We start from the raw sequence: 195,169 nt of genomic DNA, 5'->3' as shown, positions 1-195,169 counted from the left end.
AGGTCGACAACAGCTTATGACACGAATTTCGGATTCAGATGACTAGGTGCTGACCCTCGGTTCTGATTGTCGTAAACTCCTACGGCAAACCGAGTAGGATCGGCGTCTTCTGATGGTTCGTCTTCGCGGACATCATCTCCTGTGTCTGCTCACCTTCGTCGGCGAGGGCTACACGCCCGCCTTCACGGGCAATTTTCGCCTGATTGCCGCGCGCCTTTCGGCCGGCGAGGAAATCGAGATCGTCGAAGGGCCGGACGACATCTGCGCCCCGATGCTGGATCGGCCCGAAGCCCATTGCCGCAACAACGACATTCGCGACCGCGACGCGTGGGCTCTGGCCGCAATTGACGAGCGACTTGGTATTGCGCTCAAGACCGGTTCGGTTCTCAACCTCGATGGTCAGCGCCTGGATGCTCTGCGTGCCGCATTCGCGGCCGGTCTGATCCGTGCCGCGTGTCATGAATGCGAATGGTCCGGGCTTTGCACGCGCATCGGGCGTGACGGCTTCGAAGGGACGCTGGTTCAGAGCTAGCGCGCCGCGCGATGCCAAAACGCCTATAGCGGAAAGAGCTCCAGGAAGGCCTTCTCGCCCCTATCGCTGAAGCGGACGACGCGGCTGTCCCTCTCGCGTTTTGCCCAGCCCTTGTCGATGAAAAGTGTAAGCAGCGCCTCACCGAGCGAGCCGGCAAGGTGCGAACGGCGCTCGCTCCAGTCGAGGCAGGTTCGGCAGATCGGCCGGCGGGATTTCCTGAGCGCGCCGTAGTCGATGCCGAGCGCCTCAATCCTGTCCCTGCCTGCGTCGGTCAGAGCGAGGTCCTCTCCGGCCACTTCGATCTGACGGGCGGCGACCAGACTGTCCAGCAGGCGCACGCCATAGTCGCCGGCGAGGTGGTTGTAGCAGACGCGCGCCTTGCGCAGCGCCGGGTCCTTCGGCCCCGGTCGATGCCGCGTCAGACCACGGCTGGCGGCAAAGCCCATCAGGCTTTCGAGCATCAGCCCGACCTCGTCCTCGCTGAGCGCATAGTAGCGATGCCGACCCTGCTTGCGCTGCGTCAGCAGTCCGCCGGCTTCCAGCTTGGCGAGATGCGAGCTTGCGGTCTGCAACGTGATGCCGGCATGCGCGGCAAGCTCCGTCGGCGTCAGCGCCTGACCGGCCATCAGCGCGGTCAGCATGTTGGCGCGCGCCGGATCGCCGATCAGCGATCCGATGAGGGCAATGTCGGGACCTTCCTTCATACTTCGATCGTAGTCGAAGCATCCGGGCGCGACAAGCGGGCATGATGCAAGTCATCAACAAGGAGAAAACCATGCTCACCTGCTTCATCCGCTACGAGATCGACCCGTTCCGCAAGGAGGATTTCGCCACCTATGCCCGCAACTGGGGAGAGGCGATCCCGCGCTGCGGCGCCGACCTCATCGGCTATTTCGGCCCGCACGAAGGCTCGGCGACGACCGCCTATGGCGTCTACAACATAGAAAGCCTCGCCGCCTACGAGGCCTACCGGGCGCGTCTTGCCGCCGATCCGCTTGGTCGCGAGAATTACGCGTTCGCCCGGCGCGAGCGCTTCATCCTCAAGGAGGACCGCATCTTCCTGAAAAACGTCTCGCTGCCGCATGGAAAGGAATGACGCGATGATCGCGGTGATTTTCGAAGTCCTGCCGGCCGAGGGCGAACGCGATACCTATCTCGGCCTTGCCGCCGACCTGCGTCCGCTGCTGGACGGGATCGACGGCTTCATCTCGATCGAGCGCTTCCAGAGCCTTGCCGATCCGAACAAGCTGCTGTCGCTCTCCTTCTGGCGGGATGAAGAGGCGGTGAAGGCGTGGCGAAACGGCGCCGAGCATCGCGCGGCGCAAGCGGCTGGGAGGAACGGCGTCTTCGCCGACTATCGTTTGAGGATCGCGGCGGTTGTCCGCGACTACGGCCTCAACGAGCGCCATGAGGCGCCGTCGGACAGCCGTCAATGCCACGGGGACAACGCGGCCTGAACGAGAGGCAATGGGCGACGACGCAAATTTTCCCGGAAGGCCTTCAGGCTTTGGTAACCATCTTCGGTAACCATAAGCGTATAGTCCGAGTAAGCGTATTTGCGAGTTGCCCATGTCTTCAGTTGTTTCGCTTGCAGAAATCTCCCGCGCCGCCCGTCCGCTGAACTGGCTGGACAGCATCATCAAGGGGGATTGCGTGGCCGCGCTGAACGCGCTTCCCGACAATTCGGTCGATGTCGTCTTCGCCGACCCGCCCTATAATCTGCAGCTCGGCGGCATGCTGCACCGGCCCGACCAGTCGCTGGTCGATGCCGTCGACAATGAATGGGACCAGTTCGCTTCCTTCGAGGCCTATGACGCCTTCACACGCGCCTGGCTGCTGGCCTGCCGCCGCGTCCTGAAGCCGACCGGCACGCTGTGGGTGATCGGCTCCTATCACAATATCTTCCGGGTCGGCGCGATCCTGCAGGACCTGCATTTCTGGATCCTGAACGACATCATCTGGCGCAAGACCAACCCAATGCCGAACTTCAAGGGTCGCCGCTTCCAGAACGCCCATGAAACGCTGATCTGGGCGACGCCGAATGCCAAGGCGAAGGGCTACACCTTCAATTACGAAGCCATGAAGGCGGCAAACGACGACGTGCAGATGCGCTCCGACTGGCTGTTTCCGATCTGCTCCGGCGGCGAGCGCCTGAAGGGTGACGACGGCAAGAAGGTGCATCCGACGCAGAAGCCGGAAGCGCTGCTTGCCCGCATCCTGATGGCCTCGACCAAGCCCGGCGACGTCGTGCTCGATCCCTTCTTCGGCTCCGGCACCACCGGTGCGGTTGCCAAGCGTCTCGGCCGCCATTTCGTCGGTATCGAGCGCGAGCAGGACTATATCGATGCCGCCTCTGAGCGCATCGCCGCGATCGAGCCGCTCGGCAAGGCCACGCTTTCGGTGATGACCGGCAAAAAGGCGGAACCGCGCGTGGCTTTCAATACGCTCGTGGAAAGCGGGCTGATCAGGCCCGGCACGGTGCTAACCGATGCCAAGCGCCGCTACAGCGCGATCGTGCGCGCCGATGGCACGCTGGCTTCCGGCGGCGAGGCCGGCTCGATCCACCGCCTCGGCGCCAAGGTTCAGGGGCTCGACGCCTGCAACGGATGGACGTTCTGGCATTTCGAAGAGGGGAGTTCCCTGAAGCCCATCGACGAACTCAGATCCGTCATTCGAAATGACCTGGCAAAACTGAACTGATCAACCAGTTCCGCCTGGGTCTTCGAGAGGCGCTCCCTCCGGTCTTGTACCTTCAGTCCCGGATGGAGAGCTTTAAACGCCCGGAATCCGCAAGGATTCCGGGCGTTTGTATGGAAGATGGAAGGTGAGCACCGCCAAACGCAAAGTCCCGCCGCGGAGTGCGACGGGGCTTCACAGGAAGGGTGGGTGTCTCAAAGGAAGAAGTCGTCGACCCTGAGGCTGGTGACACCATTCACCTTGATCTGGAAGTCGGCAAGGCCATCGCCGTTGACATCGCCCGAGAGGATTCCGGAGCGGAAGTTCAACTGGCCGGCGTCTCCCGAAAAGGCGCTGCCGCCGATATAGGTGAACTTCTGGTTGCCGCTCCAGGTCGTGTCCGCGTCGATCGTCGAAAGGTCGATGACGTCGTATTCGGAGCGGCGGAAATCGGTGATCACGTCGCGCCTGCTGCCGACGACCGATTCGCCGATAGCGTTGAAATCGAAGCTGTCGGTGCCGGTGCCGCCGACCAGATAGTCGAAGCCAGTGCCGCCGCGCAGGATGTCAGCGCCGGAGCCGCCATAGAGATCGTCGGCGCCGCTGCCGCCGTCGAGGAAGTCGTCTCCGCCGAGCCCTTCGAGGAGGTCGTTGCCGCCAAGCCCGCGCAGCGTGTTGGCGGCCGAACTGCCGGCAATGTCGTCATGGCCGTAATTCGTGCCGGTGGCATTCTCGATGCTGATCAGGTCCTCGCGCCGGCCGCTCCCGGTCGTCGCATATTTGTAGCCGAGGTCGATCGTGACGCCTTTGCCGCGTTCCGAGCTCCAGTCGTCCTGGAACTGGTAGCTGATCGTGTCGATGCCGGTGCCGCCGTTGAAGTAGTTGTTGAAGCCGGCCGAGAGGAAGGTGTCGTTGCCGCTCTCACCATAGTAGTTGCTGCCATAGCCGTCGATTTCGAAGCGGTCGTTGCCGCTGCCGCCATAGACGACGTCATAGGAACTCGTGTCACGCGCCCGGATGTCGGCGACATAGATGTCGTTGCCGGCGCCCATATAGATATCGTTGCCGCCTTCGTAGGAGTTCACCACCAGGTCGTTGCCGTAGCCCGCATCGACATAGTTGTATCCGCCGTAGCTGTCGGTCCTGTTGAGGTAGATGTCGTCGTCGCCGTCATAGCCATAGATCTCGACGGCGATATAGCTGTTCTGCTTGAGGATATCGGCGTAGTTCGTACCGTAAATGCGCGTGGCCATTGCTCTACCCTGTTACCGAAGGCGTTGAAATCTAACGCGGATCATGGAGCAATGAAGCTGAATGGCGGGTGAACCGATTGCGGCGTTTTCGTGAATTCGCGCAGCGGCTCGGCGGCCAGGGCCACACAATCAGGCCCGGGTTGCCACTGCCAGACCCGGGTCGTCTAGATCGCCTAGCGGTTGCACGCCATAGGCTACCAGATCGGCCCTTAGCACGCGCGCATCGGTAAAATGGATGGCATGCCAGCCGGCCGCCCGGGCGGCTTCAACATTCGCCAGGCTGTCGTCGATGAAGATCGTCGCCGCCGGTTCCAGGCCGAAGGTTCGGGCGTGCGTCCTATAGATTTCGATGTCCGGCTTGATCAGCCCGACGTCGCCGGAAACTGTGACGCCGCGCGGCAGGGTAAGGAAGGGAAAGCGCTTCTGCGCCTCGCGGAACGTGTCGGAAGCGAAATTGGTGAGCATCGTCACGTCACGGCCTTCGGCAATCAGGCGCTCGAGCAGCGAGACCGTCTCCGGATAGGCATGCGGCACCATTTCGTGCCAGTGGAGGCGGAAGGCCCGGATCTGCTCCTCGTGCTCTGGATAGTCGCGGATCAGCAGCGTCTCTGCCTCCTCCCAGGGACGGCCGCGGTCCTGCTCGATGTTCCAATCATGCGTGCAGACATTGGCGAAGAACCAGTTGCGTTCCGCCTCGTCCGGGATGATCCGGGAGTAGGGGATCTGCGGATCGTAATGAATTAGCACCTTGCCGATGTCGAAAACGATATGGCGGATGTCGACGCTGCTCATTGGCGATTCCTGAACGATTATAGACTTGAGCGACCGGCCGGTGAGGCGACCCTGCTTTACACGGCTTTGAACGCGTGCGGTATAGCCTGGGTGATTGCTTTTTTCATGACGCTCGGTAGCGCCTGCGCCCTCAGCGAGGCGATCGGCTCCCACCAGCCGTCGGAGGTTGCGACTGCGTGCGTGACCTCGGCGCGATAGACCGACAGGCGCAGCTCGAAATGGGTGAAGACATGGGTGACCGTGCCGCAGGCCTCCCAAACGGCAGCGAAGGGCCGAGCTTCGATCGAGGTCTCGCCATCGCGGCGCGCCGTCCAATCGGTGCCCGGAACTTCCGTCATGCCGCCAAGCAGCCCGGAATCCGCGCGCTTGCGCAGATAGACGGCGTCGGACCGGTCAATTGCGACGAAGGCGGCACCGAGGCGTAGCGGCCTTTCCTTCCTGGCCGTCTTTCGCGGGAAGGTCTCCGGGTCGGCGACGGTGAGAGCCCGACAGTTCGCTCGGAAGGGACAGAGCGAGCAAGCGGGACGCTTCGGCGTACAGATCGTGGCGCCGAGGTCCATCATTGCCTGGGCAAAATCACCCGGCCGGTCGGAGGGCGTCAGTTCCGAGACCAGCCGTCGCATCTCCGGCTTGGCGGCAGGCAGCGGCGTTTCGATCGCATGAAGGCGGGACATGACGCGCTCGACATTGCCGTCGAGAACCGCACTCTGCCGATTGAAAGCGATTGCCGCAATTGCTGCGGCCGTATAGTCGCCGACGCCGGGAAGCGATTTCAGTCCCTCTTCGGTATCTGGAAAGCGGCCGCCGTGCTCGCGCGCCACAGCCTCGGCGCATTTCTTCAGGTTGCGCGCCCGGGCGTAGTAGCCGAGCCCGGCCCAGGCCTTCATCACGTCCTCGGTGTCGGCTGCGGCTAAGTCTTCCACTGTCGGCCAGAGCCCCAGAAACTTGTCGAAATAGGCCTTCACCGCCTGCACCGTGGTCTGTTGCAGCATGACTTCGGAGAGCCAGACATGGTAGGGGTCGGCAACGGCGCCGCGAGCCGCCATCGGCGGCGAGACGCGCCAAGGCAGGTCGCGATGGTGGCGATCGTACCAGTCGAGCAGAAGGGGGGCGGCTTCGGTCGCCTTCAGGGTGTTGAGCGTCATTTGCCGGGGAGTCCTTTTCCGGCCTATACTTGGCCGACGCCTGCCCGAGCTTCAAGGCTCGATCGGAATTGCGAACAGAAAGTCTCTATCGGTGAGTGAAGCGAAATCCCGCAAGGGCGTTGTCCAGATCAGCGAGGTTGCGAACGGACTGATCGATCCGGTGCTCGCCAAGCGCGCCGGCATCAACACGATGCTGCTCGGCTCCTGGGACGAGATTGCCGGGGCGGAATTTGCCGATTGCACGCGACCCGAAAAGATCGCCTGGCCGCGCCGCGGCTCCGAGATCGGCAGCGATGGCGGCTACCAGCCGGGCGTGCTGACGGTCGCCTGTGAAGGCGCCAGGGCGCTGTTCCTGACGCACGCCCAGGGCGAACTGATCCAGCGCATCAATGGCTTCTTCGGCTTTTATGCGATCGGCCAGTTGCGCATCGTCCAGAAGCCGGTCGCCGCGCCGCCGAAGCCCTATCGCCGGCCGGGACCGCTGACGGGCGAACCGGCCCGCCGGCTCGACACCATGGTCGAAGGCATCGAAAGCGAGGCGCTGAAGACCGCACTGAAGCGGCTCGGCACTGCCGTCCTGTCCGAGCGCCGAAAGTAATTCACCATCAAGGGGTCACAATTCTTTGAATTCAGTTGAAGCGCCACCCCTTGTCGCCTTGCATCGAGCAAGTTATCGAAATCGCACTTTTATTTTCCCCTCCTAGAACACGGGTCCCCTCCATGTCCGCTTCCGAAACGAGCCTTCCGAAACGCCTGCTGAGTGGCGTCGCCATCGCCGCGATCGCCCTGGTGCTTGCCGCCTGCAGCGAAGAGAAGAAGGAGGCGGCTTCCAAGGCGCCGGCCGAAACGTCGGCGAGCGCAGACGCAACCACCACCGCTTCCACGACAGCAACGCCGGCCGCCAGCCAGGCAAAGCCCGCCGGCACCGAGGTCGCTCAGGCTTCCGCCCCGGCTGCCAAGGCTGAGCTGCCGCAGTCGGAAGGCAGCGTCGACGTGCAGAAGCTGATGGAGCCCGGCGCGCTGCCGGAAATGGCACTGGGCGAAGCCAATGCGCCGGTGACGATTGTCGAATACATGTCGATGACCTGCCCGCACTGCGCCAACTTCCACAACAAGACCTTCGATGCCATCAAGGCGAAATATGTCGACAGCGGCAAAGTGCGCTTCATCGTGCGCGAATTCCCCTTCGACCCGCGCGCCGCGGCCGCCTTCATGCTGGCGCGTTGCGCCCCGGAGGGACAATATTTCCCGATGATCTCCATGCTGTTCAAGCAGCAGGAACAGTGGGCCGCCGCGGAAAACGGCCGCGACGCACTGCTGCAGATGTCGAAACTCGCCGGTTTTACACAGGAGAGCTTCGAGGCCTGCTTGACGAACCAAAAACTTCTGGATGATGTGAACGCAGTCATGCAGCGCGGCGCCAAGGAGTTCGGGGTGAAATCGACGCCGACCTTTTTCGTGAACGGCGAGCACTATTCGGGGGACATGTCGGTTGACGTTCTGTCGGCCCTCATCGACAGCAAGCTCTGATCCTTCGCTTTTCCTGAAGACGGGCGACGGCCGCAGCCGTGCGCCCGTTTTTCTTGTTCGGTGCTTGCAGCAGGCGAGGTCGACTTATGCCTCACGCTGACATCCCGCCGAAAGCTCGTGCCAATGCTCGCCGCATGCGAAGTGCGATGACGGATGCAGAGCTCAAGCTCTGGAACGAATTGCGCGCGCATCGACTGACGGGCCTTGGTTTTCGTCGGCAGGTGCCAATTGCTGGTTACGTCGTCGATTTTGCCTGCGCGACGCATCGTCTGATCGTCGAGGTCGACGGCTCGCATCATGCAAGAGCGGGAGATGCCGATTACGATAGGCGGCGTACCCAACGTCTTGAGGCGGATGGTCGGACGGTTTTGCGGTTCTGGAATGATGATGTGCTGCGCGACATCGACAATGTTTGCGAGCATATCGTGCGGGTGATCGGGAAGGAGGCTTTCGAGTGAGGCGCTCGTGGCTTACCCCCCTCTGCCCTGCCGGGCATCTCCCCCACATGGGGGGAGATCGGCAAGCGGCAATGTTCCGTTCAACCAATCACCTCCCGCTTAGATCGATCACTCCGGCAGTTCCGGCATCTGCGACCTTGATGTCGCGGAAAGCCGTGCTTCTGGCCAATCTCCCCCCTTGTGGGGGAGATGCCCGGCAGGACAGAGGGGGGTACAGCGCTGCCGGCGCACAGCGCAAGGGGGGGTACGTATACACGCCGTCCACCCCAGCGTGCCGCCCGTGAAGTTCAACAAGCTTCGCCTGCTCGGCTTCAAGTCCTTCGTCGAACCGACGGAATTCATCATCGAACGGGGCTTGACCGGCGTCGTCGGACCGAACGGCTGCGGCAAGTCGAACCTCGTCGAGGCGCTGCGCTGGGTGATGGGCGAGAACTCGTACAAGAACATGCGCGCCTCCGGCATGGACGACGTGATCTTTTCCGGGTCGGGCAACCGGCCGGCGCGCAACACCGCCGAAGTCGGCCTTTACCTCGACAATGGCGACCGCACCGCGCCGGCCGCCTTCAACGACAGCGACGAGATCCAGGTGACGCGCCGCATCGAACGCGAGCAGGGATCGGTCTACCGGATCAACGGCAAGGAGGCGCGGGCAAAGGACGTCCAGTTGCTCTTCGCCGACGCCTCGACCGGCGCCCGTTCGCCGTCGATGGTCGGGCAGGGGCGGATCGGCGAGTTGATCGCCGCCAAGCCCCAGGCACGCCGGCAATTGCTCGAAGAGGCGGCCGGCATTTCCGGCCTGCACTCGCGGCGTCATGAGGCCGAACTGCGCCTCAAGGCGGCGGAGACCAATCTGGAGCGGCTCGATGACGTCACCTCGCAGCTCGAAAGCCAGATCGAAAGCCTGAAGCGCCAGTCGCGCCAGGCTAACCGCTTCAAGATGCTGTCGGCGGAAATTCGCCGGCACGAGGCGATCCTGCTCCACATCCGTTGGGTGCAGGCCAAAGAGGCGGAAGCCGAGGCCACCAGCCAGCTGAACCAGATCACCGCACTCGTCGCCGAAAAGGCACAGGCGCAGATGGAGGCGGCCAAGCATCAGGCAATCGCGAGCCTCAAGCTGCCGGAGCTGCGCGAGAACGAGGCGAAGCTTGCTGCAGCGCTGCAGCGCCTGCAGATCGCCCGTGCGCAACTCGAGGAGGATGCCGGGCGCATCCTGCGCCGTCGCGACGAATTGCAGCGTCGACTGTCGCAACTCGCCGAGGATATTGCCCGCGAGGAACGGCTGGTCGCCGACAATGCCGGCATTCTCGCCCGCCTCGATGAGGAGGAGGAAGAACTGCGGGAGGTGCTGGCCGAGGCGGACGATCGCGCCGCGGCGGCGCGCGAAAGGCTGGAGGAAGCCAGCGAAAAACTTTCCGACAGTGAGGCGGATCTGGCGCGACTGACCGCCGAACGCGCCGAGGCGCAGGCCGCCCGCAACCAGCTTGACAGGACGTTGCGCGATCTTTCCGAGCGGCAGGCGCGCCTTGTCCGCCAGCTTTCCGATCAGGCGCGTGACCTCGAAGGTCTCGACCGCCAGATGGCGGCGCTCCCGGACCCGCACGAGAAGCAGGGACAGGTCGAGGCGGCGGAAGCGGCGCTGGAGGAGGCGGAGGCGGTTGTCGTCGCCGTTGAGGAGAGCCTTGCCGAAGCACGCGCCGAAGAAGCGGCCACCCGCCCGCCCGTCGATCAGGCGCGGGCGCGGCTGAACGGCATCGAGACCGAGGCCCGTACGATCCGCCGAATGCTCGAAGCTTCCGGCGCCAGCGACTATCCGGCTGTCGTCGAGGATATGCAGGTCGAGCGCGGCTTCGAGACGGCGCTCGGCGCCGCATTGGGCGACGACCTCGAATCGCCGCTGGAACAGGCGGCAGCCTCGCACTGGCGTATGCCCGGCGACCATGCGGACGACCCGGCCTTGCCCAGCGGTGCCTTGCCGCTGAGCGATTACGTCAGCGCCCCGGAGGCACTCCGCCGCACGCTTCGCCAGATCGGCATCGTTCAAAGCGAAACGGAGGCCGAACGCCTGCTACCGCTCTTGAGGTCCGGCCAGCGGCTGGTGACGAAGGAAGGCGCGGTCTGGCGTTGGGATGGCCACGTCACCGGATCTGAGGCGCCGAGCGCCGCCGCCCTCCGGCTTGCCCAGAAGAACCGCCTTTCCGAGCTTGAAGCGGAGGCCGAGGATGCGGCCGAAGCCCTGCGCCAGGCGGAGGCGGATCTCGCCGCTGCCGGCGCCCGCATCCGCGCCGAGGACGAGCGGCTTCGCCTGTCGCGCGATGCCCAGCGGATGATTTCCCGGCAGCTCGCCGAGGCACGTGACGCGCTTGTCGCGGCCGAACGCGCTTCCGGCGATTTGGCCCGCCGCCGCGCCGTGCTCGCCGAAACGAAGCTTCAGCTCGAAGGCCAGGTCGAAGAGGCAGCCGAGCAGATCGAAGCGGCGAACGACGCGCTGGCCGACGCGCCCGACCTTGCGGAACTGGAGTTGCGGCTGCGCACGCGGACGGCGGATGTTGCGGCGGACCGCGCCGCGGTTGCCGAAGCGCGGGCGACGCATGACGGTCTTGCCCGCGAAAACGAGGCGCGTCTGCGTCGCCTGAGCGCGATCGCCGGCGAGCGCGAGACCTGGAGGGCGCGCGCGTCGAGCGCCGAAGAGCACATCGCGACGCTGCGCGACCGCGAGGCGGAGGCGCGCGAGGAGGTCGAGGAGCTTATTGACGCGCCCGATGAGTTCGAGGACAAGCGCCGTGCCCTGATGAACGAGTTGCAGAAGGCGGAGATGGCGCGCCGGCAGGCGGCCGACATCCTCGCCGAGGCGGAGACCCGCCAACGTGAAGCCGATCGCCTCGCCGCGACGGCGCTTTCGGAACTCGCGGAAGTGCGCGAAAAGCGCGGCCGGGCCGAAGAGCGGCTCGTCTCGGCCCGCGAGCGGCGCGTCGAGATCGAGGCGCGCATCCTGGAGGCGCTTTCCTGCCCGCCGCACGAGGCGATGCGCCTGACCGGACTGGCTGTCGACGCGGCATTGCCCGACATGCGCGCCATCGAGCGGGAACTCGAGCGGCTGAAGATCGAGCGGGAGCGTCTCGGCGCCGTCAACCTGCGCGCCGACGAGGAGCAGAAGGAGCTCTCCGAACGGCTCGCGGCGCTTCTCAAGGAGCGCGACGACGTCATCGAGGCGATCCGCAAGCTCCGGGGCGCCATCCAGAACCTCAATCGCGAGGGGCGCGAGCGGCTGATTGCTGCCTTCGATGTGGTCAATGTGCAGTTCCAGCGGCTCTTCACCCATCTCTTCGGCGGCGGCACGGCGGAGCTGCAACTGATCGAGAGCGACGATCCGCTGGAGGCGGGTCTGGAAATTCTCGCCCGTCCGCCGGGCAAGAAACCTCAGACGATGACGCTGCTTTCCGGCGGCGAGCAGGCGCTGACGGCAATGGCGCTGATCTTCGCCGTCTTCCTCACCAATCCGGCGCCGATCTGCGTGCTCGACGAAGTCGATGCACCGCTCGACGACCACAATGTCGAGCGCTACTGCAACCTGATGGATGAAATGGCGGCCTCGACCCAGACGCGCTTCATCATCATCACCCATAACCCGATCACCATGGCCCGCATGAACCGCCTGTTCGGGGTCACCATGGCCGAACAGGGCGTTTCGCAGCTCGTCTCCGTCGACCTGCAGACGGCCGAGCGCCTGCGCGAAGCGGTCTGAACAGCCACGTTCCCTCGGCAATTGGCATGCAACCGAGGCGCTGCTGCATTTTTGATGCACTGCAGCAAGAATCTTCGCCGAGTGCATTTTCAGGCTGAAGCATATACTGTAGATCGTCATCGAAACTGTTTCTGGGTGGAGAACAGGCATGACGAAATGGGTATACACCTTCGGCGGAGGCAAGGCCGAAGGAAGTGCGGGGGATCGCAACAGGCTGGGAGGCAAGGGCGCGAACCTTGCCGAAATGTGCAATCTCGGCCTGCCGGTGCCCCCCGGCCTGACGATCGTCACCGATGCCTGCAACAGCTATTTCGACAATGAACGGGCGATGCCCGAAGGCCTGCGCGAGCAGGTGCGCGAGGGCATTGCCCGGATGGAAGAGATCACCGGCCGCGTCTTCGGCGATACCAACCGTCCGCTGCTTCTCTCGGTTCGTTCGGGCGCCCGCGCCTCGATGCCCGGCATGATGGACACGGTGCTCAATCTCGGCCTCAACGATCAGTCGGTACACGCCCTGGGACATGATGCCGGCGACGCGCGCTTCGCCTATGACAGCTACCGCCGCTTTATCCAGATGTATGGCGACGTCGTCCTGGGTGTCGATCACGAAATCTTCGAGGAGATCCTCGAGGAAGAGAAGGGGCGGCTGGGCCACGAGCAGGACCCGGAGCTTTCGGCCGTCGAGTGGCAGCACGTCATCTCGCGCTACAAGGAAGCGATCGAGGAGGTGCTCGGCGAACCCTTTCCACAGGATCCGGAGGTCCAGCTCTGGGGTGCGATCGGCGCGGTCTTCTCGAGCTGGATGAACCCGCGCGCCATAACGTACCGCCATCTCCACGGCATTCCGGCCGCCTGGGGCACGGCCGTCAACGTCCAGGCGATGGTGTTCGGCAATCTCGGCAATTCGTCTGCAACCGGCGTCGCCTTCACGCGCAACCCGTCGACCGGCGCCAAGGAGCTCTACGGCGAATTCCTGGTCAATGCCCAGGGGGAGGACGTCGTCGCCGGCATCCGCACACCGCAGAACATCACCGAGGCCGCCCGTATCGCCTCCGGCTCGGACAAGCCGTCGCTGGAAAAGCTGATGCCGGAGGGCTTCGGCGAGTTCGAGACGATCTGCCAGACGCTCGAGCGCCACTACCGCGACATGCAGGACCTCGAATTCACCATCGAGCGCGGCACACTCTGGATGCTGCAGACCCGCTCCGGCAAGCGCACCGCCAAGGCGGCGCTGAAGATCGCCGTCGACATGGCCGAAGAAGGGCTGATCTCGAACGAAGAGGCGGTGGTGCGCATCGATCCGGCATCGCTCGACCAGCTGCTCCATCCGACCATCGACCCGCATGCCCGCCGCGATATCATCGGCTCGGGGTTGCCGGCCTCACCGGGCGCGGCGACGGGCGAGATCGTCTTCACCTCCGAGGAAGCGGTGCATGCCGTCAAGGAAGGGCGCAAGGTGATCCTGGTTCGCGTCGAGACGAGCCCGGAGGATATCCACGGCATGCATGCGGCTCAGGGCATCCTGACGACGCGGGGCGGCATGACGAGCCACGCCGCCGTCGTCGCCCGCGGCATGGGCACGCCCTGCGTCTCCGGCGCCGGCAGCATCCGCGTCGATCAGCGCGCCGAACTCTTGATCACCGCGAGCGTGACTCTGAAGAAGGGCGACGTGATCACCATCGACGGATCGTCCGGGCAGGTGCTGAAGGGCGAGATTGCCATGCTGCAGCCGGAGCTTTCCGGCGATTTCGGCAAGATCATGCAATGGGCCGATCGGAGCCGCCGGATGACGGTGCGCACCAATGCCGAGACGCCCGCCGACGCGCGCGCCGCCCGCTCTTTCGGAGCCGAGGGCATCGGGCTCTGCCGCACCGAGCACATGTTCTTCGAGGACGACCGAATCAATGTGATGCGCGAGATGATCCTTGCCGAGGACGAGGAGGGCCGCCGCGCCGCCCTTGCAAAGCTCTTGCCGATGCAGCGCTCCGACTTCGTCGAACTCTTCTCGATCATGCACGGCCTGCCGGTGACGATCCGCCTTCTCGATCCGCCGCTGCACGAATTCCTGCCGAAGACCGACGAGGAAATCGCCGAGGTCGCCGGCGTGCTGGGGCTGGATCCGGCGCATCTGCGCCAGCGCGTCGACGCGCTGCACGAGTTCAATCCGATGCTCGGTCATCGCGGCTGCCGTCTGGCCATCTCGCATCCGGAAATCGCCGAAATGCAGGCGCGCGCCATTTTCGAGGCGGCCGTGGAGGCGGCGCGTGTGACCGGCGCGCCGGTGGTTCCGGAGATCATGGTCCCTCTCGTCGGGCTCCGCGCCGAACTCGACTATGTCAAGGAACGGATCGACGCGGTCGCCAAGGAGGTGATTGGCGAGTCCGGCATCGGCATCGACTATCTGGTCGGAACGATGATCGAACTGCCGCGGGCGGCGCTGCGCGCCGACGTCATCGCCGAAGCAGCCGACTTCTTCTCCTTCGGCACCAACGACCTGACCCAGACCACCTTCGGCATTTCGCGCGATGATGCGGCCCAGTTCCTCGCCACCTACCAGCAGAAGGGCATCATCGAGCAGGATCCGTTCGTTTCGCTAGACTTCGACGGGGTGGGTGAACTGATCCAGTTGGCCGCCGAACGCGGTCGCCGCACCAAGAATGGCCTGAAGCTCGGGATTTGCGGCGAGCATGGCGGCGATCCCGCCTCGATCCGCTTCTGCGAGGAGACCGGCCTCGACTACGTTTCCTGCTCGCCCTTCCGCGTGCCGATTGCCCGGCTGGCGGCCGCACAGGCGGCGATCAACGGCAATGGCAAGGCGGAGACGCTGGCGCTCGCGGCAAGTTGACGGCTTTCCACGCGCGCCTCTGCCTCTAGAGCGGGATGAGGAAAAGTGTGAGCGGTTTTCCGCCCGCATCCCGCTCTAATCTTTTAGAATCGATCACGTTTTATGATTTTGGGTCGATCAGACCCAAAATCATCGTGATCTAATAGCGTTCGCGTCAATACCAATAATAGGGCCGGCGCATCAGGAAGTCGTTGTCGTAGCGGAAGGCCCGCGACTCGGCGCGACGGTCGAGCTCTATGCGCTGCAGGCAGGTGGCAAATGAATCCGTGCCGCGGCGAAAGCCGTAGGAGGCGCAGGTCGTTTCGTCCCTTGCGCGCCGCTCCTGCGGAGTGGTCGTCTGGCACCCGGCAAGCACCAGTCCCGCCGCGGCGAGTGTCAGCAGTCTCGTTGTCCTCATGGTCATTCCTGCTCCTGATCGGCGCACGCATGCGGAACAGCGATCAGCGGCATGCGGTTCGTCCTCTGCGCAATGAATTGCAAGCAGCAAGGGACGCATGATTGCGGATCCGCAGGCGCGATTCAACGGAAACAAGAATACCACGCACCCGCTGCACGTTGGCGATCAACTCGAGGTGACTTCAGATCCGCTCGAGCACCCCGACGAAGGCTTCGGCGAAGCTTACGAGGCCGGCGGTGCGTTCGCTTGGCTGTTCGACGCGGACCGTGCTTCCATCCGCGTCGAGGCAGACGAACAGGATCGTCGGCGTCTGGCCGTCGGTCTGGCCATGGCGAAGGGCGGCGATGGTTTGGCAATTATCGACGAGGCCCGAAGCCGGCAGGTCGAAAAGGAGCTCGCCGCCGATGTCGTCCGCCACCGTCCGCACGAATGCCGAAAAATCGTCCCCGTTGCCGGAGAAGCGGTCGAGGGAGAGCTCGAGTTCGAGCAGCGCCATTGGAAGGGCGACATCTCCTCCGGAGGGCGGCGGGGCAGGGACGGCGATCTCCGAGCGTGTCTCCGATGCGGTCATGATCTCTCTCCGTTGTCACGGCGCCTCTACAGCGCAGTGCGTCCTTTCAGACGCACTGAGGACGCTGTAGCGCTTTGAATCGCTGCATGTTCTTATCCGGGCACTGTCCGCGCGGACAATTCTGCGCGCCGGTGGAAGATTGTGCTGAAATAACTGGTTAACGAGAATGGCGAATTTGCGGCAGAAGTACAACCGCTGCGCTCATACCCTTTTCGGGCGAATTCAGTGCGTGCGCAGGCCGGTGGTTCCCACCGAAACGGCCATGGTCTAAGAAGGCGAAGTCTTTTGCCGCGGGGATTGATTCCGTTTTATGATGGTCCGGTACGAGCGTCCCTATTCCCATGCCGCCCACTGGGCACGCAGGTTCGCCCGCATAGGCTTCGTGATCTTCGCGCTGTCGCTTGCCGCGCACCGCTTCGGTCCGCTGACGACCCCGCATTTCCTGGCGCTTGCCGGCTGCGCCGTTGCGTTCGCCCTCTTGGCTGTCCTGCTTGCGACCGTCGGTCTTACGCGCCTCTGGAAGGTGGCAGCCGTCGGCGGGACCGCTTCCGTCTCGGCCCTCTTCTATGCGGCGCTTCCCCTCGGTTTCTTCTTCTATGGGGCGGCGCAATATCTGGCGCGACCGGCGATCTACGATGTCAGCACCGATCCGGTGAGGCCGCCGCCGTGGATCAAGGCGCCGGTCGCCGAGGAGAGCTGGATCAAGCGCAGGCCGATCGTGACGCCCGAGGACCGCGAAGCGCAGATCGCTGCCTATCCGGGGCTCACCGGACGGCGCTACGACGGCGCCCTGGACCGCGTGTTCCAGGGCGTCCGCAAGGTGGTCGAGGAAAGGCGAATCGCCACGACCGCGGAACTCGGCGTCGAGAACGCGCGCGCCGATCTCGAGGACCTTGCCGTGGGTCCAGGCGCGGGGCCGGATACGAACAGGGAACCGGAAGCCATTCCCGTTCCGGCCACGCGGCCAGCGCCCGATGTCGAGGCTGGAATACCCGGGCGGGATGCCAGCGATATCGTGCTGCAGGGCGAATGGCGCACGCTAATCGTCGGCTTTCGCTTCGACGTGCTGATCCGGCTGCGCGAAGAGGCGGAGACCACGCTTGTCGACTTGCGCGTCGCCTCGCGATACGGCCAGCATGATCTCGGCATGGGCGCCAAGTTCGCGGAAGAGTTCCTGCGGGCGCTCGATGCAGAGCTACTGGGGATTGCGGGAGATTAGAGCCTTTCCTGGTTCAATTTAACCAGGAAAGGCTCTAAGAGCTCGCTCAGGTCACCAACCGATATTCGCCAAGGAGCGACGGCGGGCCGTCGGTCTCGATGCGGCCTTTTTCGATCAGGTCCTCGATATGGGCGAGCACCGAAAGCGCCGCTGCGCCGTGCAGCCGCGGATCGGTCGAGGCGTAGATCACCTTCACCATGTCCGGGATTTTCCGGTCCCCGGCGCGCAGCCGTTCCAGGACGGCGCGTTCGCGCATCTTGCGATGCGCCTTGAGCGCCCGCAGGAAGGCGGGAGGCTCGCTGACCGGACCGCCGTGGCCGGGCAGGTACAGCCGGTCGTCGCGTGAGAGCAGCTTGTCGAGGGAGGCCATGTAATCGGCCATGGCACCGTCCGGCGGTGCGACGATGCTCGTCGCCCAGGCCATTACGTGATCGGCGGAGAAAAGAATGCCGGTGCCGTCGAGCCCGAAGGCCATGTGGTTGGCGGTGTGTCCCGGCGTGGCGATCGCTGTCAAGCTCCACCCGTCGCCCTCGATCCGGCCGCCGTCGCGAAGGGCGATGTCGGGCACGAATTCCATGTCCGAGCTTTCGGCGAAGGGATTGGTCTCACCGGCGTGCAACGGGCGAGCCGCCCGGTGCGGACCTTCGCCGATGACGATCGCTCCTGTCGCTTCCCTTAGCCGGCCGGCGAGGGGCGAGTGGTCGCGATGGGTGTGGCTGACGGCGATATGCGTCACCTCGCGCCCTGCAAGCGCCGCCATCAGCGCCTGAAAATGCGCCTCGTCCTCCGGCCCCGGGTCGATCACCGCGACCGAGCGGCGGCCGACGATGTAGGTATTGGTGCCATGAAAGGTGAAGGGGCCGGGATTGTTGACGGTGATGCGCTCAACGCCCTCGGCCACCGTAACCCTTTCTCCATGGGCGGGCTTGAAGTCGAGGTCGAATTCCGGTCCCTGCATGCGTCGCGCCTTCACTTGTATTCGATCTCGACGAAGGACATCGGTTCGCTGCCCGCATTGACGACATTGTGGGCGACGCCCGCATCACGCCGGTAGGCGGCGCCCTTTGCCACATCGATCCGGCGGCTGCCGCCTTCCTCTTCCAACAGGAAATGGCAATTGGTCATCGGCACGACGACATAACCCAGCCCGTGGACGTGGTGCCCGGTGTCGGCGCCCGGTTCGAAATCCCAGCGGATGATGCGCACGACGGCATCATCGACGAGAACGGTCGGGACGGCAGGCGGGCGGGCGCGGAACTTGGTCATCGAGGTCTCCATTTGCGGGCGACAATAGGCGAAAGCGGGGCGCGAGGAAACGGGCACAGCCACCGGTTTCATCGCCTACTGCATGTCTCCTTAAATCGACCTCGATTTCAGGACAAAGACATGCGGCAATTCAAACTGCTATAGCGACCTTTGCGCGCCTGATAAGGCGCGCGGCGCTGTAGGGCCGCATTCGCGCCGACAGCTGGTTGCGTGTGAAACTCCGGCGACAAAATATGCGCGCAAAGCGAAGTTAACCATTGTGAGCGTGCGCCAGCTTTGGTAATCAGGCGCTCGATTTGGCGAGCGGATGCCTCGCCAGTCCGTTGGGGCGTAGCCAAGCGGTAAGGCAGCGGTTTTTGGTACCGCCATCCCCTGGTTCGAATCCAGGCGCCCCAGCCATCTACTTCTTCCTCAAAAGTACCAACGGCTTGCCATTCTGCCGCGAACTCGAATTCCGCCGCGAGTTCGGGAATTTCGCGTCGTGCGATCTTGGCGGCGAACACAGCTTGCGGTTTCCCCGAGACGGCGATCGTTCCTGCCTGGATGCTCCCCCTCCATCGAGCGCCCGGCCGTATCCTAAAGCCAGCCGCCGGTGAAGCCGGCCCGGCGCAGTCCGGTGACGATCGGCTGGCAGCGGCGCATGATGTTCCAGAGCAGGCCCGTCCTGAAGTTTTCGATCATCAGCACGACCGGGCCCTGGTCTATGGCGAAATGATAGGGACTGACCCACCATCCCGCATCATTGCCTTCGACCGCATATGTCTGGTTGAACGATGGCTTGAAGCCGTAAAGATGCGTCATGCCCAAATTCATCTGCGCGAAGTTTCTGACGGTCGGAATGACGATCTCCGGAGCGAAAGGCAACGAAGCGACGACCGCCCATGGCGAGACGGTTCCGTCGTCCGGTCCGAACGGCGCGCCGCGGGCAATATAGTCGAAGAATTCCCTCTCCACGCCGTCGAGCTTCTTCTTGGTCCAGCCCGGTCCGTCGCTGGCGGTAAATCCCCAGCAGTGCTCCCCATAGCCGCGAAAGTTCATCGGATTGCGAATGGCATAGGCCTGCTGGACGTAGGTCGCATGGCGGCTATTCTGGAAGTAGTCGGTGCCGCGGTCTCGCATGAAGGCGTCGCGGATGCCGCGGAAGTCGATCCACATATGCGAGAGCTGGTGGGTGAAGAGCGGTCCCGAGTAAAGCAGTTCGCGCCCGTAGATATTTCTCCACTCGTAGCTTTCGGTGTAGGCGGCGTAAGCCTCGGGCGGCAACGGATGGGTCGGCGACCCCAGCCCGAGGATGTAAAGCAGCAGGCCCTCGTCGTAGCCGCGCCAGCGATAGGGGATGAACCCGCTTTCCGGCCGCCATCCGTGAGTCAGGGTCAGTCCGTGATCGCAGGCCCAGTTCCAATCCGCCCGTTCGTAGAGCGCGTCGGCAAGCATTCGGATCTTGGCCTCGTCGGCATCGTCGCCATCGAAGTAGGCGGCTGCCGTCAATGCGCCTGCGAACAGGAAGGCTGAATCGATGGTGGACAGTTCGCACTCCCAGACCCGGCCGCCGGTTTCTATGTCGAGGAAATGGTAGAAGAAACCCTTGTACCCCGAAGCGTCGGCTTCAGGCCCCTGGGGACATCCCAGCAGGAATTCCAGCCGCTTTCGCGCGATCTTGGCGGCAAACTTCCGGATTATGACGCCGCGCTCGACGACGACTGGGATCGTTGCCAGCGCCATTCCGATGGCGGCAATGCTTGCCGGAGCATTGGGCTCGGTCTTGTCGCGAACGAGGCCGTTGTCAGGATTGGTGCATTGTAGATAGTACAGCAGGGTCGTGAACTGCAGCCGGCCGAGATCCTGTTCGGTCGGCATCCGATGGAGCTCTGGGGCGGTCGAGAGCGTCTGGGACATGGTCTAACCAAGGATTGCTCGAACGTCGTGAAGGCGACCGTCATCGACAAGCGGCAGCTTCGCGTCGGTCAGCGGCCCGTCGTCCAGCACAAGCGATCGTAGCCCGCGGCAAACCCGGGCCTTGTTATCCACATGGATACGGTACGTCGCCGAGCCGTACCTGTAGTTCATGTCATACGCCGGCCAGTATGTCGGAATGCAGGGTTCCAGGGAGAGGATATTGTCCTGTCGGCGAAAACCGAGGATAGCTTCCAACCCGACGCGATACAGCCAGGCGGCCGATCCGGTATACCATGTCCAGCCACCACGTCCGGTGTGCGGCGGTGCGCCGTAGACGTCGGCGCTGACGACAAAGGGCTCGACCATGTAATGCTCGGCGTCACGCTTCGTCGAAGCGTGATTGATCGGATTGAGCAGGTTCCAAAGCTCCAGTGCCCCGTCGCCGTCTCCCTGGAGCGCGGAAGCGAGCACGACCCAGGTGGCCGCATGGGTATACTGCCCGCCATTTTCCCTTATGCCGGGAACATAGCCCTTGATATAGCCCGGCTGCAGGGAACCCTTGTCGAACGGCGGGTCGAACAGCTGGATCAGCTTGTCCTTGCGGCGCACAAGCCGTTCATGGACCGCGTCCATCGCCCTTGACGCGCGCTCCCTGTCGGCACTGCCGGAGATGACGGCCCAGGCCTGCGGAATGGCGTCGATCTGGCACTCGTCGTTGGCGGATGAACCGAGGGGCGTTCCGTCGTCGAAAAAGGCGCGGCGATACCAGCCACCGTCCCAGGCGCGCGCCTCCAAGGCGGCGCGCAGTTCCTCAGACCGTTCGAGGCACCATTTGGCACGGCTTTCGTCGCGGTGCGACGACGCGATGGTCGCAAATGACTGCAGTACCGTCAGGAAGAACCAGCCGTTCCAAACGCTTTCGCCTCTCCCCCCGGCTCCGACCTTGTTCATGCCATCGTTCCAGTCGCCCGTTCCCATCAGCGGCAAGCCGTGGCGGCCAAGCCGGAAGCCGTGTTCCAACGCCCGGACGCAGTGCTCGTAGACTGTAGCCGTCTGTTCGCTGCGTTCGGGAATACCGAAGTGCTCCTCCTGGTCCTCCCTCAGCACCGGCGCTGTGATGAACGGCACCCGCTCGTCGAGCAGGCGGACATCGCCGGTGGTCGAAACATAGTGGTGAACGACGAAAGGCAGAAAATACAGGTCGTCCGTTATGCGTGTGCGTACCCCGACGCCGGATGGGGGGTGCCACCAGTGCTGGACGTCGCCCTCCTCGAACTGGCGCCCGGCCGCTCGCAGAATGTGCGAGCGCGACACGTTCGGCGCACTGTGGACCAATGCCATCACATCCTGGAGCTGATCCCTGAAGCCGAACGCGCCTCCCGACTGATAGAAGGCAGAGCGACCCCAGACGCGACAAGCGAGCACCTGGTACAGCAACCAGCGATTCATCATCAGATCGAAGGCGGGGTCCGGGGTCTTGACCTCGATCGCGCTCAGGATGTCGTCCCACTGGCGAGAGACGATGGCCAGGCTGTGTCGTGCGCGTTTTGGCTCGGCATATTCCCTCACGAGGGCGCGGACCTCGTCGAGGCTGCCGGCCTGTCCAAGAAGAAAAACGACCTCCGCGGATTCGCCGCGAGCGATGGAAATATCCACCATCAGCGCCGCACAGGGATCGGCCAGGTCGCCAAGCTGCCCTTCGAGGTCGGGTTTTTCCAGTCCCGCCGGCTGTGACACGGAACCGCGCGCGCCCAGAAACGCGGAGCGGTTGCAAGTGGCCGATCGCACCTTCCGGCTTGCTGCGGCAAATGCCAGCCTTCCGGAAAAATCACCCTCCCAGGCGTTCCTTGCAACGATCGCTCCCGATCGAAGGTCGCGTTCGCAGACGACCTGCAGCGGCGCGTCCTCGCGCTGTGTCCCCAAAACCCATTCGGCGAAATACGTCGCAGTAAATGGCGGACCTGCGCTCCGTCGTTGCGAACAGCAAGGCGCATGACCTTGACCGAATCCCTGACGGGAACATGCACGGCCAATTCCTGGTGGAGGTGTTCTCTGTCGCTCTCGTATAGACTCTGGCCCTGCCGGTGACGAACGGTTACGGCCGCCCCGTGTCCCAGCGGCAAGGGGGTAGGGGTCCAAAGCTCTCCTGTTTCCTCGTCGCGGAGGTAGACGACGTCGCCGGGCGGATCCGAAACCGGATCATTCGACCATGGCGTCAGCCTGTTCAGCTGGCTATTGCCTGCCCAGGTGCAGCCCATGCCGCTTTCGCTCGTCAGGCAGCCGAAGTCCGCGTTGGCAATGACGTTGCACCAGGGCGTCGGCGTCGGCGAGGCGATGCCATCCACCACGATGACATATTCGCGTCCGTCAGCGCTGAACCCCCCGAAACCGTTCCAGAACAGCAGATCCTTCCCAACTCCCGCGGAATGTTCCGCGGATGTTTCGGACGAAGGAAACTCCGAAATTCGCGCGGCGGGCGATGCAACTTCCTTGCGCCCCCCAAGTTGGTCGGCGAGTGCGCCTCGACTGCTCGACAGAACGATGCGCGCTGCAGCGGTGACTGTGTCCTTGAGATCGTGCGACCCCTCGCCTGCCGGCAGGAGATAGATTCCGCCCGGCTTGCCAACCAGCTCAGCTTGCGGGCCGGAGTTCAGCTCGCCTGCCAGTGGCTCGGCCGCGCTCGCGTCGCGCTCGTCGAGCAGAACGAGGTCGAAACGCAAGCCGCGCCCGGCGATGAATCCGTGCGCGCGGATCACGTCGCCGATGAGCGGCTCGGCCCCGTCTTCCTCGATGCGCGCCAGCACGATCGGAAGGTCTCCGGAAATCCCGTGAGACCAAAGAGCCGCTCGACTCAGTGGTTTTTTCCGCGGCACGGATTTGTCCCGATGCGCCCGGTCGACAAACAGGATGCTTCCGGCCAGCCGGTTGAACAGCGCAACTTCTTCCGGGGTCAGGTTGGCACCCTGAAGCTCGCTGCGATAGCTTTCCGTAGCGTCGGAAAATGCCTTGTCGGCCGCGTCGAGGCCCGAATATCGGCTGGCGATGGTCCGCGCCATCGCTTCATCGTCGGCCGCCCCCGTTACGAAAGCGACCCGTTCGCTCGCACCCGGCTGGAGTTGGACGGTGGTGCGCAGGCAGAAGACCGGGTCGAGAACGGGGCCGACCGTCCCGGACAGGCCTGCTTCCCTGTCGAACGCCAAGGGGTTCGCGGTCGTACGGCAGCGGCCGAGGAATTTGAGCCGATCGGTCTCATATTCGATTGGTTGCCTATCCTGCGTGCTCGAAGAGGAAACATGCACTGCCCAGACAGGCTTTTCTTCGGCACTGCGCGGCCGGCGCCGTGCAAGCAAGGCACCGGTCCTCTGATCAAACTGCGTTTCCACAAAGAGCTTGGTAAAGGCCGGGTGGGCTCTGTCGGCGCGACGGTTGTTCAGTGAGACTTCGGCATAGCTGGTCAGTTCGAGGCTTCTCGCGATGGCGCCATGATTGGAGATCGTGAGCAGGCGCACTTCCACATCCATATCGGGTGCGACGCAGGCCGCCCAGGACACGTCGATGTCGTCGGCAAGGCAGCGGAATTCGGCGCGATCTCCGTGAAAAGCGTTGTCGTAGACGACCCCGGGCCGGAACAGTGGTTGTCGACCGATGGACCAGAGTTTGTCCTGCGTCCGGTCGCGGACGTAGCAGAACTGCCCCCAGCAATCGCGCGTGCAATCCTCCCGCCAGCGCGTAACGTCCAACCCACGCCAGGACCCGCAACCGGCACCGGCGGTGGTGAGGAGAACACTGTAGCTGCCGTTCGAAAGCAGCGCCACGGCGGGGCCCTCAGCTGCTCCGCCCGGAGGGCCAGGAAATTGCGCGGTGTCGCGCGCGCCACGATCGTCGACCGAACCCACCATCACGCGTCTCCCTTTCGGCGATGCGCTGGTTTCTGACCACCGGCGATTGCTTGCAGTCTGGTTTGGCAGCAGTCGCCGCTATGAACTGGACAGCGCAATGCCCTTTGAAGTGCCGGCTCTGCTCCCGTTCAGACGTTGTCCCCTTCCGTCGAGGTTTTCCGCGACGCGTCGGCCGTGCCCTTCAGGCCCCACTTCCACCCGCTGATCTCCGGCATGTCGTCGCCGTATTTCTCGATGTGCCGACGATGGTCGATGAGTTTCGCATGGATTGCCTGCTTGAAGTAAGCGGCGCGCGAACCCAGCTGCGGCAGCCTGTCGATGACGTCCTCGACAAGATGGAACCTGTCGAGCTCGTTCAGGACGACCATATCGAAGGGCGTGGTTGTCGTGCCTTCCTCCTTGTAGCCGCGAACGTGAAGGTTGCCGTGGTTCGTGCGGCGGTAGGTGAGCCGATGGATGAGCCATGGATAGCCGTGGAAGGCAAAGATGATCGGCCGGTCCTTGGTGAACAGCGCATCGAAATCGTGGTTCGACAGTCCGTGCGGATGCTCTTCCGCAGGCTGGAGCTTCATCAGGTTCACCACATTGATGACCCGCACCTTCAGTTCGGGCAGGTGTTCGCGGATCAGCTGAACCGCAGCAAGCGTCTCCAGTGTCGGAACATCACCGCAGCAAGCCATCACGACATCGGGCTCGCTGTCCCTGTCGGTGCTCGCCCATTCCCATATGCCGAGGCCCTCGCTGCAATGCTTGATGGCCTCGTCCATTGTGAGCCATTGCGGCGCTGGCTGCTTGCCGGCGACGACCACGTTCACGTAGTTGCGGCTGCGCAGGCAGTGGTCCGTCACCGACAGGAGTGTATTGGCATCCGGGGGCAGGTAAACACGGACCACATCCGCCTTCTTGTTGACGACATGATCGATGAAGCCGGGATCCTGGTGGCTGAAGCCGTTGTGATCCTGCCGCCAGACATGTGAGCTGAGGAAGTAGTTCAGCGAGGCGACAGGTCTGCGCCACGGGATTTCGTTGCATATTTTCAGCCACTTTGCGTGCTGGTTGAACATCGAGTCGATGATGTGGATGAAGGCCTCGTAGCAGGAGAAGAAGCCATGGCGCCCGGTCAGGAGGTAGCCTTCGAGCCATCCCTGGCATTGGTGCTCGCTGAGAACCTCCATGATGCGACCGTCCGGCGAGAGATGGTCGTCCTCCTTATAGATCTCCGCCATGTAGCACCGATCGGTTACCTCGAGCACGTCCTGCCAGCGATTGGAGTTGTTCTCGTCCGGACTGAACAGTCGGAAGTTCCGGCTATCTAGGTTCGACTTCATGACGTCGCGCAGGAACTTGCCCATCGCACGGGCAGACTCGGCTGTTGTAGCACCGGGGCTCGTCACTGAGACGGCATACTCCTGGAAATCCGGCAGCTTCAGTTCGCGCAACAGCAGGCCGCCGTTGGCGTGGGGATTGTCGCTCATCCGGCGGTGACCTTCCGGAGCCAAAGCCGCCAGTTCGCGCTTGAACCGGCCGTCCTCGTCGAAGAACTCCTCCGGCCGGTAGCTCTTCATCCATTCTTCGAGAATGCGGATATGCTCCGGCCGGTCCATCTCGCCCATGGGCACCTGATGGGATCGCCAGTAGTCCTCGCATTTCTTGCCATCGATCTCCTTCGGGCAGGTCCAGCCCTTTGGCGTTCGAAAGACGATCATTGGCCATGCGGGGCGCTTGACGTTGCCATTCGAGCGGGCTCCGGCCCAGATTTTCTGGATTTCCTCTATGGCCGCGTCGAGCGTACCGGCGAGTTTCTGATGCACATCGTCCGGATCGTTTCCTTCGACGAAATAGGGCCTGTATCCCATGCCTTCGAAGAATTTACGCAGTTCGTCCTCGGGAATGCGGGCGAGGAAACATGGATTGGCGATCTTGTAGCCGTTGAGGTGCAAAATCGGCAGCACGCAGCCATCACGGGCGGGGTTCAGGAATTTGTTTCCATGCCAGCCGGTCGCGAGCGGCCCGGTCTCTGCCTCGCCGTCGCCGACGACGCAGGCAACGATCATGTCCGGATTGTCGAAAGCCGCTCCATAGGCGTGACTGAGGGCGTATCCGAGCTCGCCGCCTTCATGGATGCTGCCCGGCGTTTCGGGCGCGACATGGCTCGGGATGCCGCCAGGGAAGCTGAACTGCTTGAAGAGCCGCTTCATGCCCTCCGTATCCTGGCTGATATTCGGGTAGAATTCGCTGTAGGTTCCTTCGAGATAAGCGTGTGCGACCAGTGACGGGCCGCCGTGGCCCGGACCGATCACGTAGATCATGTTGAGATCGTTCCGCTTGATAACCCGATTGAGATGCACATAGAGCATGTTCAGCCCCGGCGATGTTCCCCAGTGCCCGAGCAGCCGCGGCTTTATATGTTCGCGTTTCAGGGGTTCTTTGAGCAGCGGATTGTCGAGCAGGTAAATCTGGCCAACGGAGAGATAATTGGAGGCCCGCCAGTAAGCATCCAACAGACGAAGATCGCCTGGTGACAGGGGGGCGGCCAGAATTTCGTTTGCTGCGGATTTCTTTCCCTTTGTCGTCTCAAGCGAAGCCATCGAAGCCTCCTTACGAAGTCGGGACTCGGTTACGGAAACGCTGCTGATCTTGCTGGTGTCGGGCGAACCCAGGGCTGAAAATGCTGGGGGATAGGGCCGGGCCCCAATTTCGCATAAAAACGGCCCTGGGCACAGAAAAAACCGCCGAGTTGCGCAACAGCTTGGTCGCTATCGCACCGGACATGGCTCGACGTTCCAGATATCGTTTGCGTATTCTGCAATGGTGCGATCGCTGGAAAATTTGCCCGAGCCGGCGATGTTCAGGATCGCCCTTCGGGTCCAGGCGTCCGGCTCGGAATAGAGCGATTGCAGGCGCATATCCGCCTCCATGTACGAAGCGAGATCGGCCAGGTGCATGTACGGGTCGCCGCCAGCCAGAAGTATGTTGCGCAGCGTCTCGCCGATCATGGGTTCGTGACGGCAGAAGTGACCGGACATGATGAGGTCGAGAACGGCGCGCGTCTCGGGTTCGTTCTCGTAGTGCCACCAGGGACTGTACCATCCGCGGCTCGTGGCGACCTGCTCGGCAGTCAGCCCGAACAGGAAGAAGTTTTCCTCGCCTGCTGCCGCGGCCATTTCGATGGTAGCGCCATCACGGGTGCCAATGGTCAAGGCGCCATTCATCATGAATTTCATGTTGCTGGTGCCGCTGGCCTCGTATCCGGCCGTCGAGATCTGGTTAGAGACGTCGCTCGCAGGAATGAGGCGTTCCGCCACGGAGACGCAGTAATCGGGAAGGAACACGAGCCGGAGACGATCGCGCGTTGCCGGGTCGCCATTGATCGTGTCACCGAGGTTGTTGAGAAATTTGATGATGACCTTTGCCACGTGATAGGCGGGCGCGGCCTTGCCGGCGAAGAAGAACGTCCGCGGCGCTATGTCAAGATGCGGGTTCTCGCGGAGCCGGCGATAGAGCGCCACGATCCGTAGGCCATTCAGAAGTTGCCGCTTGTATTCGTGGATGCGCTTGACCTGGCTGTCGAAAATCGTGTCGGGATCAACCGAGATGCCGGCCTGCGACTTCAGCCAATCGGCAAAGCGCAGCTTGGCAGCGCGCTTGGCCTGGCGCACCGAGGAGACAAAGCCACCGTCTTCGGCAAGCGGCCTCAGCGTCTCGAGGCGTTCCATGTCGGTGACCCAGCGGTCACCGATGGCCTCATTGATGCAACCGGCAAGATCAGGGTTCGACAACAGCAGCCAGCGGCGTGGCGTGACGCCATTTGTCTTGTTGTTGAATCGGTCGGGGTATAGTTCGGCAAGGTCCCGAACCGTGACGTCGCGCAACAGTCGTGAATGGATCTCCGCAACGCCGTTCACGCTGTGAGAGCCTGCGATCGCGAGGTGCGCCATCCGGACCAGGCGAGCGCCGCCGCGCTCGACGATGGATGCACGCTCTGCACGGTCATTGTCGTCCGGCCAGCGCGCCAGCAACTCTTCCCTCAGGCGGCGGTCGATCTCCAATATGATCTCAAGGTGGCGCGGGAGCAGCAGTTCGAACCACCGGAGCGGCCATTTCTCCAATGCTTCGGGGAGGAGAGTGTGGTTGGTGTAGGCGAGCGTTCGCCTCGTGATCTCCCAGGATTCCTCCCAAGCGAGGTTTCCCTGGTCGAGCAGGATGCGCATCAATTCCGCGACGGCAAGACTGGGATGCGTATCGTTGAGCTGGATTGCCACCTTGTCGGGCAGATCGTTCCAGTCGCTATTGTTCGCCCGAAAGCGCCGAACAAGGTCCGCCAGTGAGGATGCGACAAGGAAGTACTCCTGGACGAAGCGCAGGCCCTGACCCATGCTCGTCGAATCGTCGGGATAAAGCACGCGCGTGACCGTGTCCGCCGCCAGGCGCTCGGCCAGTGCGCCGACGAATTCACCGGCGCTGAACTCCTGGAAATCGAAGCTGTCCGGGGTTGCCGATGCCCAGAGGCGCAAGGTGTTGATGGTCTTTCCGCCGTAGCCCACCACCGGCCTGTCGTAGGGTATGCCGAGCAGGGTCGAGGGAACGCCGACGATCGCCTTCAAGTTCCCGCCGCGCACCTCGAAGGAGCACCCGAGCTCGACGGCCACCGCCAGGTGCGGGCGCGTTACCTCCCAGGGATCGGGCCGGCGCAGCCAGTTATCCGGTTGCTCGCGTTGCCAGCCGTCCACGATCGTCTGCTTGAAGATGCCGTACTCGTAGCGCAAGCCATAGCCCATCGCCGGCAACTGCATCGTCGCCATCGAGTCTAGAAAGCAAGCGGCGAGCCGCCCCAGTCCGCCATTGCCCAGCCCGGCGTCGGGTTCCTCTGCCAGTATCGCAAGCTCGTCCAGTTGCGTCTCATTGAAGAACCTCCGAGCGAGCGGATCGAGTCCAAGGTTGAGGACGTTGTTGCTCAACGACCGGCCGATCAGGAATTCCATTGAGAGGTAATAGATCCGCTTCGGATTTTCCCGGTTGTAGGTTTCCTCCGTCTGTTGCCAGCGTTGAGAGAGGATGTCCCGAACGGAACGGGCGATCGCCTCGTAGCGCTCCCGATTTCCGATTTCGGAGGGCGCCAGCACGTTGTCGAAAAGCAGATGGCGTTCAAAGAGGGCGTTGCTGCCGCCGTCGAACTTGATCGGGCCGCAGCCGTATTGCGGGAGAAGATCATCCGGCGCGTCATGCCGCGGGAGGCGGGTGTGAGACGCTGCGTGCTCGGTGGCCATGCCCCTCATCTCCGATATTCGCGCCCGCCCCAATCTCTGCGAGCTGGTCCAGTTCCCGACCCGACGCAAGGCTGCAATTTCCCAGAACCTGCGATCGCTCTGAGACCACCCGGATCACCGCGACCTACGAGGCGGCAACTACAGCCTCAGAACGATCCGGCCCTCGATCTGTCCTTCTTCCATGCGGTGGAAGATCGCATTGATGTTTTCCAGCTCGTCCCAGGAGAAGTGCGGCACGACCTTGCCCTCTGCGGCAAACTGCAGCGATTCCTCAAGGTCCTGGCGTGTTCCGACGATCGACCCGCGCACCGTGATACGCTTCAACACAGTTTCGAAAACAGGCAGCGCAATCTTTCCGGGCGGAAGGCCGACGAGCGCCATGGTGCCCTTCGACCGCAGGAACCCGAAGGCCTGCTCCATTGCCGCGGGTGAAACTGCCGTGACAAGTGCGCCATGGACCCCGCCAACCGCCTTTTGAACCTGGTCGATCGCGTCCTTGTCCTTGCCGTTGACGGTGATGTCCGCCCCAAGCTGCCTGGCCAAGGCCAGCTTGTCCTCGAATACGTCTGCGGCGACGACATGCATGCCCATCGCCTTGGCGTATTGGACCGCCATGTGACCCAGACCGCCGACGCCGGATACCGCCACCCACTCCCCAGGGCGAACCTCGGTTTCCTTCAGACCCTTGTAGACAGTCACGCCGGCGCAAAGCACCGGAGCTGCCGGCCCAAAATCAAGGCCGTCCGGCAGGCGGCCGACGAAGTCGGGATCGGCAAGGCCGAATTGGGCGAAGGTGCCGTTTACGGAGTATCCGGTGTTCGACTGCGATGCACACAGCGTTTCCCACCCGGTTCGACAGTAGGGGCAGTAGCCGCAGGCGGAATGCAGCCAGGGTACGCCAACGCGATCGCCCTCCTTTACCCTCCTGACACCGGCTCCCACCGCGGAGACGAAGCCGACCCCCTCGTGTCCGGGGATGAAGGGCGGCGTGGGCTTCACCGGCCAGTCGCCGCTCGCCGCATGAAGGTCCGTGTGACAGACGCCGGTGGCTTCGTATTTTACGACGATCTGTCCAGGGCTGGGACTTGGCGCCTCCAGCTCCTCTATGACGAGCGGAGCCCGAAAGGCTCGGACGACCGCCGCCTTCATAGTCTGTGCCATGATCTGTCTCCTACTCTTTCAAACACTTCGCAATGCAATGCATTACCGCCGCGTAAGCAGGAAAAAATGGGCGTGCGTAACCTGTCCCGTCCTCACGAATCAGGTCGCGAAAAGTGCTCTACGACTCCTCTGACGCCGCGGACGCTTTCCGCAACGATCCGTGCCGCTCTCTTGCACTCTGCCGTCTCGACATCACCCCAAAGATGCACGATCCCGTCGGCAACGGTCACTGTCACGTCAAGCCCTTCGAGACCGGTGTTTTCCGCCAGGCGAACCGCGATGCTGCGCTGAATGGCCTCATCGCCTGCCGCCGTCTCATCCAGCTTGGCGATCAGGATTGCCCGAAGCAGGTCGGCCCGGCTAACGATGCCGACCAGTTCACCTGCTCTGGTGACGGGAATGCGCTTGATGCCGCGCTCCAGCATCAGCTTTGCCACTTGCGTCAGCGAGGCGTCCTCATCGATGGTGACGGGGGCGCTGGTCATCGCGTCGCCGACCTTCCACGAGCTGCGCTTCACATAGGCACCGGCTCTCTCCTCGGCAGGCATGGCCATTTCGGCAAGCGACGCGATCGCTCCAATTCCGAGTTCCGTTCGACGGATCAGGTCGCCTTCGCTGATGATGCCGACGAGATGCCCCTCATCGTCAACGACCGGGATGCCGCTGACGTGATTTTCCAGCATGACATTGGCTGCCTGCCTCACACTGTTGTCGGGTGATACTTTGACGATCGCAATCGTCATCACATCTTTGACGAGCATCTCGGTTCCAACTCCGCCATGGATCTCAGCACCGGTCTCAGGTGGGCGACATTAAACCTGTTGGCACTAATCGACAACCAGATCGTAATGGCCGGCCATCACGCGTTGCCTGCCGTTCAATCTTGCCAACCACTTGCCTAGGGAGCATCCGCACACGCGCTTTCGCATGACCCTGGGGAGAGGCCTCGATACAGCCGGGGAACCACGCTCCAGCCAAAGCCTGCCTTATCCGTCGTCGGCGCGCTTTGTGCCTCTCCTGCAGATCTGGATCGGAAGTGACATGCAACCCTTGTCAACGCCGACTGCAACTGTCACGTTAAGTAGCTTGCTTCACACTTGCATGAGGGGGAGAGCACATGGCCCACAAATTCGAGATCTTCAAGGACAAGGCTGGCGAATACCGTGTCCGCTTCAAATACAACAACGAAGTGATGTTTGCGTCGGAAGGCTATGCGAGCAAAGCCAGCGCTCAGAACGCCATAGAGTCGATCAAGAAAAATGGTCCGGATGCACCGGTCGAGGACAATACCTAAAGCGCGTCGCGTTCGAATGTATTCACGCGGCGCGCTTCAGGTCCTTGTTTTTCTGCATGTCTTCATCCCAAAACCGCTGCACACTTTTGGGCGACATGCATCAGGGCCGGCTAGGATCAAGAGGAAGCCCGCTGATTTGCGCCAGCGGGCCTCTCACCGTGAAAGCAGTGCGCCGCTTCACTCCGCCTTGGCGCCGCCGAGGAATTCTTCGCACCAGCTCGGGCCGGTGGGCCGCTTGCGGTCGCCGGCGATGCGGATCGAGCGGATGACGTAGTCGGACGACACGGTCAACTGCACGGCGCAGCTCAAATACTCGGTGCGGGCGGCCGAGATGCGCTTGCCGCGCTTGCCGTCGGCGGTCTTTTCGTATTCGGCCGGGATCCTGCGGGTCTTGTAGCCGCCCTTCCAGCTATAGACCGTGTCGCCGCCCGTTTCGACGTCGGAAAGCGGCGGGCCGAACTGGGCGAAGAAGGTGCCGGCCGGCTGGCCGAGCCAGCGTTTCTCGACCGCGTTTCTCGCCACACCGGTCGTCGTCGTGCAGCCGGCAAGCACCAGCACAAGGCCGGCCGCCGTCATCATGCGGAAATTCATGTCTCTGTCCCTTTGGTCTGTGCTCAAATCCTGCGGCGCGGGAGACCGGCGTCCCCGGATTTCCTTGCGTTCCGCGTGGCTCTAGCGCCAAAAGCGACGAAAGAAAATCGCTGTGCGACCTTGCAAATCAGGAAATTCCGAAGCGTTGCAGAAACGCCCTATTGCCACGCATGGGCGAGAGCCCGCGGCGCCTTCCGCGGGCAGAATTTTTGGGCGAGGCGGAGTTCTTTTTTGAGTTAGGCGCTTGTGAAAACGAAAATGCTGTTCTATAGAGGCGCCGCTGGTCACGGAGTGTAGCGCAGTCTGGTAGCGCACCACGTTCGGGACGTGGGGGTCGCAAGTTCGAATCTTGCCACTCCGACCAGCCAAATCAATCCCTTAGTTGACTGTATTTTCGACATCTGGTGCCGCGAAAGACGACGGCGCTCGACACGAAGTTCGTCGAGAGCGTGCTCACTCTTCCGGACGCCCGTTGCGCCTTGCCGCCCTCAGCAGATCCAGCTCAGGCACCAGATGGCGCATGAAAAAAGGGGCCGCGTGGGCCCCTTCCTTTTCACGTCTTGGGATTTTTCCGCTCACTCGTCGATCGTGTCGATAATCTCGATCGCCCTGGCGGCGGTGACGCGGCGGACTTCGGCGTCTTCGCGGCGGCTCGAGAAGATTTCCGTCGCCATCAGCTGGTCGGCGAGATCCGCCGGCAGCGACAGGATCACGCGGCTGTCCTCGGCATGGATGCCGCCGAGCGTCGCGCGCTTGGCGGTGATCATGCCGCCGGCCACCGTGTTGTTGGTGTCCGGATCGATCAGGATGAAGGCGCCGGTCGTGCGGTTCTGCTCGTAGGCGTCGAAGATCGCCTGCTCGTCAAAGGCGAGGTGCACCTTGCCGATGGCGTTCATCGGCAGCTCGTCGGCGTGGTTCCACTTGCCGGACTGGAGGTCGAGCTGGTTGATCGGCTGCACCTGGACGCGCTGGCGGCGGCTGCCGGATTTCAGCCAGTAGCGCTTGCCCGGCTGGATGCCTTCGGCCTGCAGCGCCACGAGCTGCGCGTCGAAGGCAAGTCCGGTCATCGGCTGGCTGTCGATCGCCACAATCATGTCGCCGCGCGAAACATCCACCTGGCGATCAAATACGAGGGTGACCGCGTCACCGGCCACCGCTGCGTTGCGCACCAGGTCGAAGGTGACGATCTTCGTGACGTTGGCGACCATGCCGGACGGCAGGATGACGACCGAATCGCCGGGCTTCACCGAACCGCCGGCCACGGTGCCCTGGTAGCCGCGGAAGCTTTCACCCGGGCGCGAGACGCGCTGCACCGGAAGGCGGAAACCGACGGTCTGCGCCGAGCGGGTGGTCGCGAGTTCCAGTACCTCGATCAGCGTCGGGCCCTCGTACCAGGGCATCGCGGCGCGACCGTCATAGACGACATTCTCGCCCTTCAGCGCCGAGACTGGGATCGCGGTCACCTGGCGCACGCCGAGCGACAGCGCCAGCTCCTTGAATTCGTGCGAGATCTGCTCGAAGCGGCTGCGGTCGTAGTTCGTCAGGTCGATCTTGTTGACCGCGAGCACGAACTGGCGGATGCCCATCAGCGTCGCGATCGTCGCGTGCCGGCGGGTCTGTTCCAGGAGGCCGACGCGCGCGTCGACAAGCAGCACGGCGAGATCGGCAGTCGAGGCGCCGGTCGCCATGTTGCGCGTATACTGCTCGTGGCCGGGGGTGTCGGCGACGATGAAGGAGCGCTTGTCGGTCGAGAAGTAGCGATAGGCGACATCGATGGTGATGCCCTGTTCGCGCTCGGCCTGCAGCCCGTCGAGCAGCAGCGCGAAGTCGGGCAGGCCGAGATCGTTCTGCTTGCCCTTGGAATCGCGCTGAAGGCTTGCGGCCTGGTCTTCCTTGACCGCCTTGGTGTCCCAGAGCAGCCGGCCGATCAGCGTCGACTTGCCGTCATCGACGCTGCCGCAGGTGATGAGGCGAAGCGGGCGGGAATCGCGCGCCACCCGCGCCGGCTCCTGCACGGGGAGGGCGACGGCGGTTTCGTCCAAGGCTGCGGTCGCTAGTGCCGGTGCGGTCATCAAAAATATCCTTCGCGTTTTTTCTTTTCCATCGAGCCGGCCTGGTCGCGGTCGATGGCGCGGCCCTGGCGTTCGGAGACGGTCGCGGTTTCAAGTTCGGAAATGATGTCGTCGAGCGTCGTCGCGTGGGAGCGGATCGCGCCCGTCAGCGGGAAGCAGCCGAGCGTGCGGAAGCGGATGACCTCCTCGCGCTTCGTCTCGCCGGGAAGCAGTTCGAGGCGCGGGTCCTCGGCAAGGATCATCATGCCGTCGCGCTCGACGATCGGGCGCTTCTTGGCAAAGTAAAGCGGCACGATCGGGATCTCTTCGGCCTGGATGTAGCGCCAGATGTCGACTTCGGTCCAGTTGGAGAGCGGGAAAGCGCGCACGCTTTCGCCCTTGCGGATCATGCCGTTATAGACGTTCCAGAGTTCCGGGCGCTGGTTGCGCGGGTCCCAGCGGTGGTCCGGCGTGCGGAAGGAATAGATGCGCTCCTTGGCGCGGCTCGCTTCCTCGTCGCGACGTGCGCCGCCGAAAGCGGCGTCATACTGGCCGGCGTCGAGCGCCTGGCGCAGCGCTTCCGTCTTCATGATATCGGTGTAGAGCGCCGAGCCGTGCGTGAACGGCGTGACGTTCTCGGATGCACCGCGCGGATTGGTATGGGCGACGAGGTCGAGATCGTATTTTTCGACCATCTCGTCGCGGAAGGCGATCATCTCGCGGAATTTCCAGCCGGTATCGACATGCAGCAGCGGGAAGGGGACGCGACCGGGATAGAAGGCCTTGCGCGCCAGGTGCAGGAGCACGGAGGAATCCTTGCCGATCGAATAGAGCATCACCGGGCGCTCGAATTCCGCGGCGACCTCGCGGAAGATGTGGATCGCTTCGTTTTCGAGGGCCTTCAGATGCGGATCGAGCGGTGGTTTCGTGCTCTGCGGGTTATGCAATTCCGTTTCCGGATGGGTGTGGGGCATTTCGAACTCCGGGAGGATACTTGTCTCTTGGCTGCGGCGCTGCCCTCAGGCGGCGCTGCTGGCATTGGGAATGATGGAGGAAGTCGCTTCGGCAACATGCAGGCCGCATTCGCGCTTCTCGTCGTTCTCCCACCACCAGCGTCCGGCACGCTCCGGCTCGCCGGGCTTGATGGCGCGCGTGCAGGGCTCGCAGCCGATCGACGGATAGCCGCGGCCATGCAGCGGGTTGACGGGAATGGCCTCTGCGGCGACATGGGCATGGATCGTCTCGATGTCCCAGTCCGCCAGCGGGTTGATCTTGATGAGGCCACGGTCGAGGTCGGCTTCGGCATAGGGCGTCGTGGCGCGGTTGCCGGACTGGCCGCGGCGCAGGCCAGTGATCCAGTAGCTTACGCCTTCGAGCGCGCGCGCAAGCGGCTTCAGCTTGCGCACGCCGCAACAGGCATGCCTGGCTTCGACGCTCTCGTAGAAGCCGTTCATGCCGTATTGGGCTACGTAGTCTTCGATATCGGCTTTCTCGGGAAAGTAGCGCTTGATCAGAATGTCGTAGGCTTCCTCGGTCTCTTCGATGAGGGCGACCGTTTCGTTGAAGAGGCGACCGGTTTTCAGCGTCGCGACCTCGATGTCGAGCCGATTGGTGCCGATCGCGGCGGTGATGACCTGATCTTCGATGCCGAGCGACGTCGTGAAGACCGCCCGGCCTTCAAGACCGGCGACGAGCGCCAGCCGACCAGCAAGATCGAGGCTTTCGAGCCTGTCATTCAGGGCCTTGGCTTCGGCTTCGAGGGATTGCGTCGTCATGGCTGCATCCTGTTGCAATTTGCACGGAATATCGCAGCCGTTTGTGACAAAGGACAGAAAAACGGATTTCTATTGCTCAAGGATCAGAGCAAATATCTCTCTGATCGATAAAGTTCTAAGAAAACCTAGTAATTTAGTAGATTATATCTAACCGCGAGGAAGGAGCAAGGATGCCTTCCTCCTGCGGAGCCGAGGGTGCCCGGCCGTTCAAGAATTGTTGAAGGCCCTGTCCTTTCGCACCGTCTGCTCCAGCTTGTGCTTCATCAATGCGGGAGAATGAAGGGAGACGCAAATGATGCAGTCCTTGTCCAGTCGCGCCGTCCTTGGAAGCGTCCTCGGATTGCTTCTGGTGACGGGCGCCTATGCTCACCACGGCTGGTCCTGGGCGGAGGCCGACCAGATCGAGCTCTCCGGCACGATAAGCGAGATTTCGATGGCGCCGCCGCATCCGACGCTGCGGGTCGAAACGAAGAGCGACGGCCTCTGGCTGGTTGAACTCGGCAATCCGCGGCTGACCGAACGCTCCGGCTTCGTCGAGGGCGTCGCGAAGGTTGGCGACCAGATCGTCGCACTCGGCAACCGCTCGCTGGACCGAGCCGAGAAAAGGATGAAGGCCGTCCGGATCACCGTGGCCGGAAAGGTCTATGACATTTATCCGGAGCGCATACAGACGAACTGATGGAGGAGATACTCGCCTGGATCGGGACGCTGCCCTTCGCCCTGGCGATACGGCGCTCGGCGACCCTCTACATCTTCGTAAACGCGGCCCATATCCTGTCGATCGGGATCGTCATCGGGGCGATCCTGCCGCTGGATCTGCGACTGATCGGTCTCATCCGGGCGGTTCCGGTTGCGGTGGTCGGGCCGTTTCTCTCGCACGCCGCAGCGGTCGGCGTTGCGCTGGCGGCCGCCACCGGCTTCTGCCTCTTCAGTGTCAACCCGATTGAATATGTCGGCAATGCCGCGTTTCTCGCCAAGATGACGCTACTCGTTCTCGGCGTCGCCAACGCGGCGATTTTGCACCTGTCGCCGCAGTGGCGCGCCGCCGTCAAGGGCGGACCGATCTCCTTGAGGGTCCGCCTTTCGGCATGGCTTTCGCTATTGACGTGGACCGGTGCCGTCGTCGCCGGCCGATGGATCGGCTTCCTGCTGGAGTAGCCTTACCGATCGCTGATCGCCCAGCGCGGGTTGATCCAAGGCTCCTGGTTAGAGCGGGCGAGCGGCTGCTTGCCGAGGATATGGTCGGCGGCCTTCTCGCCGGTCATGATCGAGGGGGCATTGAGATTGCCATAGGTGACATGCGGGAAAATCGACGAGTCGGCAACGCGCAGGCCGTCGACGCCGATCACCCGCGTTTCGGGGTCGACGACGGCCATCGGATCGTCCTTCGAACCCATCTTGCAGGTGCCGCACGGGTGGTAGGCGCTCTCCAGATGCTCGCGCAGGAAGGCGTCGATCTCTTCGTCCGTCTGGACCTTTTCGCCCGGCTGGATTTCCGGCCCGCGATAGTGATCGAAGGCCTTCTGGCCGAAGATCTCGCGCGTCAGCCGCACGCAATGGCGGAATTTCTCCCAATCTTCCGGATGGCTCATATAGTTGAAGCGGATCACCGGATCGGCCTTCGGGTCGGAGGCGCGCAGCGTCACGCTGCCGCGCGACTTCGACAGGTTGTAGCCGACATGCACCTGGAAACCGTGCGTATTCGCCGCCGCCTTGCCGTCATAGCGGATCGCCACCGGCAGGAAGTGGTACTGGATGTCGGGTTGCTTGACGCCGGGTGCCGAGCGCAGGAAGGCGCAGGCCTCGAACTGATTGGAAATGCCGAGGCCGGACTTGAAGAACAGCCATTGGGCGCCCGCCACGCCCTGCCAGAACCACGGCAGCCAGGAATAGAGCGACACCGGCTTGGTGCTGATCTGCTGGAAATAGAACTCCATATGGTCCTGCAGGTTCTGGCCGACGCCCGGGCGGTCGACTTTTACGTCGATCCCGAGCTCCTTCAGGTGCGCCGCCGGGCCGATGCCGGAGAGCATCAGCAGTTTCGGCGAATTGAAGGAGGACGCCGAGACGATCACCTCGCGGTTCGCCTTGACCACCTCGATGCGGCCGCCGCGCTCGATCTCGACGCCGGTGGCGCGGCCGTTTTCGATGACGATCTTGCGGGCGAAGCAGCGGATGAGTTGAACATTCGAGCGCTTCAGGGCCGGCTTCAGATAGGCGGAAGCCGCCGACCAGCGACGGCCCCGCCAAGTCGTCTGCTCCATCAGCCCGAAGCCTTCCTGCTTGGAGCCGTTGTAGTCGTCGGTCATCTCGAAACCGGCCTGCTTGCCCGCTTCGACGAAGGCGTGGAAGAGCGGGTTCTTGACCGGGCCGCGCTGGACATGCAGGGGGCCATCGGTGCCGCGCCAGCCGTCCTCGCCGCCGTGCGAATGTTCCATCCGCTTGAAATAGGGAAGCACGTCGGCATAGGCCCAGCCCTTTGCGCCGAGCTCTTCCCAGCGGTCGAAATCCTCCGCATGGCCGCGCACATAGACCATGCCGTTGATCGAGGACGAGCCGCCGATCACCTTGCCGCGCGGCGCGGTGATGCGCCGGTTGTTGAGGTGCGGCTCCGGCTCGGAGAGAAAGCCCCAATTGTAGCGGTTCATGCTCATCGGCCAGGCAAGCGCCGCCGGCATCTGGATGAACGGCCCGATGTCCGAGCCGCCGAACTCCAGCACGATGACCGAGTTCCTGCCGTCCTCCGACAGGCGATAGGCGAGCGCCGAACCCGCCGAACCGGAACCGATGATGACGAAATCTGCCTGCATAACGTGGTCTTTCTCTTGCGTCCTTGCCCTACCGGCGCTGCGGTGCTGTCTCTGCTTCCTCATTCCTGTGCTCGTCACAGGAAGCCAGCCAAGCGACGTCTGTCGCTTGGAAAGAGGCTTTCGCGCCACCGACTTGGCGCTGCTGGATCCCCGGAACTCGCTTCGCTCGCCCGAGGATGAGGGAGAAAGCGGCGGGCTCTCGCCCGAACGGGATTCTCAGTACGGCGCCTCTACCTTGCCCATGCCGACATAGACGGTCTTGAGCTCGGTATAGTGGTTGAGTGCCGCAACCGAATTTTCCCGCCCGAAGCCCGATTGCTTCGAACCTCCGAAGGGAATCTCGACCGGCGCCAAATTATAGGCGTTGATCCACAGCGTGCCGGCCTCGAGCTGGTCGACGACCCGGTGGGCGCGGGTGAGGTCGGCGGTGAAGACGCCGGCCGAAAGGCCGAATTCGGTGGCGTTGGCGCGGGCGACGACCTCCGCCTCGTCGTCGAAGTCGAGCACGCACATGACCGGCCCGAAGATCTCCTCCCGCGCGATCGTCATCTCGTCGGTGACGTCGGCGAAGACGGTCGGCTGGATGTAGGTTCCCTCGGCGTTGACGGCGTTCGGAATGCCGCCGCCGGTGATCAGCCGCGCGCCTTCCGCTTTGCCGGCCTCGATATAGGAGAGCACCTTGTCGCGCTGCGCTTTCGAGACCATCGGCCCGAGCTGCGTCGTCTCCTCCATAGGGTCGCCGATGATGATCGCCTCGGTGCGCTCCTTCAGACGCGCCAGGAAGGCGTCCTTGACCTTTCGCTGCACGAAGACGCGGGTGCCGTTCGAGCAGACCTGGCCGGTCGAATAGAAATTGCCGAGCATGGCGCCGCCGATAGCGCTTTCGAGATCGGCGTCGTCGAAGACGATCAACGGCGACTTGCCGCCAAGCTCCATGGTGACGTGCTTGAGTTCGGCCGCGGCGGCGCCTGCCACTTTCTTGCCGGTCGGTACCGAGCCGGTCAACGAGACCTTGGCGACATCCGGGTGGTTGACGAGCAGGGGACCAGTCGAGCGGTCGCCCTGGATGACGTTGTAGAGTCCCTTGGGAAGCCCCGCCTCGATCAGGATCTCGGCGATCTTCAGCGCGCCGAGCGGCGTGTTCTCCGACGGCTTGAAGACCATGGCGTTGCCGGCGGCGAGCGCCGGCGCGCCTTTCCAGCAGGCGATCTGCTGCGGATAGTTCCAGGCGCCGATACCGACGCAGACGCCGAGCGGCACCCGCTTCGTATAGGCGAAGTCGCCGCCAAGCGGGATATAGTCGCCATTCAGCGCCGAGGCGACGACGCCGCCGAAGAACTCGAAGCTGTCGGCGCCCGAAGTTGGGTCGGCGACGATGGTTTCCTGGATCGGCTTGCCGGTATCGAGCGTCTCGAGTTCGGAGAGCTCGCGATTGCGCTCGCGCATGATCTCGGCCGCACGCTTCAGGATACGACCGCGCGCCGTCGGGCTCATCGCCGCCCATTCCGGCTGCGCCCGCTTGGCGGCGGCAATCGCCTTCTCGACGATCGCCGGCGTTGCCGCGTGCAGCCGGGCGATCACCTCGCCGGTCGCCGGATAGATGCTCTCGATCACCGTACCGGCTACGTCCTCGACATATTCGCCATCGATGAAGTGCGAGGCTTTCGGTTGGGCTTTCATGTCATTCTCCTCGCGGATAGCGTTTGGAATCCTCGAGATTGTCGAGGTTCATGTGGTTGCGCATGTAGCGCTCGGATGCCTTCTGCAGCGGCTGATGGTCCCACGGATAGTAGGCGCCGTTGCGGAGCGCCTCGTAGACCACCCAGCGCCGCGCCTGGCTTTCGCGCACCGCGGCGTCGAAGGCCTCCATGTCCCAGTGCGCGGCCCGCATGTCGCGGAAGGCAGTGAGTGTCGCCTGATCGACGGGCCCGCGCGGCTTTTCGGCAAGATTGCTGAGTTCCAGCGGATCGGCATCGAGGTCGTAGAGCTGGTCAGGATCGAGCGCGCAATGGACGTATTTCCACTTGCCTTCGCGGATGGCGACGAGCGGCGCGTAGGACGCTTCGGCCGCATATTCCATCAGCACCGGTTCGGTTCGCTCCGCACCATCGATCATCGGCAGCAAGCTGACGCCATCCGTCCAGGGCTGCACCTCATGCATCGAAATGCCGGCGAGGTCGGCAAGCGTCGGCGTCACGTCGAGGTTCGACGTCGGCGTCAGATGCAGTCCCGGTGCGACCCCGGGTCCGGCGATCATCAGTGGCACGCGCGCCGAGCCCTCGAAGAAATTCATCTTGAACCAGAGACCACGCTCGCCGAGCATGTCGCCATGGTCGGAGCAGAAAAGGATGAGCGTATTGTCGAGCATCCGAGTCCGCGTCAGCGTATCGACGAGTTCTCCGACCTTCTCGTCGAGATAGGAGATATTGGCGAAATAGGCGCGGCGTGACCGGCGGATGTTTTCCTCGGTCAACTCGAAGTTCTTGTAGTCGCAGGAGTGCATGATGCGCCGCGAATGCGGATCCTGGCGGTCGAAGGGGAGGGCGTCCACCTCCGGCAGCAGGTGTTCGCAATTCTCGTAGAGATCCCAGAACTTGCGCCGGGCCACGTACGGGTCGTGCGGGTGGGTGAAGGAGACCGTGAGGCACCAGGGCCGGCGGCCTTCGTCGTCGTTCTCGCGGGCGAGCTGGTATAGTTTCTGGTTCGCCAGAAACGCCACCTCGTCGTCATATTCCATCTGGTTGGTGATCTCGGCGACGCCGGCGCCTGCGACCGAGCCGAGATTGTGATACCACCAGTCGATGCGCTCGCCGGGCTTGCGGTAATCCGGAGTCCAGCCGAAGTCGGCCGGGTAGATGTCGGTCGTCAGCCGCTCCTCGAATCCGTGCAACTGGTCCGGCCCAACGAAGTGCATCTTGCCGGAAAGCGCGGTGTAGTAGCCGGCCCGGCGCAGGTGGTGCGCATAGGTCGGGATCGACGACTGATACTCCGCCGCATTGTCGTAGACGCGCGTGCGGCTCGGCAACTGCCCGGCCATGAACGACGCGCGCGCCGGCGCGCACAGCGGCGAGGACGTATAGTTGTTGCGGAAGCGCGCCGACCGCCCCGCCAGCGCCTTGAGATTGGGCGCGTGCAGGAAATCGGCCGGGCCATCGGGAAAGAACTTCCCGTTCAGCTGATCCACCATGAGGATCAGGATATTCGGTCTGGCGGTCATGGTGCCCGTCCTTGGTGGCGAAGCTGTTCGAGATGGGTGGTTACATAATCTTCCGTCAGCGCGATCGACGCTTCGATACTGATCGGTGCCGATTTCAGACTTTGCCGTATGTAAAGTCCATCGATCATCGCAGCCGCGCCCTCGGCGATGCGCTCCGCGTCATCGGCGCGGCAGAGCGCCTTGAGGCTGGCGAGCAGATTGGAGCGCAGCCGCCGCGCATAGACGACGAGCAGCCTCCGGACGTCTTCGGAGCGCTGCGCTTCCGAATAGAAGGCGAGCCAAGCGGCGACCGTCTCCGGCGCGAACTGGTCGGCCCGGAAGCTGACGCGGATCAGCGCGCTCACCTTTTCCCGCGGCGTCGACGCGGCCTTCAGTGCAGCGACGGCATCGTCGCGCAATTGCCCGAGCAGGCTGCGGATCGTCGCGAACAGCAATTGCTCCTTGCTGCCGAAATAATGGTGCGCGAGCGCGGGCGAGACGCCGGCAGTGCGGGCGATGTCCGACATGGTGACGGCAAGCGTCCCCTGGTCGCCGATCACCCGCAACGCCGCATCCACGAGCGCCTTGCGGCGCACCGGTTCCATCCCGATTTTCGGCATCTCCCGTGCTCCTTCAAGGTGCAGTCTATTTTTGATTGATGCATCAATCAACAAAAATACGCATGCTTTTTCCCTTTCTTTTTGCTCGAAAATCCGGCTCAATCACGAGGAAGCGCTTGTGCTCGTCGCGAGGACTGGAGGTTGAAATGACCAACACGTTCGATCCGGCCGGAAGACAGAACGTGGCTGCAAAGTGGGGATGGTTCGTGGCGCTCGGCGTGCTGCTGATCATGGCTGGCGGCATCGCCTTCGGCAATCTGCTGATGGCGACGGTCGCCTCCGTCTATTACGTCGGTCTCATCATGCTGATCGGCGGCCTGCTCAACCTCGCTCACGCCTATCAGGTCAAGGACTGGGGAGGCTTTCTCTTCTGGGTGCTGAGCGGCGGTCTCTATGCGGCGGCGGGGCTGTTCGCCTTCATCAATCCGCTGCTCGCTTCGTCGATCCTGACCATCCTCATGGCCATCGCCCTGATCGTCGCCGGGGCCTTCCGCATGTGGGTCGGCTTCCGGCTCAGCCCGCTCGGCGGCTGGGGCTGGATCGTCATCGGCGGCCTGGTAACGCTCATCGCCGGTCTCGTCATCGCCGCCGGCTGGCCCGTCGACAGCCTCTGGATCCTTGGCCTGTCCCTGGCGGTCGACCTCGTCATGCAGGGATTGGCGCTGATCGCCTTCGGCGTACTCGTCAAGAGTTAGTCGACTGCCTGGGCAGCAGATTTCGCCCCGAACGACCTTCACAAAACTTTCACATCCGCGAAAGCTTTCGTTGACGCTTGGCCCCGATGCTGGCGTGCGTCGTATGTCCTATCCTGGAGCTCGGCATGCCCGCCGCCCCCGTAGAACTTCTGTCGCTTCGCCGCTTCGGTGATGACCAGATCGTAACGCTCGCCAAGCTTGTCATAGAAAACGCCTTCCAGCCGATCGTCGAAGCGACCACCGGCGCCGTGTTTGGCTATGAGTCCCTGGTGCGAGGCTTCGAGCGCCTGGGCTTTGCCTCGCCGCTCGAACTGCTCGACAAGGCGGAGGGCGCCGGACAACTGCTGGCGCTCGAGCATTTGATCAACAGCCGCGCCGTCGCCGCCTTCGCGACACTGCCGGATTTTGCCGCACGCACGCTCTTCCTGAATTTCGATTCACGGCTGGTCGGCGGCGAGGGGGATATTGTCGAGCGGCTCGTCAATCACCTGAAGCGTGCCAATATCGCCCCCTCGGCGCTCTGCTTCGAACTCTCGGAACGGTTCGACGGCGGCAAGATGCCGGACTTTTCGGCGCTGGTCCGGCAATTGCGGCTCGCCGGCTTCAAGCTGGCGATCGACGATTTCGGCGCCGGTTTCAATGGGCTGAAGCTGCTGTGCGATCAGCCGGTCGACTATGTGAAGATCGACAGGCATTTCATTTCCGGCATCGAGCGGGATTCCCGCAAGCGCCATCTGGTGCGCCACGCCGTCAACATGGCGCATGTCCTCGGTACGCGGGTCATTGCCGAAGGTGTCGAGACGGAAGCGGAATTTCTTGTCTGCCGCGATCTCGGCTGCGACCTGATGCAGGGCTATTTCATCGCTCGCCCGACGACGCACTTGAACGAGCTACAGCCCGCCTATCCGCATCTCGAGCCGGGCGGCGTCCGGCGGCTTTCGTCGACGCTGGACAGCATCCTGATCCGCAAGGAGATCGAACAGCTGCCGGCGGCCAGGGAAAGCGACGACCTCGATTCCGTCTTCGATCTCTTCCGGCGCAATCCGCGCCAGGCCTTCTTTCCGGTGCTGAATGCCAATGGCGAGCCGCGCGGCATCCTGCACGAGTACCATGTGAAGGAGATGATCTATCATCCCTTCGGCCGCGATCTCCTGAAGAACCGCATCTATCAGCGTCGCATCTCGCACTTCGTCACGCCTGCACCGATCGCCGATCTCGACACGCCGGCCGACGAGATGCTGAAGATCTTTGCCGGCATGGACGGCAGCGATTGCGTCATCCTGACGGAGAACATGCGCTATGCCGGTATTCTCTCGGCCTCGTCGCTCCTGAAGATCATCAACGAGAAACAGTTGAAACTGGCGCAGGAGCAGAACCCGTTGACCGGCCTGCCAGGCAATCGCGCCATCCGCGACTATGTCCAGCACGCCATTCTCGACGGCGATGAGACGCGCTACTTCTGCTATTGCGATTTCGACGACTTCAAGCCCTTCAACGATACCTACGGCTTTCAGAAGGGCGACCTGGCGATTACCCTGTTCGCCGCGCTCCTGCGGCGCCACTTCATCGGTGAGGAGAAGTTTCTTGGCCATGTCGGCGGCGACGACTTCTTCGTCGGGGTCGGCGGCCTCACGGAAGCGGATCTTTGCGCCGTCCTGATGCGGCTCATCGATGATTTTCGCTCGGACGTTCGCCAGCTCTATTCGCCGGAGCACCAGGCGGCGGGACGGATCAGTGGCTATGGTCGCGACGGCGGAGCGAAGGATTTTCCACTGATGCGTTGCTCGATCGCGGTCCTGGTGCTTCCGGAGGGGTTCATCCTTTCCGACAGCCAGACGGTGAGCAAGCGGATCGCGGAGATAAAGGCGCGCGCCAAGGCAAGTGAGGCCGGGTTGGTGCTGGAATTGATCGCTCGGGAATGAAACAGCCGAATGACGGCTTTCCGGAGCTGCGGGCGGACTATAGGTATAGGCGGCGTGCTTCCCTTGCGAGGATTACCGCCATGACCATTCCGACTGAAATGACCTATGTCGACCTGCCGAGCCCGGGTGGCGCGGAAAACATGGTTTTGGCGCGGGGGCCGCTGCCGCAACTCGGGCCCGGCGAGATTTTGATCCGCGTCGAGGCGTTCGGCGTCAACCGGCCGGACGTCCTGCAGCGCAAGGGAGACTATCCGCCGCCGCCAGGCGCGAGCCCCGTTCTCGGCCTTGAAGTCGCCGGCGAGGTGGCCGACCTCGGCGAGGGGGCGACGGGTTTCGCGGTCGGCGACAAGGTCTGCGCGCTTGCCAATGGCGGCGGCTATGCCGAATTCTGTGCGGTCCCCGCGACGCAGGCGCTTGCCTGGCCGAAGGGCTATGACGCGGTCAGGGCCGCGGCGCTGCCGGAAACCTTCTTCACCGTGTGGGCCAATGTCTTCGACATGGCCGGCCTGAAGGCCGGCGAGACCATCCTCGTTCACGGCGGCTCGAGCGGCATCGGCACGACTGCGATCCAGCTTGCCAAAGCCTTGGGTGCCGAGGTCTTCGCGACGGCCGGCAGTGCCGCCAAGTGTACCGCCTGCGAGACGCTCGGAGCGAAGCGGGCGATCAATTACCGCGAAGAGGACTTCAAGGCCGCCGTCCTCGAAGCGACCGGCGGCCGCGGCGTCGATGTCATCCTCGATATGGTCGGTGGCCGCTATTTTGGCCGCAACCTCGCTTCGCTTGCCAAGGACGGGCGCCTGTCGATCATCGGTTTTCTCGGCGGCGCGCGTGTCGAGGACGCCAGCATCGCAGCGATCCTGACGAAGCGGCTGCATGTCATGGGATCCGCCTTGCGACCGCGGACGGCGGGGGAGAAGCAGGCGATCCGCGACGGACTCGCCGCACGCGTCTGGCCGCTTCTGGAGGCGGGCGACGTGGCACCGGTCATTCATGCCGTCTTGCCCCTTGAAGAGATTGCGGATGCCCACCGCCTGATGGAAGAGGGCGACCACATCGGCAAAATCGTGATCACGATCGCCAGGGATTAGACGATGGTCGCCCTTGTATTGCCGCGGACATGAACTAACTTGGCAGTATCGGCAACAACAGAAAGGAAGGTGATCCAATGTCTAATGAGATTTCGGACCTCGTGACAGGCATCGGAGAGGTGAAGGAGTCGAGGCAGCCCTCGGCTTGATCCCCACCTTCCTAGGGCCCGCCCGGCCCAGCCATTTCACAGGCCAAAACTCATGGAAGGGTCGCTAACGCGGCCCTTTTCCTTTTCATGGCTCAAATGCCGAGACGACCGATCGCCGGTATCTTGATGCCCGGCCTGGCTATATCGAAGCCGGCCACCAGTCCCATGAAATGCAGTTCCAGGCCGCTGCGCCAGCCGGCTGAAAGCCCGGCGACTCCATAGAGCGTTGCATGCAAGTCGCGGCCGTCCACATCGATCTGGAACAGTTTGCCTTCCGGCAGATAGTCGCGCCCCACCGCATCCGGCGGCAGCACGGCGTCGAGTTCGGGCACCGAGCGCAGCACATGGGCGACGAAGGTGTTGGAGTTCGGTCCGGGCCAGAGGCGGTAGGCGCCGGGCGAGGAATAGGGATAGGCGGCAATCGCCTGTTCGACTTTGGGGATCAGCCGCTTCGCTTCCTCGCCTTTAACGGCGGTGACGATGCGTGGCGCGTTCGAGTACCAGCGTCCGTCCGCCGCGTAAGCGTTCCTGCGGATCGGCCGGCCCCAGCCGACCTTTTCATACCGGTTGTAGCCGGATGCTCTTTCCTCCTTCGTGACGATCCATGCGTGGCTCGCCACGGCACCCTTCATGCCGCCGGTCGTTGCCGAGAAGATATAGATCGCCGCCTCGGGACTGGCGGATGCCTCGGGCAGGACGCCTGCCGATGACCAGTCCGCGTCGCGCCAGCTCTGCGGCCGTTCCTTGAAGTACCAGAGCCCCGCCGAGGCAAGCGCCGGGAGCAGGTAGATAAAGGCGAAGACGAGGAACAGTCTGCGGAGGATTTTCATCGACAATGTCTTTTCTGCCGGTGGATTCCTGCTAGATGCATAGCCCAAACTTGGAAAATTGAGGGCAAGATATGTCGAATCCCGTTCTGGTCGAGGTGACGCGCGGAAATCTGGTCGAAAGCCGCCACCGCGGCACCGTCATCGCGGTCGACGGCGACGGCAAGACGCTGTTCGCGCTCGGCGACACGGACGGCGCTGTGTTCCCTCGTTCGGCCTGCAAGGCGATGCAGGCCCTGCCGCTGGTGGAAAGCGGCGCTGCGGATGCCTACGGCTTCGACGACAATGCGTTGGCACTTGCCTGTTCTTCGCATTCCGGCGAGCCGGAACACGTGGCGCTCGCCGGCAAGATGCTTTCCGCCGCCGGCCGCGACGTCGGTGCCCTTGAGTGTGGCGCCCATTGGTCCTTCTACCAGAAGAACCTCATTGCCCAGGCCCGCGCCCTGGAAAGGCCGAGCGCCTTGCACAACAATTGCTCCGGAAAACACGCCGGTTTCGTCTGCACCTGCTGCCATTCCGGCACCGAGGTCGAGGGCTATGCCGGCTACGACCACCCGATCCAGCAGGAAATCCGCGGTATCATGGAAAGCCTGACGGGCGGGCTTCTCACCCGTGACAATTGCGGCGTCGATGGCTGCTCGATCCCGACCTATGCCGTACCGATGAAGGGCCTCGCCCGTGGCTTCGCCCGCATGGCGACCGGCGTGGGTCTGGGGTCGGAGCGGGCCCGCGCCTCGAAGCGGCTGATCGAAGCCTGCATGGCAGAGCCCTTCTATGTGGCCGGCACCGATCGCACCTGCACGCGGCTGATGAAGGCGGCACCCGGTCGCATCTTCGCCAAGACCGGCGCCGAAGGGGTGTTCTGCGCAGTAATCCCGGAAAAGGGCATCGGCATTGCGGTCAAATGCGAGGACGGCACGACCCGCGCCGCCGAATCGATGGTCGCGGCCACACTGGCGCGCTTCTTCGGGGAAGACCCAGAGGTTCAGGCGGCCTTGCTGGCGCAGGCCAACCATTCGATGAGCAACTGGAACGGCATCCATGTCGGCGACGTCCGCGTCACGGAAGCCCTTGCCTCGTAGTTCCGAAACTGTCCAAGGCGTTCCCCGCTGCGCCGACATTGCGGCGTGAGGAGGGGCGCCGGCGGATATCCCGCCGGCAGGAGGCGACTATTCATCCACATGCGGTTCGGCGACGAAGGTCAGCGTCGCCGTGTAGCCGGTCTCGTCGGCGGCGCTGCTGCCCTCGAGCGGCACGTCGTGGCTGACCGCCAGGACGTTCAGGCCGGCATTGCGCAGCGTCACCTCCGCTTCGCCCTTTGCGTCGGTCTTCGCCGAGACGAGTTCCGGAAGTCCGGCATAGTCGAGCATGATTTCCTTGCCCTCGAGCGGCTTGCCTTCGAAGAGCACCCGAATACGGTACGTCGCGCCCGGCTTCAGGCCGATCGGATTGTCGAGCGGAACGATCTGCAGCGTCTGCGGCGGGAAGGCTGGCAGCGTGTCGTGGGCTTGGATCAGGGCAATGCTGTTCTTGATCGTGCGGGTCGCCCGGCGGGCGCCGGGCACCGCGTTCTTCGGCTTGTTCAGCCATTTCCTGTCGGCCCCTTCGCTCCAATAGCCGTTGTCGAATTCCAGGGCGATCAGCGCCGGTTCGCGTTCCGGCTTGAGCAGAACGTGGTTTTCGGCGGGCTCTGTCCTCACCGCAATCTCGGTACCGTCTTCAGCCATCGCTGTCGCCTTGGTGACCTTGGCGGGATCATAGCCATCGTCTCCCGCGCCGTGACCGTAAACGACCGCAAACTCGCCCCAGCGCTCGGCGACCCAGGCGCCGTGCGAAAAGGCAGGACTTGCTGTCGCCAGCATGAGACCCGCTGCGGCGAACATGGACACAAGATTGTTCATCAGTAGCTCCTTATAATGTTATAACGTAACGGCACTTGATAGCGGCCAATGCCGGACCTTGTCAATCGACGCGATTTCATCTCTTCTGCCGCGTGCCTTGTGGCTCTGTGCCGTTACGCCGTTGAAGCGGCGTGAGTTGGTTTGTGGTCACGCAAGCATTCCGATGTAGGAGCATGATGATGCTAAAACTGTTTTATACGCCGGGGTCCTGTTCGCTCGCCTCGCATATCGCGCTGGAGGAGGCGGGCGCCGCCCATGAGGCGTATCGCATCGACTTCTCAAAGGCCGAGCAGACGAAGCCGGAATATCTCGCCATCAACCCGAAAGGCCGCGTTCCGGCCCTGGTGACCGACCGGGGTACGCTGACGGAAACGCCCGCTATCCTCACCTATATCGCCCAGACCTTTCCGGATGCCGGGCTCGCGCCCCTCGGCGATCCGTTCGAGTTCGCCCGGCTGCAGTCGTTCCTGAGCTATCTCTGCTCGACGGTGCACGTCGCCCACGCGCATGGCCGGCGCGGTGCGCGCTGGGCGGACGATCCGGCCGCCCATGAGGCGATGAAGGCGAAGGTAGCCAGGAACATGGCGGATTGCTTCGCCCTGATCGAGGACAGGATGTTCGCCGGTCCCTTCGTGATGGGCGAGAATTATACGATCGCCGATCCCTACCTCTTCACCATTGCAATCTGGCTCGAAGGCGACGGCGTCGATCCGGGGCAGTTCCCGAAAGTCCTCGACCACCGCAATCGCATGGCCGAACGGCCCGCCGTCGCCAAGGTGCTGGAGGTCGTGCGGGCGCGGGGCTGAATCAGCGCGAACTGGCGGCGTCGAACTGCGCCGCCAGCCGCTTCGGCGCCTTTTCCCGCCAGGCGGCAATCAGTCTCTGCGTCAGCGCCGCATCGTCGATGATGGCGAGTCGCACGAGCATCGCCGGCCAGCCCTTGTAGTGGTCGGTCTCGAAAAAGAGCGACGGATCGAGTTCCATCAGCATCTCCTTCTCCTCGAGCGCGCACATCACGACGAGCGTTTCGGCGTCCTTCGTGCGCACGAAGCTCTTGCCTTTGACGAGCAGTGCCGGCGTGCCGTAGGACGTGCCGACGGTCGTTTCCGGCAGCCCTGCCGCTTCGGCGAGGCGCCGGACGCGTTCGAAGCCTGTTTCGATCTCCTGCACCATCGGTAAGCCGTCATTCGCCAAGAACGGATTGCATCCAAGTGTGACGACGATCAGGCGCAGTCGCAAGCTTTGCTTGAGATGGCGCGAGGCCATGGCCAGCCCGGGAAGGGAAGATCCGCAAGCTCGCGCTCCCCCATACGGGCAAGATCTGGATGCTGAAGCGGATCACGCGACCAAGCTACCGACGCTTCGGCTTGATCACCGTGCTGAGTTGCGGCCCGTTTCAGAATAGAGAAAAGCTTCAACATGGCGGGACCTCCATTCGGCATCGCCGCTCCGCCGCGAATGCATCGAGACACGACGGTTCGCGACAATGCATTGAAATCAAGGATAAATTCCTCCGTTGACCAGAGGAGCTATTGGTAGAGTCCTCCTATTCGGGGGCATTTGCAATTGAGATTGCCGCGTGCTTCGTTTAGAAAAGCTATATGAAAGACCTCAACGCGATCCATCTGAACGGGTTGCGCGCCGTCGAGGCGGCCGGGCGCCTCGGCTCGCTCGCGGCCGCGGCGGAAGAGCTCGGCGTGACGCCCGGTGCCGTCAGTCAGCAGATTGCCAAGACCGAGGCGCAGCTGGGGCGGGCGCTTTTCGAGCGTTTGCCACGGGGTTTGGTGCCGACGGATGCGGGCCGATTGCTTCTGGTGCGGCTCTTAAGCGCCTTTGCGGAGCTTGCCGAAGCGGTCGCCGAGGCCCGACGCCGCGACGAATCGGTGCTGACGGTTTCGGTGGCGCCGGTCTTTGCGGCGCGCTGGCTGGTCTATCGGCTCAATCGTTTTGCCGACCGCCATCCGGAAGTCCGGCTGAGAATCGATGCGACCACGAAGCTCGTCAACCTCGACACCTCCGATGTCGATCTCGCCATACGCGTCGGCGCGGGGCATTGGCCGGGCGTGCGCGCCGAGTTGCTGTTGGAGCAGGAGGTCTTTCCCGTCTGCTCGCCGGCCCTGGCCGCGGGACTGCGCGAGCCGGCGGACATCTTGACGCTGCCGGCCGTCATCGACGAGCACGCGATGTTTTCCTGGGAGGTGTGGCTGAAGGCGGTCGGCCTTTCCGGCGCCGAGATGACCGTGCGCCACACCTTCAACGAAGCGTCGCTGGCGCTCGATGCGGCCATTGCCGGGCAGGGGGTGATGCTCGCCTGGCAGACGCTCGCCGGCTATGCCGTGGTGAAGGGCAGCCTCGTGGCCCCTTTCGGCGTCCGCGCGAAAACCGGCTTCGGGCACTATTTCGTCACCTCCGCCTCCAGGCGCGAGGGCAAGGCGGCGCTCGCCTTCAAGCGATGGGTGCGCGAGGAGGTCGAGGAGGGGATGCGGCAGCTCTTTGCTATTCCGGTTCCTTCAGCCGCTCTTCCATCATCGCCTTGAAGGCCGGACGCGACTGGCAGCGCGCCAGCCATGCCTTGACGCGCGGGTGTCTTTCGAAGAGCGCAGTCTGGCTCATCGCATAGCGGAACACCTCGGCGAGGTTCAGGTCGGCAACGGTGAAGCGGCCGCCGACGAGGTAATCGCGGCCGTCGAGATGCCTCTCGAGCCGGCCAAAGGCTTTTTCGAGCGACCGCACACAGGCGGCGATCAAGTCCCGGCCGCCAGGCGTATTCTCGATACCGTCGTCATGGGCGAGGATGATCTTGACCGCATGCGGCTCGACTTCGGTTGCCGCCCACATGGTCCAGTTGCCGATCTGCCCTTCCTCGGCAATGTCGGCCGGTGCCAGCGGTCCGCCATGCTTGCGGGCGAGATAGAGATTGTTGGCAAGCGACTCGGTCAAGACGAGCCCGTCGTCCTCGATCGCCGGAATGAGGCCCATCGGGTTGACGGCAAGGAAACCCGGCGAGCGGGTGTTGATCGGCGCATCCGCGGAAAGCGGATCGGCGAGGCGCCGCGCCTGGATGACCGGGATCGATCTGAAGGGAATGTCGAGTTCGCGCGCCAGCCAGTAGTTGCGCGATGCGCGCGAGCGATACACACCATAAATCGTCAGCATCTCCGGCCTCCTACTGCATGATTCCTTAAATCGGAATCGATTTAAGGACAAAATCATGCAGAATTTCAAAGTGCTACAGCGACCTTAGCGCGTCCGATCGGACGCGCGGCGCTGTAGTTTGACGAGGCCTTTACATACGCAATGGTCGACGCCTGCTGAAGCCGTCCGCCTTGATGCGTCGCATGAAATCTTTTGATGGGGTTGGTCGCGAGACAAGCTCGGTTGCAAAACGCGATACCACAATCGTGATTGCGTATTTACTGGCGCAAGTCCGGCTCCAGCCGTAAATGCAAGCTTGGAGGGAGATCGCAAGAGCGGTTTTAGCTTGCGTCCCGCTCCGACTTGTCGATATCGATCACGGAGATGGCTTTTGCTTCGCCGCAACATCATCGTGATCTCGTTGCAAGGAGCGGGACGATGCAAATCGCGCGTCGCGCCGTTCTCCTTCCTCGCTGCACTCAAACCCAGTAGAGTTCGATGTCATCGCTGCCTGTCTTTTCCCGCCGCCAGTTTCTCTGCGCATCCGGACTCGCGGTCGCTTCCGCCGGCCTTGCGGGCTGTACGTCGTCGATGAACACCGACCGGTTTCGCCAGCAAACGATGCCGGTCTACCGCGATCCGGCCCTCGAGAGCCGCTGGGTCGATCCGGGTATGCTCGAAGAGCCGCTGACCGGCCTGCCGCCGCAGGACGCCTATTACGCCGATGTCTACGCGCAGCGGGAGGATGGCGGGTTTCTCATTCCGGCGGTGCCCTACCAGCAGATAGACCCGCGCTTCTACCGTCAGGAGGTCCGTGATCCGTTCGGCGAGGCGCCTGGCACGATCGTCGTCGATACCGCCGATCGCTATCTCTATCTGATCGGATCCGGCGGCTCTGCCACGCGCTATGGCGTTGGCCTCGGGCGCGAAGGTTTCGCCTGGTCCGGGCGCGGCGTCATCCAGTGGAAACAGAAGTGGCCGAAATGGACGCCGCCGGATTCGATGATCGCCCGCCAGCCGGTGCTCGCCAAATATTCGGCCGACAACGGTGGCATGCCGCCGGGCCTCGACAATCCGCTTGGCTCGCGGGCGCTCTACATCTTTCAGAACGGCCAGGACACGCTCTATCGCGTCCACGGTACGCCGGAATGGCAGTCGATCGGCAAGGCCGTCTCGTCCGGGTGCGTCCGCATGATCAACCAGGACGTCATCGATCTCTATGCCCGCGTGCGCGGCAAGGCGCCGATACTCGTCATCTGAAGACGGCGAGCCGGGCGTTTGCGCGGATCAATCGGTTTGCGTTCCCTCGGCCTGACTGTCGGCGAGGCGCTCAGTCAGCCGATGCAGCGCGTCGCGCAACTCGCCGACTTCTGCGAGACTGCAGCCCGTTGCGCGGCCGATCTCCGCAAGGATCTTGAAAGCCTCGATCTTCAGGCGCCGGCCGTTCTCCGTGAGGCTGACGATGACCTGCCTTTCATCGGCCGGGTCGCGCATGCGCCCGACATAGCCTGCCGCCTCCAGCCGCTTGAGCAGGGGCGAGAGAGTGCCCGAATCGAGACCCAGTTCCTCACCGATCCGCTTCACCGTCATGCCGTCCTGTTGCCAGAGCGCAAGCAGCACGAGATACTGCGGATAGGTGAGCCCGAAGCGGTCGAGGAGCGGCTTGTAAGCTCGGTTGAAGGCGTGCGTGGCGGAATAGACGGCAAAGCAAAGTTGCTGGCCGAGGGCTAGCGCCTCGTCGGGAAGTGCGTCTTCAGATTTCGCCGCTTTGGTTGTCATGCCCGTATTGTCGCAAATTCACGCCCGGAATGCAATTTGCAAAATTAATTTGCGTACAATTTAATTTTACGCTATTAGAAAACCATCGACAACGACGAAAAGCAAGGAGAACTGCCATGCCCATTCTTTATCGTACCACCGCATCCGCCACCGGAGGCCGCGCCGGCCAGGCCAAGAGCGCCGACGGCGTTCTCGACGTGGCCCTTACCCTGCCGAAGGAACTTGGCGGCGATGGGGCACGCGGCACCAATCCGGAGCAGCTTTTTGCCGCCGGCTATTCCGCCTGCTTCCTCGGCGCGCTGAAGTTCGTCGCCGGCAAGGAGAAGGTAAAGCTTCCGGAAGACACGAAAGTGACAGGGACGGTCGGCATCGGCCCGCGTGACGATGGCACGGGTTTCTACATCGATGCGGCGCTTGAGATCACATCGCCCGGCGTCGACAAGGCCGTGCTCGAAGACCTGGTGCAGAAGGCGCATATCGTTTGCCCCTACAGCCATGCGACCCGGGGCAACGTCGACGTGAAATTGTCGGTGGCTTGATAGAATACCGGACTACCATGAAGCCCGCCGCCGCGGGCTTCAGCTACTGGATGTAGGGCGCCATCAGGCCTTCTTCAGAAATTCGGTGCGCAGCACCAGCCCCTTGACCTTCTCGACGCGGCACTCGACCTCGTCCGGATTGTCCGTCAGGCGGATGCCCTTCACCAGCGTGCCGCGCTTCAGCGTGGTCGAGGTACCCTTCACCTTCAGGTCCTTGATCAACGTGACATTGTCTCCATCCTTCAGAATGGCGCCGTTCGAATCCTTGACGTCCACTATCGGTCCTTTCCGGGGTGGCAGCATTGCCGATGACGGGTCGCTGTGCCTCCGTAAGCAGGAGAGAGGCGCGAGCGCAAGCCCATCCGCTTGCTTTGTCCAGCCTATCGCTTCAGGCTGCCGAGAATGCCCCGAACCAGCGCTCGCCCCACCTGGGTCGCGACCGTGCGGGCGACAGATTTCATCGCGGCCTCCACGATCGTTTCGCGCTGGTAGCCCGAGGAGCGCGGCCGGGCCTGCCGGCCCGGAGTTGCCTCTTCCGCTTCGTCTCCGAAGCCCGGCAGGGTCCAACGGCCGCGGCCGGGCTGTTCCTCGGTCGCCTGCGCTTCGGCCTGCTCGGCGGCTTCTGCCGCCTTTTCAGCCCGCTTGACAAGGATCTCGTAGGCCGATTCCCGGTCGAAGTCCTCGTCGTAGAGCCCACGCACCGGGCTGACAGTCATCACGTTCTGCCGCTCGGCCTCGGTCAGCGGACCGAGCCGCGAGGCCGGCGGCCGGATCAAGGTGCGCTCGACCATTGACGGCGCACCCTTGCCCTCGAGCGTCGAGACCAGCGCCTCGCCGGTACCGAGATTGGTGATCACCGCGGCGCAGTCGAAATCCGGATTGGCGCGGAACGTGTCGGCCGCCGTCTTCACCGCCTTCTGCTCGCGCGGTGAATAGGCCCGCAACGCATGCTGGACGCGGTTGCCGAGCTGGGCGAGCACGGTTTCCGGCACATCGAGCGGGTTCTGGGTGACGAAATAGACGCCGACGCCCTTGGAGCGGATGAGCCGGACCACCTGTTCGACGCGTTCGAGGAGCACCTTCGGCGCGTCGTTGAAGAGCAGATGCGCCTCGTCGAAGAAGAACACCAGTTTCGGCTTGTCCGGATCGCCGACCTCCGGCAGTTCCTCGAAAAGCTCCGACAGCAGCCAGAGCAGGAAGGTCGCATAGAGCCTCGGGTTCATCATCAGCTTGTCGGCCGCGAGCACCGAGATCGCGCCGCGCCCGTCATTCGTCGTGCGCATGATGTCGGTGATCTTCAACGCCGGCTCGCCGAAGAAGTGTTCGGCACCCTGCTGCTCGAGGATCAGGAGCTCGCGTTGGATCGAGCCGACGGACGACTTGGAGATGAAGCCGAACTGGTTGGAGAGCTCGCTGGCATTCTCGCCCATGTAGTTGAGCAGCGACTGCAGGTCCTTGAGGTCGAGAAGCGGCAGGCCGCCTTCGTCGGCGATCTTGAAGGCGATGTTCAGGACGCCCTCCTGGGCGTCGCTGGCGTTCATCAGCCGCGATAGGAGAAGCGGTCCCATCTCCGAGAGCGTCGTGCGGACCCGGTGGCCCTTTTCGCCGTAGAGATCCCAGAAGATCACCGGGAACTCCTGGAATTCATAGGGCGAGAGGCCGATCTGCTCGGCGCGCTTGACAAGGAAGTCCTTCGCCTCGCCGATCGCCCCGATGCCGGACAGATCGCCCTTCACGTCGGCGCAGAAGACCGGAACGCCGGCGTTCGAGAAGCCCTCGGCAAGGATCTGCAGCGTCACGGTCTTGCCGGTGCCGGTGGCGCCGGTGACCAGGCCATGGCGGTTGCCGAACTTCAGTTCCAGATATTCCGGCTTGTTGATCGAATCGTCCGGCTTGCGGCTGGTCCCGATATAGAGCTTGCCTTCCTGCAGCATGGCATTCCTCTCCGTCGAATCGATTTTGTCAATGGAACCGGGCATTTGCCGAATATCGTACAAAGTCCGTCATCGATATATTGCTCGGTTCTGTTATAGGCTGTGCATCTCGACCCGGCAACACGGGTCGTAGGGGAGGCGAGGCGCTCGCCAGCCATCGATTGCCGGCTATGTTGACACAGGACGGTTAGGTGTGGCGGTGCTATTGTCATTCCGGGAACGATAATTTACCTTGACGTCAACGTCAAAAACTACACGAGGAGATTTCCATGAGTGAACTGGTCACGCGGGTGGCGGAAAATGTCGGACTCGAGCCCGCGACGGCGGAGAAGGCGGTGGGCATGATCCTCGGCTTCCTGCAGCGCGAAGCGGCCGAAGGCCCGGTCGCCCGGATGATCGAGGCGATTCCCGGCGCGCCCGAGCTGGTTGCTCAGTACAACGGCGAAGGCGGCAATGGCGGCGGCCTGCTCGGCGGGCTGCTGTCGGCGATCGGCGGCGGCGGCGTCATGGCGCTCGGCCAGCAACTGATGAGCCAGGGGCTCGGCATGGGCGAGATCACGGGGCTCGCCCGGGAAACGATCGCCTATGCCAAGGAAAAGGCCGGCGAGGAGGTCGTCGACGAGGTGGTCGCCTCCGTTCCGGGTCTCAGCCAGTTCGTCTGATCGCCTGTAAGCGATACCCCCTCTGGCCGGCAGGCCAGAGGGGGTAGCAATCCCTGCTCTTACTTCAATCGTCCCACACCGGCGCAAGACCTGCCGGGTTGACGATCCGGCCGTCCGGGCGGGCAAGATCGCGGATCGCCGCCATTTCCTCCCGGGTCAGCGCGAAATCGAAAATCGCGAAATTTTCCTTGAGCCGCGCCTCGGTGGCGGTTTTCGACAGCGTGATCACATCCTGCTGCTGCACGAGCCATCTCAGCGCCACTTGCGCGGCCGTTTTGCCGTGGCGGGCGCCGATGTCGTTCAGCAGTTGCTCGGAAGGCACCTTGCCGTTTGCCATGGCATAATAGGCCGTCAGCGACATGCCGTGCCGCCGTGCCGCCTGCAGCAGCTTCGCCTGGTCGAGATAGGGGTGGTATTCGACCTGGTTGGTCGCAATTGGCACCGCGCTGAGGCCGACCGCCTCTTCCATTTGCGCCGTATTGAAGTTGCTGATGCCGATATGGCGCACCTTGCCCGCCTTCCGAACCTCGTTCAGCGTTCCGATGCGCTCGGCCATCGGCACGTCGCTGCCGCCCGGCCAGTGAAGGAGCAGCAGGTCGACGTGGTCGGTCTTGAGCTTTCTGAGGCTCTCGTCGACCGAGGCGAGGAAATGGTCATGGCGATATTTGTCGACCCAGACCTTCGTCGTCAGGAAGATGTCGGCACGCGGAATGCCCGACTTGTGAATGGCGTCTCCGACCTCGGCCTCATTGCCATAGGCCTGCGCGGTGTCGACGTGGCGGAAGCCGATCTTCAGGGCTTGCGGCAAGACCCGAAGCACCTCGGCTCCCGACATGCGGAACGTGCCGAAACCTAGGGCGGGGATATTGGCGCCGTTGGAATTGACTGCATGCATGGATGGCTCCTTGGTCGCGGCATAGGTAACAGGCGTCTTCCTATACTTGTCGCGCTCGGTCGAAGCTTCAAGCCTGACGGCCGGACCGTTCGCCGGCGGTTCAGAGCGCCTTGACGGCGACGATGAACAGGCGGGGGAAGCGCAGCAGCACCCGCCCGTCGGCCATCACCGGATAGGCTCTGCGAATCTTCTCGGCATAGGCGGCGAGGTAATCTTTGCGCCGGTTGGCGGGTAGCGCGTCGAGATAGGGACGCAACCCCGTGCCCTTCACCCATTCGACGATGGCATTCGCGCTGGCAAGCGGGTGGTAGTAGGTCGTGTGCCAGACTTCGACCCGCGCCGCCTTCGGAGCCAGCCTTTCGACATAGGTTCTCGGGGAGGGCAGGGGCACGCGCCGGATCGTACGGCCGCTGAAGGCCGCGGCAAAGGCCCGTTCCTCGGCCGTTTCCTGCATCAGGAGATGCGACGGCTCGTCGAGATTGTCGGGCATCTGCACGGCAAGCGTGCCGCCGGGCACCAGCGCTTCGACGAGCCGCTCGAGGATGTCGAGATGCTTCGGCAGCCATTGAAAGACGGCGTTGGCGAAGAAGAGTGCAGCCCCTTGCGGCGGCGTCCAACCGGCAAGGTCGGCCCTTTCGAAGCGCAGGCCGAGCAGGCGTTTGCGAGCAGCCTCCAGCATGTCCTCGTCGCCGTCGATGCCCACGAGCGGGTTGTTCGGAAAGCGTTCGAGGATGAGTTGCGTCGAATTGCCCGGCCCGCAGCCGAGGTCGAAGGCGGGACCGGCGGGGAGATTAGGGACTTGCGCAAGAAGATCGCGCGCCGGCCGCGTCCGCTCGTCCTCGAACTTCACATATTGCGCTGCCGACCAGGCCATCGGATTGCTCCTTCAAATGCCGATTTGCAGGCTTTCAAGCGAAGGCAGGATGAGCGAGGGGCCATAGTCCTTGTACTCGTCGGGCATGTCGGCGCGGTTGATCCACACCGTGCGGAAGCCGAATTTGGTAGCGCCGGCGATGTCGAAGCGATTCGACGACTGGAACGAAACCGCATGCGGATAGAGCCGATACTGCGTCGTCACCAGGTCGTAGACGGCGGGTGCCGTCTTGAAGGCCTTGACCGCATCGACCGAGAAGACGTCGTCGATAATGATGTCGAGGGCGGCATTCTTGACGGCCGATGCAAGCATGGCCGGCGAGCCGTTCGAGAGGATGGCGATGCGGGCGCCACGCTCCTTCAATCCTTTGAGCACGGCCGGGACCTCCGGATAGCAATCAAGCGCCCAGTAGGCGTCGAGCAACGGCTTCCTGAGCTTCGGGTCGGCGGACGGGAAGCGGGCGAAGGCGTAATCCAGCGATTGCTCGGTCAATTGCCAGAAATCGACATAGGCGCCCATCAGCGAGCGCACCCAGGAATATTCGAGCTGCTTGGCGCGCCAGAGTTCGGAGAAAGCCTGGCCGTCCGGGCCGATCGCCTCGGCGTGTCGGCGCACGGCCGCATGGACGTCGAAAAGCGTGCCATAGGCATCGAAGACATAGGCCGCATGGGACATCGAACTCTCCCGTCTTTATCATCGTCCTGGGCGCTTTTGGACCGGCAGCCTCAAACGATGCTCTTGCGACGAAGAACGCGCCGCTTCGCCATTTGTTTTAGGGGATCATGTCAGATTTTTGTGCGCCGCACAATGAAACGGTTGCCGTCGTGATCGCTCAGCCTTTCCAGACCTTCGTCGGAAACCGCAGCGCCTGTTTGGCGAGCTTGCCCTTGAGCCCGAGGGTTGCGTCGCAGAGGCCGACCACATGCCGGTTCGGCTTGGCCTCGGGGCGGAGCGCGTGCAGGGCTGCCGCCGCGTTCTCCGGTTCCATGTAGCGCGCCAGAATGCCGAGCGTCAGCGCCGTCGAGCGGCCGATGCCCCTCAGACAGTGGATCAGCAGGTGGGCGTCCTTCTGCAGTCCGTCGATGAAGGCGAAGGTCGACTCGATCGCCTCGGTACGCGCCGCATCCGGCGCATCCGGGTCGGTCGCGTCGCCGAAATAAAGTTCCAGATGCCGCTCCGCCGGCAGTTCGATCATCGAAAGCAGGCGGGTTGCAGGCGCCCGGATCGAGACGAGATGCGTCGGCGCCCAATCCGCCCGGTTGTGCCGGGCCTCCGTCTGCGAACTCACGATCAGCCGCACCGGCCAGCCGCTCGGATGGGCCGGATTGGCGCCGAGAACGGGCCGATAGAGTTCGCCTTCCGTGGCCTGAGCCGCAAGCGCCATGACGGGACCTCCCTGATTCGTCTTGGTCACGGTTAGGATACCAGCGCTGATGTCCAAGGGAAGGCGAATGAACTGACCCCCGAAAGTGGATGTCCAACCTTTGGGGGTCAGTTCACCTGTGTGGGGAGGGGTTGCGGAGGGGTCTTTCGAGAGCCCGGTCGTCACCTCAGAACCGCGTAATCACGCTGATCCCAAGGTCCGTTGCCTGGTCCATCGTCATGAGCGCCGGCACGGCCTCTTCCAGCGAGATCTCCCGGCCGATCAGCCGCTTCGGGTCGAGCTTGCCGGCGCTGATCATCGCCAGCATCGCGTCGTAGCGCCAGGCCTGCATGCCGTGGCTGCCGTAGATTTCGAGCTCGTGGCCGATCACCTGGGCCATCGGGATCTGAGGCGTCGCATGCTCCGCGAGCATAAGGCCGACCTGGACGTGACGGCCACGGCGACGCAGATTCTTGATCGAGTTGAAGCAGGTGACCGGCGAGCCGAGCGCGTCGATCGAGACGTGAGCGCCGCCCCGGGTGATCTCCCGAACGGCGCCGGCGACATCATCTGTCTCGCGCGCGTTGATTGCAGCGACCGCGCCGAGCGTCCGGGCAAAGGCGAGCTTATCCTCGGAAATGTCGATGGCGATCGGATTGGCGCCGAGCGCCGCGGCGATCATGATCGCCGAAAGACCCACGCCGCCGCAGCCGTGCACCGCCACCCATTCGCCGCCTTCAACGCGGGCCTGGTCGGTAATCGCCCGGAAGGAGGTGGCGAAGCGGCAACCGAGGCTGGCAGCCGTCGCAAAATCGATGCTCTCCGGCAGATGCACGAGATTCTGGTCGGCGAAATCGAGTGCCACATATTCGGCGAAGGAGCCCCAATGGGTGAAGCCCGGCTGGAACTGCGCCTCGCAGACCTGCTGGTTGCCGGAGCGGCATTCTCCGCAGCGGCCGCAGCCGGAGACGAAGGGCACCGTCACCCGGTCGCCGACCTTGTAGCGCACGACGCCGCGGCCGGCGGCGGCGATCGTTCCCGCCAGTTCGTGGCCCGGCACATGCGGCAGGCGGATGTCCGGGTCATGACCCATCCAGCCATGCCAGTCGCTGCGGCAGAGCCCGGTCGCCTCGACCTTGATGACGACGCCGTTTTCGCTTGGGCTCGGATCCGGGACCGCCCGGATTTCCGGCGTTTTCTCGAAGGCCTCGTAATACATCGCTTTCATCGGCGCTTTTCTCCATTGACCAAGCCGGATCATGCCGCATGACCGTGTTTGGCGGCCGTCGCGCTTTCTTTTGGCCATGCGGCAGTTCGGCATAATCGACCAGACTATGCAAAATGTGTGGAATTATCGAATCGCCTCGATTGGTAACATATCGCTTCGGGTCGCCACTTCCGCCAGAACGAGCGCGCTGGCGCCGGCGGCAAAGAAACCCACGGACAGGTTCACGGCCGTGCCGTCATAGAAGCTACCCATGCCGATCGCGAACAGGGTTGCGACGAGGCTCGATCCTGACGCGATCAAAGATGCGCCCAAGCCGGCCACCTGTCCGAGAGAGCGCATTGCCATGGCATTCAGGTTGCCGAAGAGCACGCCAATGGCGAAGAACGCCACGAAGACGAATATCATCAGAGCTGGAAGGGGTAGGCGACCGCCCCACAGCATGGATGTGACCGTCATCAGAAAACCTGTCGATGCCAATCCCATGAAGGCGGCGCGTGCCATTGTTTCCATGCCGAACCGCTGGACGAGCTTGGCATTGACGAATGAAGCAAGCCCTATCCCTGTGGCCAGTACTGCAAAGTAGAAGGGGAAGGTTTCCTTGATGTCATAGGCGTCAAAGAACAGATCGGCAGCGGTGCTGAGATAGAGGAGCTGCGCCCCGAACACGATCCCTGTCGCAACGATCAGCAAAGCCACACGGCGGTTTGACAGGATGCGCCGGCCGTTGAGGAACAGCAGGCTTGGCCGAAATGGGATGCGCCTGGTTGCAGGTAAGGTTTCCGGTTGCCGAACCACCAGCCACAGGCCGAGAATGCCCGCAATTGCCAGATAGGCCCCAAAAACGCTGCGCCAGCCGCCGATGCCGATCAGGCCCTGTGCCAGGGCCGGAGCCAGCATTGGCACGAGAATGAAGAGGGTGAACATGAAGGACATGACGCGGGCCATCGCATCCCCCTCGAACTGGTCGCGGATCATCGCTCGCGTTGCGATTTTCGGGCCGGACACGCCCACGCCCTGAAGGAACCGACCGAGGGTCACCATTTCCAGCGACCCCGCCAGCATGGCGATGAAGGTCCCGGCCACATAGACACAGAGGCCCAGGAGAAGCGCCTTCTTCCGCCCGATCGCGTCGGACAGTGGGCCCAGCAGTAGTTCACCGAATGCCATGCCGAAGATGAAGAGGGATATGACGTGCTGGGTGGAAAGCGGTGGCGCAACCCCGACGTCCGCACCGATCTCCCGCAACCCCGGTAACAGCGCATCGATACTGAGGGAGGTCAGCGAGGTTAGAAGAGCGTAGAGGGAAATGCGTTCGCGAAAACTGATCAAGGATGTGATGGGCCGGGTGAGAAACGAGAAGGATAGCTCAATCTATATCGTATCCCCTTAACGGCGTCGTGAAGCGAATTAGTGCCGCAAGAATCCATTGCAAAGGCGGAGATTTGCGACCATGCGGCAAAATCCAGCTTACGACATGGTGGCCGGTATGCCGATATCGGCAAAAGTCGCATTCCTTTCCGCCCTCATTCTGTCACGGCGCTCAAGGCCGCTCCAGAATGGACGGCATGACATTTTTTGATGTACCCATTCACCCCAATGCTGCTTTTTCCGGCTAGATCGGAAGGGAACGCAGCGCGACGAGAGGAGGCACCGATGGCTGTCGATACATCCCCCCGATCCACCACCTGGACCTATGTCGACGGTGAATGGCTTTCCGGCAACCCGCCGCTGATCGGGCCGACCTCCCATGCGATGTGGCTCGGCTCGACGGTGTTCGATGGCGCCCGCTGGTTCGACGGCATCGCCCCGGATCTCGACCTCCATTGCCAGCGCGTCAATCGCTCGGCGCAAGCGCTTGGCCTGAAGCCCACCATGGCCGCCGAGGAAATCGAGGCGCTGACCTTCGAGGGCGTCAAGAAATTCGACGGCAAGACGGCGCTCTATGTGAAGCCGATGTATTGGGGCGAGCACGGCTCCTGGAGCGTCGTAGCGGTCGACCCGGATTCGACTCGCTTCGCCCTCTGCCTGTTCGAGGCGCCGATGGGCAACGCCCACGCCGGCTCGGCGCTGACGCTGTCGCCCTTCCGCCGCCCGACGCTCGAATGCATGCCGACGGATGCCAAGGCCGGCTGCCTCTATCCCAACAATGCCCGCATCCTCCAGGAAGCGCGCTCGCGCGGCTTCGACAACGCGCTGGTGCGCGACATGCTCGGCAACATCGCCGAGACCGGCTCCTCCAATATCTTCATGGTCAAGGACGGCGTGGTTTTCACCCCGGCCGCCAACCGCACCTTCCTCGCCGGCATCACCCGCTCGCGCGTCATGGGCCTGCTGCGCGAGGCGGGTTTCGAGGTGATTGAAACGACCCTGACGATGGCCGATTTCGAAATCGCCGACGAGATGTTCACCACCGGCAACTATTCGAAGGTCGTGCCGGTGACCCGCCTCGACGACCGCGACCTGCAAGCGGGCCCGATCACGACCAAGGCGCGCGACCTCTACATGGACTGGGCGCATTCGAGCGGTGACGTTTAGGGCCGCAATTCAAGCGCGATATTCCGGCTGACAAAGGCTGTTCGACTGGCTAGGTTGCATCCTGGCCGGAGGCGGCCGGCAGCTCGCGCCCGATAAGGGCATGGCGAACGCCTCCACTGATCCTTGCTCACCGTTTCAACAGTCGGGCGAAGGCGTTGGTAATGCGGGCGCTGACGAAGTTCGCCGTGACGAGGAACGGACATGCGCGACCATCGCGATGCGAAGGCCATGGCGAAAGCCCTGCGGGAGGCTTTCGCCGAAAATCAAGTGACAATCACCCACAGCGAGGCGCTTGAGATCGTCGCCCGCCAGTTCGGGCTCGGCACCTGGAACATCCTGTCAGCGAAGATTGATGCCGCGGGTGCCGCTGAAGACGGTGCGGGGATCGCGTTCGAGCAGGCAGTGCCGATCGTTCGTATCTTCGACGTGGCAAAGGCACAGGAATTCTATCTCGGTTTCCTCGGCTTCACCGTCGACTGGGAGCACCGCTATGGCGACGATTTTCCGCTTTATACGCAGGTCTCGCGAAGCGGACTGAAGCTGCACCTTTCCGAGCATGCGGGAGATGCGACGCCCGGCGGCAACATGTGCGTCTACATGAGGGGCATCCGTGCCTTCCACAAGGAGCTCCTCGCCAAGAACTACCGCTACATGCGGCCAGGTCTCGAGGACGAGGGAACGCGGCTCGAGCTGACGGTGATTGACCCGTTCAACAATCGCATCCGGTTCATGGAACTGAAGGAACGATAGGCAGCGGTAAGCCTCATCGGGCGGCGGGCGCCTTCGCTTCAGCACCCGCCCTCGACACTTCAAGGCTCGACCGGACGCACGACGACATCGGCGGAAGAGCGCATCGTCGGCCCATGATGGACCGCCTCGACATTGTTGCCGTCGGGATCGAGGAGAAAGGCGGCGAAGTAGCCCGGATGATAGGGGCGCTCGCCGGGTGCACCGTTGTCTGTGCCGCCATTGGCCAGGCCCGCGTCGTAGAAGCGCTGGACCGTATCCCGGTCGGCGGCCTGGAAGGCGAGATGGACGCGGGTGCGATAGTCATCCGCCTTGTCGACGAAAAACTCGTCGAACGCGAAAAATTGGTCGGTCTCGTAGGTCGGCCGATGGCCGAGCGCGCCAAGCACCGCTTGATAGAAGCGCTTGCTGACACCGAGATCCTGGACGCGCAGATGCACGTGGTCGATGAGACGTCCTTGGTGGAATTCCATTGCTTTTCTCCACAGCAGCCGGCGCCGGCAAATGCAACTTGCGCCAAATCCTAAACGAAGAGGCGGCAAGAAAGTTGCGCTCGCAGATCGGGGCAGGCGTGATGATCGCCACGGGCGCAATGAAAGTATTTTGCGTGGCTTAGGGAAATTTTGGCACCGCATCGGTTGCCTCCCGCCAAGGCGGTGCCTATGTTCCCGCTCACAGATTTCCGTCACGAAATCCAATGCCAAGAGGAGATGCCACAATGGCTTTCGAATTGCCGAACCTTCCCTATGACTACGATGCGCTGGCGCCTTACATGTCGCGCGAGACGCTAGAATACCATCACGACAAGCATCACCTCGCCTATGTGACGAACGGCAACAAGCTCGCCGAGGAAGCCGGTCTTTCCAACCTGTCGGTCGAAGAAATCGTCAAGAAGTCCTACGGCACCAACCAGCCGCTATTCAACAATGCCGGCCAGCACTACAACCACATCCATTTCTGGAAGTGGATGAAAAAGGGCGGCGGCGGCACCAGCCTGCCGGGCAAGCTCGATGCGGCGATCAAGTCGGATCTCGGCGGCTACGACAAGTTCCGCACGGATTTCATCGCCGCAGGCGCCGGCCAGTTCGGCTCGGGGTGGGCCTGGCTGTCGGTCAAGAACGGCAAGCTCGAAATCTCCAAGACCCCGAACGGCGAAAACCCGCTGGTGCACGGCGCCTCGCCGATCCTCGGCGTCGACGTCTGGGAGCATTCCTACTACATCGACTACCGCAATGCTCGGCCGAAATACCTCGAAGCTTTCGTCGACAATCTCATCAACTGGGACTACGTCCTCGAAATGTATGAGGCGGCGGCGAAGTAACCGTTTGGTTGCTTGGTCACAGCGAATCCGGCCCGGCGCTTGCGCCGGGCCTTTTCGTTTCGGCCGGCACTACGCGTTCTCCGCCTCGAGCGGCCGGACGGCATTCGTTTTCCAACCGGCGATCCACAACTGCCTGAGCTTCTCGCCTTCGCCACGGAAGAAGGCTCCGGCCGGCTCGCAGTGCTCCACCCGGTCGGCGCGAAAATTGCGGATGTCCCCGCGCAACTCACACCACGCCACCATCATCGCATGCTCCGAATAGTAGATCAGCGCCAGCGGCCGCACGGTGCGTTCCGTCGCCCGGCCGAGTTCGTCGCGATAATCGAGCGCGAGCTTTTGTTCGTCGCGGATCGCCCGGCGGATCATGGCGAGGTCGACCGTGGATGGCGGGGCGGCGATCGTGCCCCAGGCGTGCAGCGCCTGCGACTGGAATGCCTGGCGCAGCGGCTCCGGGACGGCGCCGGTGATCTTCCGGTTGACCCGCTGTGCCGCGGCCTTCAACTCCTCGTCGCCGGTGCGCGCGAGCAGCGCCAGCGCCAACACGATCGCTTCCGTCTCTTCGATCGAAAACATTAGCGGAGGCAGGTCGAAGCCGGGCCTCAAAATATAGCCAAGGCCGCGCTCGCCCTCGATCGGCACGCGCATCGCCTGGAGGGCGACGATGTCGCGATAGATCGAGCGCGGTGTCACCTCGAGCTTCTCCGCAATCTCGGCGGCGGTGATGGGCTGCCGGGCAAGCCGCAATATCTGGATGATCTCGAAAAGCCGTGCTGCCTTGCGCATCGCAAAAACCCCACCAACCCGAAAGGCTCCTGACAGAACCCTGTCAGTTGGAGAGAGCTATAGCATGTGCCAACGGATTGAAAAATCGGCGATCCGGACCTGCACTCCGTATTTAATCTCGATGAGCAACTGACATGACCTATGCAGAAAATCTCTGGCTTTTCTTCACCCTTCTCTTCGGCATCATCATCGTCCCGGGCATGGACATGGTCTTCGTGCTGGCCAATGCGATAACCGGCGGGCGCAGTTCCGGGCTCGCCGCGACGGCGGGCATCATGGCGGGCGGCGTGCTGCACACGCTCTATGCGGCGCTCGGCGTCAGCGTCGTGCTGCATCTGGTGCCGGAACTCTTCAACGTGCTCCTCCTCCTCGGCGCCGCCTACATCGCCTGGATCGGCTTCTCGCTGCTGCGCAGTTCGATCACCATCGGCGGCGTCGAGGCGGGGACGAGGCTCTCGCGCTGGGCGAGCTTTCGACAGGGGGCGCTGACGAGCCTGATGAATCCGAAGGCCTATCTCTTCATGCTCGCCGTCTATCCGCAGTTCCTGAAGCCGCAGTTCGGTCCCGTCTGGTCGCAGGCGGCGGTGATGGCACTGATGATCGCCGTGACCCAGCTTGCCGTCTATGGCGGGCTGGCGCTTGCCGCCGGCCGCGGCCGCGACGTGCTGGTCGGCAGCCCGGGCGCGACGGTTGCCATCGGCCGCGGCGCCGGCCTGCTGCTTGTCGCAATCGCCGTGCTCACGGTCTGGCAAGGTTGGAGCGGTGCCGGGTGAGTTGCCGACGATTTCAGGTAAACATGATTACTGTAATCATGTTATTGGCTCATGCAATTCCGCCGCGCCGTCAGGTATAGCGCGGCGAATTATGCTGGAATGACAAGCACATCAAAAAAATGTTACTTCCGTCGAAAAGCCAAAATGCCATCATGCCGGGCGCCTTCAACAGGAAGCCGCGGAAGCGGGTTCGAACGACCGGAGACCATGATGAAGATACGAGCATTTGCGCTTGCGGCCGCCCTTGCAGGCTTGGGCATCACCGCTGTCACCGCCGCGGATGAACCTCAGGCGGTCCGCCAGCAACTGATGAAGAAGGTGGGCCAAGCCGCGGGTGCGCTGGGCGGTATCGCCAAGGGCGAAAAGCCCTATGACGCCGAAATCGTCAAGGCATCGCTGACGACGATCCGCGAGACGGTGAAGGTCTTTCCGAGTCATTTCCCGGCCGGCTCCGAAACCGGTTCGGAGACCGAGGCGAGCCCGAAGATCTGGCAGAACATGGATGACTTCAAGGCGAAGGCTGCCAAGCTCGGCGGCGATGCCGAGAAGATTCTCGCCGAACTGCCGGCCGACCAGGCCGGCGTCGGCGCCGCGCTCGGCGTCCTCGGCAAGGATTGCGCCAGCTGTCATGAGAGCTATCGTCTGAAGAAAGAGTAGCGGAAGGCAGTTGATTCTTCCTTCAATGCGCCGGTTCGCCCGGCGCATTCTTTTCTGTGTTGGAAGTCTGAGGAGAGCTGATGGGGCGGCGCGCAACAAGGCTTTTGTCCGGCCTGGTTCTGCTGGCTGTGGCCGGCGCCGGTGCCTTTTGGTGGCTGACGAAGCCTGCCCCTTGGGATGCCGCGCATTGGGAGGGGCTGGGCGAGCCGGATATCGCCAGTGGCGAGCGTGTCTTCTGGGCTGGCGGCTGCACCAGTTGCCATGCCGCATCCGGCGCCAAGGACGACGCCCGGCTGGTGCTGGCGGGGGGCCGGCCGCTGAAGAGCCCCTTCGGGACCTTCTACCCGCCGAATATCTCGCCGGACGAGACGGCCGGTGTCGGCGGCTGGACGCTCGCCGAGTTCGGCAACGCCATGACGCGCGGCGTTGGCAAGGACGGTGAGCATCTCTACCCGTCTTTTCCCTACGGTTCCTATGCGCGGATGAGCCCCAAGGACATCACCGATCTCTGGGGCTTTATGCGAACGCTACCGAAGAGCGCCAATGTGGCGCCGCCGCATGATCTGCCGTTCCCCTTCAATATCCGCCTGGCCCTCGGCGGCTGGAAGCTCTTGTACCTCACGGATGCGCCGCGGGTTGACGTCAATGCCGCCGACGCCAAGCTCGCCCGCGGGCAGTATCTCGTCGAAGGCCCCGGCCATTGCGGCGAGTGCCACACGCCGCGCAACGCCCTCGGCGGTTTCGAAGCGGACCGGTGGCTGGCCGGCGCCCCGAACCCGGAAGGCGAGGGGCGGATTCCGGACATCACCCCCGGCTCGAAGAGCATCGGCGGCTGGAGCGCATCGGACATCGCCTCCTATCTCGAGACGGGTTTCACGCCAGAATTCGATTCGGTCGGCGGTTCGATGGTCGAGGTCCAGAAGAACATGGCAAAGCTTCCGGCCTCCGAGAGGGAGGCGATTGCCGCCTACTTGAAGGCGCTGCCTCCGTCCTGATGCATGTCGCCCAAAACTGTGTTCTGGGACAACAGCGCACGCATTCGCCGGCAAGGAGCGCGGGAGAGGCGTTGGTCCCTCCCGTTCAACCGAGCTTCTGCAGATAGCGCATGCCGGTCACCGGCCGCGGCACGAAGCGCTCCGACTCGTAGAAGCGGTGCGCCTGGAAATTGCCGGTGGCGGCGCTGACCGCCAGGTATTCGCAACCGGCCATCTTTGCCTGTTCGCGCGCCTTGGCGACGAGATGCCGGCCGATGCCGGTGCCGCGATGGGCAGGGCGTACGAAGAGGTGGTGCAATTCCATGCCGCGCACGCCTTCGGCCGCCCGGTACTGCGGCACCAGGATCGCATAGCCGATCAGCTCTCCACCGGCCTCGGCGACAAGGGCGGTGATCCACGGAGTGCGGCCGAAGAGGTCGCGTTCGAGCTGCTCCGAGGTGAGCGGAGCGGCATCGCCGTGATGGGCGGCAAGCTCGGCGATCATTTCGCGCAGTTCGGGAAGATCGCGCGGCTTGGCACAGCGGATCGTAACCATCGGTGCTCTGACCGAGGGAATATGATGAAGGGTGGGGGTGGCGGTCTGCAGCATTCTCGGCTCCTCATGGTTTTCCCGCCATCAGGTGCCGTGAAAAACAAAAGCCGCCTGATGGCGGCCTTGTTGAATATGATCAGCAGGCCGCTCCTATCGGAACAGCCAAAAATATACGCGGCAAATGGGTGCGCTCTTGATCATGCGCGTAGATTGTTCATTTCATCGAAATTGTCAACGGGGATTCCGCATCAGTGCTCGCCCTCGCAGAGGGAATGATCGGCAAGCGCCCGGATGACATAGCAGTCGCCGATCGTATGATCGCCGTGACAGGCGACAATCCGCTCCAGTTCCTGCTCGAGCTTCGTGAGGCGCGCGATCTTCTCTCGAACGGAAATGAGATGTTCGGCCGCTATGCGATCCGCCTCGCCGCAGGGTCGTTCCGGATGTTCGCTGAGTGCCAGCAGTTCACGGATCGCCTCGATCGAAAGGCCCAGGTCGCGCGCGTGACGGATGAAGGCAAGCCGCTCGAGTTGGCGTTTCTCGTAACGCCGCTGGTTGCCCTCCGAACGTTCGGGCGCGGCGATCAGTCCCATCTGCTCGTAGTAGCGGATCGTCGGAATTTTGACGCCGGTCCTCCGGGAGAGGTCGCCGATCGAATACATTGTGCGCTCCATAGCTATAGCTTCTGGAGGTATATAGGGACTGTTGCAATGGGCACAAGGTCGCCACAATCCCAGCCTAGCCAGTCGAAGCTTCGGATCGACGCAGAATAATATTCAATATCAGTAATTTATGCTCAGCGGCTGCTTCGCCCGCCAACCGGAGGAATGAGATGTCCAAGTTCATCACTCGCCGCAATGTGCTGATTGGCACGGCGCTGCTTTGCCCGGCACTGGCACTTGCCGGACCCGCGCATGCCGCTGCGACCGATGACGATGTGACGGAACTGCTCGCTGAACTCGAAAAGCGCACCGGCGGGCGTCTTGGCGTGGCGGTGCTCGATACGGAAACCAACACTTCCTTCGGTTACCGGGAGACCGAGCGCTTCGCCATGTGCTCGACCTTCAAGGCGCTCGCCGCCGCATGCGCGCTTGCGCGCGTCGATCGCGGCGAAGAAAAACTCGATCGGCGGATCACCTTCGGCAAGGACGTCCTGCTGCCCCATTCGCCGGTCGCCGAGAAGCATGTGGGCGGCGAAGGCATGACGATAGCTGAACTCTGCGACGCGGCGATCACCATCAGCGACAATGCCGCCGGAAACCTGCTGCTCGAGAGCTTCGGCGGTCCGGCCGGTCTGACCTCCTGGCTGCGGTCGATCGGCGATGAGGCGACGCGCCTCGACCGGACGGAACCGGACCTCAACGAAGCCAGGTTCGGCGATCCGCGCGATACAACGACGCCCGCCGCCATGATCGGGACGCTCGGCAAACTCGCCTTCGGTTCCGTCCTGTCGGAAAGCTCGCGCCAGCAGCTTATCGAATGGATGGTCGCCAACACGACCGGCGACGCGCGGCTTCGTGCCGGCTTGCCGAAGTCCTGGCGGATCGGCGACAAGACCGGCACGAGTTCGACCGGCGCGGTCTCCGATATAGCCTTCGCCGGACCGGAGAGCCGTGGTCCGATCCTGATCGCCGTCTATACGGGCGAAGCGAAGCTGCGGCCGGCAGAGCTCAACCCGATCTTCGCCGAAATCGGCAGGATTGTCGCCGGTATGGCCTGAGCTTATAGCGGCTGCTTCAGCGGCGCCGTCTCGTCGACGCCATCAGGGTAGCGTATAGGCGATCACATAGTCGCCCGGCTTGGTACCGACCGAGCCGTGTCCGCCGGCGACCATCAGCAGATACTGCTTGTCGCCGGACATGTAGGTCATCGGTGTCGCCTGGCCGCCGGCCGGAAGCCGCGCCTCCCAGAGCTGGTCGCCGGTCGTGACGTCATAGGCTCTCAGGAAATTGTCGACCGTTGCACCGAGAAAGGCGACGCCGCCCTTGGTGACGATCGGCCCGCCGATGCCCGGCACGCCGAGCCGGAAGGGAAGCGGTAGCGGCGTCATGTCGTAGACAGTACCGTTCTTGTGCTTGTAGGCGATCTTGCCGGTCCTGAGATCGGCGCCCGCGACATAGCCCCAGGGCGGCGCCTGGCAGGGAATCTGCAGGGGACCGAGGAACGGACCCATATAGACGCCGTAGGGCGCCCCCTCGTTGCGGTTGAGACCTTGCTCGCTGCCCTTTTCGCCTTCACCCTTGGGCGGGATCTGGTCGCGCGGGACGAGCCGCGAGGTGAAGGCGAGATAAGTGGGCATGCCGAACATGACCTGGCGCTCCGGGTCGACGGCGACGGAGCCCCAGTTGAAGGTGCCGAAATTGCCGGGATAGACGAGCGTTCCTTCGAGAGAAGGAGGCGTATAGCGGCCTTCGTATTTCAACGAGAGGAACTCGATCCGGCAGGCGAGCTGGTCAAACATGGTGATCCCCCACATGTCACGTTCCTCAAGCGGCGGCGGCATGAAGGTGAGGCCGGAGACCGGCTGGGTCGGAGCGGTGAAATCTTCGGCGATCGCACCGCCGGGGGCGGGTAGTTCCTCGACCGGAATGATCGGTTCTCCGCTGCGGCGGTCGAGCACATAGATATCGCCCTGTTTGGTCGGGCCGACTAGGGCCGGCACGACGCTTCCGTCTTCCTTCGTGATGTCGAGCAGAACCGGCTGCGCCGGCACGTCCATGTCCCAGAGGTCGTGATGTACCGTCTGCCTGACCCAACGCACAGCGCCTGTATTGATGTCGAGGGCGACGATCGAGGAGGAGTACTTCTCCACATGCTCGCTGCGCCCCATGCCGAGCTGGTCGGGCACCTGGTTGCCGAGCGGGATATAGATGAGCCCGAGGGCCTCGTCGACGGAGGAGACCGACCAGCTGTTCGGCGAGTTGGTCGTATAGAATTGCCCCGGCGGCAGCGGCGTCGTCTGCTCGGGATTGCCGCTGTCCCAGTTCCAGACGAGCGCGCCGGTATTGATGTCGAAGGCGCGGATGACGCCGGACTGTTCCTGCGTCGAATAATTGTCGTTGACGGCGCCGCCGACGATGATCTTGCCGGCGACCGCGACTGGTGGAGACGTCGAATAGTAGTAGCCGGCGGGATTGTACCGCATGCCCTGTTCGAGGTGCAGGACACCCTGATCGGCAAAGCCGGTGCAGACCGTACCGTTTGCGGCATCGAGCGCGATCAGCCGGGCGTCCGAGGTCGGCAGGTAGATGCGCTCGGCGCACGGGCTGCCGACGGCTGCAGCCGGATCGGCCCAATAGGTGACGCCGCGGCACGTCTGGTGCTGGCGGTCCGGGTTCAGCCCGGAGTTCGAATCATATTTCCATTTCTCCCTGCCGGTGGCGGCATCAAGTGCGATTGCCCAATTGTGCGGCGTGCAGAGATAGAGCGTGTCCTTCACCTTCAGGGGCGTCACCTGATAGGTGGTCTCGCCGATATCCTCCGGCAGTTTCACGTCCCCGGTCTGATACTGCCACGCCACCGCGAGCGTCGCGACGTTTTCCCTGTGGATCTGATCGAGCGGCGAATAGCGCTGGCCGAACAGGGTGCGGCCGTAGTGATGCCATTCGGCGGGCGGCACGTTGCCGCCGAGATTGGGGTCGGCCGCGACGATGTCTGTCGGCAGGTCGCCGCGAATGTCATGAACATCCTGCGTCATCGAATAGAGCGCGACGCCGATCGCAATGAGACCAGCGAGCCCAAGCGGCCAGGCGCTGGCGCTGTAGCGTTCGCCCGACGGGCTGATGAATCCGAGCGGTCGCCGGACCCACGGTGTAAGCAGCCAGAGACCCAAGAGGATGATCACGCCGCCACGCGGGCCGAGCCGCCACCAGTCGAACCCGACCTCCCAAATGGCCCAGGCGAGCGAGCCGAGGATGATCAACGTATAGACCCAGACCGCCGCAGCATTCTTGCGGAAGAGCAGCAATGCCGTGAGCAGGAAGGCCAGGCCGGTGATGAGATAATATGGACTGCCGCCAAGCAGGACGAGCCTCGTCCCTCCCGCGCCGAGCGTCAGACCGATCAGCGCGAAGAGAAGGGCGGTCAGGACAATGGGCATGAAGTCGAACTCCCGAATTTGAAGAACGGCGCTGCGGCACCTTTCGTTCTCGCTGGCCCGGGCGGACCGCACTGAACGACGGACGAAGAATGCGTGCGGATTTCCGCTGCCAACCTTCGTCTCGACTCATGCGCAGCATCGACGCGATTCAGCACATCGATTGCAAAGGTAACGCGATGCACGCGCCTTTCAATGGCGCCCACTACGGCCTGCGCCTGTTTTCGGACGCGCGACGGGTTGCGGTAGCGCTTTGATTTTCTGGGAGTTTTTCAGCCGTGGATATACTTCGGTCTGAGGGAGCCGAAGCGCGGCTGCGGCCTGTCAGGTGCCGCAGAAGGTCTGCAGCACTTCTTCGTCCGGTTGCGGCGGCTCGGCATAGGCCGCATGCCCCGGTTGGCCCTCGTAGGGCTTCGAGGTGACGTCGACAAGCGCCTCGAACAGCGAGAAATCTGCATCTTCGATCGCCGCCTCGATCGCCTGCTCGACACGATGGTTGCGCGGGATGAAGGCCGGATTGACGGCGCGCATGGCCGACGCGCGCTCGACCGGCTGGCGGGATTCGCGTGCCAGGCGGCGACGCCAGTCCGCGAGCCAGGGCGACAGCGTCTCCGGTGCCTGGAAGAGCTTGGCAAGCTCGACATCGGCGCCTGCGTCCTCCGCCGAGGAAGCAAGCCTTCGGAAGGTGAGGGTGAAATCGGCGCCGCCCTTGTGCATCAGCGCCAACAACGCCTGCACCAGCTCCAGGTCGCCGTCTTCCGCCGTCGAAAGCCCGATCTTGCGGCGCATGCCGTCGAGCCAGTGGTTCTGGAAGATCGTTCCGTACTCCCCGAGCACATCATTGGCGAGGTTCACGGCCACGTCGGCGGTCGGGTCGAAGAGCGTCACCAGCGTTTCGGCAAGCCGGGCGAGGTTCCACTGTCCGATGGCCGGTTGGTTGGCATAGGCGTAGCGGCCGAACTGGTCGATCGAACTGAAGACCTTCTTCGGATCGTAGGCGTCCATGAAGGCGCACGGTCCGAAGTCGATCGTCTCGCCCGAAATCGTCATGTTGTCGGTGTTCATCACGCCGTGAATGAAGCCGATGTGCAGCCAGCGCGCGATCAACGCCGCCTGGCGGGCCGACACCGCCTTGAGGAGGCCCAGATAGGGGTTTTCGTCGGCGGCCTTCAATTCCGGGTAGTGGCGGTCGATGACGTGGTCGGCCAGTGCCTTGACCGAGTCCATGTCGCCGCGCGCGGCGAAGAACTGGAATGTTCCGACGCGAATGTGGCTGGCAGCAACGCGAGTGAAGACCGCTCCGGGGAGGATCTGTTCGCGATAGACGGGCTGGCCCGTCACCGTGACGGCAAGCGCCCGGGTGGTCGGCACGCCAAGCGCATGCATCGCCTCGCTGACGATATATTCGCGCAGCACCGGCCCGAGCGCTGCCCGCCCGTCGCCGCGGCGGGAATAGGGCGTCTGCCCGGATCCCTTGAGCTGGATGTCGCGGCGCTTTCCATCGCGGCCGATGACTTCCCCAAGCAGGATGGCACGGCCGTCGCCGAGCTGCGGGACGAAGGTTCCGAACTGGTGCCCGGCATAGGCCATGGCGAGCGGTTCCGCGCCCGCCGGTACCGTGTTGCCCGAGAAGATCGCCGCACCGTCGCGCTCCAGCGCTGCAATATCGAGGCGCAGCTCTTCGGCGAGCGGCCGGTTGAGCTTGATCAGCCAAGGCTCGGCCACGGGCGTCGGCTCGACCCGGGCGTAGAAATTCGCAGGCAATCGGGCATAGCTGTTGTCGAAGGGAAACGGGGCCGTCGCCGAGCCCGATTGCGGCGGTATGGAATTCATCACACTCCAGCGGCCCCGCGCAGTACCGGCCGCCCTTTCCCGACAAGTCTACACGAGCGGTCCACTTTTCGCGAGGGTCGGGATCGTCAGCCATCCTCCCGCCCGCAACGACGGGAGGAGCCGCGATCAGGCGCTCATCGCCGCCTGCGGCAGGCAGGCCTCGCAAATCGCCGCGATATGGCGGTGGTCGGTGCCGCAGCAGCCGCCGAGGACGCGCAAATGCGGCAAGCGGCCGGTGAGCGAGCGATAGCGCCGCGCCAGATCGCTGATGTCGCCTATGTCGAGCGTCTCGCTTTCGTCGAGTTCGGCATGGCTCTTCGTCGATGCGTTAGCGCGGATGCCACCGATCCGCCGCACCCAGGCCTGGTCCTGATCGAGGCTGCTCTCGAAATGGCTCGGGTGAGCGCAATTGACCATGTAGTAATGCGGATAGCCCTCGGTTTCCGCGTCCACCGTTTCCACGGCTTCCTGGAGGGAACGACCCGTCACCAGCCGCCCGTCGGTCTCGACGGTGAACGAGATGGCGCAGGGCATGCCGTGCTTCCTCGCTGCTCGTGCCACCCCGATCGCCTCGTCGACATTCGTCATGGTGACTGCCGTCACCATGTCGGCTTCGCTGCCGGCAAAGGCGGCAACCTGGGCGGCGTGGTAGTCCTCCGCTTCTGCCGCGTTCATCATGCCGGCCTTGTAGCCGTCGCCGCGCGGACCGATGACGCCGTTGAAGACGATCGGCACCTGAGGCCGCTCGTACTGCGCGCGCAGTTCTGTCAGCAGATAGACCGCATCGCGGTTGACCTGATCCAGGTCTTCAGCGTCGTAACCGAGCTTTTCGCCCCAATCGGCATTGGCGCGCCATGTGGCTGTGTCGAGAACGAAACCGGTGTCGCGGCATCGGGCGATTTCCAGATAGCTCGTGTAATAGTGCAGGAGCTGCCTGCGGCCCTCCATCGAGGACAGGAGGACGAAGGACGCGAAATGCGGCAGCTCGGCCCCTTCGTGAAAGATCAGCGCCGTCTCCATGCCGCCATCGCTGAGGAATGTGCCTCCCTGTAGAAGCGGCAGGTCGTGTCGGTACTTGGCGAATTCGTGTTCCATCGTTCCCTCCTGTTCCTACTGCATGTTTGCTTGAATGCTAGCCGATCTGAGGAACAGAAACATGCAGCGATTCATGGTGCTACAACGACCTGCGTCTGAAGACGCACGGCGCTGTAGAGGACGCGCCGGCGCAGGGGCGGAAGAAACTCCGCCGCGTTAGCATATGCTAAATTAGCCGGTTCGCGGTGCACTATGGCCCAATAATTCGCATGCCGATGTTACATCAGGAACTTGCCGCAAGATTTCGACGACAGGCGAATGGCTCGCTTCGGCGCCAAGTTCCGAGAGATCATGTCAATCGCCCGGGAGACGCTGGACGCAGACCAACTATTCCAGCAGCCATCCCTTCGTGATGTCAGTCAGGCGCTTTCATCCTCCAGAGCCGCAGCCAGTTCCGCAAGCTTGCGCACGGTGTTGAGGTTGCGTGCCGTACCGGGTTTCAGCGCCGGCATTTTGAGCTTCGAACGCCCCGATCCATTCGGATAGTAGATATAAATCTCCCGCCCGTCGATCTTCACCTCTTCGCCATCCGGTGCGACGAGCTTGTCCAGCGAGTCCGCAGGCGGGGGCTCCGGCAGGAAGGTGACGAGCAGGAAATTCGGCCTTGCGTCCGGAAACGGCGCCTTTGCCGCGACGGCCTCGAGGTCACGCCGGCTGCGGAGCAGCACGCCTGGCGCCTTGCCCATCCGTTCTGCCAACACCGTTTCGAGTTTTCGCTGAATCTCAGGCTCGGCCAGATCGGAACGGAACAGCACGTTGCCGCTCTGGATGTAGGTCTTGACGTCGGAAAAGCCGAGATCTTCGCAGATGGCCTTCAACGCCGCCATGGGAAGCATACCGGTGCCGCCGACATTGACGGCCCTCAACAGCGCGACATAGACCGGCACGGGCACCCTCCTACATCCTGCCGGCGACCTTGATGGCGAAGGCGTATTCGAATGCAATTTCTTCCAACCGCTGGAAACGCCCCGAGGCACCGCCATGCCCGGCATCCATGTTGGTCTTCAGCAGGATCGGCTCGCTGCCGGTCGTCTTCTCCCGCAGCCTGGCGACCCATTTCGCCGGCTCCCAATAGGTAACGCGCGGATCGGTCAGGCCGCCGAGCGCAAGGATCGCTGGATAAGGCTTGGCATCCACGTTGTCATAGGGCGAATAGCCGGCAATGATGTTGTAGAATTCGGCGCTCTCGATCGGATTGCCCCATTCCGGCCATTCCGGCGGCGTCAGGGGCAGCGTGTCGTCCAGCATGGTGTTCAGCACGTCGACGAAGGGGACGGCGGCGATGATGCCGCGGAATTTCTCCGGCGCCAGGTTGGCGATTGCGCCCATCAGCATGCCGCCGGCCGAGCCGCCCTCGGCGACGATGTTCGCGTAGGATGTGAACTTCTCTTGATTCAGATAGTCGGCAGCGGCGATGAAGTCCCTGAACGTATTGGTCTTCTTTGCCATCTTGCCGTCTTCGTACCACTCAAAGCCCTTGTCTTTGCCGCCGCGGATATGGGCGATGGCATAGACGAAGCCGCGGTCGACGAGCGACAGGCAATTGGTGTTGAAGCCGGCCGGAATGGTGATGCCGTAGGCACCGTAACCATAGAGCAGGCACGGCGCCGAACCATCGAGGACCGTATCCTTGCGATAGAGGAGCGTCACCGGAACTTCAGCGCCGTCTGGCGCCGGTGCGAAGACGCGGCGCGTTACATAGAGGTCCGGATCGTGGCCGGACGGTACTTCCTGGGTCTTCAAGAGCGTGCGCTCGCGCGTCGCCATGTTGTAGTCGAAGAGCTGCGATGGCGTCGTCATCGACGAATAGGAGAAGCGGATGACGTCGGTGTCGTATTCGGCGGCCCCCGAAAGCCCAAGCGAATAGGCCTCTTCGGCAAAGGCGATCGCATGTTCCTCACCGGTCCTCCGGTCGCGGATGACGATTTCCGGCAGGCCCTCCCGGCGCTGCAGCCAGACGAGGTGGCGGGCATAAGCCATGTGGCTGAGGATCAGCGTGCCCGGCCGGTGCGGCACCACCTCGTGCCAGTTTTCCTTCTGCGGCGCTTCCACCGGCGCTTCCATGATCTTGAAATCCTTGGCGCCGTCGGCATTGGTGAGGATGTAGAAGACCGCGCCGCCCTCGGTCATCGAATATTCGAGACCGGTGACGCGTGCCGCCACGAGCTGCGGCTTGGCCGCCAGGTCCTTGGTCGAGAGCAGCCGGTATTCGCTGGTCTCGTGATCATGGATGTCGATATAGATGAAGTCGTCGAGCAGCGACCCGCCGACCGACATGAAGAAGCCGGGATCCGGTTCCTCATAGACGAGCCGATCGTCCGACTGCGGCTTGCCGACGATGTGGTGGTAGATCCGCGACGGCCGGTGGTTCTCGTCAAGGACGGTGTAGAAGAAGCTCTTGCCGTCCGGCGCCCAGGCGCCGCCGCCGCCGGTATTCTCGACCACGTCGGAAAGATCCTCGCCCGTCGAAAGATCGCGCACCTTCAGCGTGAAATATTCCGATCCCTTGTCGTCATAGCCCCAGATGCCGCGCGCATGGTCGCTTGAATGGTCAAGGCCGGCGATCCGGAAGTAAGCCTTGCCCGCGGCTTCCTTGTCGCCGTCGAGCAACACCTGGCGGATCGTCTCGTCGCCGGCGGCGCCATCGCGCGGGATGCGGAAATAGCGCGGATGCTCGCCGCCCTTCACGTAGGATGTTCCGTAGGCAAAGGCGCCGTCCTTCATCGGCACGGAGGAATCGTCCTCCTTGATGCGGCCGCGCATCTCGGCAAACAGCGCTTTCTGCAGATCCTTGGTGTCCGCCATGGCGGCGTTCATGTACTCGTTTTCCGCCTCGAGATGGCGGCGGATTTCCGGCTCGAGGATTGACGGATCCTTGAACATCGCCTGCCAGTTGTCGGCTCTCAGCCACGCGTAGTCATCGGTCCGGGCGACGCCGTGGCGCGTATCCGTAAGCGGCTTCTTCTGAGCGACGGGCGCGGCGGGCAGGTTCTTGAAAACGGACAAGGGTCTCTCCGGGATCTCTTCGGTGGGAGAGCATGAGATAGAGAGCGCTGCAGCGGCGATCAAGCGGAAAGCGCCGGCGGGTGGTGATGGTCGTGGCGGCAGGTATCACGCCGCCGACGCGGCAAGGTTGAGACCGATGCCCCATGGATCGGTGAGGCGATGGACGCCGCCTTCCTCACGCACGGGGATCTGGAGTGCGTCAAGCTTCCCGATCACTGTTGCGAACCTGTCGGCTTCCCGGAAACGGATCGTGTAGTCGGATAGGCCGGTCATCGTCGCCTGGCGTTTCGCCGCACCGCGCGAGTTCCAGATATTGGCGGCGACGTGATGATGATACTTCCCGGAGGCGAAGAAGCTCGCCCCCGGATAGCGCGCCATCAGGTCGAGGCCCAGCACGTCACGGAAGAAGGCGTCCGCTTGCGGAATATCGGAGACCTGCAGATGGATGTGGCCGATCACGGTGCCGTCCGCAAGGCCGCGCCAACCCTCTTCCGGCGCTTCATCATAAAGCGACTGCAGATCGAGCGGCAGGGTGTTCATGGCGACTGCGCCGTCCGACTCATAACGCCATTCGCTGCGTGGTCGATCGCGGTAGACCTCGATACCGTTGCCCTCCGGGTCGGCGAGATAGATCGCTTCGCTGACGAGGTGGTCGGATGCGCCCTGGAGGCGAATACCGTTATTCGCGGCGTGGGCCAGCCAGCGTCCCAGTTCGCGGCGGTCCGGCACGAGGAACGCCGTGTGGAAGAGGCCGGGTGCGTTGCGTGGCGCCCGTGCCGCATTCGTGTCCGCTGTGAGCGTCAACAGAGGCCTGCCGGCGACACCCAGCGTCTCTCCGCTTGCGCTCGTTTCGAGCGGAGTGAGGCCGAGCATCTTTTGATACCAGGCAGAGACCATCGGAAGATCCTGAACGACGAGATGCGCCCGCTCGACAAAGGCGGGCATCGCCACCGCGTGATCGGCAGGAAGGTTGGTCACAGGCTGCGATTGCATCGTCTTTTCCTCGCGCTACGCCTTTCGGAAGTGCACCCGGAGCTCATCCTGCCGGGACGCCATGATCGGTAGCCCAATATGAGGACATGAAGGAGGCCGGGAAAGCTATTATATTACTTGATGTTGTGTTCGATGAACGTTGACGGTCGCGGACGTCGCTCTACCTCATCATGGATGGTGCGAGCGCGGGAATGGTGACCGATTTGATTTCGATCATGGTCGGGATCGTCGTCTCCGCTCAACTTCGGGCCAGAGGGCGAGAAACGGCGGAAGGGCGCGCCGTCCGCGTCCCGCCCTCGGGTGCGAAGGATCGCTTCGCTTCTCAGCCGGCGACCGGGAATAAAGTCAAAGGAGCGTATCTGCATGTACAGGAAGATAATCGTCCCGATCGCGATGGATCAGCTGGAACACGGCGAATCCGTTCTCGGCATCGCCGAAAAGCTGATCGACGAGGGAGGGGAGATCATCCTCCTCAACGTCGTCGAGGATCTCAACGCCTACGCTCAGGGCTATATGATCGTCGATTTCCCGCTCGAGATGATCGAGGAATCGCGCAGGCATGCGGTCAGGACGCTGGAGGGGCTGAAGACCAAGCATGGCATCAATGGTCGGGTTGAAATCCGCACCGGCGGGGCGGCCGGCACCATCAACGCGCTCGCCAAGGAAGAGAACGCGGACCTCGTGATCATCGCGTCACACCGTCCGGGCCTGATCGATTATTTCATCGGTTCGACCGCCAGCCGCGTGGTCAGCCATTGCCCCTGCGCCGTTCTCGTCGATCGCTAGCCAACAAGAAGAATGCGGTGCGGCTTTGCTGTGCCGCGACCCCAAGGGAGCCCCCGCAATGGACAAATACGCGCTTGATGATTTTCGCGAAAAGCTTCTGCGCCGCAAGGACGAACTCTATGGCCGCCTGGTGAAGATCGAGGAAGATCTGGACCAGCCGATGAATGCCGACGTGCCGGACCGCGTCACGGAACGGGAAAACGATGAGGTGCTGGAGGGACTGGGCCTCGCAGGCCAGGGCGAGATTCGCGCCATCGATGCGGCTCTCGACCGGATTGCGGCCGGAACATTCGGCATCTGCGCGCGCTGCGGGGACCCCATCTCTCAGGAAAGATTGCGGGCGGTGCCGCATGCGCCTCTCTGCCAGACCTGCGCCGCGGAAGTTGCCTCCCGAACCAGATGAAGACGCGATTTCGCCTTGGGGTGCAAGGCTCTCGGCTTCAGCCGTGATTGCTGATTCCTCACAGATGGGAGGGCGCCGCGGCGTAGCGAGAATTGTTGTAATACGTTGCAGAATTTGATCCTTTCGCTCCGAACAGGTGCTTTGCCGGCAAAGAAGTCTGTGGCACGATGAAGTGATCCGTCGGAAGGGGCCACGGGGGGGCGAATTGGTTCGACCAGGTCAGTCCGGGGACACGTGCCGACATCGGAAAACGATGCGGGATCTGGAGGGGCCGCGTGGATATCAGCGAGGTCAAATGGAGCTATGACCGGTCGGAACTGATCGCCGACGGAATTGTCCACGGCATCGGCCTTTGCGCCGCGCTCGTCGGCGTCACAGCCCTGATATTCTATGCGACGGTGTGGAGCACCTCCGGACAGCTTGTCGCGGCCGGGGTCTACGGGGCGGGGCTGATCCTCACCTTGTCGGTATCGTTCCTCTACAATCTCTATCCCATCTGCCGGACGAAGTGGCTCCTGCGCCGCCTGGACCATTCAGCCATCTTCGTGCTGATCGCCGCAACCTATACGCCCTTTCTCCAGCGCGGTTGGGATGAGCCGTTCCTCTTTTCGATGCTGATCGGCATCTGGGCGGTCGCCCTTCTCGGCATATCGATCAAATGTCTTCTGCCGGGGCGATTCGACCGGTTGGCGATCCTTCTCTACGTGGCGATGGGCTGGGGTGGCGTTCTTGCCGCCAAGTCCCTGTTCGCGGCTCTCAACACAACGACCTTGATTCTCGTCGTCATTGGCGGCGTGATCTACTCGATCGGTATCATCTTCCATGTCTGGGAGCGGCTCCGCTTCCAGAACGCCATCTGGCACAGCTTCGTCGTAGCCGGTTCGGCGGTGCACTATTCCGCCGTGCTAAGCTGCATCAGCGGTGCAGCCGCCGCCTGATCGGCGGGATCGGCAAGCCCTTCCCCTCACTCAGGCGGTTGGCATTCATCCGAGGGGCGCAGCGCCGCCGCCATGCGCGAGATGACGCCGTCGAAACTCGTCAGCTTCGACTTGCGATATTGCAGCCGGAAATAGGCCGCGCTGCCGTCGCAGAGCGCGATCGCCCGTGTATAGAAAACTTCCCGGCCGCGAGCGCCCGAGAAGCTCGCCCAGGCGGGTGTCACCCGCGAGTAGAGGATCCTCCAGTCGTCGTCTTTCTCGTAGCCGATCCGGTCGGCGACGTCGGTCTCGAAATCGCCGGCCGGAGGGTGAGTGCCGAACACCGTCAGCGTTGCGCCATTGTCATCGGCGTGGAAACTCACGCCGTCGTTATTGTCGGCCTGCTGGTGCATCTCGAAACCCGGCGGAATCTCGACCGTGTAGCCAAAGCGGGGATTGGAATAGGGGTGCCAATCGTCCTGCGCCGTAGCGGGCAGGGCGGGCCCAATGAGAAAAGCGAATGCCAAAAAGACGCGGCGCATGCCCAGAGCATCCTTCGGTTTCTTACCTGCCGCTTTCCCTTACAGCGCCGTGCGTCTTTTCAGACGCACAAAGGACGCTGTAGCACTTTGGATTGCTGCATGTTTTTATCCTTAAATCGGCTACGGATCTAAGGAAACATGCAGTAGAGAGTCGCGCGTTTTGCGGGGCGCGTAAAGGCCCCTTGCAGTGCCTGTCGGCCCCCTCGGGAACTCCAAGTTCAACACGAATTCGATAGTCCTGCCGCGACACCTTATCTGTTCCCCGCGGAACAGAGGCGCGTCTTCTCAATCTTCCTCGAAGGTCATTGCCGTGCCGTTCAGACAGTAACGCAAACCCGTCGGCGGCGGGCCGTCGGGGAAGACATGGCCGAGATGGGCGTCGCAGTTGGCGCAGCGGATTTCTGTCCGCACCATGAAATGCGATCGATCGACATATTCGGCAATGGCGTGTTCATCGATCGGAGCGAAATAACTCGGCCAGCCGCAGCCGGAATCGAATTTCGTGTCGGAGCGGAAGAGCGCCCGGCCGCAGCAGACGCAGCTATAGGTGCCGAGTCGCTTCTCGTTGAGGAACGGACCGGTGAAGGGGCGTTCCGTGCCCTGTTCGCGCGTCACCCGGTATTGCTCCGGTGTCAGCTGTGTCCGCCACTCCTCGTCGGTCTTCTGCACTTTCCGCGCTTCGGCCTCGGCCATCGTCAAAGCTCCTTCTCGATTGCGGCGATTATATAGGAACGAGACCGCACGCCGGCAAACAGGGAAACGGCAGCCGGACGCTCTATCAACGGCCGGTCGCTACTGCATGTCTCCTTAAATCGACCTCGATCTAAGGAGAAAGACATGCAGCAATTCGAAGTGCTGCAGCGACCTTTGCGCGCCTGATAAGGCGCGCGGCGCTGTAGCGGCGCTTTTGTTGGACTTTGCACAGTATTGCCGCGCGCATGACTGAAGGTCGCGCCGATTTCTCTTGAGGCGAACCGGCCCTTCTTCTATGTCCGATATCAAATTGACCGGATGATCAAATCGGGAAGGAGCTTACCAAGGCGATGGATGTCTCGGCCCTGACATTTCTGGCGCTGGCTCTTCCCTTCGCTGCGGCCCTTGTTGCTCCGGCCCTGACGCGCTTGTTCGGGCAGAATGCCGCGTGGGTTCTGGCCCTTGCTCCTGCGACGATCTTCTTGCATTTCCTGCGCTTCCTTCCGGACGTCGCGAGCGGCGAAATCGTGACCGGCGGCTATGCGTGGATACCATCCTTCAATGTGAGCTTTTCCTGGCTGATCGATGGTTTGTCGCTCACCTTCGTGCTGCTGATTTCCGGTATCGGGGCGCTCATAATTCTCTATTCGGGCGGCTATCTGAAGGGTCACCCGCAACAGGGCCGGTTCTTCTCGTTCATCCTGATGTTCATGGGGTCGATGCAGGGGCTCGTCGTATCCGACAGTTTCCTGATGCTCTTCGTCTTCTGGGAACTGACGTCTATCACCTCCTTCCTGCTGATCGGCTTCGACCACGGCCGCGAGGCTGCGCGCCGCGCCGCGCTGCAGGCGCTGGTCGTGACCGGGGGAGGCGGTCTCCTGCTGCTCGCCGGGCTGCTGATCCTTTGGAACGTCAGCGGTGTTACGCAGCTTTCGCTGCTTCTCTCTTTCGGTTCCGAGTTGAAGGAAAGCCCCTTCTATCTGGCGGCGTTGCTGCTGGTTCTCGGCGGCGCCTTCACCAAGTCGGCGCAGTTTCCGTTTCACTTCTGGCTGCCGAATGCCATGGAGGCGCCGACCCCGGTTTCGGCCTATCTGCATTCGGCGACGATGGTGAAGGCGGGTGTCTATCTGTTGATGCGCCTCAACCCGGTGCTTGGCGGAACGCCGGAATGGCAGCTCCTGCTGCCGCTCTTCGGCGTCGCGACTCTGGTGATCGGTGCGGCTCTGGCGGTGCGCGAGACCGATCTGAAACTGATGCTGGCCTATACGACCGTCGCGTCGCTCGGCTTGCTGGTGATGTTGATTGGGCTCGGCTCGCCACACGCGGTCGAAGCGGCGGCGCTCTATCTCGTGGCACATGCCCTGTTCAAGGGCGCGCTGTTCATGGTGGCCGGTATCCTCGACCACGAGACCGGCTCGCGCGACCTTTCGAGGCTCGGCGGCCTGCGCTCGGCGATGCCGCTGACCTTTGCCGTCGCGCTTGCCGCGGCTCTGTCGATGGGCGGCCTGCCACCCTTCTTCGGGTTCCTCGCGAAGGAGGAGCTTTACGCCGCCTTCGCCACATTCGATCTGCGCTCCGTGCTCTTCGCGATGCTGACCCTCCTGGGCAACGCCCTGATGTTTGCCGCCGCCTTCGCCGTCGCGCTGAAACCCTTCCTGGGGCCGCGGGTGAGCACGCCGAAGCACGCCCATGAGGCGCCGCTGCTTCTTTGGATCGGCCCCGCCGTGCTCGCGCTGGACGGCCTTTGCGCCGCGCTCATGTCCGGTTTCGCCCATCGGTTGATCTCGTCGCCCACAGCCTCGGCAATCGCCGGCGAGGCAAGGACGGTCGCGATAACGCTCGCGCCGCATGTGGGTCTGCCGCTCGTTCTTTCCGCCTTGACGGTGGCGCTCGGCGTCGTCTTCTACGTCCATCTTGCCCGCTTGCGTGCCGCGATGACGGCAATCCTCTTCGATATCGGCTGGGGGCCGGATCGGGGCTTCGACCAATTCATGCGCGGCCTGGTGCGCTTTTCGGTCGCCTTGACGCGGCGGCTGCAAGGCGGCCGCCTCGATGTCTACATGACCGTCACGTTCGCCCTCGTCGCCCTTGTGCTTCTCGTGATGCCGTTCCGCTACGGCGAGTTCCCGCGCGCCCCCTTCTTCTCGGCGGACGTCCCGGCGCACGAGCTTGCGATCATGGCGATCGCCGTCGCAGGGCTCTTCGCCGTTGTGGCTGCCTCCGACCGGCTGACTGCGATCGTCTCGCTCGGTATTCAAGGTTTCGCCGTCGCCATGATCTACCTTCTCTACGGCGCGCCGGACCTGTCCTTCACGCAATTCATGATCGAAACCCTGTCGGTCGTCGTGCTGGCTCTGGTGATGACCCGTCTGCAGCTCTCGCCCGCCGACCACCGGCCGCCCCCGGAGAAACTCCGCGACGCTGCGATAGCGCTTGGCTGCGGCCTCGGCTTCGGCCTGTTCCTGCTGAGGGTCACGGCGGTGCCCTTCGACAATACGCTGACGGCGTTCTTCAACCTCTATTCGAAATCGATTGCGCACGGGGCGAACGTCGTCAACGTCATCATCGTCGATTTCCGCGCCACGGACACGCTCGGCGAAATTGCCGTGGTGATGACGACCGGCCTTGCGATCCTGGCGCTGGTGCGGCTCAGGGCCGGTTCGCTCCAGCGCGCCGCGGTTGCGGAGCTTGTCGCGGATGAAAGTGGGGCGGAGGAACGGGCATGAAGTCGGTGATCTTCCGCACGGTCGCCCCGGTCCTCACGAGCCTGATGGTGCTGTTCTCCATCTTCGTGCTGCTGCGCGGCCACAACGAGCCAGGCGGCGGCTTCATCGGCGGCCTGATCGCCGTTTCGGCCTTGGCGATTTATGGCATGGCACACGGTGTCGAGACTGTCAGGCGGGCCATCTTCTTTCATCCAATGGCAATCGCCGGAGCCGGGCTCTTCACGGCGACGCTTGCTGGCCTGATCTCGATCTTCGCAGGGGTCCCGTTCATGACCGGGCTTTGGATCTATCCGGCCATTCTCGGCGTCGAGATTCCGCTCTCCACCCCCTTCCTGTTCGATGCTGGCGTTTACCTGGTCGTGGTGGGCGCCATCAGTTCGTCGCGCTGTCGCTCGAAGAGCGGGGAGGGGAGTGATGGAGGCCTGGTTTGCCTTGCTCGTCGGTATCTTCTTCAGCGTTGCCGTCTACCTCATGCTTTCGAAATTCATCATCCGCATGCTCTTGGGCGTCGCAGTCCTCGGCAATGCGGTGAACCTGCTGATCTTCACGGGGGGCCGGCTGACGCGCGACGTGCCGCCGGTCATACCCGAAGGTGCCGACGCGCTCGCTGCTCCGGCCGCCAACGCGCTTCCCCAGGCGCTGATCCTGACGGCGATCGTCATTTCCTTTTCCTTCTTCGCCTTCCTGCTCGTTCTTTCCTGGCGCGCCTATAGCGATCTCGCGACCGACAACACGGACGAAATGCGCGTTGCCGAACCGGTGGACGAGCCTGTCCCGCCACTTGGATATTGACCGCATCATGGCTGCCTCGATCTCCCCATCCGCCGACCTTTCCGCTGCGCTCGTCCATGCGCCGCCGACGGCGGCCGCCTGGCTGGTGATCCTGCCGGTCGCCTGGTGCCTTGCGATCGGTGCGCTCCTCGTAATGCTGCGCCGCCCGAACGGCCTTCATCCGACGATTGCCATTCTCGGCCTTGCCGGGCTCGCGCTGATCGATGGGCTGCTGCTCAAGGCGGTCGTCGAGAACGGTCCGCTGACCATGGTGATGGGCCGCTGGCTGCCCCCCTTCGGCATCGCATTCACCGCCGATCTGACAGGGGCGCTGTTCGCCTTCACCGCAGCGCTTGTCGCACTCGTCGCCGGCGTCTTCTCGCTGACCGATATCAACGACAGTGGTCGCCGCTACGGCTTCTATCCGCTGCTGATGTTGCTGATGGCCGGCGTGTCGGGAGCCTTCCTGACCGGGGACATCTTCAACCTGTATGTCTGGTTCGAGGTCCTGCTGATTTCGTCGTTTGGCCTTCTCGTCCTTGGCTCGGAGCCTGAGCAGATCGACGGCACGGTGAAATACGGGTTTCTCAATCTCGTCGGCACGACGCTGTTCCTCATCGCGACCGGCTATCTCTATGCCGTGTTCGGGACGCTCAACATGGCCGATATCGCCAGGAAGGCCGACGTCCTGCGCAACAGCGCTCCGCTGGTGACGCTGGCGGGCCTGTTCATGCTCGCCTTTGCCATGAAGGCGGCGGCCTTCCCCGTGAATTTCTGGCTGTCGGCCTCCTACCATACCCCCCGCGTCGTCGTGTCAGCGCTTTTCGGCGGCTTGCTGACGAAGGTCGGCGTCTACGCCTTGGTGCGGGTGATGGTCATGCTTTTCCCGGTAGAAAGGGAGGAACTGAGTTTCTTCCTCGCCGTTGCTGGGGCGCTGACGATGATCGTCGGCGTGCTTGGCGCTCTGGCGCAGACAGATTTGCGCCGCATTCTCGGCTACCTCATTGTCTCCGGCATCGGCGTGATGCTTGCCGGTATTGCCGTCGGTGGACCTGGCGGCGTCGGGGGTGCCATCTTCTATGCGCTGCATTCCATGCTCGTGATGACCGGCCTTTACGTCGCTTCCGGCATCGCCATGCGGCTCGGGGCGAGCGCCTCGATCGCCACGCTCGCCGGCCTGTACCGCCGCCATGCCGGATTTGCCGCGCTCACCCTGATGTTATGCTTCGCCGTCTCGGGACTGCCACCCTTTTCCGGCTTTTGGCCGAAGGTCATGCTGGTCAAGGCAGCGCTTGATATCGGCGCCTGGTGGCTTGTCGCGGTGTTCCTTCTCGCCGGCTTCCTGACAACGATTGTCACCGGCCGGCTTTTCCTGCTGGCTTTCTGGCGAGATGGGACGCAGGCGGCCGGTGGGGCGGTGTCGCTGTCGCCGACGTTGTTGGGTCCCCTGGCGGTGCTCACCGGGCTGACCTTGCTGATCGGCCTGTATCCCGAGCCGCTCCTGGCGATAATCCAGCGCGCCGCAGCAGGCCTGGCCGAGCCGTCGGCCTACGTGAATTCGGTCTTCCCGGAAGGAGGGCCGCGATGAAATTCCTGCAGATCAATCTGATTTTCACCCTCGTTTGGGGTGCCATCAGCGCCAGTTTCACGCCGGCGAACCTCGTGCTCGGCTTTGCTGTTGGCGCTTTGTCGCTGTGGCTGATCCGGCGCGAGCTGCAACCGGTGACCTATCCGCTCAGGCCGTTGCGGCTGGCCGCGCTCACCGCCCTGTTTTTCAAGCAGCTTGCCGTCTCGGCAGTCAAAGTCGCCATACTTGTCTTGCGCTCGCGGATGGGGCTGAAGCCCGGTATCTTCGCCTATCCATTGACCCTCAGGAGTGATTTCGAGATTACATTGCTCGCCAACCTCATCACGCTCACGCCCGGCACACTTTCGGTCGACGTTTCCGAGGACCGCAAGACCCTCTATGTGCACGCGCTCGACTGCGCCGATCCGGGCGCCTTGCGGCAGGACATTGCGCGCGGCTTCGAGCGGCGCATCCGGGAGGCTTTCGAGCGATGACGCCTGAACCGGTTCTGGCCGCAGCGACCAGCCTTGCGCTCCTGCTGCTGTCTCTCGCCCTGCTGATGACGGTGCTGCGCGTTATCCGCGGCCCGACATTGCCGGATCGGGTGCTGGGCCTCGACATGCTGGTCGCGATTGCGATCGGTTTCATTGCGGTCATCGCCATCAAGACCGGCTTCAACCTCTATATCGACATCGGCATCGCCCTTGGTCTTGTCGGCTTCCTCGCGACGGTCGCCTTCGCGCGCTTCATCCTGACACGCGGCCTTGCACCGGAGCTGCCGACAGAACGCGCAGCCAAACCAAAACCGGCTTTGAAGCGGGACCGGGTGCCCGAGACAGCCCGCCGCAAACGCCGGGGAGGGCGCTGATGGGCACGCTCGTCATTGGAGGCGTCACATTTCTGGTCGCGATCATCATGGTGGTTGGCGCGAGCTTTTCGCTGTTGGCGGCGCTAGGTCTGCTGCGCTTCCCGGATCTTTACACGCGCATGCACGCGGCCTCCAAAGCGGGCACCGTCGGTTCCGGCCTGCTGCTGGTCGCAGCCGGGCTGCATTCGCTCGAACCCGCCATCTTCGTCCGCGCACTTGCCGGCTTCGTTTTCCTGGTGCTGACGGCGCCGATTTCGGCCCATCTGCTGGCGAAGGCTGCACATCAGGCGGGTTACAGGATGACGAAGCTGTCGGTTATAGATCAGCTGCCAAAAAAGGAAGAGCCGCGACGGCATTGATTGCGGCATTTCTGATTCTGTATTTCGGGGCAATTCCGCCACAGCGGACAATTTTAGTGAACTGAAATAGATATGCTGCTCGCTGACAAAAATTATGTTTTGACATTTTGCAGATCAGTGTTAAGCCAGTAACCGCAAAGTGTCGTCGTAATCAATACTTTGAACTGGAATTCCAGCTTGAGTTGTGATTCTTCTCCGTTGCTTTGAGGTGCCGAAGGGTGCGGCACCTTGGTGACGGGTTTCGCTGTCGCGAATCGAGCCTTGATGTTGCGGCGGAGCAATGCTCCCGTTGCACGGCTATCGCTCAGGTTCAAGGCGGAAAGCGCTGTTCGGCGGCAATTTGCATATCCTCCCTCCTGAAACCCCGTTTCAGGCTTTGTTGCTGGATTCCGATAGGAGAAAAAAATGAGTGAGAATACGCTCGGTACGAGCAACGAACTCCTGGTTGAGCTGACGGCGGAAATAGTTGCCGCCTATGTGAGCAACCACGTGGTTCCGGTTGCCGAGCTGCCGACGCTGATTGCCGATGTCCATTCGGCGCTCAACAACACGACGGCTCCTGCGCCGGTGATCGTGCCGGTCGAAAAGCCGAAGCCGGCGGTCTCCGTCCGCAAGTCCGTGCAGGATGACCAGATCACCTGCCTCGAGTGCGGTGGCACGTTCAAATCGCTGAAGCGCCATTTGATGACCCACCACAACCTCTCGCCGGAAGAGTATCGCGAGAAGTGGGATCTGCCTGCGGACTATCCGATGGTGGCGCCGGCTTACGCGGAAGCCCGCTCGCGTCTCGCCAAGGAAATGGGGCTTGGGCAGCGTCGCAAGCGTCGCGGCAAGTAAACGGACCTGCCCGGCAACCGGACGGGCGAATCTCGGGCACGGTGAACCCATGCCCGAATGGCGGCAGAGTACTGTTGTCTAAGTGGAAGCCGGGCTGTCTCAGTCCGGCTTTTTGGCGCTGCGATCTGTCCGATCGACAGCCGGCGTGTCGCTACTACAGCGCCGCGCGCCTTATCAGGCGCGCAAAGGTCGCTGTAGCGCTTTGAATTACTGCATGTCTCCTTAAATCGAGATCGATTTAAGGAGACATGCAGTAGTGCGACGAGGTCACGCCGGCAGGCGTGTCTCGGCCTCGCCCTTGATTCTCCGGATCATCGAGCGCAGGCCATTGGCGCGTTGTGACGAGAGGTGCTCGATAAGGCCGATCCTGCCGAAAGTGTCGAGCGCGTCGATCCTGGCGATCTCGGAGGCGCTCTTGCCCGAAAAGATCGCGAGCGCGATCGCCACCAGACCGCGGACGATATGCGCGTCCGATTCACCCTCGAAGGTCAGGACCGGGTCATCCCGATCACCCGACGTATGGGTCACCAGCCAGACCTGGCTGGCGCAGCCCTGAACCTTGTTCTCGCTGGTCCTCGAGGCTTCCGGCATCTCCGGCAGGCTCTTGCCCAGTTCAATCACGTAGCGGTAGCGGTCCTCCCACTCGTCGAGAAAGGCGAAGTCGTCGATGATCTGGTCTAGTGAAACCATGGCTGATCCGAATGTGGCGCTCTTGCGGTCGACTGTCGCTCGCCGGCGCCTGCTTCCGTCCCGGGCCGCAAAGGCCGAGGATTGCGTTTATCCATTCATATAGGGGATGCGGGCCGCAAAGAGAACAGCCCGTGGCGTCCGAAAAGATTTCAATCCGCTGAGGGCTCGATACGAGAAAACCGCCGCCAGGGACAGCGTCTTCGCGGCGCGTAGTCGGCAGTTGAGGCTTTCCCGGCAAAACTGTCCTACTTGGCCGCGGCCGCCTTGGGGTCGAGGCGCTTTTCCGGCACGGGCGTACGCTTGAATACCGGCATGGCCTCGGTGGCAGGCTCTACGGTCGAGAGGTCCTCGGCAGGCACGGTGCCGGTCATGACCTTGGCGTCGGGCGTCCCGGTCCCGGTTTCGGCGAATTGGCTGTCCAGGAACTCATAGGCGATGCGGGCACCCTCACGGGCACGGTGGCCGAGAGCGACGAAGGTCTCGGCACCTTTCTCGCAGACGTCCGGCTTCTGGATGCAGATCGCGCTGACATACTGGAAGGCCTCGTTGGCAGCCGAGAAGGTGTCGCCGATCTCCATCTTCGGTCCGTTTTCAAGCTTGGCGCTGCTCGAGGGGTCGAGGAAGGGCAGCAACACAAGCACCAGCGAAAACCAGAAGGTCGCCTTTACGAGAAACCACATGTTCTGCCCATCCTCTGTCAGGCCGCCGCCTCCGGTCTTTGAGCCGGATTTGATGTCCTCGGCATGCCTACGCCTTAGTTGTCTCGTTCCCAGTGGCAATGTTGCCGTGCTCTGGGCCCGTCCTGTGAGCGACAGTAGAACGGGAATCACAAGACGGGTTTTCCAGAAATGCAGGGATTCGTTTCAAATTTTAACGAACTGGACGAATCTGGCATGCCCGGCGGGCACTTGTCGGGCATTTTAGCGACCGCCGTTAAGGTTCGTGGCAAGCGGGGTGCCGCCAGGCCCGCGCCGCTCGACACCGCGGCCGACGCGTTCCGCCCAAATTGTTAACAGGAAGCAGAAAATCCACCAAAATCCGCCGCTTACGCCGCGTTAACCACAAGAGACGAAGCTCACCCGAACTGCGTCGAAATGGGAATTTTCGGCCATTTCGCCTGCCCGCGCGGGGGCCGCGCTTATTCTTTCATTAAGTCGGGAGTGCGAGATTCGGACCATCACGAGGCGGTCCGATCTACCGCTTGCGAAACATGCAAGGACCGTGGGTCAGCCTCGCAAAAACAATAAAGGTGGCAGGGCAAGGCGTGAGTGTATTGCGTAACATGGCTGGCATATGGGCATCCCGCGTGGATGAAGCCGCCGCAGCGTGGTTGCCGCGCCGTCCGGATGACTCTGCGCAACGCCATGATTTCAGACGGCTGCGCACCGTAGCTGCCGTCTCTTTGACTGCGCTGCCGATCGTGCCGCTCGCCCTGTCTGCGGTCCTGCCGGTGTCCGTGGCACTGCCGGCGGGGACGGCGCTCTGGGCGTCGGCCTCTTTGCTGGCCGCGGCCGCTAGCCTTGCAGCGTGCCGCATCGTGCCGGCGTTCGCGACGACGGAGCCGTCGAGCGGGAGCGATCTGCCTGATCTTTCTGCGGCCTATGATATTTTCGCCGGCCTTGTCACGGTTCATGATCCGCGTGGGCAGGTGCTGTCCGTTCACGGTCGCGATGCCGCCGATCACCTGAAGTCGATGCGCGACCCCCGCGGACGCGGATTTATCGAACAGATTTATGTGTCCGACCGCATCAGCTTCCTGAAGGCGATCGATGCGTTGCGCCAGGGCGGCGCGTGCTCGGCGGTCGACATTCGCCTCGAGCGCCTGTCGGTTTCCGCCGATGGCGCGCAATTCGTGCACATGCGATGCGAGATGACTCCCGTTCGCGATGCCGAGGGACGCCTGATGGCAATCGTCGCCCAATCGTGCGACGTCTCGACCGAGGCCCGCTTGCGGGCGGAAGCCGCCGCCAAGGCGGCGCATGCGGAATCGGCCAACGATGCCAAGACGCGGTTCCTGGCCGCGGTCAGCCATGAGTTGCGCACGCCGCTCAATGCCATTCTCGGCTTTTCGGATGTTCTTGCCGGAGAGTATTTCGGCAAGCTGGAGAATGACCGGCAGCGCGAATATGTTTCGTTGATTCACCGCTCCGGCACGCATCTGCTCTCCGTCGTCAATACGATGCTCGACGTGAGCAAGATCGAAGCCGGCCGCTACGAACTGGTGCCCGAGCCCTTCCGAGTCGCCGATGCAATCGCCGCCTGCGAAGCGATGCTGTCGCATCAGGCGCGCGAAAAGGGTGTGAGGCTCACCAGCCGCGTGACGCGCTCGGTGGGTGAAATCAACGCCGATCAGCGCGCCGTCCAACAGATCCTCATCAATCTCGTCGGCAATGCCGTGAAGTTCACGGACAAGGGCGGCCTTGTCACCGTCGATGCGGAAGTCGACGGTACGATGCTGAAGTTGACCGTCAGCGATACCGGTATCGGTATTGCCGAGGATAAGCTGGAAATGCTCGGCCAACCTTTCGTCCAGATTCAAAATGACTATACGCGCCGCTATGAGGGCACCGGTCTCGGCTTGTCGCTGGTCAAGGGGCTCGTCGAATTGCATAGCGGCGGGATTTCGATCCGCAGTTCGGAAGGCGAGGGGACGGTGGTGGTGGTTACCCTCCCGCGGGACGGTGCCGGGATTGACGAGCAGAGCCCGATGAGCACGCGCGGGACAGTGGAGTTTCCGCCGCGATTGAAGGAGCGCGACGAAAAGGCGGTCGATTTGCCAGTGCAGACAGAGGCCGGAACAGTCAAGGCCGGAACAGTCAGGGAAAGGCGACATGACGCCGCGCAAGCGAAAACAGCCTGAGCGCAAACGGGGCGGGCGGCCGCGGCAGGGCATCGCATTGCGCGGATTGGCGCTCGCGGGCCAGGGCCTCGGACGTTGCGCCGTGCTTGCCGGCCGGTTGATTGCGCACCATCCGGTCGGAGCCGGCGGGTTGACGGCCTTCGCCGTTGTCTTCAGCTTCGTCGCAGCGAACGCTATGTGGTATCAGCATGGCAATCATCCCTCGCCGCTTTTGCGCACCCGAGTTCCGCTGGTAGGCCCCGAGGTCGCCGAGCGCTTGGCCGCCGCCAATGGCGAGGCCGTCGAGCCGCGCAAGGTGACGACCTTCGTCATCGAGCGCGAAGGCGCGACCAAGACGGACCAGGTCAAGGACGCAGCCGCCGCGCAAGGGGAATTGTCCGAGCAACAGCCGCCGCGGCTGACGGAGACCGTATCGGACGGCGGCGCTGCCCTGCCGTCGGCCCTTGTCGCCGACGTCCAGAAAGAACTTGCCCGGCTCGGCCTTTACGACGCCACGCCGGACGGCCGCAGCGGCCCAAAGACCGCATCCGCCATTCTTCGCTTCGAACAGCAAGCCGGTCGCAGGGAGACCGGCATGGCCAGCCCCAATCTCCTTCAGGTGCTCCGGGCGGCGAAAGGTTTCGAAACGGCCGTTGCAGCGCCGGCCAATCGCCCCTATTCCGATCCGAAATCGACGCCGGCCGAAGTCGATCCCGTCGCCGCCGCAATCCGCACCGCGGAAGGGGATGCAACGCTCATTCCGCGTGCCGAGGTCCCCGTATCGAACGAACTGGTCATGAATATTCAGAAGGGGCTGAGCAATCTCGCTTACGCCGATATCGTCGTCGACGGCGTCGCCGGCGATCAGACACGGGCGGCGATCCGCCATTTCGAGAAACACTACCGGCTGCCGCAGACCGGCGAACCGAATGGCAAGGTTCTCGAGAAGTTGAAGGAAATCGGCGCGCTCTAAGGCAAAGACCGAGAGGCTGTGCGATTTGCAGCCACCCGTGCGGTCATTTGCATATCGACCAGTGCGCGTGTATCTGCCTCGAATGCGTGTGAAAACCCACATCTTCGTCGCCTCGCTCCTGCGCCGCGTTTTCGCGAGCGGGGGCTACGTGGCAGTGCTGCGCAAGGGAGCGGAAGAGGCAGGAGCGATCTTCATTCGCCACCGCACCCGCCTCGGGACTGAGACACTCTATGCGCCGGCGCCGCAGAGCTTCTTCGAGGAGGACGGCGATAGTATCCGCAAGTTCGAAGTCCGGCTGCGCGACGCGGAGGCAGAAACTATCGATGGCGCTCTCTCGTCGGAAATCCGCTTCGACCCCGATTGCTGGATCGTCGAGATCGAACTCGACGATTGCAGCGATCTACTGGAGGTCGTTACGGACACTGGCGCCGGTCGTTGAGTGCAAGTACCGGAGGTGCCCGGGCGGACGGACTGTCAGTTTCGCCCGAAGTTTCGCTTGGATTGCGCCGCGTTTGCAGTGGGCGACGCCGTGGTACGAATCTCCTGCCGACGTGCATCGGATGGTCGATTCTCTGCGAGGTGGGCTTCGTGCCGGACCGGCCTCGCTGCTCCTTGTCCATCAGCGCGCAGCCAGGATTCGACACGTTCCACGCTCGCCCTGCGTTCGATGCTCCTGATCAGCGCCTCGGCACGATTGCCTGAGCCGAGCCTGTCGGAAAGATCCGGGTAAAGAGCCAGAAGCAAGGGGACAAGATCCCGGTCGGGAAAGTCGAGCGCCAAAAGTGTAACGGCGAGCTGTTGGCCGGAAACATCCAGGAGGATTCTTTCGGCAAGTGCGGGGCTGGCTCCCAGGGCGTCGGCAAGAGCCGTCGCGAAGAGCACGGCTTCGCCACTGCGGGCGAACCGCATGAGCAGGGCCTGATGCAACTCGTCGATCGGCTGGAGGCGTGGCCCGTCGTAGAGAAGCTTGGAGCCGGCACGCGCCAGCGCCCTGATGTCCTCGCGCAGCTTGTTTTCGCGGGCCGCACGTTCGGATGAGGGGTGGTCGTCGGTAGCGGCCGCTGGAGGCGACGCGGCCGTGTCGGGCTGAGGCACATCGCTGCGAGGTCCCGCGGCGGTGAACTGATGGTGCTCGACAAGGGCCTCGACGACCGACGGCGAAAGGTTCTCCCGGTGCGCGATCGCGTTGGCGTGGGCGGGGCCTTGCTGGCGGAGGATCGACAGCAGCGTCCGGTCTGGGATCGCTTTCGACCGGGTCAGAAAGATGGCGGCGATCGAGATCGGCATGCTGCCGATCAGCAAAGCAACCGATTCGGGCACATGGCCGCATTGCGACAGGGCGGCGGCCGCCTGCCGGCGCGCTTCGTTGCTGGAACTGAGGAAAAGCGGTTCGAAAAGCTCGGCGAACTGTTTCAGGTCGGACTTGCGCGGGACGCGAAGGCTCTCGAAGCCGGTGACGGTCGCCATCAGCACGACGTCCTTCAGCCGGCCCGTCTGCGGCCTTTCCAACTCACGAAACCGGTTTGTCACGACAAATCCCAGATGCAAAAGCATGACGCCATAGCCGACGGCTCGGAACGGCACACGTCTCAAAAAATAGATCGAAATCGTTAGCGTAGCATTAACTATGGACCTTGAGGCTTTATTCAGGCTTGCGGCATCCGCGTGACGGATGATTGCCAGGGGTCGCCATCACGCCGACCTTAAGAGCTAGCCTTAAAAACTCCACATGCCGCCCTATTCCTACTTTCGACGGTGAAGGGCGATTTGCCCGCCGAAGGCAAGGAACAGGGCTAACGCCCTGCCGATGGGAGAAGTATCTGTGAGGAAAGCATTCTTGCGCGCGGCGGCCGTTTGTGCGCTCGCGCTCATGCCGTTCGTTGCCGAAGCTGCGGAGGGTTTTGCCACCGCCAATGTCAACATGCGTTCGGGCCCGAGCACCCGCTACCCCGCCGTCACCATTATCCCGGTAGGTGAATCGGTGGAAATCCACGGATGCCTGGCCGACCGGCCCTGGTGCGACGTTTCCTTCTATGACGGCCGCGGATGGGTGGCCGGGCAATATGTGCAGGCCCTCTATCGCAGCAATCGGGTCTATGTGGAACCGGAATACTACCGGCCGCTCGGAATCCCGACGGTCGTCTTCGAGTTCGATCGTTATTGGGACCGCAACTATCGGGGACGCGATTTCTATCGTGAGCGCGATCGCTGGCGGCGCGGGCCCGATTGGGCCGAAGAACGCGACCGGAATTGGCGCCGCGAAGAGGAGCGCCGGGATTGGCGGCGCCGCCAGGCGACGGACGACGGCGAATGGGAGCGCGAGCAGGATCGCCGACAATGGGAACGCCAACAGGCCAGAGACCGTGAGCGGGCGAGAGAACGGCAAGAGGCGAGAGAACGCCAGCAGTGGCAGCGGGAGCGGGAACGCGAGCGTCCGGAGTGGCGGGACCGCCGCGACGACGGACGACGGGAAGGCGGTTCCGCCGAGAACTACCAAGGAGCTCGCAAGGAAGAGCGGGCGCGCCAACTCCGTGAACTGCGGCGGGACGGGGAAGTCAGAACGGTTCCGAAGTGCGTTTTCAACGATTTCGCCTGTGAAAACGACTGACATGCGACGCCTTCTGCGGGAGCGGCGCGTCGCACCCGTGATGGCGGCTAATCCGACTACGGTTGCCGGACGGCGGGCGGCGGTTTTGCCGCCCGCCCTTTTTCTTGTCCGCCTACAGCGCCGCGCGCCTTGGCGCGCAAAGGTCGCTGTAGCACTTTGAATTGCTGCATCTCTTTGTCCTTAAATCGAGGTCGATTTAAGGAGACATGCAGTAGGCGAAACTTCGCGGGAACCAATCCCTTTTCGACGCGTTGATTTCGCGCGACAGGCAAGGAGCGGAGACAATGGCGGAAAAGAAGCTGGCAGCGGTGGGTGCCGATATGGAGATCGAAAAGACTGCGGCAGACACCCAGATGGAATTGCAGGCCCAGGTCGCGGAGTTGAGGACTGAGATCGTCCGGCTGACGGAGACGGTTTCGGCTATCGGCAGCGGCGCCAAGGCGGTCGTACAGGGGGAGGCGGAACTGATGACGGAACGGCTCAGGGAGCGTGTCCGCGATGACCCGATTTCGACGCTGCTGACCGTCGCGGGGGTCGCGTTCCTAGTCGGCCTGTTTGCGAGACGCTGAAGGCTCCATCGGCGCGCATTCTAAATACCACCAGAAATGGCAATTGCGCTTGGTTAAGACGTCGTGGTCTGGATTAAGATATGGTCAACCGGGCTATGGCTCAATCGAAGCGGGCGGGCTATTATTGGTTCGCATCTGATGTGCATCGAAACTGGAGATCCGGGTAACCGGAAGAAGGAGTAAGTTGAGAACGGCGCGTCTGTCCGGGTTTTCCGGAAATGCGCCAGCCCGCAATCGGGCAGGGTGAAATCTGTGTTCATCCGTCTCATTGAAGTTTGGAGACGAGCATGGCAGACGTAATCAGATTGCAGGACCGCAAGGTGAAGATGCCGCGACGGCGTCCCGTCGCCGCGGGAAGCGCCAAGGTGTTGTTCTTTACGGGCATCCGTTACGAGCGTCTCGACGGGCGTGGCCCGCAGCCGAACGCCCCGACGGGACGGCAGGTCAAGAAGCAGTAGCCGAACCGGCGTAACCGGCTCACATGCCGCGGGTTCTCTGAGGCTCGGCGCTGCACGGTTCGTTCGTCCCTTCAACTCCCGACATTCTCATCATTGGCGCCGGAACGGCGCGCAGCTCGATTCCGTCAGGAAGTCGCGGACCTGCTCCTCGAAACTGTCGAGCGGCGCCAGGGCGCGCAGGACGGCATAACCCTCTTCATCCTTCATCTCGATCATGATCGATTGGGCGAGCGCCTCCGGTGGCGACTTGCGGAGCTCCACCAATTGGATCGGTGTGGCGACGACGAGATCGAGATCGCCGTTGACGGCAGTCTGGTCGTTCATGCTGAAAACTTCGTTCGACCCGCTGTCGAAGATCGACAGCGACCAGAAAGGCACGTCACCACGGGCGATGAAACGTGCCGGCCCATCCGCGACCGAGAAGCTGCAGACGGCGGTGCGCAGGAAGGGGTCGCTATTGTCCAGCCCTGTCGGACCCGGCTCGGCCGCGAGCGGAAAGAAACTGTCCATTTCGAGCAGGCCGAGGACACGCGTATAGGCGTCGCGGCCGGTGAACTGCGGCAGGGCGAGGACGATGACGATGTGAAGGAGAGCGGCGCCGACGAGCCCGACGAGGAAGGTGAACAGGACCCTACGCATTCCCGCACCCCGTCTTGACGATCTTCGGCATGGCGAGGTCGATCAGTCCGGAGGAGCCGGCCGTCGGCGTATCGAGCAGGGTCAGGACGAGCTGGAAGTTTCCCGTGTGGCGGATGGCGAGCCAGTTGTCCCGCTGTGCCATCGGTGAGGCGTGAATGACGAAGCTGCTGTCCTTGGCGCGCAGTACCGTCCACGAGTTGATCGCCGCAGGTATTTCGGCTCCCGGTCGCAGCGTCGCGCCGTCTGTGGTTGCGGTATAGAGCGTCCAGAAACGGGCCGGGGGCGTCATCCCGGAAATGTCATAGGAGCAGGCGGCTGAAAGGCGCGCACCGGTATCGTCGGTGGCGGCCGTGAACTTCAATCCTTCTGCGCCGCCATAGAGCAGGTCCCCGACGCGAGCGCGGTGCGCCTTTGCATAAGGGTCAGCCGCGACGGTTTGCGCCTCGGGGAAGGCAATCCAAGGGCCGATCGCGATCGATCCGAAGCCGACGGTCGCCTTCAGGGCCCATATGGCCGACGTAATGCCGCCGCCGAAGGCGACGATGAGTGCGAGGGCGACAAGGAAGGGAACGCGGAACAAAGGCGGGCTCTATCGAATGATGTCTCGTTTATCCTGCCGGCAGTGAATCGATTGTGCGGCGATGGTCACTGCATGTTTCCTTTAATCGTAGCCGATTCAAGGGCAAAAACATGCAGCAATTCAAAGTGCTGCAGCCACCTCTGTGCGTCTGGTAAGACGCACGGCGCTGCAGGCCGCCAGAGAACGGATTTGTCGTGGCGAAGTCAATTCTTCGCGGCATTTGTCACCCGAGGCATCGCTGGCGTTTCCTCAGGTTCGAGCACCGCCACCCGGCCGCCGCCCTTTTCCCTGGGTTTCAGCGGGGACGCCTGTTCGAACGTTTTGCCGATCGACTTCAGGAGTCGGGTTACGTCGGCGGACAGCGATCGGGGTCGGACGAGCGGTGGCAAGGCGTTCTCATCCGGCTCCGCAACGGCCTCCGGCTCCTTTGGCGTTTCGGCCGGCGGAGCCTCGATGCCCGGGATTGCCCGGTGCTCGATGCCCTGTTCGGCATAGTCCATCAGCCGTTTGAAGGTCATCGCCGGCAGGGAGCCACCGGTCATCTCTTCGGTGGACGTGTAGTCGTCGTTGCCGAACCAGACGGCCGTCGTGTAGTCGCCGGTGAAGCCGACGAACCAGGCGTCGCGATAGGCTTGCGTCGTTCCCGTCTTGCCGCCCGTGACGATCCCGTTGCTCAGCGCGGCCCTGCGACCGGTTCCGATGACCGGGATTTGGGTGAGGATTCGGTTCATCGACGAGATGGCCTGCTCGCTCAGAACCCGTCGCGCCGGCGGCGCGTCGCGGCCGAAATCGTAGAGGATGTCGCCGTCATAGTTCAGGATCTGGCTGATGCCGTGGCGGCGGGACTCCAATCCTCCGGCGGGAAAGACGGCATAGGCGGTTGCCTGATCGAGCACGGTCACTTCGGACGTGCCGAGCGGCATGGTCTTGTCGGTGCGGATCGGCGTTTCTACGCCCATCCTTTTTGCCGTTTGGGCGATAACGTCCGTGCCGAGCTTGTCCTTGGCGAGACGGACCGGAACAGTGTTGATCGACCTCGCCAGCGCGTTCATCAAAGTGACGCGGCCGGCATACTTGCGGGCGTAGTTCTGCGGCGACCAGCCGCGCCAGGTGATCGGCGCGTCGACGACGACTGTCTCCGGCGTCATGCCTTTCTCCATGGCCGCTGCATAGGTATAGACCTTGAAGGATGAGCCGGGCTGGCGGAGCGCGCGGGTGGCGCGGTTGAACTGGCTTTCGCCGTAGTCGCGACCGCCGACCATGGAGCGCACGGCACCGCCGTTCTCGATCATGACCAGAGCGCCCTGCTTCACCTTGTAGCTTTCACCATATTGCCGGAGGCTCGATTCGATCGATTCTTCCGCCGCCTGCTGCAGCCCCATGTCGATCGTCGTTCTGACGATGAGCGAATGCTGCGCGAAGGGGGCGGCAATGCGCTGCACCTCATCGAAGGCCCAGTCGAGGAAAAAGTCCGGTGCCTTGACCTGGGCGCGATCGATGATGGTCGCCGGATTGAGGCGGGCGGCGAGCACCTGGCCCTCGGTCATCAGGCCACCCTGGACGAGATTGGACAGCACCTCGTTGGCGCGGGCGCGCGCCGCCGGCAGGTTGACGTGCGGCGCGTATCGCGCCGGGGCCTTGAACAGCCCGGCCAGCATGGCGGACTCGGCGAGGTCGACGTCGGTGATCGCCTTGCCGAAGTAGAACTGGGCCGCCGCGGCCGCACCGAACGTGCCTCCGCCCATATAGGCGCGATCGAGATAGAGGCGGAGGATTTCCTTCTTCGAGAGATTGGATTCGAGCCAGACGGCGAGAAAAGCTTCCTTGATCTTGCGCTCGATCGTCCGCTCGTTGGAGAGGAACAGGTTCTTGGCAAGCTGCTGCGTGAGCGTGGAGCCGCCCTGAACGACGCCGCCGGCGCGGGCGTTTTCCGTCATCGCGCGAGACAGGCCGAGGAAGTCGATGCCCCAATGGTCAAAGAAACGGCGGTCCTCCGTCGCCAGGACCGCCTTGATCAGGTGATCCGGGAGTTCGTCGATCGGAACCGAATCCTCGTGGATGATGCCGCGATGGCCGATCTCGTTGCCATAGCGATCGAGAAAGGTGACGGCGAAGTCGCTTTGCGCCCGCCAATTGCCCTTGGTTTCCTCGAAGGCCGGGAGCGCCAGCGCAAGCATCAGCACGGAGCCGGCGGTGCCCCAGGTCATCCCTTCGCCGAGCACCTCGAAGAGCGCCTTCTTCCAGCCGCGCATGCGAAAGCGACGGAAGAAGATGGTGGTGTCTTCCCACCATTCCGCCAGGCGGAATCCGGCATTCCACACCGTCGAATCGATCCAGGAATCGATCCGCAGAAAGAAGTGTCGCTTCTTCGGCCGGTTTTCCTCTTTCCTCGGTTCCTGCACGGCGTTCATATCCCGAAGCTTCCTTGCCTAGACGAGGATATTTGCACGGCGCGAAAATCCAATCTACTTGCATATCGCGCCGCCGGCCTTAAAAAACCGGCAATTTTCTGCAAACTGTCCATGTCGACGTGGAAGTGACGAAAGTGTGACGTGATGGGCGAAATGCCTTTCTGGAAAATGAAGAGCCTCGACGAAATGAGCAACGCCGAGTGGGAAAGCCTCTGCGACGGCTGCGGGCTCTGTTGCCTCAACAAGCTGGAGGATTGGGACACGGGCGAAATCGCCTGGACCTCGATCCGCTGCACGCTGCTCGACGGCGAGAACTGTCGCTGCAAGGATTACGAAAATCGACAGGCGACCGTGCCCGACTGCGTCCAGCTGACCCCAAAGGCGGTGCGGGAGATAAGCTGGCTGCCGCCGACCTGCGGCTATCGCCTGGTCGCCGAGGGACGCGACCTTTACTGGTGGCACCCGCTCGTCTCCGGCGATCCGGAGACGGTGCATGCTGCTGGAATCTCGGTGCGCGGACGCACTATCGCCGAGGACGGCATCGAAATCGAAGACTATGAGGATTATCTGGTTACCTGGCCCCTGGAAGTGGGCCTCGAACCGGCCGAGTAGCGCGGTCGTCAGTGGCCGCCGTTTTTCCGTACTAGGCTCTTCGGGGCGGCATTTCTCCAGGCCGTCTCCAGCGACTGGCGGATGAACTCCTCGTCGGCGTCGACGAAATAGAGCGATGTCCAGCCGCGCGCACCCCAGCCGCCGGGAACGGCGGCACAGACGCCGGGCTCCATTTCGAGCAGCATGCGCTGCTGATCGGGTGTCAGCTTGAAGACGGCGCGGCCCGCCTCGGGCAGGGTCATGAAGATGCGCTTGCCCACGCGGAAGTCGCGCGTTCCGAAATGGGCGTTTTCCTGCGTTCCGGGAAGGCTAAGCGCCAGCTTTTCGATCTCTTCGGTTAGCATCCGAAAAGAGTAGCACGAAATCGGCAATTGACAAAAACCCCGCCAGCCATCCGGCGGCGGCGCGAAATGAGTGCTGTCGATGGGTGGAGACCGCCAACTCTCGGCGGATGATTGCCGAGAAGCAGAAGTTACTCAGCGGGCAAAACGGGCTTTTGAGCAGTTTCGCTGGCCACGCGCATTTCACGCCACTCGCTCTCGAAACGGTCGAGCAGCGACTGTGGAATCCTGGACTGCGGCGATACGGGCGGCTTGTTCGCGAGTGTCTGCATCCGGTCCTCCTATGCGAGACGGTTGGGATGGGCGGACCATTTCATAACGTAAATGCTTTGTAAATCAGCTGGTTAAACTATTTAAACGATTGAAAAATCTTTAAATCGATTAATTTTCGCTCATCCACACATAGAGGAATGCTGACGACTGGAGGACGTTCGAAGGGCGGCGGAGAACGTGCAATCACGCAGGAAATTCCGCGACGGTCGGTTCGCGAGAACGAAAGAAGAGCCGAAAAGAGATCGTCTTCAATGGCTTGCGAACAGGACTGGATTCGCCTTCCGAGCTTCCTCATCCGCCTTGCGACGATCCGGAATCGACTTCTGAGAAAAGCGCCCCAAGCGATTCGGCCGAATCGCCGATCAGCGAGCGGTGAGGCCGCGGCTCAGTCGCAAGCCGCCGAACGGCTACCCGATCAGTGTGCCCCAAAGATCTTAACGGATCGCTGACCTTCGTCGGGCGTGGAAGCATTGCAATCCCCGGTGGATTCTCGGCGCGGCGTGTCGGGATGTCGCGCATTGTCGCGGCCGACATTCATTTGCCATTCAGCCTCTATCGGCTAATGATTTTGCCATGATCTTCCCTAGTCGAAAGTGCGTTCATGTCTTCATCAGTGACCATCGTCGCGCTCGCCGCAGGCCTCGCAGGCTTTTCGCTGCCTGCCGTTGACGTGCCTACGGTTGTTGTCCGCGCGGCCGGTGACTGCAGCGCTGCGGCGGCGCAGGTCGTCGCCGAGACGGGCGGCGAATTGCTGTCCGCCCAGCCGACAGCCGATGGCAAGTGCGTCGTGACCGTGCTAATCCCGGGCAATGGAGGGCGGCCGAAGAAAGTGACGGTCAAGGTGCCGATGTAGGCATCTGCGGCGCCCGTCAGCAAAGGGAAGTAAAATGCGCATCCTGATAGTCGAGGACGACGTCAATCTGAACAGGCAACTGGCCGAAGCGTTGAAGGAAGCCGGTTACGTCGTCGACCAGGCCTATGACGGCGAGGAGGGCCACTATCTCGGCGACGCAGAACCCTACGATGCGATTATCCTCGATATCGGCCTGCCGGAAATGGACGGGATCACCGCGCTGGAAAAGTGGCGCGCCGACGGCAAGACCATGCCGGTGCTGATCTTGACGGCCCGCGACCGCTGGAGCGACAAGGTGGCGGGCATCGATGCCGGTGCCGATGATTATGTGGCGAAGCCCTTCCATGTCCAGGAGGTGCTCGCCCGCATCCGGGCGCTGATCCGTCGCGCCGCAGGGCATGCCAGTTCCGAGATCGTCTGTGGCCCCGTCCGCCTCGACACGAAAGGCTCGAAGGCGACCGTCGGCGGCGTTGCACTGAAACTGACCTCCCACGAGTTCCGACTGCTCTCCTATCTCATGCACCACATGGGCCAGGTTGTTTCCCGCACGGAACTCGTCGAGCACATGTATGATCAGGACTTCGACCGCGACTCCAACACGATCGAGGTCTTCATCGGCCGGCTCCGCAAGAAGATCGGCAATGACCTGATCGAAACGGTGCGCGGTCTCGGATATCGGATGCAAGCACCCGGCAATGGCCATTAGATCCCTCACGGCGCGCGTTCTGGCGGTTTCGACCGTCTGGGCTGTCGTTGCCCTCGTCGTGATCGGAGTGGTCATCTCGGCTCTCTACCGGCAGGGCTCCGAGCGTGGCTTCCAGGACCTGTTGCGCGCCCAGCTCTACAACGTCATCAATTCGATCTCCGTTGACGAGAAGGCCGCCCTGACCGGCAGTCCCCAGCTCGGGGACCTGCGCTTTTCCCAGCCTCAGACCGGCTGGTACTGGATCGTCGAGCCGATTGGCGAATTCGATACGCCGCCCTTGCTGTCGACGTCGCTCGGTTCCGCAAAGCTGCCGATCGTCAGCGTCGACGAGGTTCCATTCGACATTCGCTACGAGCGCTTCTACACGACCGAGGACCCGTTCGGAAACGAGGTCGAAGTGGCCGAAACAGAAGTCGTGCTCGACATCCAGGGCCACACGGCGCGCTTCCGGATTGCGGGCAACCGCGACGTCCTGGAGGCGGACATCGACCGGTTCACCCGCAACCTGACGATCGCGCTCTCCATCTTCGGCCTCGGCGGGCTTGGGGTGAACGCCTTGACCATTCTCTTCGGCCTCAGGCCGCTGGACCAGGTCCGCCGCTCGCTCGAAAAGATCCGCACCGGCCAGAGCGAGCGCCTGGACGGTGCATTTCCCCGCGAGATCCAGCCGCTTGCCAACGAGGTGAATGCGCTGATCGACAGCAACCGCCGCATCGTCGAACGTGCCCGCATGCAGGTTGGCAATCTCGCCCACTCCCTGAAGACGCCGATTGCCGTGCTGCTCAACGAGGCGCGTGTTCTGGAAGTGCCTCACGGCGAACTGATCAGGACGCAGGCGGACGCGATGCAGACCCAGGTCCAGTCCTATCTCAGCCGTGCCCGGATCGCGGCGCAGCGCGGATCCGTTCTGGCGAGGACCGAGGCCCAGCCGGCTCTCGAAAGGATCGTTCGGGTGATGCGGCGGCTCAATCCGGAGATGCAGTTCAGCCTGTCGATCAATCCTCCGGGGCTGGTGCTGGCCATGGAACAGCAGGATGTCGAGGAAACCGTCGGCAACCTGCTCGAAAATGCCGCGCGATACGCGCGTGACCACGTCGTACTCAGCGTCGAGCCCGCCATCGATCAGGCGCGCAGCAAGGAGTCCGGCCGCGAATGGATCGTGCTGCGGATCGACGACGACGGCCCGGGGCTCGATCCGGATCAGATCGCATTGGCGATGAAGCGCGGCAAGCGGCTCGACGAAAGCAAGCCCGGTACCGGGCTGGGACTGTCGATTGTCAGCGAGATCGTCGGTGAATATCAGGGCACCGTCGAGCTCAGTCGACGCGAGGAGGGGGGCTTGAGAGCCAAGCTCGTTCTGCCGGCTGCGGTCTAACGCGGAGCGAGAAGCTTTCGGTTCAGATCCGGTCGGTCCCGGTGGTCATCGTGATCCGGCGGTCACACCGGCAGTCGAAAATACCCCGTCCTGCACGGCGCGCGGTTGCCTAGCACGGCCGGGGGTGCAAAAAGAAATTCTGAAAGCGCCGCCGTTTCGAGGCCATCGCCGAGATGCAAGCGGCGCCCGGTCAATGAGGGTTGAGTTGTCGCGTATCATGAGGATTAACGCAGAAATGGGCCGGGCCGTTGCTCTGGGAGGCAGGATCGTGGTTGTCGCATCGACTGTTGCCCTTGCCGGCTGCGGCACGACCGGCGGCGGCAAAGGTGGGGCGGCCGTCGCGGGACTTGGCGCGGCCGCTGCGGGCGGAGCGTCGTCTGCGGCCTATATCGAGGCGCTGCAGGGCGGCGTCATAGCGCGCCTCGACAATATCGAACTCGGCAAGTCCGACCGGCAGCGCGCCCTCGAGGCGGAGTATCGCGCGCTCGAGGCCGCCCCCGGCGGCCAGCCGGTGGCATGGGAAGGGCGCGGCGTGAGCGGCTCGGTTGTCGCCGCCGCCCCCTATCAGGTCGGCTCTCAGAATTGCCGTCAATACAGTCATACGGTCGTCGTGAAGGGTCAGTCATCGACGGCGCGCGGCGCGGCATGCCGCAACAGCGATGGCACCTGGTCGCCGTTGACCTGAGGCGAATGCGGCGCCTCCGACCGGCCGTGCCGCCCTTTCCAGCTGGCATCGCTTGCGGCGAAACGCCTCAAATTTCCGTCATTTTCGGATTTCGAGTTGGAAAGCCGGGAACCTCATAGTATTTCGCATCCATGTTGTTCTGGATTCTTGTCGCCATCTTGACGGCGGCTGTTACAGTCGCGCTTGTCCTCCCGCTGATGCGGGCGGCATCGCCCCTTCCGTCTCCTCACAGCCATGACATCGAGGTCTACCGCGACCAGCTCGACGAACTGGCGAGGGACCGCGAGGCCGGGCTGATCAGCGGCGCAGACGCGGAACTCGCCAGGGCGGAAATCGGGCGCCGCTTGATTGCCGCCAGCGCCGCCGACGCATCCAACGCGGAAAGCGTCTCCAAGCGGCGCGGTTCGAAACGCCTGGCGCAGGCGTTCATTCTCCTCTGTCTTCCGGCCGTCGGGCTCTGTCTTTACTTGACGACGGGCAGTCCTGGCGTGCCGGCGCAACCGCTCGCGGCGCGGCTCGCCAATCCCGGAGAAGACATCAATATCCTGATCGCCAAGGCCGAAAATCATCTGGCCCTCAACCCCGACGACGGGGCAGGATGGGACTTGCTCGCCCCGATCTACATGCGCAATGGCCGCGTCGACGATGCGGTCGCCGCCTATGACCGCGCCATCCGACTGCTCGGACCGACCGCAGCCAGGCTGGGCGGCCATGCCGAGGCCTTGATCGTACAGTCCGGCGGCCTTGTGACGGCGGCGGCACAGGACGCCCTGAAGCAGGCGCTGGCTCTCGATGCCAATGATCCGCGCTCGGAGTTCTATCTCGCCCTCGGTCTCAAGCAGGAGGGAAAGCATGGCGATGCGCTCGCCGCCTTCCGCAAGCTCGCCGGCACGTCGCCTCCCGGGGCGCCGTGGTTGCCGCTCGTCAACCAGCATATCGCCGAGCTTACCGCCGGCGAGCCAGGTGCCGGCGGCCAACCGCTCGGAAATCCGACATCCGAGGATATCGCCGCCGCCGAGGGGATGAGCGCTGGCGATCGTCAGGCGATGATCCGCAGCATGGTCGACGGTCTCGCCGGCCGGCTGAAGGAAAATCCGGACAACTTCGAAGGCTGGATGCGGCTGATCCGTGCCTATGTTGTCCTCGATCAAAGAGACAAAGCCCAGGATGCGCTACGCGACGGACTGCAGGCCTTTCCAGCCGGCGCCGACGAGGGCAAGCAATTGCTTGCTCTCGGCCGCGAACTCGGTATCGATGGCGGCGGAGCGAAACAATGACGCGCAAGCAGAAACGGCTGGCGATCATCGGCGGCGGGGTCGGCTTTCTGACGGCCGCCGTCCTTCTGGTGATGTTCGCCTTCAGCCAGGCTGTCGCCTATTTCTATGTGCCGGGCGACCTTGCAAAGGCGAGTCTTGCGCCGGGCACACGCATCCGCCTGGGCGGGTTGGTCGAAGCGGGTTCGGTGAAGCGAGGCGATGGCAAGACCGTCACCTTCAGCGTGACCGATACGCTCGCGGCGGTGCCGGTGACCTATACCGGCATTCTTCCTGACCTCTTTCGCGAGGGCCAGGGCGTCGTGGCGGAAGGGTCTTTCGTCGCCGGCAGCCCGGTTTTCGTTGCCGATACGGTGCTCGCCAAGCATGATGAGACCTACATGCCGAAGGACGTGGCCGATCGCCTGAAAGCGCAGGGCGTCACGCTCGGCGGGAAGGAAAACATTCAATGATCATCGAGCTCGGACACTATGCGCTGGTGCTGGCGCTCGCGACCGCGCTCATCCAGTCGGTGCTGCCGCTCGTCGGCGTGCGGCGCGGTGATCGGGCCTTGGTCGAGCTGGCGGGCACTGCCGCAACCGTCTCCTTCCTGCTCGTCGCCTTCTCCTTTGCGGTGCTGACCTTCGCCTATGTGACCTCTGACTTCTCGGTCAGGAACGTCTGGGAGAACTCGCATTCGCTGAAACCGCTGATCTACAAGATCTCCGGCGTCTGGGGCAATCACGAGGGCTCGATGCTCCTGTGGCTGTTGATCCTCGTCTTCTTTTCCGCCCTGGTGGCAAGCTTCGGTCGCAACCTGCCCGAAACCTTGAAGGCCAATGTTCTGGCGGCCCAGGCCTGGATCGCCGCCGCCTTCACGCTGTTCATCCTGCTAACGTCCAATCCTTTCGCGCGCCTCGTTCCCGCCCCAGGCGAAGGCCGCGATCTGAACCCCGTCCTGCAGGATATCGGTCTCGCCATCCATCCGCCCTTGCTCTATCTCGGCTATGTCGGCTTTTCCGTCTGCTTCTCCTTCGCGATCGCCGCGCTGGTCGAGGGCCGGATCGATGCGGCCTGGGCCCGCTGGGTCAGGCCCTGGGCCCTGGCAGCCTGGACATGCCTGACCGCGGGCATCGCCATGGGCTCCTACTGGGCCTATTACGAGCTCGGCTGGGGCGGCTGGTGGTTCTGGGATCCGGTCGAGAACGCTTCCTTCATGCCCTGGCTGGCCGGGACGGCGCTCTTGCACTCGGCGCTGGTCATGGAAAAGCGCGAGGCGCTGAAGATCTGGACCGTGCTGCTGGCGATCCTGACCTTCTCGCTGTCGCTGCTCGGCACGTTCCTGGTGCGCTCGGGCGTGCTGACATCGGTTCACGCCTTCGCCACCGATCCGACGCGCGGCGTCTTCATCCTGGCGATCCTCGTCGTCTTCATCGGCGGCGCGTTGTCGCTCTTTGCATTCCGCGCCTCGCATCTGAAGTCAGGGGGACTCTTCGCGCCGATCTCGCGCGAAGGCGCGCTGGTGTTGAACAACCTGATCCTGACGACGGCAACGGCGACCGTGCTGACCGGCACGCTTTACCCGCTGGTGCTCGAGGCGCTCACCGGGGACAAGATCTCGGTCGGCGCGCCGTTCTTCAACATGACCTTCGGCCTGCTGATGCTGCCCTTGCTCTTTGCGGTTCCCTTCGGGCCGCTGCTGGCCTGGAAGCGCGGCGACATCGCTGCGGCCTCGCAACGCCTCTTCGTCGCCGTAGGCGCCGGTCTGCTGTTCGCTGCCGCCGTCTACTATGCCAGGAATGGCGGACCGGTTCTCGCCGTCCTCGGCATCGGGCTCGGCGTCTATCTGATCCTCGGCGCCATCACCGATGTCGCGCTTCGCTCCGGCCTCGGCAGGGTGGCAGGCAGCGTTGCCTGGCGGCGGTTTCTGGGCCTGCCGCGCTCGGCCTTCGGCACGGCGCTCGCTCATATCGGTCTCGGCGTGACGCTGATCGGCATCGTCGCCGTGACGGCCTACGAGACGGAGACGGTCGTCGAGATGAAGCCGGGCATGCTCGTCGATGCCGGCGGCTACAGCTTGCGTTTCGATGGCATGCGCCAGGGCCACGGACCGAACTATACCGAGGACACCGGTCACTTCACCGTCAGCCGCGGCGGTGTAAAGGTCACCGAGATCTGGTCGTCCAAGCGCCTCTATTCGGCGCGCCTGATGCCGACGACGGAGGCCGGCATCAGGACCTTCGGCCTCAGCCAGCTCTATGTTTCGCTGGGCGACGGGATGACCGACGGCGGGATCGTGGTGCGTATCTGGTGGAAGCCGCTGATCCTGTGCATCTGGGGCGGCGCTCTCGTCATGATGGCGGGCGGCATCGTATCCCTGAGCGATCGGCGTCTGAGGGTGGGCGCTCCATCGCGCGCCACGAAAGCGGCGCGGCTTGCCGCGGGGGCCGCGGAATGATCCGGCTCCTGGTCGCGCTGTTCCTTTGCGTCGTTTCCGTCGCGCCGGCCTTTGCGGTCAACCCGGACGAAGTGCTTGCCGATCCGGCGCTCGAAGCGCGGGCGCGGGCGATCTCGGCCCAGCTTCGCTGCATGGTTTGCCAGAACCAGTCGATCGACGATTCCAACGCCGAACTCGCCAAGGATCTCCGTTTGCTTGTGCGCGAACGCCTGAAGAGCGGCGATTCCGACGAGGCGGTGATCGCCTATGTCGTCTCGCGCTACGGTGAATTCGTGCTGCTGAATCCCCGTTTCGAGGCTAAGACGCTGGTTCTCTGGGGCATGCCGGTCCTCCTGCTCGTCCTTGGCGCGCTCACCCTGGTCGTCGCCGCGCGCCGGCGCGGCGCGCGGCGGGCGGGCGCACCGCTTTCCGACGACGAAAAGGACGAGCTGGACAAGCTGCTCCGGCCGTAAGGTTCGTCGGTCCCGTCGGAAATTCTTGAAAGTTCAAATAGTTGAAGGAGCGGTTCGCTGTCCGGTCGAGCGGATCCGTGGATCGAATACGAACGTCTTCGCCCGCTCCGTCGAAACATTACCAAAAATTCATCTTCCGGACAGAACCCAGTAAGGTCCCATCCGTTACACCTTGCGTCATCGGCTGTTCCTCCAGTCACAGCCAAACGAGCGGGTTCCGGGCGGTTCGCCCGGATACCTCACTCGTGGTCAAAGTTTCGAAGCTGTCCGCCTCCCGGCGGCGGCTTCACGCAAGAGAGAAGGCAAAACGAATGTCCATGATCAATACTCCGCGTCCCTCGCTGAAGACCGTCCTGAAGACCTCCACGGTTGCCGGTCTTGCAGCAGTCATGCTGACGACAGGCCTGCCGGCGCAGATCACCCAGTCCTTCGCCGAGGCGGTCAAGGTGCAGGCCCCTTCTGTTCCGAGTTTCGCCAACGTTGTCGACGCTGTTTCCCCGGCGGTCGTTTCCGTTCGCGTCCAGGCGCGGGAACAGGCGTCCAACGACGAAAGCAACTTTACCTTCGATTTCGGTGGCCGCGGTTTTGAAGACCTGCCTGACGACCACCCGTTGAAGCGCTTCTTCCGTGAATTCGGCGGTCCCGATTCCCGTGACGGCGATCGCGCCGATCGCTGGCGGGATCGTCACGGTCCGCGTGGGGAAGGTCGTCTGCGCCCGAGAGCCCAGGGCTCCGGCTTCTTCATCACCGAGGATGGCTACCTCGTCACCAACAATCACGTCGTTTCCGATGGCTCCGCCTTCACGGTCATCATGAACGACGGAACGGAGCTCGATGCCAAGCTTGTCGGCAAGGACAGCCGCACCGATCTTGCCGTTCTCAAGGTCGATTCAGCCAACCGCAAGTTCACCTATGTCAGCTTCGCCGATGACAAGAATGTCAGGGTCGGCGACTGGGTGGTCGCGGTCGGCAATCCCTTCGGTCTCGGCGGCACCGTGACGGCGGGTATCGTCTCGGCACGAGGCCGCGACATTGGCTCCGGTCCCTATGACGACTATCTGCAGGTCGATGCGGCGGTGAACCGCGGCAATTCCGGCGGCCCGACGTTCAATCTCTCCGGCGAGGTCGTCGGCATCAACACGGCGATCTTCTCGCCGTCGGGCGGCAATGTCGGCATCGCCTTCGCAATTCCTGCTTCGGTGGCGAAGGATGTCGTCGACTCCCTGATCAAGGACGGTTCCGTTTCGCGCGGCTGGCTCGGCGTTCAGATCCAGCCGGTGACGAAGGACATCGCCGAGTCGCTCGGTCTTTCGGAAGCGAGCGGTGCCCTGGTCGTCGAGCCGCAGGCAGGTTCGCCCGGCGAGAAAGCCGGCATCAAGAAGGGCGACATCGTGACCGCGCTCAACGGTGAGCCGGTCAAGGATCCGCGCGATCTCGCGCGCCGGGTAGCGACGATGCGTCCGGGAGCCACCGCCGATGTCACCCTCTGGCGTGACGGCAAGTCGCAGAGCGTCAAGCTCGAGATCGGCACGCTGCCGGAGGAAGCCAAGGCGACCACACCGGACACGAGCGACGAGCAGACGGACCCTGGTCAGGCCGGCGAAGAGGCCTTGGCCGATCTTGGCCTGGCGGTCACCCCTGCGGAAGACGGCAAGGGTGTCACGATCGCCTCCGTTGACCCGGATTCGGATGCTGCTGATCGCGGCCTGAAGGAAGGCGAGAAGATCGTCTCCGTCAACAATCAGGAAGTGAAGACCGCGGACGACATCCTGAAGGTGATCAACAACGCCAAGAAGGACGGCCGCAGCAAGGCGCTCTTCCAGATCGAAGCCGACGAGGGCAGCCGTTTCGTGGCGCTGCCGATTGCGCAGGGCTGAGATGCGGCGATAGCAAGACACCGGGAGCGGGCGTGCGTTCGCCGCCCGCGCCCTGGCCGATGACGATGCGCCGCGACATTCTCCGATATCGCGGCGTTTTCTGTTCCGGCCGAATCCTGCATTCGGCCAGTGCGAACCCCGAAACCGGTTGAGACGAACAGAGGTCCGGGACTATGGTCACCCGTATGAAGATTCTGATTGTTGAAGATGACCTCGAGGCGGCCGCCTATCTTGCGAAGGCGTTCCGCGAAGCGGGCATCGTGTCCGATCACGCCAGCGACGGCGAGAGCGGCTTGTTCATGGCGAGCGAAAACGCTTACGACGTGCTCGTCGTGGACCGCATGCTGCCGCGCCGGGACGGTCTGTCGCTGATCACCGAATTGAGGCGCAGGGGCATCCACACGCCGGTGCTCATCCTCTCGGCCCTCGGCCAGGTGGACGACCGGGTGACCGGCCTTCGCGCCGGCGGCGACGACTATCTCCCCAAACCCTATGCCTTCAGCGAGCTCCTGGCGCGCGTCGAGGTGCTTGGCCGGCGCAAGGGAACGCCCGACCAGGACATGGTCTATCGCGTCGGCGACCTCGAACTGGACCGGCTCTCCCATTCGGTCCGCCGGCAGGGCAAGGAAATCCCGCTGCAGCCCCGCGAGTTCCGGCTGCTCGAATATCTGATGAAGAATGCCGGACAGGTCGTGACCAGAACCATGCTGCTCGAGAACGTGTGGGACTATCACTTCGATCCGCAGACCAACGTGATCGACGTTCACGTGTCGCGCTTGCGCTCCAAGATCGAGAAGGATTTCGAGCCGCCGCTGCTGAGGACGGTTCGCGGCGCCGGCTACATGATCAAGGATGACCGGATCGCTGAGGCATGAGCAAATTCGGCGTTCTGTTCAGGACGACCGCGGTCCGGCTCTCCGCGCTCTATCTCGTCCTCTTTTCCCTCTGCGCCGTCTTCCTCGTTTTCTACGTCACCGGCATGTCCGAGCGTTTCCTGCAGCAGCAGACGCGGGAAGCGATTGCCGTCGAGGCAAGCCAGATCGAGGAGATCTACGAGCGCGCCGGCGTCAACGGCCTGCTTCGTTCGCTGGAGCGGCGCGCGCGCCAGCCCGGCGCTAACCTCTATGTCATTGCCGGGCCGAGCGGGGAAATTCTTGCGGGCAACGTGGCGGGGCTCGAGCCTGGTTTGCTCGACGACGAGGGCTGGACGTCCGAGCCGTTCCGCTACCGGCGCTTCACCGATGAAAACCGCGCGGACAACCACGTCGCGCTCGCCCAGGTGCTCGTTCTGGACAACGGTCTTAGAATCCTCGTGGGGCGCGATCTGCAGGAACCGGAAAAGTTTCGTGTTCTGGTGCGCCAGGCTTTGGTGGTGGCGCTTGGCATCATGGGGCTCGGCGCGCTGGTCATATGGTTCGGCATTGGCCGCAATGCCTTGAGGCGCATAGACCGAATGTCGGAGGCAAGCACCAAGATCATGGGAGGGGACCTTTCGCAGCGGCTGCCGACGAGCGGTTCGGGTGACGAGTTCGATCGCCTGTCGGAATCGCTGAACGCGATGCTGGGAAGGATCGAAAAGCTGAACGAGGGCCTGAAACAGGTCTCCGACAATATCGCGCACGACCTCAAGACGCCGTTGACGCGGTTGCGCAACAAGGCCGAAGCGGCGCTGGCCAGCAAGGAAGGTGGCAACCAGAACGGCGCACTCGAGGAAATCATCGGTGAATCCGACCAGCTGATCCGCACCTTCAATGCGCTTTTGATGATTTCGCGCGTCGAGGCGGGCTCCGCTGTCGCCGAGATGAGCGAGGTCGATTTGTCCGGCATTGTTGGCGATTGCGCGGAGCTTTACGAGCCGGTCGCCGAGGAAAACGCTCTCCGCCTGGAAGCGGATATTCAGCCCGGCGTGGTGATCTCCGGCAACCGTGAACTGATCGGCCAGGCGCTCGGGAACCTGATCGACAACGCGATCAAATATGCGGAAGGAACGGAGAATCCCCTCCTTCGGGTCGAGATGAAGAAGAGCGGCGGCAATGTCGTCCTGACGGTCGCCGATCACGGTCCCGGCGTCCCCGACACCATGCGCGGCGAAGTGGTCAAGCGCTTCGTCCGGTTGGACGAAAGCCGCTCCAAGCCCGGCACCGGCCTCGGTCTTTCGCTTGTCGAGGCCGTGATGGAGATGCACCATGGCTCATTGCATCTCTCGGCGACGGAACCGGATGGTAGGGGGCTGACGGTGCGCATGGTTTTCCCGGCCGGAGCGACCTGATACATCAGTTGCGAAGATGACTGGTTGGATCAATGGTATTCCCAGCGATCCGCAGGGGAGGATGAGTCCGATGGTGGACGCGACCGAGAAGCGCTTGTCCGATATCGAGGCAGTGCCGATCCGCCCGGCAAGCCAGGCCGACGCAAAGGTTGCTCTTTCCGTGCTCAAGGACATGGCGAAGGGACACGAGCCGATCGCAAGGCTTCTGGCGTCCGATACGCCGCTCAAGCACTTTATCCTTGCGGCTTTCGCGCTCTCGCCCTTTCTGCGCGATACCGCCGCCAGCAGCCCCACCATTCTCGAGGCGCTGCTGAGCGAGAGCCTGCCTGGATTTTTGCGGAGCCGGATCGATGCGGCGCGGCTCGCATGGCAGGGCGAGGCGGCAGGCCGAGCCCTGCCGGATGCGGAGATCATGTCGCGGCTGCGGCGGGCAAGGCGCGAGGTTGCCTTTGCCGTCGCGCTTGCCGATCTCTCCCGGCTGTTCGATGGCCGTGAAACGACGCGCTGGCTGAGCGACTTCGCCGGCGCCGCCGTGTCGGCGGCGATCGACCATCTGCTGCTCGGCGCTCATGAAAGCGGCAAGTTCGTGCTTCCGGATTCCGCGGCGCCGAGTGTCGGCTCGGGCGTCGTCGTCCTCGGCATGGGCAAGCTCGGTGCCTGCGAACTCAACTATTCCTCCGACATCGACCTGGTGATTTTCTATGATCCGCAGTCCGGTATCCTCGTCAGTCGCGACGAGGCGACGGAGACTTTTGCACGACTCCTGCGACGGCTGATCCGCATCCTGCAGGAGCGGACCGGTGACGGCTATGTGTTCCGCACCGACCTGCGCCTGCGGCCCGATCCCGGTTCGACCCCACTCGCGATCCCCGTCGATGCGGCGATGCTCTATTATGAAAGCAGAGGGCAGAACTGGGAGCGGGCGGCTTTCATCAAGGCGCGGCCCATCGCCGGCGACCTCTCGGCCGGCGAACGCTTCCTCAAGGAACTGACGCCCTTCGTCTTCCGAAAATATCTGGATTATGCGGCGATCGCCGATATTCACTCGATCAAGCGACAGATCCACGCCCACAAGGGCCACGGCGAAATCGCCGTGAAGGGGCACAATGTCAAGCTCGGCCGGGGTGGCATCCGGGAGATCGAGTTTTTCGTGCAGACACAGCAACTCATCGCCGGCGGCCGGACGCCCGCGCTCCGGCTGCGCGAAACCGAGGCGATGCTTAACGTGCTCGCCGAAACCGGCTGGATCGATCGCGCGACGGCGCATGAACTGGTCGACGCCTATTGGTTCCTTCGCGACGTCGAACACCGCATCCAGATGGTGCATGACGAGCAGACCCACCTCATGCCCGAGAGCGAGGCGGAGCTGAGGCGGATCGCCTCAATGCTCGGCTTCGAGGATACGGCGTCTTTCGCCAGGGAGTTTTCCCGCGTGCTGCGAACGGTCGAGCGACGCTATGCGCAGCTTTTCGAACAGGAGGCAAGGCTCTCGGCCGAGACCGGCAATCTGGTCTTCACCGGCCAGCAGGATGACCCCGACACGCTCGAAACGCTGAAGAGTCTGGGTTTCCAGCGTCCCTCCGACATCGCCCGCATCATCCGCACCTGGCATTACGGGCGCTATCGGGCGACGCAGTCCGTCGAGGCACGCGAACGCCTGACGGAATTGACGCCGGAGCTTCTGCGCGTCTTCGGTGAGAGCCGGCGCGCTGACGAGGCGTTGTTGCGCTTCGACCAGTTCCTCTCCGGTCTGCCGGCCGGTATCCAGCTCTTCTCGCTGCTCGGCAGCAATCCGGGCCTGTTGTCGCTGATCGTCAACATCATGTCCTCGGCGCCGCGACTGGCGGATATCATCGCCGCCAGGCCGCATGTCTTCGACGGCATGCTGGATCCGGGCCTGCTCGCCGAACTGCCGACGAGGGACTATCTGGCGCCGCGGATCGCCAATTTCGTCGCCGGCGCCCACCACTATGAAGAGGTTCTGGATCGTCTGCGCATCATCGCCGCCGAGCAGCGCTTCCTGATCGGCATCCGGTTGCTGACCGGCTCGATCTCCGGCCTGCAGGCGGGCAGGGCCTTCACCGATCTCGCCGACCTGATCGTTGCGGCTGCACTGGACGCGGTTCTGGAAGAGGTCTGCTCGGCCCATGGCCGTTTCCGCGGCGGTCGCGTCGCGGTCGTCGGCATGGGGAAGCTCGGCAGCCACGAACTGACGGCCGGATCCGACGTCGATCTCATTCTGCTCTATGACTACGACAGCGATGCCCACCAATCCGACGGTGCCAAGCCGCTCGACTCGACACGCTATTTCACGCGTGTGACGCAGCGGCTGATCGCCGCGCTCTCCGCCCCGACCGCCGAGGGTGTCCTTTACAATGTCGACATGCGGCTCAGGCCCTCGGGCAACAAGGGTCCTGTCGCGACGCGCATCACCGCCTTCGCCAAATACCAACGTGAGGAGGCCTGGACCTGGGAGCATCTGGCGCTGACGCGTGCCCGATGCATCTGCGGCGACGAAAGCCTGGTTGGCGAAGCGGAAGCGATCTTCGCCGAGATGCTTTCCCAGAAGCGCGATATCGGCAAGATCCGCAAGGACGTCGAGGAGATGCGCGATCTCATCGACAAGGAGAAGCCGCCGAGCGACATCTGGGATTTCAAGCTGATCCCCGGCGGTCTCGTCGACATCGAGTTCATCGCCCAATATCTGACGCTTGTGGCGCCGGCAAAAGGCGAGGCACCGCCGCCTGCCGGAACCCACACGATGGAGGCGCTGAAGGGGCTCGGCGCCACCTTGATGGATGCGAACGATCTCGACACAGCGGTCGAGGCGCTGGCGCTCTTTACGGAAGTCTCGCAGATCGTCCGACTTTGCATGGACAGCGATTTCGACCCGAAGGACGCGCCTGCCGGCCTCGTCGATCTCGTCTGCCGCGCCGGCGACTATCCGGATTTGAAGCACCTCGAGGCGGATATACGCCGCTTCTCCAAGGCGGTGCGCCGCATCTTCCAGTCGGTTCTCGCGGGCTGATCCTACAGCGCCGCGCGTCCGATCGGACGCGCTAAGGTGGTCGCTGTAGCACTTTGAATACTGCCGCCGCTGCTGGCTCACGTGAGGTCGGGAATTCGCACCGAGATGATCGTGCCGACCTTTTCGGCCGAGTGGATCTTCATCCGACCGCCATGGAGTCGCGTCAGCGACCGGGAGATGGCGAGCCCCAATCCGGAGCCCCCCTTGCTCTTGGCATACTGGCTCTGCACCTGCTCGAAGGGATGGCCGATCTTCTGCAGCGCGTGCCTGGGAATGCCGATGCCGGAATCGGCGATCGTCAGCGTCACTGCGCCGCGAACCTTGCGGGCCCGGAGCGAAATGCGTCCGCCCTCATTGGTGAACTTCACCGCGTTGGAGAGCAGGTTGAGAAGCACCTGCTTCATGGCGCGCCGGTCGGCGAACATCGTCAGGCCCGAGGATATCTCCTGGACAACGCGGATATTCTTCTGTTCGGCCGGAATTGTGGTGAAGCGAAGCGTCTCCTCGATCAGCGGCGCGAGATCGATCCTCTCGCGCGTGATGCGCATGTGACCGGCCTCGATCTTCGACATGTCGAGTATGTCGTTGATGACGTTGAGCAGGTGCTTGCCGCTCTCGTGGATGTCACGCGAGTACTCGTTGTATTTCTCCGAGCCGAGCGGACCGAACATCTGGTTCTGCAGGATCTCGGAAAAGCCGAGAATGGCGTTGAGCGGCGTGCGCAGCTCATGCGACATGTTTGCAAGGAACTCGGATTTTGCCCGGTTTGCCGCCTCCGCCCGTTCCTTTCCGCCTGGTAGTTGGCATTGGCGACGGAAAGCTCGGCCTTCTGCCGCTCGAGCGTGATGCGCGAAGCCGAAAGATCGCCGATCGTCGCCATCAGCCGCCGCTCGGATTCGCGCAGGCGCACCTGATGCCGCTTGAGCAGCGTGATATCGGTCCCGACAGAGACAAGGCCGCCGTCACGGGTGCGCCGGTCGTTGATCTGCAGCCAGCGCTCGTCGGCGAGTTGCACTTCGCTCGTCTGCGAGTGATTGCTGCGGTCCGGATCGGCGACGCGCCGCTCGACGACGGGCCTGGCCGCCGCGGCATGGACGACCGCGCGTTCGGTGCCCGGCACGAGGACGTGGTCCGGCAGCTGATAGGCCTCCTGGTAGTGGGTGTTGCACATGACCAGCCGGTCGTGCTTGTCCCACAGCACGAAGGCTTCCGAGGTGCACTCGATCGCATCCGTCAGGCGCTGGTCCGCTTCCGCGTAGCGCTGGGCGAGCCGATGCTGCTCGGTCACGTCCATGGCGATGCCGATAAGGTGGGTCTTGCCCGAAACCGTGCGGATGACCTGGGCGCGCGCCCGAAGCCAGACGTAGTGACCATCGGCGTGGCGCATGCGGAACACCTGGTCGATCTGGCGTTCGCTGCCCTTGGCGATCGCCCGCGCCACCCGGTAGACGCCGCGGTCCTCCGGGTGCATGAGCCGCGCTGCGTCGCCGAACGATAGCACGCTGCTGTCGCCTGGCATGCCGAGCATCTCGTACATCGAGCGAGACCAGAACAGGCGCCGATTGGCGAGATCGAAATCCCAAAGCCCGCAGCGGCCGCGCGACAGCGCGGTTTCGACGCGCAGGTTCGACTCCGCGAAGACGGAATCGGCGTCCCGCGCGCGCTTTGCCTGGATGTAGTAGGCGTAGAGTACGACGAGCAGGATTGCCGAGATGCCGGCAAACAGCGTCACATTGAGCGAGACATCGTCGCGCCAGGCGGCTTCGAACTGGGCGACCGGCGTTGCCGCCAGAACGACGCCCGCGGAAGCCGGCACCTGCATCAGGGCCACCAGGTGTTCGACGCCGTCGATCGTCGCCCGTATCGCGCCGGAGCCTTCGCCGTAATATTGCAGCGAAGCGACGTCGGGCGCGATCGAGGTGAGGGTGCGTCCGATGAAGTGTGCCCCGTCCTGGGTGCTCGCGAAGATGCGACCGTCGCGGCGAACCGTCAGCAGGAACATGCCCGTGTCGAGGAGTTCGGCGGGCAGATATTCAGCGAGCCGGCGTTCGGCTTCCCAGCGCTGCCCGTCGGCGAAGAGCTCCGAGCCGTCTGCCTGGAAAGCCGCTGTCGCAGCTGTTGCCGCCAGGCTGACGGTCCGACGCGAACTGGCTTCCATTCGGGCATGCTCGTCCATGATGCCCGACATGCGAGACACGGCCACGATCAGCAGGAAGGCGATGATGAGGACGGGAATTGAGCGCTTGAGAACGGGCTCGGCCCGCGCGAGTCGGCGCGATGCCGGTTCGGCAAAGCGCCTCGCCCTGTCGATGAGCTCCCGTTCCAGGCCGGAAAAGCCTGGAAACTTGAGTCGCAACCGCCCGTCGGCTGCGCTTCCCCGTCGCGCGTCCGCCATCTTTCCCAATCTCTGCCATCCTCGAGAGCGTCCGCATTTGAATGCGAAAGGGACGCTGTGATCCTCTCAATCCGAAACGTCGCTCCGTTCTGAACGGTAAGCGGGACGCTTCAGTGATTCGGTGCGCCGCTCGCCCGAATATGACTCAATGAATCACAGGGCGATTCGCCTTGTCTAGAGGCAGGGGTAAAGATTTGTTAACCAATTTTCATCGTTGGAAAGTCATAGCTCCGACAGCGCCGCGCGCCCTATCAGGGCAAAGGTCGCTGCAGCACTTTGAATTGCTGGATGTTCTTGATCCCTCGATCGACCAAGGAACACGCCATAGGCTCCGGGTCGAGCGCGCGGCGGATTCACGCCGCGCTGCCGTCGCTCAACATTCGGTCGACGATGTCGCTGACGTCGGCGGAAAGATTGGAGGCCGCGGCGATTTCCTTGAGAGCACCCAGGGCGTGGCCGGCCCGCACCTGCTCCAGCGACCGCCAGGAGCGCATCGATGTCAGGATCCGAGCCGCGAGTTGCGGATTGCGCGGGTCGATATCGAGAATCTGCCGCGCGAGGAAGCGGTAGCCTTCGCCATCCGCGCGGTTGAAGCCCGTCGGATTGGCAAAAGCGAAGGTGCCGACGAGCGAACGCACGCGATTCGGATTGCTGGCGTTGAAGAGCGGATCGGACATCAACGCCTTGACCCGATCGAGGGTCGAGGCGCCGGGGATCGTTGCCTGGATGGCGAACCATTTGTCGATCACCAGCGCATTGTCCGCGAAGCGCTTCTTGAATGTGGCCAGCGCCTCGAGCGTCTCATCCGCGTCCGGGAAACGGTGGGCAAGCAGGGTCAGCGCCTGGCTGAGGTCGGTCATGTTGTTGGCGGAGTGGAACGCGCTTGCCGCCTTCTCGGGTCGATCGTCGCCATAGACGAGATAGGAGAGGGCGGCATTGCGCAGCGCCCGCCGGCCGGCGCTCGCAGCGTCGGGGCGGAACGGGCCGGAAAGCGTCGTCTCCCCGAGCAGTCGCGCGAAGATCTCCTTGCCGGACGCGGCAAGGGCGGAAAGGACCGCCTGGCGGCCCGATTGGATGGCGTCCGGGTCGTTGTCGCGGCCGATCTCCCGGGCGATGTCGGCTTCGCTCGGCAGCGCCAGGACCTGGGCGCGGAACGCCGGCTCCAGCCGTTCGTCGCCCGCGGCGGCCAGAAGCCCGCCGATCAGGGCGTCGTCGCAGGTCACCGGCTGACCGCTTCGCGCCTGTGCCGCCGCCTTGGCCAGATTTTCGAGCGCCATGACATTCAGCGCCTGCCATCGGGCGAAGAGATCGACCTCATTACGTGCGATGAGCGCGCGGTCGTCCGCGCTTTGTTCGATGTGCAGGTTGATCGGCGCCGAGAAGCCGCGATTGAAGGAGGGCACGGGCCGGGACGGAATGCCGGTGAAGACGACAGTCTGCTTGCGCTCCGTCAGATGCACGACATCTGCCGTGACGTCGGCGCCCGAGACAGCGGTAGGCGTCGCCTCGCTGCCGTCCCCAAGCAGGAGCCCCACACGGAGCGGAATATGCATCGGTTTCTTGGCGCTCTGGCCCGGTGTTGCGGGCACCGTCTGCTCGAGCGACAGGGTATAGGTCTGTTTCGCCGGGTCATAGGATCCGGCAGCGGTGATCAGCGGCGTTCCCGCCTGGTGATACCACAGCGAGAATTGCTTGAGGTCGCGCCCGCTCGCGTCCTCGAAGCAGGCAACGAAGTCCTCGATCGTCACCGCCTGGCCGTCATGGCGGTCGAAATAGAGGTCCATGCCTTTCTTGAAGAGGTCGCGTCCGAGCAGGGTCGCGATCATCCGCGTCACCTCGGACCCCTTCTCGTAGACGGTCGTCGTGTAGAAGTTGTTGATCTCGCGATATTTGGTCGGGCGCACCGGATGGGCAAGCGGACCGGCATCCTCGGGAAACTGCTCGGATTTCAGGTGCCGCACCTCGGCGATGCGCTTGACGGCGCGCGAGCGCATGTCCGCCGAAAATTCGTGGTCGCGGTAGACGGTCAGCCCTTCCTTCAGGCACAGCTGGAACCAGTCGCGGCAGGTGATGCGGTTGCCCGTCCAGTTGTGGAAATATTCGTGGGCGATGATCGCTTCGATATTGGCGTAGTCCGTGTCGGTCGCCGTTTCCGGATCGGCGAGAACGTATTTGTCGTTGAAGACGTTGAGCCCCTTGTTCTCCATGGCGCCCATGTTGAAGTCGGAGACCGCGACGATCATGAAGATATCGAGATCGTATTCGCGGCCGAAGACCTCCTCGTCCCACTTCATCGACCGTTTGAGCGCGTCCATAGCGTAGGCGGCGCGCGGCTCCTTGCCGTGCTCGACATAGATCTTCAGCGCTACCTCACGACCCGACACGGTCGTGAACTTGTCCTCGACCACGCCGAGGTTGCCGGCGACGAGCGCGAAGAGATAGCTCGGTTTCGGATGCGGATCGAACCAGGCGGCGAAGTGCCGGCCGTCGCCCATGTCGGCGCCGCCGAGATAGTTGCCGTTCGAAAGGAGGAGGGGAGCGGTCGCCTTGTCGGCTATGATGTTGACCGTATAGACGGCGAGCACGTCGGGCCGGTCGGGAAAATAGGTGATGCGGCGGAAGCCCTCCGCCTCGCATTGCGTACAATAGACGTTGTTCGTGCGGTAAAGCCCCATCAGCTTCGTGTTCGTCTCCGGCGACAGGAGCGTCGTCACGGTGATCTCGAAGGGGGCGGTCTCCGGCAGGCCGCGGATCGTCAGGGTCTCGTCCATCACGTCGTAAAGTGCCGCCGGGACCTCTTCCTGGTCGAGCAGCAGGCCGGTCATGGTAAGTTCGTCGCCGTCAAGCACCAGGGGGGCGGAGGGGTCGACACCTTCACGACGGTGCAGGATCAGCCGTGCCTCGACCTTCGTCTCTCTTGGGTCGAGTTCGAAGGTGAGGTCCACTCTTTCGAGAACGAAATCGGTCGGCCGGTAGTCTTCCAGATGAATGATCTGGCCAGTATTTGTCCGCATGGTCAGTCCCGCTTGCGCCTTCCGTCCTTAAGTTAGAGGGCGCCTGTGATGGTGAAAAGGCCAAGGGGCGAGATTTTGTGCTTGCAATACCGTCGACCGCACTTCGGCAACAATCACGCTCGTTTTCCCCACCCCGAAGGCAGGTTTAACGAAGCGTCACTAACAAGAGCTAAATTCCACCGGATTTTTTCGTGATCGCTAAAGCATCGCCTCGAAAGCAGGCGGATGCGAGTCATCACGAAAATGCCGTCCCCATCAAGAAAATTGATCCAACATGCTGCGCTGCGCAGTTAGACTGGCTCCGTCCTCCTGCGGCCCGCGCCGTATCCTGTTCCCAGACCGGCTGCCCGGTACCACCTCGAAACGCCCTCCATGGATGCCGACATTCACGACCCCATGAAGGGGATTCTGCTCAAGGTCCTGTCTGTCATCGTCTTCGTTTGCATGGCGACCTGCATCAAGGCGGCCGGCAGCGATATCGCCACGGGCCAGATCACCTTCTATCGATCCGCCTTCGCCATGGTGCCGATTCTGGGATTCCTGGCCTGTCGCGGCCAGTTGCGCGACGCCTTCCGGACCAACAATGTCGCGGGGCATGTGGCGCGCGGCTTCGTCGGCATTCTGTCGATGAGCTGTGGCTTCTACGGGCTTGTGCATCTGCCGCTTCCGGAGGCGATCGCGATCGGCTACGCGATGCCGCTGCTGGCGGTTGCCTTTGCTGCGCTGTTTCTCGGCGAGATCGTCCGGCTCTACCGGTGGTCCGCGGTGACCATCGGCCTTGTCGGCGTGCTGATCATCACCTGGCCGCGCCTGACATTGTTCGACGAAGGAGGTCTAGGCTCGTCGGAGGCGTTGGGTGCGGTCGCGGTGCTGCTTTCGGCGACGCTCGGAGCGGTCGCGATGGTTCTCGTCCGCCGGCTGGTGCAGACGGAGCGCACCCATACGATCGTTCTTTACTTCTCCCTCTCCGCGGCAGTGTTTTCCCTCGCGACACTGCCCTTCGGCTGGTCGGCGATGTCGTGGACATCCTTCCTGCTTTTGATGCTTGCCGGCTTCTGCGGCGGTGTCGCCCAGATCCTGTTGACGGAGAGCTATCGCCACGCCGACATGTCGACGATCGCGCCGTTCGAATACACCTCGATCGTGCTCGGCATCGTCATCGGCTATGTCCTCTTCGGCGACGTACCGACGGCCGCCATGCTGATTGGCACGGCGATCGTCGTTGGAGCGGGCATCTTCATCATCTTCCGCGAACACCGGCTCGGCCTTGAGCGGAAGGGGGCGCGCAAGCACGTCACGCCGCAGGGCTGAAGCCCATTGCGCTTGGCCCGCCAATCGCGAACTGTGTCGTCTTCGATGCGGCTAATGCATGGAGCCCAAAAGTGTGCAGCGGTTTTGGGACAACGACATGCACAAAAACAAAGACCTAAAGCACGTCGCATTGAATGCGACGTGCTTTAGCGGATCAGTTGGGCAGCAACGGGCTCACGGCAACGCGGTGCGCGCGGCGGGCATCCTTGACCGTGCTCAGCCTGCTGAACTCGCGCGAAGCCCGGACGGCGGTGCCGATGTCGGAAATTGTGTCGAGCAGGCTGCGGATAGACATGATCGTACTCCGGCAAGCGCTACAGCGCCGCGCGTCCGATCGGACGCGCCAAGGTCGCGTAGCACTTTGAAATGCTGCATGAATTTGTCCTTAAATCGATTCCGATTTTGAGGAATCATGCAGCAGGCAAGAAGGCTGGCACTCTGCAGAGGTCAGCGTTGAATGAAATCGGCGTAGATTTGTGCGGGGTGGCGCGTGGTGCGCGCCAGGCCGATTGCCGTCATCTGCTCATTGGCTACCTTGCCGAAGCTGTTGTACGGCGTCCGCAGCGCGACGCGGGCCTGGCGGAGCGTCTCAAAGCTGCTGTGGATCGGGCGAAAGCGGGCAGTCATGGTTCAATTCCTTATCCATTCCTCCCGTTGCTCTATATTGCGATGCAGCATCTCTTTTGCAACGCATTAAAACGCGGCGCTGACATGCGCGAATTGCATGGCTTTGTTCATATTTCCTTCACCTGTCGAGCCGCGCCCGTCAGCCGCTGATCCGGGCCTTGAAAGCCAGGAGATCTTGCCAGGCGAAACGCTTGTTGACCGGTGCGGAGATGAGATCCTGGGGGTGCAACGTCGCCAGCGCCGGCACGAGATGGCCGCCGGCGGAAAGCTCGCGCCATTGCCCCCGCGTCTGATGGATCGTCTCGTTGGTGCCGAAGAAGAAGCGGGCGGTGAAATTGCCGAGCAGAAGCACGTGCCTCGGCTCCGCGAGCGCAATCTGCCGCTCGACGAAGGGGCGGCAGATATCGGCCTCCCGGCCGCTTGGCACACGGTTTCCGGGTGGCCGCCAGGGCACGACATTGGTGAGCAGAATGTCGGACCTCGAGAGGCCGATGCCGGAAAGCATCCGTTCGAGCATATCGCCGTGCCTGCCGGCGAAGGGCTGGCCGTCCCGGTCGTCCTCCGCATAGGGCATCGGCCCGACGACCATGATGCCGGATGCAGCGTTACCGTCGGCAAAAACGAGGTTGCGGGCGCTGTTTTTCAGGTTGCAGCCGGTAAAAGCCTCCATCGCCGTGCGCAACTCGGCGAGCGATCGGGCGCTTTCGGCGGCGAATCGCGCCTCGCTGACCGCCTGCTCGTCGGGGATCGCCACCGTTGGCGTTGCCGGCGCGTTGGGAAAAGCGTCTCGGCTCTTGCCCGAAGTCGCCGTTTGAACTCGACCACTCTGGACCTCCGGGGATGTGGCCTGTCGGACTTGCGGGGCAGCCCGCGCGTCGGCGCGCTTGGCCTTCATCGCTTCGAATTCCGCCAGCCGATCGACGGGCTCGTCCTCAAGCAACCATTCGACGCCCGCTTCCGCATGGAAAGCAAGAAGGGCGGCGAGTTCCGAAGGGGACAGGTCGTTGGCCGAGATCATGGGCGGAACTTAGCAGATCGGCGAAAGCGGTCCAGCGGCGGGCGGGACATTTACGCAGCGATCGTCCAGGCCGTGATGTCCTCACGCTCGCCGATCAGCGCAAGCCCGTGGGCGATCGACAGAAGCTCTCCGCCGCTTTCGATCCGCTCGCGGCCGAAGCGATTGTCGAAAAGCCGGCGGACGGCGGGCACGAAGGATGTGCCGCCGGTCAGGAAGACCCTGTCGATTTCCGCCGGCGCAGTCGATGTCGTGACAAGCACCTCGTCGAGGGCTGCTTCGATACGGGCGAGGTCGGGGGCGATCCAGGCCTCGAAGTCCCCGCGCCTGACACTGCGCCGTGAGCCCTCCCCAAGCGGCGCGAAGAAGAACTCGGTCTCCTCCTCCTGCGACAGGCGCATCTTCGCAGCCGAGACCGCCTGGTAGAGCGGGTAGCCTTCGTCATGTTCGATGAGATCAACGAACGTCTCGAGTTTCTCCGGCTCGAGGCTCGTGCGGACGAGCTTCTTCAACTCCGCAAAGTCCTTCAGGGTCTTGAAGATCGAGAGCTGGTTCCAACGACCGAAATTGGCGTAGTAGCTCGACGGGACTTCAAGCAGTTTGTCGAAGCTCTTGAACAGACTCCCCTTTCCAATGAGCGGGGCGACGATGTTGTCGATGATGCGGAAGTCGAAGTGATCGCCGGCGACGCCGACACCGGAATGCCCGATCGGCGTCGCGATCAGCCGTCCGCCGCGGCTTTCGAAGCGAATGATCGAATAGTCCGTCGTCCCACCGCCGAAATCTGCGACGAGCACCGTCGCATCGCGCTCGAGCTTGCGGGCGAAATAGAAGGCGGCCGCAACCGGTTCATAGACGTAGTGAATTTCCGGAAAATCGAAACGTGCGAGCGCGCGGCTGTAGCGCTCGAGGGCCAGCCCTTCGTCCGGCCTTGCGCCGGCAAATTGCACCGGACGCCCAACGACGAGTCGCCGCAATGCGTCGTTCCAGTCGTCTCCGGCGTAATCCCTGAGGCGCGCCAGGAAGCCGTACATCAAGTCTTCGAACTCATGCCGCTTCGCAAAGACCAGCGTGCCCTGAAAAAGCGCGCTTGCCGCAAAGGTCTTGATCGACTGAAGGAAACGGCATTCGCCGGGATTGTCGATGAACTCGCGGATTGCCGCCTGTCCCGCTTCCACCTTCAAGGGAGCGTGGCCCTGCTGCTTCAGGAAGGAAAGAGCCGTCCGCGTCGTGTCGAACCGGCCGGCGGTGCTTTCGACAAAGAGGGAGCGGGTCGAGGTGCCCTGCGCCAGCGCCAGGACGGAGTTGGTCGTTCCGAAATCAAGGCCGAGGGCCGAAGCCATGATTTTGTCCTCGCGACGTTAGGTGGGGCGGGCCTCGTTGCATGCGGACGCCGCAAAAGCAAGCTGAACGACAGGCTACTTCGTTGGAGATTTATTTACGTTTACGTTCAAGTAAGATAGTGGACTGTGCTAAACTCATGAAGTCATGCGCAAATGCAGAGACAGTCTGTCGCATCCCGGCTCGACAAGGTTTGCGGCATTTGTCATGACGGGATGATTTGCTGGGAACGGAGCCGGCGGAGAACGGCAAGACTGGAGAGCGCGAAATGACCGAGCGACAAGAACTCCCCGAACGCGAGAGCATGGAATTCGACGTGGTGATCGTCGGGGCGGGGCCGGCCGGGCTGGCCGCAGCGATCCGGTTGAAACAGGTCAATCCCGAGCTTTCCGTCGTCGTGCTCGAAAAGGGCGCCGAGGTCGGCGCGCATATCCTCTCGGGTGCCGTCGTCGATCCGATCGGCATCGACCGGCTGCTGCCGGATTGGCGCAACGAGCCGGACCATCCGTTCAAGACCGAAGTCACCGACGACCATTTCCTGTTCCTCGGCCCGGCCGGTTCGATCCGCCTGCCGAATTTTTTGATGCCGCCGTTGATGAACAATCACGGCAACTACGTCGTCTCGCTCGGCAATGTCTGTCGCTGGCTGGCGACGCATGCCGAAGCGCTCGGCGTCGAGATCTATCCGGGCTTTGCCGCGACCGAAGTGCTCTACAACGACGAAGGCGCGGTGATCGGGGTTGCCACCGGGGACATGGGCATCGAACGCTCCGGCGAGCCGGGCCCGAACTTCGCCCGCGGCATGGCGCTGCTTGGCAAATACACGCTGATCGGTGAGGGCGTGCGCGGCTCGCTCGCCAAGGAACTGATCGCCAAATACAAGCTCGGCGAGGGCCGCGACGTGCCGAAATTCGGCATCGGCCTCAAGGAACTCTGGGAGGTCAAGCCGGAGAACCACAGGCCCGGCCTCGTGCAGCATTCCTTCGGCTGGCCGCTCGGCATGAAGACCGGCGGCGGCTCGTTCCTCTACCACCTCGAGGACAATCTGGTCGCCGTCGGCTTCGTCGTCCACCTGAACTACAAGAACCCCTATCTCTATCCGTTCGAGGAGTTCCAGCGCTTCAAGACGCATCCGGCGATCCGCGGCACCTTCGAGGGCGGCAAGCGGCTCTCCTACGGAGCCCGGGCGATCACCGAGGGCGGCTACCAGTCGGTGCCGAAGCTGTCCTTCCCGGGCGGCGCGCTGATCGGCTGCTCGGCCGGCTTCGTCAACGTGCCGCGCATCAAGGGCAGCCACAATGCGGTGCTGTCGGGGATACTCGCCGCGGAGAAGCTGGCGGCGGCGATCGCGAGCGGGCGGGCCAATGACGAGCCGATCGAGATCGAGCGCGGCTGGCGCGACAGCGCCATCGGCCAGGACCTCAAGAAGGTCCGCAACGTCAAGCCGCTCTGGTCGCGCTTCGGCACGGCGATCGGCGTGGCGCTCGGCGGCCTCGACATGTGGACCAACACGCTGTTCGGCCTGTCGCTCTTCGGGACGCTGAAGCACGGCAAGACCGACGCCCAGTCACTGGAGCCGGCCGCCAAGCACCAGAAGATCGACTATCCGAAGCCGGACGGGGTGTTGACCTTCGACCGACTCTCCTCGGTGTTCCTGTCGAACACCAACCACGAGGAGGACCAGCCGATCCACCTGCAGGTCAAGGACCCGGAACTGCAGAAGCGCTCCGAATACGAAGTCTATGCCGGCCCCTCGACGCGCTACTGTCCGGCCGGCGTCTACGAATGGGTCGAGAAGGACGGCCAGCCGACCTTCGTCATCAACGCCCAGAACTGCGTGCACTGCAAGACCTGCGACATCAAGGACCCCAACCAGAACATCAACTGGGTGCCGCCGCAAGGCGGCGAAGGACCGGTCTATCCGAACATGTAACCTTTGGTGACGGGCCGCACGGGCTCCCGGAAGAAGGAGTGGCGAGGGCCCGGTCTATCCGAACGTGTGACGTCCGGCCGGGCTCCACCGGAATCCTTGCCAATGGCCAAGGCGCATAGCCGAGAGCTTCTCGGCGCGCCCCGATGCCCGGCGGCAGATGAAGTTTCGCCGCCAGGCCTCCAATTGCCTATCTTCATGAAAAAAGTCAATGAACGCGCTCGCTGACGCAAATGAGCAAGCGTTTGCCTGAGAGACTCGTTAGCAATAAAATCAGCCGTCGATCGGGAGTCTGGATCGATGGCGACGAAGGCCGCTCTATCCGGTCCCGATCCGGAAGGAGGGTCAGGTCCAATCGCTGTCCGCTGCCGCGGTGAGGCTGGCAGTTCGTCACGGGTACACCGTCAGAACAGAGGGAAACGACATGAAAAAACTACTTGCAACGACGTGTCTGGCCGTTGGCCTCTTCGGACTTGGCAGCGCCGCATCGGCGCAGGAATGCGGCGATGTGACGATCGCCAACATGAACTGGCAGAGCGCCGAAGTGCTGGCGAATGTGGACAAGTTCATTCTGACGGAAGGTTATGGCTGCAGCGCCGAACTGGTCGTTGGCGACACCGTGCCATCGATCACGTCGATGATTGAAAAGGGCCAGCCGGACATCGCTCCGGAAGGCTGGGTCGACCTGCTGCCCGACGTCGTCAACCGCGGTTTGCAGGAGGGCAAGCTCGTTGCCGCGTCGTCCTCGCTGCCCGATGGCGGCGTGCAGGGTTGGTGGATCCCGAAGTACATTGTCGACGCCAATCCGGACATCAAGACGATTGACGACGTGCTGAAGCACAAGGAGCTCTTCCCGGATCCGGAAGATCCGAGCAAGGGCGCCATCTTCAACGGCCCGCAGGGCTGGGGCGGCACGGTCGTGACGACGCAGCTTTACAAGGCCTACGGCGCGGAGGCCGCAGGCTTCACGCTCGTTGACACCGGCTCGGCCGCTGGCCTCGACGGCTCGATCGCCAAAGCTTACGAACGCAAGCAGGGCTGGGTAGGCTACTACTGGGCTCCGACGGCGCTGCTCGGCAAATACGAGATGGTGAAGCTTGATCACGGCGTAGCGGCCGACCCGGCCGAATGGAAGCGCTGCAACACGGTCGCTGATTGCCCGGATCCGAAGAAGAACGACTGGCCGAAGGACACGGTCCAGACGCTGGTGACGAAGGCCTTCGCCGATCGTGCCGGCCCGGTTATGGACTATCTGAAGACCCGCGCCTGGCAAAACGATACCGTCAACAAGCTGATGGCCTGGATGACGGACAATCAGGCGAGCGGCGAGGAAGGTGCCAAGCATTTCCTCGAAGAAAATCCGGACATCTGGACCAAGTGGGTCTCGCCGGAAGTCGCAGAGAAGGTCAAGGCGGCCCTCTGAGCAAGTTTCTAGCCGAAGAGCGGCGCGCCCAAATGCGCGCCGCTTTCTTTTAACGACCGATTGTGAGGCGGCTCCGGCTGTCGCAGCTACCCTCCGCCCTTCGGGTACAAAGGGGTCTGTCGCGGCCGATAACAAGAAAGCAGAAAATCTCGCCTCGACCAAAGCGAAGGGGAATGAAGCAATGGAATGGCTGACCAAGTTTCCGCATATGAATGACGACAGCCTTCGAGAGCTGAAGAAAGTGATCGATGAAGGTTTTCGGACTTTCACGCGAGCCTATGGCGACGGCATCGAGGCGTTCTTCGAGCCGCTGCAGTTCTTCCTGATCCAATCCGAGCGGTTCATGACGCGCACGCCCTGGCCGATTATCATACTCCTGATTGCTGTGATCGCCTGGTTCGCCAGCCGCAACTGGAAGGTCGTCGCGGGATGCGTCGGCACCCTCCTGCTGATCGGCTACTTCGACATGTGGGACGACACCATGAAGACGATCTCGATGATCTTCGTCTGTACGGTGCTGTCCATCGCAGTCGGCATTCCGCTCGGCATCATCATGTCGCGCTCCGATCGCGTCCAGAACATCGTCAATCCGGTGCTCGACGTGATGCAGACGATGCCGAGCTTCGTCTATCTGATCCCCGTGGTGATGCTGCTCGGCATCGGCAAGGTTCCGGGTCTGATCGCCGTCGTCATCTATGCCATCCCGCCGATGATCCGGCTCACCAATCTCGGCATACGATTGGTCGACAAGGACGTCCTCGAGGCGGCGGACGCCTTCGGCTCCTCGAGCTGGCAGAAGCTGAAGAACGTGCAGATGCCGCTGGCGCTCCCCACCATCATGGCCGGCATCAACCAGACCATCATGATGGCTTTGGCGATGGTCGTCATCGCGTCGATGATCGGCGTCCAGGGCCTCGGTCAGCCGGTGCTGAAGGCGATCGCCAACCAGTACTTCACGCTCGGCATCTTCAATGGCCTTGCCATCGTCGGCATCGCCATCATCTTCGACCGCGTCAGCCAGGCCTATGGCCGCCGCCTGCAGCGGCACCGTGAAATCGTCCACGGCTGATTCTGAATGCTCACTACGGCCGCGTCTGCGCCGTAGCCATAGAAGGGAAGCGGCCCGGGACACTTGGTTCCGGGCCGCTTCTTTTATCAGGCTTATGCCTGCCGAGCCGAGAGAATGCCGGTCGATAGCGCGACGCCCGCGGCCGTGACGACCGCAGCGGCAATCTCGAATGGCCCGATCGTCTCGCCAAGCAGGATGCCGCCGCCGATCATCGCGAGCACCGGCGTCAGAGCTGTGAAGGCGGCCGCCTGCGTACCGCCGAGGCGCCGGACGGCAAGGCCGTAGGCAAGCATGGCGACAAGACCGGAAAGAAAGCCTTGGCTCATCACTTGAAGGCCGATCTCCTGCGCGGGGACGTGCCCAAGCGTGCTGCCGAAAACGAGCGCCAGAACGAGATGGAGAAGAAACGACCAGACGGCGATGAGGGCGCTGCCTTCGAGCGGGTTCAGGCCCGAATGCCGGAAGGCGTGCGTATAGGTCGCCCAGAGCGTGGCGGCTGCTGGCAGCAGCAGGTAACCGGCCCAGGCGGACGCATCCGCAGCACCGAGGCTGCGGACAAGCAGGATCGTCATGCCGGCGACGATCGCCGCAAAGCCGAGCAGCCGCATACGAGCGGGACGTTCCCGGAAAAGGGTCATCCCGATGATTGCCGTCGCCAGCGGCATCGAGCCTCCGAGCAGCACGCCGACCGAGGCCGCCGGCGTCGCGTGGATGGCAAAAGCCGCCACCTGGAAGAACACCGCGCCCGACCCCGCGACCATCAGGGCTAGAAGCGCCAGCGGCAAGCTTTTCGGGAGGAGACCCGTCTTCAGCCAGACCGGCGCAAGCACCAGCGCCGGTATTCCAAAGCGAATGAGCCCCAGGTCGATCGTGCCGAGGTTGGTCGCCGCGGTGTGCCGCGTGGCGAGAATCCAGCCCGCCCAGATCAAGACGGTGACGAAGGCGCCGGCATAGCCGGCGGCGGGCGATTCGGAGCCGCGATCGAGTGTCAGCGCAACCATTGTCTTGTTCCTCCAGCTTCGTCTTGGATGAGGAAACCTTAGCGCTGACCCGCAGGGCATGTCCTTGCTATTTGTGCCTGATGAGAAGTATCATGAGCAATGATATGCCAATCCACAGATCAAATTGATTGAGATATGCCAAAGCTTGATAAATTCGATATCGCCATCCTCAAGGTCCTGCAGGAGGATGCACGCGCGACCAATGTCGAGATCGCCGAGCGAATCAATCTTTCGCCATCCCCCTGCCTGCGCCGCATCCGCAATCTGGAGAAGTCAGGCGTGCTGCGCGGCTACCGGGCCGATATCGACCGCAAGGAGGTCGGGCTGGGGCTGACCGTCTTCGTCGAGATCAAAGTCGGCCAGCACAGCCAGGAAAACGCGCGACGGCAGCAGGAGGCGTTGCTCGCCATACCGGAGGTGGTCTCCTGCTTCCTGATTTCCGGCAATGCCGACTTCCTCGCCGAGGTGGTCGTGGAAGACCTTTCGGCCTATGAGCGACTGCTCACCGAAACCTTGCTGACTCTGCCGGGAGTGACGGACATTCGTTCGAATTTCGCCATCCGAACGATCAAGACGGGCGGTCCCCTGAAACTGCCTTCCCTGTAGGCCGCCGCACTCGAGCGCTGGGAGCCTCGGCAACGGGTCGCGAAAGTCTTTGCCAGTGTGCTCTGGAATCCCCGGCCGCCGCCCTTATCTCAGGAGCTGAAAGGTTTCTGGATAGAGAGGACAATCCTTGAAAGTTAAAGCCATCTTCAACCGAGATGGGGGGACTTTCCGCACCACTGACATGGAGACCTATGGCAGGAGGGTCGAGGAGGTCTTTCGCGCCGCCGGACACGAGATCGAAATTGCCGTCGTGGCACCGGGCGATATCCCGCAGGCGCTGGAGATGGCTTGCCGGCGGGATGACCTCGATGCGATCGTTGCCGGCGGCGGCGACGGCACGATCTCCGCCGCAGCCGGCGTTGCCTGGCGAACCGGGATGCCGCTCGGTGTCATTCCGGCTGGGACGATGAACCTGTTCGCCCGTTCGTTGAAGCTGCCGCTCGATATCTGGAAGGTGCCCGAGGTCCTCGCCACTGGCCGGATCATCGACGGCGACATCGGCAGCGCCGACGGCCGGGCCTTCGTGCATCAATTTTCAATGGGGCTACACGCCCGCATGGTGCGCTATCGTCAATCCTATACGTTCGCCTCGCGCCCCGGCAAGATCGGCGCCAGCGTGCGCGCCGCCATCGGCGTGATCTTCAATCCGCCGGATTTCGAGATCGAATTCGATGCCGATGGCCACCGCGAGAGCCGGCATGTGTCGCAGATTTCGGTCTCGAACAACCATTTCGGCCACGCGACGCTGATGTATGCGGAGGATGTGACGGCCGGGCACCTCGGTTTCTACACGGCCCCGCCGCTCAGCCCGGCGGGCGTTGCAAAGCTCGCTTCCGATATCCTGCGCGGTCGATTCCGGGCAAGCCCGCTGATCACCGAGATGAGCGCACTCGCGGTCGATCTGCATTTTCCCAAGGTCGATCGCAAGATCAACTGCGTCATCGACGGCGAGCTCCTGCCGATCAAGCGGCGCGATGTCGCCCTGCGCGTCCACCCGGGCGAACTGAAGCTGCTTGTCGGCGCGGAATAAACAGCGGCGCTTTATTCGCCCACCCAGATATAGCCGAACCTGTAGCGCTCCGGTCCGGACGCGTAGATGTAAGGCACTTCAAGGCTGCGCGGCGTCGCCGCCGATTCGGGGACGCCGGATGCCTTGAGAGCCTCGCTCAGCGTGGCGGGAAGCGGCGCCGGGTTTGTCTCATCGCGCCAGACCACCAGCAGCGGCCGTTTGGCGGCGTCGGCCGGCGGCACGTCCGAAAGATGCGGGATGACGACAGTGGCATCGGCAAGTCGCGTCCGGATATTGCCGGCGATCTGCCTGTCGTTTGTCAGCACGAGGGCCGGCGGCCGGCCTTCGGCCTCGACAACCGCCTCGACAAAGCCGGCATAGGGGATGTTCAATTTCGAATAGTCGCCGAACCAGGGGCGCACCACGGCCCGGGCCGAGACAATGACGAGGGCCCCCAGGACAATGCAGGCAATCAGCGGCACGAAGCGCCGGAAGCCCGGGGCGGGATCGATCGGTGCCGCCTCGATCTTGAGACAGAGATAGAGCGGCAGCAGCGCCAGAAAGAGTACCAGCCATTTTTCGCGGACATGGGTCGCAGCGACGCCGAGGACGACGAGCAGCACGGCAAGAAGCGAGATCGCGATCATGCGCCCCATGATGCGGGTCCACTGGCTTTCCGCCCGCCAGATCGTCCGGATCTTGCCGCGGAAGACGAGGCCGAAGACCAGCAAGGGGACGAGACTGCCGCCAACTATTGCCGAGGAAAGAGCGAAGACGCCGTGAAACATCTGCATGAGGCGCCCCTCTGCGGCGCGCTCCTTCATCTCGTTCAAGGTTCCCGACGAGGCGGCGTCGAGATTTTGAAGCACCCACAATCCATGCGGCAGGGCAATGGCGGCGGCGATGGCGATCGCCGCCAGGATCCGCCAATCGAAAAGGCGCTTGCGCAGTTCTCGTTCGGGCAGCACGGCAAGGATCGCGGCAACAGGGACGACGACGAAGTTGTACTTGGAAATCACGCCGATGCCGACCGCGACGCCGGTCAAAAGATAGGAGAAAAGGCTGGGGCGCGTGAGGGTGCGCAGAAATCCGTAGAGGAAGAGCGATACGGCGAAGAGCGCCGCAACCGTATGGGAGAGATCGCGCTGCGCGAGCAGGAAGACCGGCGGCAGGCTCAAGACCCCAAACATCGCCATCGCCGACAGGCGCCGATCCTTGAGAATGAGCTGCGCAGCGAGGCCGTAGAACAGGCAGCAGAGGAACAGGAGACCGTTCTTGAGAATGGTCATCGTCGCGAGCGACGTGCCGATCAGCTGCGCCAGGCCGTATTGCAGCCAGTTGTAGAAGGGCGGTTGCGGTCCGTATCCGAGCTGCAGGAATTGCGACAGGAAGGCCTGTTCGGCCTCGTCGATCTCCAGCGAAGGCGACGCGGCGAGGCGCAAGACGATGCACAGCAGGAAGTAGCCGGCCAGCGCAACGAAGACCAGGTTCGGCCGCCGGTCGACGATGTCACGCATCCGGCTGATCCTGCCCGAAGACCTGGCGGACGATGTAGCTTGCCGTATCGTCGTCACGGAAATAGGCGCGCGCCATCATTTCCGCGAGAATGCCGGTGGTGATGAGCTGGACCGAGGAGAGGAACAGCATGACGCCGACGATCAGCATCGGTCGGGTGCCGATATCGTTGCCGAACAGGAACTTGTCTATTGCGAGATAGAGCAGGATGAGGGCGCTCAAGCCGCCGGTCGCAAGCCCGATCGAGCCGAAGAAGTGGCCGGGCCGTGCCTTGTAGCGCATGAAGAACAGCACCGCGAGCAGATCGAGAATGACACGGAAGGTGCGCGAGATCCCGTATTTCGACGCGCCGAAGTGGCGGGCGTGATGCGTCACGGGCATCTCGCCGATCCGGCTGCTCGGCACCACGCCGGCGACCCAGGCCGGGATAAAACGGTGCATCTCCCCCATCAGCTTGACCTGCTTGATGATCGCGCTGCGATAGACCTTGAGGCTGCAGCCGTAGTCGTGAAGCCTTACGCCGGTGATCTTGCCGATCAGGAAGTTGGCGCACCAGGAGGGGATCTTTCTAAGCAGCAGGCCATCGCGGCGGTTTTGCCGCCATCCGACCAAGAGGTCGAGTTCGCGTTCCTCGATGGCGGCAACCATTTGAGGGATGTCCTTGGGGTCGTTTTGCAGATCACCGTCGAGGGTCGCGATCAGCCGGCCGGCGGCGGCGTCGATCCCGGCCTGCATGGCGGCGGTCTGGCCGAAATTCTTCTGCAACTCGATGATCTTCAGATTCACGTCCGACCGCAAAAGCTCCTTGCGGGCATTCGGCAAGGTCCGGTCGGTGCTGCCGTCGTCCACCAGGATCAGTTCCCAGGACTTGCCGAAGCCGGCCATGGCCTCCCGGATGCGGGTGACGAGCGGACCGACGCTGTCTGCCTCATTGAACACCGGCACCACGATGGACAGCTCGATCGCCTCCGTGAGGCCCGTCGTTGCCGTCAGAGGTTCTTCTACGTGAGTCAAGGCGGTGTGTCTCCGGTGTGCCGTCGCAGGTTTTCTTGCACAGTTAACGGTGATAACCAACGCTCAATTGCGTGGCTCTGTACAGGAAATCGGCATCTCATGAATTCGGACTGGCAGTTGAGCCGGCGCGCGTGGCTCGCGCGCAACCGCATGGCACTGATTTCCGTGGCGGCCATAGCGGCTTATGCCGTCTTCGTCGAGTGGGTCTGGGGATGGTCGCCCCTGTTGCGGCAATGGGCCGAGATAGGTTTCTCGTCCGTGCTCACCGCGCTTGCTCTTCTGATCGCGACCTACTTCGTCCGCTGCTACCGCATCTACGACTATTTTCCGGAAGAGACGGCGGGCCGTTTCCTGCTGCTGTTTCGCGTGACGCAGGTCCACAATCTCTTGAACATCATGCTGCCCTTCAGGGCCGGTGAGACGAGCTTCCCGCTGCTCATGCGCGCCGAATTCGGCGTTCCGTTGCTGCGCGGCACATCGGCGCTACTCGTCATGCGCCTTTTGGACCTGCATGCGCTGCTCACTGTAGCGGCGGTCGGGCTGATCATCGGCCGCAGCCACCAGGTCGTCGCGTGGTTGCTGTGGACGATGGCCTTGCTCTCGCCGCTCGCCTTCTTCCTGCTAAAGGCCAGAATCCTTCGCCCGCTGCGCCGCGTGGCCCCGACGAGGCTCTTGCCTCATATAGACGAGATCGAAGCGGGTTTGCCGGAGCATATCGCGGCGTTCCTGCGCGCTTCGGCGATGACGATGCTGAACTGGGCCGTGAAGGTCGCGGTGCTCGCCTGGGTTCTGGCGATCATGGGCGTCGCGCCGCTTGCCGCCGCCTTCGGCGGTGCACTTGGAGGCGAGCTCTCTTCCGTCCTTCCCGTGCATGCACCCGCCGGCGTCGGCACCTATGCCGCGGCGATCGTTGCCGGCGCGGTCTCCTTTGGCGCGGCCGGCGGAAAAGCCGCGCTCGAGGTCCTGGGCCGCGCCAGCGTCAACGCCCATCTGCTGATCATCGTCTCGGCCGTCGCCGGCACGCTGTTGTCGCTCGTGCTGCGGCCCAGGAAAGGCTCTGCGACGTGACGCATTCTACTGGAAGGACGTTTCGTAGAAGCTTCTGAGCTTGCGCGAATGCAGTTTTTCCGGCGGCATGGCGGCGAGCTTCTGAAGCGCCAGAATGCCGATCTTCAAGTGCTGGCTCACCTGGGTACGGTAGAAGGCGGTCGCCATGCCAGGCAGCTTCAATTCGCCGTGCAGCGGCTTGTCGGAGACGCAGAGCAGCGTTCCATAGGGCACCCGGAAGCGGAAGCCATTGGCGGCGATCGTCGCCGATTCCATGTCGAGGGCGATGGCGCGGGCCTGCGACAGGCGTTTGACCGGGCCGCGCTGGTCGCGCAGTTCCCAGTTGCGGTTGTCGATGGTCGCGACCGTGCCGGTGCGCATGATCCGCTTGAGATCGTAGCCCTGGTAACCGGTGACTTCCGCCACCGCGTCCTGCAGGGCGACCTGCACTTCCGCCAGCGCCGGCAGGGGGATCCACACCGGCAGATCGTCGTCGAGCACGTGATCCTCACGCATATAGGCATGTGCCAGAACGTAGTCGCCGAGCCGCTGGCTGTTGCGCAGCCCGGCACAATGGCCGAGCATCAGCCAGACATGCGGCCTCAGGACGGCGATGTGGTCGGTGATCGTCTTGGCGTTTGAGGGGCCGACGCCGATATTGACCAGGGTGATGCCGCCGTGGCCCTTCTTCTTCAGGTGGTAGGCCGGCATCTGCGGCAGGCGGGCCAGCGTATAGTCGGTCTCGGGCTTGTCGGCGCCCGCGGGGGTGAGGATGTTGCCGGGCTCCACGAAGGCCGTGTAGCCGTTGCCGCCCTCGGCCATCTGCTGGCGTGCCCAGGCGCAGAACTCGTCGACATAGAACTGATAGTTCGTGAAGAGCACGAAGTTCTGGAAATGCGTGGCGCTGGTTGCCGTGTAGTGGCTGAGGCGGGCGAGCGAATAGTCGATGCGCTGCGCCGTGAACGGGGCGAGCGGCGAGGGCTCGCCCGGCCCGGGCTCATAGGAGCCGTTGGCGATCTCGTCGTCCGTCGTCGTCAGGTCGGGCGCATCGAAGAGGTCGCGCAGCGGAATGTCGATGGTTTCGGCCGCCGACGCCTCGACATGGGCGTTCTCGCCGAAAGCAAAGTGCAGGGGGATCGGGGTCGACGATTCCGACACGGTGACGCCGCCGCCATGATTGCGCATCAGGTGGCCGAACTGCTCCTTCAGATAGTGACGGAAAAGCCGCGGCCGCGTGATCGTCGTCGTGTAGACGCCGGGCGAGCTGACATAGCCAAAGGAAAGCCGGGAATCGACGTGGCCAAAGCTGCTCGTCTCGATGCTCACCTGCGGGTAGCAGGCGCGGAAACGCGTGATCGGCCGGCCGTTCTTGCCCAGGCCCTCGAAAGCCTCGCAGAGGAACTGCGTATTGCGCTCGTAAAGCGCCCGCAGGCAATCGACGGCTGCGGCCGGATCATCGAAGGTCTGCGGCTCGAAGGCTTCGGGGGTGGCGACGGAGAGAATTGAGTTGGAAGAGATTCGTGTGTCCATGGCGCATTATAGGCTGCGGCATCTGACAAGCAAACGACAAGATACGCGTCTGGCGCGTGGCGGTTCAGCGTGGACCGACGAGAATGATCGTCGCGCCGACAAGCGCCACGGCCATGCCGGTCAGGTCCCAGGAGGATCAGCTCATCGCCTGGCGCTGCAGCGTGACGAAGAGGACGAGGCCGGCTCCATGCTTGCCGGCGCTGGCGCCGGTGGCCTTGTTGTAAGCGACCGCTCCGATCGGGGCCATCAGCAGGCCCGTGAGTACCAGGAGCCGAAGCGAGAGGATGGCGGAAGAGGCGAGGGCGGCCATTTGACTGTTCCCTACAGCTTGGCTTGGCAATATTGCGCGGTGTGCGCGGTGCAGTCGGTCAGCGAACCGATATAGGTGTTCTGGCGGCGACGTTCCGTATCGGCGCCGACTGCAGCGGCGAGCGACATGGCGAATACGACCATCAACACGCTGATGATGGTGAGGCGGCGAGCGAGGATATCCATTGTTCTGTCCGTGGGCTGGAGCGGGTTCAAATCGATTGATCGTCTTTTCGCACAGCCAAACTGAATTCTTGCTGAGATGTCCGTTCATCTGCCATTCATCTTCAACGATGCGGTCTTGCCGGCGCCGCAGTGCGTTCCTACGTCTGTGTGCCCGATAACCTCAGGAGAGACCGCCCATGACCGCTCCCATCGAGCTTTACTACTGGCCGACGCCGAACGGCTGGAAGATCACCATCATGCTGGAGGAGCTCGACGTTCCCTATGTGGTCAAATACATCAACATCGGCCGCGGCGACCAATTCGCGCCGGATTTCCTGAAAATCGCACCAAACAACCGCATGCCGGCGATCGTCGATCCGGACGGGCCGGGCGGCGCGCCTATCTCAATTTTCGAATCCGGCGCGATCCTGCAATATCTCGGCCGGAAATACGGCAAGTTCTACCCGGCCGACGAGCGTGCCCGGGTCGAGGTTGAGCAATGGCTCTTCTGGCAAGTTGGCGGGTTGGGCCCAATGGCGGGCCAAGCCCATCACTTCCGGCAATATGCGCCGGAGAGAATCCAGTACGGAATCGACCGCTACACCAATGAAGTGAACCGCCTCTATGGCGTGATGAACAAGCGGCTCGCCGATCGGCCGTTCCTTGCCGGCGACTATTCGATCGCCGACATGGCCGCCATCGGTTGGGTGATCCCGCACGAGAACCAGGGCCAGGATCTCGACGAGTTCCCGAATCTGAAGCGCTGGTTCGAGACGATGCTCGCCCGGCCGGCGGTTCAGAAGGGGATCGAGGTCGGCAAGGAAGAGCGGGCGCGTCAGAAGAGCCTTGCCGAGGACCAGGAAGCGCAGAAGTTCCTGTTCGGGCAGCGCGCTCGGTGAAACGAGTGCAAGGGCGGCCACAGCAGGCCGCCCTCTACTGTATGTTTCCTTAAATCGACCTCGATTTAAGGACAAAGACGTGCAGCAATTCAAAGTGCTGCAGCGACCTTTGCGCGTCTGATAAGACGCGCGGCGCTGTAGGGTTTCTGGAAGTACTAAAGGCGCGTCCAGGTCTGGGATTTGCACAGCACCTTCAGCACGCAGCCTTTCATCTTCAGCGAATTGCCGTCGACCGCGCCCGAGCCGCTGTAGGTCTTGTCACTCTCCGGGTCGGTGATCTCGCCGCTGTAGCTGCCATCCGTCCCGGCAAGGTTGCCGATCCGCTTGCCCGCGTGCTTGCCCGTCTTCAGCGTGACGCAGAAGGCTCCGCCGCATGGGGCGATTTCCGCCGTGGCTCCGCTTGCGGTCTTCCAATTGCCGACGATGGGTTCGGCGGCATAGGCCGCTCCCGCCGCTCCGAAGGCGAGTGCTGCGCTGACGAGCAAAGTTCGAATCATTCAATGTCCTCCCTTGGAGACGGCCGGCTGCCGGCCGCCGCGATCTGATGCCTCATGTCGGCGGCCTCCTCGCCGCCTAAGCGCCGGACAATAACTTACGCGTACGTAAAGGTAAATATGCTGCAGTTCGTCTGGTCGAAGTCCGGCACGGCCCACGAAATACGGCGGCGGTCGACCAGCAGGGTTTGTTCTTGGTTAACGATCGGTTGAAATCCGCGATTGAATTTTTTGTAAATTTTGAGCCGAATTGCCGCCGCCTCAGGCGCTCCGATGCTTAACGAAAACCCAAGTTTACCAAGTGTTTGAACTTTGTTTGTGGCAAATTAAGCATGCATTTTAAGCGTGCATTGAAGGCCGCCGGGCATACTCGAACACATAAGACGAGCGGAGACGCACCCCGCCAATCAACCGGAGCCAACGCCGCAGAAGACGGCGCGTCACCGGAAGGCCCGCCAAGAGGCACGAGTGAAACAGGGACAACAACGCAACAACTGAAGCCCGGCGCGCCCGATGGGCGTGCCGCTTCGGCTGAACCAACAAAGAACGACAGGGACAAGACGATGGCACGCTTTGACTTCGAGATCACGTCGGATGCGGCAATGGGTGGCGAAAACCGCGCCGACATTCTTTGCGAAATGGGCCTCGCCTATGCGACCGGCCGCGGCCAGCCGGTGGACCTGGTGGCGGCCCATAAGTGGCTGAACATCGCCGCCATCAAGGGTTCGGACCGCGCTGCCGGCCTTCGCGCCGACCTTGCGGCGACGATGAGCAAGACGGATCTCGCCGCTGCGCTCCGCGCGGCGCGCGAGTGGATGACGGTGCATTGATCCGGCACAGGCGGAGTTGACGTTCCGTCTAGCCCTCGGCCAAGCTTCTGAGCACCGTGGGGAGGGCGGCCTCGAGCAGTTCCATCTCGGCCTCGGGGCCGGTGCTGATCCGGACGCACCGATTGAGCGGCGCAACACCCGGCATGCGAATGAAGATGCCGTGATCGCTCATCAGCCGATCGACGATCGCCCGGGCATAGGCCGCATCCCGTCCGCAGTCGACGGCGACGAAATTGGTCGCCGAGGATAGCGGCAAAAGCCCGTTGTCGCGCGCAATTCTGGCGATTCGGTCGCGCGACGCCGCGATCCGGCTCGTCACTTCCTTGAGATATTGCTGGTCGGAAAGCGCGGCGATCGCCGCCGCGACACCGATACGATTCATGCCGAAATGATTGCGGATCTTGTCGAAGGCCTGCACGGTACCCGGCGTCGTCAGCGCATAGCCGACGCGCGCGCCGGCGAGACCATAGGCCTTGGAGAAGGTGCGGGTGCGGATGACGTTCGGTCGGTCGATCAGGCTTTTGATCGACGGCAGCGTCTCGGGCGGGGCTGTTTCGCAATAGGCTTCATCGAGGATCAGCAGCGTCGTTTCTGGCACGGCAGTCGCGAACTCGACGACGCGATCGGCCGGCCACCAGCTCCCCATCGGATTGTCGGGATTGGCAAAATAGACGAGCGGCGCCGCCTCGCGCTTCACCGCGGCAAGGAGGCCGTCGAGGTCTTCGCGGTCATCGACGTAAGGCACTGTGACGAGCCGACCACCATGTCCGGCGACATGATAATTGAAGGTCGGATAGCCTCCGAACGAAGTGACCACCGGCGCGCCCTGCTCGACGACGAGGCGGACGATTTGCCCGAGCAGACCGTCTATTCCTTCTCCGATGGCAATATGGGTCGGGGATGTGCCGAGATGGGCCGCAAGCGCGTGCCTCAGGTCGTAATTCTCCGGATCGGCATATTTCCACGTCTCGCTGGCAGCCCGCTGGATGGCGAGCAATACGGAATCGGCCGGCCCGAAACCGCTTTCGTTGGCGCCGATGCGAGCGGCGATCCCGCGTCCGCGCTGTCGCTCGATCGCTTCCGGGCCGACGAAGGGGACCGTCGCCGGCAGGGACTGGACGAGCGGCGTGAAACGCGAGAATGCGGACATTGGCAAAACCTGAGCTCCGTTCGAAAAGCGCCGCGGAACTTATCGCATCGGAACGGCAAGCGGAATGCGCAAAAGAGACGACGTCGGGTTCCGCTATCTCGCGAGCAAGGCCGTCGGGAGTCTTGCGGGTGTGGGACGATGGACGGGGGGCGCAGGAGGTCCAGATTTAACAGTGGCGGACTGACCGGTGAAAAATTCGTGGCGCACGATTTGGTGAAGGAACGATTCGTCAATGGCCTTGATGAATTGCACGCCGATTCGGTTGTCCCTCCGGTGGATCTCGGCGCAGCCGATCCGGAAATTCGTTCCCACGATATGGAGATAGTAGTGCAAGGGCACGCCGATTGTCGTGCTGACGGAGAAACTCGCTCCGCCGCGCGAGATATCGATCATCTTGCAGGCGTGTATCGACACCCCGCCGAGGGCTGGCCGCACCGACATCAGGGTTGCGGCATGCCCGATTGCGAAGCGTTCGTAACGCCGCTCGTAAAGCGGCGAGGGGGCAAGCGAATACATTGTCGATTGCGGCATGCGTCGTGCTCCGATGATCGCGCCACTCGCAAGGCCGTCGTGCGGTCTTGCCGCCTGTCGGCCAACGGAGTTTTGCCAGACCCCGGCAAGTCATTTGCCGGCACCCTTGAGGCGGCGAGGCGCCTAAAGGTCGAAGGTCAGTTTCCACCAGCAAACTTGCAATCGATTGAAGATATTCAATAGAAATCGAATGAATGCGATCCGGCTTTAGGAGCACGGGCATCGCCGCGGCTTACAACCCGCTCGAGAACTGGACACGGATCAGCCTGCTCAGGAACTCCTGCGCCAGCAGCATGTTGAAGCGCACACCGAGTTCGGAGCCGCTGCGATACACTTCGGCGCAGCCGATCTCCTCCTTGAAGCCGTCGATCTCCAGAAAGAAATGCTTTGGCAGGAGGATTGCGGCGTTGAAGTCGAGCATCGCACCGCCGATCGAAACGTGCCGCAGAAGAGCCTGATATTTGGTCTTCGCCTTCAATTGACTGCCGATGACGAGAATGCGGCAGGGACGCTCTATGCGGTAATGCGGGTAGGCATCGGCCGACTGGCCGGGCTTTCCTAGCGCGAGATGCATGATCATCGACATGGCAGGGTCCGGGAATACCTGTCTTCTCCGCGTGAGAAACGCATACGCATGAAATCTCGCTGGGAGGCAGGGTCACAGTCCGTGAGCCGACTTGCTTCAGCTTGCCGCGACTCCATGGGACTTAGGTCGCCATGACGAAAATGGCGCGATTTCCCTGAGATCCGACAAAAAAATCTTGCATTGAGGACGCGCTGCCACTAGTCAGGCGCTAACGGAGAGGTGGCCGAGTGGTCGAAGGCGCTCCCCTGCTAAGGGAGTATACCGGAAACGGTATCGAGGGTTCGAATCCCTTCTTCTCCGCCATTTTCGTCAAAGCCGTTATCAAGCTGCCCATGCCAATCGTGTAGCAGGTCGATTCCTCTCCAAGCCACATCGCCAAATGACGTTTCACGCACTCGCCTGATTCTCAGGACACTGCGCGGCATGCGCCAGACGATCGCGAATCTCCGGCCGCTGATTCTCCGGGAATCGTCTGAAAAAGGCTCCGGCTCCGGCTCGTCGAGCAGCTCTTCGGGAGTGCGGAAGCCCGGGGGAAGTCGGCGCCCCGCAGCCCCATTGCCTGGTTTTGCCCCTGTTTTAGGCCCTTTTCTGCCTCTTTCTGAAACAAAAGCCGTGCCGAGGGCTGGTGCTAACTCCCCGTGGCTAAAGGATTTTCTTAATGGTTTGTTAATAACCCTGGGCCGTCTGGGGCGATTTTGTGTCGTTTCAGCAACAGGGATCAGGGAAGGGCGGCGCAAAGGAGTTGATCTGACAAGTTGGACATTGCGCGCCCCACCCGGTTTTGTATTTTCAACTCCGGAAGCAAGGGCGGTTGATCGTCCGACTTCTTGAACGTTGGGGATGGGGCAGGGAACGCTGTCCTTCAGCAAAGAAACCCAGACCCGTTTGAAACTTTTGACTGGAGGTCAGAAATGAACATCAAGAGCCTTCTTCTCGGCTCCGCTGCTGCTCTCGCAGCAGTATCCGGCGCCCAGGCTGCTGACGCGATCGTCGCTGCCGAGCCGGAGCCCATGGAATACGTTCGCGTTTGCGACGCTTTCGGCACGGGCTACTTCTACATCCCGGGCACGGAAACCTGCCTCAAGATCGGCGGCTTCATCCGCGTACAGGGCGACTTCGGCCGTGACGCTGCTGACCGCCGTTACAATACCGAGAACTTCGACATCGATGGCGATGGCGTCGACGATCAGTCCACGTCTGACTGGGACATGTTCTCCCGCGCTTACATCTCGTTTGACGCGAAGAGCGACACCGAGTACGGCACGCTCACCGGCTTCTTCGCCGCTGAGTTCAACGCCGACAACGATACCGACGAAGGCGATAGCTTCATCGACGTCGACGAAGCCTACATCCAGCTCGGCGGCCTGAAGGCCGGCTTCTTCTACAGCTGGTGGGATAAGGGTCTGAACGGCGAAACCGACTCGCTCGGCAACGTCACCGAATTCAACTCGATCGCCTACCTCTATGACGGCGGTACCTTCCAGGCCGGTATCTCGGTTGACGAACTCGAAGGCGCAACCACGAAGGCCAACGGCGTCGGCGTTGCCGGTATCGTTTCCGCTACGCTCGGTGGCGTTTCGTTCGACCTGCTCGGCGGCTTCGACACCGAACTCGAAGAAGGCGCGATCCGCGCTCTGCTCTCTGCAGACCTCGGCCCGGGCGTCTTCCAGATGGCTGGTATCTGGGCATCCGACCCGAACGCTTACTGGGCTCGCTCCGAGTGGAGCGTTGCTGCGTCGTACCGCTTCAACGCAACCGAGAAGTTCGCCATCACTCCCGGCGCTCAGTACTTCGGTAGCCTGCAAGACTCCTACACCAGCTTCGGTAACGACGATGCATGGCGCGTTGGCGTAACGGCTGACTACCAGATCACGGAAGGCCTCGCCACCCGCTTCACGATCAACTACGAAGATGAAGACAACGGCGACGACCAGGTCTTCGGCTTCCTCCGCCTGCAGCGTGACTTCTAATCTGACCTGACCTCGGTCAGTAAGGAAAGCCCGGCTCTCGAGCCGGGCTTTTTGATTTTGTGGCGGCGCTTGGATGGAATGATCTGGCAAGCGAGTCTGGGCGCTTGAGCCTCACCAATCTGTGAGCACGGCACACCTATGTGCCCAACGGACTCGGCCGCTGGCTTCCTGTGAGAAGCACAGGATGACGAACGTTTATTGATGGGTTTAACTCGCCAGGTGCCGTTCTAGCACAGGCACGCACATGTCCAGATCGTGCGTAGCCAAATGCGCATAGCGCATGGTCATGGTAAGCGTCTGATGGCCGAGCCACATCTGAACCCGCCGAAGATCGATGCCGCCCCGCACCAGCCGGGAAGCGCAGGTATGCCGTAGAATGTGGGGAACGATGTCTTCTTCTTCGCCCAGCCCCGCGTCCAGCTTGGCCGCATTCCAGACAGCCCGGTATTTTTGCGGATCAATGGCGGTAAATGGTCCCGGAGATCGGTTTGCAAGGGCATTCAGGACCTCCTTGGCACGCGCCGTCAGGGGAACAGTGCGGCTGCGTCCCGATTTGGTGATCCAGAAGGTTGCCCGGCCTTCATGGATATCATTCCACTTGAGGCCGATCGCCTCGCCAAGGCGGGCGCCTGAATCGACCAGGAATATCGAGAACTGCAAGAAGTATTCGGAACGGATTCCGATTTCTCGGAACAGCGTTTCCTCTTCATCGGGTTCGAGGAAACGCAGCCGTCCTGCTCTCTCCTTTTGACGCCGGAACTCCGGCAGACTATGGACATCGCCCATCTTGTACGCTTTCCGAAGCAACTTGCTCAGCGCCGCCATCTTTCGATTGATGGTCGCGTTGCTGTTGCCCCGTTTGCGTAATGCGCCGATCAGATTGTCGAGCAAGTCCTGCGAGAAGGTGGAAAACCGCGCACCGAGTAGAATCTCGTCGAGTTCGCCGATGAAGGCCTTCACATTGTACTTGTGATGGCCTTCGTCCCACAGGATGTCCGCATAGTGGTGAAACAATTCGGCAAGCGAGGTGTCCTTGACGACCCCGATCGGACCCTGCTGGCCAAAACAATAGTTGACCTCGTATCCAGACTGCATGCCCGGAAACCCGAAGTCGCCCACCAATTTTTCGGCGCCTGACGTCACGTTTGCCGTTTCCTTTCCACTCCCTGACGGATGGACCAAGAAACCGCTGGCGTTCAAGCCAACGCTTATAATTAAGCAATCTCAATGACCTAGACGGCACGCATATGTTGCAGAACAGCAACAGCCCGCAACTCTTAGAGTTGCGGGCATGCAGCTAGATCAGATTAGAAGTCGCGCTGCAGGCGGAGGAAGCCGAAGACTTCGTCGTCGCCATTGTCTTCGTCCTGGTACTGAACCGACAGACGGGTGGCGAGGCCTTCCGTGATCTTGTAGTCAGCCGTTACACCAACGCGCCACGCATCGTCGTCACCGAAGTCGTTGCCATCTTGCAGGCTACCGAAGTACTGGACACCGGGGGTGATTGCGAACTTCTCGGTTGCGTTGAAGCGGTACGACGCAGCAACAGTCCACTCGGAAGCAGCCCAGTAAGCGTTCGGGTCGGATGCCCAGATCGCAGCGGCCTGGAAGGTGCCCGGGCCAACGTCTGCAGAGAGCAGAGCGCGGATCGCGCCTTCTTCGAGTTCGGTGTCGAAGCCGCCGAGCAGGTCGAAGCTTACGCCGCCGAGCGTAGCGGAGACGATACCTTCGATACCGACGCCATTAGCCTTCGTGGTAGCAGCCTCGAGTTCGTCAACAGCGATACCGGCCTGGAAGGTGCCGCCATCATAGAGGTAAGCGATCGAGTTGAATTCGGTGTTGTTACCGAGCGAGTCGGTTTCACCGTTCAGACCCTTATCCCACCAGCTGTAGAAGAAGCCGGCCTTCAGGCCGCCGAGCTGGATGTAGGCTTCGTCGACGTCAATCAGGCTGTCGCCTTCGTCAGAGTCGTTGTCAGCGTTGAACTCAGCAGCGAAGAAGCCGGTGAGCGCGCCGTATTCGGTATCGCTCTTGGCGTCGAACGAGAGATAAGCGCGGGAGAAGACGTCCCAGTCAGACGTGGACTGAGCCGGGTTTTCCCAGCGGCTGTCAGCGGCATCACGACCGAACGAGCCCTGAACGCGGATGAAGCCGCCGATCTTGAGGCAGGTTTCCGTGCCCGGGATGTAGAAGTAGCCCGTGCCGAAAGCGTCGCAAACGCGAACGTATTCCATGGGCTCCGGCTCGGCAGCGACGATCGCGTCAGCAGCCTGGGCGCCGGATACTGCTGCGAGAGCAGCAGCGGAGCCGAGAAGAAGGCTCTTGATGTTCATTTCTGACCTCCAGTCAGAATTGAACACCGGAGCGCCGATGGCGATCAGTTTTGCCTCTGGGCGCCCGTTCTTCACAGCAACTGCGGAAGCCGGCAGGCCCGGTCCGTCCAGCAAAGACCCGGCACTTGCAGGCCCATTACTTAAGGCGATTTCCTTGCGGCGAGTCCTTGGGAGGGAATGCCGGCAGGGCAGAGGGCGAAAAATCTGGGGGCACATACGCCCCTACGCTACCTCCGAACGAAGTCACCGATCACCTGCCGCAGCCCATCGAGATGCAAAAGCGGCGCGTGGCCCTGGCCGGGCGCGGTGACAGCAATGAGGCCGGGATGCCGCCGGGCCATGTCCTGAACCGTCGTCGCGCTCAGCAATCGTGAATATTCGCCGCGAACGACCATTGCCGGGATGGCTGCAAAGGCTTCGAATTGCGGCCACAGCGACGGCAGCACGGCTTCCCCGGTGAGGCCTTGCAGTTGGTCGGCGATCGCCGGATCGAAATCGGCAATCGGCATGCCGTTCTCGTCGCGATAGAGCGCTTCGCCCATCTCTCGCCAGTCCTGTGGGCCGAGAAGGGGAAAATCTGCTCCGTGTAGGCGCCGCAGAAAGTCTGGTGCCTCCGCCCAACTGCTCGGGCCCTGCGGAGCGTTCAGGTAGTCCCTGATCCTCAACAGTCCCTCGAGCTCAATCACCGGGCCGATGTCGTTGAGCACGACGCGGGCGATAAGGGCGGGGGCTGATGTGATGAGGTGATGCAGGATGAGCCCGCCGCGCGACGTGCCGATGAAGGTCGCCCTGTCGATGCCGAAATAGGCGCAGGCCGCAACGACATCCTCCGCCTCGACGGCGATCGCGTAACGGCTCTTGTCGCTGTCGCGCTCCGACTGTCCACGGCCTCGATAGTCCAGCGTGACGACGGGGTGGGCGCCGCCGACGGGCGAGGCCAGGAAGGCGGCCAGCGGATGGAAATCGCGGCTGTTGCGCGTCAGTCCGGGCAAGCAGACGATGGGCGTCTTTTCTTCGCCCCGTATGATATCTCTACCGTAGTGCCTGCCGTAGAGCCTCAGGCCGTCGCCTGCGCGAAAATAATGTTCCCGAAACACGCGCTCCTCGCGCGCCAGACTCTCTCGCATGGCTCCCCCTTCGCTTGCAAATTTTGCCGGAGACTATTCCTCGTCGCATGGACCGCGGTTCAGGAAGGATTGCGGCCCATCCTCAGGTCGGCGACGATGTCCGCCTTCTGCCCAAGACGGGTCTTGTAGATCTGGTAGTTCTCCATCACCCGCTGAACATAGTTGCGCGTTTCCTGAAAGGGAATGCGTTCGATCCAGTCGACCACTTCGTCGATCGGCTTACCGCGCGGGTCGCCGTAGCGCGCTAGCCATTCCGGCACGCGGCCGGGACCGGCATTGTAGGCGATGAAGGTCAAGATGTAGGAGCCGCCGAAGCTGTCGATCTGCTCGCCGAGATAATGCGAGCCGAGGGTCGCGTTGTAGCCGGCGTCCGTCGTCAGGCGGTCCTTGGAATAGGCGAGGCCATAGCGGCTGGCGACGCCCTTCGCCGTTGTCGGTAGAAGCTGTAGCAGGCCGCGGGCATTGGCCGCCGAAACCGCGGCCGGATTGAAGGCGCTTTCCTGGCGGGCGATGGCATAGGCAAGCGCTTTGCCCGCCCCGCTGATATTGGCGTCCGACGGGATGACGCCGAGCGGGAAGGCAAGCGCGGCGACGTCGATGCCGCGGCCGAGCGCGATCTTGCCGATCTGCAGCGCCAGCTGATGGTTGCCCGCCTTTTCCGCGCGTGCCGCGAGAATGGCAAGCTCGCCCGGGCTCGTCAGGTCCTCGGCGAGCGCCCGATAGAGGCTCTCCGCGCGCCAGCCGTGCCCGGCGGCCTCCAGCCGTTCGATCGCCCGAACTGCTTCGCGACTTTCCAGACGCGCGCGATCCTCCGGGGTCGGCGAGGGATAGGTCAGGTTGAAGGATGGGCGGCCGAGGCGCGCGGCGGCGAGCTGGCCGTAGAATGTGCCGGGATAGCGGGCCGCATTGGCGAAATACTCGTCCGATTTGCCGGGGCCGCCGGCCTCGGCCGCGCGTCCCAGCCAATACCAGGCCCGCGAGGCCGAGATCGGCCGGCTGGACGCCTCGAGGATCTTGCGAAAGTGACGCGCGGCCGTCGCAGGATCTTCCAGCCCGCGGAGCGCGTACCATCCGGCGTGAAATTCCGCATCGACGACGTCGGTCGCCTCGGTTGCAGCGTGATGGGCGGCAACCCTGTATGCTCCGCGGAAGTCGCCTTTGTCGAGCAGACCCCGGCTGACGATCCTTTGTTCCGTCCACCATTCGCCGGGATCGACGAGGGCATCGCTGTCCTTCGGCGCCAATGCAAGGAGCTCCGCAGCCTCTTCAAACCTCTCCTGCTTGCGCAGATACTCGATGCGCACGAAAGATAGGCCGGATCGTCGCGCCAGGACGGATCGACCGCTTTAATCAGCGCCGCGGCCTTGCCGTTGCCGCGGACGACGGCGGCCCAGGCTCTGTAGAGCGACTGTGCTTGACCCGATTCGCTGAACCGTTGAGACTGCTCGACGCGGCTGCGGTAGAGAAGCATCTCCATGCGGCGCCTGTGGTCGGCAGGCGTAAGCAAGGAGGAGAATTCCGCGAGGATTTTGCTTTCCGTCTCTTTGTCCAGCGCCTCCTTCAGCCAGAAAGCACGGAGTTGGCCTGCCGCCGCGTCGCCTTTTCGTCCGGCCACAAGCGCGCGTGTGAGAATAATGGCTCCCTCCGCCGTTTCCGGCCGGGTCGAGCCGAAGGCGGCGATCACGTCTGTCGCAGGCGGGTTTTCGCGATAGAGCGCGCGCTCGGAATGAGCGCGCAGCGTCTTCAAGCCGGGCCAGTCGTGAAGCTCACGCTGCGCTTCGGCGATTTCGTAAGACGGGACGTCCCTCTGCCCGGAAACAGCGATCGCCCAAGAGAGGATGTGCCGGTCGAGCGTTCCTTCGCCCATCCGGTTGCGGATGGCGGTCGCCTCGATTGGCTTGCGATCGGACAGGGCATCGAGACCGGCCTTCAGATCCGTCGCTGTAAGTGCGGTCGCGGCCCGTATGGCGCCAGTGACCTCGTTGGCCACGACGCGTCCGGATTTGCTGGTAGAGCCCGGCTTGACCGTCGGTACGGGTATGCGGGTCTCGGTGGCGAAGGCGGAAGAGGCCAGCATCGCGGCACCGAAAAGGGTGGCGACAGGCAGAAGGAGTGGTCCGCGCATCAAGCCCCGTGCTTCCCCGTTTCTCTCAACTTCATTAGCTGCCGGATTTCCTAACGAAAAGTTAGCGGGTATCCGCGATAGCGGCAATCGCCGGCCAAAGCCGTGTCATCCTCCATCCCTGCCTGCTCCTGCCTTGCGACGCGCGTCGAGCGATCGAATTGCAGGGAAACTGGGAGGAAATGCGCTTGTCCGACGCTTGCCGCCGCCATGTCACATGATTATGGTGCGGCAGTTTCTAACCGTCGATTGCGGCCAAAGCGTGGGCGCGTCTTGCCCCTTCAGCCGTCAGGAGTTGTGCATGTTCAAGGGTTCCATTCCCGCTCTCGTAACCCCGTTCACGTCCACCGGCGCGGTGGATGCGGCAAGTTTCGTCGCGCATGTGGAATGGCAGATAAAAGAGGGCAGCCACGGCCTGGTGCCGGTCGGCACGACCGGTGAATCGCCGACTCTCTCGCACGAAGAGCACAAGCAGGTGGTGGAGCTCTGCGTCGAAGCGGCGGCGCGGCGCGTGCCGGTTATTGCCGGCGCCGGCTCCAACAACACGACCGAGGCGATCGAACTTGCACAGCATGCCGAGAAGGCCGGTGCGGATGCCATCCTGGTCGTGACGCCGTACTACAACAAGCCGACGCAGAAGGGCCTCTTCGCCCACTATGCAGCAATTGCCGAAAGCGTGAAGCTGCCGATCGTCATCTACAACATTCCGGGCCGCTCGGTGGTCGACATGAGCGTCGAGACCATGGCGGCGCTGGCGAAGGCCTATCCGACGATCGTCGGCGTCAAGGACGCGACCGGCAAGATCGAGCGCGTTTCCGAGCAGCGCATGGCCTGCGGCAAGAGTTTCGTCCAGCTTTCCGGCGAGGATGCGACGGCACTCGGCTTCAACGCGCATGGCGGTGTCGGCTGCATCTCCGTGACCGCGAATGTCGCACCGCGCCTGTGCTCCGAATTCCAGGAGGCGACGCTTGCCGGCGACTTCGCCAAGGCGCTGGAATATCAGGACAAATTGATGCCGCTCCACAAGGCCATCTTTATAGAGCCCGGCCTATGCGGTGCAAAATATGCGCTGCATCGCCTCGGACGGATGAGCCGCGTCGTGCGTTCGCCGCTGCTAGCGACGCTCGAGCCGGCGACCGAAGCGGCCATCGATGCGGCGCTCAGGCATGCAGGGTTGATGAACTGATGGCACCCAAGGGCAGCGAGCGCACGGTCAGGAAAGTGGTGGCGGAGAACCGCAAGGCCCGCTTCAACTACGAGATCGTCGACACCTACGAGGCCGGTCTTGTCTTGACCGGCACGGAGGTCAAGTCGCTGCGCGAGGGAAAGGCCAATATCGCGGAGTCCTACGCGACCGACGAGGGCGGCGAGATCTGGCTGATCAACTCCTACCTGCCGGAATATCTCCAGGCCAATCGCTTCAACCACGAGACCCGGCGCCGCCGCAAATTGCTGCTGTCGAAGCGCGAGGTGAACCGGCTGCAGGGCGCCGTCAATCGCGAAGGCATGTCGCTCATTCCGCTCAGGATTTATTTCAACGAGCGGGGTCGGGCGAAACTGGAACTGGCGCTTGGCAAGGGCAAGAAACTGCACGACAAGCGCGAGACGTCCAAGGAGCGCGACTGGAACCGGCAGAAGAACCGCCTGTTAAAAGAGCGCGGCTGAGTGGCGCGGCCGTTCGCCCCCGCCACACCCGCGACCGGCAAGATCAATCGGGATCGGAATTGATTCGGTCAGAGTTCGGCGTCGTTGGCGACCGGTTCGGCGGGGCGCTGCACGCGTTCGGACGGCTCGCGGCCGATCTCGCCGCGGAGCGTGGCCAGATCGATGAAATGATCGGCCTGGCGGCGCAGGTCGTCGGCGATCATCGGCGGTTGCGTCGACATCGTCGAGACGACCGAGACCTTGCGTCCCTTGCGCTGCAGCGCTTCAACAAGCGTGGTGAAATCGCCGTCGCCCGAGAAGATCACCAGATGATCGACGGTCTCGGATTGCTCCATGGCGTCGATCGCCAGCTCGATATCCATGTTGCCCTTGATTTTGCGCCGGCCGAGCGAATCCGTGAATTCCTTCGCCGGTTTGGTGACGACCTTGTAGCCGTTGTAGTCCAGCCAGTCGATCAATGGGCGAATCGAGGAGTATTCCTGATCCTCGATAAGTGCGGTGTAATAGTAGGCGCGCAGCAGGTATCCACGTTTCTGGAACGCCTTCAGCAGCTTTCTGTAATCGATGTCGAAGCCCAGGCTCTTCGAGGCGGCGTAGAGATTGGCGCCGTCGATGAAAAGAGCGATTTTTTCGCGAGGATCGAACATCGTAATTTCCTTTTCCATGCCCTGCACATTATACCCATCCACCCCGGCAGAAGGCTGCGCAGAAAATAGGTGCATTACATTAATAATTGCTGATATTGCAAATAATGTAAGTTATGCCACGCATTAATCCAAGCGGCGTACGGTGCATATAGCAAGTTTTAGCAGTTGCTCCACTTCGTCCACACTTCAATTTACGATTGCTGGTGGAGTTTTTGGCCGATACCTCCTGAAATACAATCCTTATCTGTAACCTGCGGCCGCATCGCGGAAATGTCGTATTCTAACATGGGGCAGGGAAGATGTGAGCGCCGGACGCAGGAAAAACTTGAACTTGTGCTGTTTTGATTGTATCCGGGCGACTAATTCCAGAAATTGGAGCTGCAAGTGCCGTCCTGTCTCGGCCGTTCCGGTTTCGTGTCGTTAATCAAGCCGCGGCAGCCGCCGCGCTCTCGCAAAGGACAAGGCCATGGCCCGCGTCACCGTCGAAGATTGCATCGACAAGGTCGAAAACCGTTTCGAACTCGTCCTGCTTGCCAGCCACCGCGCACGTCTGATCTCGCAGGGCGCCCCCATCACGGTCGACCGCGACAATGACAAAAATCCGGTTGTTGCCCTGCGTGAGATCGCCGATGAGGCCCTTTCGCCTGGTGACCTCAAGGAAGATCTGATCCATTCCCTGCAGAAGCATGTGGAAGTGGACGAGCCCGAGCCCGACGCGGCCGCGATCGCCCAATCGGAACCCGCCGCTTTTGCCGAGGCTGCGGAAGATGAAGACCAGCCGGAGGCGCTGACCTTCGATCGCATGTCGGAAGAGGAACTCTTGGCCGGCATCGAAGGGCTGGTACCGCCGGAAAAGAGCGACGACTACTGAGATCCGTTCGCGAACAGCTGTTCCAAACGTGTTTTCGAAGCAGTGCGCCACTCATATGATTGGCGCACTTTTTGTTTGTCCGACTGTCACGGAGCCGCCTGCGAATGATGCGCCAATACGAGCTCGTTGAGCGCGTGCAGAAATACAAGCCCGATGTCAACGAGGCCTTGCTGAACAAGGCCTATGTCTATGCCATGCAGAAGCACGGCCAGCAGAAGCGGGCAAGCGGCGATCCCTACATTTCGCATCCTTTGGAAGTGGCGGCGATCCTCACGGAAATGCACCTCGACGAATCGACGATCGCCGTCGCGCTGCTGCATGACACGATCGAGGACACGACGGCGACACGGCAGGAGATCGACGAGCTCTTCGGCGAGGATATCGGGGCGCTTGTCGAAGGCCTGACGAAGATCAAGAAGCTCGACCTCGTCACCAAGAAGGCCAAGCAGGCCGAAAATCTACGCAAGCTGCTGCTGGCGATATCGGACGACGTTCGCGTGCTCCTGGTGAAGCTCGCCGACAGGCTGCACAACATGCGTACCCTCGACCACATGTCGGCGGAAAAACGCGCCCGCATCTCCGAGGAGACGATGGACATCTATGCGCCGCTGGCCGGGCGCATGGGCATGCAGGACATGCGCGAGGAGCTTGAGAACCTCGCCTTCCGCCATATCAATCCGGAGGCCTACGAGACCGTCACCAGGCGGCTGGAAGAGCTTTCCCAGCGCAACGAGGGCTTGATCAAGAAGATCGAGGAGGAACTGAGCGAACTGCTGCAGGCCGAGGGCTTGAAGAATGCGCAGGTAAAGGGGCGTCAGAAGAAACCCTATTCCGTCTTCCGCAAGATGCAGTCGAAGTCGCTTTCCTTCGAACAGCTATCGGACGTTTGGGGCTTCCGCATCATCGTCGACGACATTCCCTCCTGCTACCGGGCGCTCGGCATCGTGCATACCCGCTGGCGGGTCGTCCCGGGGCGGTTCAAGGACTATGTTTCGACGCCGAAGCAGAACGACTATCAGTCGATCCACACGACGATCATCGGGCCGTCGCGCCAACGTATCGAGCTGCAGATCCGCACCAGGCGCATGCATGAGATCGCCGAATACGGCATCGCTGCCCATGCGCTCTACAAGGATCGGGACGCGGTCACGGGCGACCTCACACGGTCGCCGACGTCGAACGCCTATGCCTGGCTGCGCCGCACGATCGAGTCGCTTGCCGAAGGCGACAATCCCGAGGAATTTCTGGAGCACACAAAGCTCGAGCTCTTCCAGGACCAGGTCTTCTGCTTCACGCCCAAGGGACAGTTGATCGCGCTGCCGCGCGGCGCGACGCCGATCGACTTCGCCTATGCGGTGCACACCAACATCGGCGACACATGTGTGGGCGCGAAGATCAACGGCCGCATCATGCCGCTCGTCACCCGCCTCAACAATGGCGACGAGGTGGAGATCATCCGCTCGGGCATCCAGGTGCCGCCCCCCGCCTGGGAGGAGATCGTCGTCACCGGCAAGGCGCGCGCGGCGATCCGCCGCGCCACCCGTGCCGCCATCCGCAAGCAGTATGCGGGTCTTGGCTACCGCATTCTGGAGCGCACCTTCGAACGGGCCGGCAAGACCTTCTCACGCGACGGGCTGAAACCGGTGCTGCACCGGCTCGGCCAGAAGGAGATCGAGGATGCGATTGCCGCCGTCGGCCGGGGCGAGCTTTCCTCGCTCGACGTGCTGCGCGCCGTCTTCCCCGATCACCAGGACGAACGCGTGACCGTCAAGCCGAGCGCCGACGACGGCTGGTTCAACATGCGCAGCGCTGCCGGCATGGTCTTCAAGCTGCCGGAGCGCTCCAAGGAGGCCGCCGCAGCGGGGCAGGTGGAGGGACCGGAAGCGCTGCCGATCCGCGGCCTTTCCGGCAATGCCGAGGTGCATTTCAGTCCCGCCGGCGCCGTTCCCGGCGATCGCATCGTCGGCATCATGGATCGGGACAGGGGCATCACCATCTATCCCATTCAGTCGCCGATCCTGCAGAAATTCGACGAGGAGCCGGAGCGCTGGATCGATGTTCGCTGGGACCTCGACGAGGCCAACAATAACCGCTTCATGGCGCGAATCGCCGTGAGCGCGCTGAACGAACCCGGCACGCTGGCGGAGATTGCGCAGGCGATCGCCACGAGCGATGTCAACATTCGCTCGCTTTCCATGGGGCGCGTTGCCGCCGACTTCAGTGAACTGCAGTTCGATCTGGAGGTCTGGGATCTCCGTCAGCTCAATCACCTGATGACGCAGCTTAAGGAATTGCCGAGTATTTCTCTGGTCAAGCGGCTTTTCGCATAGGCCCTCGCCGAGGCGTGGTCTGCTCTCCATGCCTCTTTCTTGAGCAGCCGGGGCGCGTTTGGTCGACGCGTCATGCACGGGATGCATGGCTGCCGATTGATCATGAGGCTGGTAGAACACCGATCGCTAAACTACTTTTCGGATCGGGAGGTAAACGAAGAGGTTTGCCATGTTCAAGCAGTTGAAGAAAATCACCCGTGCCCTGCACATTCCCACCGTCGAGGAGCGCGAGATCGCGTATCTGAACGGCTCGGTCGACCGCATCGACCTCGAATACCGCCAACGTCAGATCGATCGCGGCCTGTTCCGCAGGGACCTCTGATCCGCAGGTGCCGCGCCCGCTCCTGGATCCGAAGCGGACTTGGAGTGCCGGCGGGACAATGCGGGAAGGCTGCTTCGAGCTATGCGCTTGCCGAATGGCTCGAATTCCGGTCCGCCCCGTTTGCCGCTCAACCTTGCGCCTGACGGGGCTGGCGCATATCTTGCGCCGATCAAAAGACGGGCGGGCCGTCTTGCCCCGACGGGCTGTTTCAAGATGCGATGACGGCAGAATGTTATTTAGGCGCCGGAAACCGGTCACGATCTCCGAAAGACTTCGCGCCTTCTTCTGGCCGCGCAAGGGCTTTTCGCGCGGTCCCCGTTATGTCGCGCTGCGCATTCTTCGCCTGAACTCCTCTCCTCATTCGATCGCCGTCGGCGTAGCGGCGGGGGCTGCCGCCGCGTGCACCCCGTTGTTCGGCTTGCACATCGTCCTAGCGGTCATTCTCGCCTGGCTCTTCGCCGGGAATCTCGTGGCGGCGGTGATCACCACTGCACTCGCCAATCCGATCACCATTCCCGTGATCCTGACGGCGTCTTACGAGATCGGCATCGCGATCACGGGGCCGCAGGCCGGTCCAAGCGTCGGCTCGGCGGAGATTGCCCGGTTGATCGAGCAAATGCAGCTTGCCGAGCTTTGGGGGCCCGTGCTCAAGCCGATGCTCGTCGGTTCGCTGGCCCTTGCGCTCGGCGGCGCTTCTATCTTCTACCCGGTCGCCTTCCAGACCGCCCGGATGTTCCAGGGGCGGCGGCGAGAGCGACTGCAAAAAGCCGGAAACCCGTCATGATCATCGGCATCGGCAGCGACCTGATCGACATTCGACGCATCGAAAATTCGCTGCAACGTTTTGGCGAACGCTTCGTCAACCGCTGTTTCACCGACATCGAGATCGCCAAATCGGATGCGCGCAAAAACCGCGCGGCCTCCTATGCCAAGCGCTTCGCCGCCAAGGAGGCCTGTTCGAAGGCCCTGGGAACAGGGCTCGCACAAGGAGTCTTCTGGAAGGACATGGGTGTGGTGAACATGCCGGGCGGAAAGCCGACGATGCAATTGACGGGCGGCGCGGCGGCCCGGCTGCAGGAGATGCTGCCGGTCGGACACCGCGCCGCCATTCATCTGACGATCACCGACGACTTCCCGCTCGCACAAGCTTTCGTGATTATCGAGGCGCTCCCGGTTGCCCCCGCCGAGGGAACGGTTTAGAGCACTGCCGAAGTGGTACCGGCTCCGACAATCGCTTGAAGCGAAGCAATCCGGTGAACATATAGATGCGATTGCGCGGCAGGATGACAAGGAAGAACTGAGCGTGGAAGAAAAGACAGAAACGCACCAGAGCGCCCTCTGGGAGAATGTGAAGGTCATTATTCAGGCGCTGCTCCTGGCCCTGGTCATCCGCACCGTTTTCTTTCAGCCTTTCACCATTCCGTCCGGATCGATGATGCCGACGCTGCTCGTCGGCGACTACATCTTCGTCAACAAGTTCGCCTACGGCTATTCGAAATACTCGCTGCCCTTTTCGCCGGATCTTTTCAGCGGCCGGATCTTTGCGAGCGAGCCGAAGCGCGGCGATATCGTCGTCTTCCGCTTCCCGCCCAATCCGGACATCGACTACATCAAGCGCGTCGTCGGCCTTCCGGGCGATCGCATCCAGGTCAGAAACGGCGTCCTTCACGTCAACGACAAGCCGGTTGATCGCGTTCCGGATGGGACCTTCCGTGCCGACGACAAGTATGACACCGGCGGCGACGTACCGGTCTATCGCGAGAAGATGGACACGGGGGTCAGCTACGACACTCTCGACCAGTTTCCGGACTCCAGTGGTGACAACACCCGCGAATTCCTGGTGCCGGAAGGCCATTATTTCATGATGGGCGACAACAGGGACAATTCCTCCGACAGCCGCTTTGACGTCGGGTTCGTGCCGGCGGAAAATCTGGTCGGTCGCGCCAGCATGATCTTCTTCTCGCTCGGCAACGGCACGTCCTTCCTCAAGATCTGGAATTGGCCGGCGAATCTCCGCTACGACCGCCTGTTCAAGGTTGTCGAATGATGAAGGGAAGGTCGCTGAGCGCGGAGGATCGGGCAAGGCTCGAGACCGCGATCGGTTATCAGTTCGTCGAGAAGGAGCGCCTCGACCGCGCGCTGACGCATTCCAGTGCGCGCAATGCACGGGCGAGCAACTATCAGCGCCTTGAATTCCTGGGCGACCGCGTGCTCGGGCTTTGCGTCGCCGAACTTCTGTTCCAGACCTTTCTCGACGCCAACGAGGGAGAGCTGTCGGTTCGCCTGAACCAGCTCGTCAGCGCTGAGAGCTGTGCCAATGTTGCGGATGAGCTGTCGCTGCACGAATACATTCGCACCGGCTCCGACGTGAAGAAGATCACCGGCAAGCACATGATGAATGTGCGGGCCGATGTGGTAGAGTCGCTGATCGCCGCGATCTATCTCGATGGCGGACTGGAGGCGGCGCGTCGCTTCGTGCTGCGGCACTGGACCGATCGCGCCGCAAGCGCCGACGGTGCGCGGCGCGACGCCAAGACGGAATTGCAGGAATGGGCGCACGCCAAGTTCGGCGTCGCGCCAAGATACAGGACGGATGATCGCTCCGGTCCCGACCACGATCCGCGCTTCACGGTGACCGTAGAGGTCGACGGGATCGCGCCGGAAACGGGGACCGATCGATCGAAGCGCGGAGCCGAGCAGATCGCTGCCATGCGATTGCTGGAACGCGAAGGTGTTTGGCAGAAACGGTCTGCCGGAAATTGACGGAAGCCATGACGGACAAACAACAGAACACGGGCGCCGACACCACGGCGACCCGCTCGGGCTTCGTGGCGCTGATCGGCGCGACGAATGCAGGCAAATCGACTTTGGTGAACCACCTGGTCGGCGCGAAAGTATCCATCGTCAGCCACAAGGTGCAGACGACGCGGGCGATCATCCGTGGCATTGCCATCCACGACAACGCCCAGATCGTCTTCATGGACACGCCCGGCATCTTCAAGCCGCGCCGCCGGCTCGATCGGGCCATGGTGACGAGCGCCTGGGGCGGTGCCAAGGACGCCGACCTGATCGTGCTGCTGATCGACAGCGAACGCGGCCTGAAGGGGGATGCCGAGGCGATCCTCGAGGCCTTGAAGGACGTTCCCCAGCCGAAGCTCCTGGTGCTCAACAAGATCGACCGGGTTCGCCCGGAGGATCTCTTGAAGCTCGCGCAGGCTGCCAACGAAGCCGTTCCGTTCGAGCGCACCTTCATGATTTCGGCGCTCACCGGCTCCGGCTGCAAGGACCTCATGGATTATCTCGCCACGGCTCTGCCGGAAGGCCCGTGGTACTATCCGGAGGATCAGATCTCCGATCTGCCGATGCGCCAGCTCGCAGCCGAGATCACCCGCGAGAAGCTGTTCCTGCGTCTGCATCAGGAGCTTCCCTACGCGTCTCACGTCGAGACAGAGAAGTGGGAGGAGCGCAAGGACGGCTCGGTGCGCATCGAGCAGGTGATCTATGTCGAACGCGACAGCCAGAAGAAGATCGCGCTCGGCAAGGGAGGGGAGGCGATCAAGGCGATCTCGACCGCCGCCCGGAAGGAAATTTCCGAGATCCTGGAGCAGCCCGTGCATCTCTTCCTGTTCGTCAAGGTGCGCGAGAACTGGGGCAACGATCCGGAGCGCTTCCGCGAAATGGGATTGGATTTTCCAAAGTAGTTGCTCCGCGTGGAAGCTATTTCTGGTCGTTGGAGGCGGCGAGGCTCTTGTTCAGGAGCGGTCCGATCGTCTCGGCCCGATTGGTCCAGACGTAGCCGGAAAAATTCTCAGGAACGAGCGCGAGTTGATCGGTGCTGTCGATGCCGGAGGTGAATTCGCCGCCACGATGGGGTCCGAGCAGGATGATCTCGCTTCCGGCGGCCTGCATCCGGGCGGCAAATCGAGAGGGCCAGCCCCACAGGAAAGGCGCATAGTTGGCGGGTACGACGATCAGCGTATCGCGGCAGGCATCCGGCACCACTCCCGTCCAGCCATAGGCGGCGTAGCGTCCAAGGCAGGCCATGGTGGATTGCCTGTCATAACCCCTCAGCCCGGCGACCAGGCGCAGCGCCTCCTGCGTCGGCGTTCTGCCGCCATAAACCCCGAAGACCAATTTGCGCCACTCCGGGTGGATGCGCAGCATCACGGCAAGAGTTGCGCCTTCCTCGCGCCGCTCGCTCTTGAAATTGATCAGGAACCGGCCATGGGGCAGCGCCGTGAAGACCTCCCTGAGTGTCGGCATCTGGCCTTCCCCCTGGCCGCGGAAAGGAAAGGTCTTGCCGCCATCGGCGGTGTAACCGTAGCCGATGTCGAGCGTTTTCAGCTTTGACATCGGCGTCTCCTCCGTGACGCCGGCTCCATTGGTCCGGCAGTCGAGCGTCCAATCGTGGAAGACGGCGAACTGGCGGTCGGGCGTCAGGTGGACATCCAGTTCGATGACCTCGGCGCCGCTGTCGAGCGCCGCGCGCATGGAGGCGATGGTGTTCTCGAGATAGGCATGACGGGGCGATTCGATACGCTCAGCCGTGCAGGTGTCGTTGTCCACCCCGTCCAGACCATAGACCTGATGAATGCCGCGATGGGCGAGGACCCTTGCCGTACCGGCGGGCGGCGCCACCAGGTAGGACGTGTTGAGGAACCAAACGATGGCGACGATGACGACCACGGCGACGGCGATGACGGCGAGCTTCCTCATCGTAAGTCCTCCTCTCGCGCTTTACTCGGCATTGTGGCGACCCAGGACGTGCCTTGCCACCCTTTCTGTTATGCGGATTGCGAACAAACTGTCACCTGCGCGCGCGATTGACCGGTAGGGGGCCCTATGGGAGGTAGGCAACCGTACCGCCCAATGCAATGCCGCAGGAGAACTTAGGTGCCGCAACTCGTCCAGGGAAAATGGGTCAAGGATGACGTCGCCGCAAGCGAGATGAAGGACGGCGCGTTCCATCGCGAGCCGACCCGTTTCCGCCAGTGGATCACCGTCGATGGGCGACCCGGGCCGGACGGCCAGCCGGCGCTTGTCGCCGAAGCCGGACGCTACCGGTTGTTTGTCTCCTATCTTTGCCCCTGGGCCTCTCGAACGATTGCGATGCGCAATCTCAAGGGGCTCGGGGAGATCATCGCGCTTACGGTGGCAAACCCCGTGCTCGGGGAGGACGGATGGGCCTATGATGCGCCCGTCGATGCAGGCTGTCGCGTTGGCAGGATCCGTCATCATCACCAGCTCTACACGGCGAGCGACCCGACCTATACCGGCAAGGTCTCCGTGCCTGTGCTTTGGGACATGCAGGAAGGGCGGATCGTCAACAACGAGTCGGCCGATATTCTTCGCATCCTCAACACGGCCTTCGACCATTTGTCCGGCAACCGCCTTGATTTCTACCCGGCGACACTCCGCGCCGCGATCGAGCGCTGGAACGAGCCGATCTACGCGTGTGTGAACAATGGAGTCTACCGAGCTGGCTTTGCCAAGACGCAGACCGCCTATGACGACGCTGTCGCGGCCCTCTTCGGCATGCTCGACGAGCTCGATCGGCATCTTGAAGTGAACCGATACGTTGCCGGGGAATATCTGACCGAGGCGGATATCCGCCTGTTCGTCACCCTCGTCCGTTTCGACATCGCCTATCATGGCGCCTTCAAATGCAACGTCCGCAGGATCGAGGACTATCCGAGCCTCTCAAACTACCTGCGCGAGCTCTACCAGTGGCCGGGCATAGGTGAAACTGTCCGGATCGACGATATCAAGCGCGGATATTATGGCCTCCGGCACATTAACCCGACCGGCATCGTCCCGGCAGGCCCGGCGATCGACTTCGACCGCCCGCATGATCGATCCCGTCTTGCTGGTCTCGGAGTTTTTGGCGCCTAGCGGCTAGATGGGCTCGCGGGCAGCTGGCCCGCCGCGGCTGATTTTCTTCCATATGCCCTAAGGAAACGAACCCTTGAGGGGCCACAGCATGGCCCATTGATAAACCGCCGAATGCCGCTAAGTTAATGGAAGTTCTGATGGATAGGAGCCTGAAGAGGCTGGCCTGACGACATCCCGGTTGCAGCCCGTGCACTGTGCACGGCGACAATCTGCCGGAGGCCGTGAGGCTTGCCCAAACCGGTTTCTCGCTGCTTCTGGACAAAGCCGGCGCCGTTTCGCAAGCGCACATCACTCCGGAAGCCGACCGAACCGCCCGCGCTCCATGCGGAGGAACATGGTCCGTGTAGGTCTGGCGTGAGGTTGGAAATGAATGCAGCATTGTTCAAGTTGCTTCGCCGTCTTGTCCAGAAAGGAACGCTGACGGTCATTTTTTCATCGGGAAGAAAAGTTGTTCTGGGTGATGGCACGGGGAACCCCGCGACCATGCACATAACGGATGCTGAGGCGGAAAGGGCCATCCTGCACGATCCGGGCCTGAAATTCGGCGAAATGTACATGGACGGCCGCGTCGTGATCGAGGAAGGGGATATTTTCGACGTCTTGTCCATCATCAAGAGCAATGGTGTGGAAAACGCGGCGACCTTCGTCAACTCCATCGTCGCTCTTTGGCATGTGCTGCGCCAACAGCTAAAGAGTCGGCTGCCGGTTAACCGCAACCGCTACAATGTCGCGCATCACTACGATCTCGACGGCAAGCTCTTCAACCTCTTCCTCGACGAGGACTGGCAATATTCCTGCGCCTATTTCCACCCGCCGGGTGTCTCGCTCGATGAGGCGCAGCGCGCCAAGAAGCGCCATATAGCGGCGAAGCTGCTGCTCGAGCCCGGCCAGCAAGTGCTGGAAGTCGGTTCCGGTTGGGGAGGCCTGGCGATGTACCTTGCCGAAGCGACAGGCGTCGAAGTCACCGGCATCACCTTGAGCGAGGAGCAACTGAGGGTCTCGCGTGAACGCGCCGCCAGACGCGGCCTGTCCGATCGCGTCCGGTTCGAATTGCAGGACTACCGCACCCTGCAGGGGCGGCAGTTCGACCGGATCGTCTCGGTAGGCATGTTCGAACATGTGGGCATCGGCAACTATGGCAATTTCTTTCGCAAAATCAAGGAATTGCTGAGACCCGACGGCGTCATGCTGCTCCATTCGATCGGCCAGGTCTACAAGCCCTGGGCAACCAATCCGTGGATCGAGAAGTATATCTTTCCGGGCGGCTACATACCGGCGCTTTCCGAAGTCTTGCCGCCGGTCGAGAGCACTCGCCTGCTCGTCAAGGACATCGAGATCCTGCCATTGCATTATGCCTGGACGCTGCGGGCCTGGCGCGAGCGTTTCGTCGCCCGGCGCGAGGAAGCGGTAGAGCTCTACGACGAGCGCTTCTTCCGGATGTGGGAGTTCTATCTCGCCGCTTCCGAGACCGCCTTCCTGCACGACAAGCACTTCGTCTTCCAGCTCCAGCTCTCACCCTCGCTGCAGACCGTGCCGGTCTCGCGCGACTATATTGAAGCGAAGGAGCGCGAATTGCTGGAATTCGAGAAAACCCGCTCGCGGCTGGAGTTGGTGGCGGTCTAGCCGCTGCCGCCCTTGCAGATTGGCCCCTCACCCTGGTCCTCTGCCCGCAAGCGGGGCGAGGGGGCATGAGCGGCGCGGCATATCCCGGCTTGCGGGCAGCAAGGTCCCGGCAGATGGGATAGGGGGCGTGTCATCCTTTGATCCATGTGCCATCTTCTGTGGAGTTTTCGGCCCCCCCACCGGCCTTCACTTGGCCTTCATCGTCTGCGCCACTATGGTCCGGCTGGTAACAACGGACGGAACGCAGAATGGTCATGACCGCAAAGCCCATCGCCGCCATCATCGCAAGCGAGATCAAGGCGACCGCCGCGCAGGTCGGCGCAGCCGCCGAGCTTCTCGACGCCGGAGCGACGGTCCCTTTCATCGCCCGCTACCGTAAGGAGGTCACCGGCGGCCTCGACGACACGCAATTGCGCACCCTCTCGGAGCGGCTCACCTATCTGCGCGAGCTCGAGGCGCGCCGGGCGTCCATTCTCGAGTCGATCCGCGGCCAGGGCAAGCTCACCGATGAGTTGGAAGGCAAGATCGCCGCCACCTCCACCAAGGCCGAACTCGAGGACATCTATCTGCCTTACAAGCCGAAGCGGCGGACCAAGGCGGAGATTGCCCGGGAGCGGGGGCTCGGACCGCTCGCCGAGGCGATCCTCGCCGATCGCTCGATCGCGCCGACCAAACGGGCGGCCGCCTTCCTCTCCGCCGACGTGCCGGATGCAAAGGCAGCACTCGACGGCGCCCGCGACATCATCGCCGAAGGCATGACCGAGAACGCCGATCTCCTGGGCCGACTGCGAAACTACATGCGGGAGGCGGCGTTCCTCAGGGCGAAGGTCGTCGACGGCAAGCAGGAATCGGGGGCAAAGTTTTCCGACTATTTCGATCACTCGGAGCGCTGGGCAACGGCGCCGGGCCACCGTGCTCTGGCGATGCTGCGCGGCTGGAACGAAGAAATCCTGTCGGTCGATATCGTCGTCGACCAGGACGCGGCATCTCAGCAAAGGCCGGTCGAGCGCATGATCGCTTCTGCATACGAGGTCGGTGGGCATTTGCCCGGGGACAAATGGCTGCTCGACGTGATCGGCTGGACCTGGCGCGTCAAACTTTCGCTTTCGCTGTCGCTCGATCTGATGCGCGAGTTGCGCGAACGGGCCGAGGAGGAAGCGATCCGGGTCTTCGCGCGCAACCTCAAGGACCTGCTGCTTGCGGCTCCGGCCGGCTCGCGTCCGACCATGGGTCTCGATCCCGGCATCCGAACCGGCGTCAAGGTCGCGGTGGTCGACGGCACCGGCAAGCTGCTCGACACGACGACAGTCTATCCGTTCCCTCCGAAGAATGACATTCGCGGCACGCAGGCGGAACTCGCGGCGCTCGTCCGCAAGCACAAGGTCGAACTGATCGCCATCGGCAACGGCACCGGCAGCCGCGAAACCGAGAAGCTCGTCGCCGATATGCTGGCGCAGATGCCGGCGCCGAAGCCCACCAAGGTGATCGTTTCCGAGGCGGGCGCCTCTGTCTATTCCGCTTCGGAAACGGCGGCTGCGGAATTTCCGAACCTCGACGTGTCGCTGCGCGGTGCCGTGTCCATCGCCCGCCGGCTGCAGGATCCGCTTGCCGAACTCGTCAAGATTGAACCGAAGTCGATCGGCGTCGGCCAGTACCAGCACGATGTCGACCAGTCGCATCTCGGCCGCTCTCTGGATGCCGTCGTCGAGGATGCGGTGAACGCTGTCGGTGTCGATCTCAATACCGCATCGGCGCCGCTGCTGGCGCGTGTGTCGGGTCTGGGCAAGTCGTCGGCGGAAGCGATCGTGGCGCATCGCGACGCGATGGGCGCCTTTGCGAATCGGCAGCAGCTCCTCAAGGTGTCGCGCCTCGGCGCCCGCACCTTCGAACAATGCGCCGGCTTCCTGCGGATCACCAATGGTTCTGAGCCGCTCGACGCCTCGGCCGTGCACCCGGAGGCTTATGGCGTGGCCAAGAAGATCGTCGCCGCCTGCGGCCGGGATGTGCGCTCGCTGATGGGAGACAGCGCGGCCCTGAAGGCGCTCGATGCGCGCGCCTTCGTCGACGAACGCTTCGGTCTGCCGACGGTCAAGGACATTCTTTCGGAACTGGAAAAGCCCGGCCGCGATCCACGTCCGAGCTTCAAGACGGCGACTTTCGCGGAGGGGGTCGACGATATCAAGGACCTGAAGGTCGGCATGCAGCTCGAAGGGACCGTCACCAATGTCGCGGCGTTCGGAGCCTTCGTCGATATTGGCGTGCACCAGGACGGGCTGGTTCACGTCTCGCAGCTCGCCGATCGATTCGTCAAGGATCCGCATGAGGTCGTCAAGGCAGGCGACGTGGTGCTGGTTCGCGTCACCGAGATCGATGTGGCGCGCAAACGCATCGGGCTCAGCATGCGCAAGGATGGCGGTGCCGAAACCGCGCGGGAGACGCGGGGGGCCTCGTCGAACGGCACCAACCGCAATTCGGCCGCGCGTCCACAGAAATCGCAAGCACCTGCTCAGGGCGCGTTCGGCGCGGCGCTGATGGAGGCGATGAAGAAAAAATAACGGCGGGGACATGGAACGGCGCCGCGCCGAGCATCGTTACGTGCTCATCGGCTGGTGACGCGATTGTCCTTCGTGGCTGGATGCCGACCATAGGAATGCCGGGCTACGGCGGAACAGGTCAGCGGAAAACCCTCTTCCGCCGGGTATCCCGGCGAAAGGAGGTGCATCGTGGTACGCAATGCAATCCGCGTCCTTCCGCAAGCCGCCCTCTTGGCAGCGGCGGTAACCGCATGTCCCCAGGCAGCAGGCGCGCAGGGCCTCCTGAAGTGTGCCGATCGCGCGCAAGTGATCGAGTTTCTCGCTCGGCAATATGCCGAAAAGCAAGCCGCCGTGGGGATGGTCAATCAGCAGGCGGTGATGGAACTCTATGCTGCCGACAGCGGCAGCTGGACCCTGGTCATAACCGACGTCTCGGGCCGAAGCTGCGTGATCCTCGCCGGCAAGAGCTGGGAGACAATCATTCCTGTCGGCCCCAAAGCCTGATCACCGGATAGACCTGTCAGATTCTGGGCCGTTTTCACTCCATGATGCGATGGCACGTCCTCCAGCGCACGAAATCCCGAGCCCGTCGACCGCGGGCGGGACCGAGGAAAAGCCTGTGCGCTTTCCTCCGCCCGCTCCGGCAGTTTTTCCGATCAGTCCGGCCGGCCGACGCTGGCATAGGTGAAGCCGTGCCGGGTGATCTCGTCCTTGCGGTAGATGTTGCGCAGGTCGACGAGCAGCGGGGTGCTCATCGTGCGTTTCAGCCGCGCGAAGTCCAGCGCCCGGAATTCGTTCCACTCGGTGACGATCACCAGTGCGTCGGCGTCTGCCGCCGCGTCATAGGGATCGGTCGCGTAGTCCAGGCCTTCGATGACCTTGCGCGCGTTCTCCATGCCTTCCGGATCGTAGCCCGTGACCGTGGCGCCGGCGTCCTGCAGCGTCTGGACGATAGCGATCGCCGGACTGTCGCGCATGTCGTCGGTGTTCGGCTTGAACGTCAGGCCGAGCACGGCGACCTTGCGGCCGCGCACGTCGCCGCCGACCGCGGTGATCACCTTGCGGCCCATGGCCCGCTTGCGGTTGTCGTTGACGGTGACGGTGGTCTCGACAAGGCGCACCGGGCTGTCGTGGTCCTGTGCGGTCTTCACCAGTGCCAGAGTGTCCTTGGGGAAGCACGAACCGCCGTAGCCCGGGCCGGCATGCAGGAACTTGGCGCCGATGCGCCCGTCGAGCCCGATGCCACGGGCCACATCCTGGACGTTGGCTCCTACCTTTTCACAAAGGTCGGCCATCTCGTTGATGAAGGTGATCTTCATCGCCAGGAAGGCGTTGCCGGCATATTTGATCAGTTCGGAGGTACGGCGCGAGGTGAAGACGAGGGGGGCCTGGTTCAGATACAAGGGGCGATAGACTTCCGTCATCACGTCGCGTGCACGCTGGTCGTTGTCGGCGAGGCCGATGACGATTCGATCGGGCCGCTTGAAATCATCGATCGCCGCGCCTTCGCGCAGGAACTCCGGATTGGAGACGACGGCAAAGTCGGCATCCGGATTGGTTTCGCGGATGATGCGCTCGACTTCGTCGCCGGTGCCGACCGGGACGGTCGACTTGGTGACGACGACGGTAAAGCCGTTGAGATTGGCAGCGATCTCGCGTGCGGCGGCATGGACGTAGGAGAGGTCCGCATGCCCGTCGCCGCGCCGGGATGGGGTGCCGACGGCGATGAAGATGACGTCGCTGCCGGAAACGGCGGGCGCGAGATCCGTGGTGAAATGCAGGCGCCCTGAAGCGACGTTGCTGGCGACAAGATGGTCGAGACCCGGTTCGAAAATCGGGATCTCACCCTTCTTGAGGGCGGCGATCTTGGCTTCGTCCTTGTCGAGGCAGACGACGTCGTGGCCGAAATCCGCGAAGCATACGCCGGAAACGAGGCCGACATAGCCGGCGCCAATCATCGTAATCTTCATCCACTCTTCCTTTGTTGTTGGGTCCTTCGTGAGCCTTGGGAGCTACACATCCATTGATAGGCAAATAGGACCGTTTTTCGACCTGCAAATGACAGGGGCGTTTTCCGATGCGACGAATCGCCCGCCAGCCCCCTCAGGCAATGGTTTCCGCAGGACGATAATATTGCTCGTACCATTCCACAAAGCGGGCGACGCCTTCCTCGATGGGCATCGTCGGCTTGAAGCCGGTCAGCGCCTCGAGCAGGTCCGGTGACGCGTAGGTGCGCGGCACGTCGCCCATCTGCATTGGCAGCATATTGCGCACGGCGGGCCGACCGACGGCCTTTTCGACGGTTTCGACGAAGGTCATCAGGTCCACCGGCTGGCCTCCACCGACATTGACGACGCGGAACGGCGCGTGCCCCGAAAGCGTGTCCTGCGCCAGGTCCGGGCCGACGCGATTGGCTTCGGACGGCGCGACATGGGAAAGCCGCAGGATGCCTTCGACAAGATCGTCGATATAGGTGAAGTCGCGGCTCATCCGGCCTTCCCCATAGATATCGATCGGCCGGCCGTTCAGGATGGCGTCGACGAATTTGAAGAGCGCCATGTCGGGCCGGCCCCAGGGGCCATAGACGGTGAAGAACCGGAAGGCGGTGGTCGGCACCTTGTAGAGATGGGCGTAGCTGTGCGCCATCAGCTCCATCGATTTCTTCGTCGCCGCATAGAGCGTCATCGGCTCGTCGGCCCGGTCCGCCTCGGCAAATGGTATCTTCTCATTGGCGCCGTAGATCGACGAGGTCGATGCCAGCATCAGATGCTTCGGGCCGATTGCCCTGGCAAGCTCGAGGATGTTCCAGGAACCGAGAAGGTTCGCGTCGACGTAAGCCTTCGGATTCTCGAGGCTGTAGCGGACCCCCGCCTGCGCGGCGAGGTGGATGATGACCTCCGGTTCCGCAAGCTCTGCGGCGCGGTCGAGAGCGGCGCGGTCCTCGAGCATTGCCGTCACCGCCTTGAAGCCGTTGGAGCGTTCGAGGATCGCGTGGCGGCGCTGCTTGAGCGTCACGTCGTAATAGGGCGTCATGCCATCGAAACCGACCACGAAATGCCCATCATCTATCAGCCGCTTGGCGACGTGAAAGCCGATGAAACCTGCGGTGCCGGTGATGAGGTAACGCACGGAAATGATCCCAGTTTTCTTGAACTCGATCGTTCATACGAAGAAAGCCCGCCTATGGAAAGACGAAACCGTCACTCCTTTTCACCGTCGAGTTGCTGCTGCAAGGCGGTGAGCACGGACATCGCATGATCCGAATACTGGCTGATCCAGCGGTCGTGAATGGCCCGGATCGGCAAGGCGTTCAGGTGGTTCCACCGTTCCCGCCCGTCGCGCCGGACAAGAACGAGGTTTGCCTCTTCCAATACCTTCAAGTGCTGCATCACCGTGCAGCGGTCGAGATCGGAAAATTGCTCGCACAACGCGCCCGTCGTCCGGGGCGCCTCCTTCAGCGCATCCAGAATCTGCCGCCGCAGGCCATTGGCCATCGCCTTGAAAACGGCATCGTCGTTCGAATCAATTGACATGTTATATATTTATAACATATTATGCCCGGACGCAATCGAAGGAGGTCGTCATGACTTTCGAATTTCGTGTGAACGGGCGCATTGCCCGTCCCGTCGGGGAGGTCTTCGACGCGGTCGTCAATCCGGACAAGCTCAGCCGTTATTTCGTGACGCTCGGCGGTGTCAGCGGCCCCCTGGTCGCCGGCGCCACCGTGACCTGGTGGGGCGAAGTCCCGGTCGAGGTGGAGGTCGTCGAGCCCAATGAGCGGATCGTCTTCCGCTGGGGCGCGATGGTTGCGAAGGAAGAGGCGCCATACCGGACGCGCGTGGAAATGCGTTTCCAGCCGCTCGACGACGGCGCCACCATGGTGACCATCGCCGAAAGTGGCTGGCGCGAGAACGAGCAGGGGCAGAAAAGCTCCTATCTCAATTGCGAGGGTTGGTCGCAGATGCTCGTCTGCATGAAGGCTTGGGTCGAATACGGCATCAACCTCAGGGAGGGCTACTATGTGAGCGAGCTCTCCGGCAAACCGGCGCTCGAGCCGCAAATATAGGAGGAGCGAGCGATGCCAGTGGAGATAAAGGGCGGCATCAATATCGCGATGAAGGTGCCGAGCCATCAATACGAGGCCGTGGTGGCCTTCTACCGCGATGTCGTCGGCCTGCCGCCTTTCGACGAGAAGCAGCCGGCCAAGGGCTTCATTCTAGGTCCGAACCGTCTTTGGATCGATGAAATGCCGCATTTGAGCCAGGCCGAGGTCTGGCTGGAGCTGTTCACCGAGGACCACGAAAGGGCGCTGACCCATCTCACCGCCAACGGAGCGGTGCGCTGCGACGCAGTGGAGGAGCTCCGTGAAGGCTTCCGTGGCGGCTGGGTGATGAGCCCCGCCAATATCGTGCACCTCGTGCGAACGCCGGACGCTTGGTAGTGCCTCAGAATGCCAACGGAGCGTCCTCTGCGGGGGCCTCGATCGGGGCCTCGATCGGGGCATCGACCGGCGGCATTGCCGCGCTCATTGGCGGCTCTTCCTGGATCACGACGACGCGGGTGCTTTCCGGTACGCGATTGTAGAGATCGATGACGTCCGGATTGAACATCCGGATGCAGCCGCTCGAAACAGCATTGCCGATCGACCAGGCCTCGGTCGTGCCGTGAATGCGGAACAGCGTGTCCTTGCCACCCTGGTAGAGATAGAGTGCCCGCGGCCCGAGCGGGTTGGTGAGGCCCGGGTCCAGGCCGCTGGCAAGCGGGCCATAGCGGTCCGGCTCCCGGGCGACCATGTCGGATGTCGGTATCCAGCGCGGCCATTGCGCCTTGCGGCCGATCCGCGCCTCGCCGGCGAATTCCAGCCCTGCCTTGCCGACGCCGATGCCGTAGCGCAGCGCCATGCCGCCGCCCTGCACGAGATAGAGGTATCTGTTCGGCGTATCGATGACGATCGTGCCCGCTGGCTCATGGGTGACATAGGGCACTTGCTGACGCAAGAAGCGAGGGTCGACCTTGCTGATGTCGGTCGCCGGCAGCGGGAACGCCTCGTTCGGCTGCGGCCCGTACATTGTCATGAAATAGGGGTCCGGGCCTCTCGGCCGGGACGGCGGCGGGGTACTCGCGCAACCCGCCAGCGCGGCTAGAACAAGGAGGAGCATGAGAGGCTGGGCGAGGCGGGACACACACATACTCCAAACAATCCTGATGATTGCCACGTCGAGATCACCAGCCAGCTTCGACTTGTGCGTGAAGAATAGCCGCGATTCGCCAGGACATGATAGAATTGTAGTGCGGCGAACACGTCGCGGAAAGAGCGACGGGAGTGGATCCGGTTACCCGCTCGCGGTCCGTCCTGCGCCCAACTTCGCTTGATCCGCTTTCCGCCCCCGGTGTATGGCTTTCCCATGCAATGGAACGATCAGGCCATCATTCTCGGCATAAAGCGGCACGGTGAAAGCTCTGTCATCGCCGAGGTCATGACGTCCGTGCATGGGCGGCATCTGGGGCTTGTGCGTTCCGGCCGCTCGCGGACGATGCAGCCGGTGCTGCAGCCGGGCAATTCGGTGGAAATCACCTGGCGGGCCCGGCTCGACGAACACCTCGGCGAGTTCCGCATCGAGCCGCTCGAATTGCGGGCCGCCAGGCTTATGGAGGCCGCAACCTCGGTATACGGCATCCAGGCGCTCGGCGCCCTCTTGAGGCTGCTGCCGGAGCGTGATCCGCATCCGCATCTCTACGAGGCGCTCGCCGTCATCGTCGATCACCTTCAGGATCCGGCCGATGCCGGCGAATTGTTCGTGCGCTTCGAACTGGCGGTCCTCAACGATCTCGGCTTCGGCCTCGACCTTTCGGAATGCGCGGCGACGGGGAGAAACGACAACCTGGTCTATGTATCGCCGAAGACCGGCCGCGCCGTCAGCCGTGCGGCGGGCGAACCCTATGCGAAGCGCATGCTCGCCCTTCCGGATTTCCTCTCGGGAACGCGCAGCGCCGCCGATCATGACAGCCTTGCCGCGGCCTTCCGCCTGACGGCATATTTCCTCAATCGCCACGTCTATGAACCGCGCGGTGTCGACGTTTCCTCGGCGCGCGACGGCTTCGTCCATGCGACGCTGAAGGCGCTGAAGCTCCCGCCGTCCGCGGCATAAAACAGATCAGGCGCCGCGCATGTCATGCGGCGCCTGTATTCAGCCAAAAGCCTGCCTTAGGCGATCTTGCCGCCGCCCTGCCTGGTCACGGCGACCACGGCCGGGCGCACCGGCATGTCGTCGCGGAAGTCGGGCCAGCGCGTTGCCGGCTTTTCATAGGTGGCAAGGCCGGCATCGCCCGGATGCTGCACCGCGAGGAAGAAGGTGTCACTCGTCGGGTTGAAGCTCGGACCGCACATTTCCGCGCCGACCGGCACCCGGAAGAACAGCTTCGATGTGCCGCGGCCTTCGCCTTCGGTTTCGATCGCCCAGACGCCATCGGCGCGGCCCGTCTCCTTCTCGTTGTTGCCGTCGGTCGAAACCCACAGGCGGCCATCCGCGTCGATCGCGCAATTGTCCGGCATGCCGAACCAGCCGTTCTTCGTCGTCGCCGTCGAGAAGGAGGCGCCCACATCCGCAACGCTCGGGTCGCCGCACTTCAATAGAATGTCCCACTTGGATTTCGTCGAGGCGAAGTCTCCGTCCGTCTCCGAAATCTCCACAATGTGGCCGAAGGCGTTCTTGGCGCGCGGATTGGCAGCGTCCGCCTCTTCCTCCTTGCGCTTCGTATTGTTGGTCAGCATGACATAGACCTTGCCGGTCTTCGCATTGGGCTGGATGTCTTCGGGCCGGTCCATCTTGGTCGCGCCGAGCGCATCGGCGGCAAGCCGCGTGTTGATCAGCACATCGGCCTGCGAGGCAAAGCCGTTCTCGGCCGTCAGCGGCCCTTCGCCATGGATGATCGGCATCCAGGTGACGGTGCCGTCCTCGTCGAACTTCGCCACGTAGAGCGTGCCCTCGTCGAAGAGCTCCATATTGGCGGCGCGGTCGTTCGGATTGTAGGTGCCCTTCGTCACGAACTTGTAGACATAGTCGTAGCGCTCGTCGTCGCCGCTGTAGAGGACGACCCGGCCGTCCTTGTTGACGATCGATTCGCAGCCCTCGTGCTTGAAACGTCCGACGGCGGTGCGCTTCTTCGGCACAGAGGACGGGTCGAGCGGGTCGACCTCGACGACCCAGCCGAAGCGGTTCGCTTCGTTCGGATCCTTCGACACGTCGAAGCGGTCGTAGAACTTCGACCACGCATATTGCCCGCCCGGCGCGCCGAGGCGCTTCAGCTGCTTGAATTCCGGATGATCTTCGGCGAGCTCGCCGTCGAAATAGCCGTTGAAGTTTTCTTCGGCCATCATGTAGGTGCCCCAGGCGGTGACGCCGCCGGCGCAGTTGTTGATCGTCCCGAAGACCTTCTTGCCGGTCGGATCGGCAGAGGTCTTGACGCGATCATGGCCGGCCACCGGACCGGAAAGCTGCATTTCGGTGTTGACGGTGATGCGGCGATTGTACTTGCCGTCGAGGACGGGCTGCCACTTGCCGTCCACCTTGCGGATCTCGATGACCGTGCCGCCATGGGCGGCCATTTCGATGTCGACCAGTTCCTTGGTGTATTCGCCGAGAACGACCTTGTCTTCCTCCTTGCCGTCCTCCGTCACTTTCTCGACGCGAGCGAAGTTCGGGAACATGATCTCCGCATTCGTGTACTCGTGGTTGACGACCAGGAGGCCGTGGTCCGGACTGCCGTCGAGCGGGATGAAGCCGACATAATCGTTGTTGTAGCCGAACTGGCGGCTCTGCGCTTCGGCCGTCTGCTTGAGCGGATCGAATTCCGGGCTGTCGGCGAAGATCTTGTCGCCCCAGCGCAGCAGGACGTCGGCATCGTATCCTTCGGCGACGTGATGCTTCTCATCGACGCCGGCCTCGATCTCCGTGAAGTCGAAAGGCGAAGCGCTGTCGCTGGCCCGCGCTTCGTCGGCCGTCAGCAGTGCAAGCGGACTGACGGTCGTGGAAATGGCCGCCACGGCGAGCGAGCCACCAAGGAACGACCGACGCGAGAAGCGGCGGTTGATGATGTCACCCATGGTCGGGTTGGTGGAACAGTTCTGGCCGACGTCTTCCAGTTCTTCCCTGCGTTCCGTCAGCGTCTTGAATTCGGTTTCTTCCGTCGAGCCGAGATGCTTGTCCATGGTCATTCTCCCCGTTGAGGACGATAGAAGCGCCGCCGGTGGCCGGCGTCCATTGTCGCTCTATCAGCTAGCTCATGACAGTTCTGCGACAATTCGATGAAGAGATTACGGCTCTTCTGCCCCTGAAGGCATTTGCCCCCGCGCCAAAGACCTGCGGTTGCGAGGAAGAGGATATTCAAGCGGGATGCCTCGGCTGGCATTCCGGGCTAACCTGTGCGAATCGTGCACGGGTCGTCGTGCTGTCGGGGGACACATGCTTGAACTCATAGCGCTTGTTGCCTTTGCCATGGCGCTGGCCGCCTTTCTGAGCGGCCGCAGGAATGCGGACCGGTTGGACGCCGAAATCGAGAGCCTGAAGGCGGAGATCGCCCGGCTCGCGACGCGGGCCGCCGAAGACGTCGTCCCGGACCATGCGGCCTCCGCGCGAACAGAGACCGAGGCTCCAACTTCACCCGAGATCGAGGGAGAGGCGGTCCAGGGCCCTTGGTCGCAGGCGCGCGAGGGTGCCCGTATTTTCGGCAGCGCCCCATCGGGCGCAGAGGGCGCAGAGACGACGGCAAGCGGCGAGCCCGCCGACGTCGCGGCCGCCGAAGCCGTTGCCGCGCGGTCCGCGGAGAGCCTCGAGAGCCGGATCGGCGGTCGCTGGCCGGTCTGGGTCGGCGGGCTTGCGCTCGCGCTTGGCGGTTATTTCCTGGTGCAGTATTCGATCGAAGCAGGGCTCCTGAGCCCGGCGGTTCGCCTGACGCTCGCCGCGATCTTCGGCCTTGCGCTCGGGATGGCCGGCGAAGTGATCCGCCGCCGGGCGGTGCCGACGATCGCCGACCGGTTTCGCAATGCGATGATCCCCGGCGTGCTGACCGCGGCCGGTGCCGTCACGCTGTTCGGCGTCGTCTATGCGGCGCACGGCATTTACGACTACATCGGTACGGCCGCCGCTTTCGCGTTGCTGGCGCTGATATCGCTGGCGACCGTCGGCCTCTCACTGTTGCACGGCCAGGCGCTTGCCGGGCTCGGTCTTCTGGCGTCGTTGCTCACGCCCTTGTTTGTCTCGAGCGGCGAGCCGCGGCCATGGGTGCTGTTCGGGTTCTTGGCGATCGCCTGGTTCGCGACGCTCGCAGCCTCTCGCCTGCGCCATTGGACGGTCGTGCCAACGCTCGCCAATGCTGGCCTGGGCCTGTGGGGGCTGGCCTATGTCGCGCTGGCTGCGCCTTTCGAAGCCCCGCCGGTGACCGCTGCACTTGTCATCATGATCGCCGGCGTCAGTTTGCTCTGGCCCGGCGGCGTAGAACGCGAAGCCCGCGCAACAACAGAGACGAGCGTGCCGCCAGCCGCAACCCCGGGTCCCTGGGAGCGGCTCTTCACGCCGCCCTATGCGGCGATCTCGCTGTCGGCGGCGATCGTGGCAACACTCCTCGCGCTGCTTTTCATCAGCCCGGCCGTTGCGGCGGCGCGGTTCCCGGTCGCCGAATTCGTGGTCGTAGTCGCCGTTCTTGCCGGCGCCGGTGCCGTGCGGGCTACGGCAGTTTATCCGGCGCTGCTCGCTGCGCTCGGCGCAGTCGTCGGCACGTGGACGCTGACTGCCCTTAGCGGCGTACTTGCCTATCTCGATCCGACATTGGCCACACCGCAGATCGTCGTTCCCGGCCGGACGGCGATGCTGACGGCGATGGTACTTGCAGGGCTTTTTCTCCTGCTCGCGTCGGCCGTGCTTGCGCGGTTCGCCGAGCAGCGACACTTTGCAGTTCTTTGGGCCGGCATCGCGGCCGTCGTGCCCGGCACGCTTGTCGGCATGTCGTTCCTGATGACGGGCCAGTTCGCCTTCGACCTGCCGCACGGGCTTGCCGCCTTCGCGGGCGGGCTATTCCTTCTTGGCCTCGTCGAATGGATCTCTCGCCGCGACGCCGAAGGGAGGGAGCTCGATCTTGCGGCCGGTCTGCTGGCAGTGGGCTCCTTCGGCCTCTTTGTCGTCGGCCTGCACGCCTGGACGGACGGGTTGGTCACGACGCTCGCCATCGCGCTCCTCGGCGCGGGCTACACCTTTGCAAGACGCCTCCGCTCCTGGCCGGTTCTGCCCTGGGTGACCGTCGCCGCCGCCATCGTTGTCCTGGCGCGGATCGCCTGGGAGCCGACGATCGTCGGCCCCGGCAGTCTCGGAACGACGCCGGTCTTCAACGCCCTTCTGCCGGGATACGGCATTCCAGCACTGCTGCTCGTCGGTTGCGCCTACTTCCTGCGCGCTTCTGCGGATATGCGCGTGCGCAATCTGCTGCAGGCGCTCGCGAGCCTCTTCGTGCTCCTGACGCTCGCAATCCTCGTGCGCCATGCGATGAACGGCGGCGTGCTTGACAGTTCCGTTCCGACGCTCGGCGAGCAGGCGATCTACACGCTGCTTGCCATCGGCGCCTCCGGCATTTTCATGACGCTCGACGGGAGATCGCCAAGCCCGGTATTCCGCTCCGGCGGAATAGCGCTCGGCGTGCTCTCGATGCTGTCGGTGCTCTCGGCGCATCTCGTGGGTTTGAACCCTTATTTCAGCGGCGAGTTGCTCGGCAGAATTCCGTTCTTCGACCTGCTCTTCATCGGCTATCTGCTGCCCGCTATCGGCTATGTCGGCCTTGCCTGGTATGCGCGGGGCAGGCGCCCACAGCCCTACGTTATGGCGCTTGCAGTGAGCGGCGCGGTGCTTGCCTTCGCCTGGGCGACGTTGAGCGTGCGCCGCTTCTGGCAGGGAGAAAGCGTGGCCGACTGGAAGGGTTTCCTGCAGGGAGAGACCTACACCTACTCGGTGGTCTGGCTGCTGCTCGGCGTTCTGCTTCTCGTGGTGGGATCGCGCTTCAACGCCAAGAGCATCCGCATCGCTTCGGCCGTACTGGTGTTCATTGCCGTGCTCAAGGTCTTCCTCGTCGACATGTCCAACCTCGAGGGCTTCTTGCGGGCGCTCTCCTTCATCGGCCTCGGCGGCGTGCTGATCGGCATCGGGCTCTTCTACCAGAGGATCCTATCCAGCAGCGGGAACGGTTCGGCTGACCCGCCTGGATCGATCGCGACTGAGCCGAGAGAGGGAGCGAGCCAAGCATGACGCGCCTTCACGCTCTCGCCGCCGCCTTCGCACCGCATGACGAGCTTGCCGGCGAGCTTCTGCCGCATGCATTCTCCGGCGACGACGGCTCCCATGACGCCGCCCACCTCGTTCGGGTCTGGAAGAACGCGGCACGCATACAGGCGGAGGAGGGCGGCGACAGCCGGCAGCTCGCCGCCGCCGTGCTGTTGCACGATTGCGTCGCCGTCGAGAAGAATTCGCCGCTCAGGGCCGGGGCATCGCGGCTCGCCGCCGAAAAGGCATGGCAAATCCTGGACGGCCTCCGCTGGCGCACGCTGGAAATTTCAGCCGTCGCCCATGCCATTTTGACCCACAGCTTCTCCGCCAACATGGCGCCCGAGACGCTCGAAGCGAAGATCCTGCAGGACGCGGACCGGCTCGACGCGATCGGTATGGTGGGTGCCGCGCGCTGCTTCTATATCGCCGGTCGCATGGGAAGCGGTCTCTACGATCCGCTCGATCCCTTGGCCGAGGACAGGCCGCTCGACGACAAGGCCTTTGCGATCGACCATTTCGAAACGAAGCTCTTCCGTCTCGCCGACGGTTTCCAGACCGCAGCGGGGCGCCGCCTGGCGCTGGAGCGGCAAACGCGGCTGCGCAGCGTGCTTGCCATGCTGCTCGATGAAATCTAATTGTTTCAACATGTTGTTGCCGCGCGGTGAATCAGATCGCGAGCGGCCTGAATCAATCTCTGAACCTGGAAAGCCGCGATGAAAGTCACCGGTCTCAACATCCACCCCTTGAAAAGCGGTCGCGCCGTGCCGCAAACCGCCGTGACGGTCAATCTCGACGGGTTGGCAGGCGACCGGCGATTCATGGTCGTCGAGCCTGATGGCCAGTTCATCACCCAGCGCGAACTACAGGCGCTGGCTCAGGTCGAAGCGACGCACATCGATGGCGGCCTTCACCTGAAGATGAATGACAACGAAATCTCCGTCCGCTTCGATCCGGAGAGCCGGGTCGATGTTCGCGTCTGGTCAAGCGACGTGAATGCTGCCCTTGCCGATGACGACGCGAACGAAACGCTGTCGGCCTGGTTCGGGCGGCCGGTCAAGCTCGTGCATATGGACGAGGAGGCCGAGCGCTTCGTCGGCGCCGAATGGGCCGGCACCGCCGCGCCGGTCGGGTTCGCCGACGGCTTTCCGGTTCTGATCACGACGACCGGTTCGCTGGCAGACCTCAACCGAACGCTCGTCGAGAAGGGCCAGGAGCCGGTCGGCATGGAGCGCTTCCGCACCAACATCCTCGTCGACTGCGATGAGCCCTGGGCCGAAGACCTGTGGGAAAGCCTTGAGATCGCCGGCATCGCCTTTGATCTCGTCAAACCCTGCGCGCGATGCATCATGACCACGCAGGATCAGACGACCGGCGAACGCATCGGCGGCAATCCGATTCAGGGGCTCGCGGAAAAGCGCATGTCCGCGGATCGCCGCGTGCCGGGCGTGCTCTTCGGCTGGAATGCCGTGCCAAGGGGCGAGGGGATCGTCAGGATCGCCGACGAGGCCAGGGTTGTGAGCCGACGCACCGAGCGTTGGCCGATGAAGATACGCAGCGCCGGTTGAGCCGCATTTCACGGCTTCGCGCGGTCCGCCATCAATTCCTGTGATTGCATCGTCAATTAATTTGGCTTTGCGCAGATTGTGCGCCGCCATAGGATGGCCCCTCAAAAAATCGGAGCTTCCTATGTCCGCTGCCACCCCAGCCGCCAAGCATGCGACTGATCACCTGCCTTGGCTGATCATCGCTGCCGGTTCCATGATCGCGATGCTGACCTTCGGTCCGCGTTCGGCCATGGGCTTCTTTCAGTTGCCGATGCTCGCCGACACCGGCTGGGATCGGACGACCTTCGGCCTTGCCATGGCCATCCAGAATCTCTTCTGGGGCCTCGGCCAGCCCTTCTTCGGGGCACTGGCTGACAAGTTTGGCACCTGGCGCATGCTGGCGCTATCCGGTCTTCTCTATTCCAGCGGTCTGTTCATCATGGCCTTCGCCAGTGCGCCGATCTGGCTGCATGTCGGCGGCGGCGTCCTCGTCGGTCTCGGCGTTGCTTCCGGTTCCTTCGGCATCGTGCTCTCCGCCTTCGCGCGCAATGTCGCGCCCCATCACCGTTCGTTCGTCTTCGGCATCGGTACGGCGGCGGGGTCGGCCGGCATGTTCCTGTTTGCGCCGCTGAGCCAAGGGCTCATTTCCGCCTATGGCTGGTCCGACAGTCTCGTCTATCTCGGCTTCCTGATGCTGCTCGTGCCGCTCTTCGCCATTCCGTTGCGCGGCAATGCCATGTCCGGACGGCATTCCGAAGCGCTGTCCAAGCAGACCGTCGGCGAGGCTATAAAGGAAGCTTTTGGACACAGGAGCTATCTGCTGCTTGTCTCCGGTTTCTTCGTCTGCGGCTATCAGGTCGCCTTCATCACGGCGCATTTCCCCGCCTATCTCGGCGATATCGGCATCGATGCGCGCTATGCGGTCATCGCGCTCGCTTTGATCGGCTTCTTCAACATCATCGGCTCGCTATCGGCCGGCTTCATCAGCCAGCGCTATTCCAAGCCGTATTTCCTGGTGTGGATCTACCTGGGTCGCTCGATTGCCGTCGCGGCCTTCCTGCTTCTGCCCCAGTCGCCGACCTCTGTGGTCATCTTCGCGATCGTTATGGGACTGTTGTGGCTGTCGACGGTGCCGCCGACCAACGCATTGGTGGCCATCATGTTCGGCACCCGCCATCTCGGGCTGCTCGGCGGCATCGTCTTCCTCTCGCACCAGGTCGGCTCCTTCCTCGGCGTCTGGATGGGCGGCTATCTCTATGATCGGCTTGGATCCTACGATCCGGTCTGGTGGCTGGGGGTCGCGCTCGGCGTCTTTGCGGCGATCGTCCATTGGCCGATCGAGGAGAGAGGCGTCGCGCGCCCGGTCGTGGCTTGAAGCCGATCCGATGCGCCCGAGAATATCTCGGGCGCGACATTCGATCCTTGAAATCTGTCACAAAACTTTCTAAATCAGTCCCCGGCGGCTCAGCCGCTTTTGTTTTGACCTAATTATGCTCAGTTTGAGCATAATTAGTAACCGGAAATGGCGAGAGAGGAGAGCTCGATGACCAGTCTTGACCTTCGCGCGGGCGCAGCACCCGCCCCAGCGTTCGTCAGCGCCGCTGCGCGCTACGGCGTCATCGAGAGGCCCGACCTCACTTACACGCCGGCGATCGCCCGCGAGACCGAGCATCTCTACGAGAAGGTCAAGGACTTCATTCCGGCATTCGAGTGGGCGGCCTATGCACCCTACGTGCATGCGATCAACCGGCTGAAGAAAGAGCGCAACGCCGTCATCCTGGCGCACAACTACCAGACGCCGGACATTTTTCACTGTGTTGCCGACATCGTCGGCGATTCGCTGCAACTCGCCCGCGACGCTACCAAGGTCGACGCCGAGATCATCGTTCAGTGCGGCGTGCACTTCATGGCGGAGACCTCGAAGCTGCTCAATCCGGAAAAGACCGTGCTGATCCCCGATGCCAAGGCCGGCTGCTCGCTTTCCGAATCGATCACCGGCGCCGATGTGCGGCTGCTCAAAGAGCGCTATCCCGGCGTGCCGGTCGTCACCTATGTCAACACCTCGGCGGACGTGAAGGCGGAGACGGATATCTGCTGCACCTCGTCCAACGTGCTCGCCGTTGTCGAGAGTCTCGAATCCGACACGGTGCTCTGCATTCCGGACGAATACCTGGCGATGAACGTTGCACGTCACACCAATAAAAAAATCCTGACCTGGAAGGGCCATTGCGAGGTTCATGAGCGCTTCACGGCGGCCGAGCTTCTCGCCTACAAGGAGGCCAATCCCGGCATCGAGATCATCGGCCATCCCGAATGCCATCCGGATGTGATCGAAGTCTGTGATTTCTCCGGCTCCACCTCGGGTATGATCAACTATGTCAAGGACAAGCGGCCGCAGCGGGTGCTGCTCGTCACCGAATGCTCGATGGCGTCGAACATTCAGGCGGAAGTTCAAGGCGTCGATTTCGTCAAGCCGTGCAACCTCTGTCCGCACATGAAGCGCATCACGCTGCCGAAAATTCTCGACAGCCTGCTCAACATGAGGGAAGAGGTTCTGGTTGATCCGGCGATCGCCGACCGTGCACGCCTTGCCGTCGAGCGAATGGTGAACCTCAAGCAGTAATCGGCACTGGGCCGCCCAGTGCATGCAGGGCCGTTGGAGGAGTTACCAAGCCATGCTGACCGACCATTTTCGTCCGCAATCCTTCAACGGGATCGATGACATCGTCATCGTCGGCGGCGGCCTTGCCGGACTTTTCTGCGCGCTGAAGCTGGCGCCGCGTCCCGTCACCATTCTTGCCGCCGCGCCGATCGGCCACGGTGCCTCCTCCGCCTGGGCCCAAGGCGGGATCGCCGCGGCGATGAGCACCGGCGATACGTTTGAGAAGCATGTCGCCGATACCATGGCCGCAGGGGCCGGCATCGTCGACGAGAAGATGACCCGGATGATGGTTGCCGAAGGTCCGGCGCGCATCCACGATTTGCTTGAATATGGCGTGCCCTTCGACCGGGATCTCGAGGGCAAGCTGGTCTTGTCGCGCGAGGCGGCGCATTCCGAGCGGCGCATCGTGCGCGTCAAGGGCGACATGGCCGGCAAGGCGATCATGGAGGCGCTGATCGCCGCCGTGCGCAGGACCCCGTCGATCCGCGTCATCGAAGGCTATGTGGTCGAGGAACTGGTGCGCGAGGGGCGCTTCATTTCCGGCGTTTCGCGCGGCCGGATGCCGGCCAGTCGAAGACCCGCGTTTCCTTCCCGGCCCGCGCCGTCGTGCTTTGCTCCGGCGGCCTCGGCCACCTTTACGCCGTCACCACCAATCCCTGGGAAGCCTGCGGCCAAGGCGTCGGCATGGCGGCACGGGCGGGTGCGATCATCGCCGATCCGGAATTCGTGCAGTTCCACCCGACCGCGATCGACATCGGCAAGGATCCGGCACCGCTCGCGACCGAGGCTTTGCGCGGCGACGGTGCGATCCTCGTCAATTCGAAGGGCCGCCGCTTCATGCTCGATATCCATCCGGATGGCGAGCTTGCACCGCGCGACGTCGTTTCCCGCGGCGTCTTTGACGAAGTCAAGGCCGGGCGCGGCGCCTTCCTCGACTGCACCAAGGCGATCGGCAAGCATTTCCCGGACATGTTCCCGACCGTCTATGCCTCCTGCATGGCGGCTGGGATCGATCCGGTGACGCAACCGATCCCGGTCGCTCCGGCGGTCCATTACCACATGGGCGGCGTGCTGACCGACGGCGAAGGCCGCACCTCGATCGATGGCCTCTGGGCGGCCGGCGAGGTGACCTCGACAGGCGTCCATGGCGCCAATCGGCTTGCCTCCAACTCGCTGCTCGAGGCGGTGGTCTTCGCGGCGCGGATTGCCGAAAACATCAAGGGTACGCTCCCGACTCCGAAACTGACGGAATGGGGAGACAATGCCGGCGAGAACGACGATCCGGTGACCGTCGAGGACAGCCCACCCTTCAAGCGACTGCGCGGGTTGATGAGCGAATGCGTCGGCGTTGTGCGCACGCGGGAAGGCCTGCTGCAGGCGATCCGCGAGATCGCCGAACTGGAGCGGGTCAATACGCGGCTGCGCTTCGCCAATATCATCACCACGGCCAAACTCATCGCCGTCGCCGCCCTGCAGCGCACCGAAAGCCGCGGCGGACATTTCCGCGCCGATTGCCCGGAGGAGCGTCCAGAATGGCAGCGGCGCACCTATCTGACGCTCGCGCAGGCGGAGCGCCTGGCCGCCGAGGCCGCTGAGACGGAGTCGGCGTGACGCCGGCGGCTCTTTCTGCCGCGCAGACAAACGACGAAATCGGAAAGAAGCTCATGACCGTCGCCCTACTTCCGGAACTGCCCGCCCTCATGGTCGAGGAGCAGGTGAAAGCTGCGCTCCTCGAAGACCTCGGCCGAGCCGGCGACATTACCACCTTGGCGACCATCGGACCGGACATGACGGCGACCGCGACGATGAGCGTGCGCGAAGCGGGCGTCGTTGCCGGACTGGAGCTGGCGCGCACTGCCTTCCGCCTCGTCGAGCCTTCGATCCGCTTCGAAGCGCTGGTTGCCGATGGCGATCGCGTCGCACCGGGCACCACGATTGCGCGCATCTCCGGTCGGGCGCGGGGCGTGCTTTCGGGCGAGCGGGTCGCCCTCAATTTCCTCATGCACCTTTCCGGGATTGCCAGCTACACGGCGAAGTTCGCCGACGAAATCGCCCATACGGCGGCGAAGGTCTGCTGCACCCGCAAGACCATTCCCGGCCTTCGGGCGCTCGAGAAATACGCCGTTCGGCTCGGCGGGGGCTCCAACCATCGCTACGGCCTGGATGACGCGGTGCTGATCAAGGACAATCATATCGCAGTTTCAGGCGGTGTCGCCGGCGCCATCCGTGCGGCCCGTGCCTATTGCGGGCATCTGGTCAAGGTCGAGGTCGAAGTGGAGGGGCTGGCGCAGATGCGCGAGGCGCTGACCGCCGCACCCGACGTCATCCTGCTCGACAATATGGGCCCGGAGCTCCTGCGCGAGGCGGTGGCCGTCAATGCCGGACATTGGGGGCTGAGCGCCGCCGCCTATGCTGACGACCCGCGCCGCACCCGGCTCGAGGCGTCCGGCAATGTCAAGATCGAGACGATCCGCGCGATCGCCGAGACCGGCGTCGACTATATCTCGACGTCGAAGATCACCATGGCGGCACCGACCCTCGACATCGGGCTCGATATTTCGGTCTGACTGCGGGCTCGTCTACCGGCCTATCTCCGAAATTGCCGTTGGAACGAGATGGGCAACCGCGCGTTGCTTCTCAAACCGACAGCGAGGAAGGAACGATGATGATCAGGGTGGTAATCGCGCTCGCCGCTGCCGTGGGGCTGGCGGCGGCTGCCTCGGCGCAACAATCATCGCAGACGGCGACGGCCGAATTCGTCGGCAAGGACGGCACGGACACCGGACGGGCGACATTGACCTCTGGCGGCAAGGGTGTGCTGATCGAGATGGAGGTCAGCGGCCTTCCCAAGGATACCTGGGTGGCCTTCCATGTTCACGAAACGGGGCGATGCGACGTCGCAGACGGCTTCGAGTCTGCCGGCAAGCATTTTCTCGACGGAGATGAGGGCGCCGAGCACGGCTTCCTCGCTGCCCACGGCCCGCATGCCGGCGACATGCCCAATCAGTTCGTCGGGGCCGACGGCGTATTGCGTGCCCAGGTGTTCAACAGCTTCGTCTCGCTCGACGACAAGCGAACGGCCATTCGCGGACGTGCCCTGGTCATCCATGCACGCTCCGACGACAACCGCAGCCAGCCGGCCGGAGATGCCGGCGACCGTCTCGCCTGCGCGGTCATTAAGTAGAATTCACCGTCCACCCACCTTGAGGCCGGGCGCAGGGCGTTCATCGAGGATCTGTCGTCGGAAGCGGAAGAGCGCGGCCGGCCGGCCGCCAGTCGAGGCGAGCGATCCTCCCGTTGGCTCGACCAGTTCCGCGCCCTCGACCAGCCGGCGGAAGTTCTGCTTGTGCAGATGGCGGCCGGAGATCGCCTCGACCGTCGCCTGAAGATCCGTAAGGGTGAATTCCGGCGGCATCAGTTCGAAAACCACCGGCCGGTACTTGATCTTGCCACGCAGCCGGGCGACGGCCGTTGCGACGATGCGGCGATGGTCGTGCCGCATCGCCAGCCCCGCCGCTGGCTTGTCCGTTTCGCGGCAATGGCCGTCGATCACCGCCTCGCGCACCAGCCCCGCTTCATAGAGCAGTTCGTAGCGTTCCAGCACGCGCTCCTCGTCCCACGGAAAATCGTCGAGGCCGAACGCCAGCCGCACGCGCGACCGGCGTTGTACGTTTGCCGCGGATCTCTCGTCGCCGGCAAGACCGGCTTCCCAGCGGGCAAGGGCTGGCAGGATCGTCTGGTCGAGCACTGCAGGACGTCCCTGCCGCCAGTCTTCCCAGGGCAGATAGCCGTACCAGTCCCGCCAATGGGCGCCGGCCTCCGCCAGCCTCTCGTTGTTTTCGGCATCGGTACGGGTCAGCGCCAGGTAGCCGACGGAGACCATGTGCTTGCCTTCTTCACCCGGCAGGCGCTGGCGTCCGCGGTCGCCGAAGGTATAGAGCTGTTCGATATAGCCGAGCTTCAGCGCCGTTCGTTTTTCGACGCGGGCGCGCAGGCTCGCCTCGAACGTGCGGTGGCGCGCCGGATCGAAGGGGCCGAAGGGCAGGCTGTCGCGCGTGTCGCCGTCCGTTTCGCTGACCGCGAGAATGCGCGGACTGCGGTTGACGACGGCGACGATGACCGCGTTGAGGCCAATCTCGACGGTGACCGGCACCCCCTCAACCTGCATGGCGCTCATCTTTCGGAAGGAGAGGCAGGAGGAAGGGAGCATTGCCGTCGGCGTCGGCCCCGCGGCCGATCGCTCGCACCGCGGCGACGAGCCTTCCCTGTCGCGACAGCGCTTCGTCGCCGATCTCCACAAGCCGCGCATTCGGCGTGGCAAAGGGTGAGGCGAGCCGCAAGCGTAATGCGAGAGCCGCGTCATCCTGGTCCGGCGCGACGGCCAGCGCCGCGATCAGCGCCGCGGCCGGCGAGCGGGAGACCCCCATCCAGCAATGGACGAGCAGTGGCCGCGAGCGGTCCCACTTGCGGGCGAAGTCGATGATCTGCACGACATGCGCCTCCTGCGGCGCAATCAGGTCGCCGGTTCCGGCAAAGCTGATGTCGTTGACGCCGATCGTCAGATGTTTGTCTCGCTCGATTATGCCGGGCCGGTGAAAATCCTGCCCCTTGGCCATCAGGCTGAGCATTTCGCGGCAGCCGTGGCGGACTGCCATTTCTGCGATGCGGCCGAGCGGCGAGACGACGATGCCTGTCATGTCAGGCCTCCTGGCTCGTCCTGATGTGCTCCGCCTCCAGCGACGTGAAGCGCTCGGCGAAAAGCCGTTGAGCATCGACCGCCGGCAAGGGGTCGATCAGCAGCGTCTCGCGCGTCACGCCGCGCGGCTGGCCGAAGAACTTGCGCGCCTCCTCCGGTGAAAAGCCGGCAAGTTCCGTCGCTTCGAAATAGGCGGCGACGCGATCGGCTTTCTTGATCCGCTCCTTGAGCTCCTTGGGCGTGTGAGGCGGCAGGCCGAAGCGCAGATGGACGGCGCTTTCGAGCCGCCTCTCGACCGCCTTGTATCCGCCGCCGACCACGGCCTTGAACGGCGAAATCATGTCGCCGATGACATATTCGGGTGCATCGTGGAGAAGTGCCATCAGGCAATCGGCCGCGTTGCAGCGGTTGGTGCGGCGAAAAATATCCTCGACCAACAGGCTATGCTGGGCAACCGAAAAGGCGTGATCGCCAACCGTCTGGCCGTTCCACCGGGCCACCCGGGCAAGCCCGTGGGCGATATCCGAAAGCTCGACGTCGAGCGGCGAGGGATCGAGCAGATCGAGCCGCCGGCCGGAAAGCATCCGCTGCCACGCGCGCGCATTCATCATGCGCTCGCCTCGTCCGCCTCGGCCGGAAAGGCAAGACCGGTCCAGCCAGGCAGCTTCAGCGTAACCGGCACCTCGCCGGCGAGGATCGGGTCGCCCTTGGCAATAGCTTCGCCCGCCTTGTCGATGCGCACGATTGCGAGCCCCGCCTTGCCCTGGACGGTGCCGAGAGACCCGATCGGTCTTCCGTTGATGGCAAGGCTCGTCCCCGTTGGTGGGAGTTCCGCCTCACTGGCGACGATGACGACACGGCGACGCGCCGTGCCTCGGTGCTGCATCCGTGAGACGACCTCCTGGCCGACATAGCAGCCCTTGCGGAAGGAGAGGCCACCGTTCAGGTCCATCAGGACGTCATGCGGAAAGGCATCCTGCAGCGCGTAATCCCGGTTCACCGCGGCGACACCGGTCGCGATCCGCAGACGATCGTAGTCGGCGACGCTGGCCTTAGCGCCCGCGATTGAGCGATAGAGACGGAATACGGGCAACCCGGCCTTCTCGAACCGATGGTCGCGATAGCTGCTGTCGGGCCGTTCCTCCCCGAAGACGACCGCGACCGGCGCCGGCGTGAGAAGGGAGAGCTCCACCGCCGATCGCAGCTTGTACATGGTCAGACGCTTCAACAGCGCCTCGACCTGGTCGAGGGACGTTTCGACCCGCAATGCCTCTCCATCGCGGGAGATCAGGAAGTCGAAGAGGATCTTGCCCTGCGGCGTCAGCAGCGCTCCTGGCCTCACTTCGTCCTCAGCCAGCGCGCCGAGGTCGGTGGTGATCAGACCCTGCAGCAGCGCGTCAGCGTCCTTGCCGGAAAGGCTGATGATTGCGCGGTCGTCGAGGCAAAGCTTGGGCATGGTTTTGAATCCCGTTCTCTTTGTCGAAGAGGTAGGATTTCCGCCGCTGAAGGGCAAGCGAGCAGGCTCAGGTTCCTGACCTAATCAATCGCCGGCGACGAAGAATTTCCACTGGCCGTCGGGCGTGATCCCGACGCGGTAGAAATTGTAGTTGCCCAATTCTTCCATGCCGGCGAAATCGCCGGCGGTCACCAGTCGGAACAGGTCGACCTTTTCCGGAGGCGTCAGCGAAGCCAACGGCTTTTCGGCGAAATAGGGCCAGACATAGGCTTCCTCCGGCGTGCCCTTGTCGGCAAGGACGAAGCCGGTCGAAAGAACATCGAGCAGGATCGCGAGGATTTCGACGCCATCCTGGTCGCCGGAAAGACCTTTCAGTGTTGCGATCGGGTCTTCCTCGCCGCCGCTGCCGCTCACCTGCGTCTGGGTCGGCCCCTTGCCAAGCAGGGGACGCAGCCGCTCGATGTCGCCGGAGGCGGCTGCCTCGACGATGAGCTCGCGCATGCGGGCGACCGGAGCCGGAATTTTCGAGACGTCTGCCAGAACTTCGACCGGCTGGACCACTTCGGGCGCGGCATCCTTGGTTTCGGTCGCGGCCTTGTCGACGAGCGGATCGGGCATCGGGATTTCGAGCGGTTCTTCCGGTTCGCCCTCGGGCGACTCCGTCGGCGCCGAGTTCTCGGCGCTATCAGCGGGAGCAGGAGGAGGGGCGCCCTTGAGTTCACTCAATGCGAACGCAGCCGGAGCCGCCATCGGGACGCAGAAAACGGCGCCCGCCAGCAACAGCATGACGAGGCGCGCCGCTCCGGCACGGCCTGCAAGGTTCCGGGTCATGGGCAGTCCTGATGCTATTGGATTGACCGCTGTGGCGAGAATTCTCCGGCGAGCATGCGCTCGCGAAGCGAATTCAGCATGGCCTCGGCGCCCTCTTCGCCATGCAGCCGAATGGTTTCGCGCATGGCCAGCGCAATTGCCGCGTCGGCAATGATTTCCGGCTCGATCCCATCCGCCATGCCGTCCGCCCAGGCTTCGTTCTGGTGTTCCAGCGCCGCCTGCATTTTCTCATGGACGATCATGTCGTCGATGTCGGTCAGGCTTGGTTCCATCATTCGTTCCATGCGGCTTCCATCACGTGCACTTGGCCAACCTAGCGCCTCTTCGCTGAACCGCAACTGAACGGGCAGACGGGCCGGTCACTTCTTACCACTCTCTTAACGGACTTTAGCAGCCTTTTCCCGAAACGACACGGGTCGGCGGAAAAAGAGGTTAATATCGGGCTAATTTCCAAAGCGCGCGACGATTTCAGAAGCAAGTGTTGCACCTTCGGCACGGTATCGCTCCTCGGCGAGTGTCGCGGGCTCCGTGCAGGCTGTGTAGACCGAGGCGAAGGTCCTATACCCGCGGTTGAACGCGGCCGTCATCCGCTCGCGCCGCTTCGGCTCGTCGGCGGTCTCCTTGTCGATCAACTGCTGCATCGAGCGGCGCCAGCTGTCTTCCGGCTGGCTGAGGCAGAGATTGCGCAGATAGTGGACCGACCCGAGGATTTCGGCCAGGCGGACGAGGCGCTGCTCATAGGGCGGGGGCTTGCCTTCGACTTGAGGCGGCGCGGCGGCTTGCGTTTCCGGGGGGGCGGTCTCCTGCGCGGCGGCTCCCGCTGCGATTGCGAGCGCGGTGCCGGCGAGGAGAAGTCGGAACATGAGCGGCGCGAAGGTCATGGGTCCATCAAATCCGAATCGGTTCCGCTTGCAAGAGCGTCGCGGCTCGGATGGATCGACGGCCGCATGCGGGCCAGTTTTTCCACACAATGACGGACGCTCTCCGGAATGGGCAGGGCGAAGATTTCCTCCGGCGTGAACCAGCCTGCATCTGCCGCATCGTCCGAGGCAACGGCATCGCAATCGGAATCTGCCTCCACCGTGAAGACGGAGAGCAGGAAATGCCGGCTCTCCGCCTGGCTCGGAACGAGGTCATAGGTCTCGAAAAGCACCGGGTCGCGGCCACAGATCCCGGTCTCTTCGGCGAGTTCGCGCAAGGCGGTTGCGGCGGGGGTCTCACCCGGCTCCGCCCGACCGCCCGGAAAGGCATACATGTCGGCCGACGGCGGATTGGCCCGGCGGACGAGCAGGTAGCGCCCGTTGCGTTCGATGATGGCGGAGGAGGCGAGTTGGGGCTGGCGTGTCATCGCATCTGAATTCATATGGTCGTTGACCCATCCTACGTGAAGTGCCACACCCCTGTCATGTGCGGACGTTTTGCGCTGACGGCGAGCCCCGAAGAATTGTTGGAACTGTTTGGCCTGCTGAAGGTGGAAGACTTCCCGGCGAGGTTCAACATCGCGCCGAGCCAGCCGATCCTCATCATCGTCGCTTCCGAACGGGCGGAGCCGGGCAGCAACCTGCCCGACCGCAAGGCAATGCTGGTCCGCTGGGGCCTCACGCCGGGCTGGGTGAAGGATCCGCGCAGCTTTCCACTGCTCATCAATGCGCGCGCCGAGACCGCGACGGAGAAGGCCGCCTTCCGCGCTTCGATGCGCCACCGTCGCATTCTGGTGCCGGCATCCGGATTCTATGAGTGGCATCGTCCGCCGAAAGGCAGCCGTGAAGCCTCGCAGGCCTATTGGGTCCGGCCGAAGAACGGCGGCATCGTCGCCTTCGCCGGCCTTATGGAGACTTGGTCATCCGCTGACGGTTCCGAAGTCGATACCGCCGCCGTTCTCACCACGGGCGCGAACAAGACGATCCGGCACATCCATGATCGCATGCCGGTCGTGATTCCGCCGGAGGAATTCACGCGATGGCTGGACTGCCGGACACAGGAGCCGCGCGACGTGGCGGACCTTCTGGCTCCGGCGCCGGAGGACTATTTCGAGGCGGTTCCCGTGTCCGACAAGGTCAACAAGGTTGCGAATACGGGGCCTGACCTCCAGGACGAAGTCGCACCCATAGCATCGATCTTGACGAAAGGAGCTTCCGCCGACCGCGAAAAGGACGACGGACAGTTGACGCTCTTTTAGGGCGCGTTCTGGCCTGTCACGCGGGGCGCTTGACGAGTTTTCTTGCCGGCAGGTTTGGCCTTGGCCTGCAGGCAGGCGGCGAGCACGGCCTTGAGGCCAAGCGGCCGATATTGCGCCACGAGATCGGCCGCGGGGGGCTTGGAGCCGGGAGTCTTGGCGGGTTTCATCTGCATGTTCTCCTTGATGCTTCCTATATCGGAAACGCTTCGTCGTCGCTTTTGTGCCCGAAAACGGCGTTTCTCCTTGTTCCGCGGGAAACATGATCGACGCAGCGTCGCGAATCACGTTCTCGCGTGGCGATCCCGGTCGAGCCAAATCGTGACAAATCCATGGCCGCGGACTTGTGTTGATGCCCACCGTTGCTTGCATGCGGCTGGCCTCTTGACCGGCGCCATATGACGCGCGATAAGGGTCGCCATGAAAACGGTTATCTGCATTATTTGCCGGAAGATTATTCGCTAGCGATCCGCTGGCCTGGCCGTTTTCG

Annotated in this window: 181 protein-coding genes, 3 tRNA genes and 5 pseudogenes; 98 read left to right on the top strand and 91 right to left on the bottom strand. The window is 63.0% G+C overall.

The features are described 5' to 3' along the window. Positions 1–112 precede the first annotated feature (112 nt). Positions 113–532, top strand: a complete 420-nt coding sequence (locus N181_RS32560) for a DUF1284 domain-containing protein (protein WP_081319037.1) — start codon at positions 113–115, stop codon at positions 530–532. Between the two features lie 23 nt (positions 533–555). Here N181_RS32560 and N181_RS27850 read toward each other — a convergent pair whose 3' ends face one another. After that, positions 556–1,236 (bottom strand): winged helix-turn-helix domain-containing protein, encoded by a 681-nt coding sequence (locus tag N181_RS27850; RefSeq protein WP_037392574.1) that lies wholly within the window; start codon positions 1,234–1,236, stop codon positions 556–558. 71 nt (positions 1,237–1,307) lie between these two features. Between N181_RS27850 and N181_RS27845 the strand changes: the two genes are divergently transcribed. The 3 genes from N181_RS27845 (at position 1,308) to N181_RS27835 (ending at position 3,232) form a co-directional block, all read left to right on the top strand. Continuing rightward, positions 1,308–1,628, top strand: a complete 321-nt coding sequence (locus N181_RS27845; protein WP_037392608.1) for an NIPSNAP family protein — start codon at positions 1,308–1,310, stop codon at positions 1,626–1,628. A gap of 4 nt (positions 1,629–1,632) precedes the next feature. Continuing rightward, entirely contained in the window at positions 1,633–1,989 is a 357-nt protein-coding gene (locus N181_RS27840; RefSeq protein WP_037392606.1) for an antibiotic biosynthesis monooxygenase family protein, read from the top strand. A gap of 112 nt (positions 1,990–2,101) precedes the next feature. Continuing rightward, entirely contained in the window at positions 2,102–3,232 is a 1,131-nt protein-coding gene (locus N181_RS27835; protein ID WP_037392568.1) for a site-specific DNA-methyltransferase, read from the top strand. Positions 3,233–3,423: 191 nt separating this feature from the next. Here N181_RS27835 and N181_RS27830 read toward each other — a convergent pair whose 3' ends face one another. The 3 genes from N181_RS27830 to mutY form a co-directional block, all read right to left on the bottom strand. Next, positions 3,424–4,461, bottom strand: a complete 1,038-nt coding sequence (locus N181_RS27830; RefSeq protein ID WP_037392565.1) for a calcium-binding protein — start codon at positions 4,459–4,461, stop codon at positions 3,424–3,426. 129 nt (positions 4,462–4,590) lie between these two features. Then, on the bottom strand, positions 4,591–5,253 hold the full coding sequence (locus N181_RS27825; protein WP_014327623.1) for an HAD family hydrolase: 663 nt from the start codon (positions 5,251–5,253) through the stop codon (positions 4,591–4,593). Between the two features lie 56 nt (positions 5,254–5,309). Next, positions 5,310–6,398: an A/G-specific adenine glycosylase gene (mutY, locus tag N181_RS27820; RefSeq protein WP_037435801.1), complete on the bottom strand. Its 1,089-nt coding sequence runs from the start codon at positions 6,396–6,398 to the stop codon at positions 5,310–5,312. A gap of 91 nt (positions 6,399–6,489) precedes the next feature. On the opposite strand from mutY, the gene N181_RS27815 reads away from it, so the two are divergent. The 5 genes from N181_RS27815 to ppdK all read left to right on the top strand — a co-directional run bounded on the left by N181_RS27815 (position 6,490) and on the right by ppdK (position 14,973). After that, positions 6,490–6,996: a DUF721 domain-containing protein gene (locus tag N181_RS27815; RefSeq protein ID WP_037392555.1), complete on the top strand. Its 507-nt coding sequence runs from the start codon at positions 6,490–6,492 to the stop codon at positions 6,994–6,996. Between the two features lie 122 nt (positions 6,997–7,118). After that, a complete protein-coding gene (locus N181_RS27810) occupies positions 7,119–7,928 on the top strand; it encodes a DsbA family protein (protein ID WP_037392553.1) in 810 nt (269 codons plus the stop codon). A gap of 86 nt (positions 7,929–8,014) precedes the next feature. Further along, the gene (locus N181_RS27805) at positions 8,015–8,386 is read left to right on the top strand and encodes an endonuclease domain-containing protein (protein WP_037392551.1); all 372 of its coding nucleotides are present in this window, start codon (positions 8,015–8,017) and stop codon (positions 8,384–8,386) included. 280 nt (positions 8,387–8,666) lie between these two features. Beyond that, the gene (gene smc, locus N181_RS27800) at positions 8,667–12,128 is read left to right on the top strand and encodes a chromosome segregation protein SMC (RefSeq protein WP_037392558.1); all 3,462 of its coding nucleotides are present in this window, start codon (positions 8,667–8,669) and stop codon (positions 12,126–12,128) included. Between the two features lie 148 nt (positions 12,129–12,276). Beyond that, positions 12,277–14,973, top strand: coding sequence for a pyruvate, phosphate dikinase (gene ppdK, locus N181_RS27795; protein ID WP_037430759.1), 2,697 nt, complete (start codon positions 12,277–12,279; stop codon positions 14,971–14,973). A 154-nt stretch (positions 14,974–15,127) separates the two neighbouring features. Here the strand turns inward: ppdK and N181_RS27790 are convergent, their stop codons facing one another. Next, positions 15,128–15,376, bottom strand: a complete 249-nt coding sequence (locus N181_RS27790) for a hypothetical protein (RefSeq protein WP_014327630.1) — start codon at positions 15,374–15,376, stop codon at positions 15,128–15,130. Positions 15,377–15,551: 175 nt separating this feature from the next. Then, positions 15,552–15,941, bottom strand: coding sequence for a hypothetical protein (locus N181_RS27785; protein ID WP_014327631.1), 390 nt, complete (start codon positions 15,939–15,941; stop codon positions 15,552–15,554). 310 nt (positions 15,942–16,251) lie between these two features. Between N181_RS27785 and N181_RS27780 the strand changes: the two genes are divergently transcribed. Beyond that, positions 16,252–17,160 carry a DUF1499 domain-containing protein gene (locus tag N181_RS27780; protein WP_014327632.1) on the top strand — a complete coding sequence of 303 codons (909 nt, stop codon included), beginning with the start codon at positions 16,252–16,254 and terminating at the stop codon, positions 17,158–17,160. A gap of 46 nt (positions 17,161–17,206) precedes the next feature. Here the strand turns inward: N181_RS27780 and N181_RS27775 are convergent, their stop codons facing one another. Beyond that, complete coding sequence (locus tag N181_RS27775) at positions 17,207–18,118, bottom strand: MBL fold metallo-hydrolase (RefSeq protein ID WP_014327633.1); 912 nt, start codon at positions 18,116–18,118, stop codon at positions 17,207–17,209. 11 nt (positions 18,119–18,129) lie between these two features. Continuing rightward, on the bottom strand, positions 18,130–18,426 hold the full coding sequence (locus N181_RS27770; protein ID WP_014327634.1) for a cupin domain-containing protein: 297 nt from the start codon (positions 18,424–18,426) through the stop codon (positions 18,130–18,132). A gap of 324 nt (positions 18,427–18,750) precedes the next feature. Between N181_RS27770 and N181_RS27765 the strand changes: the two genes are divergently transcribed. Beyond that, positions 18,751–18,825 (top strand) — tRNA-Gln (locus tag N181_RS27765). A 177-nt stretch (positions 18,826–19,002) separates the two neighbouring features. Here N181_RS27765 and N181_RS27760 read toward each other — a convergent pair. From N181_RS27760 to N181_RS27735, 6 genes and pseudogenes are all read right to left on the bottom strand, one after another. Continuing rightward, positions 19,003–20,322 (bottom strand): glucoamylase family protein, encoded by a 1,320-nt coding sequence (locus N181_RS27760; protein ID WP_014327635.1) that lies wholly within the window; start codon positions 20,320–20,322, stop codon positions 19,003–19,005. A gap of 3 nt (positions 20,323–20,325) precedes the next feature. Beyond that, positions 20,326–24,221: pseudogene (locus N181_RS27755) on the bottom strand (GH36-type glycosyl hydrolase domain-containing protein). Between the two features lie 128 nt (positions 24,222–24,349). Then, positions 24,350–26,809, bottom strand: coding sequence for a phosphoketolase family protein (locus tag N181_RS27750; RefSeq protein ID WP_014327637.1), 2,460 nt, complete (start codon positions 26,807–26,809; stop codon positions 24,350–24,352). A 168-nt stretch (positions 26,810–26,977) separates the two neighbouring features. Beyond that, entirely contained in the window at positions 26,978–29,488 is a 2,511-nt protein-coding gene (locus N181_RS27745; protein WP_014327638.1) for a glycogen/starch/alpha-glucan phosphorylase, read from the bottom strand. Positions 29,489–29,626: 138 nt separating this feature from the next. Next, entirely contained in the window at positions 29,627–30,649 is a 1,023-nt protein-coding gene (gene adhP / locus N181_RS27740) for an alcohol dehydrogenase AdhP (RefSeq protein WP_014327640.1), read from the bottom strand. Positions 30,650–30,741: 92 nt separating this feature from the next. Next, positions 30,742–31,410 (bottom strand): CBS domain-containing protein, encoded by a 669-nt coding sequence (locus N181_RS27735; protein ID WP_014327641.1) that lies wholly within the window; start codon positions 31,408–31,410, stop codon positions 30,742–30,744. Positions 31,411–31,766: 356 nt separating this feature from the next. Between N181_RS27735 and N181_RS32550 the strand changes: the two genes are divergently transcribed. Next, entirely contained in the window at positions 31,767–31,943 is a 177-nt protein-coding gene (locus N181_RS32550; protein ID WP_014327642.1) for a YegP family protein, read from the top strand. Between the two features lie 177 nt (positions 31,944–32,120). On the opposite strand, the gene N181_RS27730 is transcribed toward N181_RS32550, so the two are convergent. After that, the gene (locus N181_RS27730; RefSeq protein ID WP_014327643.1) at positions 32,121–32,534 is read right to left on the bottom strand and encodes a hypothetical protein; all 414 of its coding nucleotides are present in this window, start codon (positions 32,532–32,534) and stop codon (positions 32,121–32,123) included. 287 nt (positions 32,535–32,821) lie between these two features. Between N181_RS27730 and N181_RS27725 the strand changes: the two genes are divergently transcribed. After that, positions 32,822–32,898: transfer RNA gene (locus N181_RS27725), tRNA-Pro, on the top strand. A 211-nt stretch (positions 32,899–33,109) separates the two neighbouring features. Here N181_RS27725 and cysN read toward each other — a convergent pair. Genes cysN through N181_RS27710 form a run of 3 tightly spaced genes read right to left on the bottom strand, consistent with a single transcriptional unit; the run spans position 33,110 to position 36,417 of the window. Next, positions 33,110–34,606: a sulfate adenylyltransferase subunit CysN gene (gene cysN, locus N181_RS27720; RefSeq protein WP_014327644.1), complete on the bottom strand. Its 1,497-nt coding sequence runs from the start codon at positions 34,604–34,606 to the stop codon at positions 33,110–33,112. Further along, positions 34,606–35,559, bottom strand: a complete 954-nt coding sequence (gene cysD / locus N181_RS27715) for a sulfate adenylyltransferase subunit CysD (RefSeq protein ID WP_014327645.1) — start codon at positions 35,557–35,559, stop codon at positions 34,606–34,608. The genes cysN and cysD overlap by 1 nt, the downstream gene beginning before the upstream one ends. A 45-nt stretch (positions 35,560–35,604) precedes the next feature. Further along, a complete protein-coding gene (locus N181_RS27710) occupies positions 35,605–36,417 on the bottom strand; it encodes a phosphoadenylyl-sulfate reductase (RefSeq protein WP_369986498.1) in 813 nt (270 codons plus the stop codon). Between the two features lie 235 nt (positions 36,418–36,652). Here N181_RS27710 and N181_RS27705 point away from each other — a divergent pair, with 235 nt between their 5' ends. Both N181_RS27705 and N181_RS27700 read left to right on the top strand, forming a co-directional pair. After that, complete coding sequence (locus N181_RS27705) at positions 36,653–37,039, top strand: DUF6152 family protein (RefSeq protein ID WP_014327647.1); 387 nt, start codon at positions 36,653–36,655, stop codon at positions 37,037–37,039. Then, positions 37,039–37,518, top strand: coding sequence for a DUF6644 family protein (locus tag N181_RS27700; protein WP_014327648.1), 480 nt, complete (start codon positions 37,039–37,041; stop codon positions 37,516–37,518). The genes N181_RS27705 and N181_RS27700 overlap by 1 nt, the downstream gene beginning before the upstream one ends. A gap of 2 nt (positions 37,519–37,520) precedes the next feature. Here the strand turns inward: N181_RS27700 and betA are convergent, their stop codons facing one another. From betA to betI, 4 genes are all read right to left on the bottom strand, one after another. Further along, positions 37,521–39,170 (bottom strand): choline dehydrogenase, encoded by a 1,650-nt coding sequence (gene betA, locus N181_RS27695; RefSeq protein WP_037391335.1) that lies wholly within the window; start codon positions 39,168–39,170, stop codon positions 37,521–37,523. 216 nt (positions 39,171–39,386) lie between these two features. Further along, entirely contained in the window at positions 39,387–40,850 is a 1,464-nt protein-coding gene (betB, locus tag N181_RS27690; RefSeq protein ID WP_014327650.1) for a betaine-aldehyde dehydrogenase, read from the bottom strand. A 1-nt stretch (position 40,851) separates the two neighbouring features. Continuing rightward, complete coding sequence (gene betC / locus N181_RS27685; RefSeq protein ID WP_037391333.1) at positions 40,852–42,387, bottom strand: choline-sulfatase; 1,536 nt, start codon at positions 42,385–42,387, stop codon at positions 40,852–40,854. After that, complete coding sequence (betI, locus tag N181_RS27680) at positions 42,384–42,986, bottom strand: transcriptional regulator BetI (RefSeq protein WP_037391332.1); 603 nt, start codon at positions 42,984–42,986, stop codon at positions 42,384–42,386. Before betI ends, betC begins: the two co-directional genes overlap by 4 nt. A gap of 146 nt (positions 42,987–43,132) precedes the next feature. Here betI and N181_RS27675 point away from each other — a divergent pair, with 146 nt between their 5' ends. From N181_RS27675 to N181_RS27665, 3 genes are all read left to right on the top strand, one after another. Continuing rightward, positions 43,133–43,681, top strand: coding sequence for an HdeD family acid-resistance protein (locus N181_RS27675; RefSeq protein WP_060564033.1), 549 nt, complete (start codon positions 43,133–43,135; stop codon positions 43,679–43,681). A gap of 125 nt (positions 43,682–43,806) precedes the next feature. Further along, positions 43,807–45,603: a GGDEF domain-containing protein gene (locus tag N181_RS27670; protein WP_037391353.1), complete on the top strand. Its 1,797-nt coding sequence runs from the start codon at positions 43,807–43,809 to the stop codon at positions 45,601–45,603. An 80-nt stretch (positions 45,604–45,683) separates the two neighbouring features. Beyond that, a complete protein-coding gene (locus tag N181_RS27665) occupies positions 45,684–46,691 on the top strand; it encodes an NAD(P)H-quinone oxidoreductase (protein WP_037391329.1) in 1,008 nt (335 codons plus the stop codon). A gap of 241 nt (positions 46,692–46,932) precedes the next feature. Here the strand turns inward: N181_RS27665 and N181_RS27660 are convergent, their stop codons facing one another. Continuing rightward, positions 46,933–47,670: a DUF3750 domain-containing protein gene (locus N181_RS27660; protein WP_037391328.1), complete on the bottom strand. Its 738-nt coding sequence runs from the start codon at positions 47,668–47,670 to the stop codon at positions 46,933–46,935. 71 nt (positions 47,671–47,741) lie between these two features. Between N181_RS27660 and N181_RS27655 the strand changes: the two genes are divergently transcribed. Further along, positions 47,742–48,749, top strand: coding sequence for an asparaginase (locus tag N181_RS27655; protein WP_037391327.1), 1,008 nt, complete (start codon positions 47,742–47,744; stop codon positions 48,747–48,749). A gap of 87 nt (positions 48,750–48,836) precedes the next feature. Here the strand turns inward: N181_RS27655 and N181_RS27650 are convergent, their stop codons facing one another. Continuing rightward, entirely contained in the window at positions 48,837–49,568 is a 732-nt protein-coding gene (locus N181_RS27650; RefSeq protein WP_037391325.1) for a DUF4198 domain-containing protein, read from the bottom strand. Between the two features lie 179 nt (positions 49,569–49,747). Here N181_RS27650 and N181_RS27645 point away from each other — a divergent pair, with 179 nt between their 5' ends. Continuing rightward, the gene (locus N181_RS27645) at positions 49,748–50,374 is read left to right on the top strand and encodes a glutathione S-transferase family protein (RefSeq protein ID WP_037391323.1); all 627 of its coding nucleotides are present in this window, start codon (positions 49,748–49,750) and stop codon (positions 50,372–50,374) included. Between the two features lies 1 nt (position 50,375). Here the strand turns inward: N181_RS27645 and N181_RS27640 are convergent, their stop codons facing one another. Next, complete coding sequence (locus tag N181_RS27640; protein ID WP_037391352.1) at positions 50,376–50,741, bottom strand: MmcQ/YjbR family DNA-binding protein; 366 nt, start codon at positions 50,739–50,741, stop codon at positions 50,376–50,378. 428 nt (positions 50,742–51,169) lie between these two features. On the opposite strand from N181_RS27640, the gene N181_RS27635 reads away from it, so the two are divergent. After that, a complete protein-coding gene (locus N181_RS27635) occupies positions 51,170–52,105 on the top strand; it encodes a LysR substrate-binding domain-containing protein (RefSeq protein WP_037391322.1) in 936 nt (311 codons plus the stop codon). Here the strand turns inward: N181_RS27635 and N181_RS27630 are convergent. Continuing rightward, the gene (locus tag N181_RS27630; RefSeq protein ID WP_037391320.1) at positions 52,065–52,724 is read right to left on the bottom strand and encodes a glutathione S-transferase family protein; all 660 of its coding nucleotides are present in this window, start codon (positions 52,722–52,724) and stop codon (positions 52,065–52,067) included. The two genes, N181_RS27635 and N181_RS27630, sit on opposite strands and share 41 nt — an antisense overlap. Before the next feature lie 477 nt (positions 52,725–53,201). On the opposite strand from N181_RS27630, the gene N181_RS27625 reads away from it, so the two are divergent. Beyond that, on the top strand, positions 53,202–53,963 hold the full coding sequence (locus tag N181_RS27625) for a L,D-transpeptidase family protein (RefSeq protein WP_014327665.1): 762 nt from the start codon (positions 53,202–53,204) through the stop codon (positions 53,961–53,963). A gap of 27 nt (positions 53,964–53,990) precedes the next feature. On the opposite strand, the gene N181_RS27620 is transcribed toward N181_RS27625, so the two are convergent. Continuing rightward, positions 53,991–54,482, bottom strand: a complete 492-nt coding sequence (locus tag N181_RS27620) for a MarR family winged helix-turn-helix transcriptional regulator (protein ID WP_014327666.1) — start codon at positions 54,480–54,482, stop codon at positions 53,991–53,993. 116 nt (positions 54,483–54,598) lie between these two features. On the opposite strand from N181_RS27620, the gene N181_RS27615 reads away from it, so the two are divergent. Beyond that, positions 54,599–55,021: an organic hydroperoxide resistance protein gene (locus tag N181_RS27615; protein ID WP_014327667.1), complete on the top strand. Its 423-nt coding sequence runs from the start codon at positions 54,599–54,601 to the stop codon at positions 55,019–55,021. Between the two features lie 63 nt (positions 55,022–55,084). On the opposite strand, the gene N181_RS27610 is transcribed toward N181_RS27615, so the two are convergent. Next, positions 55,085–55,297: an alkylphosphonate utilization protein gene (locus N181_RS27610; protein WP_014327668.1), complete on the bottom strand. Its 213-nt coding sequence runs from the start codon at positions 55,295–55,297 to the stop codon at positions 55,085–55,087. A 104-nt stretch (positions 55,298–55,401) separates the two neighbouring features. Next, complete coding sequence (locus N181_RS27605; RefSeq protein WP_037391350.1) at positions 55,402–56,955, bottom strand: helicase HerA-like C-terminal domain-containing protein; 1,554 nt, start codon at positions 56,953–56,955, stop codon at positions 55,402–55,404. 269 nt (positions 56,956–57,224) lie between these two features. Here N181_RS27605 and N181_RS27600 point away from each other — a divergent pair, with 269 nt between their 5' ends. Then, positions 57,225–57,617 (top strand): DUF2780 domain-containing protein, encoded by a 393-nt coding sequence (locus N181_RS27600; RefSeq protein WP_014327670.1) that lies wholly within the window; start codon positions 57,225–57,227, stop codon positions 57,615–57,617. A gap of 64 nt (positions 57,618–57,681) precedes the next feature. On the opposite strand, the gene N181_RS27595 is transcribed toward N181_RS27600, so the two are convergent. The 6 genes from N181_RS27595 to N181_RS27570 all read right to left on the bottom strand — a co-directional run bounded on the left by N181_RS27595 (position 57,682) and on the right by N181_RS27570 (position 63,306). Next, entirely contained in the window at positions 57,682–58,512 is an 831-nt protein-coding gene (locus N181_RS27595; protein WP_014327671.1) for an aldo/keto reductase, read from the bottom strand. 100 nt (positions 58,513–58,612) lie between these two features. Next, entirely contained in the window at positions 58,613–59,386 is a 774-nt protein-coding gene (tam, locus tag N181_RS27590) for a trans-aconitate 2-methyltransferase (protein ID WP_014327672.1), read from the bottom strand. A gap of 12 nt (positions 59,387–59,398) precedes the next feature. After that, positions 59,399–60,061 carry a haloacid dehalogenase type II gene (locus N181_RS27585; RefSeq protein WP_014327673.1) on the bottom strand — a complete coding sequence of 221 codons (663 nt, stop codon included), beginning with the start codon at positions 60,059–60,061 and terminating at the stop codon, positions 59,399–59,401. A gap of 157 nt (positions 60,062–60,218) precedes the next feature. Beyond that, positions 60,219–60,770 carry a phosphatase gene (locus tag N181_RS27580; RefSeq protein WP_014327674.1) on the bottom strand — a complete coding sequence of 184 codons (552 nt, stop codon included), beginning with the start codon at positions 60,768–60,770 and terminating at the stop codon, positions 60,219–60,221. Positions 60,771–60,936: 166 nt separating this feature from the next. Next, positions 60,937–61,977, bottom strand: coding sequence for a zinc-dependent alcohol dehydrogenase family protein (locus tag N181_RS27575; protein WP_014327675.1), 1,041 nt, complete (start codon positions 61,975–61,977; stop codon positions 60,937–60,939). Positions 61,978–62,100: 123 nt separating this feature from the next. After that, positions 62,101–63,306 (bottom strand): multidrug effflux MFS transporter, encoded by a 1,206-nt coding sequence (locus N181_RS27570; protein WP_050983962.1) that lies wholly within the window; start codon positions 63,304–63,306, stop codon positions 62,101–62,103. 324 nt (positions 63,307–63,630) lie between these two features. On the opposite strand from N181_RS27570, the gene N181_RS27565 reads away from it, so the two are divergent. Further along, positions 63,631–64,512 (top strand): branched-chain amino acid aminotransferase, encoded by an 882-nt coding sequence (locus tag N181_RS27565; protein ID WP_037391317.1) that lies wholly within the window; start codon positions 63,631–63,633, stop codon positions 64,510–64,512. Positions 64,513–64,713: 201 nt separating this feature from the next. Continuing rightward, positions 64,714–65,262 (top strand): glyoxalase superfamily protein, encoded by a 549-nt coding sequence (locus tag N181_RS27560; RefSeq protein WP_014327678.1) that lies wholly within the window; start codon positions 64,714–64,716, stop codon positions 65,260–65,262. Positions 65,263–65,321: 59 nt separating this feature from the next. Here the strand turns inward: N181_RS27560 and N181_RS27555 are convergent, their stop codons facing one another. After that, a complete protein-coding gene (locus N181_RS27555; RefSeq protein ID WP_037391315.1) occupies positions 65,322–65,732 on the bottom strand; it encodes a VOC family protein in 411 nt (136 codons plus the stop codon). Positions 65,733–65,977: 245 nt separating this feature from the next. Here N181_RS27555 and N181_RS27550 point away from each other — a divergent pair, with 245 nt between their 5' ends. Beyond that, on the top strand, positions 65,978–66,580 hold the full coding sequence (locus N181_RS27550; RefSeq protein ID WP_014327680.1) for a superoxide dismutase: 603 nt from the start codon (positions 65,978–65,980) through the stop codon (positions 66,578–66,580). 69 nt (positions 66,581–66,649) lie between these two features. On the opposite strand, the gene N181_RS27545 is transcribed toward N181_RS27550, so the two are convergent. After that, positions 66,650–67,363, bottom strand: a complete 714-nt coding sequence (locus N181_RS27545) for a helix-turn-helix transcriptional regulator (RefSeq protein WP_014327681.1) — start codon at positions 67,361–67,363, stop codon at positions 66,650–66,652. A gap of 134 nt (positions 67,364–67,497) precedes the next feature. On the opposite strand from N181_RS27545, the gene N181_RS27540 reads away from it, so the two are divergent. The 3 genes from N181_RS27540 to N181_RS27530 all read left to right on the top strand — a co-directional run bounded on the left by N181_RS27540 (position 67,498) and on the right by N181_RS27530 (position 69,788). After that, positions 67,498–68,136: a LysE family translocator gene (locus N181_RS27540; RefSeq protein WP_014327682.1), complete on the top strand. Its 639-nt coding sequence runs from the start codon at positions 67,498–67,500 to the stop codon at positions 68,134–68,136. A 210-nt stretch (positions 68,137–68,346) separates the two neighbouring features. Beyond that, complete coding sequence (locus N181_RS27535; RefSeq protein WP_014327683.1) at positions 68,347–68,793, top strand: c-type cytochrome; 447 nt, start codon at positions 68,347–68,349, stop codon at positions 68,791–68,793. Positions 68,794–68,873: 80 nt separating this feature from the next. Then, a complete protein-coding gene (locus N181_RS27530) occupies positions 68,874–69,788 on the top strand; it encodes a c-type cytochrome (RefSeq protein ID WP_014327684.1) in 915 nt (304 codons plus the stop codon). A gap of 85 nt (positions 69,789–69,873) precedes the next feature. On the opposite strand, the gene N181_RS27525 is transcribed toward N181_RS27530, so the two are convergent. Further along, positions 69,874–70,377 (bottom strand): GNAT family N-acetyltransferase, encoded by a 504-nt coding sequence (locus tag N181_RS27525; protein WP_014327685.1) that lies wholly within the window; start codon positions 70,375–70,377, stop codon positions 69,874–69,876. A 191-nt stretch (positions 70,378–70,568) separates the two neighbouring features. Further along, positions 70,569–70,982 carry a MerR family transcriptional regulator gene (locus N181_RS27520; protein ID WP_014327686.1) on the bottom strand — a complete coding sequence of 138 codons (414 nt, stop codon included), beginning with the start codon at positions 70,980–70,982 and terminating at the stop codon, positions 70,569–70,571. 170 nt (positions 70,983–71,152) lie between these two features. Between N181_RS27520 and bla the strand changes: the two genes are divergently transcribed. After that, positions 71,153–72,040 carry a class A beta-lactamase gene (gene bla / locus N181_RS27515; protein WP_014327687.1) on the top strand — a complete coding sequence of 296 codons (888 nt, stop codon included), beginning with the start codon at positions 71,153–71,155 and terminating at the stop codon, positions 72,038–72,040. A 42-nt stretch (positions 72,041–72,082) separates the two neighbouring features. Here the strand turns inward: bla and N181_RS27510 are convergent, their stop codons facing one another. From N181_RS27510 to N181_RS27485, 6 genes are all read right to left on the bottom strand, one after another. Beyond that, complete coding sequence (locus tag N181_RS27510) at positions 72,083–74,419, bottom strand: glucose/quinate/shikimate family membrane-bound PQQ-dependent dehydrogenase (protein WP_014327688.1); 2,337 nt, start codon at positions 74,417–74,419, stop codon at positions 72,083–72,085. 321 nt (positions 74,420–74,740) lie between these two features. Next, the gene (locus N181_RS27505; protein WP_014327689.1) at positions 74,741–76,249 is read right to left on the bottom strand and encodes a protein adenylyltransferase SelO; all 1,509 of its coding nucleotides are present in this window, start codon (positions 76,247–76,249) and stop codon (positions 74,741–74,743) included. Positions 76,250–76,375: 126 nt separating this feature from the next. Next, positions 76,376–77,344: a homocysteine S-methyltransferase family protein gene (locus N181_RS27500; RefSeq protein ID WP_037391305.1), complete on the bottom strand. Its 969-nt coding sequence runs from the start codon at positions 77,342–77,344 to the stop codon at positions 76,376–76,378. A gap of 359 nt (positions 77,345–77,703) precedes the next feature. Further along, on the bottom strand, positions 77,704–78,231 hold the full coding sequence (locus N181_RS27495) for a DUF1697 domain-containing protein (RefSeq protein ID WP_037391304.1): 528 nt from the start codon (positions 78,229–78,231) through the stop codon (positions 77,704–77,706). Between the two features lie 10 nt (positions 78,232–78,241). After that, positions 78,242–80,350, bottom strand: coding sequence for a S9 family peptidase (locus tag N181_RS27490; protein WP_014327692.1), 2,109 nt, complete (start codon positions 80,348–80,350; stop codon positions 78,242–78,244). 105 nt (positions 80,351–80,455) lie between these two features. After that, positions 80,456–81,343 carry a VOC family protein gene (locus N181_RS27485; protein ID WP_014327693.1) on the bottom strand — a complete coding sequence of 296 codons (888 nt, stop codon included), beginning with the start codon at positions 81,341–81,343 and terminating at the stop codon, positions 80,456–80,458. Positions 81,344–81,706: 363 nt separating this feature from the next. Between N181_RS27485 and N181_RS27480 the strand changes: the two genes are divergently transcribed. The 3 genes from N181_RS27480 (at position 81,707) to trhA (ending at position 83,470) form a co-directional block, all read left to right on the top strand. Continuing rightward, positions 81,707–82,129, top strand: coding sequence for a universal stress protein (locus N181_RS27480; protein WP_014327694.1), 423 nt, complete (start codon positions 81,707–81,709; stop codon positions 82,127–82,129). 58 nt (positions 82,130–82,187) lie between these two features. Next, the gene (locus N181_RS27475) at positions 82,188–82,532 is read left to right on the top strand and encodes a TraR/DksA family transcriptional regulator (protein WP_014327695.1); all 345 of its coding nucleotides are present in this window, start codon (positions 82,188–82,190) and stop codon (positions 82,530–82,532) included. Positions 82,533–82,807: 275 nt separating this feature from the next. Next, positions 82,808–83,470 (top strand): PAQR family membrane homeostasis protein TrhA, encoded by a 663-nt coding sequence (trhA, locus tag N181_RS27470; protein WP_037391292.1) that lies wholly within the window; start codon positions 82,808–82,810, stop codon positions 83,468–83,470. Positions 83,471–83,496: 26 nt separating this feature from the next. Here the strand turns inward: trhA and N181_RS27465 are convergent, their stop codons facing one another. Both N181_RS27465 and msrB read right to left on the bottom strand, forming a co-directional pair. Then, positions 83,497–83,991, bottom strand: coding sequence for a hypothetical protein (locus N181_RS27465; protein ID WP_037391290.1), 495 nt, complete (start codon positions 83,989–83,991; stop codon positions 83,497–83,499). Positions 83,992–84,276: 285 nt separating this feature from the next. Continuing rightward, complete coding sequence (gene msrB / locus N181_RS27460; protein WP_037391288.1) at positions 84,277–84,684, bottom strand: peptide-methionine (R)-S-oxide reductase MsrB; 408 nt, start codon at positions 84,682–84,684, stop codon at positions 84,277–84,279. Between the two features lie 350 nt (positions 84,685–85,034). On the opposite strand from msrB, the gene N181_RS27455 reads away from it, so the two are divergent. The 8 genes and pseudogenes from N181_RS27455 to mucR all read left to right on the top strand — a co-directional run bounded on the left by N181_RS27455 (position 85,035) and on the right by mucR (position 91,812). Then, the gene (locus tag N181_RS27455) at positions 85,035–87,410 is read left to right on the top strand and encodes a putative monovalent cation/H+ antiporter subunit A (RefSeq protein WP_037391287.1); all 2,376 of its coding nucleotides are present in this window, start codon (positions 85,035–85,037) and stop codon (positions 87,408–87,410) included. Continuing rightward, a pseudogene (locus tag N181_RS32530) lies at positions 87,407–87,825 on the top strand (Na(+)/H(+) antiporter subunit B). The gene N181_RS27455 and the pseudogene N181_RS32530 overlap by 4 nt, the downstream one beginning before the upstream one ends. Next, entirely contained in the window at positions 87,825–88,202 is a 378-nt protein-coding gene (locus N181_RS27450; protein WP_037391284.1) for a Na+/H+ antiporter subunit C, read from the top strand. Before N181_RS32530 ends, N181_RS27450 begins: the two are co-directional and overlap by 1 nt. Before the next feature lie 7 nt (positions 88,203–88,209). Then, positions 88,210–89,769: a Na+/H+ antiporter subunit D gene (locus N181_RS27445; RefSeq protein ID WP_080577211.1), complete on the top strand. Its 1,560-nt coding sequence runs from the start codon at positions 88,210–88,212 to the stop codon at positions 89,767–89,769. Next, positions 89,766–90,242 (top strand): Na+/H+ antiporter subunit E, encoded by a 477-nt coding sequence (locus N181_RS27440; protein ID WP_014327702.1) that lies wholly within the window; start codon positions 89,766–89,768, stop codon positions 90,240–90,242. Before N181_RS27445 ends, N181_RS27440 begins: the two co-directional genes overlap by 4 nt. Then, the gene (locus N181_RS27435; RefSeq protein ID WP_014327703.1) at positions 90,239–90,616 is read left to right on the top strand and encodes a cation:proton antiporter; all 378 of its coding nucleotides are present in this window, start codon (positions 90,239–90,241) and stop codon (positions 90,614–90,616) included. The genes N181_RS27440 and N181_RS27435 overlap by 4 nt, the downstream gene beginning before the upstream one ends. Then, positions 90,616–90,975, top strand: coding sequence for a monovalent cation/H(+) antiporter subunit G (mnhG, locus tag N181_RS27430; protein WP_037391282.1), 360 nt, complete (start codon positions 90,616–90,618; stop codon positions 90,973–90,975). The genes N181_RS27435 and mnhG overlap by 1 nt, the downstream gene beginning before the upstream one ends. A gap of 405 nt (positions 90,976–91,380) precedes the next feature. Continuing rightward, complete coding sequence (mucR, locus tag N181_RS27425; protein ID WP_014327705.1) at positions 91,381–91,812, top strand: exopolysaccharide biosynthesis transcriptional regulator MucR; 432 nt, start codon at positions 91,381–91,383, stop codon at positions 91,810–91,812. A 267-nt stretch (positions 91,813–92,079) separates the two neighbouring features. Here mucR and N181_RS27420 read toward each other — a convergent pair whose 3' ends face one another. Together N181_RS27420 and N181_RS27415 are read right to left on the bottom strand one after the other, a co-directional pair. Continuing rightward, positions 92,080–92,502 (bottom strand): SufE family protein, encoded by a 423-nt coding sequence (locus N181_RS27420; protein ID WP_014327706.1) that lies wholly within the window; start codon positions 92,500–92,502, stop codon positions 92,080–92,082. 245 nt (positions 92,503–92,747) lie between these two features. Further along, positions 92,748–93,182, bottom strand: coding sequence for a DUF5330 domain-containing protein (locus N181_RS27415; RefSeq protein ID WP_037391281.1), 435 nt, complete (start codon positions 93,180–93,182; stop codon positions 92,748–92,750). Between the two features lie 602 nt (positions 93,183–93,784). Here N181_RS27415 and N181_RS27410 point away from each other — a divergent pair. From N181_RS27410 to N181_RS27400, 3 genes are all read left to right on the top strand, one after another. Continuing rightward, on the top strand, positions 93,785–95,362 hold the full coding sequence (locus N181_RS27410) for a sensor histidine kinase (RefSeq protein ID WP_037391278.1): 1,578 nt from the start codon (positions 93,785–93,787) through the stop codon (positions 95,360–95,362). Continuing rightward, the gene (locus N181_RS27405) at positions 95,334–96,314 is read left to right on the top strand and encodes a peptidoglycan-binding domain-containing protein (RefSeq protein WP_014327709.1); all 981 of its coding nucleotides are present in this window, start codon (positions 95,334–95,336) and stop codon (positions 96,312–96,314) included. Before N181_RS27410 ends, N181_RS27405 begins: the two co-directional genes overlap by 29 nt. Before the next feature lie 82 nt (positions 96,315–96,396). After that, a complete protein-coding gene (locus N181_RS27400) occupies positions 96,397–96,753 on the top strand; it encodes a DUF1491 family protein (protein WP_014327710.1) in 357 nt (118 codons plus the stop codon). 35 nt (positions 96,754–96,788) lie between these two features. Here the strand turns inward: N181_RS27400 and N181_RS27395 are convergent, their stop codons facing one another. Then, positions 96,789–97,868 carry a DUF2336 domain-containing protein gene (locus N181_RS27395; protein WP_037391296.1) on the bottom strand — a complete coding sequence of 360 codons (1,080 nt, stop codon included), beginning with the start codon at positions 97,866–97,868 and terminating at the stop codon, positions 96,789–96,791. A 268-nt stretch (positions 97,869–98,136) separates the two neighbouring features. Between N181_RS27395 and N181_RS27390 the strand changes: the two genes are divergently transcribed. From N181_RS27390 to N181_RS34195, 3 genes are all read left to right on the top strand, one after another. Next, the gene (locus N181_RS27390; RefSeq protein ID WP_014327712.1) at positions 98,137–98,922 is read left to right on the top strand and encodes an SH3 domain-containing protein; all 786 of its coding nucleotides are present in this window, start codon (positions 98,137–98,139) and stop codon (positions 98,920–98,922) included. A gap of 284 nt (positions 98,923–99,206) precedes the next feature. Next, positions 99,207–99,491: a lipocalin/fatty-acid binding family protein gene (locus N181_RS27385; protein ID WP_014327713.1), complete on the top strand. Its 285-nt coding sequence runs from the start codon at positions 99,207–99,209 to the stop codon at positions 99,489–99,491. Positions 99,492–99,778: 287 nt separating this feature from the next. Further along, complete coding sequence (locus N181_RS34195) at positions 99,779–99,949, top strand: hypothetical protein (RefSeq protein ID WP_014327714.1); 171 nt, start codon at positions 99,779–99,781, stop codon at positions 99,947–99,949. Positions 99,950–100,039: 90 nt separating this feature from the next. Here the strand turns inward: N181_RS34195 and N181_RS27380 are convergent, their stop codons facing one another. The 3 genes from N181_RS27380 to N181_RS27370 all read right to left on the bottom strand — a co-directional run bounded on the left by N181_RS27380 (position 100,040) and on the right by N181_RS27370 (position 103,579). Next, a complete protein-coding gene (locus N181_RS27380) occupies positions 100,040–100,588 on the bottom strand; it encodes a DUF1254 domain-containing protein (protein ID WP_014327715.1) in 549 nt (182 codons plus the stop codon). Beyond that, on the bottom strand, positions 100,581–101,168 hold the full coding sequence (locus N181_RS27375; RefSeq protein WP_014327716.1) for a DUF1214 domain-containing protein: 588 nt from the start codon (positions 101,166–101,168) through the stop codon (positions 100,581–100,583). The genes N181_RS27380 and N181_RS27375 overlap by 8 nt, the downstream gene beginning before the upstream one ends. A gap of 203 nt (positions 101,169–101,371) precedes the next feature. Then, the gene (locus N181_RS27370) at positions 101,372–103,579 is read right to left on the bottom strand and encodes a transglycosylase domain-containing protein (RefSeq protein ID WP_014327717.1); all 2,208 of its coding nucleotides are present in this window, start codon (positions 103,577–103,579) and stop codon (positions 101,372–101,374) included. A 144-nt stretch (positions 103,580–103,723) separates the two neighbouring features. Here N181_RS27370 and N181_RS27365 point away from each other — a divergent pair, with 144 nt between their 5' ends. Then, positions 103,724–104,191 carry a YcgN family cysteine cluster protein gene (locus N181_RS27365; protein ID WP_014327718.1) on the top strand — a complete coding sequence of 156 codons (468 nt, stop codon included), beginning with the start codon at positions 103,724–103,726 and terminating at the stop codon, positions 104,189–104,191. 8 nt (positions 104,192–104,199) lie between these two features. Here the strand turns inward: N181_RS27365 and N181_RS27360 are convergent, their stop codons facing one another. Next, a complete protein-coding gene (locus tag N181_RS27360; RefSeq protein WP_037391277.1) occupies positions 104,200–104,535 on the bottom strand; it encodes an MmcQ/YjbR family DNA-binding protein in 336 nt (111 codons plus the stop codon). 128 nt (positions 104,536–104,663) lie between these two features. Beyond that, a complete protein-coding gene (locus N181_RS34190; protein WP_167331210.1) occupies positions 104,664–104,804 on the bottom strand; it encodes a hypothetical protein in 141 nt (46 codons plus the stop codon). Positions 104,805–105,406: 602 nt separating this feature from the next. Between N181_RS34190 and feuN the strand changes: the two genes are divergently transcribed. The 12 genes from feuN to N181_RS27300 all read left to right on the top strand — a co-directional run bounded on the left by feuN (position 105,407) and on the right by N181_RS27300 (position 119,761). Continuing rightward, positions 105,407–105,658, top strand: coding sequence for a two-component system FeuPQ modulator FeuN (feuN, locus tag N181_RS27355; protein WP_014327721.1), 252 nt, complete (start codon positions 105,407–105,409; stop codon positions 105,656–105,658). Positions 105,659–105,692: 34 nt separating this feature from the next. Next, the gene (feuP, locus tag N181_RS27350) at positions 105,693–106,364 is read left to right on the top strand and encodes a two-component system response regulator FeuP (RefSeq protein WP_014327722.1); all 672 of its coding nucleotides are present in this window, start codon (positions 105,693–105,695) and stop codon (positions 106,362–106,364) included. Then, entirely contained in the window at positions 106,354–107,739 is a 1,386-nt protein-coding gene (locus N181_RS27345; protein ID WP_037391275.1) for an ATP-binding protein, read from the top strand. The genes feuP and N181_RS27345 overlap by 11 nt, the downstream gene beginning before the upstream one ends. A gap of 235 nt (positions 107,740–107,974) precedes the next feature. Then, complete coding sequence (locus tag N181_RS27340; protein WP_014327724.1) at positions 107,975–108,424, top strand: hypothetical protein; 450 nt, start codon at positions 107,975–107,977, stop codon at positions 108,422–108,424. 131 nt (positions 108,425–108,555) lie between these two features. Next, positions 108,556–109,701, top strand: coding sequence for a c-type cytochrome biogenesis protein CcmI (gene ccmI / locus N181_RS27335; protein WP_014327725.1), 1,146 nt, complete (start codon positions 108,556–108,558; stop codon positions 109,699–109,701). Beyond that, entirely contained in the window at positions 109,698–110,150 is a 453-nt protein-coding gene (gene ccmE / locus N181_RS27330) for a cytochrome c maturation protein CcmE (RefSeq protein WP_014327726.1), read from the top strand. The genes ccmI and ccmE overlap by 4 nt, the downstream gene beginning before the upstream one ends. Next, positions 110,147–112,135 carry a heme lyase CcmF/NrfE family subunit gene (locus N181_RS27325; RefSeq protein WP_037391272.1) on the top strand — a complete coding sequence of 663 codons (1,989 nt, stop codon included), beginning with the start codon at positions 110,147–110,149 and terminating at the stop codon, positions 112,133–112,135. Before ccmE ends, N181_RS27325 begins: the two co-directional genes overlap by 4 nt. Further along, on the top strand, positions 112,132–112,587 hold the full coding sequence (locus N181_RS27320) for a cytochrome c-type biogenesis protein (RefSeq protein ID WP_037391270.1): 456 nt from the start codon (positions 112,132–112,134) through the stop codon (positions 112,585–112,587). Before N181_RS27325 ends, N181_RS27320 begins: the two co-directional genes overlap by 4 nt. A 311-nt stretch (positions 112,588–112,898) precedes the next feature. Then, the gene (locus N181_RS27315; RefSeq protein WP_014327729.1) at positions 112,899–114,464 is read left to right on the top strand and encodes a Do family serine endopeptidase; all 1,566 of its coding nucleotides are present in this window, start codon (positions 112,899–112,901) and stop codon (positions 114,462–114,464) included. A gap of 173 nt (positions 114,465–114,637) precedes the next feature. Then, the gene (locus tag N181_RS27310) at positions 114,638–115,339 is read left to right on the top strand and encodes a response regulator transcription factor (protein ID WP_037391267.1); all 702 of its coding nucleotides are present in this window, start codon (positions 114,638–114,640) and stop codon (positions 115,337–115,339) included. Further along, positions 115,336–116,733, top strand: coding sequence for a sensor histidine kinase (locus tag N181_RS27305; RefSeq protein WP_037391266.1), 1,398 nt, complete (start codon positions 115,336–115,338; stop codon positions 116,731–116,733). Before N181_RS27310 ends, N181_RS27305 begins: the two co-directional genes overlap by 4 nt. Positions 116,734–116,803: 70 nt before the next feature. Beyond that, positions 116,804–119,761 (top strand): bifunctional [glutamine synthetase] adenylyltransferase/[glutamine synthetase]-adenylyl-L-tyrosine phosphorylase, encoded by a 2,958-nt coding sequence (locus N181_RS27300; protein ID WP_037391265.1) that lies wholly within the window; start codon positions 116,804–116,806, stop codon positions 119,759–119,761. Between the two features lie 77 nt (positions 119,762–119,838). Here the strand turns inward: N181_RS27300 and N181_RS27295 are convergent. Both N181_RS27295 and pepN read right to left on the bottom strand, forming a co-directional pair. Beyond that, positions 119,839–122,165 (bottom strand): annotated as a pseudogene (locus N181_RS27295) (PAS domain-containing sensor histidine kinase). A 344-nt stretch (positions 122,166–122,509) separates the two neighbouring features. After that, a complete protein-coding gene (gene pepN / locus N181_RS27290; protein WP_060564028.1) occupies positions 122,510–125,170 on the bottom strand; it encodes an aminopeptidase N in 2,661 nt (886 codons plus the stop codon). A 372-nt stretch (positions 125,171–125,542) separates the two neighbouring features. Here pepN and N181_RS27285 point away from each other — a divergent pair, with 372 nt between their 5' ends. Further along, positions 125,543–126,481: a DMT family transporter gene (locus N181_RS27285; RefSeq protein WP_014327735.1), complete on the top strand. Its 939-nt coding sequence runs from the start codon at positions 125,543–125,545 to the stop codon at positions 126,479–126,481. Between the two features lie 154 nt (positions 126,482–126,635). Here the strand turns inward: N181_RS27285 and N181_RS34185 are convergent, their stop codons facing one another. From N181_RS34185 to N181_RS27270, 4 genes are all read right to left on the bottom strand, one after another. Beyond that, complete coding sequence (locus N181_RS34185) at positions 126,636–126,776, bottom strand: hypothetical protein (protein ID WP_014327736.1); 141 nt, start codon at positions 126,774–126,776, stop codon at positions 126,636–126,638. A gap of 152 nt (positions 126,777–126,928) precedes the next feature. Continuing rightward, positions 126,929–127,108, bottom strand: coding sequence for a hypothetical protein (locus N181_RS35085; RefSeq protein ID WP_014327737.1), 180 nt, complete (start codon positions 127,106–127,108; stop codon positions 126,929–126,931). Between the two features lie 139 nt (positions 127,109–127,247). Continuing rightward, on the bottom strand, positions 127,248–128,126 hold the full coding sequence (locus N181_RS27275; RefSeq protein WP_014327738.1) for a uracil-DNA glycosylase: 879 nt from the start codon (positions 128,124–128,126) through the stop codon (positions 127,248–127,250). 50 nt (positions 128,127–128,176) lie between these two features. Further along, on the bottom strand, positions 128,177–129,466 hold the full coding sequence (locus N181_RS27270; protein WP_014327739.1) for an Hsp70 family protein: 1,290 nt from the start codon (positions 129,464–129,466) through the stop codon (positions 128,177–128,179). Between the two features lie 266 nt (positions 129,467–129,732). On the opposite strand from N181_RS27270, the gene N181_RS27265 reads away from it, so the two are divergent. The 3 genes from N181_RS27265 (at position 129,733) to N181_RS27255 (ending at position 133,886) form a co-directional block, all read left to right on the top strand. After that, a complete protein-coding gene (locus N181_RS27265) occupies positions 129,733–131,397 on the top strand; it encodes an electron transfer flavoprotein-ubiquinone oxidoreductase (protein ID WP_014327740.1) in 1,665 nt (554 codons plus the stop codon). Positions 131,398–131,818: 421 nt separating this feature from the next. Next, positions 131,819–132,817, top strand: a complete 999-nt coding sequence (locus tag N181_RS27260) for an ABC transporter substrate-binding protein (protein WP_014327741.1) — start codon at positions 131,819–131,821, stop codon at positions 132,815–132,817. A 181-nt stretch (positions 132,818–132,998) separates the two neighbouring features. Next, positions 132,999–133,886 (top strand): ABC transporter permease, encoded by an 888-nt coding sequence (locus tag N181_RS27255; protein WP_014327742.1) that lies wholly within the window; start codon positions 132,999–133,001, stop codon positions 133,884–133,886. 92 nt (positions 133,887–133,978) lie between these two features. Here N181_RS27255 and N181_RS27250 read toward each other — a convergent pair whose 3' ends face one another. Beyond that, positions 133,979–134,887 (bottom strand): DMT family transporter, encoded by a 909-nt coding sequence (locus N181_RS27250; RefSeq protein ID WP_037391255.1) that lies wholly within the window; start codon positions 134,885–134,887, stop codon positions 133,979–133,981. A 135-nt stretch (positions 134,888–135,022) separates the two neighbouring features. Between N181_RS27250 and N181_RS27245 the strand changes: the two genes are divergently transcribed. Then, a complete protein-coding gene (locus tag N181_RS27245; RefSeq protein ID WP_014327744.1) occupies positions 135,023–135,493 on the top strand; it encodes an Lrp/AsnC family transcriptional regulator in 471 nt (156 codons plus the stop codon). Between the two features lie 127 nt (positions 135,494–135,620). Continuing rightward, entirely contained in the window at positions 135,621–136,523 is a 903-nt protein-coding gene (locus tag N181_RS27240) for a diacylglycerol/lipid kinase family protein (protein ID WP_014327745.1), read from the top strand. Between the two features lie 11 nt (positions 136,524–136,534). Here the strand turns inward: N181_RS27240 and N181_RS27235 are convergent, their stop codons facing one another. Together N181_RS27235 and N181_RS27230 are read right to left on the bottom strand one after the other, a co-directional pair. After that, positions 136,535–138,019, bottom strand: a complete 1,485-nt coding sequence (locus tag N181_RS27235; protein ID WP_037391252.1) for an ArnT family glycosyltransferase — start codon at positions 138,017–138,019, stop codon at positions 136,535–136,537. Next, positions 138,012–139,031 (bottom strand): glycosyltransferase family 2 protein, encoded by a 1,020-nt coding sequence (locus N181_RS27230; protein WP_014327747.1) that lies wholly within the window; start codon positions 139,029–139,031, stop codon positions 138,012–138,014. The genes N181_RS27235 and N181_RS27230 overlap by 8 nt, the downstream gene beginning before the upstream one ends. A 99-nt stretch (positions 139,032–139,130) precedes the next feature. Between N181_RS27230 and N181_RS27225 the strand changes: the two genes are divergently transcribed. Then, complete coding sequence (locus tag N181_RS27225; RefSeq protein WP_014327748.1) at positions 139,131–140,099, top strand: lysylphosphatidylglycerol synthase transmembrane domain-containing protein; 969 nt, start codon at positions 139,131–139,133, stop codon at positions 140,097–140,099. A gap of 6 nt (positions 140,100–140,105) precedes the next feature. Here the strand turns inward: N181_RS27225 and N181_RS27220 are convergent, their stop codons facing one another. The 3 genes from N181_RS27220 to N181_RS34170 all read right to left on the bottom strand — a co-directional run bounded on the left by N181_RS27220 (position 140,106) and on the right by N181_RS34170 (position 142,103). After that, on the bottom strand, positions 140,106–141,608 hold the full coding sequence (locus N181_RS27220; RefSeq protein ID WP_037391249.1) for an AMP nucleosidase: 1,503 nt from the start codon (positions 141,606–141,608) through the stop codon (positions 140,106–140,108). 136 nt (positions 141,609–141,744) lie between these two features. Continuing rightward, the gene (locus N181_RS34175) at positions 141,745–141,918 is read right to left on the bottom strand and encodes a hypothetical protein (RefSeq protein ID WP_014327750.1); all 174 of its coding nucleotides are present in this window, start codon (positions 141,916–141,918) and stop codon (positions 141,745–141,747) included. Positions 141,919–141,929: 11 nt separating this feature from the next. Beyond that, on the bottom strand, positions 141,930–142,103 hold the full coding sequence (locus N181_RS34170) for a hypothetical protein (protein WP_014327751.1): 174 nt from the start codon (positions 142,101–142,103) through the stop codon (positions 141,930–141,932). A 176-nt stretch (positions 142,104–142,279) separates the two neighbouring features. Between N181_RS34170 and N181_RS27215 the strand changes: the two genes are divergently transcribed. Then, the gene (locus N181_RS27215) at positions 142,280–142,981 is read left to right on the top strand and encodes a glutathione S-transferase N-terminal domain-containing protein (RefSeq protein ID WP_037434552.1); all 702 of its coding nucleotides are present in this window, start codon (positions 142,280–142,282) and stop codon (positions 142,979–142,981) included. 155 nt (positions 142,982–143,136) lie between these two features. Here the strand turns inward: N181_RS27215 and N181_RS27210 are convergent, their stop codons facing one another. Further along, positions 143,137–143,478, bottom strand: coding sequence for a DUF2147 domain-containing protein (locus N181_RS27210; RefSeq protein ID WP_037391245.1), 342 nt, complete (start codon positions 143,476–143,478; stop codon positions 143,137–143,139). Positions 143,479–144,038: 560 nt separating this feature from the next. On the opposite strand from N181_RS27210, the gene N181_RS27205 reads away from it, so the two are divergent. Then, on the top strand, positions 144,039–144,305 hold the full coding sequence (locus tag N181_RS27205) for a sel1 repeat family protein (protein WP_037391244.1): 267 nt from the start codon (positions 144,039–144,041) through the stop codon (positions 144,303–144,305). A 28-nt stretch (positions 144,306–144,333) separates the two neighbouring features. On the opposite strand, the gene N181_RS27200 is transcribed toward N181_RS27205, so the two are convergent. The 3 genes from N181_RS27200 to N181_RS27190 all read right to left on the bottom strand — a co-directional run bounded on the left by N181_RS27200 (position 144,334) and on the right by N181_RS27190 (position 146,572). After that, positions 144,334–145,455 carry a pyridoxal phosphate-dependent aminotransferase gene (locus tag N181_RS27200; RefSeq protein ID WP_037391241.1) on the bottom strand — a complete coding sequence of 374 codons (1,122 nt, stop codon included), beginning with the start codon at positions 145,453–145,455 and terminating at the stop codon, positions 144,334–144,336. 93 nt (positions 145,456–145,548) lie between these two features. Next, positions 145,549–145,986: a PilZ domain-containing protein gene (locus tag N181_RS27195; RefSeq protein WP_037391238.1), complete on the bottom strand. Its 438-nt coding sequence runs from the start codon at positions 145,984–145,986 to the stop codon at positions 145,549–145,551. A 232-nt stretch (positions 145,987–146,218) separates the two neighbouring features. Continuing rightward, a complete protein-coding gene (locus N181_RS27190) occupies positions 146,219–146,572 on the bottom strand; it encodes a hypothetical protein (RefSeq protein WP_037391236.1) in 354 nt (117 codons plus the stop codon). Between the two features lie 213 nt (positions 146,573–146,785). Between N181_RS27190 and N181_RS27185 the strand changes: the two genes are divergently transcribed. Continuing rightward, positions 146,786–146,875 (top strand) — tRNA-Ser (locus tag N181_RS27185). Between the two features lie 608 nt (positions 146,876–147,483). Beyond that, positions 147,484–148,542 (top strand): porin, encoded by a 1,059-nt coding sequence (locus N181_RS27180; protein ID WP_037434549.1) that lies wholly within the window; start codon positions 147,484–147,486, stop codon positions 148,540–148,542. A gap of 207 nt (positions 148,543–148,749) precedes the next feature. Here the strand turns inward: N181_RS27180 and N181_RS33470 are convergent, their stop codons facing one another. The 4 genes and pseudogenes from N181_RS33470 to N181_RS27160 all read right to left on the bottom strand — a co-directional run bounded on the left by N181_RS33470 (position 148,750) and on the right by N181_RS27160 (position 154,127). Then, a complete protein-coding gene (locus tag N181_RS33470; protein WP_037391232.1) occupies positions 148,750–149,685 on the bottom strand; it encodes a tyrosine-type recombinase/integrase in 936 nt (311 codons plus the stop codon). A gap of 164 nt (positions 149,686–149,849) precedes the next feature. Next, complete coding sequence (locus N181_RS27170; protein WP_060564026.1) at positions 149,850–150,875, bottom strand: porin; 1,026 nt, start codon at positions 150,873–150,875, stop codon at positions 149,850–149,852. Positions 150,876–151,102: 227 nt separating this feature from the next. Further along, positions 151,103–152,002, bottom strand: a complete 900-nt coding sequence (locus N181_RS27165; RefSeq protein WP_050983961.1) for an alpha/beta fold hydrolase — start codon at positions 152,000–152,002, stop codon at positions 151,103–151,105. A 59-nt stretch (positions 152,003–152,061) separates the two neighbouring features. Further along, a pseudogene (locus N181_RS27160) lies at positions 152,062–154,127 on the bottom strand (lytic transglycosylase domain-containing protein). Positions 154,128–154,425: 298 nt separating this feature from the next. Between N181_RS27160 and dapA the strand changes: the two are divergent. Both dapA and smpB read left to right on the top strand, forming a co-directional pair. Beyond that, entirely contained in the window at positions 154,426–155,310 is an 885-nt protein-coding gene (gene dapA / locus N181_RS27155; RefSeq protein ID WP_037391228.1) for a 4-hydroxy-tetrahydrodipicolinate synthase, read from the top strand. Continuing rightward, positions 155,310–155,789, top strand: coding sequence for an SsrA-binding protein SmpB (smpB, locus tag N181_RS27150; protein WP_014327765.1), 480 nt, complete (start codon positions 155,310–155,312; stop codon positions 155,787–155,789). The genes dapA and smpB overlap by 1 nt, the downstream gene beginning before the upstream one ends. A 68-nt stretch (positions 155,790–155,857) precedes the next feature. Here smpB and N181_RS27145 read toward each other — a convergent pair whose 3' ends face one another. Next, positions 155,858–156,436 carry a LabA-like NYN domain-containing protein gene (locus tag N181_RS27145; RefSeq protein WP_012707398.1) on the bottom strand — a complete coding sequence of 193 codons (579 nt, stop codon included), beginning with the start codon at positions 156,434–156,436 and terminating at the stop codon, positions 155,858–155,860. A gap of 466 nt (positions 156,437–156,902) precedes the next feature. On the opposite strand from N181_RS27145, the gene rpoZ reads away from it, so the two are divergent. The 8 genes from rpoZ (at position 156,903) to era (ending at position 163,660) form a co-directional block, all read left to right on the top strand. Continuing rightward, positions 156,903–157,307 (top strand): DNA-directed RNA polymerase subunit omega, encoded by a 405-nt coding sequence (gene rpoZ / locus N181_RS27140; RefSeq protein WP_014327767.1) that lies wholly within the window; start codon positions 156,903–156,905, stop codon positions 157,305–157,307. 104 nt (positions 157,308–157,411) lie between these two features. After that, positions 157,412–159,637, top strand: coding sequence for a RelA/SpoT family protein (locus N181_RS27135; RefSeq protein ID WP_014327768.1), 2,226 nt, complete (start codon positions 157,412–157,414; stop codon positions 159,635–159,637). Between the two features lie 169 nt (positions 159,638–159,806). Beyond that, positions 159,807–159,959, top strand: coding sequence for a DUF3563 family protein (locus N181_RS32485; RefSeq protein ID WP_014327769.1), 153 nt, complete (start codon positions 159,807–159,809; stop codon positions 159,957–159,959). 229 nt (positions 159,960–160,188) lie between these two features. Then, entirely contained in the window at positions 160,189–160,743 is a 555-nt protein-coding gene (locus tag N181_RS27130) for a DUF2062 domain-containing protein (protein WP_037391226.1), read from the top strand. Next, positions 160,740–161,159, top strand: coding sequence for a holo-ACP synthase (acpS, locus tag N181_RS27125; protein WP_012707403.1), 420 nt, complete (start codon positions 160,740–160,742; stop codon positions 161,157–161,159). The genes N181_RS27130 and acpS overlap by 4 nt, the downstream gene beginning before the upstream one ends. A 103-nt stretch (positions 161,160–161,262) precedes the next feature. Next, positions 161,263–162,006, top strand: a complete 744-nt coding sequence (gene lepB, locus N181_RS27120; RefSeq protein ID WP_037391225.1) for a signal peptidase I — start codon at positions 161,263–161,265, stop codon at positions 162,004–162,006. Further along, entirely contained in the window at positions 162,006–162,722 is a 717-nt protein-coding gene (gene rnc / locus N181_RS27115; protein WP_086018803.1) for a ribonuclease III, read from the top strand. Before lepB ends, rnc begins: the two co-directional genes overlap by 1 nt. 8 nt (positions 162,723–162,730) lie before the next feature. Then, positions 162,731–163,660: a GTPase Era gene (gene era / locus N181_RS27110; RefSeq protein WP_037391222.1), complete on the top strand. Its 930-nt coding sequence runs from the start codon at positions 162,731–162,733 to the stop codon at positions 163,658–163,660. Between the two features lie 16 nt (positions 163,661–163,676). On the opposite strand, the gene N181_RS27105 is transcribed toward era, so the two are convergent. Then, complete coding sequence (locus tag N181_RS27105) at positions 163,677–164,675, bottom strand: glycerophosphodiester phosphodiesterase family protein (protein WP_037449874.1); 999 nt, start codon at positions 164,673–164,675, stop codon at positions 163,677–163,679. 177 nt (positions 164,676–164,852) lie between these two features. On the opposite strand from N181_RS27105, the gene N181_RS27100 reads away from it, so the two are divergent. The 4 genes from N181_RS27100 to N181_RS27085 all read left to right on the top strand — a co-directional run bounded on the left by N181_RS27100 (position 164,853) and on the right by N181_RS27085 (position 170,512). Next, positions 164,853–165,851: a glutathione S-transferase family protein gene (locus N181_RS27100; protein ID WP_037391216.1), complete on the top strand. Its 999-nt coding sequence runs from the start codon at positions 164,853–164,855 to the stop codon at positions 165,849–165,851. Positions 165,852–166,217: 366 nt separating this feature from the next. Next, positions 166,218–167,474: a cyclopropane fatty acid synthase gene (locus N181_RS27095; protein WP_037391214.1), complete on the top strand. Its 1,257-nt coding sequence runs from the start codon at positions 166,218–166,220 to the stop codon at positions 167,472–167,474. A 248-nt stretch (positions 167,475–167,722) separates the two neighbouring features. Then, positions 167,723–170,029: a Tex family protein gene (locus N181_RS27090; protein WP_037391213.1), complete on the top strand. Its 2,307-nt coding sequence runs from the start codon at positions 167,723–167,725 to the stop codon at positions 170,027–170,029. A 168-nt stretch (positions 170,030–170,197) separates the two neighbouring features. Beyond that, positions 170,198–170,512 (top strand): hypothetical protein, encoded by a 315-nt coding sequence (locus N181_RS27085; protein ID WP_037391212.1) that lies wholly within the window; start codon positions 170,198–170,200, stop codon positions 170,510–170,512. A 152-nt stretch (positions 170,513–170,664) separates the two neighbouring features. Here the strand turns inward: N181_RS27085 and rkpK are convergent, their stop codons facing one another. The 3 genes from rkpK to N181_RS27070 form a co-directional block, all read right to left on the bottom strand. Continuing rightward, positions 170,665–171,978 carry a UDP-glucose 6-dehydrogenase gene (rkpK, locus tag N181_RS27080; protein WP_014327779.1) on the bottom strand — a complete coding sequence of 438 codons (1,314 nt, stop codon included), beginning with the start codon at positions 171,976–171,978 and terminating at the stop codon, positions 170,665–170,667. Positions 171,979–172,111: 133 nt separating this feature from the next. Continuing rightward, positions 172,112–173,137, bottom strand: coding sequence for an NAD-dependent epimerase (locus N181_RS27075; RefSeq protein WP_014327780.1), 1,026 nt, complete (start codon positions 173,135–173,137; stop codon positions 172,112–172,114). Between the two features lie 71 nt (positions 173,138–173,208). Continuing rightward, entirely contained in the window at positions 173,209–173,541 is a 333-nt protein-coding gene (locus tag N181_RS27070; protein ID WP_014327781.1) for an ArsR/SmtB family transcription factor, read from the bottom strand. Positions 173,542–173,591: 50 nt separating this feature from the next. On the opposite strand from N181_RS27070, the gene N181_RS27065 reads away from it, so the two are divergent. Together N181_RS27065 and N181_RS27060 are read left to right on the top strand one after the other, a co-directional pair. After that, positions 173,592–174,074, top strand: coding sequence for an SRPBCC domain-containing protein (locus tag N181_RS27065; protein WP_014327782.1), 483 nt, complete (start codon positions 173,592–173,594; stop codon positions 174,072–174,074). A 12-nt stretch (positions 174,075–174,086) separates the two neighbouring features. Beyond that, on the top strand, positions 174,087–174,449 hold the full coding sequence (locus N181_RS27060) for a VOC family protein (RefSeq protein ID WP_014327783.1): 363 nt from the start codon (positions 174,087–174,089) through the stop codon (positions 174,447–174,449). Positions 174,450–174,453: 4 nt separating this feature from the next. On the opposite strand, the gene N181_RS27055 is transcribed toward N181_RS27060, so the two are convergent. Further along, complete coding sequence (locus N181_RS27055) at positions 174,454–175,197, bottom strand: L,D-transpeptidase (protein ID WP_037391210.1); 744 nt, start codon at positions 175,195–175,197, stop codon at positions 174,454–174,456. A gap of 216 nt (positions 175,198–175,413) precedes the next feature. Between N181_RS27055 and recO the strand changes: the two genes are divergently transcribed. Next, positions 175,414–176,157, top strand: coding sequence for a DNA repair protein RecO (recO, locus tag N181_RS27050; RefSeq protein ID WP_014327785.1), 744 nt, complete (start codon positions 175,414–175,416; stop codon positions 176,155–176,157). 56 nt (positions 176,158–176,213) lie between these two features. Here the strand turns inward: recO and N181_RS27045 are convergent, their stop codons facing one another. Next, positions 176,214–178,217: a PhoX family protein gene (locus tag N181_RS27045; RefSeq protein WP_037391205.1), complete on the bottom strand. Its 2,004-nt coding sequence runs from the start codon at positions 178,215–178,217 to the stop codon at positions 176,214–176,216. 253 nt (positions 178,218–178,470) lie between these two features. Here N181_RS27045 and N181_RS27040 point away from each other — a divergent pair, with 253 nt between their 5' ends. The 8 genes and pseudogenes from N181_RS27040 to N181_RS27005 all read left to right on the top strand — a co-directional run bounded on the left by N181_RS27040 (position 178,471) and on the right by N181_RS27005 (position 188,704). Beyond that, entirely contained in the window at positions 178,471–181,296 is a 2,826-nt protein-coding gene (locus tag N181_RS27040; protein ID WP_037391204.1) for a DUF2339 domain-containing protein, read from the top strand. Then, positions 181,293–181,949, top strand: a complete 657-nt coding sequence (locus tag N181_RS27035) for an HD domain-containing protein (RefSeq protein WP_060564024.1) — start codon at positions 181,293–181,295, stop codon at positions 181,947–181,949. The genes N181_RS27040 and N181_RS27035 overlap by 4 nt, the downstream gene beginning before the upstream one ends. 78 nt (positions 181,950–182,027) lie before the next feature. Further along, positions 182,028–182,879, top strand: a complete 852-nt coding sequence (locus N181_RS27030) for an MOSC domain-containing protein (protein ID WP_037391196.1) — start codon at positions 182,028–182,030, stop codon at positions 182,877–182,879. Between the two features lie 121 nt (positions 182,880–183,000). Then, on the top strand, positions 183,001–184,233 hold the full coding sequence (locus N181_RS27025) for an MFS transporter (RefSeq protein ID WP_037391195.1): 1,233 nt from the start codon (positions 183,001–183,003) through the stop codon (positions 184,231–184,233). 168 nt (positions 184,234–184,401) lie between these two features. Next, a complete protein-coding gene (nadA, locus tag N181_RS27020) occupies positions 184,402–185,481 on the top strand; it encodes a quinolinate synthase NadA (RefSeq protein ID WP_037391193.1) in 1,080 nt (359 codons plus the stop codon). 52 nt (positions 185,482–185,533) lie between these two features. After that, positions 185,534–187,131, top strand: a pseudogene (locus tag N181_RS27015) (L-aspartate oxidase). Positions 187,132–187,184: 53 nt separating this feature from the next. Next, positions 187,185–188,087: a carboxylating nicotinate-nucleotide diphosphorylase gene (gene nadC, locus N181_RS27010; protein ID WP_037391199.1), complete on the top strand. Its 903-nt coding sequence runs from the start codon at positions 187,185–187,187 to the stop codon at positions 188,085–188,087. 98 nt (positions 188,088–188,185) lie between these two features. After that, positions 188,186–188,704, top strand: a complete 519-nt coding sequence (locus tag N181_RS27005; protein ID WP_162129937.1) for a superoxide dismutase family protein — start codon at positions 188,186–188,188, stop codon at positions 188,702–188,704. Between the two features lie 3 nt (positions 188,705–188,707). On the opposite strand, the gene N181_RS27000 is transcribed toward N181_RS27005, so the two are convergent. From N181_RS27000 to N181_RS26965, 8 genes are all read right to left on the bottom strand, one after another. Then, on the bottom strand, positions 188,708–189,730 hold the full coding sequence (locus tag N181_RS27000) for an NUDIX hydrolase (RefSeq protein ID WP_060564023.1): 1,023 nt from the start codon (positions 189,728–189,730) through the stop codon (positions 188,708–188,710). After that, the gene (locus N181_RS26995; RefSeq protein ID WP_037391181.1) at positions 189,678–190,217 is read right to left on the bottom strand and encodes a tyrosine phosphatase family protein; all 540 of its coding nucleotides are present in this window, start codon (positions 190,215–190,217) and stop codon (positions 189,678–189,680) included. Before N181_RS26995 ends, N181_RS27000 begins: the two co-directional genes overlap by 53 nt. Position 190,218: 1 nt before the next feature. After that, positions 190,219–190,827 carry a YfbR-like 5'-deoxynucleotidase gene (locus N181_RS26990; protein ID WP_037391179.1) on the bottom strand — a complete coding sequence of 203 codons (609 nt, stop codon included), beginning with the start codon at positions 190,825–190,827 and terminating at the stop codon, positions 190,219–190,221. After that, the gene (ygfZ, locus tag N181_RS26985) at positions 190,824–191,672 is read right to left on the bottom strand and encodes a CAF17-like 4Fe-4S cluster assembly/insertion protein YgfZ (protein ID WP_037391178.1); all 849 of its coding nucleotides are present in this window, start codon (positions 191,670–191,672) and stop codon (positions 190,824–190,826) included. Before ygfZ ends, N181_RS26990 begins: the two co-directional genes overlap by 4 nt. 84 nt (positions 191,673–191,756) lie before the next feature. Further along, positions 191,757–192,503 (bottom strand): hypothetical protein, encoded by a 747-nt coding sequence (locus N181_RS26980; RefSeq protein ID WP_037434526.1) that lies wholly within the window; start codon positions 192,501–192,503, stop codon positions 191,757–191,759. A gap of 14 nt (positions 192,504–192,517) precedes the next feature. Beyond that, entirely contained in the window at positions 192,518–192,787 is a 270-nt protein-coding gene (locus N181_RS26975; protein WP_012707434.1) for a hypothetical protein, read from the bottom strand. Between the two features lie 159 nt (positions 192,788–192,946). Next, a complete protein-coding gene (locus N181_RS26970) occupies positions 192,947–193,384 on the bottom strand; it encodes a TIGR02301 family protein (RefSeq protein WP_014327799.1) in 438 nt (145 codons plus the stop codon). Next, a complete protein-coding gene (locus N181_RS26965; RefSeq protein WP_037391185.1) occupies positions 193,381–193,851 on the bottom strand; it encodes an NUDIX hydrolase in 471 nt (156 codons plus the stop codon). The genes N181_RS26970 and N181_RS26965 overlap by 4 nt, the downstream gene beginning before the upstream one ends. A gap of 57 nt (positions 193,852–193,908) precedes the next feature. Between N181_RS26965 and N181_RS26960 the strand changes: the two genes are divergently transcribed. Then, on the top strand, positions 193,909–194,682 hold the full coding sequence (locus tag N181_RS26960) for an SOS response-associated peptidase (RefSeq protein WP_037391175.1): 774 nt from the start codon (positions 193,909–193,911) through the stop codon (positions 194,680–194,682). On the opposite strand, the gene N181_RS34165 is transcribed toward N181_RS26960, so the two are convergent. Then, positions 194,679–194,849, bottom strand: coding sequence for a hypothetical protein (locus N181_RS34165; protein ID WP_162832825.1), 171 nt, complete (start codon positions 194,847–194,849; stop codon positions 194,679–194,681). The genes N181_RS26960 and N181_RS34165 overlap by 4 nt on opposite strands. Positions 194,850–195,169 lie beyond the last annotated feature (320 nt).

Source organism: Sinorhizobium fredii USDA 205 (assembly GCF_001461695.1).
Classification (GTDB): domain Bacteria; phylum Pseudomonadota; class Alphaproteobacteria; order Rhizobiales; family Rhizobiaceae; genus Sinorhizobium; species Sinorhizobium fredii.
The sequence above is the reverse complement of the archived record's forward strand: the minus strand, read 5'-3'. Positions and strand labels throughout refer to the sequence as shown.

Bases quoted from the DNA above. Each gene is read 5' to 3' on its own strand.
- N181_RS27555 (WP_037391315.1), bottom strand. From the start codon at position 65,732: ATGGAATTCCACCAAGGACGTCTCATCGACCACGTGCATCTGCGCGTC.
- N181_RS27730 (WP_014327643.1), bottom strand. From the start codon at position 32,534: ATGAATTTCCGCATGATGACGGCGGCCGGCCTTGTGCTGGTGCTTGCC.
- N181_RS27410 (WP_037391278.1), top strand. From the start codon at position 93,785: ATGGCTGGCATATGGGCATCCCGCGTGGATGAAGCCGCCGCAGCGTGG.
- N181_RS27525 (WP_014327685.1), bottom strand. From the start codon at position 70,377: ATGCTGCAGACCGCCACCCCCACCCTTCATCATATTCCCTCGGTCAGA.
- N181_RS27450 (WP_037391284.1), top strand. From the start codon at position 87,825: ATGGAGGCCTGGTTTGCCTTGCTCGTCGGTATCTTCTTCAGCGTTGCC.
- N181_RS27095 (WP_037391214.1), top strand. From the start codon at position 166,218: ATGAATGCAGCATTGTTCAAGTTGCTTCGCCGTCTTGTCCAGAAAGGA.
- N181_RS27260 (WP_014327741.1), top strand. From the start codon at position 131,819: ATGAAAAAACTACTTGCAACGACGTGTCTGGCCGTTGGCCTCTTCGGA.
- betB (WP_014327650.1), bottom strand. From the start codon at position 40,850: ATGAAAGCCCAACCGAAAGCCTCGCACTTCATCGATGGCGAATATGTC.
- N181_RS27315 (WP_014327729.1), top strand. From the start codon at position 112,899: ATGTCCATGATCAATACTCCGCGTCCCTCGCTGAAGACCGTCCTGAAG.
- N181_RS27105 (WP_037449874.1), bottom strand. From the start codon at position 164,675: ATGAGGAAGCTCGCCGTCATCGCCGTCGCCGTGGTCGTCATCGTCGCC.
- N181_RS27360 (WP_037391277.1), bottom strand. From the start codon at position 104,535: ATGCTAACCGAAGAGATCGAAAAGCTGGCGCTTAGCCTTCCCGGAACG.
- N181_RS27090 (WP_037391213.1), top strand. From the start codon at position 167,723: ATGGTCATGACCGCAAAGCCCATCGCCGCCATCATCGCAAGCGAGATC.
- N181_RS27565 (WP_037391317.1), top strand. From the start codon at position 63,631: ATGGCTGTCGATACATCCCCCCGATCCACCACCTGGACCTATGTCGAC.
- N181_RS27180 (WP_037434549.1), top strand. From the start codon at position 147,484: ATGAACATCAAGAGCCTTCTTCTCGGCTCCGCTGCTGCTCTCGCAGCA.
- N181_RS34170 (WP_014327751.1), bottom strand. From the start codon at position 142,103: ATGGATATCCTCGCTCGCCGCCTCACCATCATCAGCGTGTTGATGGTC.
- N181_RS26960 (WP_037391175.1), top strand. From the start codon at position 193,909: ATGTGCGGACGTTTTGCGCTGACGGCGAGCCCCGAAGAATTGTTGGAA.
- N181_RS27790 (WP_014327630.1), bottom strand. From the start codon at position 15,376: ATGACCATGAGGACAACGAGACTGCTGACACTCGCCGCGGCGGGACTG.
- N181_RS27520 (WP_014327686.1), bottom strand. From the start codon at position 70,982: ATGTATTCGATCGGCGACCTCTCCCGGAGGACCGGCGTCAAAATTCCG.
- feuP (WP_014327722.1), top strand. From the start codon at position 105,693: ATGCGCATCCTGATAGTCGAGGACGACGTCAATCTGAACAGGCAACTG.
- N181_RS27785 (WP_014327631.1), bottom strand. From the start codon at position 15,941: ATGACCGCATCGGAGACACGCTCGGAGATCGCCGTCCCTGCCCCGCCG.
- N181_RS27370 (WP_014327717.1), bottom strand. From the start codon at position 103,579: ATGAACGCCGTGCAGGAACCGAGGAAAGAGGAAAACCGGCCGAAGAAG.
- mucR (WP_014327705.1), top strand. From the start codon at position 91,381: ATGAGTGAGAATACGCTCGGTACGAGCAACGAACTCCTGGTTGAGCTG.
- N181_RS27605 (WP_037391350.1), bottom strand. From the start codon at position 56,955: ATGCTGCAGGAAGGCAAGCTCTATATCGGGACCAGCCGCAAGCCGGAC.
- N181_RS27195 (WP_037391238.1), bottom strand. From the start codon at position 145,986: ATGCCGCAATCGACAATGTATTCGCTTGCCCCCTCGCCGCTTTACGAG.
- N181_RS27635 (WP_037391322.1), top strand. From the start codon at position 51,170: ATGAAAGACCTCAACGCGATCCATCTGAACGGGTTGCGCGCCGTCGAG.
- N181_RS27580 (WP_014327674.1), bottom strand. From the start codon at position 60,770: ATGGCGCTTGCGGCTCAGGCCACGGAAGGCGAACTCTATCGGCCCGTT.
- N181_RS27480 (WP_014327694.1), top strand. From the start codon at position 81,707: ATGTACAGGAAGATAATCGTCCCGATCGCGATGGATCAGCTGGAACAC.
- N181_RS27475 (WP_014327695.1), top strand. From the start codon at position 82,188: ATGGACAAATACGCGCTTGATGATTTTCGCGAAAAGCTTCTGCGCCGC.
- N181_RS27630 (WP_037391320.1), bottom strand. From the start codon at position 52,724: ATGCTGACGATTTATGGTGTGTATCGCTCGCGCGCATCGCGCAACTAC.
- N181_RS27805 (WP_037392551.1), top strand. From the start codon at position 8,015: ATGCCTCACGCTGACATCCCGCCGAAAGCTCGTGCCAATGCTCGCCGC.
- N181_RS27235 (WP_037391252.1), bottom strand. From the start codon at position 138,019: ATGCGTGACATCGTCGACCGGCGGCCGAACCTGGTCTTCGTTGCGCTG.
- N181_RS27040 (WP_037391204.1), top strand. From the start codon at position 178,471: ATGCTTGAACTCATAGCGCTTGTTGCCTTTGCCATGGCGCTGGCCGCC.
- N181_RS27780 (WP_014327632.1), top strand. From the start codon at position 16,252: ATGATGGTCCGGTACGAGCGTCCCTATTCCCATGCCGCCCACTGGGCA.
- N181_RS27265 (WP_014327740.1), top strand. From the start codon at position 129,733: ATGACCGAGCGACAAGAACTCCCCGAACGCGAGAGCATGGAATTCGAC.
- ppdK (WP_037430759.1), top strand. From the start codon at position 12,277: ATGACGAAATGGGTATACACCTTCGGCGGAGGCAAGGCCGAAGGAAGT.
- N181_RS27830 (WP_037392565.1), bottom strand. From the start codon at position 4,461: ATGGCCACGCGCATTTACGGTACGAACTACGCCGATATCCTCAAGCAG.
- N181_RS27500 (WP_037391305.1), bottom strand. From the start codon at position 77,344: ATGGAACACGAATTCGCCAAGTACCGACACGACCTGCCGCTTCTACAG.
- N181_RS27170 (WP_060564026.1), bottom strand. From the start codon at position 150,875: ATGAACATCAAGAGCCTTCTTCTCGGCTCCGCTGCTGCTCTCGCAGCA.
- msrB (WP_037391288.1), bottom strand. From the start codon at position 84,684: ATGGCCGAGGCCGAAGCGCGGAAAGTGCAGAAGACCGACGAGGAGTGG.
- N181_RS27825 (WP_014327623.1), bottom strand. From the start codon at position 5,253: ATGAGCAGCGTCGACATCCGCCATATCGTTTTCGACATCGGCAAGGTG.
- N181_RS27530 (WP_014327684.1), top strand. From the start codon at position 68,874: ATGGGGCGGCGCGCAACAAGGCTTTTGTCCGGCCTGGTTCTGCTGGCT.
- N181_RS27060 (WP_014327783.1), top strand. From the start codon at position 174,087: ATGCCAGTGGAGATAAAGGGCGGCATCAATATCGCGATGAAGGTGCCG.
- pepN (WP_060564028.1), bottom strand. From the start codon at position 125,170: ATGCGGACAAATACTGGCCAGATCATTCATCTGGAAGACTACCGGCCG.
- N181_RS27400 (WP_014327710.1), top strand. From the start codon at position 96,397: ATGCGTGTGAAAACCCACATCTTCGTCGCCTCGCTCCTGCGCCGCGTT.
- N181_RS27000 (WP_060564023.1), bottom strand. From the start codon at position 189,730: ATGCTCCCTTCCTCCTGCCTCTCCTTCCGAAAGATGAGCGCCATGCAG.
- N181_RS27340 (WP_014327724.1), top strand. From the start codon at position 107,975: ATGGGCCGGGCCGTTGCTCTGGGAGGCAGGATCGTGGTTGTCGCATCG.
- N181_RS27045 (WP_037391205.1), bottom strand. From the start codon at position 178,217: ATGGACAAGCATCTCGGCTCGACGGAAGAAACCGAATTCAAGACGCTG.
- N181_RS27065 (WP_014327782.1), top strand. From the start codon at position 173,592: ATGACTTTCGAATTTCGTGTGAACGGGCGCATTGCCCGTCCCGTCGGG.
- N181_RS27705 (WP_014327647.1), top strand. From the start codon at position 36,653: ATGATGCAGTCCTTGTCCAGTCGCGCCGTCCTTGGAAGCGTCCTCGGA.
- N181_RS27055 (WP_037391210.1), bottom strand. From the start codon at position 175,197: ATGTGTGTGTCCCGCCTCGCCCAGCCTCTCATGCTCCTCCTTGTTCTA.
- N181_RS27210 (WP_037391245.1), bottom strand. From the start codon at position 143,478: ATGATTCGAACTTTGCTCGTCAGCGCAGCACTCGCCTTCGGAGCGGCG.
- N181_RS27540 (WP_014327682.1), top strand. From the start codon at position 67,498: ATGACCTATGCAGAAAATCTCTGGCTTTTCTTCACCCTTCTCTTCGGC.
- N181_RS27245 (WP_014327744.1), top strand. From the start codon at position 135,023: ATGCCAAAGCTTGATAAATTCGATATCGCCATCCTCAAGGTCCTGCAG.
- N181_RS26975 (WP_012707434.1), bottom strand. From the start codon at position 192,787: ATGGAACGAATGATGGAACCAAGCCTGACCGACATCGACGACATGATC.
- rpoZ (WP_014327767.1), top strand. From the start codon at position 156,903: ATGGCCCGCGTCACCGTCGAAGATTGCATCGACAAGGTCGAAAACCGT.
- N181_RS27070 (WP_014327781.1), bottom strand. From the start codon at position 173,541: ATGTCAATTGATTCGAACGACGATGCCGTTTTCAAGGCGATGGCCAAT.
- N181_RS27445 (WP_080577211.1), top strand. From the start codon at position 88,210: ATGGCTGCCTCGATCTCCCCATCCGCCGACCTTTCCGCTGCGCTCGTC.
- N181_RS27250 (WP_037391255.1), bottom strand. From the start codon at position 134,887: ATGGTTGCGCTGACACTCGATCGCGGCTCCGAATCGCCCGCCGCCGGC.
- mnhG (WP_037391282.1), top strand. From the start codon at position 90,616: ATGGGCACGCTCGTCATTGGAGGCGTCACATTTCTGGTCGCGATCATC.
- N181_RS27165 (WP_050983961.1), bottom strand. From the start codon at position 152,002: ATGCGAGAGAGTCTGGCGCGCGAGGAGCGCGTGTTTCGGGAACATTAT.
- mutY (WP_037435801.1), bottom strand. From the start codon at position 6,398: ATGACGCTCAACACCCTGAAGGCGACCGAAGCCGCCCCCCTTCTGCTC.
- N181_RS27535 (WP_014327683.1), top strand. From the start codon at position 68,347: ATGAAGATACGAGCATTTGCGCTTGCGGCCGCCCTTGCAGGCTTGGGC.
- N181_RS27465 (WP_037391290.1), bottom strand. From the start codon at position 83,991: ATGCGCCGCGTCTTTTTGGCATTCGCTTTTCTCATTGGGCCCGCCCTG.
- N181_RS27845 (WP_037392608.1), top strand. From the start codon at position 1,308: ATGCTCACCTGCTTCATCCGCTACGAGATCGACCCGTTCCGCAAGGAG.
- betA (WP_037391335.1), bottom strand. From the start codon at position 39,170: ATGCAGGCAGATTTCGTCATCATCGGTTCCGGTTCGGCGGGTTCGGCG.
- betC (WP_037391333.1), bottom strand. From the start codon at position 42,387: ATGACCGCCAGACCGAATATCCTGATCCTCATGGTGGATCAGCTGAAC.
- ccmE (WP_014327726.1), top strand. From the start codon at position 109,698: ATGACGCGCAAGCAGAAACGGCTGGCGATCATCGGCGGCGGGGTCGGC.
- ygfZ (WP_037391178.1), bottom strand. From the start codon at position 191,672: ATGCCCAAGCTTTGCCTCGACGACCGCGCAATCATCAGCCTTTCCGGC.
- N181_RS27455 (WP_037391287.1), top strand. From the start codon at position 85,035: ATGGATGTCTCGGCCCTGACATTTCTGGCGCTGGCTCTTCCCTTCGCT.
- N181_RS34165 (WP_162832825.1), bottom strand. From the start codon at position 194,849: ATGAAACCCGCCAAGACTCCCGGCTCCAAGCCCCCCGCGGCCGATCTC.
- N181_RS27485 (WP_014327693.1), bottom strand. From the start codon at position 81,343: ATGCAATCGCAGCCTGTGACCAACCTTCCTGCCGATCACGCGGTGGCG.
- N181_RS27345 (WP_037391275.1), top strand. From the start codon at position 106,354: ATGGCCATTAGATCCCTCACGGCGCGCGTTCTGGCGGTTTCGACCGTC.
- nadC (WP_037391199.1), top strand. From the start codon at position 187,185: ATGACCGTCGCCCTACTTCCGGAACTGCCCGCCCTCATGGTCGAGGAG.
- N181_RS27285 (WP_014327735.1), top strand. From the start codon at position 125,543: ATGGATGCCGACATTCACGACCCCATGAAGGGGATTCTGCTCAAGGTC.
- N181_RS27665 (WP_037391329.1), top strand. From the start codon at position 45,684: ATGACCATTCCGACTGAAATGACCTATGTCGACCTGCCGAGCCCGGGT.
- N181_RS27735 (WP_014327641.1), bottom strand. From the start codon at position 31,410: ATGCTCGTCAAAGATGTGATGACGATTGCGATCGTCAAAGTATCACCC.
- N181_RS34175 (WP_014327750.1), bottom strand. From the start codon at position 141,918: ATGGCCGCCCTCGCCTCTTCCGCCATCCTCTCGCTTCGGCTCCTGGTA.
- N181_RS27320 (WP_037391270.1), top strand. From the start codon at position 112,132: ATGATCCGGCTCCTGGTCGCGCTGTTCCTTTGCGTCGTTTCCGTCGCG.
- N181_RS27585 (WP_014327673.1), bottom strand. From the start codon at position 60,061: ATGTCCCATGCGGCCTATGTCTTCGATGCCTATGGCACGCTTTTCGAC.
- N181_RS27560 (WP_014327678.1), top strand. From the start codon at position 64,714: ATGCGCGACCATCGCGATGCGAAGGCCATGGCGAAAGCCCTGCGGGAG.
- adhP (WP_014327640.1), bottom strand. From the start codon at position 30,649: ATGGCACAGACTATGAAGGCGGCGGTCGTCCGAGCCTTTCGGGCTCCG.
- N181_RS27750 (WP_014327637.1), bottom strand. From the start codon at position 26,809: ATGGCTTCGCTTGAGACGACAAAGGGAAAGAAATCCGCAGCAAACGAA.
- bla (WP_014327687.1), top strand. From the start codon at position 71,153: ATGTCCAAGTTCATCACTCGCCGCAATGTGCTGATTGGCACGGCGCTG.
- N181_RS27595 (WP_014327671.1), bottom strand. From the start codon at position 58,512: ATGCATGCAGTCAATTCCAACGGCGCCAATATCCCCGCCCTAGGTTTC.
- N181_RS27420 (WP_014327706.1), bottom strand. From the start codon at position 92,502: ATGGTTTCACTAGACCAGATCATCGACGACTTCGCCTTTCTCGACGAG.
- N181_RS27030 (WP_037391196.1), top strand. From the start codon at position 182,028: ATGAAAGTCACCGGTCTCAACATCCACCCCTTGAAAAGCGGTCGCGCC.
- N181_RS27700 (WP_014327648.1), top strand. From the start codon at position 37,039: ATGGAGGAGATACTCGCCTGGATCGGGACGCTGCCCTTCGCCCTGGCG.
- rnc (WP_086018803.1), top strand. From the start codon at position 162,006: ATGAAGGGAAGGTCGCTGAGCGCGGAGGATCGGGCAAGGCTCGAGACC.
- era (WP_037391222.1), top strand. From the start codon at position 162,731: ATGACGGACAAACAACAGAACACGGGCGCCGACACCACGGCGACCCGC.
- N181_RS27415 (WP_037391281.1), bottom strand. From the start codon at position 93,182: ATGTGGTTTCTCGTAAAGGCGACCTTCTGGTTTTCGCTGGTGCTTGTG.
- N181_RS27305 (WP_037391266.1), top strand. From the start codon at position 115,336: ATGAGCAAATTCGGCGTTCTGTTCAGGACGACCGCGGTCCGGCTCTCC.
- feuN (WP_014327721.1), top strand. From the start codon at position 105,407: ATGTCTTCATCAGTGACCATCGTCGCGCTCGCCGCAGGCCTCGCAGGC.
- N181_RS27620 (WP_014327666.1), bottom strand. From the start codon at position 54,482: ATGACAACCAAAGCGGCGAAATCTGAAGACGCACTTCCCGACGAGGCG.
- tam (WP_014327672.1), bottom strand. From the start codon at position 59,386: ATGGCCTGGTCGGCAGCGCAATATGTGAAGTTCGAGGACGAGCGGACG.
- N181_RS27835 (WP_037392568.1), top strand. From the start codon at position 2,102: ATGTCTTCAGTTGTTTCGCTTGCAGAAATCTCCCGCGCCGCCCGTCCG.
- N181_RS27670 (WP_037391353.1), top strand. From the start codon at position 43,807: ATGCCCGCCGCCCCCGTAGAACTTCTGTCGCTTCGCCGCTTCGGTGAT.
- N181_RS27745 (WP_014327638.1), bottom strand. From the start codon at position 29,488: ATGGCCACCGAGCACGCAGCGTCTCACACCCGCCTCCCGCGGCATGAC.
- N181_RS27205 (WP_037391244.1), top strand. From the start codon at position 144,039: ATGGCACGCTTTGACTTCGAGATCACGTCGGATGCGGCAATGGGTGGC.
- N181_RS32485 (WP_014327769.1), top strand. From the start codon at position 159,807: ATGTTCAAGCAGTTGAAGAAAATCACCCGTGCCCTGCACATTCCCACC.
- N181_RS27270 (WP_014327739.1), bottom strand. From the start codon at position 129,466: ATGGCTTCGGCCCTCGGCCTTGATTTCGGAACGACCAACTCCGTCCTG.
- N181_RS27775 (WP_014327633.1), bottom strand. From the start codon at position 18,118: ATGCAGGGACCGGAATTCGACCTCGACTTCAAGCCCGCCCATGGAGAA.
- N181_RS26965 (WP_037391185.1), bottom strand. From the start codon at position 193,851: ATGACACGCCAGCCCCAACTCGCCTCCTCCGCCATCATCGAACGCAAC.
- N181_RS27510 (WP_014327688.1), bottom strand. From the start codon at position 74,419: ATGCCCATTGTCCTGACCGCCCTTCTCTTCGCGCTGATCGGTCTGACG.
- N181_RS27405 (WP_014327709.1), top strand. From the start codon at position 95,334: ATGACGCCGCGCAAGCGAAAACAGCCTGAGCGCAAACGGGGCGGGCGG.
- N181_RS27770 (WP_014327634.1), bottom strand. From the start codon at position 18,426: ATGACCAAGTTCCGCGCCCGCCCGCCTGCCGTCCCGACCGTTCTCGTC.
- N181_RS27440 (WP_014327702.1), top strand. From the start codon at position 89,766: ATGAAATTCCTGCAGATCAATCTGATTTTCACCCTCGTTTGGGGTGCC.
- N181_RS34185 (WP_014327736.1), bottom strand. From the start codon at position 126,776: ATGTCTATCCGCAGCCTGCTCGACACAATTTCCGACATCGGCACCGCC.
- N181_RS27255 (WP_014327742.1), top strand. From the start codon at position 132,999: ATGGAATGGCTGACCAAGTTTCCGCATATGAATGACGACAGCCTTCGA.
- N181_RS27840 (WP_037392606.1), top strand. From the start codon at position 1,633: ATGATCGCGGTGATTTTCGAAGTCCTGCCGGCCGAGGGCGAACGCGAT.
- N181_RS26990 (WP_037391179.1), bottom strand. From the start codon at position 190,827: ATGATGAATGCGCGCGCGTGGCAGCGGATGCTTTCCGGCCGGCGGCTC.
- N181_RS27005 (WP_162129937.1), top strand. From the start codon at position 188,186: ATGATCAGGGTGGTAATCGCGCTCGCCGCTGCCGTGGGGCTGGCGGCG.
- N181_RS26995 (WP_037391181.1), bottom strand. From the start codon at position 190,217: ATGACAGGCATCGTCGTCTCGCCGCTCGGCCGCATCGCAGAAATGGCA.
- N181_RS27145 (WP_012707398.1), bottom strand. From the start codon at position 156,436: ATGTTCGATCCTCGCGAAAAAATCGCTCTTTTCATCGACGGCGCCAAT.
- N181_RS32550 (WP_014327642.1), top strand. From the start codon at position 31,767: ATGGCCCACAAATTCGAGATCTTCAAGGACAAGGCTGGCGAATACCGT.
- rkpK (WP_014327779.1), bottom strand. From the start codon at position 171,978: ATGAAGATTACGATGATTGGCGCCGGCTATGTCGGCCTCGTTTCCGGC.
- N181_RS27220 (WP_037391249.1), bottom strand. From the start codon at position 141,608: ATGGACACACGAATCTCTTCCAACTCAATTCTCTCCGTCGCCACCCCC.
- N181_RS27645 (WP_037391323.1), top strand. From the start codon at position 49,748: ATGCTAAAACTGTTTTATACGCCGGGGTCCTGTTCGCTCGCCTCGCAT.
- N181_RS27575 (WP_014327675.1), bottom strand. From the start codon at position 61,977: ATGAAAGCGATGTATTACGAGGCCTTCGAGAAAACGCCGGAAATCCGG.
- smpB (WP_014327765.1), top strand. From the start codon at position 155,310: ATGGCACCCAAGGGCAGCGAGCGCACGGTCAGGAAAGTGGTGGCGGAG.
- N181_RS27660 (WP_037391328.1), bottom strand. From the start codon at position 47,670: ATGAAAATCCTCCGCAGACTGTTCCTCGTCTTCGCCTTTATCTACCTG.
- N181_RS27025 (WP_037391195.1), top strand. From the start codon at position 183,001: ATGTCCGCTGCCACCCCAGCCGCCAAGCATGCGACTGATCACCTGCCT.
- N181_RS27675 (WP_060564033.1), top strand. From the start codon at position 43,133: ATGACCAACACGTTCGATCCGGCCGGAAGACAGAACGTGGCTGCAAAG.
- N181_RS27325 (WP_037391272.1), top strand. From the start codon at position 110,147: ATGATCATCGAGCTCGGACACTATGCGCTGGTGCTGGCGCTCGCGACC.
- N181_RS27380 (WP_014327715.1), bottom strand. From the start codon at position 100,588: ATGCGTAGGGTCCTGTTCACCTTCCTCGTCGGGCTCGTCGGCGCCGCT.
- ccmI (WP_014327725.1), top strand. From the start codon at position 108,556: ATGTTGTTCTGGATTCTTGTCGCCATCTTGACGGCGGCTGTTACAGTC.
- N181_RS27650 (WP_037391325.1), bottom strand. From the start codon at position 49,568: ATGAACAATCTTGTGTCCATGTTCGCCGCAGCGGGTCTCATGCTGGCG.
- N181_RS27130 (WP_037391226.1), top strand. From the start codon at position 160,189: ATGTTATTTAGGCGCCGGAAACCGGTCACGATCTCCGAAAGACTTCGC.
- N181_RS27850 (WP_037392574.1), bottom strand. From the start codon at position 1,236: ATGAAGGAAGGTCCCGACATTGCCCTCATCGGATCGCTGATCGGCGAT.
- N181_RS27545 (WP_014327681.1), bottom strand. From the start codon at position 67,363: ATGCGCAAGGCAGCACGGCTTTTCGAGATCATCCAGATATTGCGGCTT.
- N181_RS27625 (WP_014327665.1), top strand. From the start codon at position 53,202: ATGTCATCGCTGCCTGTCTTTTCCCGCCGCCAGTTTCTCTGCGCATCC.
- recO (WP_014327785.1), top strand. From the start codon at position 175,414: ATGCAATGGAACGATCAGGCCATCATTCTCGGCATAAAGCGGCACGGT.
- nadA (WP_037391193.1), top strand. From the start codon at position 184,402: ATGACCAGTCTTGACCTTCGCGCGGGCGCAGCACCCGCCCCAGCGTTC.
- dapA (WP_037391228.1), top strand. From the start codon at position 154,426: ATGTTCAAGGGTTCCATTCCCGCTCTCGTAACCCCGTTCACGTCCACC.
- N181_RS27365 (WP_014327718.1), top strand. From the start codon at position 103,724: ATGGGCGAAATGCCTTTCTGGAAAATGAAGAGCCTCGACGAAATGAGC.
- N181_RS27810 (WP_037392553.1), top strand. From the start codon at position 7,119: ATGTCCGCTTCCGAAACGAGCCTTCCGAAACGCCTGCTGAGTGGCGTC.
- N181_RS27300 (WP_037391265.1), top strand. From the start codon at position 116,804: ATGGTGGACGCGACCGAGAAGCGCTTGTCCGATATCGAGGCAGTGCCG.
- betI (WP_037391332.1), bottom strand. From the start codon at position 42,986: ATGCCGAAAATCGGGATGGAACCGGTGCGCCGCAAGGCGCTCGTGGAT.
- N181_RS27275 (WP_014327738.1), bottom strand. From the start codon at position 128,126: ATGATCTCGGCCAACGACCTGTCCCCTTCGGAACTCGCCGCCCTTCTT.
- N181_RS27200 (WP_037391241.1), bottom strand. From the start codon at position 145,455: ATGTCCGCATTCTCGCGTTTCACGCCGCTCGTCCAGTCCCTGCCGGCG.
- N181_RS27395 (WP_037391296.1), bottom strand. From the start codon at position 97,868: ATGCTTTTGCATCTGGGATTTGTCGTGACAAACCGGTTTCGTGAGTTG.
- N181_RS27640 (WP_037391352.1), bottom strand. From the start codon at position 50,741: ATGGTGCAGGAGATCGAAACAGGCTTCGAACGCGTCCGGCGCCTCGCC.
- N181_RS26980 (WP_037434526.1), bottom strand. From the start codon at position 192,503: ATGACCCGGAACCTTGCAGGCCGTGCCGGAGCGGCGCGCCTCGTCATG.
- cysN (WP_014327644.1), bottom strand. From the start codon at position 34,606: ATGACCGCACCGGCACTAGCGACCGCAGCCTTGGACGAAACCGCCGTC.
- N181_RS27550 (WP_014327680.1), top strand. From the start codon at position 65,978: ATGGCTTTCGAATTGCCGAACCTTCCCTATGACTACGATGCGCTGGCG.
- N181_RS27215 (WP_037434552.1), top strand. From the start codon at position 142,280: ATGACCGCTCCCATCGAGCTTTACTACTGGCCGACGCCGAACGGCTGG.
- N181_RS27435 (WP_014327703.1), top strand. From the start codon at position 90,239: ATGACGCCTGAACCGGTTCTGGCCGCAGCGACCAGCCTTGCGCTCCTG.
- N181_RS27615 (WP_014327667.1), top strand. From the start codon at position 54,599: ATGCCCATTCTTTATCGTACCACCGCATCCGCCACCGGAGGCCGCGCC.
- N181_RS27035 (WP_060564024.1), top strand. From the start codon at position 181,293: ATGACGCGCCTTCACGCTCTCGCCGCCGCCTTCGCACCGCATGACGAG.
- acpS (WP_012707403.1), top strand. From the start codon at position 160,740: ATGATCATCGGCATCGGCAGCGACCTGATCGACATTCGACGCATCGAA.
- N181_RS27505 (WP_014327689.1), bottom strand. From the start codon at position 76,249: ATGAATTCCATACCGCCGCAATCGGGCTCGGCGACGGCCCCGTTTCCC.
- N181_RS32560 (WP_081319037.1), top strand. From the start codon at position 113: ATGGTTCGTCTTCGCGGACATCATCTCCTGTGTCTGCTCACCTTCGTC.
- N181_RS26970 (WP_014327799.1), bottom strand. From the start codon at position 193,384: ATGACCTTCGCGCCGCTCATGTTCCGACTTCTCCTCGCCGGCACCGCG.
- N181_RS27135 (WP_014327768.1), top strand. From the start codon at position 157,412: ATGATGCGCCAATACGAGCTCGTTGAGCGCGTGCAGAAATACAAGCCC.
- N181_RS35085 (WP_014327737.1), bottom strand. From the start codon at position 127,108: ATGACTGCCCGCTTTCGCCCGATCCACAGCAGCTTTGAGACGCTCCGC.
- N181_RS27190 (WP_037391236.1), bottom strand. From the start codon at position 146,572: ATGTCGATGATCATGCATCTCGCGCTAGGAAAGCCCGGCCAGTCGGCC.
- N181_RS27385 (WP_014327713.1), top strand. From the start codon at position 99,207: ATGGCGGAAAAGAAGCTGGCAGCGGTGGGTGCCGATATGGAGATCGAA.
- N181_RS27225 (WP_014327748.1), top strand. From the start codon at position 139,131: ATGAATTCGGACTGGCAGTTGAGCCGGCGCGCGTGGCTCGCGCGCAAC.
- N181_RS27310 (WP_037391267.1), top strand. From the start codon at position 114,638: ATGGTCACCCGTATGAAGATTCTGATTGTTGAAGATGACCTCGAGGCG.
- cysD (WP_014327645.1), bottom strand. From the start codon at position 35,559: ATGCCCCACACCCATCCGGAAACGGAATTGCATAACCCGCAGAGCACG.
- N181_RS27655 (WP_037391327.1), top strand. From the start codon at position 47,742: ATGTCGAATCCCGTTCTGGTCGAGGTGACGCGCGGAAATCTGGTCGAA.
- N181_RS27760 (WP_014327635.1), bottom strand. From the start codon at position 20,322: ATGTCCCAGACGCTCTCGACCGCCCCAGAGCTCCATCGGATGCCGACC.
- N181_RS27600 (WP_014327670.1), top strand. From the start codon at position 57,225: ATGAGTGAACTGGTCACGCGGGTGGCGGAAAATGTCGGACTCGAGCCC.
- N181_RS34195 (WP_014327714.1), top strand. From the start codon at position 99,779: ATGGCAGACGTAATCAGATTGCAGGACCGCAAGGTGAAGATGCCGCGA.
- N181_RS34190 (WP_167331210.1), bottom strand. From the start codon at position 104,804: ATGCAGACACTCGCGAACAAGCCGCCCGTATCGCCGCAGTCCAGGATT.